Annotated in this window: 193 protein-coding genes, 1 other RNA gene and 6 pseudogenes (1 of these 200 only partly in view); 121 read left to right on the forward strand and 79 right to left on the reverse strand. The window is 42.5% G+C overall.

Translation table 11 applies throughout. From position 1 onward, the window contains the following. Positions 1-29: 29 nt before the first annotated feature. From lpxD to ABM313_RS19910, 3 genes are all read left to right on the forward strand, one after another. Positions 30-1,091, forward strand: a complete 1,062-nt coding sequence (lpxD, locus tag ABM313_RS19900; RefSeq protein ID WP_434684896.1) for a UDP-3-O-(3-hydroxymyristoyl)glucosamine N-acyltransferase — start codon at positions 30-32, stop codon at positions 1,089-1,091. Positions 1,092-1,188: 97 nt separating this feature from the next. Continuing rightward, on the forward strand, positions 1,189-1,905 hold the full coding sequence (locus ABM313_RS19905) for a Uma2 family endonuclease (RefSeq protein ID WP_434684897.1): 717 nt from the start codon (positions 1,189-1,191) through the stop codon (positions 1,903-1,905). After that, entirely contained in the window at positions 1,892-2,569 is a 678-nt protein-coding gene (locus ABM313_RS19910; RefSeq protein ID WP_434684898.1) for a TatD family hydrolase, read from the forward strand. Before ABM313_RS19905 ends, ABM313_RS19910 begins: the two co-directional genes overlap by 14 nt. On the opposite strand, the gene sbcD is transcribed toward ABM313_RS19910, so the two are convergent. Continuing rightward, positions 2,531-3,817: an exonuclease subunit SbcD gene (gene sbcD / locus ABM313_RS19915; protein ID WP_434684899.1), complete on the reverse strand. Its 1,287-nt coding sequence runs from the start codon at positions 3,815-3,817 to the stop codon at positions 2,531-2,533. The genes ABM313_RS19910 and sbcD overlap by 39 nt on opposite strands. Before the next feature lie 150 nt (positions 3,818-3,967). Further along, a complete protein-coding gene (locus ABM313_RS19920) occupies positions 3,968-5,026 on the reverse strand; it encodes a 1,9-bis(guanidino)-5-aza-nonane synthase (RefSeq protein ID WP_434684900.1) in 1,059 nt (352 codons plus the stop codon). A 618-nt stretch (positions 5,027-5,644) separates the two neighbouring features. Between ABM313_RS19920 and ABM313_RS19925 the strand changes: the two genes are divergently transcribed. The 7 genes from ABM313_RS19925 (at position 5,645) to ABM313_RS19955 (ending at position 20,997) form a co-directional block, all read left to right on the forward strand. After that, positions 5,645-8,914: a methyl-accepting chemotaxis protein gene (locus ABM313_RS19925; RefSeq protein WP_434684901.1), complete on the forward strand. Its 3,270-nt coding sequence runs from the start codon at positions 5,645-5,647 to the stop codon at positions 8,912-8,914. Between the two features lie 66 nt (positions 8,915-8,980). Further along, positions 8,981-12,448: a response regulator gene (locus tag ABM313_RS19930; RefSeq protein WP_434684902.1), complete on the forward strand. Its 3,468-nt coding sequence runs from the start codon at positions 8,981-8,983 to the stop codon at positions 12,446-12,448. A gap of 518 nt (positions 12,449-12,966) precedes the next feature. Continuing rightward, entirely contained in the window at positions 12,967-14,193 is a 1,227-nt protein-coding gene (locus ABM313_RS19935) for a response regulator (RefSeq protein WP_434684903.1), read from the forward strand. Between the two features lie 66 nt (positions 14,194-14,259). After that, a complete protein-coding gene (locus ABM313_RS19940) occupies positions 14,260-14,625 on the forward strand; it encodes a response regulator transcription factor (RefSeq protein ID WP_434684904.1) in 366 nt (121 codons plus the stop codon). Positions 14,626-14,679: 54 nt separating this feature from the next. Beyond that, on the forward strand, positions 14,680-15,183 hold the full coding sequence (locus ABM313_RS19945; RefSeq protein WP_434684905.1) for a chemotaxis protein CheW: 504 nt from the start codon (positions 14,680-14,682) through the stop codon (positions 15,181-15,183). 83 nt (positions 15,184-15,266) lie between these two features. Then, on the forward strand, positions 15,267-18,035 hold the full coding sequence (locus ABM313_RS19950; RefSeq protein WP_434684906.1) for a methyl-accepting chemotaxis protein: 2,769 nt from the start codon (positions 15,267-15,269) through the stop codon (positions 18,033-18,035). A gap of 22 nt (positions 18,036-18,057) precedes the next feature. After that, on the forward strand, positions 18,058-20,997 hold the full coding sequence (locus ABM313_RS19955) for a hybrid sensor histidine kinase/response regulator (RefSeq protein WP_434684907.1): 2,940 nt from the start codon (positions 18,058-18,060) through the stop codon (positions 20,995-20,997). Between the two features lie 109 nt (positions 20,998-21,106). Here ABM313_RS19955 and ABM313_RS19960 read toward each other — a convergent pair whose 3' ends face one another. From ABM313_RS19960 to ABM313_RS19975, 4 genes are all read right to left on the reverse strand, one after another. Then, positions 21,107-22,006 carry a branched-chain amino acid ABC transporter permease gene (locus ABM313_RS19960; protein ID WP_434684908.1) on the reverse strand — a complete coding sequence of 300 codons (900 nt, stop codon included), beginning with the start codon at positions 22,004-22,006 and terminating at the stop codon, positions 21,107-21,109. Positions 22,007-22,139: 133 nt separating this feature from the next. Beyond that, on the reverse strand, positions 22,140-22,367 hold the full coding sequence (locus ABM313_RS19965) for a type II toxin-antitoxin system HicB family antitoxin (protein WP_434684909.1): 228 nt from the start codon (positions 22,365-22,367) through the stop codon (positions 22,140-22,142). Continuing rightward, complete coding sequence (locus tag ABM313_RS19970; RefSeq protein WP_434684910.1) at positions 22,364-22,582, reverse strand: type II toxin-antitoxin system HicA family toxin; 219 nt, start codon at positions 22,580-22,582, stop codon at positions 22,364-22,366. The genes ABM313_RS19965 and ABM313_RS19970 overlap by 4 nt, the downstream gene beginning before the upstream one ends. Before the next feature lie 45 nt (positions 22,583-22,627). After that, positions 22,628-23,443 (reverse strand): tetratricopeptide repeat protein, encoded by an 816-nt coding sequence (locus ABM313_RS19975; RefSeq protein WP_434684911.1) that lies wholly within the window; start codon positions 23,441-23,443, stop codon positions 22,628-22,630. Positions 23,444-23,487: 44 nt separating this feature from the next. On the opposite strand from ABM313_RS19975, the gene tnpC (ABM313_RS19980) reads away from it, so the two are divergent. Beyond that, on the forward strand, positions 23,488-24,843 hold the full coding sequence (tnpC, locus tag ABM313_RS19980) for an IS66 family transposase (RefSeq protein ID WP_434684645.1): 1,356 nt from the start codon (positions 23,488-23,490) through the stop codon (positions 24,841-24,843). 7 nt (positions 24,844-24,850) lie between these two features. On the opposite strand, the gene ABM313_RS19985 is transcribed toward tnpC (ABM313_RS19980), so the two are convergent. Genes ABM313_RS19985 through ABM313_RS19995 form a run of 3 tightly spaced genes read right to left on the reverse strand, consistent with a single transcriptional unit; the run spans position 24,851 to position 26,963 of the window. Continuing rightward, on the reverse strand, positions 24,851-25,639 hold the full coding sequence (locus ABM313_RS19985; RefSeq protein ID WP_434684912.1) for a hypothetical protein: 789 nt from the start codon (positions 25,637-25,639) through the stop codon (positions 24,851-24,853). Between the two features lie 15 nt (positions 25,640-25,654). Continuing rightward, on the reverse strand, positions 25,655-26,719 hold the full coding sequence (locus ABM313_RS19990) for an ATP-binding protein (protein ID WP_434684913.1): 1,065 nt from the start codon (positions 26,717-26,719) through the stop codon (positions 25,655-25,657). Next, positions 26,673-26,963 (reverse strand): hypothetical protein, encoded by a 291-nt coding sequence (locus ABM313_RS19995; RefSeq protein WP_434684914.1) that lies wholly within the window; start codon positions 26,961-26,963, stop codon positions 26,673-26,675. The genes ABM313_RS19990 and ABM313_RS19995 overlap by 47 nt, the downstream gene beginning before the upstream one ends. A 257-nt stretch (positions 26,964-27,220) precedes the next feature. On the opposite strand from ABM313_RS19995, the gene ABM313_RS20000 reads away from it, so the two are divergent. Further along, entirely contained in the window at positions 27,221-29,230 is a 2,010-nt protein-coding gene (locus ABM313_RS20000; protein ID WP_434684915.1) for an adenylate/guanylate cyclase domain-containing protein, read from the forward strand. Positions 29,231-29,259: 29 nt separating this feature from the next. Here ABM313_RS20000 and ABM313_RS20005 read toward each other — a convergent pair whose 3' ends face one another. Together ABM313_RS20005 and ABM313_RS20010 are read right to left on the reverse strand one after the other, a co-directional pair. Further along, complete coding sequence (locus ABM313_RS20005; RefSeq protein WP_434684916.1) at positions 29,260-30,396, reverse strand: citrate synthase; 1,137 nt, start codon at positions 30,394-30,396, stop codon at positions 29,260-29,262. A 150-nt stretch (positions 30,397-30,546) separates the two neighbouring features. Next, positions 30,547-30,681 (reverse strand): photosystem II protein Y, encoded by a 135-nt coding sequence (locus ABM313_RS20010; protein WP_040686893.1) that lies wholly within the window; start codon positions 30,679-30,681, stop codon positions 30,547-30,549. A gap of 179 nt (positions 30,682-30,860) precedes the next feature. Here ABM313_RS20010 and ABM313_RS20015 point away from each other — a divergent pair, with 179 nt between their 5' ends. The 3 genes from ABM313_RS20015 (at position 30,861) to rpmA (ending at position 32,595) form a co-directional block, all read left to right on the forward strand. Continuing rightward, a complete protein-coding gene (locus tag ABM313_RS20015) occupies positions 30,861-31,703 on the forward strand; it encodes an undecaprenyl-diphosphate phosphatase (protein WP_434684917.1) in 843 nt (280 codons plus the stop codon). A 206-nt stretch (positions 31,704-31,909) separates the two neighbouring features. Then, the gene (gene rplU / locus ABM313_RS20020; RefSeq protein WP_434684918.1) at positions 31,910-32,239 is read left to right on the forward strand and encodes a 50S ribosomal protein L21; all 330 of its coding nucleotides are present in this window, start codon (positions 31,910-31,912) and stop codon (positions 32,237-32,239) included. A gap of 68 nt (positions 32,240-32,307) precedes the next feature. Further along, positions 32,308-32,595: a 50S ribosomal protein L27 gene (rpmA, locus tag ABM313_RS20025; protein ID WP_434684919.1), complete on the forward strand. Its 288-nt coding sequence runs from the start codon at positions 32,308-32,310 to the stop codon at positions 32,593-32,595. Positions 32,596-32,662: 67 nt separating this feature from the next. On the opposite strand, the gene ABM313_RS20030 is transcribed toward rpmA, so the two are convergent. From ABM313_RS20030 to ABM313_RS20050, 5 genes are all read right to left on the reverse strand, one after another. Further along, positions 32,663-33,085, reverse strand: a complete 423-nt coding sequence (locus ABM313_RS20030) for a response regulator (RefSeq protein ID WP_434684920.1) — start codon at positions 33,083-33,085, stop codon at positions 32,663-32,665. Between the two features lie 57 nt (positions 33,086-33,142). Then, positions 33,143-33,433, reverse strand: coding sequence for an Asp-tRNA(Asn)/Glu-tRNA(Gln) amidotransferase subunit GatC (gatC, locus tag ABM313_RS20035; RefSeq protein WP_094528634.1), 291 nt, complete (start codon positions 33,431-33,433; stop codon positions 33,143-33,145). A gap of 195 nt (positions 33,434-33,628) precedes the next feature. Continuing rightward, complete coding sequence (locus ABM313_RS20040; protein ID WP_434684921.1) at positions 33,629-34,141, reverse strand: photosystem I assembly protein Ycf3; 513 nt, start codon at positions 34,139-34,141, stop codon at positions 33,629-33,631. Positions 34,142-34,231: 90 nt separating this feature from the next. Then, positions 34,232-35,014 carry an ABC transporter permease gene (locus ABM313_RS20045; RefSeq protein ID WP_434684922.1) on the reverse strand — a complete coding sequence of 261 codons (783 nt, stop codon included), beginning with the start codon at positions 35,012-35,014 and terminating at the stop codon, positions 34,232-34,234. 138 nt (positions 35,015-35,152) lie between these two features. Next, positions 35,153-35,437 carry an RNA recognition motif domain-containing protein gene (locus ABM313_RS20050; protein WP_094528637.1) on the reverse strand — a complete coding sequence of 95 codons (285 nt, stop codon included), beginning with the start codon at positions 35,435-35,437 and terminating at the stop codon, positions 35,153-35,155. A gap of 572 nt (positions 35,438-36,009) precedes the next feature. Between ABM313_RS20050 and ABM313_RS20055 the strand changes: the two genes are divergently transcribed. The 4 genes from ABM313_RS20055 to ABM313_RS20070 all read left to right on the forward strand — a co-directional run bounded on the left by ABM313_RS20055 (position 36,010) and on the right by ABM313_RS20070 (position 40,253). Further along, a complete protein-coding gene (locus tag ABM313_RS20055) occupies positions 36,010-36,864 on the forward strand; it encodes a preprotein translocase subunit SecD (RefSeq protein WP_434684923.1) in 855 nt (284 codons plus the stop codon). Between the two features lie 334 nt (positions 36,865-37,198). Next, entirely contained in the window at positions 37,199-38,680 is a 1,482-nt protein-coding gene (gene secD / locus ABM313_RS20060; protein WP_434684924.1) for a protein translocase subunit SecD, read from the forward strand. Beyond that, the gene (gene secF, locus ABM313_RS20065) at positions 38,677-39,642 is read left to right on the forward strand and encodes a protein translocase subunit SecF (protein ID WP_434684925.1); all 966 of its coding nucleotides are present in this window, start codon (positions 38,677-38,679) and stop codon (positions 39,640-39,642) included. The genes secD and secF overlap by 4 nt, the downstream gene beginning before the upstream one ends. A 182-nt stretch (positions 39,643-39,824) precedes the next feature. Then, a complete protein-coding gene (locus tag ABM313_RS20070) occupies positions 39,825-40,253 on the forward strand; it encodes a hypothetical protein (RefSeq protein ID WP_434684926.1) in 429 nt (142 codons plus the stop codon). Between the two features lie 26 nt (positions 40,254-40,279). Here the strand turns inward: ABM313_RS20070 and ABM313_RS20075 are convergent, their stop codons facing one another. Then, on the reverse strand, positions 40,280-42,646 hold the full coding sequence (locus ABM313_RS20075) for a SpoIIE family protein phosphatase (protein WP_434684927.1): 2,367 nt from the start codon (positions 42,644-42,646) through the stop codon (positions 40,280-40,282). A 664-nt stretch (positions 42,647-43,310) separates the two neighbouring features. Between ABM313_RS20075 and ABM313_RS20080 the strand changes: the two genes are divergently transcribed. The 8 genes from ABM313_RS20080 to ald all read left to right on the forward strand — a co-directional run bounded on the left by ABM313_RS20080 (position 43,311) and on the right by ald (position 50,169). Further along, a complete protein-coding gene (locus ABM313_RS20080) occupies positions 43,311-43,532 on the forward strand; it encodes a DUF7219 family protein (RefSeq protein WP_434684928.1) in 222 nt (73 codons plus the stop codon). Between the two features lie 332 nt (positions 43,533-43,864). After that, an RNA gene (gene ffs / locus ABM313_RS20085) (signal recognition particle sRNA small type) lies at positions 43,865-43,961 on the forward strand. Between the two features lie 34 nt (positions 43,962-43,995). Continuing rightward, a complete protein-coding gene (locus ABM313_RS20090; protein WP_434684929.1) occupies positions 43,996-45,195 on the forward strand; it encodes an argininosuccinate synthase in 1,200 nt (399 codons plus the stop codon). A 133-nt stretch (positions 45,196-45,328) separates the two neighbouring features. Further along, a complete protein-coding gene (locus tag ABM313_RS20095) occupies positions 45,329-45,763 on the forward strand; it encodes a PH domain-containing protein (RefSeq protein ID WP_434684930.1) in 435 nt (144 codons plus the stop codon). Between the two features lie 276 nt (positions 45,764-46,039). Further along, the gene (locus ABM313_RS20100; RefSeq protein ID WP_434684931.1) at positions 46,040-46,846 is read left to right on the forward strand and encodes an alpha/beta fold hydrolase; all 807 of its coding nucleotides are present in this window, start codon (positions 46,040-46,042) and stop codon (positions 46,844-46,846) included. Between the two features lie 190 nt (positions 46,847-47,036). Continuing rightward, positions 47,037-48,023, forward strand: a complete 987-nt coding sequence (locus ABM313_RS20105) for a diguanylate cyclase domain-containing protein (protein WP_434684932.1) — start codon at positions 47,037-47,039, stop codon at positions 48,021-48,023. 166 nt (positions 48,024-48,189) lie between these two features. After that, positions 48,190-48,831 (forward strand): LON peptidase substrate-binding domain-containing protein, encoded by a 642-nt coding sequence (locus tag ABM313_RS20110; RefSeq protein WP_434684933.1) that lies wholly within the window; start codon positions 48,190-48,192, stop codon positions 48,829-48,831. Between the two features lie 246 nt (positions 48,832-49,077). Further along, the gene (gene ald / locus ABM313_RS20115; RefSeq protein ID WP_434684934.1) at positions 49,078-50,169 is read left to right on the forward strand and encodes an alanine dehydrogenase; all 1,092 of its coding nucleotides are present in this window, start codon (positions 49,078-49,080) and stop codon (positions 50,167-50,169) included. A gap of 35 nt (positions 50,170-50,204) precedes the next feature. Here the strand turns inward: ald and ABM313_RS20120 are convergent, their stop codons facing one another. The 4 genes from ABM313_RS20120 to ABM313_RS20135 form a co-directional block, all read right to left on the reverse strand. Continuing rightward, positions 50,205-51,053: an energy-coupling factor transporter transmembrane component T family protein gene (locus tag ABM313_RS20120; RefSeq protein ID WP_434684935.1), complete on the reverse strand. Its 849-nt coding sequence runs from the start codon at positions 51,051-51,053 to the stop codon at positions 50,205-50,207. Between the two features lie 3 nt (positions 51,054-51,056). Then, entirely contained in the window at positions 51,057-52,778 is a 1,722-nt protein-coding gene (locus tag ABM313_RS20125) for an ABC transporter ATP-binding protein (RefSeq protein WP_434684936.1), read from the reverse strand. A gap of 187 nt (positions 52,779-52,965) precedes the next feature. Then, the gene (locus ABM313_RS20130) at positions 52,966-54,606 is read right to left on the reverse strand and encodes an acetolactate synthase large subunit (protein ID WP_434684938.1); all 1,641 of its coding nucleotides are present in this window, start codon (positions 54,604-54,606) and stop codon (positions 52,966-52,968) included. A 48-nt stretch (positions 54,607-54,654) separates the two neighbouring features. Further along, complete coding sequence (locus tag ABM313_RS20135; protein ID WP_434684939.1) at positions 54,655-56,019, reverse strand: NAD-dependent succinate-semialdehyde dehydrogenase; 1,365 nt, start codon at positions 56,017-56,019, stop codon at positions 54,655-54,657. On the opposite strand from ABM313_RS20135, the gene ABM313_RS20140 reads away from it, so the two are divergent. From ABM313_RS20140 to ABM313_RS20160, 5 genes are all read left to right on the forward strand, one after another. Beyond that, a complete protein-coding gene (locus tag ABM313_RS20140; RefSeq protein WP_434684940.1) occupies positions 56,018-56,149 on the forward strand; it encodes a hypothetical protein in 132 nt (43 codons plus the stop codon). The genes ABM313_RS20135 and ABM313_RS20140 overlap by 2 nt on opposite strands. Positions 56,150-56,268: 119 nt before the next feature. Next, the gene (locus ABM313_RS20145) at positions 56,269-56,865 is read left to right on the forward strand and encodes a PIN domain-containing protein (RefSeq protein WP_434684941.1); all 597 of its coding nucleotides are present in this window, start codon (positions 56,269-56,271) and stop codon (positions 56,863-56,865) included. Positions 56,866-57,165: 300 nt separating this feature from the next. Continuing rightward, positions 57,166-57,648, forward strand: coding sequence for a heavy metal-responsive transcriptional regulator (locus tag ABM313_RS20150; protein ID WP_434684943.1), 483 nt, complete (start codon positions 57,166-57,168; stop codon positions 57,646-57,648). 85 nt (positions 57,649-57,733) lie between these two features. After that, a complete protein-coding gene (locus ABM313_RS20155; protein WP_434684944.1) occupies positions 57,734-58,594 on the forward strand; it encodes an acyl-CoA desaturase in 861 nt (286 codons plus the stop codon). Positions 58,595-58,873: 279 nt separating this feature from the next. Further along, on the forward strand, positions 58,874-59,695 hold the full coding sequence (locus ABM313_RS20160; protein ID WP_434684945.1) for a hypothetical protein: 822 nt from the start codon (positions 58,874-58,876) through the stop codon (positions 59,693-59,695). Positions 59,696-59,814: 119 nt separating this feature from the next. Here the strand turns inward: ABM313_RS20160 and ABM313_RS20165 are convergent, their stop codons facing one another. After that, positions 59,815-60,612 (reverse strand): class I SAM-dependent methyltransferase, encoded by a 798-nt coding sequence (locus ABM313_RS20165; RefSeq protein ID WP_434684946.1) that lies wholly within the window; start codon positions 60,610-60,612, stop codon positions 59,815-59,817. A gap of 149 nt (positions 60,613-60,761) precedes the next feature. Between ABM313_RS20165 and ABM313_RS20170 the strand changes: the two genes are divergently transcribed. The 7 genes from ABM313_RS20170 to ABM313_RS20200 all read left to right on the forward strand — a co-directional run bounded on the left by ABM313_RS20170 (position 60,762) and on the right by ABM313_RS20200 (position 66,422). Further along, complete coding sequence (locus ABM313_RS20170; RefSeq protein WP_434684947.1) at positions 60,762-61,334, forward strand: Uma2 family endonuclease; 573 nt, start codon at positions 60,762-60,764, stop codon at positions 61,332-61,334. A 14-nt stretch (positions 61,335-61,348) separates the two neighbouring features. Then, positions 61,349-62,212 carry an MBL fold metallo-hydrolase gene (locus ABM313_RS20175; protein ID WP_434684948.1) on the forward strand — a complete coding sequence of 288 codons (864 nt, stop codon included), beginning with the start codon at positions 61,349-61,351 and terminating at the stop codon, positions 62,210-62,212. A gap of 193 nt (positions 62,213-62,405) precedes the next feature. Further along, positions 62,406-63,338 (forward strand): restriction endonuclease, encoded by a 933-nt coding sequence (locus ABM313_RS20180; RefSeq protein WP_434684949.1) that lies wholly within the window; start codon positions 62,406-62,408, stop codon positions 63,336-63,338. A 372-nt stretch (positions 63,339-63,710) separates the two neighbouring features. Beyond that, positions 63,711-64,259: a DUF6036 family nucleotidyltransferase gene (locus tag ABM313_RS20185; RefSeq protein ID WP_434684950.1), complete on the forward strand. Its 549-nt coding sequence runs from the start codon at positions 63,711-63,713 to the stop codon at positions 64,257-64,259. Continuing rightward, on the forward strand, positions 64,259-64,555 hold the full coding sequence (locus ABM313_RS20190) for a hypothetical protein (RefSeq protein WP_434684951.1): 297 nt from the start codon (positions 64,259-64,261) through the stop codon (positions 64,553-64,555). Before ABM313_RS20185 ends, ABM313_RS20190 begins: the two co-directional genes overlap by 1 nt. A 223-nt stretch (positions 64,556-64,778) precedes the next feature. Then, positions 64,779-65,660, forward strand: coding sequence for a hypothetical protein (locus ABM313_RS20195; protein WP_434684952.1), 882 nt, complete (start codon positions 64,779-64,781; stop codon positions 65,658-65,660). Between the two features lie 9 nt (positions 65,661-65,669). After that, positions 65,670-66,422 (forward strand): hypothetical protein, encoded by a 753-nt coding sequence (locus ABM313_RS20200; protein ID WP_434684953.1) that lies wholly within the window; start codon positions 65,670-65,672, stop codon positions 66,420-66,422. A gap of 351 nt (positions 66,423-66,773) precedes the next feature. On the opposite strand, the gene ABM313_RS20205 is transcribed toward ABM313_RS20200, so the two are convergent. The 4 genes from ABM313_RS20205 to clpS form a co-directional block, all read right to left on the reverse strand. Next, the gene (locus ABM313_RS20205) at positions 66,774-68,180 is read right to left on the reverse strand and encodes an alkaline phosphatase family protein (RefSeq protein WP_434684954.1); all 1,407 of its coding nucleotides are present in this window, start codon (positions 68,178-68,180) and stop codon (positions 66,774-66,776) included. Between the two features lie 200 nt (positions 68,181-68,380). After that, a complete protein-coding gene (locus ABM313_RS20210) occupies positions 68,381-68,743 on the reverse strand; it encodes a hypothetical protein (RefSeq protein ID WP_434684955.1) in 363 nt (120 codons plus the stop codon). 64 nt (positions 68,744-68,807) lie between these two features. Further along, entirely contained in the window at positions 68,808-70,682 is a 1,875-nt protein-coding gene (locus tag ABM313_RS20215; RefSeq protein ID WP_434684956.1) for an eCIS core domain-containing protein, read from the reverse strand. Between the two features lie 70 nt (positions 70,683-70,752). Continuing rightward, positions 70,753-71,061 (reverse strand): ATP-dependent Clp protease adapter ClpS, encoded by a 309-nt coding sequence (clpS, locus tag ABM313_RS20220; RefSeq protein WP_434684957.1) that lies wholly within the window; start codon positions 71,059-71,061, stop codon positions 70,753-70,755. A gap of 192 nt (positions 71,062-71,253) precedes the next feature. Here clpS and ABM313_RS20225 point away from each other — a divergent pair, with 192 nt between their 5' ends. From ABM313_RS20225 to ftsH, 9 genes are all read left to right on the forward strand, one after another. Continuing rightward, a complete protein-coding gene (locus ABM313_RS20225) occupies positions 71,254-72,258 on the forward strand; it encodes an LdpA C-terminal domain-containing domain (protein WP_434684958.1) in 1,005 nt (334 codons plus the stop codon). Between the two features lie 60 nt (positions 72,259-72,318). After that, positions 72,319-72,984 (forward strand): SAM-dependent DNA methyltransferase, encoded by a 666-nt coding sequence (locus tag ABM313_RS20230; protein WP_434688537.1) that lies wholly within the window; start codon positions 72,319-72,321, stop codon positions 72,982-72,984. Between the two features lie 70 nt (positions 72,985-73,054). After that, positions 73,055-74,521, forward strand: a complete 1,467-nt coding sequence (locus ABM313_RS20235) for an Eco57I restriction-modification methylase domain-containing protein (protein ID WP_434684959.1) — start codon at positions 73,055-73,057, stop codon at positions 74,519-74,521. Positions 74,522-74,560: 39 nt separating this feature from the next. Next, the gene (locus tag ABM313_RS20240) at positions 74,561-75,694 is read left to right on the forward strand and encodes a PDDEXK nuclease domain-containing protein (RefSeq protein ID WP_434684960.1); all 1,134 of its coding nucleotides are present in this window, start codon (positions 74,561-74,563) and stop codon (positions 75,692-75,694) included. Positions 75,695-75,854: 160 nt separating this feature from the next. Beyond that, on the forward strand, positions 75,855-76,865 hold the full coding sequence (locus ABM313_RS20245; protein ID WP_434684961.1) for a PDDEXK nuclease domain-containing protein: 1,011 nt from the start codon (positions 75,855-75,857) through the stop codon (positions 76,863-76,865). Between the two features lie 11 nt (positions 76,866-76,876). Next, the gene (locus ABM313_RS20250; protein WP_434684962.1) at positions 76,877-79,381 is read left to right on the forward strand and encodes a GIY-YIG nuclease family protein; all 2,505 of its coding nucleotides are present in this window, start codon (positions 76,877-76,879) and stop codon (positions 79,379-79,381) included. Between the two features lie 168 nt (positions 79,382-79,549). After that, positions 79,550-81,292: a R3H domain-containing nucleic acid-binding protein gene (locus tag ABM313_RS20255; protein WP_434684963.1), complete on the forward strand. Its 1,743-nt coding sequence runs from the start codon at positions 79,550-79,552 to the stop codon at positions 81,290-81,292. Positions 81,293-81,315: 23 nt separating this feature from the next. Next, positions 81,316-83,127 carry an ATP-binding protein gene (locus ABM313_RS20260; RefSeq protein ID WP_434684964.1) on the forward strand — a complete coding sequence of 604 codons (1,812 nt, stop codon included), beginning with the start codon at positions 81,316-81,318 and terminating at the stop codon, positions 83,125-83,127. Positions 83,128-83,266: 139 nt separating this feature from the next. Continuing rightward, a complete protein-coding gene (ftsH, locus tag ABM313_RS20265) occupies positions 83,267-85,129 on the forward strand; it encodes an ATP-dependent zinc metalloprotease FtsH (protein WP_434684965.1) in 1,863 nt (620 codons plus the stop codon). A gap of 49 nt (positions 85,130-85,178) precedes the next feature. On the opposite strand, the gene ABM313_RS20270 is transcribed toward ftsH, so the two are convergent. After that, positions 85,179-86,000 (reverse strand): hypothetical protein, encoded by an 822-nt coding sequence (locus ABM313_RS20270; RefSeq protein WP_434684966.1) that lies wholly within the window; start codon positions 85,998-86,000, stop codon positions 85,179-85,181. Positions 86,001-86,080: 80 nt separating this feature from the next. Here ABM313_RS20270 and ABM313_RS20275 point away from each other — a divergent pair. From ABM313_RS20275 to obgE, 4 genes and pseudogenes are all read left to right on the forward strand, one after another. Beyond that, a pseudogene (locus ABM313_RS20275) lies at positions 86,081-86,405 on the forward strand (IS4 family transposase); the annotation flags it as partial. A 169-nt stretch (positions 86,406-86,574) separates the two neighbouring features. Next, positions 86,575-87,774, forward strand: a complete 1,200-nt coding sequence (locus ABM313_RS20280; RefSeq protein WP_434684967.1) for an ATP phosphoribosyltransferase regulatory subunit — start codon at positions 86,575-86,577, stop codon at positions 87,772-87,774. Between the two features lie 123 nt (positions 87,775-87,897). Then, positions 87,898-88,341, forward strand: coding sequence for an SH3 domain-containing protein (locus ABM313_RS20285; protein WP_434684968.1), 444 nt, complete (start codon positions 87,898-87,900; stop codon positions 88,339-88,341). A gap of 277 nt (positions 88,342-88,618) precedes the next feature. Further along, complete coding sequence (obgE, locus tag ABM313_RS20290; RefSeq protein WP_434688538.1) at positions 88,619-89,614, forward strand: GTPase ObgE; 996 nt, start codon at positions 88,619-88,621, stop codon at positions 89,612-89,614. Positions 89,615-89,947: 333 nt separating this feature from the next. Here the strand turns inward: obgE and ABM313_RS20295 are convergent, their stop codons facing one another. The 4 genes from ABM313_RS20295 to ABM313_RS20310 all read right to left on the reverse strand — a co-directional run bounded on the left by ABM313_RS20295 (position 89,948) and on the right by ABM313_RS20310 (position 92,814). Then, positions 89,948-90,964, reverse strand: a complete 1,017-nt coding sequence (locus ABM313_RS20295) for an SDH family Clp fold serine proteinase (protein ID WP_434684969.1) — start codon at positions 90,962-90,964, stop codon at positions 89,948-89,950. A gap of 177 nt (positions 90,965-91,141) precedes the next feature. Further along, a complete protein-coding gene (locus ABM313_RS20300) occupies positions 91,142-91,471 on the reverse strand; it encodes a DUF4359 domain-containing protein (protein ID WP_434684970.1) in 330 nt (109 codons plus the stop codon). Positions 91,472-91,567: 96 nt separating this feature from the next. Beyond that, positions 91,568-92,416 carry a 3'(2'),5'-bisphosphate nucleotidase CysQ family protein gene (locus ABM313_RS20305; protein ID WP_434684971.1) on the reverse strand — a complete coding sequence of 283 codons (849 nt, stop codon included), beginning with the start codon at positions 92,414-92,416 and terminating at the stop codon, positions 91,568-91,570. Positions 92,417-92,646: 230 nt separating this feature from the next. Continuing rightward, a complete protein-coding gene (locus ABM313_RS20310) occupies positions 92,647-92,814 on the reverse strand; it encodes a metallothionein (protein WP_434684972.1) in 168 nt (55 codons plus the stop codon). A gap of 98 nt (positions 92,815-92,912) precedes the next feature. On the opposite strand from ABM313_RS20310, the gene ABM313_RS20315 reads away from it, so the two are divergent. The 5 genes from ABM313_RS20315 (at position 92,913) to ABM313_RS20335 (ending at position 100,251) form a co-directional block, all read left to right on the forward strand. Then, positions 92,913-93,290 (forward strand): ArsR/SmtB family transcription factor, encoded by a 378-nt coding sequence (locus tag ABM313_RS20315; protein WP_434684973.1) that lies wholly within the window; start codon positions 92,913-92,915, stop codon positions 93,288-93,290. 119 nt (positions 93,291-93,409) lie between these two features. Continuing rightward, the gene (locus ABM313_RS20320) at positions 93,410-95,500 is read left to right on the forward strand and encodes a D-alanyl-lipoteichoic acid biosynthesis protein DltD (protein WP_434684974.1); all 2,091 of its coding nucleotides are present in this window, start codon (positions 93,410-93,412) and stop codon (positions 95,498-95,500) included. 238 nt (positions 95,501-95,738) lie between these two features. Next, positions 95,739-97,751 carry a GspE/PulE family protein gene (locus ABM313_RS20325; RefSeq protein ID WP_434684975.1) on the forward strand — a complete coding sequence of 671 codons (2,013 nt, stop codon included), beginning with the start codon at positions 95,739-95,741 and terminating at the stop codon, positions 97,749-97,751. Between the two features lie 92 nt (positions 97,752-97,843). Continuing rightward, entirely contained in the window at positions 97,844-98,998 is a 1,155-nt protein-coding gene (locus ABM313_RS20330) for a type IV pilus twitching motility protein PilT (RefSeq protein WP_434688540.1), read from the forward strand. A 44-nt stretch (positions 98,999-99,042) separates the two neighbouring features. Then, positions 99,043-100,251: a type II secretion system F family protein gene (locus ABM313_RS20335; protein WP_434684976.1), complete on the forward strand. Its 1,209-nt coding sequence runs from the start codon at positions 99,043-99,045 to the stop codon at positions 100,249-100,251. 29 nt (positions 100,252-100,280) lie between these two features. On the opposite strand, the gene miaA is transcribed toward ABM313_RS20335, so the two are convergent. Further along, a complete protein-coding gene (miaA, locus tag ABM313_RS20340; RefSeq protein WP_434684977.1) occupies positions 100,281-101,195 on the reverse strand; it encodes a tRNA (adenosine(37)-N6)-dimethylallyltransferase MiaA in 915 nt (304 codons plus the stop codon). A gap of 97 nt (positions 101,196-101,292) precedes the next feature. Between miaA and ABM313_RS20345 the strand changes: the two genes are divergently transcribed. After that, complete coding sequence (locus ABM313_RS20345; RefSeq protein WP_434684978.1) at positions 101,293-101,757, forward strand: pentapeptide repeat-containing protein; 465 nt, start codon at positions 101,293-101,295, stop codon at positions 101,755-101,757. Between the two features lie 37 nt (positions 101,758-101,794). Here the strand turns inward: ABM313_RS20345 and ABM313_RS20350 are convergent, their stop codons facing one another. From ABM313_RS20350 to ABM313_RS20365, 4 genes are all read right to left on the reverse strand, one after another. Then, positions 101,795-102,376: a thermonuclease family protein gene (locus ABM313_RS20350; protein ID WP_434684979.1), complete on the reverse strand. Its 582-nt coding sequence runs from the start codon at positions 102,374-102,376 to the stop codon at positions 101,795-101,797. Positions 102,377-102,445: 69 nt separating this feature from the next. Further along, positions 102,446-102,817 (reverse strand): 2Fe-2S iron-sulfur cluster-binding protein, encoded by a 372-nt coding sequence (locus tag ABM313_RS20355; RefSeq protein WP_434684980.1) that lies wholly within the window; start codon positions 102,815-102,817, stop codon positions 102,446-102,448. Between the two features lie 5 nt (positions 102,818-102,822). After that, entirely contained in the window at positions 102,823-103,371 is a 549-nt protein-coding gene (locus ABM313_RS20360) for a 3-isopropylmalate dehydratase (RefSeq protein WP_434684981.1), read from the reverse strand. Positions 103,372-103,438: 67 nt separating this feature from the next. Continuing rightward, positions 103,439-103,942, reverse strand: a complete 504-nt coding sequence (locus ABM313_RS20365) for a DNA recombination-mediator protein A (protein ID WP_281006176.1) — start codon at positions 103,940-103,942, stop codon at positions 103,439-103,441. Positions 103,943-105,455: 1,513 nt separating this feature from the next. Here ABM313_RS20365 and ABM313_RS20370 point away from each other — a divergent pair. The 3 genes from ABM313_RS20370 to ABM313_RS20380 all read left to right on the forward strand — a co-directional run bounded on the left by ABM313_RS20370 (position 105,456) and on the right by ABM313_RS20380 (position 108,616). After that, complete coding sequence (locus tag ABM313_RS20370) at positions 105,456-107,033, forward strand: multicopper oxidase family protein (protein WP_434684982.1); 1,578 nt, start codon at positions 105,456-105,458, stop codon at positions 107,031-107,033. A gap of 56 nt (positions 107,034-107,089) precedes the next feature. Further along, on the forward strand, positions 107,090-107,944 hold the full coding sequence (locus ABM313_RS20375; protein WP_434684983.1) for a tetratricopeptide repeat protein: 855 nt from the start codon (positions 107,090-107,092) through the stop codon (positions 107,942-107,944). Positions 107,945-108,223: 279 nt separating this feature from the next. Continuing rightward, positions 108,224-108,616 (forward strand): hypothetical protein, encoded by a 393-nt coding sequence (locus tag ABM313_RS20380; RefSeq protein ID WP_434684984.1) that lies wholly within the window; start codon positions 108,224-108,226, stop codon positions 108,614-108,616. A 114-nt stretch (positions 108,617-108,730) separates the two neighbouring features. On the opposite strand, the gene ABM313_RS20385 is transcribed toward ABM313_RS20380, so the two are convergent. Together ABM313_RS20385 and tnpC (ABM313_RS20390) are read right to left on the reverse strand one after the other, a co-directional pair. Beyond that, complete coding sequence (locus ABM313_RS20385) at positions 108,731-109,582, reverse strand: IS5 family transposase (RefSeq protein WP_434684046.1); 852 nt, start codon at positions 109,580-109,582, stop codon at positions 108,731-108,733. A gap of 35 nt (positions 109,583-109,617) precedes the next feature. Continuing rightward, a pseudogene (gene tnpC, locus ABM313_RS20390) lies at positions 109,618-111,026 on the reverse strand (IS66 family transposase). A 1,127-nt stretch (positions 111,027-112,153) separates the two neighbouring features. Between tnpC (ABM313_RS20390) and ABM313_RS20395 the strand changes: the two are divergent. The 13 genes from ABM313_RS20395 (at position 112,154) to ABM313_RS20455 (ending at position 135,604) form a co-directional block, all read left to right on the forward strand. Beyond that, positions 112,154-118,309: a peroxidase family protein gene (locus ABM313_RS20395; protein WP_434684985.1), complete on the forward strand. Its 6,156-nt coding sequence runs from the start codon at positions 112,154-112,156 to the stop codon at positions 118,307-118,309. A 380-nt stretch (positions 118,310-118,689) separates the two neighbouring features. Then, the gene (locus ABM313_RS20400) at positions 118,690-121,395 is read left to right on the forward strand and encodes a choice-of-anchor Q domain-containing protein (protein ID WP_434684986.1); all 2,706 of its coding nucleotides are present in this window, start codon (positions 118,690-118,692) and stop codon (positions 121,393-121,395) included. A gap of 189 nt (positions 121,396-121,584) precedes the next feature. Continuing rightward, entirely contained in the window at positions 121,585-122,289 is a 705-nt protein-coding gene (locus tag ABM313_RS20405) for a peptidylprolyl isomerase (protein WP_434684987.1), read from the forward strand. A 90-nt stretch (positions 122,290-122,379) separates the two neighbouring features. Beyond that, positions 122,380-125,328, forward strand: a complete 2,949-nt coding sequence (locus tag ABM313_RS20410; RefSeq protein WP_434684988.1) for a peptidase domain-containing ABC transporter — start codon at positions 122,380-122,382, stop codon at positions 125,326-125,328. Between the two features lie 91 nt (positions 125,329-125,419). Further along, positions 125,420-126,967 carry an HlyD family efflux transporter periplasmic adaptor subunit gene (locus ABM313_RS20415; RefSeq protein WP_434684989.1) on the forward strand — a complete coding sequence of 516 codons (1,548 nt, stop codon included), beginning with the start codon at positions 125,420-125,422 and terminating at the stop codon, positions 126,965-126,967. A gap of 128 nt (positions 126,968-127,095) precedes the next feature. Beyond that, entirely contained in the window at positions 127,096-127,452 is a 357-nt protein-coding gene (locus tag ABM313_RS20420) for a CU044_2847 family protein (RefSeq protein WP_434684990.1), read from the forward strand. Beyond that, positions 127,449-128,432, forward strand: a complete 984-nt coding sequence (locus ABM313_RS20425) for an ATP-binding protein (protein ID WP_434684991.1) — start codon at positions 127,449-127,451, stop codon at positions 128,430-128,432. Before ABM313_RS20420 ends, ABM313_RS20425 begins: the two co-directional genes overlap by 4 nt. Continuing rightward, complete coding sequence (locus ABM313_RS20430) at positions 128,425-130,350, forward strand: hypothetical protein (RefSeq protein WP_434684992.1); 1,926 nt, start codon at positions 128,425-128,427, stop codon at positions 130,348-130,350. Before ABM313_RS20425 ends, ABM313_RS20430 begins: the two co-directional genes overlap by 8 nt. Continuing rightward, positions 130,347-131,234: a hypothetical protein gene (locus ABM313_RS20435; protein ID WP_434684993.1), complete on the forward strand. Its 888-nt coding sequence runs from the start codon at positions 130,347-130,349 to the stop codon at positions 131,232-131,234. Before ABM313_RS20430 ends, ABM313_RS20435 begins: the two co-directional genes overlap by 4 nt. A 39-nt stretch (positions 131,235-131,273) precedes the next feature. Continuing rightward, positions 131,274-131,576: a hypothetical protein gene (locus tag ABM313_RS20440; protein ID WP_434684994.1), complete on the forward strand. Its 303-nt coding sequence runs from the start codon at positions 131,274-131,276 to the stop codon at positions 131,574-131,576. Further along, positions 131,512-132,624, forward strand: coding sequence for an IS66 family transposase (gene tnpC / locus ABM313_RS20445; RefSeq protein WP_434684995.1), 1,113 nt, complete (start codon positions 131,512-131,514; stop codon positions 132,622-132,624). The genes ABM313_RS20440 and tnpC (ABM313_RS20445) overlap by 65 nt, the downstream gene beginning before the upstream one ends. Before the next feature lie 24 nt (positions 132,625-132,648). Next, entirely contained in the window at positions 132,649-133,062 is a 414-nt protein-coding gene (locus ABM313_RS20450) for a hypothetical protein (RefSeq protein ID WP_434684996.1), read from the forward strand. Continuing rightward, positions 133,055-135,604, forward strand: a complete 2,550-nt coding sequence (locus ABM313_RS20455) for an NACHT domain-containing protein (protein ID WP_434684997.1) — start codon at positions 133,055-133,057, stop codon at positions 135,602-135,604. Before ABM313_RS20450 ends, ABM313_RS20455 begins: the two co-directional genes overlap by 8 nt. A gap of 683 nt (positions 135,605-136,287) precedes the next feature. On the opposite strand, the gene ABM313_RS20460 is transcribed toward ABM313_RS20455, so the two are convergent. Further along, positions 136,288-136,569, reverse strand: a complete 282-nt coding sequence (locus ABM313_RS20460; RefSeq protein ID WP_434684998.1) for a hypothetical protein — start codon at positions 136,567-136,569, stop codon at positions 136,288-136,290. A gap of 77 nt (positions 136,570-136,646) precedes the next feature. Between ABM313_RS20460 and ABM313_RS20465 the strand changes: the two genes are divergently transcribed. Both ABM313_RS20465 and ABM313_RS20470 read left to right on the forward strand, forming a co-directional pair. Then, positions 136,647-137,003: a type II toxin-antitoxin system RelE/ParE family toxin gene (locus ABM313_RS20465; protein WP_434684999.1), complete on the forward strand. Its 357-nt coding sequence runs from the start codon at positions 136,647-136,649 to the stop codon at positions 137,001-137,003. Beyond that, the gene (locus ABM313_RS20470; RefSeq protein ID WP_190575809.1) at positions 137,000-137,320 is read left to right on the forward strand and encodes a helix-turn-helix domain-containing protein; all 321 of its coding nucleotides are present in this window, start codon (positions 137,000-137,002) and stop codon (positions 137,318-137,320) included. The genes ABM313_RS20465 and ABM313_RS20470 overlap by 4 nt, the downstream gene beginning before the upstream one ends. Here ABM313_RS20470 and ABM313_RS20475 read toward each other — a convergent pair. Next, positions 137,298-137,552 (reverse strand): hypothetical protein, encoded by a 255-nt coding sequence (locus tag ABM313_RS20475; RefSeq protein WP_434685000.1) that lies wholly within the window; start codon positions 137,550-137,552, stop codon positions 137,298-137,300. The two genes, ABM313_RS20470 and ABM313_RS20475, sit on opposite strands and share 23 nt — an antisense overlap. 32 nt (positions 137,553-137,584) lie before the next feature. On the opposite strand from ABM313_RS20475, the gene ABM313_RS20480 reads away from it, so the two are divergent. Continuing rightward, positions 137,585-137,809, forward strand: a complete 225-nt coding sequence (locus ABM313_RS20480; protein WP_434685001.1) for a hypothetical protein — start codon at positions 137,585-137,587, stop codon at positions 137,807-137,809. Position 137,810: 1 nt separating this feature from the next. Continuing rightward, a complete protein-coding gene (locus ABM313_RS20485; protein WP_434685002.1) occupies positions 137,811-138,236 on the forward strand; it encodes a retroviral-like aspartic protease in 426 nt (141 codons plus the stop codon). Positions 138,237-138,501: 265 nt separating this feature from the next. On the opposite strand, the pseudogene ABM313_RS20490 reads toward ABM313_RS20485, so the two are convergent. The 3 genes and pseudogenes from ABM313_RS20490 to ABM313_RS20500 form a co-directional block, all read right to left on the reverse strand. Further along, positions 138,502-144,720: pseudogene (locus tag ABM313_RS20490) on the reverse strand (cadherin-like domain-containing protein); the annotation flags it as partial. Between the two features lie 22 nt (positions 144,721-144,742). Continuing rightward, complete coding sequence (locus ABM313_RS20495) at positions 144,743-145,594, reverse strand: IS5 family transposase (protein WP_434684046.1); 852 nt, start codon at positions 145,592-145,594, stop codon at positions 144,743-144,745. 35 nt (positions 145,595-145,629) lie between these two features. Beyond that, positions 145,630-147,942, reverse strand: coding sequence for a choice-of-anchor I family protein (locus ABM313_RS20500; RefSeq protein WP_434685003.1), 2,313 nt, complete (start codon positions 147,940-147,942; stop codon positions 145,630-145,632). Positions 147,943-148,891: 949 nt separating this feature from the next. On the opposite strand from ABM313_RS20500, the gene rpsD reads away from it, so the two are divergent. The 5 genes from rpsD (at position 148,892) to psbA (ending at position 153,815) form a co-directional block, all read left to right on the forward strand. Next, the gene (gene rpsD, locus ABM313_RS20505; RefSeq protein WP_055074791.1) at positions 148,892-149,500 is read left to right on the forward strand and encodes a 30S ribosomal protein S4; all 609 of its coding nucleotides are present in this window, start codon (positions 148,892-148,894) and stop codon (positions 149,498-149,500) included. A 122-nt stretch (positions 149,501-149,622) separates the two neighbouring features. Next, positions 149,623-150,210: a DUF3038 domain-containing protein gene (locus ABM313_RS20510; protein WP_434685004.1), complete on the forward strand. Its 588-nt coding sequence runs from the start codon at positions 149,623-149,625 to the stop codon at positions 150,208-150,210. After that, complete coding sequence (locus tag ABM313_RS20515; RefSeq protein WP_434685005.1) at positions 150,210-150,950, forward strand: DUF4335 domain-containing protein; 741 nt, start codon at positions 150,210-150,212, stop codon at positions 150,948-150,950. Before ABM313_RS20510 ends, ABM313_RS20515 begins: the two co-directional genes overlap by 1 nt. A gap of 148 nt (positions 150,951-151,098) precedes the next feature. Beyond that, entirely contained in the window at positions 151,099-152,205 is a 1,107-nt protein-coding gene (locus ABM313_RS20520; protein WP_434685006.1) for a LuxR C-terminal-related transcriptional regulator, read from the forward strand. A 527-nt stretch (positions 152,206-152,732) separates the two neighbouring features. Continuing rightward, positions 152,733-153,815, forward strand: coding sequence for a photosystem II q(b) protein (psbA, locus tag ABM313_RS20525; protein ID WP_434685007.1), 1,083 nt, complete (start codon positions 152,733-152,735; stop codon positions 153,813-153,815). Between the two features lie 130 nt (positions 153,816-153,945). Here psbA and ABM313_RS20530 read toward each other — a convergent pair whose 3' ends face one another. From ABM313_RS20530 to ABM313_RS20540, 3 genes are all read right to left on the reverse strand, one after another. Beyond that, the gene (locus ABM313_RS20530; protein ID WP_434685008.1) at positions 153,946-154,260 is read right to left on the reverse strand and encodes a type II toxin-antitoxin system RelE/ParE family toxin; all 315 of its coding nucleotides are present in this window, start codon (positions 154,258-154,260) and stop codon (positions 153,946-153,948) included. A gap of 12 nt (positions 154,261-154,272) precedes the next feature. Beyond that, positions 154,273-154,530 carry a ribbon-helix-helix domain-containing protein gene (locus tag ABM313_RS20535; RefSeq protein ID WP_434685009.1) on the reverse strand — a complete coding sequence of 86 codons (258 nt, stop codon included), beginning with the start codon at positions 154,528-154,530 and terminating at the stop codon, positions 154,273-154,275. A 62-nt stretch (positions 154,531-154,592) separates the two neighbouring features. After that, a complete protein-coding gene (locus ABM313_RS20540) occupies positions 154,593-159,263 on the reverse strand; it encodes a type ISP restriction/modification enzyme (RefSeq protein WP_434685010.1) in 4,671 nt (1,556 codons plus the stop codon). Positions 159,264-159,399: 136 nt separating this feature from the next. Here ABM313_RS20540 and ABM313_RS20545 point away from each other — a divergent pair. Next, positions 159,400-160,346: pseudogene (locus tag ABM313_RS20545) on the forward strand (IS110 family transposase). Positions 160,347-160,440: 94 nt separating this feature from the next. Here ABM313_RS20545 and ABM313_RS20550 read toward each other — a convergent pair. Beyond that, positions 160,441-161,421: a DEAD/DEAH box helicase family protein gene (locus ABM313_RS20550; protein WP_434685011.1), complete on the reverse strand. Its 981-nt coding sequence runs from the start codon at positions 161,419-161,421 to the stop codon at positions 160,441-160,443. Between the two features lie 301 nt (positions 161,422-161,722). Here ABM313_RS20550 and ABM313_RS20555 point away from each other — a divergent pair, with 301 nt between their 5' ends. Further along, positions 161,723-162,814, forward strand: a complete 1,092-nt coding sequence (locus ABM313_RS20555; RefSeq protein ID WP_434685012.1) for a L,D-transpeptidase — start codon at positions 161,723-161,725, stop codon at positions 162,812-162,814. A gap of 61 nt (positions 162,815-162,875) precedes the next feature. On the opposite strand, the gene ABM313_RS20560 is transcribed toward ABM313_RS20555, so the two are convergent. Both ABM313_RS20560 and ABM313_RS20565 read right to left on the reverse strand, forming a co-directional pair. After that, positions 162,876-163,658: an MBL fold metallo-hydrolase gene (locus tag ABM313_RS20560; RefSeq protein ID WP_434685013.1), complete on the reverse strand. Its 783-nt coding sequence runs from the start codon at positions 163,656-163,658 to the stop codon at positions 162,876-162,878. A gap of 63 nt (positions 163,659-163,721) precedes the next feature. After that, on the reverse strand, positions 163,722-164,321 hold the full coding sequence (locus tag ABM313_RS20565; RefSeq protein WP_434685014.1) for an anthranilate synthase component II: 600 nt from the start codon (positions 164,319-164,321) through the stop codon (positions 163,722-163,724). A gap of 233 nt (positions 164,322-164,554) precedes the next feature. On the opposite strand from ABM313_RS20565, the gene ABM313_RS20570 reads away from it, so the two are divergent. Further along, a complete protein-coding gene (locus ABM313_RS20570) occupies positions 164,555-165,466 on the forward strand; it encodes a tetratricopeptide repeat protein (protein ID WP_434685015.1) in 912 nt (303 codons plus the stop codon). Positions 165,467-165,506: 40 nt separating this feature from the next. On the opposite strand, the gene ABM313_RS20575 is transcribed toward ABM313_RS20570, so the two are convergent. From ABM313_RS20575 to ABM313_RS20585, 3 genes are all read right to left on the reverse strand, one after another. Further along, the gene (locus ABM313_RS20575; protein WP_434685016.1) at positions 165,507-166,703 is read right to left on the reverse strand and encodes a WD40 repeat domain-containing protein; all 1,197 of its coding nucleotides are present in this window, start codon (positions 166,701-166,703) and stop codon (positions 165,507-165,509) included. A 32-nt stretch (positions 166,704-166,735) separates the two neighbouring features. Further along, the gene (locus ABM313_RS20580; RefSeq protein ID WP_434685017.1) at positions 166,736-167,029 is read right to left on the reverse strand and encodes a hypothetical protein; all 294 of its coding nucleotides are present in this window, start codon (positions 167,027-167,029) and stop codon (positions 166,736-166,738) included. 63 nt (positions 167,030-167,092) lie between these two features. Next, positions 167,093-167,965 carry a 6-carboxytetrahydropterin synthase gene (locus ABM313_RS20585; RefSeq protein WP_434685018.1) on the reverse strand — a complete coding sequence of 291 codons (873 nt, stop codon included), beginning with the start codon at positions 167,963-167,965 and terminating at the stop codon, positions 167,093-167,095. Between the two features lie 244 nt (positions 167,966-168,209). Between ABM313_RS20585 and ABM313_RS20590 the strand changes: the two genes are divergently transcribed. From ABM313_RS20590 to ABM313_RS20600, 3 genes are all read left to right on the forward strand, one after another. Continuing rightward, positions 168,210-168,992, forward strand: a complete 783-nt coding sequence (locus ABM313_RS20590) for a Uma2 family endonuclease (RefSeq protein ID WP_434685019.1) — start codon at positions 168,210-168,212, stop codon at positions 168,990-168,992. Between the two features lie 229 nt (positions 168,993-169,221). After that, on the forward strand, positions 169,222-171,318 hold the full coding sequence (locus tag ABM313_RS20595) for a pentapeptide repeat-containing protein (RefSeq protein ID WP_434685020.1): 2,097 nt from the start codon (positions 169,222-169,224) through the stop codon (positions 171,316-171,318). Positions 171,319-171,389: 71 nt separating this feature from the next. Further along, entirely contained in the window at positions 171,390-172,358 is a 969-nt protein-coding gene (locus ABM313_RS20600) for an SPFH domain-containing protein (protein ID WP_434685021.1), read from the forward strand. Positions 172,359-172,385: 27 nt separating this feature from the next. On the opposite strand, the gene ABM313_RS20605 is transcribed toward ABM313_RS20600, so the two are convergent. The 3 genes from ABM313_RS20605 to ABM313_RS20615 form a co-directional block, all read right to left on the reverse strand. Continuing rightward, positions 172,386-173,324 (reverse strand): cyanophycinase, encoded by a 939-nt coding sequence (locus ABM313_RS20605; protein ID WP_281005879.1) that lies wholly within the window; start codon positions 173,322-173,324, stop codon positions 172,386-172,388. 154 nt (positions 173,325-173,478) lie between these two features. Beyond that, positions 173,479-173,700 (reverse strand): DUF4327 family protein, encoded by a 222-nt coding sequence (locus ABM313_RS20610; RefSeq protein ID WP_434685022.1) that lies wholly within the window; start codon positions 173,698-173,700, stop codon positions 173,479-173,481. 232 nt (positions 173,701-173,932) lie between these two features. Continuing rightward, entirely contained in the window at positions 173,933-174,889 is a 957-nt protein-coding gene (locus ABM313_RS20615; RefSeq protein ID WP_434685023.1) for a branched-chain amino acid ABC transporter permease, read from the reverse strand. 10 nt (positions 174,890-174,899) lie between these two features. On the opposite strand from ABM313_RS20615, the gene ABM313_RS20620 reads away from it, so the two are divergent. From ABM313_RS20620 to ABM313_RS20665, 10 genes and pseudogenes are all read left to right on the forward strand, one after another. Further along, positions 174,900-175,640, forward strand: a complete 741-nt coding sequence (locus ABM313_RS20620; RefSeq protein WP_434685024.1) for a C39 family peptidase — start codon at positions 174,900-174,902, stop codon at positions 175,638-175,640. 370 nt (positions 175,641-176,010) lie between these two features. Beyond that, positions 176,011-177,561 carry a tetratricopeptide repeat protein gene (locus ABM313_RS20625; protein WP_434685025.1) on the forward strand — a complete coding sequence of 517 codons (1,551 nt, stop codon included), beginning with the start codon at positions 176,011-176,013 and terminating at the stop codon, positions 177,559-177,561. A gap of 126 nt (positions 177,562-177,687) precedes the next feature. Beyond that, the gene (fabG, locus tag ABM313_RS20630; protein WP_434685026.1) at positions 177,688-178,434 is read left to right on the forward strand and encodes a 3-oxoacyl-[acyl-carrier-protein] reductase; all 747 of its coding nucleotides are present in this window, start codon (positions 177,688-177,690) and stop codon (positions 178,432-178,434) included. Positions 178,435-178,508: 74 nt separating this feature from the next. Continuing rightward, the gene (locus ABM313_RS20635) at positions 178,509-179,006 is read left to right on the forward strand and encodes a copper-binding protein (protein WP_434685027.1); all 498 of its coding nucleotides are present in this window, start codon (positions 178,509-178,511) and stop codon (positions 179,004-179,006) included. A gap of 1 nt (position 179,007) precedes the next feature. Next, the gene (locus tag ABM313_RS20640) at positions 179,008-180,189 is read left to right on the forward strand and encodes a glycosyltransferase (protein WP_434685028.1); all 1,182 of its coding nucleotides are present in this window, start codon (positions 179,008-179,010) and stop codon (positions 180,187-180,189) included. Continuing rightward, positions 180,186-180,824, forward strand: a complete 639-nt coding sequence (locus ABM313_RS20645) for a class I SAM-dependent methyltransferase (protein WP_434685029.1) — start codon at positions 180,186-180,188, stop codon at positions 180,822-180,824. The genes ABM313_RS20640 and ABM313_RS20645 overlap by 4 nt, the downstream gene beginning before the upstream one ends. A 26-nt stretch (positions 180,825-180,850) precedes the next feature. Further along, positions 180,851-181,159 (forward strand): annotated as a pseudogene (locus ABM313_RS20650) (Uma2 family endonuclease); the annotation flags it as partial. Positions 181,160-181,210: 51 nt separating this feature from the next. Continuing rightward, entirely contained in the window at positions 181,211-182,629 is a 1,419-nt protein-coding gene (gene tnpC, locus ABM313_RS20655) for an IS66 family transposase (RefSeq protein WP_434684214.1), read from the forward strand. Beyond that, positions 182,589-182,903 carry a Uma2 family endonuclease gene (locus ABM313_RS20660; RefSeq protein ID WP_434685030.1) on the forward strand — a complete coding sequence of 105 codons (315 nt, stop codon included), beginning with the start codon at positions 182,589-182,591 and terminating at the stop codon, positions 182,901-182,903. Before tnpC (ABM313_RS20655) ends, ABM313_RS20660 begins: the two co-directional genes overlap by 41 nt. Before the next feature lie 55 nt (positions 182,904-182,958). Then, a complete protein-coding gene (locus tag ABM313_RS20665; protein WP_434685031.1) occupies positions 182,959-183,723 on the forward strand; it encodes a glycosyltransferase family 2 protein in 765 nt (254 codons plus the stop codon). A gap of 27 nt (positions 183,724-183,750) precedes the next feature. Here ABM313_RS20665 and ABM313_RS20670 read toward each other — a convergent pair whose 3' ends face one another. The 3 genes from ABM313_RS20670 to ABM313_RS20680 all read right to left on the reverse strand — a co-directional run bounded on the left by ABM313_RS20670 (position 183,751) and on the right by ABM313_RS20680 (position 185,226). After that, on the reverse strand, positions 183,751-184,317 hold the full coding sequence (locus ABM313_RS20670) for a hypothetical protein (RefSeq protein WP_434685032.1): 567 nt from the start codon (positions 184,315-184,317) through the stop codon (positions 183,751-183,753). A 50-nt stretch (positions 184,318-184,367) separates the two neighbouring features. Continuing rightward, entirely contained in the window at positions 184,368-184,466 is a 99-nt protein-coding gene (locus tag ABM313_RS20675) for a photosystem I reaction center subunit XII (RefSeq protein WP_434685033.1), read from the reverse strand. Between the two features lie 130 nt (positions 184,467-184,596). Further along, entirely contained in the window at positions 184,597-185,226 is a 630-nt protein-coding gene (locus tag ABM313_RS20680) for an alpha/beta hydrolase (RefSeq protein WP_434685034.1), read from the reverse strand. A 176-nt stretch (positions 185,227-185,402) separates the two neighbouring features. Here ABM313_RS20680 and ccsB point away from each other — a divergent pair, with 176 nt between their 5' ends. Then, positions 185,403-186,458, forward strand: a complete 1,056-nt coding sequence (ccsB, locus tag ABM313_RS20685) for a c-type cytochrome biogenesis protein CcsB (protein WP_434685035.1) — start codon at positions 185,403-185,405, stop codon at positions 186,456-186,458. Between the two features lie 53 nt (positions 186,459-186,511). Here the strand turns inward: ccsB and thrS are convergent, their stop codons facing one another. Together thrS and ABM313_RS20695 are read right to left on the reverse strand one after the other, a co-directional pair. Beyond that, positions 186,512-188,347: a threonine--tRNA ligase gene (gene thrS / locus ABM313_RS20690; RefSeq protein ID WP_434685036.1), complete on the reverse strand. Its 1,836-nt coding sequence runs from the start codon at positions 188,345-188,347 to the stop codon at positions 186,512-186,514. A gap of 147 nt (positions 188,348-188,494) precedes the next feature. Beyond that, a protein-coding gene (locus tag ABM313_RS20695) for an IS630 family transposase (protein ID WP_434683792.1) occupies positions 188,495-189,648 on the reverse strand; the annotation gives its coding sequence in 2 pieces (ribosomal slippage) (positions 188,495-189,207 and positions 189,207-189,648; 1,155 coding nt in all). Positions 189,649-189,831: 183 nt separating this feature from the next. Between ABM313_RS20695 and ABM313_RS20700 the strand changes: the two genes are divergently transcribed. Continuing rightward, positions 189,832-190,985 (forward strand): IS630 family transposase gene (locus ABM313_RS20700; protein WP_434683792.1). Its coding sequence is split into 2 segments (ribosomal slippage): positions 189,832-190,273 and positions 190,273-190,985, totalling 1,155 coding nucleotides; the frame shifts between segments, so codons are not numbered across the junction. 48 nt (positions 190,986-191,033) lie between these two features. Here ABM313_RS20700 and ABM313_RS20705 read toward each other — a convergent pair. Next, positions 191,034-191,822, reverse strand: coding sequence for a hypothetical protein (locus tag ABM313_RS20705; RefSeq protein ID WP_434685037.1), 789 nt, complete (start codon positions 191,820-191,822; stop codon positions 191,034-191,036). Further along, positions 191,819-193,246, reverse strand: coding sequence for an AAA family ATPase (locus ABM313_RS20710; RefSeq protein ID WP_434685038.1), 1,428 nt, complete (start codon positions 193,244-193,246; stop codon positions 191,819-191,821). The genes ABM313_RS20705 and ABM313_RS20710 overlap by 4 nt, the downstream gene beginning before the upstream one ends. 225 nt (positions 193,247-193,471) lie before the next feature. On the opposite strand from ABM313_RS20710, the gene ABM313_RS20715 reads away from it, so the two are divergent. The 3 genes from ABM313_RS20715 to ABM313_RS20725 all read left to right on the forward strand — a co-directional run bounded on the left by ABM313_RS20715 (position 193,472) and on the right by ABM313_RS20725 (position 195,072). Next, positions 193,472-193,897, forward strand: a complete 426-nt coding sequence (locus ABM313_RS20715; RefSeq protein ID WP_434685039.1) for a cupin domain-containing protein — start codon at positions 193,472-193,474, stop codon at positions 193,895-193,897. A 7-nt stretch (positions 193,898-193,904) separates the two neighbouring features. After that, entirely contained in the window at positions 193,905-194,543 is a 639-nt protein-coding gene (pdxH, locus tag ABM313_RS20720) for a pyridoxamine 5'-phosphate oxidase (RefSeq protein ID WP_434685040.1), read from the forward strand. Positions 194,544-194,619: 76 nt separating this feature from the next. Beyond that, positions 194,620-195,072 carry a hypothetical protein gene (locus ABM313_RS20725; RefSeq protein WP_434685041.1) on the forward strand — a complete coding sequence of 151 codons (453 nt, stop codon included), beginning with the start codon at positions 194,620-194,622 and terminating at the stop codon, positions 195,070-195,072. Here ABM313_RS20725 and ABM313_RS20730 read toward each other — a convergent pair. Together ABM313_RS20730 and ABM313_RS20735 are read right to left on the reverse strand one after the other, a co-directional pair. Further along, positions 195,059-196,108 (reverse strand): glucokinase, encoded by a 1,050-nt coding sequence (locus ABM313_RS20730; protein WP_434685042.1) that lies wholly within the window; start codon positions 196,106-196,108, stop codon positions 195,059-195,061. The genes ABM313_RS20725 and ABM313_RS20730 overlap by 14 nt on opposite strands. A 63-nt stretch (positions 196,109-196,171) precedes the next feature. Then, positions 196,172-196,852 (reverse strand): HEAT repeat domain-containing protein, encoded by a 681-nt coding sequence (locus tag ABM313_RS20735; RefSeq protein WP_434685043.1) that lies wholly within the window; start codon positions 196,850-196,852, stop codon positions 196,172-196,174. 409 nt (positions 196,853-197,261) lie between these two features. Here ABM313_RS20735 and ABM313_RS20740 point away from each other — a divergent pair, with 409 nt between their 5' ends. Further along, a complete protein-coding gene (locus ABM313_RS20740) occupies positions 197,262-198,875 on the forward strand; it encodes an iron uptake porin (protein ID WP_434685044.1) in 1,614 nt (537 codons plus the stop codon). 75 nt (positions 198,876-198,950) lie between these two features. Here ABM313_RS20740 and ABM313_RS20745 read toward each other — a convergent pair whose 3' ends face one another. After that, positions 198,951-199,367, reverse strand: coding sequence for a hypothetical protein (locus ABM313_RS20745; protein WP_434685045.1), 417 nt, complete (start codon positions 199,365-199,367; stop codon positions 198,951-198,953). A 325-nt stretch (positions 199,368-199,692) separates the two neighbouring features. On the opposite strand from ABM313_RS20745, the gene ABM313_RS20750 reads away from it, so the two are divergent. The 3 genes from ABM313_RS20750 (at position 199,693) to ABM313_RS20760 (ending at position 207,046) form a co-directional block, all read left to right on the forward strand. Beyond that, positions 199,693-205,044 (forward strand): hypothetical protein, encoded by a 5,352-nt coding sequence (locus ABM313_RS20750; RefSeq protein WP_434685046.1) that lies wholly within the window; start codon positions 199,693-199,695, stop codon positions 205,042-205,044. Between the two features lie 138 nt (positions 205,045-205,182). Continuing rightward, a complete protein-coding gene (hisF, locus tag ABM313_RS20755) occupies positions 205,183-205,971 on the forward strand; it encodes an imidazole glycerol phosphate synthase subunit HisF (protein ID WP_434685047.1) in 789 nt (262 codons plus the stop codon). A gap of 94 nt (positions 205,972-206,065) precedes the next feature. Beyond that, on the forward strand, positions 206,066-207,046 hold the full coding sequence (locus tag ABM313_RS20760) for an FkbM family methyltransferase (protein WP_434685048.1): 981 nt from the start codon (positions 206,066-206,068) through the stop codon (positions 207,044-207,046). A gap of 91 nt (positions 207,047-207,137) precedes the next feature. On the opposite strand, the gene ABM313_RS20765 is transcribed toward ABM313_RS20760, so the two are convergent. Together ABM313_RS20765 and ABM313_RS20770 are read right to left on the reverse strand one after the other, a co-directional pair. Beyond that, positions 207,138-207,605, reverse strand: a complete 468-nt coding sequence (locus ABM313_RS20765) for a GNAT family N-acetyltransferase (RefSeq protein ID WP_434685049.1) — start codon at positions 207,603-207,605, stop codon at positions 207,138-207,140. Positions 207,606-207,850: 245 nt separating this feature from the next. Beyond that, positions 207,851-209,467 (reverse strand): NAD(P)H-quinone oxidoreductase subunit 4, encoded by a 1,617-nt coding sequence (locus ABM313_RS20770; RefSeq protein WP_434685050.1) that lies wholly within the window; start codon positions 209,465-209,467, stop codon positions 207,851-207,853. Positions 209,468-209,843: 376 nt separating this feature from the next. Here ABM313_RS20770 and ABM313_RS20775 point away from each other — a divergent pair, with 376 nt between their 5' ends. The 6 genes from ABM313_RS20775 to ABM313_RS20800 all read left to right on the forward strand — a co-directional run bounded on the left by ABM313_RS20775 (position 209,844) and on the right by ABM313_RS20800 (position 214,099). Beyond that, positions 209,844-211,025: an aspartate aminotransferase gene (locus tag ABM313_RS20775; RefSeq protein WP_434685051.1), complete on the forward strand. Its 1,182-nt coding sequence runs from the start codon at positions 209,844-209,846 to the stop codon at positions 211,023-211,025. Positions 211,026-211,084: 59 nt separating this feature from the next. After that, positions 211,085-211,936 (forward strand): prolipoprotein diacylglyceryl transferase, encoded by an 852-nt coding sequence (gene lgt, locus ABM313_RS20780; protein WP_434685052.1) that lies wholly within the window; start codon positions 211,085-211,087, stop codon positions 211,934-211,936. Continuing rightward, the gene (locus ABM313_RS20785; RefSeq protein ID WP_434685053.1) at positions 211,933-212,559 is read left to right on the forward strand and encodes a DUF2232 domain-containing protein; all 627 of its coding nucleotides are present in this window, start codon (positions 211,933-211,935) and stop codon (positions 212,557-212,559) included. Before lgt ends, ABM313_RS20785 begins: the two co-directional genes overlap by 4 nt. Positions 212,560-212,730: 171 nt before the next feature. Then, positions 212,731-213,063 (forward strand): helix-turn-helix domain-containing protein, encoded by a 333-nt coding sequence (locus tag ABM313_RS20790; protein WP_434685054.1) that lies wholly within the window; start codon positions 212,731-212,733, stop codon positions 213,061-213,063. Next, positions 213,056-213,346 carry a hypothetical protein gene (locus tag ABM313_RS20795; protein ID WP_434685055.1) on the forward strand — a complete coding sequence of 97 codons (291 nt, stop codon included), beginning with the start codon at positions 213,056-213,058 and terminating at the stop codon, positions 213,344-213,346. Before ABM313_RS20790 ends, ABM313_RS20795 begins: the two co-directional genes overlap by 8 nt. 66 nt (positions 213,347-213,412) lie before the next feature. Next, positions 213,413-214,099 carry an HAD family hydrolase gene (locus tag ABM313_RS20800; protein ID WP_434685056.1) on the forward strand — a complete coding sequence of 229 codons (687 nt, stop codon included), beginning with the start codon at positions 213,413-213,415 and terminating at the stop codon, positions 214,097-214,099. 52 nt (positions 214,100-214,151) lie between these two features. Here ABM313_RS20800 and ABM313_RS20805 read toward each other — a convergent pair whose 3' ends face one another. From ABM313_RS20805 to ABM313_RS20830, 6 genes are all read right to left on the reverse strand, one after another. Beyond that, positions 214,152-214,325: a hypothetical protein gene (locus ABM313_RS20805; RefSeq protein WP_176453353.1), complete on the reverse strand. Its 174-nt coding sequence runs from the start codon at positions 214,323-214,325 to the stop codon at positions 214,152-214,154. 279 nt (positions 214,326-214,604) lie between these two features. Continuing rightward, a complete protein-coding gene (locus ABM313_RS20810) occupies positions 214,605-214,808 on the reverse strand; it encodes a phycobilisome linker polypeptide (protein ID WP_094536171.1) in 204 nt (67 codons plus the stop codon). Between the two features lie 194 nt (positions 214,809-215,002). Next, positions 215,003-215,488: an allophycocyanin subunit beta gene (gene apcB / locus ABM313_RS20815; protein WP_094536172.1), complete on the reverse strand. Its 486-nt coding sequence runs from the start codon at positions 215,486-215,488 to the stop codon at positions 215,003-215,005. A gap of 135 nt (positions 215,489-215,623) precedes the next feature. Then, the gene (gene apcA, locus ABM313_RS20820) at positions 215,624-216,109 is read right to left on the reverse strand and encodes an allophycocyanin subunit alpha (protein WP_094536173.1); all 486 of its coding nucleotides are present in this window, start codon (positions 216,107-216,109) and stop codon (positions 215,624-215,626) included. Positions 216,110-216,360: 251 nt separating this feature from the next. Beyond that, on the reverse strand, positions 216,361-216,675 hold the full coding sequence (locus tag ABM313_RS20825) for a TMEM14 family protein (protein WP_434685057.1): 315 nt from the start codon (positions 216,673-216,675) through the stop codon (positions 216,361-216,363). A 195-nt stretch (positions 216,676-216,870) separates the two neighbouring features. Continuing rightward, positions 216,871-217,830, reverse strand: coding sequence for a peptidoglycan DD-metalloendopeptidase family protein (locus ABM313_RS20830; RefSeq protein WP_434685058.1), 960 nt, complete (start codon positions 217,828-217,830; stop codon positions 216,871-216,873). Positions 217,831-218,307: 477 nt separating this feature from the next. Here ABM313_RS20830 and ABM313_RS20835 point away from each other — a divergent pair, with 477 nt between their 5' ends. Both ABM313_RS20835 and ABM313_RS20840 read left to right on the forward strand, forming a co-directional pair. Continuing rightward, positions 218,308-218,535, forward strand: coding sequence for a hypothetical protein (locus tag ABM313_RS20835; RefSeq protein WP_434685059.1), 228 nt, complete (start codon positions 218,308-218,310; stop codon positions 218,533-218,535). A gap of 123 nt (positions 218,536-218,658) precedes the next feature. Continuing rightward, positions 218,659-219,504, forward strand: coding sequence for an inositol monophosphatase family protein (locus tag ABM313_RS20840; RefSeq protein WP_434685060.1), 846 nt, complete (start codon positions 218,659-218,661; stop codon positions 219,502-219,504). Positions 219,505-219,653: 149 nt separating this feature from the next. On the opposite strand, the gene ABM313_RS20845 is transcribed toward ABM313_RS20840, so the two are convergent. Together ABM313_RS20845 and psaC are read right to left on the reverse strand one after the other, a co-directional pair. After that, positions 219,654-220,670, reverse strand: a complete 1,017-nt coding sequence (locus ABM313_RS20845) for a M14 family metallopeptidase (RefSeq protein ID WP_434685061.1) — start codon at positions 220,668-220,670, stop codon at positions 219,654-219,656. A gap of 202 nt (positions 220,671-220,872) precedes the next feature. Then, positions 220,873-221,118 carry a photosystem I iron-sulfur center protein PsaC gene (gene psaC / locus ABM313_RS20850; RefSeq protein ID WP_009628656.1) on the reverse strand — a complete coding sequence of 82 codons (246 nt, stop codon included), beginning with the start codon at positions 221,116-221,118 and terminating at the stop codon, positions 220,873-220,875. A 413-nt stretch (positions 221,119-221,531) separates the two neighbouring features. Between psaC and dxr the strand changes: the two genes are divergently transcribed. From dxr to ABM313_RS20875, 5 genes are all read left to right on the forward strand, one after another. Continuing rightward, entirely contained in the window at positions 221,532-222,695 is a 1,164-nt protein-coding gene (gene dxr, locus ABM313_RS20855) for a 1-deoxy-D-xylulose-5-phosphate reductoisomerase (protein ID WP_434685062.1), read from the forward strand. A 235-nt stretch (positions 222,696-222,930) separates the two neighbouring features. Further along, positions 222,931-223,710 carry a uracil-DNA glycosylase gene (locus tag ABM313_RS20860; RefSeq protein ID WP_434685063.1) on the forward strand — a complete coding sequence of 260 codons (780 nt, stop codon included), beginning with the start codon at positions 222,931-222,933 and terminating at the stop codon, positions 223,708-223,710. Continuing rightward, on the forward strand, positions 223,710-224,000 hold the full coding sequence (locus ABM313_RS20865; RefSeq protein WP_434685064.1) for a DUF2288 domain-containing protein: 291 nt from the start codon (positions 223,710-223,712) through the stop codon (positions 223,998-224,000). The genes ABM313_RS20860 and ABM313_RS20865 overlap by 1 nt, the downstream gene beginning before the upstream one ends. Positions 224,001-224,240: 240 nt before the next feature. Then, positions 224,241-224,381 (forward strand): hypothetical protein, encoded by a 141-nt coding sequence (locus ABM313_RS20870; protein WP_434685065.1) that lies wholly within the window; start codon positions 224,241-224,243, stop codon positions 224,379-224,381. Between the two features lie 134 nt (positions 224,382-224,515). Then, positions 224,516-224,986: a DUF29 domain-containing protein gene (locus tag ABM313_RS20875; protein WP_434685066.1), complete on the forward strand. Its 471-nt coding sequence runs from the start codon at positions 224,516-224,518 to the stop codon at positions 224,984-224,986. A 97-nt stretch (positions 224,987-225,083) separates the two neighbouring features. Here ABM313_RS20875 and ABM313_RS20880 read toward each other — a convergent pair. The 4 genes and pseudogenes from ABM313_RS20880 to ABM313_RS20895 all read right to left on the reverse strand — a co-directional run. Continuing rightward, a pseudogene (locus ABM313_RS20880) lies at positions 225,084-225,477 on the reverse strand (type II toxin-antitoxin system VapC family toxin). A 6-nt stretch (positions 225,478-225,483) separates the two neighbouring features. Further along, positions 225,484-225,735: a hypothetical protein gene (locus ABM313_RS20885; protein ID WP_434685067.1), complete on the reverse strand. Its 252-nt coding sequence runs from the start codon at positions 225,733-225,735 to the stop codon at positions 225,484-225,486. Positions 225,736-225,842: 107 nt separating this feature from the next. Beyond that, positions 225,843-230,033 (reverse strand): P-loop NTPase fold protein, encoded by a 4,191-nt coding sequence (locus tag ABM313_RS20890; protein ID WP_434685068.1) that lies wholly within the window; start codon positions 230,031-230,033, stop codon positions 225,843-225,845. Positions 230,034-230,358: 325 nt separating this feature from the next. Continuing rightward, a protein-coding gene (locus ABM313_RS20895; protein ID WP_434685069.1) for an esterase/lipase family protein crosses the window boundary here: on the reverse strand, positions 230,359-230,686 show its 3' end. It continues 368 nt past the right edge of the window; the window shows 328 of its 696 coding nt (coding positions 369-696); its start codon lies beyond the right edge, outside the window; the stop codon is at positions 230,359-230,361.

Genomic DNA, 230,686 nt, shown 5'->3' on the forward strand with positions numbered 1-230,686 from the left:
TCGCGCATTCTTGATATGACATCAGATCCATGACACAAACAATTTCTTTCAAACTCTCCGAACTCGCTGCCGAGTTTGTCGCCGCTCTCCCCGATTGTCGATTTGAATCTGATGGTGACGATCCCATCATTACAGGAGTCGCCGCGATCGATAAGGCGCAATCTGGAGAAATTACCTTTGTGTCTTCTGCAAAATTTGTTGCTCGTCTAAAGGATACCCAAGCTAGTGGTGTAATTCTGGATCTAAAAACTCCGTCACCTTTGCCCTGTATCCGTACCGCCCATCCCCGCATTCTCTTTGCCAAGGTTCTAGAAAAGTTTTATCAACCACCGACACCGCCACAGGGTATTCATCCCACCGCAATTTTGGGAGAAGGCGTGCAGTTAGGTACAAATGTGGCGATCGCACCCTATGTCGTCATTAGCGATCGCGTCAAAATTGGCGATAACGTCACGATTTATCCCCATGTCACCATTTACAACGATGTCGAGATTGGTGCTAATACAACTATTCATGCCAATTGTGTAATTGGCGATCGTACCCAAATCGGCGCAAATTGTCTGTTCCATCCCAGCACAGTTTTAGGCGGCGATGGCTTTGGCTTCGAGATATCGCCTAATGGCACTTGGTACAAAGTCCCTCAAATCGGTCATGTGATTATCGAAGATAATGTCGAACTGGGCTGTTCTTGCGCCGTTGACCGTCCTGCTGTCGGTGTAACGATTATTCATAAGGGTGCAAAATTGGATAACTTTGTGCAGATTGGTCATGGGGTGGAAGTGGGAGCGCATTCCGTTCTCGCCTCACAGGTGGGCTTAGCAGGTGGTGTCACCCTCGGTCATCATGTGGTCATGGCAGGACAAGTTGGTGCAGCTAATCATATCCACATTGGTGATGGTGCAATTATTGGCGCAAAGTCAGGTATTCCCAGTGATGTTCCCGCAGGTGTAACGATGATGGGTTATCCCGTTGTTCCTGAAAAAGACTGGAAGCGCATCGTCATTTCGGAGCGTCAACTTCCAGATTTACTACATACAGTTCGCAAACTAGAAAAGAGAATTGCGGAACTAGAAGCAAAGACTGCTGAATAGCAGTAGCCAAACCTAAAAGAGAGTTGCGGCGCAACTCTCTTTTAGGTTTGGCTATAGAATATATCAATCACGCACAGGTCTATGCGAGGGCAAATCCATGACTCTGCAACCATTAACACAGGAAGCGATCGCCCCAGAGATCGACTATCCAGATAGTGACGGTAATCCTATGTCTGACAATACCGAGCAGTTTCGCTGGATTGTTATCATCAAAGAAAATCTAGAGATTATGTATGCTAACGATCCAAATGTATTTGTGGCAGGAGACTTGGCTTGGTATCCTGTACGCTATACCCTAAGACGTATGGCTCCAGATGTGATGGTTGCATTTGGCAGACCTAAAGGTAGGCGAGGTTCTTACAAGCAATGGCTAGAGGATAATATTCCTCCACAGGTTGCTTTTGAGATTTTGTCACCCAGCAATAAAGATAGTCGCGGTATTGATGCTCTAGATGAGAAGTTTACATTTTATGAAACCTATGGCATTCAGGAATATTACATTTACGATCCTGATGATTTAACCTTAGAAGGCTGGCAGAGGCAAGGCGATCGCCTAACTCCAATTGTCTCAATGAGCAACTGGGTGAGTCCACTGTTAGGAATCCGCTTTGATTGGGTAGCAGGGCAAGAATTAAAGTTATTTCGTCCCGATGGACAACCATTTTTATCGACCATAGAGTTAGATCAACAATTACAGCAATCAAAGATTCAAGTTTGGCAGGAACAGCAACGCGCTGAACAGGAACGTAAACGTGCTGATCGCCTTGCAGAGCGTTTACGTGCTTTGGGTATCGATCCAGATGACGAATTTTAAAATATTTATTGACTTCCATACACATAGCGATCGCCAAGCGACCGATCTCATCAATCTGCAAACTCTGCACGTTACTCCAGAATTGCAAGCTGAATCCTTACCGAATCCTTGCAGTCTTGGCTTGCATCCTTGGTTTGTACAACCAGAGACGTGGGAAGTCTCATGGGCAAATCTTGTAGATTTAGCAAAATTGTCACAGGTGGTAGCGATTGGAGAATGTGGATTAGATCGAAATATTGATTTGCCTTTAGAAACACAAATTTCTATTTTTAAAAGACATATCGAACTTGCTGATGAGTTACAGAAACCTCTTGTAATTCATTGTGTCAAAGCATTTGCGGAATTAATTGCGTTAAAGAAAAGCACTAAATCTTCGATACCTTGGATTATTCATGGATTTAATAAGAAAGAAGAAGTATTTCAACAATTGCTCAAACATGATTTCTATTTCTCTTTTGGAGCAGCCATTTTAAGCGATCGCACTCCTGTGACTCAGGCGATCGCTACCATACGGCAAGGTAGATTCCTTTTAGAAACTGATGATCGCAATGATATTAGCATTGAGCAAATTTACGATCGCGCCGCTAGCCTGCGCCATATTTCACTGGAAACGCTGCAAACACAATTAGTTGAAACTTATCGTCAATTGACTAGGCTGGGCTGAATCTTCAATAGAATCAAGTCCATCCATTCCTAAGCCAATCTCACTGAGTAATTCTTGAGCCGCAGTTAACATTTCAGGTTCTAGGTTTTTGAGATCTTCGCGTGTGCTGAGATAGGTCTTAAGTGCAGTCATCGGATCGAGAGCCTCAGCTGTACTTAGCTCAGGTAATCGTGTGCGCGGATTTTGGCTAACTACTTCAGGAATCAGCGAGTAATTATGGGCGATCGCCATTGCTTCATGTAACAGGCGATCGTCGATCTGGGCTAACTGCTCAGCTTTGACTTTGTAGATAAGTCTGGCGATCGCATGATCGATTTTCCCTTTGGCGATCGCTTTCAACAACTTCCCTTGTGGATCTGCTGATTGGGTTACATCTACTTCCATTGTCCGAAATGCACGAGTCGGAATTGCACAAAACTCAAACTTTACATTCCCTTTCTCTACTTCTAGCCAGCAATAACCTTTTGATTCATTCTCTTCACCAAAATCTACTCGCTCAATACTTCCTGGATAAACCACAAGCGGTTGTGTCGCCAAAATCTGATGACGATGCACATGTCCGAGCGCTACATAGTCAAACGCCTCACGGGTTAACATTGATAATGGAATTGTGAAACCTTTACCCGCCGCTAAAAACCTCTCCGCGCCATAGGTAGCTGTATCCACCATCACATGCGCCAGTAGAATTGTGGGTAACTTGGGATCAAGCTGACGGATTTCGCCTTCGATGACAACTTGCAAGCGATCGATCAGGAATTGACTTACTTCAGTCATCGAGAAGCCTTCTGTCTCAGATTTAGTCAACAAAGTTGATCGCGTAATCCAAGGCAAAGTAATAATCTGAATATCCCCTGCATCTGTGGAAATCCGATGGGTGGCGATCGTGTCGCCTACGGTGAAGTTCGGCACAGCCAAACTACGATAAATCGCTAGACTTGCACCGCCCACACCCTGCGAATGTTGATCGTGATTTCCGACTAATAACACCGTGGGAATACCAGCATCTGCAAGGCGACGAAATTGCTTGGCAAAGGCTTGCTGCACAAGTGGCGGCGGCGTAGCATCAGGGAAGGCATCGCCACCAAATAGAACGATATCGGCTGGCTCGTTAATGGCGCGATCTATACAGATTGTCAACGCTGACACAAAATCTTCTAGACGAGTATTCAATCCTGTTTGCGGATTGACTTTGCCATGGGTAGTACTACCAAGATGAATATCTGAGAGATGGAGAACTTTAATAGTCACTATATTTATTGTGCTTATAGTTATAACCATCAATGTTATGACAAAACTAAAACCCCAGAGAAAGATGCGGCGCTTTGTGCCACAACTCTCTCTGGGGTTTTACGTTCTAAAAGGAAAAGGGGGGCGCAAATCGCCCCTTCCTTTATGTTACTACACGCCTACAGGTGTAGGAATTTGACTGAAAGCAACAGATGGCTTGTTGAATACTTGAGCAAGGTGACGAGGAGCGCGATCGCACCAGTTCTTCTTGCCGTAGACATATCCTGCAATCAAGGGCAGCGCTACAGTAGCTTCGGAGTAAACCATTTGCTCTTGGACAATATCCACCTTGCCCCAAGAATGTGCTTCCTTCAAAGTCGAACCAGATAGAGCACCATCGCGTTCGTCAGCAACAGTGATTTGAACTGCATACTTGTGCATTGCTGCCTCGAAACCAAGCAACTCAGCCGCAACCACAGTATCTTGAGCGAAGTTCTTAGGAACACCACCACCGATCATAAATAGACCAGTGTGAGGGCTTGCCAACTTGCACTGAGTCAACTCGCGGAAGTCACGTACAGAGTCAATGCTGACATGCTCTTCAGGAGAGAACCACTGATGATGGACTAAGCCAAAACCTGCGGAACAATCGCTGAAAGCAGGAACGAAGATGGGAACTTGATGCTCGTAAGCTGCCAAAACGACAGAGTGACGGTTTTTAGCATTCTTATCGAGGTATGCACCCATTTCATGGATGAACTCGCGAGAAGAGTAAGGGCGAGGAGGAAGAGAGTTGGCAATTTCCGCGATCGTCATGTCGCAAACGCGCAATTCGTCTTCGTCGATGTAGGTGTCATAGATGCGATCGATCGCATTTTCACGGAGTACTGTGTCATCAGCAAAAGTGTCACCGACGTAGTGGCGAAATCCGAGGGCTTCAAAGAAGTCTTGATCAACGATGTTTGCGCCTGTAGAGACAATCATGTCTACCATGTTGTTGGCGATAAGATCGTAGACAACTCCTTTAAGTCCTGCACTAAATAAAGAACCTGCCAAACACAGGATGATCGCGCAATCTTTGTCCTTGATCATATCATCGTAGATATGAGCCGCACGTCCAAGGTTTCTACCTTGAAAAGCGGTATTTGCCATTGCGTCAACCAATCCGACCACATCAAAGGCTTTGATGTCAATGTGTTCAACAGTCTGCTTAAGTAGTTCGCGTTTCATGATTCTGTTTGTCCTAGATGTTATGTGTTGTAAATGTATGCAAGAAAAATTTGATCAGAATTCAATAACAGAACAAGCAAAATCGCACACCAATGATCTAGGAAGTTTTTCCGCGATGACACATATTTCATGATCGACAGTAACTATCATTCAAAAGATAGATATTGCTGATTTGAAACATCACACGCCAAAAATCTCTATTAGCCAGAGGTTTTTAACCGCTTATTCAGTTTTGAAAATACTTAATCTTCTCCATGGTGAGAAGCGATCGACCTAGGTTGTTAACAGTGGTTACAACCCTGATAGTTAGAAGGTCGATCGGAACATACTAGGTCCTTCACAGGCATCATCCCAAGAAAGAGTAGGATCAGACTCGCGTCTTTCACCCAACTTTAGGTTGAGGAGCCAATCACATCCAAGCAATAAAACCAGTTTTTTCAATTTCTATTTAGCTAAGTGCAACAAATCCTTATTTATGATAGCACTTTTTTGAGTAAACACAAGCAAAATGGCGCTAGAGAATTTACATATAAATGCGTTTAATTATGTATCAGGAGACTTGTAGAGATTTAAAGCCTCCTTCTTGAAACAAAGACGTATTTTCATACAGGGGCGATCATGATGACAGCGCAGTATCAGGCGGCTCTACACTCCTATGCAGAGGGTCGGTATGAAGAGGCGATGCAGCAGTTCTCGGAATTGTTGTACGATGATCCTCGCAATCCCAAACTGCATATTTGGTTAGGCGCAACCTTCCGTAAGGCAGGTAAGATTGAGTATGCTAAGGTGCAATACCAACAAGTGTTGACTCTCACGGATGATCCAGACTTGCTTGATCTTGCAAGCACTTCGCTTGCTCAAATCCAAAATAAGTTAGCTAGTATTTCTCAAAATGGTAACTTAAAAAAAGATATAGATTCCCTTAGTAGTCTCAATAATAGTCCCAAGATTAAAGAAACTAGTTATGCCGATAAGGCTCAGGAAGATAACTATAGGGCTTTGCAGTTAGAGACTGCTAGTCTTGGCGCAAAATTAAAAAACACATTTGGCGATGGTAGTATTTCCTACATTATCGACCATGATGATTCGTCAGCGAGTGACCTGACCATACTAGCGCCCTCTCCAAGTAAACCAAAAGTTTCTGGTAAAACTCAGGTTAACGGTAATGGGGTAATTCCACCTCCACCTGCGGTCGCTGCTCTATTTAAGAGTCAGCAAGATGAGGAACAACCAACAGTTTTTCAAGAGCAGCAGATGCTAGACGAGCAGACTCTGATGGTTGGAGATGTAGAAAATATAATGGTTAGAGATAAAAATCCAGAAGAAGATATAACGGATAAGGTTTCATTATCAATTTTGAATGAGACGATCTCTAATATTCAGGAAGTAAGTCAACAGAATAAACAAAAAGTCGAATTTCCGCCCGTAGAATCAGTGTTTTTGGGTTGGGGGATGGATTCTCAAAATACTGATGAGCATAGTAGGGTTAGTGGAAAAAGAAATTCTGCTTCGGCGATCGCTTTGGAGGACATGTTTAGATTCTCTAGTGTTAGTCAAAAAATTACTTTATGGGGTGCTTTAGTCGCGACTGTTCCTGCAATCATCTTGGGTGTAGCAGCTTACCAAGTGGGGGATGGGTTGTTATTAAACAAGGTTAAGCAAGCACAGCAATTGGAAGCGATCGCCTTAGCAAATGCGACCAGAAATTTTTTAAATCAGCAGACTAATGGTGTGGATGTGTTGCAAAAATTATTGGTTTCGACTGAAGTCGGACAGAATACTTTGCTAAAGTCCGCAGATCCGAAAGTAACCAACCCTCTTGCCGCAATGCCAATTGCTCAGCAACGTCAATATAAGCAGCAATTGACTAATCGGTTAAATCTCTATGGTCAAGCTTATCCTGATTACACCAGCATTGCATTGTTTAGCACTAGTGGAGAGTTAATCGCTCAGTCAAGCAAATCGAAAACTCTCCAAACTCTTAATCCTAATATCCTCAGTAAAGTAAGTTCTGTGGATAATGTCTTGTTTAGTAATCCCGTGTCAGGGAAAGATGGGGTTAATTTTTATGCAGCTAGGTCAATCAAGAGTTCTGTTTCCCAAAAAGTCAACATGATTTTGCAGGTGGAGATTCCTGTAAAAAAATTGGTAAATGATTTAGCTAGTGGACGTAACGATGGTAATGAGAATAGAAGTTTTTATATAGTTGATAGCACTAACAAATATATTGCAAGTTCCCAACCTGTCACAGTGGGCGAAGATGCGTTAATAAATTTTGCAATGCTACCTGATCTGCGAACTGCACAGTCCTCAGGTGTCCAAGATACTGTCAAGAGCGATCGCAATGGGCAACTACTTGCCTATGCGCCTGTGCCTGCTATGCAGACCTATGACAATCTGACTTGGGATGTATTAACGGCAGTAGATAAGACTAAGGCAATCGCAGGTAATCAAAATTTACTGTTGGTGATTGGTATTGGTATTGCGGCTACACCTCTGCTAGTAGCAGCGATCGCCTATGCTTTGTCAAGAAGCATTAGTACTAGACTTAAGGATATTCGGGCTGCTTTACGTGATCTTAGACAAGGAAATACTGATGTGAGTTTTGGAGCTTTGAGTGTGGAAGGAAATGATGAGCTTTCAGACATTTCCTTAAGCATTAACAAAATGTCAGAACAATTCCAGACGATGATGCAAAAGCAAGAACAAGAAAAGCAAGACTTACAGCTACAGGTAGTGAAGTTGTTTAAAGTCTTGGCAAAACTTGCGAGAGAAGAGAAACGTGAAGTTAAAGATACTGATTTGTCCGATGAGAACATCTTGTATTTAGGTAAAAAAGTACGGGCGGAGATGGTACAACGCCATGCTGAAGTTGAGAGCTATCGCCAACAAAAGGAAGATCTTCAGCATCATTTGGCGCAGATGCTCAAAGACATCCAAGCTTTAGCTGATGGTGATCTTACTGTTTCTACTCATTCTGTTGATGGTAGTTTAGCGAATGTTGCCATATTTTTTGATGATGTCATTCGTGGATTGCAAAATATTGTTGGTCAAGTTAAATCCTCGGCAAATCAAGTGAATTTCTCCCTTGGTCAAAATGAACAGGCGATCATGAATCTTGCTAGTGTCTCTCAAAGACAGGTCGATACCGTGACGCGATCGCTAACCACAATGCAGATGTCTAAGCTATCAGCAACGAAAATTGTTAATAATAGTCAGCAAGTGGTGAAATCATCACAACTCGTATCAGAAAAATTATCTGAGAGCGATCGGTCTATTGATGCTGTGATGTCCAAGGTTGGAGAATTGCAAAATACAATCTCCACAACGGCTAAGAAGGTCAAGCATCTGGGTGTGGTGTCCCAAAAAATTTCTAAAGCGATTTCTTCAATTAATGAAATAGCAATTAAAACTAACTTTCTTGCCATCAATGCGACTCTGGAGGCATCTCGATCAAATGATACTAATAATGGATTTGTATTAGTTGCCGAAGAGGTAGGAGAACTAGCTGCTCGTTCAGTGGCTGCGACTAAAGAAGTGGAAAGCCTGCTCAGTAGTATTCAAAATGAGACTAACGCTGTGATGGCAGTGGTTGACTCTGGTAGTACTCAACTCTCAGAAAGTAATGACTTGGCGATTACTGCTAAGGATAGCCTGCAACAAATTGCCCAAATCTCACAACAAATTGATGGATTAATGGTGGCGATCGCTGAGGCAACAACTTCACAAGCTCAGACCTCTGAGGGGGTTGCCAACTTAATGAATGATATTTCACATATGGCTAAAAGAACACTGGCTTCTTCTTCAGAAGTATCCAAGTTTATCAAAGCTACAAGAGGTTATTCTGGAGAACTCCAGCAATCCTTATCTCATTTCAAAACTCGCTAGAAGCAATGCTTTGGGCGATGTAATTATTGGTGATTTGAAGATAGAAGTTTGTCAGAGATAGATGTAATGGACTTTCCTATGATTGAAATAGCGACACAAACAAAGACAATTTTTTCTAAGGAAGCTCAAGCTTTTACCTATGATTTAAAAAATAAAATTTTAGAATTAGATGTAAATCTACCCAAATTCCAGCAACAAATTGATGGCTTAATTTCTGTAATTAAGTTATTGCAAGATGCAGCTATTAAAGCTGATTTTTATATTCCCAGCTCGTCTTTTGGGGAAATAATTTATAACTTTGAACTGTTAATCAACCAATTCCGCGATCGCCATGCTGAAATTGATTGGATTACCAAAGAGTTGATGATTGAATTAATCAATATGTCTAATCAAATAATCAATGAATATTGTTTAGGTATAGATTTAGCTAGGGATTGGCTCGAACTACAGCGTAACTTATTTGCTCAAATCAATGAACATCTACAGTCGGAAGAAAATGAAATTAGCTCGCAAAGTATTTTAAAACTTCATGGTTTACAACTCCATAATAGGGAAAATGAACCTTTTAACTTAGAAGACACTCCAGAAGCTTTACATCTGTTTGATTTGGATTTTGATCTAGATCCTAATCAGGAAGAAGCATATATAAATCCAACAAACAATATAGACAATTCCGATAGTTTTCTAATGATTCAAATAGATCAAGAAGACCAAGAAGATAATTATTTAGATCCTGATCAATTGTTTCAAGATACTTCAGGAAGTTCTGCTGACGAATTGTCGATTTTATTCCCCAATCTGTTGGGTGACTCTTGTACGAGTGAGTTAGATGGATTGACTGAAAATTTGCAGGATTCTCATGAAACTAGCAATGAAGAAAGATTACCAGTGCCAGAACTGTTTACTGATATGTTTTCAGTAATGTCTGCCCAGCAACTAAATGATGCAAGTAATGACGATGAAACGGAGATTCAAGGGGTTAGTTGGCATGATTATGAAGTGAATGTAGGTGATCTGGGAGGGTTAGAAGATAGCCTTGAGCCTGAAGATACTCTAGATAATGTTTGGGCTAAATTTACAGCAATGGAGTCTTATGCGAACTCGAATGACGATGAAGATCTAGTGCCTGCTTTTGACTTGTCTGACTTTGCTTTATCTGATTTTGACTTATCTGAATTATCTAATGATGATATTGAGGAAGACATGACTGCCAGCAGCTTTTTTGAGTCAACAGATCTGGACATATCTAGCCTAGATGCTGAGCCAAATCTCCAACCTAAAGAGCCTACTAGTTCTCATCCGCCAGAGCTAGATAGTAGCTTAATGTTAGCTGAAATGCTCAAAGAAGACTTTCCTGCTTCAGATATTGACACAGCTATTGAAGAATCACCAATCTATCAGAATAATCCTGATGATGCTAATTCTGCTTGGAATGACTTATCACTGATGAATTTTGGTGACAAAGAAATTTCCTATGAAGATTTTTCGGCTTTGTCCTTAGATGTAAAACCTGAAATGGATGCTGATGTGAGTTCTATTGATAATAGTCAATTGGATGTTCAAATTGCTACAAAAGTCAATGATGCAACAATTAGACTTCCTTTAAATCATTTAGAAATGTTGGGGGATTTGTCGGAAGAATTATTAGTTCGTAAGGGTAGTTTAGATATTTATTTAAGTGAAATTAAAATCTTGTCTGAGGATGCTCAAAAACATTTGCAGTTGTTAGTATCTAGCTCAGACAGTCAGCCTCAAACAGCGATCGCTGGGTTACAAAATGCAGTTGAGCAGATTAACAGCGTACTTGCGCTCACTGAACAGCAAACATATGCGATGAGTCAGGATGTCTATCAATTAAGAAAAAATCTGCGCCAAGTCCTAAAACATCCGATTTCTAGTCTTGTCAGAAAGTTTCCTCGTATTTTGCGAGATCTATCGCTCCAGTATGGGAAGCAGGTGGAGTTGGTTGTGCAGGGCGCTGAGGTTGAAGTTGAGAGATTAATCTCCGAAACCGTCGCTGAGCCACTTGAGTTACTACTGCGGAATGCCTTTAAGCATGGTATTGAACCTCCTCTTGTGCGTCAACAGCAGGGAAAAGCATCTCAAGGCAAGATTGAATTTATCGTAACTCAAACCGATGAAAGCACAATCATTAAGGTTAGTGATGATGGTTGTGGCATTAATATAGAAAAAATTCGCCATCAAGTTGAACAATCGGCAGCGATCGCAGGGATGTCGGGTTTCTCAACTATGGATATGAGTGATGAACAGTTAATGGGGTTGATTTTTGAGCCTAGCTTTAATCTTGTGCGTAGTAATTCATATACAGAGACAGGAACTAGACTATGCGATGTGAAAAAGAAGTTGCGAGAGTTGGGTGGTACTATTGCGGTGCAGTCCCAGAGAGGTAAAGGCACTCAATTTACATTGGTTTTACCAAATATACTCTCTTTAATTCGGGTGCTACTGATTGATATCAATCAAATGTGCTTAGCAATTCCCAGCAAAATTATATTGGAAGTGGTTCCGTGCGATCACAATGATCATGATTTTGAGCAACCTGAGACTTTCCAATGGCGAGATCGTGTACTCCCGATTGTGCGGCTAAATTCTTTGTTAAAACTCAATTGTCGGCATAGTTTGAGTCAAGCATCGCCCCAATCAAACCGCTCTCCACAATCAATTAATTCAGCTGAAAGCCACAAACCAGCTCATGCTGTTCCTTCATTTTTAGTAATTAGTTACGAGAATCACCTATTTGCGTTACAAACTGATGGTTGCTGGCATGATCAAGAGGCAACGTTCCATCAAATTGAAGGAGACATCATCCTGCCGCAAATTTTTCTAGGTACAGTGATTTTGGGTAGTAATCAGGCTGTTGCTTTGTTAAACCCTGCGGAATTAGTCAATCAATTTCTACATGCTTATGGAGAGAATGTTTTAGAATCTCAACCAACTCAATCAAGTATGGATAATCTGAGCAGCCTCTCTGACTTTTTTAATGCAGGAGATTCTGTGTCAGAGCCACTTCTTGTTAATCCGTTAGGAACAGTTTCTGAGAGTAGTTTAGAGCGATCGCCTGAGACTGAAAACCTAGAAAGTTCGGGACTATTTACCAGTGAGCTAGTGAGCCATCAGGTCAGGCGATCGCATCAACCAAGAATATTAATTGTTGACTCTTCAGCCAATGTGCGACGTTATCTAGCGATGACACTTACCAAGTCTGGATTTTTGACTGAGCAAGTTCAAGATGGCAAAGAGGCGATCGCTTTTCTCAAAGACTGTTTGGGGATGGGATTAAATGTTGACGTAGTGATCACCGATTTGGAAATGCCTCACATGGATGGATTTAAGCTTTTATCGAATATTCGTACTGATGCTGATTTTCAAAATTTACCCATCATTGTACTTACCACCAAGAACAACGAAAATGATCAGAAGCTGGCACTAGATCTTGGTGCAAATGCCTACTTCAGTAAGCCGTATCGAGAACAAGAACTAGTTAAAAAATTACATCAACTTATTTCAGGATAGTTGTTCTACTATAGCTATCGCTACTCGTGTTATGACAAAACCAAAACCCAAGAAGAGAATTGCGGTGCTTCGCACCGCAATTCTCTTCTTGGGTTTTATGTACTAATACACTTGGCGACAGCTATAAAAAAAGTGGCGGCGCTTCGCGCTGCCACTTTTTTTAAGTATGGTTTCACGGTTTTGCAGTAAAATAGAGAGTCAGATTTTTGATGGCGCAACTTCGCTGTGTAATCAAAAATACGGCTCTTGATTGAATTGCAGAACCCTTAGAACATAAAAATCCAAAATGATGTAGCGATTTTGGATTTTGGTATGAAGTGTTGATAATAGGGACTAGTATATGTAGTGTAAACTACAACATAGTTCCGCTCATTTTAATTATGGTAATTATAATAAATGACTAAAATTTATAGTTCGAGACATATATTCTAAGTATTTATACTGGGGGATTCAGATTCCATTTATATGGAACTGTTAGTTCAGACTGGTAATTCAGTTAAATTTAGTACTCCAATTTCATGCAAGGTAGTCTCAACAATCCCTATAAGTTATTGCAGGTTATTGCTCAAAGAGAGCTAACAGGATGTCTATCGATATCTATCCCGCAAGATGACTCAATTGGTTGGCAGTTGTATATAGGTGGCTCTCGATTATATTTTGCCACAACCATTGGTTCTAGCCCTGAACGCTTTGGGTTACTCTGGCAACAAATACAACCAGATCTGCCATTACCAAGACTTAGTGAAGACAAATCAGAATATGAGAGTCTCTATGAATGGCAACTGGAACATAACCTTTCCCTTACTGATTTTCGTCGATTGCTTCTAAGTTTATCTAGAGAAGCACTAATCCATGCCATTTCGCATACTAAAGCCTATGTGAAATTTGAATCTAATGTTTGTATTAAACCCGTACTAATTGCTGCACCATTATCGGATTTAATTAAGCCGATTGTTAGTCATGTGCGCTTTTGGCAAAAACTCCATACCCACATTTCCTCTCCATTTTCGCGAATCTATCTCGATCGCAGTAAAGTCAAAAACTTTAGTAATTTTTGGGAAAATGCTAATAAGGCTACCTTAAACGCTCAAGGAGAAAATGGTTCATCTCCAAATATCAGCTTACAAAATATCAGCTTAACAGTTTGGTTGGATATCTTAGAGCAGAAACTAAGCATCTACGAAATTTGTCACCAGATTGGCAACGAACCTCATGTGTTATCAGCTTGGTTGAGTCCATTGATTGCTAATAAGACTTTGGAGGTTTTTCCCTCATCAACTGGTGCGGCGATCGCTTTTCAGGCTCCCACTGGTCCATTGATAGCCTGTATTGATGATAGCCATACAGTCCAGCGTCAGGTCAAAATGGTGTTGGAAATGTTTGGATTTCAGATTTTGGGAATCACCGATCCAACTAGTTGTCTGACTTCATTAGTTCGTCAAAAACCTGCACTGATTTTAATGGACATTACTATGCCAGAAATTGATGGCTATGAACTTTGTACCATGTTGCGCCAATCACGACATATGCGAAATGTCCCAATTGTTATGTTTACAGGTAGGGATGGGATCATTGATCGGATGAGGGCGCAGCTTGCGGGGGCAAATGACTATATTACTAAACCAGTAAATGCCGACAAACTAGTTACTAAAGTTCAGAGACTACTCCAGAACAATAAATATCTAAGCAATCAACTTATTGGTGATATTGATGTCACGATTGGTGGTTCTTCGAGCCGTTTATAGTAACTTAGTGAATTCACAAAGTTAATTAACAACACTAAATTAAGCCCAAAAATCATTGAAGACTTTATGAAAACAGTACTTGTTGTCGAAGATGGACATGCAGAACAACAACTTATTTCCAGCTTGCTATTACGTTCTGGCTTTGATGTTATTTTGCAAGGAAATGCTGAAGATGCTTGGCAATGGCTATCAAATCATACCCCACCAAATTTGATTGTTTTAGATGTGATTATGCCAGGTCAAAGTGGTTTAGATTTATGTCGCACCATTCGCAATCAGGATGAACTGAAGCAGATTCCTATTATCTTTTGTACTTCTAAGGATCAAGAATTCGATAAGTTTTGGGCTTTGAGACAGGGAGGGAATGCTTATTTGACAAAGCCCTTTGCTCCTAAGCAATTGCTAGACACAGTTTATCAGCATGTTAATTAGCAATTGCTGATTGATTTGTTAAATCGTTTTGGTCAGTTGCTTAAGAATAATTCTATGATTCAAGAATATTGCCGACTTAGGGTTTCATCATTACTGCGGATTGCTATATCAGTAGATTATGTTGATGAGGTTATCCAGTTGCAAGCTCAAGATATTAGTCCTATCCCAGGAGTTCATCCCTGTTTGTTGGGTATTACTAATCAACGAGGTAGTTTGTTATGGGTTCTGCACTTGGAGAAGTTCTTTGGTATTCAGCCAATGCCTTTGGCAAAAACAATGAAAGCGATCGCCCTACGTCTGGTTATGCCAGATGGAGAAACTCGTCGCCTTGCATGTGTAGTGATGGGGCTTGAGGAAATTATTAGCCTTGATACGCAAAAGCTTTTTCCTGTGCCAGATAAGTTACCACTACGTTCTAAATCTTTATTGTTAGGGTTAGCAAAGATTGATGGCAATACCTATGGAATCGTCAATATTAATGAGGTGTTTCGGATTTTAAATCCTGATGTGGGGGAGCGTGAAGAGAGCGCTAAATTAGTTGGTATTTCAACTGCATAGGGATTTTTTAGGTGAATGACGCATTGCGTCATTCACCTAAATTTAATTTGTCTGATAACTTCTAATAATTTCTAATAACTTCTATGACACCAAATAACGATACTTTAGCTTCAACGGTTATGTCTGCTAATGGTAATGGACATGCTAATGGTAATTCACCGCAGGCAAGTGATCCGATGGCTCAGATTCTGTCAGCCTATGACTTAGAGAGTCAGGGAGATCTAACAGGAGCTAGAGAGATTTATCAACGAATTATTGAGCAGGATCAGGATGGTACGTATGCCGCGATCGCGAGTAAGGCGATCGAAGCTATGGGTGAAGGGCAAAGTGGTGCAGATTTAATATCAACTAATGAAGAGCATGAGAAGCGATCGCTAGCGATCGCTTCGCTAAAAAATTCACAGGCTAATTCACAAGTTGCATCGTCGTCATCAGCAGCTCAAGTATCACCTCTACGCAAAGATGTCCCAAAAGCTAAAAAGGTTACCAAATCGTCAAAGGCTGAATCGAAAACAAAATCATCTTCCCTAAGTTGGTTTTATGATTTACCCGTTGGACGGAAGCAGTTTACTGCTCTACTCGTTTCTGAATTCCTTTCTTTGTCGTTAGTTGGTTTTGGTGCATTCTTGATTGGACGCTCTTTGCAGGATCAGTTATTCAAACAGGCGCAGTCAGAAGTATCGGTTATGGAGATTAACTACAACATCAAAATTAACCAGATGGGATTTGGCTTTCGAGGGCAATCAGATAATGCTGCGGTAATTAGTGCTGCAAGTACTTATGCCAGTAAGCAGCCGATGCCAGCACCATTAAAAGAACAGGTGAAAAAGATTCTGGAGAATGAGATCAAGGCAAGAAAGATTGAATATGCAACTCTAGTGGGGGTTGATGCCAAGGTGATTGTTAGTGCCAATAGCGATCGCGCAGGGCAAGATTTTGATCCCAATAATCTAGTCAGCGATATTCTTAAAGATCCCAATCAAATCAAAGCGACTGCAATTGTCAGCGCTGATGATCTGCAAAAGGAAGCACCTCCCTTACCGAATGGATTTACGCCGACGGATGCGCTGATTCGCTATACAGCCACCGCCGTTAAAGATCCTGCTACCCAGAAAATTATTGGTGTCCTGATTTCAGGAGATATTGTCAATCAAAAAGCACCAATTGTAGAGAATACCGTCAAAGCTCTAGCCTCAACCCAGCCAACAGGCAAAAAGGGATTAGGTGGTTATAGCGCTGTGTATTATCGCAAACCTTCAGGAGAATTTGCGATCGCTACTTCTGTCGAACAACTTAACTCTGAGACGAGTAATCTAAACCTGCCGATGTCAGGTGATGCGGCGGATGAGTTACTTAAACGAGCTATCTCTGTGGGCAATGGACAAACAGTGACGGGTCGGGTTCTAGTCGGCAACACCTACTACACAATGGCGGCTAGAGCAGTTCCCAATCGAATTGTCGAAACAGACACAGGAAGTTCACCAATATACAGTAATGAGCCTGTCGGTATTTTAGTCCGTGGTACACCTGAAACTGAAATGAATGATTTGCTGAAAAACACTTGGATTTCTCTGAGTATTTCGGCAGCGATCGTCATTCTCTTGGATATTTTGTTGGCAAGATTTTTAGACCGGGTTGTTGCCAAGCCTGTACAGGCGCTTACCCCGATCGCCAAGCGATTTACATCGGGCGATCGCAAGGTGCGGGCAGAGATATTTGCCAATGATGAAATCGGGGAATTGACCCAATCATTTAACAGTATGGCAGATAGCATCGAGATGTCTGAGCAGACCCTAGCCCAACAGTCACTACTTAAAGAACAAGAAGCAGAACTTCAACGCAAAGAGAAAGAATTACTTCAAAGAGAAGTTATTAATTTGCTCTTAGAAATTGAAGGCGCACAAAAAGGTGATTTAACTGCTGAAGCAAAGGTAACTGATGGCGTGGTGGGATCGATCGCCGATGCGTTTAACGCTACGATTCGCAAATTACGGAAACTGGTAGAAGAAGTCAAATCTACAGCAATCCACGCGGAATCTTTGGCAAAGGAAAGTGAAAACTCGGTGCAGAAATTTTCCAGTGCATCCTTAGCACAGTCTGACGGGATTGCTCAAGCACTAGAAGCTGTAGAACAAAATACCCAATCGATCGCTCAGGTGGCTCAATCTGCTCAAGATGCGGCAAATGTAGCCAGACAAGCGGCGATCGCCGCCCGTGAAGGGGATGCAAAAATGGATCGCACTGTTGTTAGTATTAAAGCCATTCGCTCTACAGTTGCCGCTACCGCGAAAAAGATGAAGCAACTAGCAGAGTCATCGCAAGAGGTTTCGCAGATTGTATCGATTATTTCTAGCATTTCCGAAAAGACCAACTTACTTGCCTTCAATGCCTCGATTGAAGCCGCGAGGGCTGGTGAAAATGGACAGGGATTTCGTGTAGTTGCTGATGAGGTTCGTCGTTTAGCTGACCGAGTTACTGAGGCAACCAGAGAAATTCAATTGCTGGTTACTAACATTCAGCATGAGACTACAGAAGTTTTAAAAGCGATGGAAGTAGGGACATCGGAAGTAGTTGCAGGTACACAGTCGGTTGAAGAAACTAAGGATACCCTTAAGGACTTAGCAGAACTGAGCCAGACCATCGATAACTATTTGCAGAAAATTTCCAGTAGTACGATTTCGCAAACGCAGGTCTCCCAGAAGGTGAATGGTATTATGGAAAATGCCAATGCGATCGCTCAATCCACAGCAACAGATACGCAGACGGTAGTTGCTTCACTTCAAGTACTGGTGGGTGTTGTTGATGAGCTACAGACATCCGTGCGTCAGTTCCGTCTAGAAAAATCTGCGTAATCACAATTGCAATATTATGCCAATGAGAACTTTAAATCCAGAGGTTTTACATGAGATTGCGATTGAAACCCGTCAATGCTTTCTTAACGAAGATGCACCTGTCTATTTAGCAAATCTCCAGAAAGGGCTAGCCCAAATTCAATCGGGACAACCTGATTATGTTTTCTTGATGCACGCAGCGCATTCTCTCAAAGGTGGTTCGGCGATCGCGGAATTGAGCAGTCTTAGCGAACTCGCCCATAAATTAGAAGATGTATTGGAAATTTTGCAACACCATGAATTCGGCGATCGCACGATGATTGCTGAAGTTTTGAGTAATGGTATAGATGAAGTAGCGGCGGTACTTGCTCAGGCGATTAGCTTGCCTACTAATACTTTGGCTGACATTAAAATTGATCAAGAGCTTCTTCACAGTTTCGATGCGTTATTGGCGATCGTCAAGGATCAGCAACAAGAACCCTTAATTATTCACGAAAGTAACTATGGAGAGTCTGAAAGCTTAGGTTCTAAACCTATAGTAGAGAAATCTCAAGGCGTATTTCAAGTTGCCTCTCATCTTGCTGCCTCTCAACATAAAGCTGTTACTAGTTCAGTCAATAATGATTTTAGTAAGCCTAAATCGAAAATTAATTCTATTGTGAGATCTTCTCTAGAAAAGGATTTGGAATCCTGTATTAAGCAAGTAGAAGCTAAATTATTATCTAGTTCTAATTTGTCTGAAACCCTAATTAGAGATGAACTCCAATGTTTTTGTGAAGAATGTCTTCTCCTTGGTGATACCTTAAGTCTCGATTGGCTCATTAACATTGTGGAGCCATTTGAAGCAATTCTTCACCAAGAACCATCGATCTCCAGTCTCTTGTCCGAAGTGCAAGTTGTAATTAGTACTTTGCGATCGCAACGCCTGCAATATCTATATCCATCAGCACAAGCGCCAGAAATAGTCTCAGAGTTATCGCCTCAGCTAATTTTACCACTAGAAGAAAAAGCGATCGCCACGCCTCAGATGGGAACTAAAGTACCAACAGGCACTGCCAATTCGACTGAAGCAATTTCCTATTTGCGGATTCCCTCGGCTCAAATTGAAAGTATGACTAACACTGTCGCAGAAATGATTTTGCGTCATGAACGGTTGCTGCGACAACAGCAACAATTAGGTCAAACCAACAAAAATTTACAGGCTCTGGTCTTGCAAATGATTCCGTTGCAGGAGCAAGTGCAAACTGTTTACGATCAACTGGCGATCGCTAGGCTAACTAACAATTCTCAAGGAGATACTAAATCAGAGGATTTAGCATCTCATGCATCAGAATTAAAGGCAGTAGATGATGATTTTGATCAATTAGAACTTGATCAATACTCTTCTTCCCATAGTACTCTCCAAAATTTGCAAGAAGTTTTACTCAGAGTTCGAGAAAGTCGTGCTGATATTGATCTGAGCTATCGAGATTTGGGCGAAGAAATTGAATACTTACGACAAGATTTGGATCGCCTTTATGCTCAACTTACCCAATCACGTCTTGTCCCATTTAAAACCCTTGCTAGTCGGTTCTTGCCACAGCTAAAGCGCCTTTGTCAACGCTATAATAAACAAGTTGAACTAGTCATTCGTGGAGAAGATGTTCTCATTGACCAAGTTCTTCTAGAGCAGCTACAGACACCACTTAATCATCTATTAATCAATGCTTTTGATCATGGTGTAGAACCACCTGAAATCAGATTGTCCTTGGGTAAATCTGAAGTTGCTGTGCTTACTCTGAGTGCAGCTATTGCTGGTAACCAAGTTGTAATTTCTCTGCAAGATGATGGTGATGGGATTAATCTTCATAGTGTCTATAAAAAAGCAGTCGAAAATAATATTTGTCCAGCCGAAATCCCGATTGGTAAAATCCCACGTCAGGAAATTCTGAATCTTATATTTCAGCCCCATTTTTCGACACGTAATATTGTTAGTGATATCTCTGGAAGGGGGATGGGATTGGATATTGTGCGATCACAGATCAATCGTTTGCGGGGCAATATCCAAGTTGAGACATTGCAGGGTCAAGACACAACTTTCACGATTCGATTGCCGCTTGGTTTGAGTTTGATTACCTTATTAATCTGTGCGATCGGTGAAAACCTGATCGCTATTCCTGCCAATGATGTATTAGATATTTTCCCCTATGCCGAAGCTCAAATTTACTATGAAAATAATTCAGTAGAAATTGCTTGGCGGAAAAAGTTTATTCCATTAATTCATCTCAAACAAGCTTTACCCTATAGTTATCAAAATAGCGAATCATTAAATTCTAAAGTTTGTTTAGTGCTCAATCGTAATGATATTCCCATCGCCGTGGCGATCGATACGCTTATTGAAGAGCGACAATTAATTCTGAAACCCTTTGATCGTAGTGTTGTAACGCCTAATTATCTGGCTGGTTGCACCATTTTAGGTACAGGACAAGTTGTACCCGTTTTAATTCCTGACAATTTGAATGTATTTGTGCAAAAAAGCAATACTAAAAATAGCCGTAAAACTAAAAATCAAGCATCTAGTCAGATATCTACTCATGACAATCAAAATATTCGTCAAGAGGTAAATCAAACAGTAAGCAAAACCATTGTGATTGCCGAAGATTCGATCGCTACTCGTAATATGTTGGAGCGGGTATTAAAACAATTAGATTTTGAAGTGATGGCTTGTCGTGATGGTCAAGAAGCGATTGATGTACTTAATCGCCTTGAAGGCAAAGTGACGATGGTTATTTCTGATGTGGAAATGCCAAAAGTGAATGGATTTAATCTGCTCCAAACTATTCGCACCCATGATCTCTGGTATACGATCCCTGTAGTGATGTTAACTTCGCGTACAGGCGATCGCCATCGCCAGAAAGCTATCAGCCTCGGTGCAAATGGATATCTGAGTAAACCAATTATCGTTGGTGAATTGATTGATTGCTTAGGTGAATTGGTGCAATAAACATTTAAAAGCCCTGCAAAGCAGGGCTTTTAGTGAGAGGCGGCGCGAAGCGCCGCCTCTCACTATTTGGTTTTTATGTCCTAACAAGCATGGCGACAGCTATAAATGTTTATATCGTTCCTTTAAATAATCCTTGCGGCTTGAAGAGTAGCACCAAAATCATAATCACTAAACCTACGCCCAGTTTATATTCTGTGCCAATGCAGTATTTCTGTAATTCTCCCAAAGCCGCAGGACAGGTGGTCGCCACTTCTTGAGAAATACCGACAATTAAGGCTCCTGCGATCGCGCCATAGGGATTACCAATCCCGCCCAAAATTACTGCCGCAAACATAGGCAAAATCAAGAACCAACCCATATTCGGACGCAAGTTGGTAATCAATCCGTACATGCTGCCACCAAAGGCGGTCATGCCCCCTGCAATTATCCATGTCCAGATAATCACCGCATTCACATTGATCCCTGCTACTTTTGCAAGTTCAGGATTGTCGGCAACTGCTCGCATCGCCTTACCGATTTTAGTGTTTTGCAATAAATAGTAAAGTCCTGCGATGATTGCGATCGCAGCCACGATAACCACCATTTTATTGCGGGTGATTGCTAAGCCAAACACATCGATCGCAGGGAAAGTTGGCAGATTATACTTCTGCGGTTTTGCGCCCCAAACTAGGATGATCGCATTACGAATCACCAATGCTAAACCAATCGAGACGATCATCATCGTGGTTGATGTGGCGCGTTTGGCTCGTAATGGTTGCCAGAGGATTTTTTCGCAGATTAATACTAAGACGATGGAGATAGCACTACCAAGGGCGATCGATAACCAAATGTCAAGTTTGAGGGTAGTATTGGCGAGAAAGGCAAGATATGCGCCGAGGGTGAGAATGTCACCATGAGCAAAATTAGCAAGGCGGAGGATGCCATAGGTAAGCGTTAAACCGACTGCGGCAAGCGCAATAATGCTGCCGACAGCGATACCATCAATGGTTGATTGCAGGACTTCCAGCATTAAGAAATTGTGATAGAGCTTTTATTGCTATCCATTCTACAGGATTAGGCTTGAGTCACTATTTCAACGTTTGTGGACAAATAGGTCAGAAATTTTTAGTGTTTTGTGTTCAGAGGCATAGCCTAATCTTAAATTAAGCAGCAATGAAGTCAGATTTTTTAATTATGCGTGGTGTTGGTAATGGTTTGTGACGAGCAGTGTAATCTTCGATTAATAATTCCAAAACTTCTAAGGCATTTTCTAGGGCGTTAGCGTAGGTATCACCGTGAGTGTGAGCATAGGGACCAAATTCGGGCAGGTGAGCGATAAATTTGCTATCTTCTTCTGACCATTGGATAGAAATGCTGTAGTTACGATTCATGGATGTTCTCCTTCGTTTTGTTGGTCAATATCTCGTAGTGCGTTTCTTACGTCTTTTTCTTGGTAGCGATCGGCATCGTTGCCATCTTTGCCTGATAGGGTGAGGCTATATTCTAGTTTAGGATGACTCCAGACGGTATGGCTACCTTTGCCAGAGCGATAGGTGAAGCCAGCTTTTAAAAGCATTGCTTTTAGTTCTCTAATTTTTTTCGCCATCGGACATTATTTGTTGCAGCATTTGCTCTATTTCATCGGGATTATTTACTCTAATGTAGCAGGATCAAAACCTGTTAAGATTCGCAGTCTTAACAACGTTAGAGAAGACGTTACTGTTTGGGTATTGGGATGATCTTGTCCGAGGGTTTTCACGAAAATTGCTAAGGATCGTGCATAGAGAGGTTCAGCTTTGCTGTATTTCCCTTGTGAATCGTAAAGTCCTGCAAGATTGTTGAGACTGATGGCGACAGCGGGATGCTCTGCTCCTAGTTTCCGTTCCCTGATTTCCAGTGATCGCCTATAAAGAGGTTCGGCTTCGCTGCGCTTACCTTGCGATTTGTAAAGATATGCGAGATTGTTGAGGCTGGTAGCAACATTAGGATGTTCTAATCCTAGTTCCCTTTCCATAATTTCGAGAGATCGCAAGTAAAGGGTTTCGGCTTCGCTGTACTTCCCTTGTGACTGGTAAAGCCCTGCAAGATTGTTGAGACTAATGGCGACATCGGGATGGTTTACTTCTTGTTGATGTTCTTTGATATCGAGAGATCGCAAATAGAGGGTTTCAGCTTCGCTGTACTTCCCTTGTGACTGGTAAAGCCCTGCAAGATTGTTGAGACTAATGGCGACATCGGGATGGTCTACTTCTTGTTGATGTTCTTTGATATCGAGAGATCGCAAATACAGGGTTTCAGCTTCGCCGTACTTCCCTTGTGACTGGTAAAGCTCTGCGAGATTGTTGAGACTAATGGCGACATTGGGATGTTCTACTCCTAGTTCCCGTTCCCTGATTTCGAGAGATCGCAGATAGAGAGGTTCGGCTTTGTTGTACTTTCCTTGGTAATAATACAGGTAATAGCTCAACGTAGGAAAATTGACAAAGGGGCAAAAGCTGATAAATTAAAGAAATGAAAGAACTACCCAACCTAAAAGAACTAACAGACGAGGCAAAAGAAGCCTTGATAGTTAAGTTATGGGAAGAACTACAAAAACTACAGAAACAGTTAGAAAAGAAACCAAAGAAGACTTCAAAGAACTCAAGTTTGCCACCAGCCAAAGGATTTAAAGCGGAAATCAATAATCCAGAAGAAACAGAAGGCAAACGAGCAGGAAGTATAGGAAGAGATGGAGGAGGTCGTCAACTGAGTGAAAATCCAGACCAAACGCTCAAAGCAACTGTAAAAAGTTGTGCAGAATGTGGGAAAGAGATCGCTGAATCAATGCAGGTATTACTGGAACGATACGACAAGATCGATATACCACCAATCAAGCCCATCGTTACCAGAATCGAAAGGTATGGATGCAAGTGTGAGCATTGTGGACAGGAACAAATCGCAGCATTACCCGTAGGACTTGAAGTAGGAAGTCCCTTTGGAGAAAGAATAGCTGCCCTAGTGACAACGATGAGATACAGTCACGGTATAAGCTATGGAAGAATGCAGCAAATGCTGAGTGAAGTATTTGGCTTAGAGATATCAGAAGGAGGTATCGCCAATCTCTTAACAAGGGTGAAAGGACAACTAGAGTCGGAGGTGACAGGAATACTCCAAGCCCTAAAAACATCTCGTCTAGTATGCAGTGACGAAACCAGAGCAAGGGTAAACGGTAAAAATCAATGGGAATGGGTATTTCAGAACGAACAAGTATGTTTTCATATCATCCGACCGTCTAGAGGCGCAGATGTCATCGCCGAAGTGATGGCAGAGCATCAACCAGAGGTGTGGGTATCAGATTTGTTTAGCGCCCAAAAGACCAATCCAGCGACAGAATGGCAAGTTTGTCTTGCCCATCAACTCAGAGATTGTCAGTATGGAATTGATGCAGGAGACCAGATTTTCTCTGGCAGGATGAAAAAGCTGCTGCTACGAGCTTTGGTGCTGCGAAGGCGATGGTCGGATTTAGCTGACTCTACTCGTTATCAATATCGATGTCGATTGTATCGAGACCTCGACAATATTTTAGCTCTGTTACCTACTCAAGAAGATGGACTTAGATTACAGAAGCGATATCTAGAATTACGAGAAAACTTATTTCTGTTTTTGGATGACCACACCATCCCGCCAACTAATAACTCTAGCGAACAGGCTTTACGTTGGAGTGTCATTTTTAGAAAAGTTACGAATGGTTTTCGCTCCGATTGGGGGCGTGACTTATTTGCGGCTGTTCGTTCCATTGTCAATACTGGAAAAAGACAAGGCTTTTCTGCTTTTGAGTCCATTCTTATCGCTTTGAATCCTCTCAAATCATTGTTTTCTATAGGTTGAGCAATTACTAATACAGAAATCCCAATTCATTCAAACTATGAGTAAGTTCTAGAGAGAGATTAAGCTTTTCTTGAAGATCGATTGCTTTTTGCCAAGTAGAAATTGCCTGATCAATTTGATTATCGCGCTTATAGGCTCTTGCTAATAACGTGTAAAACGTAGCCAAACTCGCATCTTCTCGACCCGCCGCCTCCCGTTGAGCAATATAAAACAATAACTCATCAATCGGCAGATCCAAATCATCAGACTCAGGTTCTGGAAAATGAATTGGCTCAATATCAATCGGTACAATTGGCTCCTCTTGAATAGACTCAAAGAAAAACACACCCTGTCGCCAACTGTAGAAATCTTGGGCTTTGCGCGAAATTTCATTGTGAATATGTTCCGTTACCCAAATCACAATTGGAAATGCAAACTGACGCATTCCCTCCCTAGTCCATTGCAAATATCCCAAAAACTTATCAACAGGCGATCGCTCACCCTCTGACGCAAAACTCGACAAACTCACTACTCCCTCCACCGTAATCACCGCAGGGTTCACAGCCTGTAAATAGGGTTCTGCTTCAACTAGTTGATTAATTGCTGCAAATAAACTTGGTTCTTGGCGATCAATCTTTACCCGATAGGATTTGATACCCTCTGAGGCTAATTCCTGCTCATAGCGCTCAGTTAAAGAACTTCGCAAGCGATCGCGATCGCATACAGCAAGTAACAAACTTAAATGCTTATTACTCGTCTCAACCGCAACGAGCAAATCTAAAAAAGAAACTTCATTATCGACTCCATTCTGTTCCATTGCTTTGTCATATCCTTAAGGTGTCAACCGCTCTTGAATTAATTGCCACAACAACGGATGCACATCATGCCATTCTCGCGCATTGCGATATTCCAAAATAGGCAAACCCTTTAGCAGTCCCAAAAACTCACTATCACGGGGATCATCAGGCGCATAATTTTGATAGACCGTTTTTAAAATCTCATAGTCTACTTTTCCCAAAGGACGTGACATTTGCAATCGCAGATTATTCGCCGCTTCCTCAACCACCGTCAGCGAAATCTTTAAATTGCTCACATCTGCGTCTTCGGGTAGCGATCGCAACTGACGCAAACAAATCCGACAAGACTGCTGCACAATCCGAATCACCTCGCGCAACACGCCGCCACTATAGGCAATCACTTTCTGCAATGCGTCTGGTTCAAATAGTTCTAAATCAATTCGCTTTGCCAATAACTTCTCAAGTGTGGCAACAACTTTCGCAACAGGAGTAGGATCGGGATGACGACTCTCACCTTTTTTATATAGCTTCAAAACGCGCATCGGTACTATGCGATCGCTTGTTTCCGTCTCTAATATAGGCACAATATCTTTGTCATGCAAAGCCGAGATCGGCAATGTGTAAATAATTTGCAAATTAGGTAGAAATAGAGCCTTAATATTATTGATAAAAACATCGCGAATTACTGGTATCTCTAGCTTATCGATATCATCAATAATTACCAGAATATTTTTACCACTTGCCCCATTAGCGATTGCCGCAATCTCATTTAACTTCGCAACTAATTCCGATACCTTTCTTTCAAATTCTTGCTTGATTTCCTGTCGAATCACAGCATCAACTTTGAGTTTTAAGCCAATTAATTCTAATAGTTTTGCCCCAATGCTAGCCTCACCCGTTACTTTCACCTCTTCAGATTTTGTCTTTTTGGCAAACCAATTGAGTAAAACCTCTTTGGTTTTGGGCAAAATTTTCACATTTTGAATTTCTGCCTCCTGCATAATCTTTAAGGCGATCGTAAACAAAATCGTAACGTGATTTACATCTGCATTCTCAATCGTATTCGCGATCGAAAACCGCACTACAAAAAAAGCGATCATGTAATTTCTGAGCTAGTGCCGCCAGTAAAGTAGATTTACCGCAACCAGTGTGACCACTAAAAATAATTTTGCTCGATTGACTGGGGCTATCTTCAACTAACGCCGCCAGTTCTTCTAAAGTCTCTAAATCGTACTCAATCGCAAACCGATCTAATGTAGACGCATTGTCTAAGGGAAACAACTCTAAATTATTCGCTGATTCACGAAAAATTTCAATCAGTTGGTTGCGAGTAAGTTGAGGCATTAGAAGATGTTGTTGAGTTTAACTTGCTAATTTACATTTACATTATTTACATTGTAAAGCTTGTAAGTCGAAATTACATTGGAGTTGAATTATTGACTGTGCGTTACTTGCCAGATTATTGACAGCATGATTGTCTGTAGCCTTACATAATTAGTATTAACTGTAAGTAATCGTTGTTTGCTGTAATACAGTGCAAATGTCCGATGATTTTAGTAATGATTAACTGCAATAATCTTAATTAAAAATCTTGCCAATCTATGAGCGTCGCTAAAACCTCTGCCCCAAAGTTCCGATTGCGAACAACTATTGTCATTCCCTTTGTCGTACAAATTTTTGCTGCAGTTAGCATAGTTGGTTATTTATCATTTCGGAATGGACAGCGAGCCGTAAATGTTTTAGCTGATCAGTTAAATGGAGAAATTAGCGCTCGGATCGAACGGCATGTGATTGGTTATCTCAATAAATCTCAGAGTACCCTCTGGCTAACTAACGCCAGTATATTAAGTGGGAACTTTAACCTTAAGGATTTTGAAGGGTTACGACGTTATTTTTGGCAAGTAGTTCATAAAGGTAACTTTGAAGGATATCTATCCTATGGTAATGAACAAGGAGAGTTTGTCGGGGTGGAATATCAAGATGATAGTACTGTGCAACTTAAAATAGTAACTAGTGAAACAGTTCCCCAGAGAGAAACCTACGTTCTCGACAATACAGGAGAACGCCAAAAACTCTTGAAAACCGCTAAGTATGATCCGCGCACTCGTCCTTGGTACAAAGCTGCCAAGCAATCTGGTAAGCCAACTTGGAGTGAAATCTATCCGTTTTTCTCAAGCAAAAATACCGTATTGGGAATTTCACCTGTTTCTCCAGTGTTCGATAGTCAAGGAAATTTGCTAGGTGTGTTAAGTATTAATGTGCGCTTGACACAGATTACAGACTTCATTAACCATTTGAAAATTAGTGCTCATGGTCAAAGCTTTATTCTTGAGCGATCGGGAAATTTAGTCGCAAGTTCAACTATTGCTCAACCATTTAGAGTGATTGGTGAAGGAGACGATCGCACAATTGAAAGAATTGCAGCGGCTCAAAGTACAAATCCCATTATCAAGGCAACAGCCCAACATTTACTCGAAAAATTTGGAAACTTTCAATCGATTAATGGTAGTCAACATCTGAAGTTTCAAGCCAGTGATGGTGATTGGCACTATGTTCAAGTATTACCAATTAAAGATGGGCAGGGCATTGATTGGTTAACAGTGGTCGTCGTGCCTGAAAATGACTTTATGACCGAAATTAATCAAAATAATCGGAACACAATTTTCTTATGTTTGATTGCGCTGGCTATTTCTATTCTCCTTGGTATTCGAGCTGCACATTGGATTTCCCAACCATTGTTGCAACTTGCCAAAGCCTCAGAACAAATTGCTAAAGGTAATTTAGAACAACAGATTAATAGTAGTGCCATTGTCGAAATTGCTACTTTAAGCCAGTCTTTCAACCATATGACATTGCAATTGAAGGAATCATTTGCGGCTCTTTATCAAAGTCAAGAATCCCTTCGTATTGCTAACGAGGAGTTAGAAGAAAGAGTAGAACGACGCACAGCAGAACTAAGAAAGGAAAAGGAACGTTCAGAGCAGCTATTACTGAATGTGTTACCAGCTTCGATCGCAAATCGACTCAAACAAACAAATGAATCTCCTGCCGAGCATTTTGAGGATGCAACGATTCTGTTTGCAGATATTGTTGGTTTTACTAGTTTATCGGCTCGAATGCAACCGATGCAGCTAGTTACAGGACTAAATGAAATTTTCTCGGCTTTTGATCATCTGACCGAAAAGTATGGACTAGAAAAAATCAAAACAATTGGTGATGCTTACATGGTAGTAGGTGGACTGCCAATTTCACGAGACGATCATGCTGAGGCGATCGCAAATATGGCGTTAGATATGCAAGCCTATATGCAAAACTCTTCTAGCATTCTCAGTGAATCTATTGAACTTCGGATTGGGATTAATACTGGGCCAGTGATCGCAGGTGTAATTGGCATCAAGAAATTTATCTATGATTTATGGGGTGATGCCGTTAATGTTGCTTCTCGCATGGAGTCACATGGGAAACCTGGTTATATTCAGGTGACAGATGCAACCTATGAACGATTGAAGGATGAATACTTATTGGAGTCAAGAGGTAATATCGAGGTGAAAGGACGCGGCGAAATGAAAACCTATTGGCTAATCGGTAGGCGATCAAAACTAACAGAATAGATGGTGCATTGCACCATCTATATCTGAACTTAACGATCTTCAATTGGCTTATAAGTTACATCATGTAGTCCTGTATATACCTGTGTTGGACGGAAAAGTCGGTTATCTGATAGTTGCTCCTTCCAATGCGCTAGCCAACCAGGAACACGAGCGATCGCAAAAATAGTCGTAAACAAATTACTAGGAATACCCAACTTTTTGTAAACCAATCCTGAATAGAAATCCACATTTGGGTGAATTCCCTTACTAGATAGTTTCTCAAAGGCTTGCTTTTCTAGTTCTAGGGCAATGTCATAGTAAGGATCATGACCGAACTCGTCGAACATTTTATGTACTAAGTCCTGTAAAACGATCGCACGAGGATCTTTGACTTTATAAATCCGATGTCCAAAGCCCATTAACTTCTCCTTGCGCTCAATTTTGCGCTCAAGGTAAGCCGTTACATTTTCCACTGAGCCAATTTCTTCGAGCATCATCATTACTTGCTCATTTGCTCCGCCATGCAAAGGACCTGCCAAAGTCCCGATCGCCGAAGTCATTACCGCATAGGGATCAGTCAGGGTAGAAGCAGTTACTAAAGCGGCAAAGGTAGAAGCATTAACTGTATGCTCGGCATGAAGAGTGAGACACACATCGAAAATACGAGCGGCGAGAGGATCAGGAACTTGCTCATTTAACATGTAGAGGAAATTAGAAGCATAGTCCAAATCATCGCGAGGCATTACAGGATCATTACCTTGACGCATCATATGAAAAGCCGCTACCATCGTTGGCACTTTTGCTAGCAGTCTTACTGTCGCCTGATAAATGTAGTCTGCATCATGGAAATTACCCAAAGGATAGAACATCCCTAAAGCTGCAACACTTGTTTGCAGTGCATCCATCGGATGAGCATTATCGGGAAATGACTTAATCATGTCGCGAATGCGATACTTAATTCTTCTTCTATGGGTGAGATCATGCTCAAATTCTTCTAGTTGTGTAGCTTTTGGCAATTCACCGAAGATTAGTAAGTAGCTGGTTTCTAGGAAATGGCTATGCTTGCAAAGATCCTCAATGCGGATACCTCGATATTCAAGCAAACCTGCTTTCCCATCAACATAACTTATATTTGACTGGGTTGCAGGAACCCCTTCTAAACCAGGCTTATATTCTCCGATCGCCATATTTCAGCTACCTTACAAGATTAGTTTTGTTTATTTCTTAGCTTATTTTATCGCTATGTATGCTTATGACTGTGCATACCTAACAATAAACCCAAATATTAAGAGAGGACGCATTGCGTCCTCTCTTAATATTTGGGTTATACGACGAAATTATTGAAAAGGGTTGTTGCCTTGCTTGCCGAATAGGGAAGCTTCACCCTTAATAACAGCTTTTCCGAGGTTAAAAGCTGCCCAAGCAACAACTAAGGCAATAGGTCCTAATACGACTAATACTCTTAAATCCATATGTTTATACCGATTAAATAGAAATTGATTTTAGTGATTATTATGACAGTAAATCTGAGAATTAAAAACCCAGAAAAAGTAGAACAGGAGCAAAGCGCCTGTTCTACTTTTTCTGGGTTTTTAGTGATGCTCGCTGTACTAGTTTGTGATATATGTCGTTTGTCTCAATTTGAGTTTTTATGGAATATTGGCAAGCTTTTATTTTGGGGATTGTGCAGGGACTGACTGAGTTTCTACCGATTAGCAGTACAGCACATCTGAAGGTAGTTCCTGCAATTTTTGGATGGAAAGATGCTGGTATCTCCTTTGACGCAGTGATTCAGCTTGGTAGTATCGCAGCGGTTGTTGGCTATTTCTGGAAAGATCTCAGCCATATTACGCTAGGTAGTATTAGGGCTATACGATCACAAAATTATAAGTCCCAAGATTTTAAATTAGCTGTGGCGATCGCCTTAGGGACATTGCCAATATTACTAGTCGGATTGCTGATTAAAATTTTTGTCCCAGATTATGACAAATCGCCTTTGCGGAGTTTGACGGCGATCGCGATCGCCTCAATTGTGATGTCGAGTTTACTGGCTCTCGCGGAAATTTTTGGGCAACGCGCAACTAAAGAAAAGCGTCATTTTCAAAGAGTGCGGGTAATTGATGGGATTTTAATGGGTTTAGCTCAGGCTATGGCAATTATTCCTGGGGTATCGCGATCTGGTTCAACCTTAACCGCAGGTTTGTTTTTGGGATTAGATCGGGTTGCCGCAACGCGATTTTCGTTTTTGTTGGGTATTCCTGCAATTACGATTGGCGGAGTAGTCGAATTCATTAGTATTGTCAAAAAAGGTTTTGGTGATATTGGTGTAGGACAACTGGCGATCGGGCTATTCTCATCGGTAATTTTTTCATACTTAGCGATCGCATGGCTGCTGAAGTTTTTTCAAACCCATACGACTTGGGTGTTTGTAGGCTATCGCTTGATTTTTGGAGCTTTATTACTCACCGCTATAGGCTTTGGCTGGCTCAAATAAAACCCAAAAATCTAAGAAGGGACACTTGGTGTCCCTTCTCAGAACCAAATAAATTTTCCCTCAGCGAAAATTTATTTGGTTCTTTCATGTATAGTTATAGATCGCACGATCTTTCATGCTCGGATCGGGTTATTTAGAAAATTGGTGAAACTAGTTCCAACTAATTTCCCAATACCTGTACGGCATCTACTGAATACTTAAAAACCATGAGTTACGCAATCATTGAAACAGGCGGTAAGCAATATCGCGTCGAAGTCGGCAGATTTTATGACGTTGAGCTACTAGAAGCCGAAGAAGACAGTAAATTGACCATTGATAAAGTTTTGTTTGTCAATATGGATGGCGATATTTCCATTGGTCAGCCCATCGTTGATAGCGCTAGCGTAGAAGTTACCGTAATGCGCCATCACAAGGCGAAAAAAGTAATCGTTTACAAAATGCGTCCTAAAAAGAAAACCCGCAGAAAAAATGGTCACCGTCAGCCGTTGACTCGGATTATGGTTGAGGCAATCAATCTTAGCGGTAAGGCAGCTTAAACATAAATGAACTGAGCTTGTCTCCGTTCGTTTGTGCATCTTTTAATTATTAAGAGGATACAAAACAAATGGCACATAAGAAGGGTACAGGTAGTACAAGAAACGGTCGTGACTCTAATGCTAAGCGCCTCGGTGTAAAGCGTTACGGTGGTCAAGTTGTTAAGGCTGGTAGCATCCTAGTCCGTCAGCGCGGTACTAAGTTTCACCCAGGTAACAACGTTGGTCGTGGTAGCGATGACACATTGTACGCAACCGTTGACGGTGTTGTGACTTTTGAGCGTTTTGGCAAAACTCGCAAGAAAATTAGCGTTTATGCGCCTGTAGCTGTAGAAGTTGCAGAATCAGAAGTTGCTTAATCACTAAAAAAGGTTGCGTGAAATGCTACCTTTTTTAGATAAATAGAGTCTGTGCTTTGCACAGGCTTTATTTTTGTGTTTTTAATGACTCGTATTGCTGCAAAAGGCTTTTGAGCTTTTCGATTTGAATTGGTTTGCTGATGTAGCCACTCATCCCTGCATCACGACAGAGATGTTGATCATCATCGGTAGCATTTGCGGTCATCGCCACGATCGCTACTGGAGGGAGTTGACGTTCTGATTCCTGCTTACGAATATACTTAGTTGCCTCTAATCCGTCCATTTCAGGCATTTGAATATCCATCAAGATCAGATCGTAGGATTTATCTGCGATCGCCCTAATTGCTTCCTCACCGTTATTAACTACATCCGCTTGGTAACCCAAGTGAGTTAGTACCCGTTTAGCAACTTTCTGATTGACAGGGTTATCTTCGGCTAACAATATGTTGAAACTAGATGAAGATGAGTCGAGATTTCCTGAAGTATCCATATTTGTATGGTGTTAATATTTCCTGTCTGAAATCATCGGTGCGATCGCAAGGCTTGTTTAACCCATAATCTGCGGTACGCGGAAAAAGTCTTCTTCGCGATCGGGAGCGCAGTTGAGTAATGTCTCACGATCTTCAAAGGGTTTTAATATATCAGGACGGGTAATATTGACCGTATTAACAGCTCTAGTTGTAGGTTCTACCCCTTCTAGCAAAGGATCGAGTTCATTTAGCTGTTGGAAATAGTCCAAAATGCTATCTAGTTGCTTAGTAAAAGAAATTTCTTCAGCTTCAGTTAATTGCAAACGTCCTAAATGGGCAACGTGACGAACTTGTTCTCTATCGATCATGATTTCTATATATATTATGGGGAATATCATCCAGACAATGGGCTCAAGCCCATTGTCTTAAGATTTTGATAAAAGAACTATGCAAATCTTTTGTGACTGTCTTTTACATGAATAATTTAGTGATATGTAGGAATGTTATATATCACTAATTATTCGCTTTATAATACCTATTCTTTGGATAGGAAGGGAATAACTCTAGAAAAACAAGTTAATATCGGCTCTACCAGTAGTTTTTAGCCAGTTTTGAGCTTCGATGTAGTTGTTGGGGGCAAGGCGGATCGCTCTTACCCAATGGTCAGCAGCAGTGTTGAAATATTTCTCTGCTTGTTCTTCGTCTTGAGCATTTTCGCCTTTGTGGTGATAAATCACGGCTACGTTGTTGAGTGCTTGGGGCATTCGAGGATTGAGGTCGATCGCCTGTTCATAATATTCCAGAGCCTTGTCATGATCGCCGTTACTCGCATGAATCAAGCCCATGTTGTAATACACATAGCTGCGATCGTAGGAGTTTTCTTCAAGCTTGAGAGCTTCTTCATAGTTAGCTAATGCTTCGGCATATTCGCCATCACCTTGAGCCGACATCCCATCACGGTAGTAAGCAAATGCTTCTTTTTCTTTCTGACTAGCAGGAAAGAGTTTTAAAATCGTGTCGGCAATAACGGTAAAGGTTTGATCGACGAAGTTGTCATTACGTTGCGATCTAGGCATAGTTCTTTATAAATTTGCAGTCAGTGTTAATTAGCATATCAAAAGCTTGATAAATTAAAACCCGAAGGCTCTCAAAGCTAGCGCCTCTAGCTAGCTAGAGGCGCTAGTGTAAAAACGCAGAGCAAAGCGCCAAAAACGATTTGAAATAAAGAGTAAGCCGATCGCTAAAAACATAGAACCCATGATCCATATTGGTTCTCCTCGCCCTAAAAGGGTTTCGGCGGGAACAGTGGTCAAAAAGGCGATCGGCACAACAAAAGTAAAAAAGAATCTATAGGATGCGGGATAGGCTGCCATCGGATATCGACCTGCCTCCATTAAGCCGCGTAAAACTTCGGTAACGTTATAAATTTTTACAAACCAGATGCTAGTAGCGCCGAGGATGAACCAAATACTGTAGAGACTAATGCACCCAAAAGTTAGGGGAAGTAAGCCTAAAAGATAATTGCCTAGACTTAACCCCAGTTTGTTGCCTGCATAGAGCAAGATGCTACAGCCAAAGATTAAATTCGGGAATCCCCAAGGGGATATGGCTCTTGCCGACAGCCAGAACTGACTGCTAATTGGTTTTAAAAGTACAAAATCTAATGTGCCACTCTGAACATGATCAACAATTTTGCTTAAGTTCGGCGCAAGAAAAGTACTCGAAAATCCTTCTAAGATTGTGAATATTCCCAGCACAATGATTGCTTCTTCCCATCGCCACCCTGCAAAAGTATAACCAGTGCGATAAAACAAAAACAGCCCAAACAAACTGCCTGCCAAATTGCCAATACTGCTCAGAGCCGCGATCGCAAAGTTAATCCGATATTCAAGTTCGGCAGCGATCGCCGTTGACCAGAATAGTTTTAATGCGTGGAGATATTTACTCATAATTATCTGCACCACAAATTACAAACATTGACTAGAGCCTAGCAGTTTCTGTGCGGGCAGCTTCGCCACCCACATAGAAACTGTTTTCATCTCTGATACCAATGTTTGTAATTTGCTATTTTTGCAATTAATTTAGGCTTAGGCGTAACCACGACCTCTAGGGCGATCGTTACTACGCTCAGCACGAGGCTTAGCCTTATTAACGCGAAGGGTTCGTCCCATCCATTCAGCTTCGTTTAGCGCCGCGATCGCCGCTTCTTCCTGAGCATCGTCCTCCATGTCCACGAAGGCGAAGCCCCGAACCCGACCTGTTTCTTGGTCGGTGGGCAATTGCACACGCTTTACAGTGCCGTAGTCTGAAAAGACGCTTGTTAAGTCGTCTTTAGCAGCTTGATAAGACAAATTTCCAACGTAAATAGTCACAGTCAGTTCGCTCCAAAAAAGAGATCGATATAATAATTTAGCCAGTCTTCGGAAAAGACTCGCTCGATCCGAGATCTCACAAATCCAACCTAAATTTCAGCTTTGGTATAGTTTACCTTTTACCCGCAACAATTTGCGTAGGCTGTATTACAAAGCTTTGCGCAACTAATGGTAAAGAGCTTACTAACCTTTAAAAAGCTCTATAAATTACTTACTAAAAGCGTTACTTCTGATGATTGACGATCTTTTTAATCACAGTACTTTGAGATTCACCTCAAAATTTCTGTCTAAAGACATAGGCTAAATTAATTAGCGAACCCTCGAAATTGAGACTACATCACCAAGTCCCATGACAAAAAACGAGAAATTTTAATGACTGAGCATCGCCCCTTTAATCTTTTTAGTTTTGATATAGCAGTCCTATATCATTTGTGGATTTTTTTGGTTTGTGGAAGGACACCCCTTCGGGGTGTACTTCCACAAACCATTTAGGATTGCTATATGTCATAACCTAGTAGCAACAGCTATAAATCATCATCTTTATCAATTGCGTTGAATTTAGTTCAAAAAACATGAACAGTCGAAAACAGTTATTTGCTTTTGTGTTGACAGCTAGCTTAGGAGCTTGTATTTCACCATCAGTCAGTCAGCCGCTAAAACCGAGCTTAAGCCAGCAAAATGCTGTAAAGATTACATTACGAGCAAAAATCCCCAAAAAAGGCATAACAAAAATCACTCCGCAAATGATGGAAAGAGCCAGACTCATTTTCGAGAAGCGCGTTAATGGTTTAGGAATTTCTGGGGCATCTGTTGAGATCGTTGGTAACAACCAATTGGTGGTGAAATTACCAAGCACAAAAGATCCTACCCAAGCGAAGCGAGTGATTGGGACAACTGGTAAGCTTGATTTTCGTAAGCAGAAAAAAGGGACAGAAAATGAGTTAAGAGCAAGATTTCAGGTTCGGCAGGAAGTCCTGGCTCAGCGTGAAGTTCTCAAATATTCTGGCGATCAAATGGCGATCGCGGCAAATCAGGCAGCCCTTAGAAAGAGTACTCAAGCTCTTAGGGACATCTTTGAAAGCCCAGTCTTAAGTGGCGATATGATCAAGGATGCCTATGCTGAACCGCTATTCAAAGGTTCTAGTACTTGGCAAATCGTGCTGACATTTAATGATAAAGGTACTGATTTATTTACCAATACTACTCGCGAAATTGCGGGAACAGGTCGGGCTATAGGCATTTTTCTGGATGATGAATTAATTAGCTCACCGATAGTTGGAGCCGAATATCAAGGCAAAGGTATCACAGGCGGGCGTGCTGTTATTGCGGGGCAATTTACTAAGGATATGGTGACTGAAATTGCTTTACAGTTGCGATCGGGGGCATTGCCCATCTCTTTTGAAGTTGTCGAAACACATTCTTTTTAGCTATTTTTGTTAGATAGCTTTAATCCCAAGAACTGATTGGCGGTGCGGAGCACTGCCAATCAGTTCTTGGGATTTGATTTGTCCGAAGACAAGTGAATGTAGCTATAAAAGTTGTGCAAAGCTTAGCTTCTACAGAGGTAGCCAGAAAATTTATAGCAGTCAAAACTATTGCGGCGCTTCGCGCCGCAATAGTTTTGACTGCTATATAACCAATTCAGGGCTGCTATTCGTGGGGTATGATGACAGATGTCTCAAAATATCCTCTGTTTAATCTGGCTCTAAGTAAAGCTCAAACAGCTATACAGAAAAGCTATATAAAAAGCTCCAAAAAAATATGGGTAAACAAAGCCGCCTGCTTGCCTTTGTAATGGCAATTTTAATAGGGGCTGTGTATCTAATCATCAGCAATCCACCGAAGCTAGGTTTGGATTTACGAGGTGGTGCACAGCTTACACTCCAAGCCAAAATTAATCCTGAACAGGGGATTAATGAAATTACACCGCGCATCATGGAAACTGCCAAATTTGTGGTAGAACAGCGCATTAACGGCTTAGGAGTTTCTGAAGCAACGATTTTGCTATCAGGTAATAATCAACTGGTGGTGCAACTTCCAGGGGTGAACAATCCTGCTCAAGCCGAGCGCGTTATTGGTACAACGGCTCAACTTGATTTTCGTAAGCAAAAGAAAGGTACGGAAAGTGAGTTAAGGGCAAGATTGCAAATCCAGCAGGCGGCGACAATTCAGCGTGAAATCCTGAAAAACTCTAACGATCAAAAGGCGATCGCTGAAAACGAAGAAGCCTATAAAAAAAGCGTTGAAGACTTAAAAGGCATCTTTGAACGGACAGGCTTAACAGGCAATATGCTCAAAGATGCCGTTGCCGCACCAACAGGTAATGGTCCCGATTCTTGGCAAGTAGCCCTGACCTTTGATGATAAAGGCGGTGATTTATTTGCGAAAACCACCAGTGAAATCGGTGGCACTGGTCGTGTCTTAGGAATTTTCCTAGACGATAAATTAATCAGCTCTCCATCCGTTGGTCCTGAATTTCAAGGCAAAGGTATTACAGGCGGTCGAGCAGTCATAACAGGCAACTTCACATTAGATACCGCCAATGAACTTGCACTACAATTACGCGCAGGAGCCTTGCCAGTGCCTGTAGAAATTGTGGAAAATCGCACAGTTGGCGCAACCTTGGGTGCGGATAGTATTCTCAGCAGTATTTATGCAGGAGTTGCAGGGCTGTTGCTGGTTTTGATATTTATGGTGGTTTATTACCGCATTTTGGGTGTAGTTGCTGATATTGCACTAATTACCTATGCGGTGATTACGTTTGCATTATTTAGCCTGTTGGGTGTAGTGCTGACCTTACCAGGCATCGCAGGTTTTATTCTTAGTATTGGTATGGCAGTAGATGCGAACGTACTAATTTTTGAGCGGACTAAAGAAGAACTCAAAGCAGGACGCACACTCTATAAATCCGTTGAAGCAGGTTTTTATCGCGCTTGGTCAAGCATTCTTGATAGTAATGTGACCACTTTGATTGCTTGTGGAACTTTGTTTTGGTTGGGTTCGGGATTTGTGAAGGGTTTTGCGGTAACTCTTGGGGTTGGCGTGCTGACTAGTATGTTTACCGCAGTTACTTTAAGCCGATCGCTAATGCTCGCCATGATTAGCAATCCCAATTTCCGTAAGCCTGAATACTATGGCATGAAAGCTTTTGGCAAAATCTCCACAACTGCTGATCTAGATGCGATCGCCGAAGAGAGAGCAAGCGACAAGAAAAACGACAATACTACAGGTGCGGTGTTATGAGATTAGACGTAATTAAGAATGCTCGCCTCTATGTTTCCATTTCCTCGGCTGTAATTTTGGCAGGGCTAGTGGCAATGGTGATTTCTTTTCAGCAGCTAGGCTCACCTTTAAGATTGGGAATCGACTTTACAGGTGGTTCGAGCATTACCCTTGGCTTAGCTTGTGGTGCGCCCAATACTTGCAGTAAGAAAATAGATATTGCCGTAGTGCGTCAAGCGATCGAGAGTAAAGGCTTTGCTAACAGTGTGATCCAATCGGTTGAAGGCAAAGATCTTCAAGGTGTATCAGTACGAACGGCGAGACTATCAATAGAACAGCGTGACAAGTTGCTGTTATCTATGACTGAGTCTCTGAAACAATATGGTGAGGTTGATCCTAAAAAATCACAGATTGACGAAGTTGGTCCAGCGATCGGTCAGCAAGCTCTGAATAATGGATTGTTAGCTTTGGCTCTCTCCTTCGCGGGTATTGGAATTTACCTAACATTTCGTTTCCAATCTGATTATGCCAGTTTCGCGCTCATTGCGCTGCTTCATGATGTTTTGGTCACCGCAGGTATGTTTTCGATCTTTGGGCTGACGCTAGGTGTGGAAATCGACAGCTTATTTATTGTGGCATTGTTAACTATTTGTGGGTTCTCAGTTAATGACACTGTAGTAATTTACGATCGCATCCGCGAAAATGTAAAACTCGATGCAGGTGCAACTAAGTTCAATGATCTAGTCAATGCTTCGATTAATCAAACTTTAGGGCGATCGGTGAATACTACCCTAACTTCTACGTTGCCTTTGATTGCTATCTTCTTATTTGGTGGGGCTACCCTGAGATTTTTCTCTCTAGCTTTGATTATTGGATTTTTATCTGGAGTTTATTCCAGCATTTTCAATGCCAGTATTTTTCTAGCATGGTGGCGTAGTCGCCAGACTCCAAAAATTAGTCAACAGCCACTAGAATCAAACTAAATGATAAAGGCGGTGCGAAGCACCGCCTTTATCATTAGAGCTATTATGTGAGTAAGTCTTTGGGATAAAACTATGACTATAACTACAAGTCGTAAGCTGACATTTGACGAATATCTAACCTATGACGATGGTACTGAGAAAAGGTACGAATTTACAGTTGACGATGTTTTGAATGCAGATATATGAATTCTGATAATAGTGATTCTCTGGCAGAATCTAGCTCTGAGGTATTGATAGATCCGTTGCTAGAGCGTCAAGTCCAACGTCTAATCGAAGTACAAACCTATTTGCGATGGGTGTTTGATATTTTTCTCTGGCTCACTGTCGGGACTGCAAGTATTTGGGCTTTGCGATCGGATATTGAGTTATGGATTGCAGCTTTTACATGGGCGGCTGTGCGCATTACCTTAGCTTACAATCGTTTGCCGATGATGGGTTTGGGCATATGTGTGGCGATGACTCTAGCAACTTTAGTTTGGCAGAGTTCGATAATTTTGTGGGGAGTTAATCAACGCGAGAAGAGATCGCTAGTTGATCAAGTAAAAAAGATTAAGGAAAAAGGAAAAAGTCATCCGTTGTGGCGTTGGGTCTGTGAAGAGAAAATATCATAGGCGGTGTATCGCACCGCCTATGATGGCTATCTTTGTTTGAGAACTAGCAATGTAATGTCGTCGTAAACTTTTTGATTGCCAATGTGCGATCGCAAGTCATTAATAACTGCCTGACGAATCTCCAGTGCTGAAGCATCAACATTTTGGCAAACTACTTTACATAGACGATCTACACCATAGAGTTTTCGTTCTTCATCTTCAGCCTCGGTGATCCCATCTGTGTACAGGACAACGACATCGCCCACATGTAAATGAATATGTTTTTGATCCAAAAAACTAAAAATCTCTTCTTCTAATCCAATCGGAAATCCGAGGTCAATCGTATCAAATCGTTCTAGAGTTCCATCTTTACGTACTACAATCATCTCCTCATGTTGACCACTCAAAATTAATTTCCCCTGTTCGTAGTCAATCAACGATAATGTCAAGTTTTTGTCAGATGACATTCTCTGCACATTGCCATAAATTGTGCGGTTAAGAATATCGAGAAAGCGTACAGGATCATTTTCTTCGCTCTGTAATAAGGTGCGTACCGCAGTCTGTACCATGATCATTAACATTCCACTTTCTAGTCCATGTCCTGTTACGTCGCCAATCCCAATTTTAATCCGCCCATTTTGCTGTAATACATCATAATAATCCCCACCCACTTCGGCAGCAGGTTCCATAAATCCTGCAATATCTAACCCCACAATTAACTCTAGCTCTTGCTCTTTGGGTAAGATCATCTGCTGGAGTTTACGGGTTACATCCAATTCACTACTCATTCGCAGATTTTCTAATTTAAGAAGATTATTCAAAGCTAGAATTTGTTTGTTAGCTCCATCCAGTGCAATTTCTGCAAGCTTCCGTTGACTAATATCTTCGACAGTCCCTTCGTAATAAAGTATTTGTCCATGTTCATCTCTTAAAGCCCTGACATTTTCACTAATCCAAATGGTTGTGTGATCGCGTTTATACACCTGTGACTCAAAATTAGTAATGGTGTCATTTTCATCCATCAGTAATTGAAACTGTTGCCGCCGATCTCGATTGACATAGAGTTGTGTCTTCACATCAACAATTTGCTCCAACATCTGCTCAACTGAGTCATAGCCATAAATTCTTGCCAATGCAGGATTAACACTAAGATATCTACCATCGACGGTTGTTTGAAAAATGCCATCGACTGAGTTCTCAAAGATACTGCGATATTTTTCTTCGGACTCTCTCAGGGCGATCGCTACACTATTAAATGATCGCACCACCATTGACAATTCATCTTTACTATCAAGCTTGATGGAAATTGCGCCCCCTGATGTCATCTGTTTAGAGGCAATGTCTAACTGGTGGACTGTTCGCATTACCGATAGATAAAAGCCCACAAATAGATAGACAATGCTAACCATGACTATAGCTACAAACGTCAAAATAAACTGTTTGCGATCCTGAAATCTTTGAATACGCGCTTCTAGCAATTCATCTAGATGCTCAACAACTTTCTGCCAGAGAGTGAAACTATCATCTAGAGTTCTTTCCATCTCTTGATAATAAAAATTTTTAATCACAGAAATATTATTGTCTTGACTTGCCAATTGACTAATGTAAGTATTCACCTCACTGATGCTGACAACAAAATTGCGGAGATGTACAGACAAAGCATTACGAAGATTACCACGGGGATTATTTTGAAAAGCCCGTTCTAGATTAGCTGCTAGTTCGTTGTTGTAATCACCCAGTAAACTAATTAGGGAAATTAGCCTCGCCTTTTTTTCGTTCGTTACTTCCTGCTTAAATACGATTTCTGCTTCTGTGTACATCATTTTGTACAGTAGCTTTTGCATCTCAGGTAGTTTAACGGCGATCGCATCCATTAAGTAATAGGTGTCTAAGTCTGGGTCAAGAATCAGGTTAGAAAAGTCAACTACATGTCTGCGGAATAGATTAATTTCTTCAAGCAGCGTATCGTGATTACGAAACCCTAAAAACTCTTGTCCATCCAGTAAGCCCTGCCACTTAAATTTGAGATCTCTGAGCCTGTCACTGGCTTGCATACCTTGCCCAAGTTGGCGATCAACTTCCGTAAGCTTGATGAATTCTTGCTCGATTTTCTTTTGTAATTCTGGCAATTCCTGAGATGGGGATGGTGTCTTTAAACTCTGGGAATTTTTATAAAACTGACGTTGTAAGATTAACTGCCTTTGGGGGATATATTGCCATAACTGATTGAGAGGGCGTAGGTAAGCAGTGCCATAGATCTCTTTTTGCGTGAACTCTATACGGCTATCTAGTTCAGATATTAGTAAATTCATTACTAATGCTAATGGCAGCACAAATAATAGACTGATCAGAAAAAATTTCTGAGGATATTTCAGGCGATTCATAAGAGCGATCGCTGGTTTAAATAGAGTCATATTTTGCCTTGAAGTCAAGATGGTTAGCCCTTTGCACTGTTAATCGACTAATATCAATTAAGATTATTTGCCATGATTTTTATAGAGAGCGTTAAGTTTAGTCAGGCATAATTAAATTTGAGATGGGTTAGTCATAGTTAAGACGCATCAAATTTTCTAGACCTACGAATAGTCATAGATTGTCATAGATTCATTATGCATTTTATCTCTCTTCCCAGTCTTGATTAAGTAGCCAGCCATAATTAGACAACCCAATAGTCCTATCCCGTGACGCGATAGGACTATTGGGTTGTTAGTACATACAGAAAGCCTAAAAGAGGCGAATTGACACAAGCTCTAACTCTTGTCCTTTGGGCTTTGTGATTTCTTTTGACTAAAACTTTATAAATATTGCCTACTAATACAAAAATTTGGTCACAAGGGAGTAGAGATCTAGATCACAAATATTTGGGGAACTTATCACAAAGTATCTATTCATAATAGATTAAATCTAGGTTAAGATTGGGTTAATGAAGTTGACCATACCTAATCATTTATACCCATAGTCATCAAAATATGTTTCCAACAAAGGTAATGTGTTTTGCGCTTCTGCAATCCATTGCTTTTCAGGATATTAAAAGACTATTCAGAGTCACTCTCAGTTGTAATTTACAGAGGGAAAATTATGTCCACCACCACCAAATCTATGTTTCCCCAGTCTCGCTACTATGGGACATTTACGCCAGAGAACTTAATGTTCAATGCTAATCTGCAAGAGTTTTCCCACCGTGTCAGTATCATTTGCGGTCTAGAGACGGGCGGCAAAATTTCATCTCAAGAAGCGTATTTACAAATCGCGGAGCTATGGCAGCAGCTAGAACAGTCTAAGCGTAACCTTTTCACATGAAAGAAAATGGCGGTGCAAAGCACCGCTTTTTTTGTAATTGATCCCTTCACAGGCTGTTAAAAAATAGGAATCATTGGTGTGGTGTAAAGCGCCGCACCAATGATTCTGGGGTGATTAAGGGAGTATCCAAACGTTAAAGTAGGTGGACGTAATTAATTGCTGATGTTATGTGGAACTCAGATGATGAATCTTTTGCTGCTAGCATGACAGGGCAACCACGGGGGTATTGCCCCTACCCCAATTTTGTTTTGTAAAAGTACTTATGTGTGGATTTGCCAACAATTCATTGAACTATTGCCGTAACTCTCCCTCTTAGTGGTAATCTTATAGATGGCTCGGATCTATGCGATCGCAACGCCCGAATCGTGTCAGGGTCGGAAGACAGCAGCACTAAGGGATGCTTGAGATAGGCGTAGTACCCGGGCTACTTTTTTAGGTTTAGCAATGGGTTCAGGAGAGATTCATGGGTCGGGCGAAAAAAGTCGTACTTGCGTATTCGGGCGGCGTTGATACATCTGTTTGCATTCCTTATCTCAAGCAAGAATGGGGTGTTGAAGAAGTCATTACCCTTGCAGCAGACCTAGGACAAGGCGATGAGTTAGATCCCATCAAGCAAAAGGCTCTCGATTCAGGAGCATCGGTCTCTCTGGTTAGAGATGTCACTAAAGAATTTGTTACAGACTATGCTTTCCCATCGATTAAAGCGAATGCGCTTTATGAAAATCGTTACCCTTTAACTACAGCTCTAGCGCGTCCTCTCATTGCCAAGATTTTGGTAGAAGCAGCCGAAGAATATGGTGCTGATGCTGTAGCCCATGGATGCACTGGTAAAGGCAATGACCAAGTGAGGTTTGACGTATCGATCACTGCACTTAATCCCGATATTAAAGTGCTCGCTCCTGCCCGTGAGTGGGGGATGAGCCGTGAGGAAACGATCGCCTATGGTGAAAGATTTGGGATTGCTTCACCAGTGAAGAAATCTTCACCTTTCAGTATTGATCGCAACTTGCTCGGTCGTAGCATCGAAGCGGGTCCTCTCGAAAATGCATGGAATGAGCCACCTGAAGAAATTTATGCGATGACCAAGGCGATCGCTGATACCCCTGACGAGCCAACCTATACTGAAATTGGTTTCGAGAAAGGGATTCCTGTAGCGCTTGATGGTAAGGCTCTTGAGCCTGTGGAATTGATTACTGCGCTTAATGCGATCGCGGGTAACAATGGATATGGGCGCATTGACATGGTTGAGAACCGATTAGTGGGGATCAAGTCTCGTGAAATCTACGAAGCCCCTGCAATGTTGGTTTTGATCCATGCTCACCGCGATCTTGAAAGCCTCGCTTTACCCTCTGATCTCGCTCAATACAAGCGTGGCATCGAGGATACTTACGGCAAGATGATTTACAACGGACTGTGGTATAGCCCTCTCAAATCCGCCCTTGATGCTTTCATCGATAGCAGTCAAGAGCGTGTATCTGGAACCGTCCGCGTCAAGTTCCATAAAGGCAGCGCGATCATTGTCGGTCGTCAATCTGTGAACTCACTCTATGATGAAGACTTGGCAACTTATACCAGTGCTGACCAGTTTGATCACAAAGCAGCTGAAGGCTTCATTTATGTCTGGGGTATGCCAATTCGTGTATGGGCACAGAAAAATAGATAGTTAGATAGTTTTTAGCTTTTGGCTTTTAACTTTTTTGAGGCGGCGCTTAGCGCCGCCTTTTCTTTTTGAGTTTGATCAGGCTCAAGGCACTGTAAAATATCATAAAATTAGCAACTAACTGGCAAATTTTTCTATGACAAAAGTACCTCTACCCGATGAGCGCATTCTCTTTAAAGGTCATCCTGCGGTTATTGGGAGTGTGACAAGATTGCTGGTTTCGATTTTTACATTAGGTATTGGTGCGCTCTGGTATTGGTTACAGTCGATCAATACTCAATATCTAATTACATCACAACGAATTGTTATAGAACGGGGAGTTTTCTCAAAAGATATCGAGACTCTAGAAATTTATCAAGTTGATGATATCCAGTTAGAGAAGCCGCTAAATCAGCGCATTATGAGTACTGGAAATATGCTTTTGCTTACCCGTGATATCTCTGCTCCTAAAATACTGCTGGAGCGCTTACCAATAGATGTTAGAGAGCTATACGAGCAGATGCGTCCATGTATTCAGCAAGCAAGATTTCGCTTTCATGTCCGTGATGAAGAAAACCCTAGAGAATTTTAGATAGATTAACGTGAGTTTGATATAGCCATTTGTAGCGTGCTTCGCACAACGCAAAAGAAGAAAAATGGTAAAAATCGCTTGGCGATTTTTACCATTTTTCTTCTTCGTCGAGCTGATGTTAGCATTGGAAAATCAGTTTTTTGCAAGCTTGCCAACGGCAGGCTTGCAAAAAACTGATTTTTATCATCAGAAGTGCTGTAGATAAATAGAGAAAGATGCTTTGCACACTTCTCTATTTTAGAATATCTAATTACTAATGCTTATCTGGATGTTTAAATGAGCCAGAGCGTTCTCATCCGTAACAATGTGCATATTTCTGGAAAAGGTAAACAGCCAATAATTTTTGCTAATGGTTTTGGCTGCGACCAAAAAATGTGGCGTTTTTTAACTCCTGCATTTTCTGAAGACTATCAAATCATCTTGTTTGACTACGTTGGATCAGGGCAGTCAGATGTTAAAGCCTACGAAGTCGATCGCTACAGTGACCTTAAAGGTTATGCCCAAGACATACTCGATATTTGTGAATCTTTATCCTTAAGTAACGTAATTCTGGTCGCGCATTCCATTAGTGGCATGATTGGTATTTTAGCTTCACTTCAAGCATCCTATCTATTCCAACGACTAATTCTGATCGGTTCTTCCCCCTGTTATATAAACAAACCTGATTATATGGGTGGTTTTGAGGAACAAGATATTGCAGGCTTACTAGATATTATGGAAAAAAATTATATTGGTTGGGCAAATTTTTTAGCTCCTATTGTTATGAGAAATGAGGATCAACCAGAGTTAACTCGTGAATTAGAAGAGAGTTTTCAGTCAAATGATCCCACGATTGCAACTCACTTCGCTGAAATTACTCTCTATTCTGATAATCGTCATAACTTAGCTAAAGCTACAGTACCTTCATTGATTCTACAATGCACAGATGATGCATTTGTCCCTGTGGAAATAGGACATTATTTACATCAATATCTACCTAAAAGCATTCTAAAAGTTATGCAGGCTACAGGACATTGCCCTCATATGAGTCATCCCCAAGAAACCATAAATTTACTTAAAGAATATCTGGCGATCGCAGTTTAGAAAATATCTCTAATCCTTTTTCAGTAAGTAATTGAGACTATATTAAGATAATTTTCTTTTTGATTTTTGACGTATTATAGAATGCAATTTTTTATGCAAATGACATTTTTCATTTGTTTGAAATGTAGTGACTCTAATTATAAAGCCAAGTTTTATAATTAGCATAATCGCTTGAAATAAGAAAAATTTTGTGAATTACGAGATCGACAGCATCTTAAATAGAGCACCATGTGGATTCTTATCTTTTACCGATGATAGTAAGATTTTGATGATAAATATCACTCTGCTAGAAATGCTCGGATATCAAATTGATGAATTACATGGGAAAAAGATAGAATTAATATTGCCAATTGGCAGTCGAATTTTTTACCAAACTCATTTTTCTCCCCTTTTAAAGCTGCATAATAAAGCTGAAGATATTTATTTTGCATTGCAAACTAAACAGGGCAAAGATATTCCGATGCTGATCAATGCAGTCCGTCAACGGCATGAGGAAACTTTTGTCAGCAATTGTATTTTGATTCCTATTAGTCAGCGTATCCATTATGAGAATGAAATTTTAAAAGCAAAGAAAGTTGCTGAAACCGCAATCCTTGCCCAAAAACAAGCGGAGTTAGAACTGCGAAAGTTGTATGAAGAGTTACGTTGTGTGACCCAAAAACTAGAGAAACTCGTAAATATTGATGGATTAACCCACATTGCTAATCGTAGATGCTTTGACGATCGCTTAGAGCAAGAATGGCTCAGGTTGTGCCGAGAAAAGCAGCCAATCTCTCTACTATTGTTTGATGTTGATTATTTCAAGCGCTATAACGATGCTTATGGACATCAACTTGGTGACGAATGTTTGGTAAAACTGGCTCAAGCGGCTCAAGTGGCAGTTTCTCGTTCAACCGATTTGGTGGCTCGTTATGGTGGTGAAGAATTTGTGATTATTTTACCGAATACAGATTTAGAAGGGGCGATCGCTGTCGCTGAGCGATTACATAAATCTGTTCAATCTTTAGGTATTGCCCATCAAACTTCTGATGTTAGTAGTGTGGTTACGATTAGTTTAGGACTGGCAGCCTTAGTTCCTAGCCTAGAAAAATCACCAAAAGATTTAATTAATCAAGCAGATCAAGCTCTGTATCGTGCTAAACAAAAAGGACGTAATCAGACAGCTATAGCAATGTAAGTCTTTCTTAAAAGATAAGTGGCAGCGCTTTGCGCTGCCACTTATCTTTTGGTCTATCTTTAGTTATAGCCTGCGACAGAATGAGTGAGGCATACCTCTTTTCAATTTCTTGCTTTAACAAGCTAAACTAGATGGAACGTCTTAACTAGTGCCAAGTTTAGCAACAATGACTTCATCATCGATTTCAGTTCGTGAATTGCCGCTGTTCCCTTTACCTGAGTTGGTACTATTTCCGGGACAGTCACTACCGCTTCATATTTTTGAGTATCGCTATCGCATGATGATCAATACTGTGCTGGAAAGCGATCGTATGTTTGGGGTATTAATGTGGGACTCGGAGACGGGCAAACCCGCAAATATTGGTTGTGTTGCTCAAATCGTGCAGTATCATCGCTTGCCAGATGATCGCTTCAAGCTTTTGACTATGGGACAGCAGCGCTTTCGAGTGTTGGAATATGTGCGCGAAACTCCCTATCGAGTAGGCTTAGTGGAATGGATTGAAGATGAGCCTAGTAGCGACGCACCATTTTTATTAGCGACAGAAGTACGTGAGCTGCTCAATGATGTGATCCGCCTATCGCAAAAGCTCACTGATCAAGAAATAGAGTTACCGAAGATTCCGCGTAGTCCGATCGAATTGTCCTATTGGGTAGCCAGTAATTTTCAGGGGGCAAGTTTAGAACAGCAGTCTTTACTTGAAACTTGTGATACAGCCGCTCGTTTGCGACGTGAGGCTGAGATTTTATCTTCTACTAGAAGTCAATTAGCGGCTCGAACAGTTTTAAAGGATACCTTCAAGGAAATTTAACGACAATACCGACTACAGTTAAGACATAAAAACTACAGCGATTTGCGTCCAAATTCAAACCAAGCAATCTTTGAAAAGAGTTGCGAATCAAACCTTTTGAAAAATTGCTTGTGGTTCGTTGGATTGATAATTGCTGTAAAACATGGCGGTGGTACAAAGTACTGCCGCTTTTTTATTCATGGTGATTTTAATGGAGATCGCCAGAATGCATAGGATAATAGGCTTGAATTCTCAGGAGAAATAACCGTGAAGATCGGCGTACCGAGTGAAATCAAAGATCGTGAATTTCGGGTGGGAATGACACCTGCGGGAGTAGCGACATTAACTGCGCGATCGCACCAAGTTTTTGTAGAAACAAATGCTGGGGTTGGTTCTGGGTTTAGTGATGAAGAATATATTCAAGCAGGGGCAACAATTGTCGCAACTCCACAGGAAGTTTATGCCCAAGAAATGGTGGTTAAGGTTAAGGAACCTTTGCCTAGTGAATATGCATTGCTCCACAAAGAACTAATTTTATTTACTTATCTGCATCTCGCCGCCGATCGCCTACTAACAGAAGCATTAATCAAGTCGGGCGCAACCTGTATCGCTTACGAAACAGTGCAATTAGATAATGGTCAATTGCCTTTACTAGTGCCGATGAGCATCATCGCTGGTCGCTTATCAGTACAGTTTGGAGCGCATTATCTGACCAAGCAGCAGGGCGGTAGTGGTGTGTTACTAGGTGGTATTCCTGGGGTGAGATCAGGGCATGTGGTGGTGCTGGGGGGCGGTGTAGTTGGCACTGAAGCCGCAAGAATGGCGATCGGTTTGGGGGCAAGGGTAACGATTTTAGATGTTAATCTCAATCGTCTTGGTGAATTGGAGTCTCTCTTTGGTTCACGGGTGCAGTTGCTGTACAGTGCGGCTAGCAACATTTCTGAAGCTGTGATCTCGGCGGATCTTGTCATCGGTGCAGTGTTAATCACTGGGAAACGCGCACCGACCTTGGTAAAACGTGAACTTGTCCAAAAAATGCGATCGCATTCTGTAATTGTCGATGTGGCGGTCGATCAGGGTGGTTGTATTGAAACCGTAAGAACGACATCCCATACATCTCCTGTCTACGAAGAGGAAGGAGTCTTGCATTATGGCGTTCCGAATATGCCGGGGGCTGTACCTTGGACTGCCACGCAAGCCTTGGTCAATGCCACGCTTCCCTATACTTGTGCTTTAGCGGATTTTGGTTTGGCAGCCATTAAACGCGATCGCACTTTGGCAAAAGGCGTAAATATCCAGAATGGTCAAATTGTTTATGCGGCTGTTGCTGAAGCATTTCCTGATTTGCCAAAAGCCTAGCTCCTGAAGTCTAAAAATGTTGCTTGGCAACATTTTTAGGTGTAAAGCAACCATGCAAATTTGCCAATACCGAAGCTAAAATATAAAGCGATCGCTGCTACAAATAACAAAATAGAAACAGTCATCAACAGGTAATCAGGAGTTTTTAAAGCTGACTCATGCAGATAGGTACGATTAGAACTACCTGAAAAAGCTTTTGATTGCAAGACAATTTCTAGCTTTTGTGACTTTGAAAGAGAATTTAAAATCAAAGGGACGGCAACTTTGGCATAGATCTGTGCTTTTTTGAGCCATCCCATTTTCTCAAAATTTAACCCTCGTAAACGTTGCGACTCAATGATTGATTGCACTTCCTCCAATAAAAGAGGCACGAATCGCAAGGTTGACGAAAAGATAAACACCACTTTGTAAGGGATTTTGGCACGTACCATACCAACTGTCATCTGATTAACATCTGTCGTAAAAATTGCCAATGGAATTACCAAAATCATCGTTAGCGTTTTAAAGACAATATTTAATCCGTAAAGCGTTCCTTCTAAACTCATTTTTGCATTTCCAACTAACCACCATGTTTGTGGCAAGCTCAACAAGGTGGTTAGTTCCGTTCTGTGTGTCAGTAATTTAACTTGTTCCACATTAAAAAATCCCATACTCAAAATCAAAAATATATAAAAAGGAATCATCACTTTTAAAATATTTCCTAAATAGTTGAGTCTGACTCCAGCTAAAAAGCAGAAAGAAACTACACTCAGCATCAAAAGTCCACCTGCGATCGGGCTTTCCCATAAAAAGGCAAGAATGGTAACTGAGAGCATCGCCACCAACTTAGAGCGAAAGTCTAAGCGGGTAAATAGAGAGTCGTACTTAACGGTTTGGAGTTTCATATTCTAAACTGGCGACGGAGTAAAACAATTGGCAAATTCTGTGGGGGTAATTAGAGAATAGTCGCGATCGCATAAAGTACTAAGCTTTTGCGATAACATCACTGATTGCGGTGGCGTGAGATAGGTGGACTCTAGCAAATCAGTTTGATGATAGGCTTGGCGTAGTGGCGCATCTAGCAAGATTGTTCCTTTTCCCATCATGATCGCGCGATCGGCATAGTCGGGCATCAGGTATAAATGATGGGTAATTACAATCACGGTTTTTCCCATTTGATGCAGTTGCCGACTGACTTCTAAAATTGAAGAAGCACCCTGATAGTCTTGTCCTGTCGTTGGTTCATCAAAAATGATAATTTCAGGATTCATTGCTAATAGAGCCGCAATCACAATGCGTGCACGTTCTCCCTTGGGTAAAGATAAGGGATGGGCATGACGCTGTTCCCATAGTTGCATGGCTTTAAGACTGCGCTCAGTTTCTTTCTTGACGATATCGGGCGCGTAACCAAGAAAAGGCAACGCAAAAGAGACTTCTTTCTCAACGGAAGTATTAAAAATTTGATTGTCGGGATTTTGGGCAAGATAGCCAATGGATTGGGCAAGATCGCTGACGGATAGATCTCTGGTATCGCGATCGCCTACTAATACTTTGCCTGATGTGGGTTTCAGTAAATTGAGAAAATGCTTAACCATTGTACTTTTACCCGCGCCATTCTGCCCGACGATCAACACGTATTCACCCTCATGGATATCTAGAGAGATATTTTTGAGTGCTTCCGTACCATCGTCATAGGTATGTTTGAGGTTTTGGACTGAGAGAACAGGTGGTCTGCTACTGCGAGTCGGTGTTGTAAATAGGGGCGGATCATTGGGGAGAGTTTTCGATCGCAGTTCATTTAAAGCAACTATTCCCGCATCTAAAGTAACGGGAATCTGTGGAATATTAACTCCCTTGTGCTGAATTTGGCTAAAAGCTTGAGCAACTTCGGGCGGACGGAGCTTGTTTTGTTCTAGTAAATCAATCTGTGCATAGATTTCATCGGGAGTGCCGACGGCTAGCAATTTCCCCTTTGAAAGCAAGGCAAGGCGATCGCAAAATTCTGCCATTTCTTCCGCAGCATGGGAAACCATGACGATCGCTACGCCGAGTTCTTCTTTTAATTCCTTAACGGTAGCAAAGACTTCTTGGGAACCAATGGGATCGAGTTGTGAAGTGGGTTCGTCGAGAATTAATAAATCGGGCTGTAGTGCTAAGGCGGCAGCGATCGCTAAGCGTTGTTTTTGCCCACCCGAAAGCTCTTGCGGATTCTTCTTCTCAAAGCCTTCCAGACGGACTGATTTTAAAACAATGGGAATCCGTCGCAGAATTTCTTCACGGGGGACACAGAGATTTTCGAGGGCAAAGGCGATTTCGTTTTCGACGGATGTAGCGGTAATCTGGATTTCAGGATCTTCAAAAACTATGCCTACATGACGCGCTAGCTCACTGACGGGATGTTCGAGGCTATCTAATCCTGCGATCTCAATTGTGCCAAAAAAACGTCCACCATAAAACTGGGGAACGATGCCAGTGAGGGCAAGACATAGAGTAGTTTTTCCTGCTCCTGTCGCCCCAATAATGCCTAAAAATTCTCCTTTGTTGATGGTTAACGAGATATCTTTTAGGACTGTCTCTTTGGAATTGGGATAGATATACGAGACTTTGTCTAAGACCGCGATCGCTTGCATATATTTGTTTTAAATAACTTGTAGACGGGCTTCGACTTCGCTCAGCCCTCGGTAGTTAGCTGAGCGAAGTCGAAGCTGTAGTTTTTATTTGAATTATCCATAATTTCGAGGGTTGGGCAATTTAATAAGGAACCGATTTTTGATGGTGCAGCTTTGCCGCACCATCAAAAATCTTACGGAGAAGTCCTTACATCGGACAAGATAACTCACCAACTTTGCGAGAAAAGAGCATATTTTCGCGGTAGTCAACGGGGCAATCGATAACGGCAGGTACATTTTGGGCGAGAGCTTCCTTAAGTGTCGGTATTAAATCCATTGCTGAAGTGACGCGATAGCCGATCAGACCCATACTCTCGGCAAGTTTCACAAAGTCAGGATTACCAAATTTGATAAAGGCTGAGCGACCATAATGGATTTGTTGCTTCCATTCGATCAGTCCATAGCCACCATCATTAAAAATGATCGTGACAAAGGGCGTACCGATGCGAGTTGCGGTTTCTAATTCTTGCATATTCATCATAAAGCCACCGTCACCTGTTACGGCGACAATCTTGCGATCTGGATTGACCAGTTTTGCAGCGATCGCCCCTGGAATTGCAATCCCCATTGCCGCAAAACCATTGGAAATAATACAAGTATTAGGGCGATCGCAATGGTAATGTCTTGCCATCCACATTTTATGCGCTCCTACATCGGAAATCACGATATCCTCAGCAGCCATGACTTGACGCAGATCGTAGATAATTTTTTGCGGCTTAATCGGAAACCCCTCATCATGGGCATATTGCTCATAGGTCGCGAGAATTTGTGGACGTAAGGCGATCGCGTGAGGATCAGTCATTCCCGTGCGATCGCAACGGTGCATAATCTCCATTAATGAATCAGAAATATCACCCACAATTTCCACCTGTGGCATATAGCTGCTATCAACTTCCGCCGTTAACTCTGCAATGTGAATAATCGGAATAGTCCCTTTAGGGTTCCATTTCTTCGGTGAATATTCGATTAAGTCATAGCCAACGGCAATTACTAAATCCGTTTCATCAAAAGCGCAATTAATCACATCCCTCTGCTGTAGACCAATTGACCAAAGTGCTAGAGGATGACGGTAAGGAATGACACCCTTACCCATAAAGGTATTTGCCACAGGAATATTTAAGCGGGTCGCAAAATCGGTCAAAGCTTGACTAGCTTGGGAACGAATTGCACCATTGCCGACCAGAATCAAAGGATTTTTGGCTTGTGCGATCAGTAGAGCGGCTTCCGACAAGCTGCGATAGGATGCATACATTGAATTGCGATCGCCTTTAATCAATAAGGGTTGCCCTGTGACTTCCATATCGGCAATATTTTCAGGTAAGTCAATATGCACTGCCCCCGGCTTTTCAGATTCAGCCAGTTTAAAGGCTTTCCGCACAATTTCAGGGATGATACTAGGACGCACGATTTGGGCATTCCACTTGGTTACAGGCTCGAACATGGCAACTAGATCGAGGTATTGATGGGAATTGGTATGCATCCGATCAGTTCCCACCTGCCCCGTAATGGCAATTAAGGGCGCACAGTCTAAGTTGGCATCGGCAACCCCCGTCATCAAATTTGTGGCTCCAGGACCTAGCGTTGATAGGCATACCCCTGGTTTACCTGTCAGTCTGCCATAGACATCTGCCATGAAAGCGGCTCCCTGCTCATGGCGAGTAGTAATGAATTTAATCGATGAATTCTCAAGGGCATTGAGAACTGCCATATTCTCTTCCCCCGGAAGACCGAAAATATACTCTACTCCTTCATTCTCTAAACATTTGACTAATAATTCTGCGGTTTTCATAATTGTATTTCATAAAATATTAGTAAGCACGCGCATACTAATATGGGTTTACTTTATCCAAATAGTTTTAATATTCACGAATTCGCGAATACCTTCGACACCTAACTCACGACCAAAGCCCGATCGCTTGATTCCCCCAAAAGGAACACGCGGATCGGATTTGACCATCCCATTTACAAAGACTGCACCCGCCTCGATTTGTTCGATCGCTAATTCGATTTCCTGTTGATCGTTACTCCAAAAGCTTGCCCCCAGTCCAAAATTAGTACTATTTGCTAGGGCGATCGCTTCAGTGAAATTCTTCACCCGAAACACGGAAGCAACGGGACCAAAAAATTCTTCTTGATAGGGCGGCGCACCCAAAGGAATATCCGCCAAAATTGTCGGCGCGTAGAAATTACCTTTCTCTTTCACGCGATAACCCCCAACTAAGACCTTTGCGCCTAGATCCGCACTGGCTTTCACCTGCAAATCTAGCTCATTTAAAATTTGAGGCGTAGCAAGCGGCCCCACGTCAGTTTCAGGCTGCATCGGATCGCCCACTTTCAAAGCTTTGAATTTCTCGACAAATTTAGCAATAAACTGATCAGCGATCGCCTCTTCGATAATAAATCGCTTCGCTGCAATACAGGTTTGTCCATTGTTCATCACTCGTGCTGTCACTGCGGTATTCACTGCTAAATCTAAATCCGCACTTTTAAGCACAATAAACGGATCACTGCCCCCAAGTTCCAAAACTACTTTTTTAAGATGATGCCCTGCGATCGCGGCAAGGCTTTGTCCCGCAGGTTCGCTTCCCGTCAATGTCGCCGCCTTTACCCTCGCATCGGCAACTAGTCCCGCTACGCGATCCGCCCCAATTAACAGGGATTGAAATGCACCTTCAGGTATACCTGCGGCATGGAAGACTTCCGCGATCGCTAAGGCACATTGCGGTACATTCGAGGCGTGTTTTAGTAATCCCACATTTCCTGCCATCAGTGCAGGCACAGCAAAGCGAAACACTTGCCAAAATGGGAAGTTCCAAGGCATTACTGCCAAAATGATTCCCAAAGGTTGATAGCGAATGATTGTGCGGCTAGCATCGGTTTGGGCAGGAGTATCCGCTAAAAACTGGGGTGCATGTTCGGCATAAAAGCGACAGAGATTAGCGCATTTTTCGATTTCGACGATCGCACTTTTGAGCGTTTTCCCCATTTCAAGGGTCATGATGATCCCCAGTTCAGTTTTCTTCGCTTCCAGAATGTCGGCGGCTTGGTGCATCCATTGGGCGCGATCGCGAAAACTCGTGTGTTTGTAGGTGGCAAAGGTGTGATCGGCGAGTGCTAGCTTATGTTCGAGTTGCTGATCTGTCAAAGGCTCAAAGGTCTTTAACAATTCTCCCGTTACAGGATTTATTGATGCGATCGCCATGATCTTTTCTCCATTCCTGAGCAGCTACATCAAGCTCAAACTCGCCATCGGTAAGCTCAAACTTGCTATATCTGTATGTATTAAGATCTTAATCCTTGCGATCGCTAAATATACCGATAATTCAACTTAATTTACGATTCATGGTGATGAAACAGCACTTTGCGTCGTTTTATCAACGCAATAGTGATCCTTTATCTGTTAAGCTAATATTCACTTTAAAGTCACAATTATTCTTCTATCTAATTTTCAATGAAAAATAATTACATCCTTGTAGACTATGAAAATGTCCAAAATATAGATCTAACTTGTCTCAAAGAGAAAACTTTCTTTATTAAAATATTTATTGGCACAAATCAAACAAAAGTTCCTATTGATTTAGTTTTAAAATCTCAAGAATTAGGTAATCAAGTTGAATGGATTCAAATTAATGGAAGTGGAAAAAATGCTCTTGATTTTCACATTACCTTTGTTCTAGGTAGATTAGTTCAAAAAGATCCAGATGCTTGTTTTCACATTATTTCTAAAGACACAGGCTTTGATCCATTAGTTATCTATTTAAAAAATCAAAAGATACTTTGTAGTCGTAAAGAAGAAATAGCCTTAATTACAAGTTTGCTATGGAACGAAAAAACTTCCCCAGAAGATACCTGTACAATAATTGTCCAAAAACTTGCATCAATTGATAAGAAAGGTAGACCTAAATCTGAATCTACATTAAAAAATTACATTAAGGCACAGTTAGGTTTAAAAGAAGTTACTCCTGTAATAGATGCAGTTTATCAAAACTTGATTAGCAGCAAAAAAATTTATTTCGATCAATCAAAAAAAATTGACTATAGTTTCTAAAATCCAGATCCCCGACTTTTTGTGTGACAAACAAAAATAATCTTTGCTAAGCAAGAAAAAGTCGGGGATCTTAGCATCTACGTTCTAAGTTATCTTCTCTTTGTCTAGATTATCATTTAGAAAACTTCATCAACAATGAAATTACTATAAGCAAAATATCGTCAGACTCTTATTTTTCCTTGGGATAATTTGTAAAGTTTTCCTAGAAAAACTTTACAATACAGAGATTTATATAAATCGCTTGACCTTATACCATAGTATAAGGTCTAAGCTTGTAACCGTTGGATGTAAAAAGCAAAGATGTCAATGCTGCAAGTTGGTGAAGTCGCCCGTAAATTAGGGCTAAATCCTCAGACGCTTTATTTCTATGAACGAATTGGCTTGATTCCTTCTCCTCATAGAACTGAGGCAGGATATCGCTTGTTTAGTCAAGAAGATGTAGATCGCTTAGCTTTTATTAGCCAAACTAAGGCGATGGGATTGAGTCTAGATGACATCAGAGAAATTTTGGCGGCTAAAGACGGAAAGTTCCCAGCTTGTCAGGCTGTACATGACTCTCTACTTAAAAAAGCCAGAATGATCGAAGAGACAATCCAACAACTGCAAATACTGCATGACGAACTTTTGCCACTGATTGATCACTGTAAACAACATATCGAATGCCAAGATTGTCCGAACTCACGGGAGTCTTGTGCTGATGCAGACGATCCGCGTCATGGTTTCCAACAATCTTGTAGTGCTTGGCAAGGACGTACTGAAATGTCTTCAGAAATCAAGCAATAAATAATCTCCATTATCTCCATAAGTGGTTTTGATTTTTACCTAGGCAAAATCAAAAGTCATGTATTAAAAATATTAGTTGTAAACTATGACCAGACTATTCTCAGATATTCTCTATCCATCTAGTGACAATAACTCTAACCCTTTAAAACTAAGTTGGCCGGCAATCATATTTTTTGCGGTGTTCCACTCTTTGGCTCTATTAGCTCCTTGGTTCTTCTCATGGTCAGCGTTGGGAGTGACTCTAATATTGCATTGGTTTTTAGGAAGCATTGGGATTTGTTTGGGATATCATCGTCTGCTTAGTCATCGGAGCTTTCAAGTCCCTAAATGGCTAGAATATGCGATCGCCCTAGTCGGAGCCGCCGCAGTTCAAGGAGGTCCCATCTTTTGGGTGGCAGGACATCGTTTACACCACGCGCATACTGAAGATGTAGAGAAAGATCCTTACTCGGCGCGTAAAGGATTTTGGTGGAGTCATATGTTGTGGCTGTTCTATCCTAAGGAAGAGTTCTTTAATCCCACGCTGTACCGCAAATATGCACCTGAAATGGCTCGCGACCCTTTCTATCTATGGCTAGATAAGTATTATCTATTATTACAAATTCCTCTAGGAGTTGCGTTATATCTCCTTGGTGGTTGGTCTTATATCATTTGGGGAATGTGTGTGCGCTCAGTTTTACTATGGCATAGTACTTGGTTTATCAACTCGGTTACGCATATGTGGGGATATCGCACGTTCGAGACTAATGATAATTCACGGAATCTCTGGTGGGCGGCGATAGTTACCTATGGCGAAGGTTGGCACAATAACCATCATGCTTATCCCCATGTCGCCAAAGCAGGCTGGCGCTGGTGGGAAGTTGATGTCACTTGGTGGGCTATTCAATTGTTAAGGAGTTTAGGTTTAGCTACAAAGGTAATCATGCCTCCTGCACTTAAAAACTGATGTTACGTGGAACTCAGATGATGAATCTCTTGTTGCTAGCACGACAGGGCAACCACGGGGGGATTGCCCCTACTCCAATAATTTGATTTTTGTAGGGACTGTGCCCCCGTGCCAGCCCTAGACTTAGATGATTGTAGGAATTCTATCCACGTAACATCAGTTAAAAATAAAGAAAGGTGAGATGCTTTGCATCTCGCCTTTCTTATAGGAATATACCAAAACAGAAAATGGCTACGCCATTTTCTGTTTTGGTATATTATCTTGCTAATAGGAGCGTTTTTGAGAGATTTTATGCTTAAGCTGGCGATCGCTTATTTAAAAGTATTTTTAAGAGCCTCACTAATTTTTTGCCTACTGGGCTGTCCCATTCTTCTAACCTTTGACAGTCCAGTTCAAGCTGGTAAGTTCATGGCTTCTCTAGTCTTTGATACTGAGAATGACCCAGTTGAGGTTGCAGCTATCTATGACACTTCCTATTCAACCCAGAAGGCTCTTGTGAAGTCCTTGAAAATTAGCAATAAGCTCATGAAAAAAGCTACGGGCTTTAAAGGATTTTCTCTGCTCCAAAGTCAAGATGGCAAACAAATAATTGCGCTCTCTCAATGGCAAGATCTACCTAGCTATCAGGCTTATGTCCCACCCTTAGCCGCCGACTCTAGTAATTCTAAAAGTTCAGAGGGCTTAGCCGCACCACCTCCACCTAGTCAAACCCTCGTATTTGAAGTTGTCAATGCTCAGACCGCGATCGCAGGGGCGACTCCAGCCCTTCGTGGTAAAGAAGCAGTTGTCCGACTGACTCAATTAGCTCCAAAAAATCCTGAAATGCGATCGCAGGTTCTGACTAGTATGGAAGAGATGGTTCCCTCCATTTTACAAAATCAGCCGATCCCGCAGTCAGTGATCTTGTTGAAGAGTTTAGATAGTGATGATTTGGTATTGATGACGAATTGGAATTGTAGTGCCATGTTTGAGGATGTCGGCAAACCTGAAGCGATCGCCTTAAGCAGTGATTTAACGGAACTAGTAGACAATAAACAGAATATTTACAATGTTACAACTATTATTCCTGCTGAAGTAAAAAAGGCTAAAGAAAGCAAATAAAACTAAGTAACTCACCATAATTAAAACCTAAAACCAGAAGCTGTCAGCTTCTGGTTTTAACTTATGCCTAGCTAGTAGGTTTCCAATGAGCTTTGTGAGCAAAGCTCATTGGAAAAGTTTCATTTAATCTTACAGAGATAGTAAAGCCACATATCAATGTTATCGCTTAACTCTTGCGGCGTTGCGAGTTCTAAGCCACTTTTCCAAGAATACATTGTGACCTTGCCAAAATCTGCTTTTAATTGATTGAGTTGCTCCTGTGGTCTAACGTAATACTGCTTTAATCGGAAGTTATGCGATTCATCTCGAATGATTTCATAGTTAGAAGATTTGAGCTGTTGCAGGGAAATGGAACGATTAAAGAAGCGCAGAATTCCCCACATGACCAAGTTAACATAGGTTGTTAGAAGATTGAATCTGATCTGTTTTTGCCAGTTAAATTCTCTTTCTAGTCCTTGTAAACTATGGCTTGAGAAAAAGAAATAGCCTCCCGACTTCCCAATTCGGCTGACCTCTTGCAATACCTGCAATCGATCTAAATGGGAAAGAGCATCAAGTCCATTAAAACTAAATAAAATAAAGTCGAAAGAATTATCTGCAAACTGACTCATATCTCTAGCATCGCTCACTGCAAACACTCTTGACTGAGAAGATGACGCAGAAAACGGTGGAAAATGTTTCTGGCAAGCTGTAATCATCTCTTGAGAATAATCAATCCCCACATATTCTTGAACAATTCCAGAGAAATGTTGGGTAGTGCGTCCTCCCCCCACACCAATATCTAGCATTTTCATACTTGCCCATTCATCGCGTAGGAGATCGAGAATGGTTTGTTCGGCAGGTTGTAGTTGGCATAACTGGCTATAGTGTTGAACAATCTCACGAGCTGTATAAACTTGATGATTATGCTCAAACATAAAGCACTATGTTTGAAGGAGAAGTCTGGAAGGTTATTTGCATTTAAAAGCCAAAAATAGTCAGGCTCATCAACATAACATTTTGAGGGCAACAACTATCGATGTGATCGGTGATAATTAATCTAAGCAAAACCATTGGAGACATAACAATGACTGTTGCAACTACACCAAAAATGACATTTGCAGATTTCCTCGAACATAACGACGGGACTGATGCTTTATATGAGTTAGAAAATGGAGAACTAATTCCTGTGTCTTCAGAAAGTGACATCAATCAAATAATTGCCGTATTCTTATTAATCTATTTTTCTCAAATAGGTATTCCCGCGAATCGCCTCAGAATGAAGGCAGAAATAGCGGTGCATAGTCAACAAGTAAATGTACGAGTCCCTGATTTGATGGTTTATTCTGAAGAATTAGCGATCGCTATGCAAGGAGCAACTAGATCGCTAATATTGCTAGATATGCCACCGCCATTGTTAGTAGTTGAGGTGGTCAGCCCCAATCAAGCTAGTCGAGATTATCGCTACAAGCGCACAGAGTATGCAGCGAGAGGTATTGCTGAATATTGGATTGTCGATGCGATCGCTCAAAAGGTAACGGTATTAGAATGGGTGGAAGGATTTTATGAAGAGAGAGTTTATGAAGGTGAGCAGGCGATCGCTTCGCCGATATTTCCCGAACTTCAATTAACGGCAGCACAAGTTTTGCAAAAGTATTAGGAGCATGGAGTGTGATGGCAAAAATTGAACGGCGACTTCCTCATAATGTCAGTGGCGATTTTTATGTTGATAGTACTTGCATTGATTGCGATACCTGTCGATGGATGGCTCCAGAAATATTCCATCAAGTCGCTGAGCAGTCTGCTGTTTATCATCAACCCACTAATGCCAGCGAACGTCTCAAAGCTTTACAAGCCGTTCTATCCTGTCCTACTGCTTCTATTGCTACGGTCGAGAAGCCAACTGACATTCAGGTGGCGCAGCAAAGTTTCCCAATTCTCATTGACCAAAATGTTTTCCATTGTGGTTACCATGCGGAGTCTTCCTATGGTGCGGCTAGTTATCTAATTCAGCATCCTGAAGGCAATATTCTAGTTGATTCGCCACGTTTTGCGGCTCCACTAGTAAAACAGATAGAAGCGATGGGAGGGATTCGTTATTTGTATCTGACCCATCGTGATGATGTTGCTGATCATCAGAAGTTCCATGACCATTTTGGTTGCGATCGCATTTTGCATCAAGATGATATTACGGCAAGTACGCGCAGTGTTGAGATGCAACTAACGGGAACAGAGCCGATCGCGATCGCTGATGATCTACTAATCATTCCTGTGGCTGGACATACTAAGGGGCATACGGTTTTGCTATATGGACAGAAGTTTCTGTTTTCGGGCGATCATCTTGCATGGTCTGAGCGACTCCAGCGTTTAATCGCATTTCGGAATGCCTGTTGGTATTCATGGGATGAATTAGGGCGATCGATGGAAAGGTTAGCAACCTATCAGTTTGAATGGGTTTTACCTGGGCATGGTCGCCGCTATCACAGCGATCGCAAAACTATGGCGCAAGCAATGCAGGAATGTTTGGCTTCGTTTTGAGTTTAATGCGGATTGTGTAGTGCGATCGGGCTAGAAGTTTTTTCAGCTTTTGCTATGTCGGGTTAGCTTGCATTTTTCTGGATAACTCATCTATATGAAGTATTATCCAGAAAAACTCCGTGCCTAAGAATCAGTCATTTTAGAGTTGCCTACAGCATAATAAAGTATTAGTACGACTAGCAAAATTTCAAAAATGCTAAGAAAGGACGGAAAAAAACTTGAGGAGCTTGTTGCTGAAATTGAGAAAATTGTGGCAAGCTCTGGGAAAACCGTAGAAGTCAATAAACGTTTTTACGATGATCAAGGTGTTCAAGTAGCTGAATTTGATATATTTATCACTTTTTCATCAGATCTAGGTGATCACAAGTGGCTGATTGAATGCCGTGATCGTCCTTCTCAAGGTGCTGTCTCTGGAAGCTGGATAGAACAACTCATTGGGCGGAAATTTTTGCACCAATTAGATCGTGTCATTGCTGTCTCAACAACAGATTTTTCTCCTGGGGCAAAACTCTGGGCAGAGGAGGGAAATATCGAATTAAGAACGGTCAACCAAGTAGAAACGCCAGAAAGCTGGCTATGTAATGCTGTAACTTTCCTGAATAGAACAGGTATTTTTAATAATTGCAAAGTGAACTTACTCAATAGAGGATTCGAGCAGCACTATATTGACAATATTGTAGAAAATATGCCGTCTAATCCAGACGAGATACTCATATCTTTTGAGAAAATAGATGCTCGTCTACTTCCAAGAGAGTTGTTTCAAAACCTTTGCTTTGATGATAAAAATGCGATTTATAAAAATATAGCTCCTGGAACATCTAAATCGATTCATATCACTTGTCCTCCTGACCTCGAAATAACTGGACTGATGTTCATAGAATTTGACAATTTTAAAGTCCCTTTGGAAAACATAGAGTTTTCTGGCGAGGCAAGAATTGAGATGAATACAGTTCCCTTTGACAAGATAGAAATTTATAAGCACAGCAAGGAAGAGGGGTTTATCGGTCAGAGAATGACTTGTTTGTTTGAAACTGATCAAGAAAAAATGAAGTTTCAATTTTATGATGTTCAAGTAGAGGATGGTCGCCAAATTGCAATAAAAACGGATAAGGAATCAAAAAACTAAAGTTGGTTTGCTAGCAGTCTCCAGTAGTAGCTGCCACAGGCTAGCAACCCTGCTGGAGCGGACTGCCGAGATATGTTGCAGAGGTCACTTGCATCCGCTCAGCAGGAATGTTATATCGAAGCGATACGCCCGTTAAAGTTATCTATTTTCATCTGAGAATAGGCAAGTGCAAATGGTTGGCTTCGTTGTTGAGTTTCGAGAAGTTATCGGCGATTCGTCTCAAGATGCGTCCCATCGCAAAGACAAATAATTATTAAGCGATCGCGCTTAAATACACTGGTAGCGATCGCCTTCAATTTTTGGATATGCGATCGCCCCTGAGCCAGCACAATCTGCTAAATTAGAGATGCTAAATTGTACTGATGTCAAATTATGCGCTCAAATGTCGATCCTCAAAAGATCGAACAACTTATGAAAGCATTAGGTAGAGAAGCCCGTGGTTCTGGCTGCATCTACTTTACTGGTGGCGCTAGTGCCTTACTCATTGGTTGGCGTAGTTCTACAGTGGATATTGATATTCGTCTAGATCCTGAACCTCTAGGAATTTTTCAAGCGATCGCCAAGCTCAAACAAGAATTAGACATCAATATTGAACTAGCCTCTCCACAGGACTTCTTACCACCACTTCCAGGATGGCGTGATAGAAGTGTTTTTATTGGAAGATACGGTGAAATCTCATTTTATCATTATGACTTCACAGCCCAAGCACTTTCTAAAATATCTAGAGGATATAACCGCGACATTGATGATGTTCTAGCCATGTATGAACAGAAGTTATTTTCTTTAGATAAACTACGTGATTGTTTTGAAGCGATCTCACCTGAGTTAATCCGATTTCCTTCTCTTAATCCCGATCTCCTGAGAAATAGAATTGAAAAATTCATTGAGCATTGTGAAAGGACATCAGAGAGAGAGAAATAATGGAGCTAAATGAATTACCAGGATCGGATTTAATCTTACTTGGACTGGAAGATCTTTATCAAGGCAAAAATAATACCATCGGGTCACTATTAATTGCGATCGCATCCATACGCTTAACGTCAGCAGGCTTAGACATTCCAAAACAGCCTCTAGCATCAGAGCCAGAACTAGCTTTGTATGCCCATCTTCAGAAAGAACGTGATGATGCTTATTCATACTACAATGCCTTATTAAATAGCCTCAACAGCTTTTGTGCAGCACTTGAATCCAGAGAAGTGATTGGCGATCGCTTTTAGGATGCGTCTCGACCAAAAGACAAATAATCATTAAGCGATCAGGGCGTAACACTTCATTGGAGCGGACAATAGTAGAGATTTTAGTGTTTAATTGATAGACGAACTAGAGTGGCTAAGTTAAGCTGACTGACTGATCTTAGTACGCTCGTCAAATCTATATTAATCTTCATGCTTTATAGTATTCTACAGAATGCATAGCTAGAGTAGTGCAGTAAGAAATTTTATGTCTAGACAAAAAATTGCTAGGGTAGCGATAGGTTTCTGTTTAGCAATCTGTCTAGAGCCAATAATTGTAGCTCAGGTAACAGTCAGGGCTGATACACTTGACCTTTTAGCTCAGGTTTCATCCCAAGACCTCACTACAGAGGAAACTCCAGACCCAGAGGAAACTCCAGACCCAGAGCCAACTCCAACTCTAAATCCAACTCCAGAGCCAACTCCAACTCCAGAGCCAACTCCAACTCCAGAGCCAACTCCAACTCCAGAGCCAACTCCAACTCCAGAGCCAACTCCAACTCCAGAGCCAACTCCAACTCCAGAGCCAACTCCAACTCCAGAGCCAACTCCAACTCCAGAACCAACTCCAACTCCAGAACCAACTCCAACTCCAACTCCAACTCCAACTCTAAATCCAGCTCCAACGCAGACTCCAACTCCAACTCCAACGCTAAATCCAACTCCAACGCTAAATCCAACTCCAACGCTAAATCCAACTCCAACGCAGACTCCAGAAGCAACATCTCCACAAACATCGCCTTGGTGGATATTAGTAGCAGTAGGGGTAGTAGGTATCGGTGGCGTGTTAGTTTATCGAGGGCTGCGCCCCAAGAGGCTGCCCCCCAAGGTGAATGTGTACTTGAAAACTACACCCTACATGCGAATTAGTGAGCAAGCGGTGATTCTAGACCAACCTTTGGATACATCCATTTCAGAAAGTCACATCCGACTCCAACCCTTTAAACCCGAAGCGAAACAGTTGGTGACTAACTCAGTACCGCTTTTTAGCTCTATGCCCAACGTTAGTATTCAACTTACGACTAAACTTGCCGTAAGTGAACTAATGGTTTTGAGTGAGACAGATTCTAAACAAAACGCTACCCAATAAGTACTTACCATGGATACTACACAACATCCCACTACCGAGACATCTACTATGCAGTCCATTGCTGACCATGACCAATCATCTGCTCGTCCAACGCTTGCAGAATTTTTTCGATCTTCCCTATCAACCGTGACCAACAATGAAACATTTAAACAGGTCAAAACTAGTCTTCAACAAGAGGCTAAAACGGTCAAAGTCCTCCCTGACACCTTTAACAACGAGTTTTACGAAACGGTCTTTCTATTCGTCTTAAAAAAGCTAGATGAACTCATTGCGATCGATATTCCCAAAGATATCTTGGCGGAAGCGTGGAGTAAATACAAGGCTCTGCAAGAATACCTAGATGCGGAAAAATACTCACCAGAAAAGCTTTTCAAGGTTGTGTTAATGTTAGAGCAAACCATCAAAGCAGAGTATGAACCTTCGTTTAAGCCTGTCGTAGACGTTTTTGGTAAAACAATTGAACTAGAAGAGTTCAAGTTTCCGATTAATTTGGAAATTGTTGTCAAGGCAGGTGAAATTGGTATTCAAAGTGGAAAAATTGTCAACTTGTCAGTTGGGTCTTGCTCTATCACAGGTAACATCAACTGTAAATATGGCGAAGGAATCGAAGGGCTACTGGTGCAGAAAGAAGAACCGCTAGAACTCAACCAAGTCTATTCTTTTAAAGAAGGTATACCCATCAAAACTCTGGAAGAGATCACTAAATCCATGCAGTTCTGGAAGCAGAAAACTGAGAGCGAGTCAGGCGAATCTAGATCATAGTACCTCTAGCATCAGAACCAGAACTAGCATTTGTATACTCATCTTCAGAACGAACGCGATGATGAAGTTATTGGTGATCGCAAAGATAAATAATAATTAAGCGATCGCGCTTAAATGAACTGGAGGCGATCACCTTCAATTTTTGGACAAGAGATCGCATAGATAAATAATACCAATTCCCGAAAGTGTGGCTACACTTTCGGGAATTAAAAACCAAACTCAGTAAGGGTTTTAAAATCACAAAATGGCTACGCCATTTTGTGATTTGGTATAAGCACTTTTTCTGTAATGCTCATCTTTAACGTGCCAACTAGCAATAAAAGCACTGAGAGAATAGGTATTGTGAGCAATTTAAAATCGATAGGCTAAGAACGGAATCAGCATTTCAGCACGGGTCACACCGCCATGAATACCTAAGAGTGTGGTTTGACAATCCTCTGGTTTCGTCTCTCCCACATGCTGAAAACAAGACCAGCCATTTTTGGGAATTAAAATCAAATCTCCTATGCGATCGCCAATTTCCTCAGTAGGTGGCTGTTCGGGTAATCCAAATAATCCAAGATGGATTGCTTTATCTTTGGGAATTGCTAAAAACCGATCTCTCAAATGAGTCTGAATATAGGCGATCGCTGATTCTTCTTGACCCGATCTAACGTGCAAAAATCGAGCTTGCGACTCACCCGTAGCGGGAGCGCATAGGCATTTCGTTAACTCAGGATGGTGATTCAACCACAGCACTTTATCTGGAGCGATCGTCCGTTGTCCGTGATCGGCGACCAGTAATAACACAATGTCTGATCGCCCTCGCAATGGCTCGAACAACTCCCGCTTCAACGCAAAATCTAGCGTTGCAACCTCTGCTCGGTAACAATCACTGAGAGGACCATACCGATGGGCTGCACTGTCTAAATTCGGAATATAGAGGTGTGTAAAACTCTTAGTTTTCTCTTGAAGGCTTTTCTCTTGAAGACTGAGCAGACGATCTCGAAGCTGAACAAATCCATCGCTTGCTGTCAGATAATCAACATACCCTTGTTTACCCGCTTGCGCTCCGCCTGTGGTGAATCTGCTGACGCTAGTTCCTCGAAAGTTGCGCCAGTTGACAATCCCCACATCGACCCCAGCATCCTCCAAGGTCAAGTATAAATTTGGGACGGGGACAAACGTCTCTGGATTGAGTTGTGAATCTGGATAGATAGCCGAATTAGGAGATAAACCTGGTGTCCACCGTAGAAAATTGACAATGCTTCCCACTTCTTGGACATAAGCTTTTGTCCCCATAATGCCATGTTGAGCAGGAGCGTGGGCAGTGGCGGCGCTGGTGAGAGCAGTGGCAGTGGTGCTTGGAAAGACCGAAGTCGCAGGAATGAAAAAAGCTTGGGGACTCCTGCAGGCGATCGCTAGTCCAGGAGCATCACCGTCTGCCATTACAGTTTGGAGTTGATCATAACCAAAGGCATCCATGATCAATAGAACTACATGGTTGATTTCATCCTGCTTTTGCCAAGATTCCCATGCCTCGGTCACGGCTGGATTCTCTAACAGCAATGGATTGAATGGAGGCAACGCAGTGATAGAATCTGGCATCTTATCGATCCCCAGCCAATGCATCGCTAAGGCGGGCACATTCGCCAGTCCCAAGCCATCATAGCTAGGACGGACTGTCTCTGCTTCCAACAATTCAGGTGGCAGCGATTGTCTTTCGAGCAAAGCGGCTTCAGCAAGAGCGGTCACATTGGGAAATGAAGAATTTGCCATGGATATTTTTGAATGGATTCACCATACTGACCATTGTAGCGCGATCGTCTCCTCCCCTAATCTTTACGCCACTGGCTAAAAAGTAAGTAGATGAGCATATTAAAACCTAAAACCAGAGATTGTTCCGCCCGCGTAGCGGGCGGAACAATCTTTTCGGTTTTTAATTTATTTATGCCTAGCTACTTAGTAACGTAAAATTCTTAAAATCCCCTAGCTTTCAATTCATCACCAATTTTACGATTATACTCTAAAAATTCTTTTTCTGCTCTTTCCTTGTCGCCTTCAATATTTGGATCAAAGGTATAACTTTCACGATAGGTATCCAAATAACTATATTTCCCATCGCTATCAATCCTGACATGGGTTATACCCGCTTCAGGATGACTTGCCAAAAAATCAAGACAAACCTGATGATGATCATCTTCATTTAATACATAGGTGATTTGCCATCCCGTTCTCCCTTGATTAATGTTTCCCTTGGGAGGAATAGGATTAGGTAACTCTATATTTCCGAATGGTGCAAAATATTCTTTGAAAGTATTGCTAATAATATCTAAAGTCATGGCTAGTAATGATTATGGGTTACGTGTATTCATAGAAATGGGAAGCTCGAAAAGCGATTAAAACCTAAGCCACTTGAGTCACCACAACCTCCTTATAACCATCAGCAGAGTCCTCAATGGTATCAATCTTAAACTGGGCATTAGGTAAAAGCAAAACCTCAGATTCGCCCGCACCAGAAATCTTATTAATATCCTTGCCAAACTTAACATTCATTTTTAATAAAATCCCCACTCTTCCCTGCGCCCTAGAGTTAGCTTCTGCAAATCCCTTCGCAGTAAGTATATCCCTTGATGTACTTGAAAAGCTGGGGAAATTAATAGTTTGCCCCACCTTGTCTTCATATTGCGCCCTAAATTCTGCCTCCGACAATCCCAATCCTCTAAAACATTGCTTCACGATATTTGGTAATTTCTTTAAACCTGAGACAGCCACATCTGCGTGCATATGCGCTTCTTCCTTAAAGCGTGCCTGCTCATCATTACTAAATTGATCAAATGTATTTTTATCCCTAAACTTCTCAGGCATTTCATTAGTATCATAATCACGATGCATGTCTAAATACTTAGAAAGTTGACTATTGAGCCAAGCATCATTGTCGGCAATGATCGGGTTTATATAAATATACTCATTACCTGCATACATCCGAATCGCTCTCATCTCCCCTTCTAGTAGTCCGTATTTTTTCGCAAGATCAGCGGCTGGATGCTGGGATTGATCGTCCGTAGCTCTGTAATCTTTTGAGCCTGGCGTTAGAAACTGAAACTTATTGTCCTTAAGATCCTGATTATAGTTTTCGGCTCTCGCTATTGATGCCTGTTCAGCGATTACCGACTGTAGCAACTCGTCAATAAGAGCCGTTTTCTGCCGACCTTTCTTTGTTTTTGTATATTTGTGCTGTGCTAACCAAAGCTCTGACTGTGACTTCAAAAAAGCAAGCATATTTGCTTCAACTTTGGGATCATTGATTTTTGAATATTCCTTTAAAACCAACTTAATTCTTTGCAAAGTACTCAAGCCATCTGCTGTAAAAGTTGAAGCAATTTTGGCTTTTGTGGATACCATACCTGATAGTTTTTCAGGCTTAAAGTCAATTTTCCTTTGGATTGATTGATTACTATCTTGCTGAACAACATGAGTGAGTTCGTGAGCAATCAACTCTTGACCTGCTTTGCTCTTGGGATTGTAAGCCCCTTGGCTGAAGAAAACATCTTGACCAGTAGTAAAAGCCTTTGCTTGAATTGATTGATTTAATTGATCTGACTGAGCATCAGTATGAATCTTCACCCTACTAAAATCAGAGCCCATCACCTGACCCATTTTTGTTTGCAGGTTAGGATCTAAGGGCTGTCCACTTCCCTTTGCCCGTTGAATAGAGGATTCAAGATCTTGAGAAGCATCTCCAATAGCAATGTTTTCACGTCTTTGGACGAGAGACTTCATTTGCAAATCTTCTTTCTCTTCCTCTATAGACTCTTGCCTTTGGATTGAAGAGATTTCAGGCTTCATCTGAAGTTGATCTTCATCTTCTATCAATTCTTGTCTTTGGACAGATTTTTCCTGTGATGGTGTATTAATTTGTTTAACAACTTTTATGGCTGTGGCATCTGCCTCTTTTTCATATTTATCGTTTGGCGCTCCAATGTTGAGCTTAGCTTGGATCGCTGTACCCATTCTCTGAGCACGAACTGCCGCAAGTCTTGTATAAGGCTTGCTTTGAATTGGTTTAGTAGATGGTTCTGAATTTGATGAGGAAATTAATTTGTCTAATAGGTTTTCTGATGAATTCCTTTTAGTATAGGTAGGACTAGAAATGCCTGTATTGTCGTCTTGAGACGTGTCTAGATGATGAGGCGCGAACGGTCGAGTTTGCAAGTTTAGAGTCGTAGGATTAGTGGATACTGCATGTGATTTCAAATTTTTTTTATAGATGAATTTCATGGTTCATAACCTCTAAATCTAAATGAATGGATTTGTAGAGTTCATAGTGGTACTTCTTCCATTAAAACTTTTACTCAGCTTCCAGAGGAGCCATCGTTAAGCCAGATTGTTTCAGTTGAGCGTGATAAAGCTCAGCTTGCTCCATTGGTCCTACCCAAACGATCGCTAAGCCCTCAAAATGCACTTGATTGGTCAACTCCCAAGCCATTTCCTCAGTCATGTTTGGAATATATTTCATCAGGCATTCAGAAACATGCTCAAAGGTATTGAAATCATCGTTCAACACAATGACCTTATATTTCGGGTAAGGCTTGCGTACTACCTCTTTGACGGTATCTTTGACTTTTTCAGGGGTTTGAACAGCAGCAAAAATAGCCATAATCTCAACTCACGCTTTATGTATTGCATTATCGCAAAAAGCGTTCATAGTTGTGCATATAGAACGCAACCCAGAAGATGTTCATCTTCTGGGTTGCGAAAAGCAAAGCCCGATCGCGGTTACAATCGAAAATATCCCCAACTACGAGGTTTTTCAGCGTGCTAATGACCTTGAGTAAATAGCACTGAAACTATGGAACTTGAAGCTCTCCGATCGCACCAGTGGTTTAAGCTCATTTGTGGTGCAAGTTATCAACATTTACCCTCAATTCGTCATCTGGCGCTAATTTATACATTGGCTGGCGCTGATTGCATTGATATGGCTCCCGATCCTGCCACGATCGCCGCCGCAAGGGAAGGCATCGCCGCCGCACTAGAGTTAGACCCAAAGGCGATCGCCCCTTTAGTGATGGTCAGCTTTAATGATGGCGAAGACCCCCATTTTCGGAAAGCTTTTTTTGATCCTGAGCTTTGTCCAAGTGATTGCAGCCGACCTTGCGAAAAAGTATGCCCCACCACTGCAATAAAGTTTAGTAATGATTACAATGGGATCATGCCAAATCTTTGTTATGGGTGCGGTCGTTGCTTGCCGCTATGTCCAGTGCAGATTATTCATACCCGCGAACAGGTTTATGTCCCTGAAGATATTTTTGATGAAGTACTTAACCAGTCAGTTAATGCGATCGAAATTCATACTCAGCCCAATCGCACTAAAGAATTTGCCGCATTTTGGCAGCGCTTGAGTCCGATTATCCCTAAGCTCAAGTTAGTAGCTGTAAGCTTCCCAGATTGCGAAGATTTGCGGAATTATCTGATGTCTTTACTCGAAGGGATGAATCCCCAACCGCGATCGCTGATCTGGCAAACCGATGGCAGACCGATGAGCGGTGATATTGGTGATGGTGCAACTCGTGCAGCACTGCAACTAGGGCAGAAGGTTCTGGACTTTAAATTACCCCTCGGCTTTGTGCAACTGGCTGGTGGTACAAATGCAAGTACTGTCCCCAAACTGCGCCAAGCAAACATCCCCGCGGCTGGTGTTGCCTATGGCAGCTATGCTCGTAAAATCGTGATTGATTTTCTGGAAGGTCTGGGAGAAGACATCCCCGATCGCCTTGAAGATCGTCCTTGTTTACTCTGGCAAGCTGTCGCGATCGCCCGTCAATTAGTTTCGCAAATCAAAACGCCTTCACCCTAAATCCCTCTCCCAGAGAGAGACTTTTTGGAAGTAAGTTATCGACAATACAAAAATATGGGTATGGAAGCTTTGGAAAAACAGGTAATCTCGAAACAGAGAGTGACTGATCATGGTGAAGTGTTTACCAATCAGCGTGAGGTGAAGGCGATGCTGGATTTGGTGAAGCAGGAAACAGAACGAATTGAGTCGAGATTTTTGGAGCCAGCCTGTGGAACGGGGAATTTTCTGGCGGAGGTTTTAGAGCGTAAGCTGCAAGTTGTAAAGATGCGTTATGGCAAGGTGCAGCTAGAGTATGAACGGAATGCAGTTTTGGCGATTTCTTCAATCTACGGGATTGATATTTTAGAGGACAATGTTCAGGAATGTCGCGATCGCCTATTCAACATATTTAATCAAAAATATAGTGAGCTTTTTGCAGATTTAGCCAATGATCAATGTCGAGAGGCGGTACGTTATATTCTCAGCCGTAATATTATTCATGGCGATGCGTTGACTTTAAAAACGGTGGGAGATCGTCCTGAGCCGATCATTTTTTCGGAATGGTCGCCTGTAAATGGCAGCATGATCAAGCGGCGCGATTTTAGTTTTAAGGAGTTATTGCACCATGAGAGCATGATGGAGTTGCCTTTGTTTGCGGATACGGGTGAGGATGTGTTTATCCCGACTCCGATTCAAGATTTTCCTGTGGTGCATTTTTTGAGGGTAGGGGATTATGCTCAAAAGTAATTACAATCCTGATGTGTTAACTTGTTTGGCGAACTTGAGCAATGATGAGGTGTTTACGCCGCCGAGTTTGGTGAATCAGATTTTGGATTTGTTGCCTGTGGATTTATGGTCAAATCCTGATGCGAGGTTTCTTGATCCTGTGTGCAAGTCGGGGGTGTTTCTCAGGGAGATGGCGAAGCGGTTGATTGTGGGGTTGGAGCCTGTGTTTCCAGATTTGCAGGAACGGGCTAATCATATTTATAAGTATCAGCTTTTTGGGCTAGCGATTACGGAGTTGACGGGGTTATTGTCGAGGCGGAGTGTGTACTGCTCAAAGGTGGCGAATGGGAGGTATTCGGTATGTTCGGATTTTGAGGATGAGCAGGGTAATATTGTTTATGCGCGTGTGGAGCATGATTGGCGCGGTGGCAAGTGTGGGTTTTGCGGCGCGAGTCAGGAGGTGTATGAGCGCGGCGATGCGCTAGAGTCTTATGCTTATCAATTTATCCATGCTGATGATCCTAGTTGTTTTTTTAAGAATATGAAGTTTGATGTTATTGTCGGTAATCCTCCTTATCAGTTAAGCGATGGCGGTGCAAAAGCAAGCGCCACTCCTCTGTATCACAAATTTGTCCAGCAAGCAAAAAAGCTGAATCCTACTTATCTATCAATGATCATACCCGCACGCTGGTTTACTGGTGGTCGCGGAGTAGACGAATTTAGAGCAGAGATGTTAAGGGATAACCGAATTAAAGAAATACACGATTTCCCCATTGCTTCAGATTGTTTCCCGGGCGTTGAAATAAAAGGCGGTGTATGTTATTTCCTATGGGATAGAAATCATAATGGAAAATGCAAAGTAAATACACACACGAGTAATGCAGTTGTATCTATTGCTGAGAGAGATTTACTTGAAAAGGGAGCAGAAACATTTATTAGGTACAACGATGCTATATCAATATTGGGGAAAGTTCAAAAATTAAAAGAAAAAAGCTTTGCAGATATAGTCAGTGCTAACGACCCATTTGGCTTTGATGTAAGAGTTGAGGGAAGCTATAAAAGAGTAAGTCCAAAGTATAAAAAACAACCTTTTCATGATGCAGTTCTTTTTTATTATTATGGATGGCAAAAAGAAGGAATTGGGTACATTGACAAATCGCAAATAAAAAAGAATTTGGGATGGATTGAAGATTACAAAGTATATATATCGAAAGCCTATGGAGCGGGTGAGACATTTCCGCATCAAATTTTGAATGTTCCCATTATTGGAAAACCCAACTCATGTTGTTCAGAAACATATATAGTGCTAGGAACATATTCAACTGAAACTGAAGCTCATAATGTAATTAGTTACATTAGAACTCGTCTATTTCGGTTCCTTGTATTACTAAAAAAGAATACACAAGAAGCTCGACAAAAAGTTTATACCTTTGTTCCAATTCAGGACTTTTCAGAATCTTGGACAGATGAGAAGCTTTATAAAAAATATGGATTAACTGCGGAAGAAATTGCATTTATTGAGTCGATGATTCGTCCTATGGAGTTAGATAATCCTTAAAAATTAGAAAAATAATATGTAAATCTGGAAATCTCATTTATGAAAAAACTAGATATTTTAATTAATCTTATTAGTGATACGCAGTCATTCTTTAAACAGCAAGTCCAAAAACAAGTAAATATTGGATTAACTTTGCGTAATTGGTTATTTGGCTTTTATATTGTTGAATACGAACTTAATGGATCTGATAGGGCTGAATATGGTACTAGACTATACAAAGAAATAGAAAAAAGATTGAAAACAATAGGAGTTTTGCAAATTAGAGAAAGACATTTATATCTTTGCAAAGACTTTTATCTAGCTTATCCCAACATATTGCGGTCAGCGATCGCAAAATCTTATCTTATTAATTTTAAACAGTTAAACAGCTTAGAGTCAGCAGTAACAAAAATGAATAAAACTGATGATAAAAGCATGATTGAAATTGAAAAACTCATCAATCAACTAAGTTTTACTCACTTTGTAGAACTAATTAAATTATCTGATCCCACACAAAGAAATTTCTATGAATGGCAAAGCATTAGCAACAACTGGTCAGTCAGAGAACTAAAACGAGCAATAAACAGTATGCTCTATGAAAGAACTGGATTAAGTAAAGACAAACTAGGAATAATAGAAAAATATAACCAACAAGAAAAACTCTTACCAGAAGATGTATTTCGAGATCCTTATATATTAGAGTTTTTAGAATTAAAAGAAGAACATGAATATACCGAACTAGAATTAGAGCAAGCAATTATTAATCATTTACAAATCTTTTTATTAGAACTAGGAAAAGGGTTTTGTTTTGAGTCACGACAAAAACGTATCACGTTTGATAACACTCACTATTACATTGATCTAGTTTTTTATCATCGAATTTTGCGGTGCAATATACTAATTGACTTGAAATTAGGCGACTTTAATCATGCTGATGCAGGACAAATGAATGTTTATTTAAATTATTACAACGAAAACGAAAAGAATGAAGGTGATAACCCTCCAGTTGGAATTATTCTTTGTGCCAATAAAAATGAAAGTTTAGTCAGATATGCCACAACAGGTTTATCACAGCAGATTTTTGTATCTAAATATTTGATTAATCTCCCTGACGAAGACCAGTTAAAACAAATTATCATGGAAGAACAAAGAAAAATATTATCAACATCACCTAATAGCAAAAAGGAGAATTAGAAATTGTCTCGACACTGTAGAGACAATTAATTAGCCGAATACTTTACAATTTTACCATCCAGAGAAATCCTGCTAGATAAGTTGCATAAGGCGATCGCGCAAAATAATCTATTTAATCAAGGTAAATAACCATACTACAAAAGCGGAGGACAAATAATTAATGGAAATCGAGAACATACAGCAATTATTTATTATTGAAATTAAGCAAAAAGTACATCAAGCTCAATATGAAGCCCTCAAAGCTGTAAACGTGCAATTGATTAACCTATATTGGGAGCTAGGCAAAGCGATATCTGAGAAACAATCTGAAAGCTGGGGTAAAGCGATCGTGCCAACACTTTCTAAAGAATTGCAGAAAGAGTTTCCAAAAATGAGTGGATTCTCGACTACAAACCTATGGCTCATGGCACAGTTTTACAGTGAATATCACAGCGCTGAAAATCTCCAGCCATTGGTTGGAGAAATTAGTTGGACAAAACATATTGTCATACTTAATAAATGTAAAGACAGCCTAGAGCGTCAGTTTTACATACTAGCCACAAAAAAATTCGGCTGGACAAAAAACGTCTTAATTCATCAGATTGAAAATAAAACCTACGAAAAATATTTACTCAATCAAACCAACTTTGAGCAGACATTACCAGAAAACATCAAAAATCAAGCCCACCTCGCAGTCAAAGACGAATACACCTTTGATTTTCTTAACCTTGCCGAAGAACATAGCGAAAGCCAATTAGAAAACGCTTTAGTTCAAAATGTGCGTAATTTTTTATTAGAAATTGGACATCAATTCGCCTTTATTGGAAACCAATATAAATTACAAGTTGGCGAAAAAGAATACTTTATTGATTTGCTGCTTTATCATCGGCAATTGCAATGCCTCGTAGCGATCGAGCTAAAAATCGGTGAATTTATACCCGAATATAAAGGCAAGATGGAATTTTATCTCACCGTACTCAATGACACCATCAAACTAGACCATGAAAATGATGCGATCGGGATTATTATTTGCAAAGAAAAAGATCGTACCGTTGTCGAATACTCACTCAAATCCAGCAATATGCCTATAGGCGTAGCCACTTACAACACTAGCGCCAAATTACCAAAGCAATATCAAGAATTACTTCCAGATCGCGAAGAAATAGCAAAAAAAATCAACGAATATTTTTAGAAAAAGCCTATATGAATAACGAATTCTTCCCACCTAGACCCGAAATTAAGCCCACAATTTACGCCTACAAAGACACCCATCCCCAATACAAAGGACTCCTCAAAATTGGCTATACCACTAGAGACGCGAAAACTCGTGTAGCCGAACAATATCCCGTTATTCGCCCAGGGGAAGCACCTTACAAAATACTGCTCGAAGAATCCGCAGTTTATGACGCAATTCATAAAAATGGTAGCGCCTTTAGTGACCATGACGTACACCGCTATCTTAGGAAACAAGGCTTTAAAAATCCTGATGGCGAATGGTTTCAATGCACCGCTAAAGATGTCAAAGCTGCCATAGTCGCCATTAAAAATGGTGCAGAAAATGTCGAAAATCGTACTCTTGATTTTGGGATGCGTCCTGAACAACAGGCGGCAGTGGATAAAGCGATCGCCTATTTCAGCAGTTTCAAACAAGAGAATCCCGACAAAACGCCGCACTTCCTATGGAATGCCAAAATGCGCTTCGGCAAAACCTTTGCCACTTATCAACTCGCAAAAAAAATGGGTTGGACAAAAATTCTCGTTCTCACCTTTAAACCCGCAGTCCAAAGCGCATGGCAAGAGGATTTAGAATCGCATATTGACTTCACAGGCTGGCAATTTATCTCACGCAATGGATTAGAGTTTGAGAATGCCGACAAAAATAAACCCTTGGTTTGCTTCGGCTCATTTCAGGATTATCTCGGTAAAAATAGCGCAGGAGGCATCAAAGCCAAAAATGAATGGGTGCATTTAACCAATTGGGATTGTGTCATATTTGATGAGTACCATTACGGCGCATGGCGCGACAATGCCAAGGAACTTTTTGAAGCGGAAGGTAAGAAAGAACTAGAATTTGGTGAAGGTGAGGGCATCGATTATTTCGATGAAAGCATTATCCCGATTACCACTAACGCCTATTTATATTTATCAGGGACACCATTTCGGGCGATCGCCTCTGGTGAATTTATCGAAGAACAGATCTATAACTGGACATATTCCGATGAGCAAAGAGCGAAGGAGTTATTTGCTTCTCAGGGATCAGGAGAAAATAATCCCTATGCTGCCTTGCCGCGTATGGTGATGCTCACCTATCAGTTACCCGACTCGATCCGCGAGATTGCGATGAAAGGGGAGTTTAACGAATTTGATTTGAATGTATTTTTCTCAGCTACAGGCAACGATAAAAAAGCTAAATTTACCTATGAGAACGAAGTCCAAAAATGGCTTGATTTGATTAGGGGAAACCATTTGGAAACAGCGATCGACAATCTCAAACTCGGTGCCAAGAAGCCACCCATGCCCTATTCCGATACTAGATTGCTAAACATTCTCTCCCATACATTCTGGTTTCTGCCCACCGTTGCCTCTTGCCACGCCATGCGAAACCTGTTAGCTCAAAAGCAAAATAAGTTCTATCACGATTACAAAATTATTGTCGCCGCAGGAATTAGTGCAGGGATAGGTGTAGAAGCCTTACCACCTGTTTTACAAGCAATGGATAACCCACTAAGAACTAAAACCATCACCCTTTCCTGCGGCAAACTTACCACAGGCGTATCCGTCAAGCCTTGGACAGGGATTTTTATGCTGCGAAATTCCTCTAGTCCTGAAACCTACTTCCAAGCCGCCTTTCGAGTCCAAACACCTTGGACAATCAAAAATCCTGATCATAATTCTCCCAATCAAGAAGAAATCATCAAACAAGAATGCTACGTTTTTGACTTTGCCCCCGATCGCGCCCTCCGACAAATAGCCGATTACAGTTGCCGCTTAAATGTCGATGAATCCAACCCTGAGAAAAAAGTCGAAGAATTTATTCATTTCTTGCCTGTGCTTGCCTACGACGGTAGCTCTATGAAACAAGTCGATGCCGCAGGGATTCTCGACATGGCGATGAGTGGCACAACGGCAACATTACTAGCCAGACGTTGGGAAAGCGCCTTATTGGTGAATGTCGATAACAATACTTTGGAGCGCTTGATGAAAAATCAAGAAGCAATGCAAGCCCTCGAAAATATCGAAGGTTTCCGTAACCTCAATCAAGACATTGAAACGATCATAAATAAATCCGATGCAGTCAAAAAAGCGAAAAAAGAAGCTAATGAGAGGGACTTAACCAAAGAAGAAAAGAAAGAACTCACCGAGGCGGAAAAGGAGTACAAGAGTATGCGTAAACAAATTCAGGAAAAATTAATTAAATTTGCGACTCGCATCCCTGTATTTATGTATCTCACCGATTACCGCGAAAGAAGCCTCCGTGATGTAATCACTCAACTTGAACCAGCATTATTTAAAAAAGTAACAGGATTAATTGTTAGAGACTTTGAATTATTGGTAAGTCTGGGGGTATTCAATAGCGCCTTGATGAATGATGCGGTTTACAAATTTAAACGTTACGAAGATGCCAGTTTGGAATATGTGGGATTTAATAAGCATGAAGGTGAGCGGGTTGGCTTGTATGACACTGTACTCAGCGTGGACGATTATTAGGCAATCGAGTTTGGTAATGATTACAATGGGTCTATGCCAACTTGTCTACTCTGGCAAGCGGTAGCGATCGCCCAAGAACTAGTATCCCCAATAAAAAATCTGTAAAAGTCTGGAGATATCCAGGTCTTTAACAAATAAAAACCTAACTGTAAAACCTGAAAAAGCCTAATGGACTCCATCCGCAAGCAAGTTACAGACAACCTCGATCAACTTCTCGATATTCTGCCACCACGCATCAAAAGTAGCCTCGAACTCTGCGGCGGGTTAGAACAACTTGTCGAAATTGTGATGGATCTAGGTAGGTTGCCAGAAGCGCGTTATTTTGACAGTACTAAATATTTAACTGATGACCCAATTACCAAAGAAGATTTAGCCCTCTGTGTGCATCAAGTCGGTGAATTTGGTGGTGACAATCGCGCAGGCATCGAGCGCACCTTGCACCGCATCAGTGCCATCCGCAACCGCAAAGGCGAAATCATCGGGCTAACCTGTCGCGTTGGTCGCGCTGTCTATGGCACGATCGCCATGATTCGTGACTTAGTGGAAACAGGTAAATCGATTTTATTATTAGGCAAACCAGGGATGGGCAAAACGACTGCCCTGCGCGAGATTGCCCGTGTGCTTGCCGATGACCTGAATAAGCGCGTGGTAATTATTGACTCCTCCAATGAAATTGCTGGCGATGGTGATATTCCCCACCCTGCGATCGGTCGGGCGCGTCGAATGCAAGTCTCTCAACCTGAATTGCAGCACCAAGTAATGATCGAGGCAGTGGAAAACCACATGCCTGAAGTGATCGTCATCGATGAAATTGGTACAGAACTTGAAGCATTAGCGGCGAGAACGATCGCTGAGCGTGGTGTGCAACTTGTTGGTACGGCGCATGGTAATCAACTTGCCAATTTAATCAAAAATCCTACGCTCTCAGACTTAATTGGTGGCATTCAGTCCGTCACCCTTGGTGATGAAGAAATGCGGCGGCGTGGCTTACCCCAAAAGAGTATCCTTGAACGCAAGGCGCAACCCACTTTTGATATTGCGGTGGAAATGTGGGAGCGTTACCGTTGGGCAGTCCATGCAGATGTCGCGGGAACCATTGATATGCTCCTGCGCGATCGCGATCCTGGTCGTCAGATTCGGGCGGTCAGTGATGCAGGCGAAGTAACTACCACTGAAGAGAAGCCCAAAAATCCTGAAGTGATGCGAAATCCTGCGGTCAAAGGTTGGCGAGCTACAGGTAAAATCAAGCCGATTCCCCTCGATCCACAGGTGCAAATGCGTTCTGAAATTGCTGATTTGACTAGCAAGATTAGTAATACTGCTATAGCAGAATTAAATGATTCTAGCGAAGAAGAGGAAGAGGAATTTGGCGATCTTTCTTCCTATGGGGCGATGCGCGAGCGTTTCGGTACGTTGAATGTTTATCTCTATGGGGTTAGTCGCCATCAAACTGAGCAGGTGGTGCAATCGATTAATTTACCAATTGAAATCACTAAGGATCTTGATGAAGCGGATATTGTGTTGGCGCTGCGATCGCAGATTCGTACCAGTTCCAAAGTGCGCCAAGTTGCTGAAGCCCGTCAGATTCCCATTCACGCGATCAAAACTAGTACCCTTCCTCAAATTACTCGCGCTCTGCGGCGGATTTTACACATCGATGAAAGTCCTGCGGATACAATTAGTGACTTGAATATGTTTGCCTATGGCGACTCTGAGGATGAAATTGAAGCCCTCGAAGAAACTCGTCTTGCCGTGGAGCAGATTGTGATTCCTAAAGGTCAACCTGTAGAGTTATTACCACGTTCATCGATCATTCGACGGATGCAGCATGAATTAGTGGAGCATTATCAACTCCGATCAGAGAGCTATGGCTCCGAACCAAATCGGCGTTTACGTATTTTCCCCAATTAGCATTGAATTCTTAACTCTTAAAAATGTCTAAACGCAAGCGTTCTAATCCTCGTCAAGCAACTCAGCCACTTGTAGACCAAGAATCTGTTGCAGTTACAAATCATGAGCAAGATGCGTTATGGCGACAAAGGCAATGGGTGAAGTTGTTTGCAGAAGTTACGCTGAAAATTCGCCAATCGTTACAGTTTAAGGAGATTTTGCGGGCAACCGTCACAGAAGTACAGCGCATTTTACAAGCCGATCGCGTCCTCATTTACCAAGTTCTACCCGATGGCACAGGAAGAGCTATTAGTGAAGCAGTTTTGCCAGACTACCCAGCTCTTCTCGATTTGGCGTTTCCCGAAGAAGTTTTTCCTACGGAATATCAAGGGCTTTATGCTAAGGGACGGGTGAGGGCGATCGCCGATGTCCACGATCCTAAAGCTGGCTTATCCCAATGCTTAATTGAATTTACTAATCAGTTCAATATCAAAGCGAAGTTGATTGTGCCAATTCTCCAAAACCTCAATTCCCATCAACAAAATGAAGCTATTGCTCCCAATCAGCTATGGGGTCTAGTGATTGCCCACCACTGCGATCGCCCTCATCATTGGGTTGATTTTGAGCTTGAGCTAATGCAACAACTTGCCGATCAGATCAGCATTGCTTTAGCACAAGCTCAATTATTAGAACATCTCGAAGAAATTGTGGAAGTCCGTACTGCCGAGTTACAAGAAGTCAACCGCAGTCTTCAGCAAGAAATCAATGATCGGATGTTAGCGGAAGCTGCTCTACGTCGCAGTGAAGAACAGTTGCGATTGATTACCAATGCGTTACCAGTTCTGATTGCCTATGTTGATGAACATCAGCGCTATCGTTTTAACAATAAAGCCTATGAGGATTGGCTAGGACAGTCGCCAGCCGATATTTATGGCAGTAATATCCAAACCGTTTGGGGTTCTGAATGTTATGAACGAATGCAAGTCTATGTGAAGTTAGCGTTATTAGGACAAGCAGTTACCTACGAAAATGAGATCACCTTAAAGGATGGACTACCCTGCTCGGTGAACGTTACCTATATCCCTCACCTTGATGAACAAAACAAAGTCATTGGGTTCTTTGCGCTAACTAGTGATATCAGCGATCGCAAAGCGATCGAACGCATGAAAGATGAATTCATTGCTGTAGTCAGTCATGAATTACGGACTCCCTTAACATCTCTGCATAGTGCCTTGAAAATTTTGGCAACAGGTCGTTTAGGAAGCCTGTCTAGGGATGGAAAGCAAATGCTAGAGATTGCTGATGACAATACAGAACGCTTGGTACGTCTAGTAAATAATGTTCTTGACTTGCAGCGGATTGAGTCAGGGGAAGTGAAAATGGAAAAGCAGGTCTGTAATGTTGCTGCTTTGATCATTCAAGCAACGGAATCTATGCAACCAATGGCTCAACAGCAGGGGGTAACCTTGGCTGCTAAGCCTATTGATATCGAGATTTTAGTTGATTCTGATTACATTGTTCAAGCCCTTACTAATCTCCTCAGCAATGCCATCAAATTCTCGTCAACCGATGGTACAGTTTGGTTAACTGCTGATCGGAAATCTGATACCGAAGTGTTATTTTCAGTTCAAGATGAAGGACAAGGAATTCCGTCAGACAAACTAGAAAGTATTTTTGAAAGATTCCAGCAAGTAGACTCATCAGATTCAAGGCGTAAGGGGGGAACGGGACTAGGACTAACCATCTGCCGCAAGATCATTGAACAACATGAAGGCAAAATTTGGGCTGAAAGTATTCTCGGTAAAGGCAGCACATTTTCGTTTACGTTACCTTTATTATCGCCTACCCAAGAATAAGCAAAAGATGACGCATCGCACCGCCTTTTACTTGTTCTCTTCCTAGCGACACAGGCGGCTATCCCTACGTTTGTTGTCTAGCGCCAATAAACCATCATTTCTATAATGGCTTTAGCAACAAATCGTAAAATATAAAAAAATGGCTGTTAAAAAAGAAGACCCCAAGCGATCGCGTGCAAGACTGATTGGCAATGTCCTATTGCTGATCGGTTCAGGATTGCTCATAATAAACATCTTTTTACCAAACTTATTTGCGCCGCCAATGGCGCGAGTTCCCTATAGCCTGTTTGTCCATGAAATCGAAGAAGGACATGTAGCAAGGGTATATATTGGACAAGATCAGATTACCTATCAGCTAAAGGGCGTTACTCCTGACATCCCTGGTGATGTGATTTCGACCACCCCAATTTTTGACTTGAATTTGCCTGAACGCCTTGAAAAGAGTGGGGTCGAATTTGCCGCCGCACCTGTACAGAAATCGGGCTGGTTCGGGACATTACTTAGCTGGGTCATTCCCCCCTTAATTTTTGTCGGGATCTTCCAACTGTTCAGCCGTAACGGTGGCGGTGGCGCACCTGGTGGCTTGCAAATTGGTAAGAGCAAGGCAAAGGTCTATGTTGAAGGCGAAGCCACTAAAACCATGTTTGCCGATGTCGCTGGTGTCGATGAAGCCAAACAAGAACTTCAAGAAATTGTGCAGTTCCTCAAGACTCCTGAGAAATACACCAAAATTGGTGCAAAGATTCCTAAAGGCGTATTGCTAGTTGGCCCTCCTGGTACTGGTAAAACTCTGCTTGCAAAAGCTGTTGCTGGTGAAGCAGGTGTTCCCTTCTTCAGTATCTCTGGTTCTGAATTTGTGGAACTCTTTGTCGGTGTTGGTTCTTCCCGTGTCCGTGACTTGTTTGAGCAAGCAAAGAAACAATCGCCTTGTATCATCTTTATCGATGAACTTGATGCGATCGGTAAGGCACGTTCTAGTGGCGGTATGTATGGCGGTAACGATGAACGCGAGCAAACTCTTAACCAATTGCTCACGGAAATGGATGGTTTCGGTGTTGATGGAACTACGGTGATTGTTCTTGCGGCAACTAACCGACCTGAAACCCTTGACCAAGCATTGTTACGTCCAGGTCGTTTCGATCGCCAAGTCTTAGTCGATCGCCCTGACAAGAGCGGACGCTTAGCAATTCTCAAAATCCACGCAGCCAAAGTCACTCTCGATAAGAGTGTTGACCTAGAGACGATCGCTACTCGCACTTCTGGTTTTGCAGGTGCTGACCTTGCTAACCTCGTTAACGAAGCGGCTCTGCTTGCGGCTCGTGCTGGACGCGAAACAGTTCTCCTTGAAGACTTTGCCGAAGCGGTCGAACGTGTAGTTGCTGGTCTAGAAAAGAAGAGTCGTGTGCTCAATGAGAACGAGAAGCGGATTGTTGCCTATCATGAAGTTGGTCATGCTCTAGTTGGTGCATTGAACCCCGGAAGCGGCAAGGTTGAGAAAATCTCAATTGTTCCTCGCGGCATGGCAGCTCTCGGCTATACCCTCCAATTACCAACGGAAGATCGCTTCTTGATGAGCAAAGAAGAAATCGAAGCCCAAATCGCCACTCTCCTCGGCGGGAGATCGGCAGAAGAAATCATCTTCGGTAGTATTACTACAGGCGCATCGAATGATCTCCAACGCGCTACGGATCTCGCAGACAAGATGGTGACTAGCTACGGTATGAGCGAAGTTTTGGGACCTCTTGCTTACCAAAAGCAACAAAATCAATTCCTCGGTGGCATGGAGATGGCACGCAATGTCAGCCCTGCTACTTCGGAAGCGATCGACAAGGAAATCAAAACCATCGTCGAAAATGCCCATGCGAAGGCGCTAGCGATTCTCAATGCGAATCGTGATTTGCTAGAGTCGATCTCTGAGAAGCTCTTAGAAACAGAAGTTATCGAGGGTGAATTCCTGACTGGTTTACTAGCTCAAGTTAAACCTGCTGAAGTTAACGTCTAGTCCTCTCAAGAATTACCAAAAAGCCGCGCAAAGCGCGGCTTTTTGCTTTTTATGATAGGCAATATTTATCAGTTGTCTGTACAGACTTGACCTCGATAGCTGCACCAGTGTTAATCACAAATTCGCTTAGACCTACTTCATTATTAGGATTTCCCCAATCATAGGTATAGCCCATTCTTGTCCAAGGATAGCCTCCCGTAGCGTTATAGGACTGGGATTTTAAATTCTCAAACCACTGGAGATGTGAGAGTTTGATACTTGTGTCAGGGGATACAGGTATCTGGGTAAATTCACCAAAGGCATTGCGATCCGTAACCTCGGAATCAGCACTGGGGCGAAATAGATTGTCAGGATTGACCCACAACTCTACAAAACGGGTTTTGCCATTTTGCGGAGGTAGTCCGAGGAGTTGCTCTAACCGCAGAATGCGATCGCTTTGATTAGGCACATCTTTTAATTTCTCCTTGCAAAAATTCTGCAATTCAGGAGCTACAGTTACCCATGTTTGGCGAGTTGTCGTAATGGATTGACCAATCTGATTGTCGTAACCCGTAAAACTTGTCCAAGTAGCGACCAATATTTTGTCCTTAGGTGCGGTCTTGTTTTGCCAAATCAAGAATGGATTGTCTTTAGTAATTGCCACTAAGTTTTGGGAAACTTCATTTAGTTCTGCTACCTTGGCATCTGCAACAGCAAGATTGTACCTATTGATTAAGTCAGCAGGAACGGTTTGGGAATAGAGGCTTTGCGGTGTTTGGAATACTACTGCAATAAAAGTAGCGATTGCTAGGAAGGTAAAGACAATAGCTTTAACTGGAACCTTAAAATTGAAGCCAGATTTCAGATCGATATTCAAATTAATTGTCTTCATGCTTAGTACAGGACAAAAAGTTGCAAAAGTAGATAGAAAGGGGTCTTATAAAAGATAGCCACATCACTCGTACCCCCCCTATGGAAGAGATTAACCTATTTCGCGAAAAATTTACAGCAACATCTGCAATGGAATGCAGCAAGACTAGCATTTGTGTCCATATTTTTAATCGCGCTAATGCGAGTAAAGACAGTAAATCTAGCGAAAATCGCCACAGGATTTAGCGGCAAAGCTAAAGTCGAATCGTACTATTAAGAGATTGCAGAGGTTTTTCCGAGACTTTGAAGTGAACTATGAAAGTATCGCCCTCTTGGTTGTAAAAGTAATGAAAATACCTGAACCTTGGATAATTTCCATAGACCGCGCACCGATTGGAAATTCGGTAAGACCGTGTTTAAGGTCTTAAAAACCCAAAATGGCGTAGCCATTTTGGGTTTTGGAATTAGGGGTGCAGAGCAAAGCGCCGCACCCCTAATTCTTGGAATGGTTAGCCATTTTGTGTTTTGTAAAAGGCGATCGCCTAATATCGGTGAGGATTCACGGTACGATAAAAGACGAAGACTGAGAGAATTGTATGGTGCATCAACTGCCAACTGGCGCAAAAGACTTACTTCCCCTAGACGTTGCTCAAAAGAGTTGGATCGAGAGCCGCATTCAACAAGTTTTTCAGTCGTGGGGCTATCAACGCATCATTACGCCCACTGTCGAACATCTGCGATCGCTGACCGCAGGTGGAGCAGTTGATCCTAAATCTGTGATTCAGGTGCATAGCAGCAGCATTGATATTTTAGGATTGCGCCCCGAATTTACTGCCTCGATCGCCAGAGCCTATGCCGCTCGTTTGGGGCAGAATGTGGCAACCTGTCCACAGCGCCTCTATTACAACGCCAATGTATTTCGGCGCAGAGCCAATAACACTTCCGAGGAATCCTTTCAGGCAGGCGTGGAATTGTTGGGTGCATCGGGATTACTTGCCGATGGGGAGATCTTGCTGCTCTTGGCTGAAAGCCTTGATCGCGTAGAACTGCAAGAATGGCAAATTATTCTCGGTGATGCCAGACTGACGGGTGCATTGCTAGACTTATTGCCAGAGAAATATCAAGCCAAAGTACGGCAATGTCTAGCCAGTCTTGATCGCATTGCGCTACAAGAGATGGACTTGCCCGATGATGTCAAGGGTTATGCTCTCGAACTGATTGACCTGCGTGGTAAGCCCAAGGATGTGCTGAGCCGCTTGTCGAGCAGTACATGGACTTCTGGATTAACAGGCGAAATTAACTATCTCAAGTCATTAATTGATCTCTGGGAAAGTACAGGGCTAGCTTCAAGCGATCGCCTGATTCTTGATCTTAGCTTCATGCAAACCTTTGACTATTACACAGGCATCGTTTTTGAAGTCGCTTGTAATAATTATGTGGTGGCTCAAGGTGGACGCTATGATCACCTCCTTGGGGTTTACCATCCGCAAAATGTTAGCTACCCCAGCATTGGCTTTTGCCTTAATCTTGAGGACTTACAGCAAGCTCTACAATCGCGGCTACCTCAGACTCTTAGCACCTCTAACTGCCTAGTAGTTGCTAAAACTGCCGATGCAATGCAAGCAGCCTTTGCCCATGCTGCACTTTTACGTCAAGATCCCAATATTGACGCGATCGAGCTAGAGTTAGAATTTCGAGATGAGGATGCTGTCCGAGACCATGCGCGATCGCGTGGTATTTCTCAGATTTCATGGGTTAGTAATGATGGGGTAATTAGCTTAGAAACTGTAATTTAAAAAACAGAGGGAATGCTTAGCATTCCCTCTGTTTTTTCTAGTTAAAAAATCTCTGTTAAATTTGGAGAACTTAAGGTAATCTATTCAACCAATCATCCATTTTGGTTAGCTAGTGATTTGATAATGAGATTTCCAGAAACGGCAAAATCTAGTGTAAGTTTAGCGTTTAGTCTGGGACTAATTGCCTCAATAGTAACGGTTGGCTGGTATTACATCATTTTGCCTTACCGAAAAAGTCCGCAAAGACCTGTTTTTGCTAACGATCTCAAAGCTGTACCTGCACCAAAATCGCCGATCGCTGCTATCAAGGTGCAGCCAATACCTCAGCCAACGGTTAAAGCTAAGCCTAAGGAGAATGAGGCTAAGTATCAAGGTAAGGTCAATGCCAGTATTGGTCTAGTATTTCGATCTGACCCCAATCAGTCGGCGCGTAATGTTGGTGGTGCAGACTTTAATACCAAAGTTGCTGTAATTAGAGAAACCCCAGATCGTGAATGGGTATATGTCAGAAACGAAAGTACAAAAGAAGAAGGATGGGTAAGGTCTGGAAATATTAATAAGGAATAGATGTTGCTACTGTCTTGGTCGTGAATAAGTGGTGCTATAGTTCATTACGAATTGATCAGGAGTAATACTCTTAATCGCTGCATAATAGAGATAAAGATAATAGAGATAATCCTTAATCCTCTAAGTTACATCTCTTTGCGATCAAACTAAAAACAAGAGATTGTTGGAAAGTCTTGCAAAGCAAGACTTTCCAACAATCTCTTGTGGTTCGTTTAATCGTTAATTTGCTGTAAGTGGGTTGTCTTTATTTACGACAGAGCAAGTAATTGAGTTAGCAATGCATTTTATTGATCGAGTTACGATACATGTCAAGTCTGGTGATGGTGGCGATGGGCTAGTTGCATTTCGCCGTGAGAAATATGTGCCTGCGGGTGGCCCTGCGGGTGGCAATGGCGGTAATGGTGGCTCTGTCATTTTACAGGCAACTACCGATCTGCAAACCCTTCTAGACTTTCGCTTCGAGAATATTTTTAAAGCGGAAGATGGTGAGCGTGGTGGTCCTAGCAACATGACGGGCAAACGCGGCAGCGATCGCATTATCAAAGTGCCATTGGGTACGGTGGTGATGAATGAGGAAACAGGGGAGGAGTTGGGCGATCTTACTGAAGATGGACAAACCCTATTAGTTGCTAAGGGTGGTAAAGGCGGCTTAGGAAATCGCCATTTCTTGAGCAATCAAAATCGCGCCCCTGACTATGCTCTCCCTGGTTTACCAGGGGAAGAGTTGACCCTTTATTTAGAGCTAAAACTGATTGCTGAAGTGGGAATTATTGGTATGCCCAACGCTGGTAAATCGACCTTGATTTCGGTATTGTCGGCGGCGCGTCCCAAAATTGCCGATTACCCTTTTACAACGCTAGTACCAAATTTGGGTGTTGTCTCGAAGCCTTCAGGCGATGGCGTGGTATTTGCGGATATTCCAGGATTGATCGAGGGTGCTTCTGAGGGAATTGGTTTGGGGCATGACTTTTTGCGCCATGTGGAACGCACGAAGTTACTGATCCATTTGATTGATGTGACTCAAGAAGATCCTTTGCTTGCCTACGAAACGATTCAAGAAGAGTTAGCTGCCTATGGTGGTGGTTTAGACGAAAAGCCCCAGATTTTGGCTTTAAATAAAATTGATGCGATGTTGCCTGAAGATGTGGAGGCGATCGCCGCACAGTTCGATCTACCGATTCTCGCTATTTCGGCGGCTTCCAAAAAGGGGCTAGATCAACTTTTGAAATCAGTCTGGAAATTATTGGAGCAATTCGATCAGGACAATCTATAAAAACAGGTATTAATACACCTACCTCAATCCTAACCCGATACCTTTTTCCATAGGAGATGGGCTAGGGGGCACTGAGTATTTGTTGTGTAAGGCATATGAAACACCTTGCTTTTCATGAGCATTACATAAAAAATATCGTGCATTCTAAGTTTAGAACGCACGATATTTTTACAAATAATTGATAAATAATTAAAAGTGCAACTAACTTTTAATAGCCTTTAATCCTGAAAAATCTTTTTGTAGTCAATATTATTAAGCCGCTCAACAAACCTCTCTATTACTGCAATATTTGAAGATTGAATCAATTCGCCCTTCTTTTGAAGGGATTCTGAATTATTCAGGGTTTGAATCACTTTTGTTTTCTGGGTTGAATTTAGAGTTTTCATTTTGAGATCCCTCGTCTTTCTCGTTTTTAAATTCATTATTATCTGGTTTTTCAGCCTCGTTATCATACTCATTATCAATTAATTTGTCATTTTCAGCATCGCCCATTGTTGTGTTTTTTTCTGTATCCAGCAACTCATCTAATCCAAAAATCAAATCATCGGTTGAGGGTACTCTAGTAGATTGATAAAGGATTCTTTCCAATTTTATCTCTGAATCTGAAGGGGGACGAACATTTTTAAACAACCCCTCTGCTTCTTTCCTGTCAATAACAAACCCATGAGCTGGGTAGCCTTTAACCAACTTTTCAATTGTTTCTTTTATGTCTGGATTCAATCTTATACCGTATTCATAAGCAACGTCCATAGATCTCCAAACTTCCCCTAGTCTTATAGGATCTATTTGTGATGCTATAGGAGACAAAAGACCTACAGCCATAGAGCTAGCCATCTCAGCAGCCATCCTAGTTGATATAGCGCCGCCCGACCTACTGACCGTCCCTAAAAAACATCTTTCAAAAATAGTAAATACTTCATTTCTAAGTACTTCTAAAGCTTGTTGTAAGTCTAGTCCTGATGATCTTCTAAAATCGTTTTCCTTTAACAACTGAACATCTAGTGGGCCAAGTTCCGCCATATCTGACATTACAATTTCGTCGGCTGCGATTGCTACTAGCGTACCAGCACTTTTACAGTAGCCAAAAACAACCAGTGTAAATTTTTTATAGGCTTGTTTTAAGATTCTTGCAATTCTATAAGCAGCATCTGGATCTCCTCCATAAGTAGATAAAATAAGTACTACATTTTCTCTTTTAGGCGATTGATCTCTAATGGTTTGAATCAATTTATCAGCATTTTCTTCACTAATATCTGCGCTATATAGGAACGCATCAGCATCTAGCTCATCTATAACGCTCTGAATGCAGATTTGTACAACTTCAGGAACTTTTGTATTTTTACTCGACACAACGACAATTTAAATATTAATAATGTTTATATCACAGGTTTATTTAATCATATAAATAGTTATATTAAAACAAAACGCCAATAATGGTGGCAATTATTTCATTGAGAAACATAAAAATTTGAGATTAGTGTGTCAGGTATATTAATTTCCGAAAAAATAGTATACCTCACCACTTTTTTATTTGAACATATAGAAATTACCAAAGGCAGCGATCGTGGTTACTTTTTTGTTAGGCATATCAGTTTCGTAAAGACTGAGTACTACAAAATTTTGCTGCTTAGTTGAGTTTTCAACTACTAACTTGATCGCACCTTTCCCCTGAGAGATTACAAATTTGCATGATTGCTGAGCAGCGATCGGCATATTATCTCCAGCGCAAATTGAGGTTTTACCTGTTTCCGAAAATTGCTCGGTTGCGTACTCGATGTAACGCTCTTTACTAGGATTGCTGACAGCCATTACACCAACGACCACAGCCGCACCAATCAAAATTACTTGTAATTTCATAATGGAAATAGACAAGAGTCCCTTGTTCCTTAAATTTCTAGATGCCCTAACTTTACTGAATAATTGCTACAAAAAGTAGGATATGCAATGCATATCCTACTTTTTGATTGGCGCGATCGCATCTTGGCTAATCTGACAAATTTCATGATGACAATGCCCGTTACTCGCTACAATCGTTCCCCACTGGCGCAGTTCCAAATTGTTATAAGACAGCAATGACAAATCAGAATGAGTGAGTTGTCCACCAGCCTCAGTCAGAATAATTTCAGGGGCGCAATAGTCCCAATCCTTAGGCGCAGACTTTCCTGAAACAGAGATATAGACATCAGCATTACCTGAGGCGATCGCCGCAAATTTACCACCGATGCTACCAACCGCGATTTCAGCAGCCTTAGGTAATTGCTGGAGAATACTTTCTAGTTGATAATTGCGATGACTACGACTTGCCACCACCACCATTTGATCAAGTTTGACCTTGTTAGAAACTTGGATACGTTGTTGTAAACCATCTCTAGTCTCAATATATGCCCCATTGCCTAACATGCCCTGAAACAGGCGATCCTGAGCAGGAGTAGCCACTAGTCCCAGAACAGGACGCTGACGATAGGTCAAGCCAATATGTACCGCAAACTCATTAGTCCGACGAATGAAGTCACTCGTGCCATCCATCGGATCAATGATCCACACCCATTCATGCTCAAGGCGATCAATATTATCTTCAGTTTCTTCGCTGAGATAGGCAAATTTATCAGTGCCAAATGTTTGCTTTAACTGACTCAAGATGAAATCATTAGCTGCCAAATCTGCGGAAGTCACATTGCCCTCTTCGCCCCCCTTAAACTTGATTTCTAAGTCTTGAGGCTCCTGATAGTACTTCATCAGAATATCTCCTGCACCCCAAGCGATCGGGCGAGCCAGCGACATAATTTCGTTTAAATTCAGCATCTTGAATTTTGGTGAAGCGAATGATTGTTTCTATTCTGTAACCAAAAGCTAAAAAGAAGCAAGTAGTTAAAGCCTACTTGCTTCTTTTTATATATTCCCTTGTCATCTTTTCATTTAGTGTTGCGGTGCTTTGCACCGCAACACTAAATGAAAAGATAATGACGACGCTTCGCGCTGCCATTATCTAGAAAACTGGGTGCAAAGCACCCAGTTTTCTATGGCAATAAAATCTAACCACAGCCGCATCCAGACTTTTTACATCCTGCCGATCCTTCAGGATGTCCATCGGCACAAGCTTTGCTGCAATATGGTTTGCCATTAGCCATGATCGCCGTGTCTAGGGAGACAGTACAAGTACATTTAGGGCAAGCGCATTTAGTTTCCGTGAGAGTTGTCATGTGTTTAGTCCTATTCAACTAAGCTTATTATATATGAATATACGTTCATGTGTTAATACAAATTAAAAAAGCGATCGCTTTTTTTGTAAAATGTAACAATGCTAAATTCTTCTGCGCTTTCCTTTGATCAATTGCCGACTTGCGATCTCCATGCGATCGCCCCTGAAGCATTACAGGATTTAGTTAATGAGATTTTGCCAGCCGAGAAAGCACAAACCATGGCGGAATTTTTTGGAATGTTGAGTGATCCTAATCGTCTGCGGATTCTCTCAGTTTTATCGAAGCAGGAATTATGTGTTCACGATCTTGCGGCTGTAGTGGGCATGAGTGAATCGGCGGTATCTCATCAGTTGCGAGTTTTACGCACCATGCGTTTAGTTAGCTATCGCAAAAGTAAGCGCAAAGTCTATTACCAACTCCTCGATCATCATGTCTTAGAACTTTATCGATCTGTGTCTGAGCATTTAGATGAATAGGCAACATACGGCGCAAAGCGGCTTATGTTGCCTTGTAAAACAACTTTTTGTCTGGTTGTGAATTCGCCGTGCTAACCTTGTAGCAAATTTTTTATCCTGCTGACCTCTTCAAATAGCCAATGGAAATAACATCATCTTTAGATGCAAATCCACTATTAGCAACAAGCCCAGATTCGAGTACAGATGCAGGTACGGATGCGAATCAACCCTCTCGTTTGCCTAATCATCGATTGAGTACGCCTACTATCAAGCCTACTTTGATACAGGAATCTTCACCGAGCATTTTGACCGAGGAATTAGCAGGAATCAAACTTTCACATACTAAACAAAAAGGAGATTGCTTATATCTTTATAGTCAAGATCGAGAAGTCACTTGTGCATCAAAGATCCTAGAGGCGATCGCCCCAAGCACACAGGATTTAGACAGTTCAGTTTTATATGCCGAAGGAATCCATCGCCTGAAATTGCATGGTAACGCATGGGCGTTAGGACTAGATTTACCGATCGCCCCATCGGCACTCATCGCTGCCGAAATTATCGCCGCATTACTGACCAACTTCCGTCAAGATCCACAACTAGCGCCAAAACTTGCTCAAACTAAGCTGAAGTTACTGCTACAAAATAACTGTCTCAATTTACTATGTGAGACGCGCACTGAGATTTTGCAAGCAGAGATCGCACTGCCCATGTTAAATACTTTGCGAACTGTGAGTGCGTCGGAATATTTTCAATCAGTAACAGTGTCCAGCCGCGTCATCGGTGAGAAAAAACCGAGTTGGTCGTTTGAAATTGACTTGCTAGCGATCGGTCTACAGAACCCTGATAATGACGAACTATCAGCGATAGAGAATGAACAAGAGCAAAGCATTGAGTTTATTGGTGAAGATGTAGAAGAAGCTAATGCTTGGCAGAAACTAAGCGGCTATGCTGGAACGAAAATACTTGCGGTCGGACAAGCCATTTTTGGATTGAAATGGCTAGGACAAACTACTCCAACAATCCTTTCTTTACCTGCTTGTCTGGCAAGTTTAGCGATCGGTATTGGTACAACCGTCGCGATTGATCGGACGCTGAGTAATTATGCTCAGTCCGATCAGTCAGCTAAGCTGATCATTGCTGACTCCAAAATTGATGTGTCAGTAAACCAACCCGAAACTTCTCTCGAAAAAGGGCTTACCAATAAGCCTGCTCCTAATTTTAATATTGCTTTATTCAATGAAAAATTAGCCCTCCTTGATTGGCAGACAACCAATAAGCGATCGCCCGAAGTTTTAATTGTGGGTAGTTCGAGAGCTTTGCGGGGCATCGAACCAAAAACCTTAGAAAAAACGCTGATCAACAAAGGCTACAAAAATGTCAGTGTCTTCAATCTCGGTATTGATGGCGCAACTGCTAAGGTGGTGAACTTGCAAATTACGCAAATACTCTCACCGTCTCAAATGCCGCGTTTAATTATTTGGGCTGATGGATTGAGAGCTTTTAATAGTAGTCGCAATGATCTTACCTATGAGGAAATTACGGCTTCGGTTGGCTATAAGCAATTGCAGGAATCTCTCAAAAATAAAGATCGGAATGTTGATTCTATAGCTAATAGCCAAAGTGCGATCGCGACTACATCACCAAGTCCGATCTCTAAATCCTTTGACCTTCTGTTTACCACTTTTCCCAAACGGCAAGAAGTTCGGACTTCGCTAGTCAAGAAGTTTGATCAAAATACGCATATGCTCAGCAATAGTGAAGCCCTGATTGCGGCGACCATGCCTAGCACTGTTACCGCCCTTGACCCCAAAGGCTTTGTTGCTTTTGATGTCACCTTCGATCCCAACACCTATTTCCAAAAATTCCCCCAAGTTCCTGGGGATTACGATCTGGACTATCGCAACTTTGAGACTAATGGCTCCCAATTTGAGGCTTTTGCCAATGTAGTTGATTTTTGTCGTCGCAATAATATTGAGCTTTTGGTCGTGAATATGCCATTACATGCCACTTATCTCGATCAAATTCGTACTCAATATGAGGCTACTTTCAATGGCCGAATGCAAGAACTTTCCTTGCGTGAAGGCTTTACTTATCTTGATCTTTCCCAAGCAATTCTCAATCAAGCCGACCTTTTTTCAGACCCCAGCCATTTAAACAAAAAAGGGGCGATCGCTATTTCCCAACTGCTTGCTCAAAACCCCAAAGTCCGATGGCAAGTTCTAAAGAAATAACCCCAAAGAGAATGGTGGCACGAAGTGCCACCATTCTCTTTGGGGTTATTTTTTATGTAGGTGATCGCTCAAATTTTTAGCTTATTTTGTAAAAGTATGAAACACTTGTGCTATTTTTGCCCAATATAGTTATGCAAACAGCTATGATCGCCTTATATTGCTTTGTGATCGCGCCGCATATTGGCGATTGCAAACTCTAATCTCACTTGGGTAATGAACTCTTAGGAAATCTTGGGCTATGAATACATCAGATCAAGCGCCAACTACCGCCGCAAGCAGAAACAAAACTAAAGCTCTGGCAAAACGGGGAGGTCGAACTCCCTTCGAGAGCAAACTGATTCAAGCAGGACACGCCACCTCAGACCAGTTCGATCGCGCTGTCAAAGATAGCCAAGAACAGAATGTTCCATTCCTCAGCGTCCTAGAGCAAATTCTGGGGCAGCAACTGGCTCCAGACATTACCCGCTATTATAAGCGCCAACAACTTTTTGAACTGCGGGTTCTTTATGGCATCGAACCGATCGATCCCGATGTTGAAATTGACAAATTTGATATTCCTACTCTCAGTGCCTTACTTGACTCCAACATTATTCCAATCTCTACTTGTCGGGACTGCGAAGTTTTACCGCTAGTTAAGACTGAAAATAGTATAACAATTGCTCTAGTCTCTCCCGATAGCTATAAAGTCCAAAATGAAATTGCTCGTCTTCTAAAAAACCTGACAATTATCAAGCGCGTAATTTCCCGTGAAGATTTTCATCGCACCTTTGACAATATTGTCCAATTTCAAGTCAACAAAAGTGCCAAGGCTGAAGGCGCAATCAGCGATGAAGATCTCCAAGTTAAGGATGACGTTTTTGGCGAAGATATCTCTGACGCTGATCAAGGCGATGAACTCATGGTTGGTGGCGAAAACTCCGCCCCAATTATAAGCCTCGTCGATAAAATCCTTGTTAAAGCTCTCAAAGAAGGATGCTCAGACATTCACATTGAACCACAGGAAAAAGATCTTTGCATTCGTCTGCGTAAAGATGGCGTATTGCGTGAATATTTCTTTCTCAGTGAGAATAAACGCCTACCCAAAAATATTGTCAATGCCGTAATTTCGCGTTTCAAGATTATCTCCAACTTGAACATCGCTGAAAAGCGCGTTCCTCAAGATGGCAAACTCAAGCGCAACTTCCAAGGTCGGCGGGTAGACTTCCGTGTTAATACCTGTCCCACTCAAAATGGTGAAAAAGTATGTCTCCGAATTCTCGACAACTCTAATACCCAACTTGGACTCAACAAACTGATCAGCGATCCCGAAAGCTTGGAACTGATGCAAAGTTTCGCGAGACGACCCTATGGATTAATTCTTGTAACTGGTCCTACAGGCTCTGGTAAAACCACTACCCTATATTCGACCCTCGCCGAATGTAATGATCCTGGGGTCAATATCAGTACTGCTGAAGATCCTGTTGAATATAACTTGCCTGGGTTGACTCAATGTCAAGTTCTTCGCGAAAAAGGAATGACCTTTGCCAGCATTCTGCGAGCATTTCTCCGTCAAGACCCTGATGTTATCCTAGTTGGTGAAACACGAGATGCGGAAACAGCGAAAACGGCGATCGAGGCGGCGCTAACAGGTCACTTAGTGCTAACGACACTGCACACAAACGACGCACCTAGTAGTATTGCCCGTTTAGAGGAAATGGGCGTTGAACCATTTATGGCAAGTACAGCGATTATTGGAGTGCTTGCACAACGCTTACTGCGTCGAGTCTGTGACAACTGCCGTATTCCTTACAATCCTAGCCAAGAAGAACTGGATCGCTTCGGTTTGCCTAGCAGCGATCTTGAAAAAACCTTCTACCGCGCTAATATTGTCAACCGTGAAGCCATGCTACCTGGACAACGAGTATGTCCAAAATGTAGTGGTTCTGGTTACAAAGGACGAGCAGGTGTCTATGAAATCATGAAAATGACCGAACGCTTGCAAAGTGCCATCAACAAAGGCGCGACTACCGAAGTCATCAAAGAAATTGCTGTACAAGAGGGCATGAAAACGCTGATGGCATATGCCTTTGACTTGGTACGACAAGGCGCAACGACTCTAGATGAGGTGCTGCGAGTTGTATATACCGACAAAGGTCGCGAAGCGGAAGAACGCGCTCGCCGAGGTAAGGGGCTGGAGTGTGACAACTGTGATGCTATGCTCACACCCGAGACAGTTGAATGCCCATACTGCACAACGCCGAGAACTTTCTAAGATAAAAACTGCGCGAAGCGCAGTTTTTATCGGCTATATAGGGAATCATGCACTTAATTAAGATTAGATCAGGAGAATAGCCCGCTATGGTAATGGACTACATCATTGAAGACTTGATGGAAGAGGTGGTAGAACGCAAAGGTTCTGACCTCCACATTTCCGCAGGACTTCCGCCTTACATCCGTATTAATGGTCACCTCACCCGTACTGATCGCGATCCGCTTACCCCAGAAGAATGTCAGCGCTTGATTTTTGCGATGTTGAATAACAACCAGCGTAAAGCCCTCGAACAAAACTGGGAGTTAGACTGCTCCTATGGGGTTAAGGGACTAGCTAGATTTCGGGTAAATGTTTACAAAGATCGGGGAACCTATGCTGCTTGCCTAAGGGCGCTTTCTTCCAAAATTCCTGATATGGATGATCTCAACTTGCCGCCGATTGTGCGTGAACTGAGTGAAAAGCCGCGTGGACTAGTGCTAGTTACTGGACCTACGGGGTCAGGTAAAACCACGACCTTAGCAGCGATGATCCAAACGATCAATAAAACTCGCGCCGAACATATTCTCACGGTTGAAGATCCGATTGAATTTGTCTATGAATCCGTAAAAAGTGTGATCCATCAGCGTCAAGTTGGGGAAGATACTAAAACCTTTGCGAATGCATTAAAAGCGGCTCTGAGAGAAGATCCAGATGTAATTCTCGTAGGAGAAATGCGTGACTTAGAAACGATTCAGTTAGCTGTATCCGCTGCCGAAACAGGGCATCTTGTCTTTGGTACATTGCACACCAGTTCTGCTTCTCAAACTGTAGACCGTATGGTGGACGTTTTCCCCCCAGAACAACAAGGACAAATTCGGGTACAGCTTTCTAACTCCCTCGTGGCAGTGTTGAGTCAAACCCTTGTCTCACGGCATAACCCACAACCAGGGCAGTTTGGTCGAGTGATGGCTCAGGAAATTATGGTAGTAACGCCTGCTATTTCCAACCTTATCCGTGAAGGTAAAACTGCACAAATGTATGGCTTTATCCAAACAGGTGGTAAAGAATCAATGCAAACTCTGGAATCGGTGTTGGCAAAGCTATATATGGATGGCGACATCACTTTTGAAGCAGCAATGTCTAAAACTTCGCGTCCTGAAGAATTATTGCGTGTAGTAGGACCAAACCCTGCTCCTGTGATGAAGCGAAAGGCTGCTGGAGATTTGCGATCGCCAGATATGATCAAGTCGCGATCAATCAGTGGTTAACCCATAGTTTTCAATCCATAATTCCTATCAAATGAGGTGCAATAATGGCAAAGTTTAAGGGAACGCTCAAAGACTCCAAAGGCAAATCGGTACAGCAGACAATGGTTGCTTTAACAGTCAAAGAAGCCCGCGAAACTTGGAAACAGAAAGGTTTTGTTGTTCAAGATATCAAAGAAGTGAAAGGTGGCTTTGATTTTGCTGCCTTCACGATGAAAAAAGTTTCAGTCAAGGACTTAGCTTTGTTCTCCCGACAATTAGCAACCTTGGTTAATGCTGGTGTATCAATGGTGCGCGGTTTAGGGGTAATGTGCGATCAATGTTCTAACCCTAGACTCAAAATTGCCCTCACTGAAGTTCTGGACGATGTTCAGCAAGGTACTAACTTTTCTGATGCATTGCGTAAGCACCCAAAGGTATTTGACAAGTTGTACTGTGCGATGGTGCAAGCAGGTGAAACTGGTGGTGTGTTAGATGATGTTTTGGCTCGTCTAGCCACATTACTCGAAGATTCGGCACGCTTAAATAACCAAATCAAATCAGCGATGACCTATCCAATTGTGGTGACATCGATCGCGGTTTTAATCTTCTTAGCGATGTGTATTTTCATCATTCCCGTATTTGATGGCGTATTCAAGAGCTTAGGTGGTGAATTACCCGCATTTACACAAATATTGGTAAATATCAGTAACTTTTTAAAGAGTCCCTCGGTAGCAATCATCCCAGTTACTTTTATGGTTATTGGCTTTGTTTACAACCGTGTTTATGCAACTCCTGCTGGCAAACTTTACCTTGATGGTGTTTTCTTGAAGTTGCCTTTGTTTGGCGATCTTGTAGTTAAGACAGCCGTAGCCAGATTTGCTAGGACTTTTGGCTCACTATCCCGCGCAGGTGTACCAATTTTGGCTTCACTGGAAATTACGGCGGAAACCGCAGGTAATTTGGTGATTTCTAATGCGATCGACTCAGCACGAAATGCTGTAAGAGAAGGTGGTCAAATTGCACCTGCGATGGAAAAGACAGAAGTATTTCCTGTAATGGCTTTGCAAATGGTCAGTATCGGTGAAGAAACTGGTGAAATTGACAAAATGCTTATGAAGGTCGCTGACTTTTATGAGAATGAAGTTGAAGAAGCGGTAAAGGCTCTCACAAGTTTAATGGAACCATTGATGATTGTTGTCCTAGGTGGCATGGTCGGTTCGATTATTGTGGGGATGTACTTACCGATTTTCTCGATTATGGACAAAATCAAATAATAAAAAAAGCCCTGCAACGCAGGGCTTTTTTATAACAGTGCGATCGCTTCTTCCCAAGTGCTTCCTGATCGCAACCAATGAATTGGTAAATGTCTATTGCCAGAGCCACGAAACCATGTGCGTTGACGTTTGGCAAATTGACAGGTATGGGTTACTGTGAGTAGTTTTGCTGTTTCCAGATCGGTTTTATTATCTAAATAATCGGACATCTCGCCATAGCCCAAAGTCTTTAAAAGTGGTAAGTCCTTTCCATAACGCTTCTGCAAATTACGAATTTCATCTAACCAACCATTCTCGATCATCTGTTCAGTGCGATCACTGACTAATTTACGATAAGCATCTAGATCGCCACATTCCAAACCAATTTGTACAATTGGATAATTAGGTGGTTGCTCGTACTGTTGCTCTGAAAGTGACTGTCCTGTTACATAAAAAACCTCTAGCGATCGCCAAGTTCTAATTTGATCGTTAGCATGAATTTTGCTAGCTCCCACAGGATCAACCTGCTGCAAAATCTGATAGCAATAAGTTTGTCCTAGTTCCTCAAATTGCGATCTTAGTTCAGGTTGAGGTGCGACTCTAGGAATTTTTAGTCCTGCGGTAATTGCCTTAATATACAAACCTGAGCCACCAACTAAAATCGGCGTAACTCCCTGAGTATGAAACTTCGCGATCAAAGTTTGTGCCTGATCTTGATAATCCGCCAATGTCAAAGTTTGATCAGGTTCGATAATATCGATTAAGTAATGGGGTATGCCTTGACGTTCTTCGATAGTTGGTTTTGCTGTGCCAATATCTAAATGACGATAAACTTGGCGCGAATCAGCACTCAAAATTGGTGCATTTAGGTGCTTGGCGAGTGCGATCGCCAGACTCGTCTTCCCCGTTGCCGTTGCCCCTAAAATTACAATTAAACCAATAGGTTGTTTTATCGATTCCATCATCGGTTAAGAATAGTGACGACATGTGCAGCAGAATGAATACGAAATAAATTGCAGCGATAATAGATGTATAGCATTCCTCGTATATGAGGAGGGCAAAATGAAAACTAAATTAGTTGCAATTTTGGCTGTGATTGGAATTGGGTGGGCTATGCCTGTAGAAGCCTATGACCCCATCCAAGTTCAACAACTACTCCAAACCAAACAATGTGCAGGTTGCGATTTAACTAACGCAAATCTAGCGGGTGCTGATTTGAGCCAAGCGCACTTAATCGGTGCATCTCTCATGGGAGCAAACTTAAGTGGGGCTAACCTCACCAACGCTAACTTGGAAGGTGCTGATCTTACGGGTGCAAAACTGGAAACAGCCAATCTCACCAAAGCTTTTTTGACCGATGCCATTCTCAATGACACCAATTTAAAGGGTGCTAACTTTACTAATGCTGTGTTAATCCATGCGAACTTACACAGGGCTGATATTAACAATACCATCTTCAAAAATGCCAACGTGAATGGTGCTGACTTTACGGGCACAAATTATAGTCTAGCTACCACTGAGGAATAATTTCCAGTAATTAAAAGACGGTACGAAGCACCGTCTTTTAATTACTTAATTGGCGGCGAAAGTCTCTAGGACTAAGGCGTAAAGGATTTTGGGTGTCCCAAATTCCTAGCTCTTGCAATCTGGCTTTAGTTTGAGCGCGGCTGATCCTTGCGTCATACTTGACATTGGGCGAATAGGAATCTGCGATCGCTAACCCTTCCGAGACTAAATATTGATTAACTAATAAATTATCCTTCCAAATATAGGCAAGCAGGCGATCGGAGTTGTCTTTTTGCTTTACATCAAACTCTAAAATCACCTTCTGCTCTTTGATTAGATCCGATAGACGCTGACGGGCGCGATCGCCCCAAGGAGATTGCTCTTTTAGTGGTGCACTCATTCCAAGTAATCGCACTCGCTGCACAGTCATATTTGGATTGCTCACAACTGTAGCCTCGACTGTCTGACCACTAACCACTCGATTGATAATCCAGATTTCGCCATTGATCTGTTCTTTGGGTTGCATAAAGGCGATCGCCATATTGGAAATCGTCAAAAAGGCAACTAACAACACAACCAAAATCAGCGATCGCGACGAGGATTTAGCGATTGCGTCTTTTTTTCCTGTTTTAGCATTCATAGGCTGTGCGGCATAATTCAAAGTGTAAAGGGCGCTTCGCGCCCTTTACACTGTTTAGTCATGAGCGATTTAGTCATGATCGAGCGGAATACCAAACTGAAACCAAGGACGTTTACGCTTAGCAAAAAAGTTACCAAACTGTAAGCGATAAACCTCATCTTCATCTTGGGTTTCTAGGTCTAAGTCTGACTGCGCGTAACCCGAACAAATTAGGGCATATCCCTCATCCTGCAATGTTTTGGATAAGCCAATCACTTCATGCTGGTCGATTTTTCCTGACTTGACCCGCATCGCGCAAGCTGTACATGCACCATTCAAACAAGAAAAAGGTAAATTTATCCCTTGCAATTCCAAGGATTCAAGAATGTAGCGATCGCCTTCGATGTCAGCTTCATAGAGCTTATCGTTTTGGCGATCGTGAATGCGAATGTGATAGGACATATTTTTTACACGCGAGTAGGAATCATGCCTGTCTGGCGAGCATAAGCAAACAAACCACCAGCATCAATTACAGGTCGCACATCACCAAGGGATTGCAACTCAAAGGTTTTGCCAGTGGTCTCATTAATAATGACATTATTATCAAAATCAATTGTTGCTTCTTCACCAGTCTTAAAGACATCGACCAAGCGCTCAACTGACTCCCAAGGATATAGCTCACCTGTTGCTGTGCAATTACGGAAAAAAATCCTTGCGTAGGACTGAGCAACCACTGCATCTAGTCCCGCCGCACCAAGCGCGATTGGTGCATGTTCTCTCGAAGAACCGCAGCCAAAGTTTTCACCAGCCACAATAATTGAATAAACTGTCTTGCTCTGACCTTCAGCAATAAAGCGATCGTAGCGATCTGGGAGTCCAATCATCGCATAACTGCCTAACTTCTCGTACTCATCGGGCTTAGATGGTACAAGTGTGAGATATTCCGCAGGAATAATTTGATCAGTGTCAATATTGTCATCCAATACAAACACTTTGCCTTTAATCGTCTTACTCATAATTTTCGTTTATAAACAATTTCCTAAATACCAACGATGCTACTAAGCACCCTTGGCATTTGATTTTTTAGTCAAAATAAAACAGAGTGACAACCTTGCGTTGTTCCTCAGCATCTTGGCAAGTTTGTAATAAAGTCTCGCTACCATGAAATGCAAAGCAAATCAGTTGCTGACACTTGGAAATAATTTCTTGATTACACCGGCTACTTGCTTCAGCTAAAGGCAAAGTATCATTTTCGCTATGCTCAATTAAATGAATCACATTTTCTAGCTGTTCGCGAGATTCATAGGGCTGTTTATCGAGACTTTGGGGCAAAATAACGGTCAACAAATTGGGATCAGCACGCAAAGCTCCCCGAATCGCAGCAAAATTTGTACCTGTTGCACCAGAGGTAATAATACTGTTGCCAGATAGAGCCAAAGCATAGCTGAGCAGTTCGATCAGCAGTTGGTGAGTTAATGGCACATGGCGGGAGCCTAAAAACGCAATTCGCTTTGAGCCTTGCTGCTGTATCGTTGCCAGCTCTTGCAAAAAGTCGTCTAGCTTGGGTAGATTAATTGACTGAGTCAAACAAATCCCTCTCGGTTACTACTTACTGAACGAATACTTACACAATATCACTTAACCCTAGAGAAGCAAACCAAGTAAGTAGCTAAAGTAACATCAATTCTCCTTGTTACTCTACAACTGTTATTGAAAGGCAGTAATTCTCATTATGAAACCGATTTTTATAATGAGAATCGCTGGTTATACAAAAACACAAAATGGCTACGCCATTTTGTGTTTTTAAAACTCTTACTGGGTTTGGTTTTTAATTCACAAAAGTGTGAACAAACTTTTGTGAATTGGTACTATAGCTGTCGCCAAGTGTATTAGGGCATAAAACCTAAGAAGAGAAAGGCGGCGCGAAGCGCCGCCTTTCTCTTCTTGGGTTTTGATTTTGTCCTAACATAAGTGACGGCAGCGATAGAAGGAAAATCTAGCTTAAGAAACTCCAAGGGAAAAATAGTTTACATATATGTAGCAATCCTAAATGGTTTGTGGAAGGACACCCCATCGGGGTGTCCTTCCACAAACCAAAAAATCCACAAATGATATAGGACTGCTATAGCAACGCAAGAGATGGATAGGAAAAATCAAAACCAAAAAGATGAGAGGCGGCGCTTTGCGCCGCCTCTCATCTTTTTGGTTTTATGTTCTAAGCAAAACTTACGTTGCTATAGCTGTCGCCATTTGTATTAACCTCAGTGGTTAATTGCAAACTAGCTCCTTCTAGGAGTTAAAACAGTAAAAGCCTCGCTTAGCGAGGCTTTTACTGTTTTAGCTTTTAAAGTTTTGTAGCTTATTCCGAACTCATGTTGTATTAGGACAAATACAAACCCAAGAATCGGGTAGCAGTGCTTCTTGGGTTTGTATCCTAACAAGACTGGCAACAGCTATAACATTACGAAAATATCTGAAGACAGAGCCTGCTGATATTTTTTGGATCGATTATTTTTGTCAGCCACTTAAGCGTCTGAATCATAAACACATGACTGTTAAGGGGTGGGATAGTATCTCCAAAATATAAAAGTAACTTTTAAATAACTTTTAAGTAACTTTTAAGTAACTTTTAGCTGATGTAGCCCAAAAAATTCATATTACGATATTTGCAAAGATTAATAATATTTTCTAATGCGGAATAAAAAATAGTGCAGGTTTAGTCCTACATCATTAGTTATTCATTTAGACATTCACTGGACAGTCAATGTTCCCAAATTATTTTTAAGGAACCATGTGAATTTTATTGGCTAGGGCAAGACGAAAAGTAGAGGTTAGAACAAGTTCCCTAATTTCTTGATTTACTTGCCGTACCAGAAAAAGTTAAGTGTTGCGCCATAAAGAGCTATTAAGGTCAAGACACCAGATCCCCTAAGTCTTTACTCCTAGATTTTGCTGCCAATATTCAGTTCGTGTCGAGTTGACCCCCACAGATTTGCAAAAAAGCACCCTGATTTAAACCATTGGAGTAGTTTTTGGAATATTTATTCGATATTTCTGGCAAGTCAGAAGAAATTTTTAGTTCCTAAAGGATTGGATTACTATGTCTAAAATTAGCAGACGCACAGCAATGCGTCTCGGACTCGGAGCAGGTGGTACAGCGATCGCCTCAGCAGCGTTCAGCAATCTTGGTTATGCCCAAGTTTTTTCTGGTGATAGTTCGTATAGGTCGCGTAATTTACCACCGTTTTATGCTAACGACTTTCGCTACCAGTCCCCGATTCTACCAGTTCGTAGTGACAGCAACACAGACTACTACGAAATTAGGATGCAGAAAGGTTCCGCTCAGATTTTACCAAATATTCAAACCGAGGTTTGGGGCTACGGTGGCATGGTGCCAGGTCCATTGATCTATCAGCAACTAGGTCGCCAGTCTGTCGTTCGCTTCATTAATAATCTCGGTACAGATAGCAAAAATCGGCAAATTCATACATCAGTTCACTTGCATGGCAGTGCCTCTCTCCCTCAGTACGATGGATGGGCTGATGATATAACTTACCCTGGACAATATAAGGATTATATCTTTCCAAACAACCGCGCCGCGACGTTATGGTATCACGATCATGGCGTACATCGTACAGCAATAAATGCTTACATGGGACTGGCTGGGCAATATATAGTCGCCGATCCCAACGAACATCCCGACATTCCCAAAGGTGAATTTGATGTTCCAGTTGTCTTGTCAGATAAACTTTTGGATCGTAATGGCAGGATTGTTTACGCGGATAGCGGCGAAAAAGATGTATTTGGAGATATCGTTTTAGTCAATGGTGTGCCCTGGCCGCGCATGGCAGTCAAACGTACTAAGTATCGGTTTCGTTTTTGTAATACGGGGATTTCTAGAGCCTATATATTGAAACTGGGCAACGGTCAACCTTTGACTGTAATTGCTTCAGATGCGGGGCTTTTGCCTTCTCCAGTGCAAACTAATATTCTCACGATTGGTGTTGGCGAACGCTATGAGGTGGTGATTGATTTTGCCAATTACTCGGCAGGTACTCAAATTGAGCTTCTCAGCAACGATGTATTAAACGATACGGCATTCGCCAGTACGCGGAAGATCATGCGATTTGATGTGGTGGATGGAGCCGTGTCTTATAACCCACCTTTACCGAGCTTATTGCGTAATGATGGCTTCAATTTTACTCGCAAACGTCAGGAATTATTATCTCGTGTTGTTCGTCGTCGTCAGTTTGTGTTCGGAAAGGATAACCTTCAGGGGCAATGGACGGTTAATGGCCGCACTTGGGCGAATGGAGGGCTTGAGGCAAACCCTCAAGTAGGTGACGTGGAGATTTGGAAATTTGTGAATGGCGGTGGTGGATGGCATCACCCGATTCACGTTCACCTTGTCGATATGCTGATCTTAAGTCGCAACAAGCGACGTAGAGTGCAACCTTATGAAATGGGTTGGAAGGACGTATTTTTCATGGATGAAGGAGCGGATATCGAGGTTGTCGCTCAGTTTGGTCCCCATAGTGGCAAGTATATGATGCACTGCCACAACTTGGTTCATGAAGATCACGATATGATGCGGGCTTTTGAAGTTGGTCAGGGTGGTCCAGATCCAGTAACAACTGCTCCTGCAAAGCCCTATAACTCTAGCGTTCTACCACTCTAAATGCTGTTGTGAGCGTAAAGTCGCCAGAAATGATTTGCCGTTCAGAGGTTTGCCATATGATGTTTTTCCAAAGATTAGTCCAAATTGCCAAGGCTGGAACCATCCTGCTGACTTTGCTCTTTACGATGTTTATCGTGATGCCATCATCCGCGATCGCTAGTGGTCATGGTCATGGAGAAGGACATAAGCGTGTGCCTAATTTTGAATATCCCTATCCGATCTCTCAACGGCGGATCGATGCGGAACAATTGCTTAATCAAGGATTGAGCAAGGCTTATCAGCATGATCTTCAGGGTGCGATCGCCGATTTAATTGAGGCGACCAAAACCGATCCCACTGATGAAGATGCATTTCGATATCTGGGCGATGTTTACGTCGAAGCTGGTAATTTTGCAGAGGCGATCGCTGCTTATTCCTCTGCATTACGCTATCGTCCAGGCTTCTCGCATTTGTACAACAGTCGAGGAGAGGCTCACTTAGCGCTGAAGGAATACGAACTCGCGATCCGCGATTTCACGCGGGCGATTTCTGTCTATCCAGGTGAACCCAGAGGACACTACAACCGCAGTGTTGCCTATCGCAATATCAAAAGCTATGTCTTGGCGCTTAATGATTTACAGAACGCAATCCGCACTAGCAATCATACCTATGTAGATGCCTTTATTGATCGCAGTAAAATTCGGCAGATTTTAGGTGATATTAAAGGGGCGATCGAAGACTATCAAACTGCATCACTGTTGCTAGAGTCTCAGCCCGAGGAATTTCTCAATCAAGAAGACTTTGCAAACTATCAAAAGCTTCAAGTTGAGTATAAAAATACAATTCAGGCGGCGGAAGATATTAAGACAAAATTGCTCAGTAATTGTGATGAGCAACCAAGTTTTATCGTAGATCAAAATCAATTTTCTTAATGACGGATGTTACGTGGAAGCTTCCAATTGCCTCATCCCTAGACCTTCTCCCAAAAGGGGAGAGGGGAATAAGAAATTAGTCTTACGCCCTCTCTGCCATCAAGGGATAGGGGGATAGTGGTGAGGTTTTCACGTAGTTAATGAGAACTATGAATAGGTAGTGCTAAATAGGTAAGGATGGGCGGCGCTTCGCGCCGCCCATCCTTACCACCATAAATCCTTTCCTTTTTAGGACTACCCTATGAATCAATGTGTCAAATCTGATGCGGAACTAAAAAAATGAGAAGAAATATAATTGACGCACTAAAAAAGATTAGTAATTTCGGGAAGCTAATTGCTATCTCGATTTTTACGCTATTGGTGCTTATGGTTGCTTTGCAAACAACCGATGGTGCTGATTCTAGACCCATTCATTCTGAGGCTTCGGACATGTTGTGCTATATGGTGACTTCCAAAGGCAAAGTTATCGATCTCATGCATTTATGCAAGGAGAGGATTCCTACTAACTTAACTTCAGCATCCCAATCTCCCACGTTTGGCGTTTATCCCCAAATTGCTCGCGGACCACAATCATATGCCAATTATAAGGGGGCGTTGTCTTATCCATCTCCACCCAACATTTACAACTATCAAGCGATGAACAATTTTGATAACCAGTTGTACGGCAACTAGATTCATTTCCATCAAATATCCTTAAAACCCTTTCCAGAATTTGTAAGAATTCAGGTAAGAATAGGGATGAGAGAGATGGAAGAAGGATCAATAGACCTCTTGCAGAACTGAAAATTAATCCAGAGCAGAGAAAGTTTTAGAAGCAACAAGAGCGACTTCAAAGTTATAAATGGCAGCAATCAAATTACAACGCAAACCAAAACGACGACGACGATTACGATAAGGTAAAGAGAGAATCTTAAAAATCTTCAAGCGACGATTAACATGCTCAATCGCAATACGTTGACGTGCAAGTTGGCGATTACAACGCTTATCTTCCTTGGATAATGAGCCATTTTGAGGCTTTTTGATAGGAATTTGCGAGTTAGGATGCAACTTTTGTAAGCCTTGATAACCCTTGTCTGCCAAACCTTGTGTCTGTGCGTGAAAATGAACTCCACTTGCCTTGAATAATGAGAAATCATGCTGCTTGCCCTTACCGTAAGCGGTACAAACTATCTTGAAATTAGTCAGATCGACCACCAATTGGGCTTTGAGGGCATGATGCTTTTTCTTACCGCTATAAAAATGTTTCTGGTGATATTTAGGGCGCTCAACCTTTGTCTCAGTTACATCAATGGCAATTATGGCTGGAGCCTTCTCCTGCCACAATGACTTTTTTCCTGCTAACCGAAACTTTTTCGATTTAATTAAGACATTTTCTACTTTTTTGACGATGCGGCAAATCGTCGATTCTGACACTTCCCAGTCGCTAGCAATATGAAAATAGGTGCGATATTCACGCCAATACTGCAAAGTAACCAATATTTGGTCTTCTAGACTTAGCTTTGGTTCTACACCACCTTGTCCTTTGCTTTGGGCTGCTTGTTGCATTAGCTCCGTCATTTGCGCAAATGTTTCTCTTCTTACCCCAAATAACCGTTTAAATTCTGTCGCTGATAGATTTTGACTGGCTTCGTATTTCATCGCTTAATTTGAGATCTGATAAAAAGCTTATAAATCTAACATGTTTTTGGTTCTGCAAGAGGTCTAATTAAAGCTTGACGGAAAAAATCAATGACAGATTTACCTTGAGCTTTACAAGTTTGAATAACCGTCAATAAAGCGGCGGTATTGCGAAAACCATCCATAGAACGGGAGCCACCACAAACTTTGCGTTTGGTAACAGCAAGTCTGAGATTACGCTCGGCACGATTATTGTCAGGAGGGACATGAGGATTTTCAAGGAAATACCACCATTGAGCCGATTTCTTCTTGAGGGACTTTAATAAATTACCTGCGGCATAGCCAACTTTGGGCATCCAATCCGAGATAGCTTGGCTGACTCGTTTTTTAAAATCAATCGCCCAGTTAAAATATGGTCGAGTATCACGATTTTTTTGCCAAGTCGCATGATGTTCAAATGCTTCATCAATCAGCCTAATGAATATACGCCCAATTTCTTGTTGAGATTTAAGGGTTAATTTAAGTAGTGCTTTAAAGTGTCGTCTTAGGTGAGCCAGACATTTCTGTTGTCGCTCAACGGCGTAACCGTTATACACACTATAGTCGTCACTACACAATACGCCATCATAGCTTTCTCCCAACATTGACTCTAGTTCGGCACGACTACGAGTATCTGCACCACGATATAGCGCATAACCTTCACCACTGAATGACCATAGCCATTCTTTTACGCCTTTGACGAGCCACGGTGTTTCATCGACTTGAACTTGGGGTTGGTCTTTAATCCAATCTGCTAGCTCTTCCACTTTTGCTTCAATACTGTCTGCTACTCGCTCATTGGTGGCGGCGATGGTTCCTAGTCCGATTTCGACTAGTCCCATCTCTTTTAGCCATTCTTGCTGTTTTTTATAACTCATATGTCCATAATTCCCTAACCATACCAACATCCCTTGTAGGCTTGCTTCTAGGTCTTGTTCGCCAATCACATCTTTAGGCAATTCTCCCACACCACTGCGCCACAGTGCTTACATTGACATTCCTGTTGCTGATATTCAACGATTTCAATTGGTTGTTCTACCAATCTTGCTGTTTGTCTGATGCTGACTCCTATCTCTGTCCATGCTTGTCCTCCGCAATTTGGACAGCCTTCGGGCGAGAGCGTCTCAAAGCGATCTACTCGATTAAATCCTTTTCTCGTTTTTCCTTTATGTCCGAATTGTCCTCCTACTTTTTTCTTACCCTCCTCTTCTGCTATTTCTTCGACTTTTTTCTCTGACCGTTTTAATAGGTCGCTTGATGGCGGTTTTGATGAGTCTTTGCTACTTCTGTTGTTGACTGCTTTTAGGCTCTCTATTTCTTCATATATTTGCTGTGCCCATTCTTGTTGGCGCACGATTACTTCTACCAGTTCTCCTACTGGCATGTTTTCTAGTGCTTCTCGTTCATATTGTGGTGGTTCTTTCATCCCTTTACTTTAACCACTTTGACTCTTTTGTCAATTTCTTACCTGATTCTTTACCAGAATTTTTCGCAATACTAAGGGCATACCCACTGGGTATGCCCTTTTTTGATGGCAAGAAACCAATTGAGATCTCTTTAATAAATGCGATCGCATTCTATAAATTCAGGTGAAATTTTATTTCATCCTTAAATCTGCACGGCATTCAGATTTAGTAGTAAAAAGATAGCATTTACATTTAACTAGTAAGAAATACTTAGTAATAAGTAACTTCACATAATTGCAAAACAAAATAAAAGTTTATAAAATTTATTGTATATGCAATATAAACTTTGAAAATTTTATATTTAATTTTAAATAGTCACTTAGTAAAGAAAAAATTTACAAATATATAAACATAGAAAACAAACTTACATAAGTAATCGTTAATAATTATCATCATGATTTGTCTATATAAAAAATATCCTTTTTGAAGGGTTGTTTTTTTTGATATTACATATACTTAACTCTATAGCTATTCAAGAAAATATTAGATGTTGAAAATAAAGATATAACTTGCAGGATAAGTATACACAAGGCGATGTACGACTTACTTTTATCTGTTTAGAAGCTCAGTAAAACAACATTTATTAATAACTCGCTGATAACTTTCAAATAACTTTTAAGTAACCTTTTGCTAACTTTTAAGTAACCTTTTTATAACTTTCAAGTGATTTTCTGATAACTTTCAAGTAACTTATTGGTAACTTTTAACGGTTGAATTTCTCAGCAAATTCAGCATTAATACATTCATTCGCTAAACCTAGCGTGTAATTAATTTTGTAAAATAAATCACTCAAATCTGTAAATTTGTACCCTCACATGAACATGATTTACGGATTTATATTTGAAATTAATTGTGCCTAGTTGCTATTGCCTTGCTCTTGGAAAATCTATTGCGATACTTCCATTCTCTTCAGAATTACTGTTAAAAATACTCTCCGTATCTCCATTCCCTGTGATTTTTGTTGCTGATTTCTTGGGAATTACGATGAATTTTTTATCGTTTTGTTTATTGAGAATAGACAGTACTTTGCTTGACCTCTATCTACATCAATCTTCAGCAAATTTATTGCAGTCAAAGGTTTAACGTTATGGCATCTAGTTTTATCGTCAACAAAGCAGACCTCGAAAAAATCCTGTTTCAAATCAAGATTGCTGAGGATAGCTCCATCGGCTACCAGTCAGTGTTGGAAACTAAGACAATTCTTCAGTCGATCATGGATGCGTATGGTATTTCCGCCGCCAATGCAGCGCAGTTGCCTGCTGGTCTGCGCACCGTCGATGGCACCTTCAACAGCCTCATCCCAGGGAGGAGCACGATCGGTGCGGCAGACACGCTATTTCCTCGCTTGACCGATCCAGTGTTCATTAATGATGCTGATGGCGACCAGATGTCGTTTGGAGTTCCAGGTGCGCCAGTCATCACAAATAATAACTACGATCTCCGCCTTAGTACAAACCCACCTGGAGTCAATCCAGCTAGTGTTGCTGATGCCGATCCGCGCATTATTTCCAATTTGATCTCGGACATGTCTGTCAACAACCCAGCGGCGATTGATGCCTTCCTAAACAACCCCTTGTCGGTGGCGTACTACGAAGAGAAGTATGGGGTTGCACCGACTGCCAACAACCTCACGAACGAAGACCTCCAGGTTCTTCTTAACCTCTCTCCAGACATCGGGTTATCGTCTGGGTTCAACTCTTGGATGACCATCTTCGGTCAATTCTTCGACCACGGGCTCGATCTCGTTACCAAAGGCGGCAACGGCACAGTATATATTCCACTACAGGAGGACGATCCCCTGGTTGCTGGAGCCGATGGCATTTTCGGTAATGCTGACGATCTCCCGCCGCAGCTCCGATTCATGGCGCTGACCCGCGCGACAACAACGATTGTGGATGGTGTTCCGCAGCACGAGAACACGACAACCTCATGGATCGACCAGAACCAAACCTACACCTCTCATGCCTCGCATCAAGTGTTCCTGCGCGAATACAAGAGGGTAATCCTCACAGGCGACGGAAGCGTCAACACAGCCGTGACGATCGCAACTGGTAAATTACTTGATGGTTCGCTTGCAGATTCGATCTCCAACTGGGGTGAAGTCAAGGCGAATGCTCGGATCAATTTGGGCATCATCCTCAGTGATTTCGATATCCACAACGTGCCACTGCTGCTGACTGATCAATATGGCAAATTCATTCCAGGAGCCAATGGCTATGCTCAAGTAGCCACTACCACTGGCTTTGTTGAGGGAACAGAAGCAGGCTTGGTTCTGCCTGCCAACACAGTTCGCACTAACCACGCATTCCTCGATGACATTGCCCACCATGCAGTACCTGGATTCTATAGAAACAGTTCAGGAGAGCTAGTCCCACAAATTGCGGACACAGATCCTGGTGTCGGCGACGATAACGATGCTACGACCTACGACGATGAAATGTTGAACTCACATTTCATCACGGGTGACGGACGAGGCAATGAGAACATCGCGCTGACCTCAGTTCACTCCATCTTCCACTCCGAGCACAATCGTCTCGTCGAAGCAAATAAGGCAACCATTCTTGCGTCGAACGATCTGGCGTTCCTAAATGAGTGGTTGCGAATTGACGTTGCGGCAGTTCCGACCGACCCCAGTGATATTGCGAATTTGGAATGGGACGGCGAACGTCTATTTCAAGCTGCCCGCTTCACCAATGAAATGCAATACCAGCATATGGTGTTTGAAGAATTTGCTCGTCGCATTCAGCCGATGATCGATCCCTTCGTCTTCAACAACAGCCCCGAAATCGACCCATCGATCGTGGCGGAGTTTGCCCACACGGTGTATCGCTTCGGACATTCGATGCTAACTGGCACAGTTGATCGCTTAGACAACAACCTGTCGACCGTCAACGGAGAGCCAGATCAGAAGACATTGCTGGCAGCGTTCCTCAACCCACAGGCCTACATCGAAAGCGGAGCGGATATAGCAACCATCAACGCCAACCTAGTCCGAGGCTTGACCCGTGACGTAGGCAACGGGATTGACGAGTTCATCGTGGACGACTTGCGTAGCAATCTCTTGGGACTGCCGCTCGACCTTGGTGCGCTCAACATTGCCCGTGGTCGTGAAACTGGCGTTCCGTCGCTCAATGAAACCCGTAGGCAACTTTACAATAGCACTGGCTTAGCTGACCTCAAGCCCTACACCAGCTGGGTTGATTTTTCCTTGAACGTCAAAAACCAGCTCTCGATTATCAACTTCATCGCGGCTTACGGTACACATACGAGCATCACCTCACAATCATCCGTTGCTGGCAAACGTGCGGCAGCAGAGGAACTCGTCTTTGGTGTTGATGCAAACGGCGTTCCTTCTACCATAGCCGATCGCCTAGATTTCTTGAATGCCACAGGCGCTTATGCTGGAGGTGATCTGGGTGGACTCAATACTGTCGATTTCTGGATCGGCGGGCTTGCCGAAGCGCATCCTGAATTCGGCGGCATGTTGGGTAGTACCTTCAACTTTGTGTTTGAATCTCAGATGGAGAACCTGCAAAACGGCGATCGTTTCTACTATCTGAGCCGTACTCAGGGCATGAACTTGCTCAACCAGCTAGAGCCTAATACCTTCGCCGACATGGTGATGCGCAACACCGCACTCGGCGACAAATATGCCACCCATTTAAATGGATTTCTGTTCGTCACACCAGACCATATCCTCGAGCTAGATCGGGGCATTGCACAGGAAGACTATAACGGGAATGTCGCTGGCAAGGATCCGCTTGGAGGTACTCTCTTTAATCCCAAAGTTCAGCGCGACTACACAGGCAGCAGCATCGTCGATGGAAACCACGATTTCGGCGGTACTCTAAGGTTTACTGGTGGCGAACATGTAGTGATCGGCGGTACTGAAGGTAACGACAAACTATACAGCGACAAGGGTGACGATACCCTATGGGGCGATGGTGGCAATGACTACATCAATGGTGGCGCTGGTGCTGACAACGTCTTCGGCGGCGAAGGCGACGACATTATCGAAGATCCATTTGGGGATGATATGTTGCGCGGTGAACAGGGCAACGATGTCATCACCAGTTCGCGTGGCTTGGATCTGGTATTCGGTGACCAAGGCACAGACTATATCGTACTTGGTCAAGATGGTAGCGAAGTTTTTGGTGGTACTGACGACGACTTCATCCTTGGTAGTACTGGCGGCGACTTTCTACTCGGCAATGAGGGCAGCGACTGGATCGAAGGCGGAGCTGGCTTCGATACACTGGCAGGTGACAACTCGGAACTGTTCTTCAACAGCCCAATCCTCGGTCATGATGTGTTGTTCGGTCAGGGCGACGAAACCGACTACGACGCAGAATCAGGCGACGATATCATGGGTTCTGGCGCGAGTGTCTACCGCTATGAAGGCATGTTCGGCTTTGACTGGGGCATTGCTAAGTACGACAACTCGCCCATTAAGTTCGACCTGAATTTCAATCTTGCTGCTGTCGGCACTCCAAACGATGTCTTACGCGATCGCTTTGATAACGTGGAAGCATTATCAGGTTGGAAGAATAATGATGAACTGTTTGGCGACGATCGCGGTCATGTTGCAGGTGCATCTCCCATCGCTTTCGATCCCGTCACCGCAGACCAACTGTTCTTCAGCACTTTGCCGTTGGCTAATGCTCCTGCTGGGGCGATCGATGTATTGTTCAACAACTTGCTAACCAACGAAGGTGTTGATCGGATCAATGGCTTTAGAACTTGGTTTGGCGGTGCAGCAGTTACGCTCAACACCGTGACTGGTAATGGCGCTGGCGACACCTTCTTCCGAGATGGCAATATCCTTATGGGTGGCGACGGCAACGATATCATCAAGGGACGTGGTGGTTTCGACATCATTGATGGCGATGCTTGGTTGAACGTGCGGATTAAAATCGACATCAACGGCACGATCTATTCTGCTGATTCGATGAGCACGGATACCGCCGTTATGGGCCAGTATGCAGGCAAGGTCTTTAACACCAACCCAGACGGCAGCCCAAATTACAGCAGTCCAGCCTTTGGCGGCGCATCGCTCACCTCGTTGCTGCTGAACCGAACCATCAATCCTGGTCAGATGACCATCGTCCGCGAGATCTTGACCGACAATACCGACCTCACAGGACTTAACAAAAACATCGACACCGCCGTCTACCAAGGCAACTTCGCAGAATATGAAATCGAGGGCTTTAATACGCTCGGTCGGGCAACCGATGTGGATGGCGACGGTTTCATCTATGTTCGCGATCTCGACAACGGTGTCACCCGTCCTCCTGTTGTTGACCCTGCAACGGGCATTGCTAGGAGAGTATCTGACGACACCGATCTGATCAAGAACATTGAGCAGCTCCAGTTCGCCGATGTGACCATCCGTCTCGATGTTGTAGCGCCAACCGACATTCAGTTTAACAGTCTGGCTCCAGCAGCAGGAAATGCATTTCCTCTTGCAGGTGCGACGATCGCAACCCTGAGTACGACGGATGCCAATACGCCCACGGGATTTGAATACTCGTTGGTTTCGCAAACATTGGCTAATGGGAATCCTGCTGCAGTCTTTGCCGTAAGTACGACAGGTGTCGTCACTACCACAGCCAATATGGTTGGAAATCAGATCTACACACTTAACATCAGATCTACAAATACAACAACAGGCGCTTTCCGCATTGAGACCTTTGAGATCAGAACTGGTGGTAATGGCGGAGGCGCTGATGCACTCACCGTAAATCCAGTGACCAACTTTGACAACATCATGTATGGCAATGCTGGCAACGACACGCTCAACGGTGGCACTCGCAACGACAACCTTTTCGGTCAAGATGGTGCTGACACGCTCAACGGCGGCGATGGCAATGACAACTTAGTTGGCGGTGCTGGCGTTGACACACTGAACGGCGGCGATGGCAATGACAACCTAGTTGGCGGTACTGGCAGCGACATTGTAAACGGTGGTGCTGGTGACGACACGATCCGCTATACGGTTGATGCCGACGCAACCGACACAGTAGATGGTGGTGCCGACAATGATACGCTGGTACTCTCTGGACGCGCTGGCATTCTCAACGAAACCCTTGTCGTGACATACAACGGAATTGTCCTCACTGCCGTGGAAGGTGGCTCAGTGGTCAATGTTGAGTCTGTAACCGCAGATCTTGGGGCTGGCACGGATACTTTGACCTACTCTGCGCCAAGCGGAGTCACAGTCAATCTCTCTCTCGGAACTGCGTCTGGCTTCACCTCGATCTCTAATATCGAGAACGTGACCAGTAATGGTGGAGCCGACAACCTCACGGGCGATGCTAACAACAACGTCCTAAGCAGTGGTGGAAGCAACGACATCCTGAGCGGTGGTGCTGGCAATGACACAATGAATGGAGGCACTGGTACTGACACAGTCGTGGAATCTGGCGATTTCAACTTTACCCTGACTAATACCCAACTGACAGGTAACGGGACTGATACCCTAACCAGCATCGAACAGGCGATCTTGACTGGTGGTAATAGTGACAATATCTTTAACGTAGCTGGTTTCGGCGGTACTGTCACCCTTGATGGCGGTATTGGCAACGATACCTTTACCCTCAGAACTGGAGCTGGTAATGACACGATTAATGGAGGTGCTGGCACTGACACATTAATAGAATCAGGGAATGTTAACTTTGTCTTGACCGACACTACCTTGACAGGCAACGGTACGGACACGCTAATTTCCATCGAACTGGCTACTTTGACAGGCGGTACTGGTGGCAACACCATTAACGCATCTGGTTTCAGTGGTGCGGTTACCCTCGATGGCGGCGCAGGCAACGATTCCCTAACGGGCGGCATCGGTAACGATACCCTCTTTGGTGGTACTGGCAACGACATCATCGTCGGTGGTGCTGGTGACGACACCTTAACGGGTGGTGCTGGTAACGATACCCTAACGGGTGGTCTTGGAAGTGATAAGTTTGTCTACAACCTCTTCACTGATCGGACTGATACTATTACCGACTTCAACACTGCTCAAGACACACTTGACATTCGTGGGGTGCTTGCCGCTGCTGGTTATGCTGGTACGAATCCGATCGCTGATGGTTACGTTCGGTTCCTTGGAGTTGGCGCTAATACACAAGTCCAAATTGATACGAATGGTATTGTTGGAGGTGCAAACTTCGTGAATCTGGTTACCCTGAATAATATAGTTAGTGGAGTTGGATTGACTCTTGGCACTAACGTTCTAGCTTAGTTCAGTTTTCCTGATTGAAAACTGACTGATTGAGAATCTAACAAATGCCATAAATTTACCGTCCTTCAGAGCAATCTGAAGGACGTTTTTTGATCGGAATATTCGCAAACAAAAATTTATACCAATTCACGAAAGTGTTGCAACACTTTTGTGAATTAAAACCCAAACCCAGTAAGGGTTTTAAAAACACAAAATGGCGTAGCCATTTTGTGTTTCGGTATTATTGGTTCGGATTTAAGCACCATGAGCTGTAGGCTCACAGACTTCTCTTGCCAGAGTGATTTTAGGGATTTTGAATTGTTTGATCGAAAGAATTTAGATTTGCAAAATAGATGAACTTAAACTAAAATCAGGACGGGTAGTTCAGAGTGGGTTTTACGATGAAATTAGTCTTAGGATGTTATAAAAAAAATGTTGCGGCGGCTTGTATTCTGCAAGGAATTGCGCTTCTATCCATACCATTACCATTCTTCGCAGATTCTCTCTCTGCACAACCAATTACAACTGCCACAGATGGAACGAATACCGTCGTACTGCAAAATGGACAACGCTTTGACATTACAGGTGGAACTCAAGCAGGCGAAAATCTTTTCCACAGCTTCCAACAGTTTGGACTGAATCAGGGACAAATCGCCAATTTCCTCAGCCAACCAAATATTCAAAACATTCTCAGCCGCGTTGTCGGTGGCAACCCTTCCGTAATTAACGGGCTAATTCAACTCACAGGCGGGAATTCCAATCTCTACATCATGAATCCCGCAGGAATAATATTTGGAGCCAACGCCAGTTTAAATGTCCCAGCAGCTTTTACCGCTACGACAGCATCAGGAATCCAAGTTGGGAACGGCTGGTTTGGCATTAATACCAGTACCAACGATCTAAAAAATCTCACAGGTTCTCCCAACGCTTTTGCTTTTACGAATTCCACCGATTCAACCGATTCACTTTCTATGACTGAAAGAACAGGTGTAATTCTGAATCAAGGAAATCTCTCGGTTCCACAGGGACAAAGCATTACGCTTGTGGGTGGAATTGTTGTCAACACGGGCACAATTACCACACCCAATGGCAAGATTAATATCATCGCTGTGCCTGATGGAAAATATGTGAGAATCACACCTGTAGGTGGAGTTCTGAGTTTAGATCTGCCGATCGCAGCACAACAAGAATTGGGTGCGACTCCACCTCTCACAGCTGTGGATTTGCCCAAACTGCTAACAGGTTCGGGAATTATAACACCAACAAAAGCTGGTGATGCGATCGCATCGGGAACTTTGAATGTGTCAGGCGATCAGGGCGGTAACATCCAGATTTTAGGCGATCGCATCAACTTGGCTAGTGCAAATATCAATGCCTCTGGACTCAATGGAGGCGGCACGGTATTAATTGGTGGCAACTATCAAGGAACTGGCACAACACCCAAGGCACAAACTACAACTGTAGATGCGAATAGTGTCATTAACGTTGATGCTTTGATGAATGGAAACGGTGGCTTGGCGATCGTGTGGTCGGATGGTAAGACGATCTTTGATGGCACGATTACAGCAAAAGGTGGTACTCAAAGCGGTAATGGCGGACTGATTGAAACCTCTGGGAAAAATGATCTTGTGGTTGGCAATACTGCAAGGGTAAACACTTCGGCGTTCCAAGGCGAAACGGGCACTTGGTTACTCGATCCGACGACGATTACAGTCGTAGCAAGCGGTGGAATAGATGCAACCGTTGCAGCAGCAAATGCAAACCCTGTCGCTAGTACGATCGACAGCGCGACGATCGTGGCAGCTCTCAATGGGGCAAATGTCAACCTGATCGCCTCGAATGCGATTACAGTCGATGCTGCGATCGATACCGCAACCCCAAATTTCACAGGAGCCTTGATCCTAAGCGCACCCACAGCCAATCTGAACGCTCCAATTACATTAAGAGCGGGAATTCCACTCACAGGTACTGCGACTACGGTGAATGTGGGAGCAGGTGGTAGGGTGCAAAATGGAGTCGATGTCGCGGTGGCTGGTGCGACGGTAAATCTGGCTGCGGCAACCTACACTTTGACAAACACGGTTACGATTGACAAAAACCTGACACTAAATGGCGCAAGTTTGCCTAGCTCGACCGTTAGTGGTAACAATGCCGTCCGAGTCTTTACAATTACGGGTGGCAGCAATGTCAATATGAATAACTTGACCGTTATTAATGGAAACCATCCAATAAGTGGAGGTGGCATTCTAGTCACGGGAGGATCGACGCTAAATCTTTCCAACAGTACCTTCACTGGCAACAATACGCCAGGATTTGGTGGCGCTCTTCGCAACGAATTAGGGAATACGATCAATATCTCAAACAGCACCTTTTTTGGCAATACGGCTGGAATCAACGGTGGTGCTCTGAACAATCAAGGCGGTACTTATACGGTTAATAGCAGCACCTTTTTTGGCAATACGGCTGGTTTCGGTGGTGCGATTAACAACTTTTTAGGCACGATGTCGCTCTCCAACAGTATTGTTATCGGAAATAATTCACCTAATGGACAAGAAATCAGCACAGGTATCGGTGGCAGCACTCTCACTTTTACTGGTCCAAACATTATCGGCATCAATGGCGTAAGTGGCATTAGCGGTATCGGTACTGTTGGTGGCGTTACGCCAATTACGCCGACTGGCGCGGCTAGTACGGTGATTAGTACTACGCTTGCCAACAATGGCGGTCCCACCCAGACCTTTGCTCTCGTTTCTGGTAGCCCTGCTATAAATGCAGGCAGCAACGCAGGTGTAGCTGCTACCGATCAACGCGGCTTACCCCGTATTTTTGGTGATCGAGTCGATATTGGTTCATTTGAGTCTCAGCCCACATTAATATTTCCTGAGGTATTAAGATCCTCTACTGAAAATGGCTTTGCTGGTGTCTATCCCAGCCGTGAGGACGTGAATGGGCGCATACCAAGGTTAAACGAGCAAGATCTTGCCGATTTTTCAGAGATTCTCTGTTTTGATTCTTCTATCGTCAATCTTCAGAATCCCTCGATTCCAGTTTGCAAAGAATATAGACGCTGTTGCTCAATTGACGAAATCGAGAAATCTTGGAAGTGAGAAAGGCTATGTAACAATATGTTTGCAAACTAAAAGCCCGCTAAATTCGGTTTCAAAATCTGAATAGTTGCGTTAATGCAAGATCCACTTGTCGTGAAATATAGATTCATAGTTTAATGTTATTTTCACTCTTAGATCTTGTAGCAATTCTTTAAATGATAATTTTCTCTGACAATCATGGTGAGTTGCTTGACAATTGATAATCTCAAAATTGAGGAAGGGAATTTTGGCGAGCTTTTAGCGATCTATCGCTTGTTACCAAATTTTAAGCGAGAACTAGCGATCGATCGTGCGATCGCTGCTATTAACCTTGAGCCTGAAGAAATTAATCTGGCTCTGCAACAATTTCTGCAGCGCTATAAGTTAGTTTCGCAAGAAGCAATCCAAAATTATTGTCAGGCTTATAGTCTTACTGATGAGCAACTAAAGGCGATCGCTCTACGCGAGTTTAAGGTCGAAAAATTTAAGCATCAGAATTGGGCAAATCGTCTCGAATCAACTTTTCTAAATCGTAGAACCAGCTTAGATCGGGTGATCTATTCACTGATTCGCCATAAAAATCCTGAGCTTTTGCAAGAGCTATTCTTTCGGATTCAAGATGGTGAACAGACTTTTGCAGAGGTTGCATCTCAATATTCTCAAGGTGTAGAAGCGCAAACAGGTGGCATGATTGGACCATTATTGCTTAATAAATTGCCTCCCGTAATCGTGGAGAAATTGCGCCATAGTCTTCCCCAGCAAGTCCATCCACCTTTTCCTTTAGAAGAATGGTTTGTGATTTTACGACTAGAAAAATTTATGCCTGCTCAGTTTGACGATCAGACAACTCAGTTGCTTCTCAATCAATTGTTTGAAGAGCTTTTACAAGAGGAAAATTCGCCGAAAAAATCCTGATGATGATTAAACATCTTCATGGTTCTCTGTGAAAATCATTGTTTTTAAAGCCTTGCTTTTGCTCCTTCAGCTCCTTATAAGTTAACGACTATGTTTGCCAATAGTAATGCTATCCAAGATCTCATTGAGCGTATCCCCTTATTCCAAAATCTTGATCACTCGATCGTCAAAGAAATAAGCGATCGCCTTCAGCCCTTGCGCTATCGGATGGGACAGTTGATACTGCGTCGAGAGACTATGCCAGCGCAAGTATTATTTCTATGGGAAGGGCAAGCAAGGCTATTGGCGCAAATACCAAAGGCGACATCACCTAGGACTTTAGAAACCCTTAAAACTGGCGCGGTAATTGGATGGGCGAGTTTGATCCGTGATGTACCCTGCGAAACGGCGATCGCTTCTGTTGAAAGTACTTTTTTATCCTTAGAAGCAACAGATTTTTTACAACTTTGCGATCGCTATCCTACTTTTAAGAAGGCTTTTATCTCCCAAGTTTCACCAGCAGAAGTATTTGATCTATTTGCGATCGAGATGGATCGCCGTGCTCAGTCTCCTAAAGATTTTATAGAGCAAGCTCGCAATTCATGCCAAGATGCGCGAGTTCTGACTTTACCTGCGGGGAAAAATTCAATCCCGCCGCTTGATCCTGACTTTGTATGGCTCGTTAGCGGTGGACAAAATATCACAATTCCTTTGGGAACAAGAGTTGAACCAAATCGCACTGTTTTTGAGATTCCAGAGTCTAGCTATTTGCGTTTAATTGGTTTGCGCGATGATTTTGCCGTTGCTACGGAAATAGTAACCGAATTACCAGCCCATCCTACTGCCTTCGATATTCCCTATGCTCCTGATTTGCCGACTGTTAGCGATCGCGGCAATCATAAGCCTCAAGACTATCCATATATCTATGGGCGTGGTCCCATTGATGCTTCAGTGGCTTGTTTTGAGATGTTAGCTAAATATTGGAGTATGCCCTTTAATCGCCATGTGATCAAACGAGCGATCGTCAATCAATATGATCGTTCTCAAAGCATCTCTTTGCAGTTATGCGGCATGATCGCTGAGCTAATGGGACTAAATGGACAGTTAGTAACGATTCCTGCCAGTGCCATTAGTCAGGTTCCGACACCAGCTTTATTACCTTGGCAAGATACCTTTGCGATACTTTACAAAACTAGCGATCGCGAGCAGATACTAGGTATTCCTGAACAGGGAATTGTCATTAAGAAAACTGCTCAATTTGCCGATCTTTGGGGCGAATCGGGACAGATTTTAATCATTCAGCAAACCAAGGATACTCCTCAACAAAAATTTGGACTATCTTGGTTTTTGCCATCCCTTAAGCGTTACCGCAATCCTTTAATTACCGTTTTGGTTGCCTCCTTCTTTGTGCAGTTATTGGGATTGGCAAATCCTCTGATCACCCAAGTGATTATTGATAAAGTAATTCTGCAAAACTCCCTGCCATCCTTAAATATTCTGGGCATTCTTCTCTTAACGATCGCCTTTTTTGAAGCTTTAATTACCGCACTGCGAACCTACTTGTTTGTAAATACAACTAATCGCATTGACTTAACCCTCGGTTCCGAAACCATTGATCATCTGGTCAGATTACCTTTGCGCTATTTTGAGAAGCGATCGGTGGGAGAACTATCGAGCCGCATCGGTGAACTGGAAAATATTCGTCAATTTTTGACAGGAACAGCTCTTACCGTTGTCCTTGATGCGGTATTTTCCTTCGTCTATATCGTGGTGATGATTTGCTATAGCTGGCTCTTGACTTTGGTAGCTTTAGGAACCGTACCATTGTTTGCATTGCTAACCTTTATCGTTGCCCCGATCGTCAGGACGCAGCTTCGCAGTAAAGCTGAACGTAATGCTGCAACTCAGTCCTACTTAGTGGAAGTTGTGTCAGGTATTCAGACTGTTAAGGCGCAAAGTATCGAGTTGCAGTCACGGTGGGAATGGCAACGTCGTTATGCTCGCTATGTTTCCGATGGATTTAAGACCGTCGTAACTTCCACAACTGCGGGTTCCATGAGTCAGTTTTTAAATCAATTTTCTAACCTGTTACTGTTATGGGTTGGGGCTTTCTTGGTACTTGATGGCAAGCTATCTCTAGGACAGCTAATTGCATTTCGGATTATTGCGGGTTATACGACATCGCCTCTTTTACGTTTGATTCAACTTTGGCAAAACTTCCAAGAAACCGCACTCTCATTGGAACGCCTCAGCGATATTATTAATCATCCTCAAGAGCAGGAAGAAGCAGGTCGGCGCAATATTCCCATGCCTGCAATTAAAGGAGCAGTACGCTATGAGAATGTCAATTTCCGTTTTAATCCCAATGGACCGTTGCAGCTAAATAACGTTAATTTAGATGTTCCTCAAGGTCAATTTGTCGGCGTTGTCGGCACTAGTGGAGCGGGTAAAAGTACCCTGACTAAGTTAATGTCGCGGCTCTATGAACCTGAGGCTGGTCGAATTTTTATCGATGAGTATGATATTGGCAAAGTAGAGCTGTATTCATTGCGGCGACAGATAGGTGTCGTTTTGCAAGATACCTTGCTATTTGATGGTACAGTGCAGCAAAACATTGCGTTGACCAATCCTGATGCTACACCCGATGAGATTGTGGCTGCCGCACAAACAGCTTGCGCCCATGACTTCATTATGCAACTGCCTCAAGGTTACGAGTCACGAGTCGGTGAGCGGGGAGCTTCTCTTTCTGGTGGACAAAGACAAAGGATTGCGATCGCCCGAACTATTCTGCAAAAGCCGCAATTACTAATTTTAGATGAAGCGACTAGCGCTCTCGACTACAATACTGAGCGTCAGGTCTGTCTAAATCTTGCAGAGGAGTTTCGCGGACGCACGGTTTTCTTTATTACCCATCGCCTTGCTACGATCCATAGTGCTGACTTGATTTTGTTAATGGATAAAGGAAGGGTTGCTGAACAGGGAACTCATTTAGAATTAATGGCTTTGCAAGATCGCTATTTCTGTTTATATCGCCAACAAGAAGCTGCAGGTGATTCTTAAAACCCAGAAGTGAGTGGCGGCGCTTTGCGCCGCCACTCACTTCTGAGTTTTAGCACATTGAGACTAACGATAAAATAAAGGTAAAAAGATCATGACAAATAATAACGGCAATCAACCAACTCCAAAATTAGCAAAGATCTCTCCCGAAGATATGGTCTCTAATGATGGTCTGGAGAAACCTACTAGCGCGATCGTCAAAAAAAGTGATTTCGATCAACCCTTAGCCTTGAGTCAGTCACCTAAATGGATTCCAGCAATTTTATGGACATTAGTTGGCTCAGTGACGGTGGCAATTATTTGGGCTTCCGTAGCAAAAATTGAAGAATCAATCCCTGCTCAGGGCAAACTCGAACCACAGGGAGCAGTTAAGGAAGTACGTATTCCTGCTAATGGTGTACTGAAGGAAATATTAATTAAAGATGGACAGAAAGTCACAGAAGGCGAAGTACTATTGCGGATTGATGAAACTGTAGCGAAGTCTCAGCTTGAATCATTGCAAAAATTACGCAAAAATCTCCAGCAAGAAAATCAGTTTTATCGAGAAGTCCTTAATGGGAAAACTTCAGAAATTGATGGAGCTACAGTGAGTGCTGTCCCTGTAGAATTTTTTGCCCTAGCTCGAAATCGCGAAGCCTTAATGACAGAAATGCAACTGTATCGGATGCAGGTTAATGGGAGTGGTGCAAATTTAACAGGCGATCAGCAGGATCGTCTCATCGCTTCAAGAGCCGAATTAGACTCGCGATCGCAAGCTGCTGAAGCAAATATTGCTCAATCGCTCGAACAATTAAATCAAACTCGGATTAACCGCGCTAGTAAAGCAAACGCCTTGGCGATCGACACCAAAATTCTTGGCGATCTAGAAACTGCTGTTAAAGAAGGAGCGATTTCCCGTGTCCAATACCTCAAACAACAACAACAGGTAATCGCTTTGGAGTCAGAAATTCAGCAGTTGTCACTGGAAGAGCAGCGAATTCAGTCAGCGATCGTTGAGGGACAAGCCAGACTAAATAATACCTTTGACATTACTCGCAAGGAGTTGACTAGCCAAATTGCCGACAATACAAAACGTATTGCTGAAATCGATAGTCAATTTACTAAAGCCTTAGTGGACAATACTAAGAGACTTGCAGAAATAGAAGGTCAAATCCAGCAAGCAGAAGTGATCCTCAAAAATCAAGAACTCCGCGCACCAGCATCTGGCACAGTATTTGACTTGAAAGCAGGACTAGGATATGTAGCAAACCCGAATGCTGGTGAAGTTGTCTTAAAAATCGTGCCAGATGAGATGCTCATAGTGAAGGTGTTTATTGGCAATCAAGACATTGGTTTTGTGAAAGAAGGAATGGCTGTAGATGTCAGAATTGACTCTTTCCCTTTCACCGAGTTTGGCGATGTGAAAGGAAAGTTAATCTCGATTGGTTCGGATGCTTTACCCCCTGATCAAGCCAATCCGACCTATCGATTTCCTGCAAAGGTGCAGCTTGAGAAGCAGTACCTAGAGACGAATGGACGCAAAATCAATTTGCAGTCAGGCATGTCTCTAACTGCAAATATCAAAATCCGCGATCGCACAGTCATGAGCCTATTCACAGATTTCTTTGTCACAAATACTGAAAAGCTTAAATTTGTCAGATAAAAGTACTTGAACTGCTGGCTAAGCATATATTTAATCGCTAAATTTTTATCAACCTAATATTCGTCTTTGCAATTGTTTTTTATAAGGTGTTTATCGAGTAAAATCTGATCAAAATTTTTGAGATTTTTATGCCAGTTATTAAGAAAACAGAAACTATTGATGGTGAAGAAATTGCCATTTATGTTGAGGTGGAGCAACTTCCTGCGGCGGTGAGTCCCTACGAGGATCTACGGAGTGGCGATATTGCGAGTAAGGCAGTGGAAGCGGTGGTTGATACGTTTGGCGATGCGATGCAGTTGGTGCGTAGCTGTGCGGTGAAGGCGGTAGCGGGGATTAAGTCAATTAATGAGGCGAGCCGTCCTGATGAGTTTGAATTAAAGTTAGCGATTAAATTGGACTCTGAGATGGGTGCTGTAATTGCTAAGGTGAGTGCGGGAGCGCAGTTAGAAGTAACTATGAAGTGGAAATCGGATAAGAAGCCATGAGTCAGCCATCAACTATTCAGGTTTTGCCTTACACGCGGATTGTGGGTCAGAGGGAATTAAAGCTTGCCTTGGAACTGGCTTATATTGCGCCGCGTATTGGTGGTGTGTTGATCAGTGGTCAGCGCGGTACGGGTAAGTCAACGGCGGTGAGAGCTTTTGCACAGATGATGCATGGGCAGTTGCCTGTGACCTTGCCGATCAATGCCACGGAAGATCGGGTAGTTGGTGGCTGGAAAATTGATGAGTTGATGAAGGGTAAACCAGAATGGCAAGATGGTTTGCTGGTGGAAGCCGATCGCAAAGGATTGCTTTATGTTGATGAAGTAAATTTGCTGGACGATCACATTGTCAATATTATTTTGGATGTGACTTCAACGGGTGTATTGGTGATCCAGCGTGAGGGAAAAAGCGAAGAGGTATCTTTAGCCTTTACGTTAGTGGGAACGATGAACCCAGAAGAAGGTGGTTTGCGTCCTCAGTTGCTCGATCGCTTTGGGTTGATGGTTGGTGTAACCACAGAAACAGAGTTAGATCAACGGCGCGAGATTTTAAATACGGTATTAGCATTTGATGAGGTCTGGTCTGAGTTGCGCGATCGCTCATCTGATTCTTTGCCTAAATTGCTGACAAAAGCTAGGGCAGAAGATGAGGCTTACAAGCAGAAGCTGGTAAAGGCAAAGGAGAAATTTTATGAGGTGAAGTTACCTGCTGCTGTTGTGGAAAGTTGTGTGAAGTTGACTAAAGAGTTTCAGGTACAGGGTAATCGTGGTGACTATGTGATGGCTTTGGCGGCTCGTGCTTATGCTGCATTACAAGGTAAAAAGCAAGTGACTCTCGATCATGTTCGGGCAGTGGCGGCGATGGCGTTGCAACATCGTCGTCCTGAATCGTCTCAGGGTAATGAGGTGATTTGGACTAATGCAGATAGTGAACAAGTTGCTTCAGTTTTAGGTTTAGAACCAGTTTTAAAGGATGGCTGAGTCTGAAGGTAGGGTAACGGATTTTTTTGATGATCCTCTGATGCGGGGATTAGCTTGTGCTGCGATCGCGCCGAGTCTGCGAAGTGTGTTGGTGTTTGATGCCGATCGCGCAACCTTGCAATTCGCGGCTGAGGCGATCGCGAAAATGTTGGAAGCAGTAACAAGCCAAAAAGTTGAAAAAGTGACCTTGGGTGCGATCGCTTCTGAGGACGATCTGTGGGGTAATTTAGGGCTTCATGCTAACGCTGATGGATTTCCGTTTGAGTGGCAGTCGGGCTTATTGGTAAATCGAGATCGTGATTTGCGCTTAGTTGTGATCCCTGATTTGACGCGCTTGAGTTTGGCGGCGACTAGGGCTTGTGTGATGCTGATGTCTGCGGATGTGGGACATTTAGAGCGCTATGGACAGCAACAGTCTTGGCAACCGAATTTGTGTTGGTTAGTGGGTTGTGATAGTAAGCAAGTGGGGATGGTGTCAACCCATTTGCTCGATCGCTTGGCTTTGCGATTACGAAGTGGAATCGCACCAACTTTGGAAACGGATGCTGCAAAATTAACACGCTTGTTGGATTGGTTGAGTAGCGATCGAAATTCGGATCATTTGGAGCATTTTGTTAAATTACCTGATGGGCTGATTGCTCAAATACGGGCGGCTATGGGTGTAAGAGCTAGGCTGACGGGGGAGGCTAGCGATCGCATTTTGGAATATGTCACGGTTTCGGAGCGCTATAGTCCCCGTCGCGATTTGGCTTTGGCAAGGTTGGCGATCGCTTTGGCGCGGTTGGATGGGATGACGGAAGTGGCGATCGAGCATGTAGATCGGGCGGCTCAGGTGATGGGATTGCAGCCTTTGCGATCGCGTCCTAGTTCATCATCAACTGAGCGTGATCGAACTGAAACTAAATCTACGCCAATTCCAGAATCTCAATCTAATTCTGATTTTGATAGAAGTTTGGATAATTCATCGCGTGATATTGGAACGAATGAAGTTAAAGAGCCTGTATATCAATCAGACACAATCAATGCAGGGGATTCGGAGTCGTTTGATCTTGACGGTATTGGTAATTCGACAAAGCCATATCCAGAAGATACTGCACCGATAGAACGAGAAGCGGGTTCGTTACGGTTGCCGATGCAAAGATTTAGGACAGCAAATGCGGCGCGAGGTGTGGCAATCGGGGTCAAGAGGGCTACAGATGCTCGCGATCTGGCTTGGGTGAGTACGATTTTGGAGGCGGCGAAGTTTCAGCGTATTCGTCAAGGTTCAGCTAATGGAAGTAATGGTTTTGCGATCTTGCCAACGGATTTACGGAGTTATCGTCGCGCTCCTGTGGCTGAGCAAATGTTGATGATGGTGTTGGACTATACTTGTCTGCGCGATCGCAATTGGCAAGAGTCTTTGCTGCCCTATTTGACTTGGGCGTATGTGGAAAGAGCTTGTATTTGTCTGATACAGGTGGGGGCTGCGGATGCGAAGCATGAGTTACGGGCGGTGCGGATTGAGGCGCAGAATGTACTTGTGCCGCGTATTAATGCTGGTTTGGAGTCTGGAAGGGGAAGGGCTACGCCGTTAGCGCATGGTTTGGAGTTGGCTTTGCAAACTTTGCGTCATGCTTTGCAACATGGACGAAGTAAGGTGAAACAGGCTGTATTGGTGGTGATTACGGATGGAAGGGGGAATGTGCCGCTAGAGGCAAGTCGGGTGGGGGATATTGGGGCGTTTTTGCCTGTGAAGCAGAGGGGAATTGAGGATGCTTTGCAGGTGGCGGCGCAGATTGGGGAGTTGGATGGGGTGAAGGCTTATTTACTCAATCCACAACCAAAAATATATGCTGATTTGCCATTGCAGTTGGCTGAGAAGTTGGGGGCTGGGGTGTTGATGATTCCAGAGATGGAATTAGCGGAGGTGGAATTATGAACTTAATTCAAAGATTAACATCTAGTCTAAGTCAGAATCGAAATAAATTGCCTGAAACTAGAACTTCAGCAGAAGTAGCTATGGAGAATAATGTTATTCAGGGAAATAACAATACGGTTACTATCATTAATCATTCTGGTGTGCCTGAGATAGCTCAAGTAAATGAAGCAGAAGTATTTCCATATAGTAGGGTTTATATTACCGAAAAGCCTCCTAAAGAGGTTGCAATTTTGTATATTCAAGCTGAAGGAAATAGTTATTATCGACTGATCGGAGGGAACGCTGAAATCGCTCCACTTTTGACAGACCCTGAAAAAAGACCAAAACTTTCATTAGGTGAATCAGTACAGGAAAAGCTAAGTCCAGAAGATATTCGCGATGATATGAATCATTTCTCTCGCGTCAATACTAAGATTCGCAAATGGCTGAAGCAATTACGCAAAAAGTTTGATCGTCAGCTATGTCTAATTATTTCTGACCAAACTAATTTTGAAATTCCTTGGGAAATGTTGGAGCTTTCGCCTGATGAGTCGGATTCAGAATATTTAGGAGCTTTGGTGACAACTGTACGCTGGCAGCAGGTGATTAAGGGTGATGATGAGTTAGTTTTGGAAATTAAGGCTGATGAGTGTTTTGGCAAGGCGATCGCCTATACCAATCATAAAGAACTGAATGTGGGTGTAGAGTTATCAATCCTAAAGAAACTGAATGCAACGACCTACGATAACATTACGAAGTTTCATAGCCATTTACAACGGGACGATCTTGGTTTTGGGCTAATTTATATTGCTGGTCATGGAACATTTAGTGAGAATCATCGAGAGATTGCGATCGGATCGCTGCAAGATATAAAACAACAACTCAAGTGTAATAGCTCAACGTAGGAAAATTGACAAAGGGGCAAAAGCTGATAAATTAAAGAAATGAAAGAACTACCCAACCTAAAAGAACTAACAGACGAGGCAAAAGAAGCCTTGATAGTTAAGTTATGGGAAGAACTACAAAAACTACAGAAACAGTTAGAAAAGAAACCAAAGAAGACTTCAAAGAACTCAAGTTTGCCACCAGCCAAAGGATTTAAAGCGGAAATCAATAATCCAGAAGAAACAGAAGGCAAACGAGCAGGAAGTATAGGAAGAGATGGAGGAGGTCGTCAACTGAGTGCCAGACCAAACGCTCAAAGCAACTGTAAAAAGTTGTGCAGAATGTGGGAAAGAGATCGCTGAATCAATGCAGGTATTACTGGAACGATACGACAAGATCGATATACCACCAATCAAGCCCATCGTTACCAGAATCGAAAGGTATGGATGCAAGTGTGAGCATTGTGGACAGGAACAAATCGCAGCATTACCCGTAGGACTTGAAGTAGGAAGTCCCTTTGGAGAAAGAATAGCTGCCCTAGTGACAACGATGAGATACAGTCACGGTATAAGCTATGGAAGAATGCAGCAAATGCTGAGTGAAGTATTTGGCTTAGAGATATCAGAAGGAGGTATCGCCAATCTCTTAACAAGGGTGAAAGGACAACTAGAGTCGGAGGTGACAGGAATACTCCAAGCCCTAAAAACATCTCGTCTAGTATGCAGTGACGAAACCAGAGCAAGGGTAAACGGTAAAAATCAATGGGAATGGGTATTTCAGAACGAACAAGTATGTTTTCATATCATCCGACCGTCTAGAGGCGCAGATGTCATCGCCGAAGTGATGGCAGAGCATCAACCAGAGGTGTGGGTATCAGATTTGTTTAGCGCCCAAAAGACCAATCCAGCGACAGAATGGCAAGTTTGTCTTGCCCATCAACTCAGAGATTGTCAGTATGGAATTGATGCAGGAGACCAGATTTTCTCTGGCAGGATGAAAAAGCTGCTGCTACGAGCTTTGGTGCTGCGAAGGCGATGGTCGGATTTAGCTGACTCTACTCGTTATCAATATCGATGTCGATTGTATCGAGACCTCGACAATATTTTAGCTCTGTTACCTACTCAAGAAGATGGACTTAGATTACAGAAGCGATATCTAGAATTACGAGAAAACTTATTTCTGTTTTTGGATGACCACACCATCCCGCCAACTAATAACTCTAGCGAACAGGCTTTACGTTGGAGTGTCATTTTTAGAAAAGTTACGAATGGTTTTCGCTCCGATTGGGGGCGTGACTTATTTGCGGCTGTTCGTTCCATTGTCAATACTGGAAAAAGACAAGGCTTTTCTGCTTTTGAGTCCATTCTTATCGCTTTGAATCCTCTCAAATCATTGTTTTCTATAGGTTGAGCAATTACACTCAAGTTAAGGGATTTGAATCGATGTGCGCTTAATCTTCTGAAGAAGTCAGAGGGAATTGTGTTTATCAATACCTGTCATTCTGGACGATATCAGATGCATAGTTGTATTCCTAGTGGTTATCGGCTTGGGTTTGTGGAACTTTTTTTGAGAAAAGGGGCTAGAGGCGTGATTGGGACGTTGGGAGGTGTGGGAGATAAATATGCCGCAGAAATCGCTAGGGATTTGATGCAGGCTTGTATGGATTCACCTAGTTTATCGGTGGCGGCTTTGTTACGGGATATTCGCGCTAAAGTGGTAGCAGATTTAGGAGCAGAGCAAACTCAAGACAATCTATTAGCTTTCATATACACTTTTATGTATGTCTATTACGGTAATCCAATGACCGTACTCCGACTTACGCCAGCAGGAGGACAGACCGATGACTGATACTCTACCGCTATCGATTCAGCCTGTGATTAGCTACCCCAAGGAGGCGGAGGTTGGCAAGACATATCTGATGGAAATCGATTTGCAGATGCCTGAGTCTGGGTTTGAGTGGCAGTATGAGGAGGAAGAGTATTTAATTTACTGCATGGTGAATGCTGGGAATCTTTTTACTGTTACATCTGTTGGTGAACCTGCGATCGTGTTGCATCGGTTTGGTGGAACTTATGGTAGTGCGAAAATATTACTTGAAGCTGCTCTAGAAGAAAAAAGTGGAACGTTTTCAGTCCTTTTTGTAAATCAATGGGGAACAAACATTAGGACAATCACCCTTGCAGTGATTATAGAGGCAAACCAGCCTATCCAGAATTCTAAGATAGTTGCTTTTATCGACTCTCTAGACAAACGACAGAAGAGAAATCTTTCCCAAAACATTCCTATAGTTTCTCCTATAGCATCACTGTTTCAACAGGTAAATCAGTTCTTACAGCAACCTATTCGTATAGATAGTAATCGTAATGTTCCTGTAGTTTCTCCTATAGCGTCACTATTTCAACGGATGAATCAGTTTTTACTACAACCCATTAAAAATGATTTTGAATCAAGGTATCTAGAAGAGCAAAAATATGTTTGTTATCGAGATGAAGCGGACGGTGTTAGAGAAGAAGATCACCTCGATAACTATCCTGTATTACCAGAAATATTTGTACCTCTGCGCCTGATTGATAGTCCTAGAGAGATTGGATTTAACCGATACGAAGAATTAGAAGGTGGTCAAATATCGGACATTTGGCAATTGTTGAGAAATAGCCAAGACAAAGAAAAACTTAAAAGGATCTCGATTCGGGCAAGAGGCGGCTATGGTAAAACCACACTTTTGAAATATCTTGCCTATACCTACAGTAATCGTGCCTATGGAGACTACAAAGCGCCGAAGTTTATTCCCTTTTTGCTGTACTTATCCCGTTGCGTCAAATTTATAAATCAAGACGATTCGCTCGAATTACCACAACTGTTAACCGATCATGCCCATAAATTATTAGAGAATCAAGAATGTACTGCTCCAGATGATTGGGCAAAAAATTTGCTTTTAAATGGGCAAGCATTGGTGATGTTGGATGGTTTTGATGAAATACCAAGTTCCGAGGAGCGCGTAAAAGTTAGCACTTGGCTCAACCGTGAGATGCAAAAATATAGAAAATCAGTTTTTATGCTGACCTCGCGCCCAACTGCTTACAGATTGGATTATCCAAATAAGAAGCTATTCATGAATTATTGGATAAATGACTTTGATGATAAGCAGCGTCAGGAATTTCTGGAAAAATGTTACATCTACCAAGAGGGAAAAGCTGCTAAGGGACTGGATCGAGGTATTGAAAGAAAGGCGAAAACGATGGCTAAGTCTCTACTTGATCAGATTGATATGCGTCCAGAACTCAAGGCGCTCTCTGGTAATGCCCTGATGTTAAATATGATGGTGCGATATCATCGTGACAAAAAGGGGAAAGATCTACCACAGCGTAAGTTTGAGCTATATCGTGGCATTTTGGAATTGCAGTTAGACCGCAGACCCACTGAAAAAGGGATAGGACTATTACTTAATTCTGCGACTGAACGTCAGAAAGTATTGCAGTTTGTGGCTCTAGAGATGATGAAATCAGCTACAGATGATAGCAAAGAATACTTTAAACAAATCCGACGCGATGTCTTACTATATATGCTAAAGATTGGTTTAGATAGATTTAATAGTGAGGTCAATGTCGAACAGTTTTTGGTGCAAATGGTAGATGTCAGTGAGATGTTAGTCAGAGGAGACGAAAACTATCATTTCTCCCATTTGAGCTTTCAGGAATTTTTAGCCGCTTCAGAACTTGTACAATTAAAAGAAGAAGGTGAGGCTTTACTATTCGAGAATTTAAACTTAAATGTATGGAAAGATACAATTTTATTCTATGCCAGCCTGACTCCAAATCCTGATAGACTCTTTCAAAAGCTAGTCGATCTCGATAACGGTGATCTCGCACATCTCATCTATAGCCAAATTAAAAAAGCCAATGTTTTAGAGTCACTCGAAAAATTAGTCATCAATAAACGTTATCGACAATTAGAATCTTATCTCAAAGCTAAGGAATGGAAAAATGCAGATCGAGAAACTTATAAATTGATACTAAGTGCTGTGGGTAAGGAATTAGGACAGTACTTATCAGAAGACAACTTACGCAATTTCCCCTGTGATGAATTATTAGCAATTGATCGCCTATGGATAAAGTATAGCAACGGACTTTATGGCTTTAGCATCCAGAGGCAAATTTACATAGAATGTGGTGGCAAGCTGGATTTTAGTTATCCAAGTTCTGAAACTTGGAATAAATTTTGTGATCGGGTTGCATGGATGGATAGAGGTAAATACGTGTTTTACTCAGATATTTTTATGAGTAAATTTTTGTCTATCAAGGGACATCTTCCTCTGATTTCAGACTATGAGGGAGGTGAAGGGAAAGTTGAGTTGTTCTTATTTTCTCGGATAGCAACTTGTGAAATGTAATCCATATTTGTAAACACCTACTGATTTGAGGAGCAATCGCTTTAAACATTTAGCGTGTTTGAGGAAATAGGCGATCGCTGTTTAATTTGTGGTGAGTTGCGATCGTTGGTTTGTGGAATGATACCAATTCACGAAAGAGTGGCAACACTTTCGTGAATTAAAACCCAAAACCAGTAAGGGTTTTAAAAACACAAAATGGCTATGCCATTTTGTGTTTTGGTATGAGAGGGCGATCGCTTTGAACATTTGGTGTGTCTGAAGAAATAGGCGATCGCGGATTGATTTGAGATGAGTTGTGATCGTTGTTTGTGGAATGAGAGGGCGATCGCTTTGAACATTTAGCTTGTCTGAGGAAATAGGCGATCGTTGTGTAATTTGAGATGAGTTGCGATCGTTGGTTTATGGAATGAGAGGGCGATCGCTTTGAACATTTAGTTTGTCTAGCAAAAATAGGCGATCGTTGTTTGATTTGAGGGGAGTTGCGATCGTTGGTTAGTGGAATGAGAGGGCGATCGCTTTGAACATTTAGCGTATCTGAGGAAATAGGCGATCGTTGGTTTGTGGAATGAGGGGGCGATCGCTTTAAGTCTTTAGTGTTTCTGAGAAAATAGGCGATCGTTGTTTGGTTTGAGGTGAGTTGCGATCGTTGGTTTGTGGAATGAGAGGGCGATCTCTTTAAGCATTTAGTGTGTCTGATAAAAATAGGCGATCGTTGTTTGGTTTGAGGTGAGTTGCGATCGTTGGTTTTGGGAATGAGTGGGCGATCTCTTTGAGCATTTAGCGTGTCTGAAGAAATAGGCGATCATTGTTTGATTCGGGATGAGGTGCGATCGTTGGTTTTGGGAATGAGAAGGCGATCGCTTTAGGCATTTAGTGTTTCTGATGGAAATAGGCGATCGCTGTTTGATTTGATATGAGTTGCGATCGTTGGTTTGTGGAATGAGGGGGGCGATCGCTTTAAACATTTAGCTTGTCTGAGGAAATAGGCGATCGCCACAAAACAAACATTGAAAATATTCCATGTATAGAATATAATGAAGCTATGAAATGGAATATCATATTCGACCCAGACTTTAAAATCTGGTTTTACCAACAAGAACAAGGACTTCAAGACGAAACATTTGCGGTGCTAAGTGTATTGGGAGAATTTGGACCAAAACTTGGTAGACCGCGAGTTGATACCCTTGAAGGATCTTCATTTCAGAATATGAAAGAACTTCGTATTCAATATCAAGGAGAACCTTGGCGTATTTTATTTGCCTTCGATCCTAAACGACAAGCTGTGTTGCTGGTTGGTGGCAACAAAACAGGAAACAAACGCTGGTACAAGGAAAATATTCCGATCGCAGATAAACGGTACAGAAAATATCTGGAAATACTGAAGGAAGAAAATAAATGACCCAATATACAACCCTATCCGAAGAATTAAACAAACTTCCAAGAGAACGTCAAGAACTTATTGAAGCAAGAGCTTCGCAAATTCATCTTGAAGAAATTACGCTGAGACATCTGCGTGAAAAGCTTGGTTTGTCTCAATCAGAACTAGCCGAACGCCTTGAAGTACAACAGCCAGCCATATCTAAGCTCGAACGCAGACAAAATCTAGAACTCAATACACTTCGAGCAGTAGTAAACGCTTTAGGTGGAACCATTGAAATTATCGTCAGAGTACCTAACAAAGAACCGATCCTTCTTAGTGATTATCAAGAATCGTGAAATCTGTTGCTTTTGAGAAATGTCTCACTGATTGCAGCGATCGCTTTTTGATTTGAGATGAGTTGCGAACGTTGGATTGAGGGGGCGATCGCTTTAAACATTTGTGTGTCTGAGGAAATAGGCGATCGTTGTTTGATTTGAGATGAGTTGCGATCGTTGTTTTTGGGAATGAGAAGGCGATCGCTGGTTTATGCAGTAGCAGGTGATTTTTTAACTTGATAAAATATCGCACTATAATCTAACTAATATTTCTCCTGTATTTCTATGACATTAACAGAGATCTTGCCATCACTACAAAAGCTATCCCATTTTGAAAAAGTTAAAGCTATCCAGTTTTTAGCCACAGAACTAACTAAAGACGAACAAAACTCAGATCTTCTCGAAGATGGAAAAACCTATGAAATTTGGTCGCCATACGACGCTTTTTCCGCAGAAAAAGTTTTAACTGATATGTTGCAACAACATTTGCTACAAAAAGAAGCAAAATAAAATGACATTGAAAAAACGCTTTAACTTTATCGAAAAGTCCAACTATGTGGGAGAAACTAGCCTTGTCCCCTATCTTCCCTTGACCTTATCATTCCGAAATACTTCCATTTCAACATCAGGCTTATTAGATACAGGAGCGAGTGTCAATGTTCTTCCCTACGAAATAGGAATTCAACTAGGATTAAATTGGGATGACCATACCACATCAGTTACACTGGCAGGAAATCTAGCCCAATTCCCCGCAAAAGGGATTATTTTGTCAGCGACAATCGATCAATTTGCACCTACAACATTAGTTTTTGCTTGGACAAAAGCCGAGAATATACCTTTACTTTTAGGAAGAATTAACTTTTTTCAAGAATTTGATGTATGTTTCTATGGCTCTCAATTAGCTTTTGAAATAGCTCCTAAAGCTAAAAGTGTTTAGGGATTGAATTTTTAAAGCATTGGTCTGTGGTTGAGTCGCTGTTTAATTTGAGATGAGTTGCGATCGTTGGTTTTTGGAATGAGATAGCGATCGCTTTAAACATTTGGTGTGTCTGAGAAAATAGGCGATCGTTGTTTAATTTGTGATGAGGTGGTTTGTGGAATGAGAGGGCGATCGCAAAAAAATAAAACACCCTGTCCATTTACGGACAGGGTGTTTTAAGACTTATAAAGCGTAGGAATTTCTAGCGAAAATCTAAAAGAGCCTAGCTGAAGTTGAAGGTTGTAGGAATAGAACCAGCTAAGATGTTGTCATTGATATTGCTAGATGCAAATCCAGTGACTCCATTCAAGGTTAGCAAGAGCGAACCATTCGCAAATCCAGCATTGCCAGTAACTCCATCACCCAATCGGAACTGAGTGTTGCCTCCAACAGTACGCACATCAATCGCAGCAATGTTATTGAACTGGAGTAAATCGCCTCCGACTCCACGCAGGAATTGATTTACAACATCACTATCATCACCGAGGTTATAGACAACTCTATCAGAGGCTCCGTCATTGAGACCGAGGAAAAGTGTGTCATTGCCAAACCCTCCAACAAGTACATCTGCACCCAAACCACCAGTTAGAGAATCGTTACCAAATCCACCACTGAGAATGTTGTCGCCATCATTGCCTGTAATAACGTTATTGATGCTATTGCCAGTACCATCGATGTTTGCACTACCTGTCAGAGTCAAGTTCTCAAGGTTTTCTCCTAGAGTCCATGACACACTAGATTTCACCAAATCTGTACCTTGATTCAATGCTTCCGTAATTGAGTCACCCAAGTTATCGACAATGTAAGTATCATTGCCCAAACCACCAATGAGTGCATCTGCTCCAACTCCACCATCAAGGATGTTGTTCCGACTGTTTCCAGTAATGATGTTATTAAGTTCATTACCCGTACCATTGATCGTACTATTGCCTGTCAGTGTCAGGTTTTCCACATTGGCTTCCAAGGTGCGAGTGACTCTCGAAAGAACTGTGTCAATGCCTTCATTTGCCAACTCCGTAACCAGATCATTTGTGTTATCGACGATATAGGTATCATTGCCTGCACCACCCACAAGTGAGTCAGCATTGCTGCCCCCATCAAGGATGTTGTTGCCAGAATTGCCCACGATCACATTTTGGAGACCATTACCAGTACCGTTGAGATCGCTGTTACCAGTGAGGGTGAGATTCTCAAGAGTGCTACCAGCCAAAGTCCAGTCAATGCTGGAAAGAACGGTATCAGTTCCACCAGAATCAAAGAGAGTATCATTGATGTTGTCAACAATGTAAGTGTCATTGCCTAGACCACCATTTAAGCTATCTGCGCCTAGACCACCATCTAAGATGTCATTGCCAAATTCACCTCGCAGAGTGTTATTACCACTGTTACCAGTGATGATATCGTTCCCGAATCCGCCAGTAACGTTCTCGATATTAGCGATCGCTGTAAAGCCAGAGGCTTCTCCAGTGTTCAGGTTGACCGTCAAGTCGGCAGTAGTGGAGCCGTAGAAAAGGGTGTCGATGCCACCTAGTAGATCGACATTGATGGATTCAACATTGGTTACTGTGCCACCTGCAATTATTGAAACTGGAGTTCCATTAAAGACTACACTCAGAGACTCGGAGTTGTCTGTTCCGAGAATATTCAGGGTGTCATTACCAGAACCACCATCAACGATATCTCTACCATCACCAACGGTATAAAGGAATGTGTCATCACCATCAAGACCATTCAGAATATCGTTGTTGCCAAGTCCAGAAATAATGTCCTGACCATTAGTACCTGTGAAAGTATTGACACTTGAAGTACCAACATAGAAGTCACCAGTGACAATGGTTGGAATAGAGGTAAGTGTTTCGACTGTACCTTGGTCATCGGTGTAGCTCAGTACTACTCGCAATTGGCGATTGACCTGAGCTTGAGTGGGGGTAAAGGTGCTGTTGGTCGCGCCTACGATGTTGGTGAATGTTGAGCCGCCGCCAATATCTGATTGTTGCCATTGATAGGTATAGATGGCATTAACTAAACCATCAGCATCTGTAAACAAGTTGCTAGCAACAAGCTGTTGCGCTTCCGTTGGAGTGGCATCCGAAATCGATACCGTGCCGACTGGTGCATCGTTAACAGCCGCGATCGCAATGGTTTGGGTTGCAGCTACTGAACCTCCATTACCATCGATGACGTTGTAGCTCAAATTAACTGTGCCATTGAAGTTTGCATCGGGAGTGAAACTGTAAGTACCGTTTCCATTATTGGTGAGAGTACCGTTCGTGGCTGTGAGTTGAGCTACTGCCAGAACATTGTTGTTCACGTCGGTATAGCCTGCGAGTAGATCAGCTTCTGCGATCGCATAGGTTGTATCTTCTTGACCAGCAGCAAGGATGGCAGGAGTTCCTGTCAGTACTGGTGGGCTGTTCGTTACGGATGTAAATACTTGATCTTGACGGACGCTGAGATTTTGGATGCGTGTATCAAGGTTAGCGGCAACATCCGCAACATTAAAAGGATTAGTACTAAACTGATCGCCGAGGTATTCTGCAAATGCGTCCTGCTCAGAACCTGCTGCGGCAAAAGTGAATTTACCTGCGGCTAGAGCGAGGGCTGGATCGATCACACCATTACCATTGAGGTCAATCGATTCACCGCGTAAATCTACGCGATTAGCGATCGCGGCATTGTCTCTCACAAATTTAGGGAATGGATAGTTATCACCACCAAGCCCACCTGTGCTGCTTGTTCCTGCGAGGAAGTTCAAGGTCACCATGCGGAAGGTGCGGCTAGCGTCGCCAACCAATACGCCATCGCGAACAATTACATCCTTAATCGATCCATCGTCATTGAGTACGACCAGATTTTGAACTCGGCTGCCTTGGGTGGTGACTTCACCAGTACTACTATTAAAGGCGATCGCTGTTTTGGTGGGGTCAAAGCTAAATTTCAAGCCGCCTACCTGTGGGAACTGCCCAGGAGTACTTCCAGGACGAGTTCCAGCCACAGCATGTTCGATTACCCACTGAAGTTGTTGCGCCGTGACCGTGATCAAGCTCAAACCATTATTAAATCGTAGGGAATTCTCAACATCTAACTGAGAGACATCACCAGTTTGTTTGTTTGGCGCAAGGGGATTGGGCTGTGTTGGTAGTTTCTGAATATCATCACTATTGACTGCACCTGAAGATGCCGAAACTACGCCAATGTTGTCGCGGATGCCACCACCATTTTTTAAGGAAATGACAACGGTTGGATCGATTTGCTTAGCTAGCCAGAGGTTGGCATCAGCAGTGAGATTCCCAAAATTGGTTTCTTGAGTACGCACATCATCGCGAGTTCCATTCAGGAATACGCTTGATTTGCCCACAATCAAATTGTCCTTCGTAGCAATGACATTACGGATACCGTCAGTAATCGCTACAACATTAGGATTCGCTACATCTCTGGGATTTACATCAGTACCATAAACGCGATCAACACCCGCTTCATCCGTAGCATAGGCTCCATTGATGCTGCTATTGAGTGCGTTGACATTGAGAATGCCATTACTGTCAAACTCAGTGACTAAGCGACCGACATACTTATAATTTCCATCGGTGTTTGCTACTAATACAGGATTGCCATCGGCTCCAGTTCTCACAACTGGGTAAACACCATCGCTAGCATCTCCCGATCGCAAAACATCATTACTATCTGACAGCAATGTGTTTGATCCACCTGCAAGGATGATATCCACATCACGTAAGCGAGGAGCAAGTTCATCTCGTTCAATGTTGAACTGCTGCATATGGGACAGCAAAATGATTTTATTAATACCTTGCGCCTTGAGAATATCTACCGTAGCTTGAATCTCGGCGGCCAGAGCATCGTAATCAGTCGGATTAGATGGCGATATGCCAATACTGCCACTAGATGAAATATTCGCTAAGGTGGGAGTTGTTGCACCGACAATACCGATCCTTTGATCGTCCGCGTTTCCTGCAACTCCATCATTACCCGCTAAGGTAATTACGGTACTCTTCGCCAATTTACCCTTGATGGTACTGGCTTCGGCAGTGGTTTGATTAGTAGCTAGGTCTGATGATCCTAGGTTGCCCGCAGTAATTTCGGGACTGAAGTTCAAGTTGGTGCTGAGATAGGGGAAGGCTGTGCCAGGATTACCGCTGCCCGTGCGGATCACGTCGCGAACTTGCCTTACTCCCAAATCAAACTCGTGATTACCCAAGGCAGATGCTTGAATTCCAAAAGCATTGAGAATACCAATGTCGCCGCGACCAATTACTGGAGCGGAGCTTGTTCCTAATCCTCCTACGCCGTTGAGACTAAGATCGCTGGAAGCATTGAAAAAAGCACCAGGGATGTAATTGTCGCCAGAGGATAAGGTCAGGGTATTGGGAATGACACTACTTGGCAAATTAGGATCAGTTCTTAACCGATTCAGAACCGCAGAAAATCTCACCGCATCATCGATCGCTGGAATTCCACCTTCAAAATCGGAAGCATGGAGAATTTGCATTCTAAAAGGTGCGTTGGGATCGGGGATTGTGGGGAGATTAAACCTTGCCACAATGGGATCGTGGTCGCTAATCTGATCCGCAAACTCAGAGTTAATGTGAACCACATCAAAACCATCTAGTTTGCTACTGAGATTGTTGCTAGCTAAAATGTGATCTAATGTCTGGGCGTTGCCTTGGAAGTTGTAGGTATAGCGCTCATTAGCTGGCAGAGTTTCGACTAAAGTATTCAACCCACCACTTTCCAAAATGCTGAGGGGACTAGAGAACTCGAAATCATTCAAGTCACCTGCTACTACGACATTAGCATTGGGGTTGGTTGCCAACAGTCCTTGTACGAAGTCTTTAACAATGGTGGCTTGCTGGTTGCGTTGTACTTCGCTGCTTAATGTCGGTGGTTGATTAGGTCCAAATAGAGGTTGATCGCCACCCTTGGAGTTGAAGTGGTTACCAATGACAGTTACTTCCTGTCCATTGAAGACAAATTTGCCTACGAGTGGTTTGCGGCTGCTAGCGAAAGCGTCACCATCAGTCAGATTGCTATCGGTCAAGCGTTGTAATGAACCTTCAACAAAACTGACGCGATCGCGATTAAATAGAAAAGCAACGCGAATGTTGCCACCAGGTTGACCACCATCCTGATTGTTAACGGGGTTGATTTGGCGATATTCGTAAGTAGGACCACCTGCGGCAGCGATCGCATTAATCAACGTTTGCAAAGTTACATTTGCATCAACCGTCCCATCATTAATCGCGCCATTGTTGTCCTGAATCTCTTCCAGATTAATGATGTCGGGCGACTTCATGTTGCTGACAATGGCACTGGCGATCGCATTAAATGTCGTGTCGCTAGGATCAAGGTTTTCCACGTTGAAGGTAGCTACCGTCAATTGTGTGGCACTGCCTGTTAGGTTGGTGACCTCTTTTTGTAAAGTGGAAGGCTGCACTACCGTTGGCGCATTTGAAACCAATACTTCGTAGTTATTGAAGTCATAGCTGACCACACCTGTAATCGAGCTAAGTTGAGCGCCGACATTTACATCAGGCAGTAATACCGAGGAATTGTTGAGATCGTCGATTTGAATCCGTTCTGGATTGAAGTCATTAGCGGTAATCAAGCTACCGCCTCGGCTAGTACGACTGGTTGCATTAGCGCCATTGTCAGCCAAAACCCAAATTTCTTCTGATGTGCCAAAGTTGGCGGTGGGTGAAGTTGCTACAGGATTGTTTACTTGCACCAGCATTCCTTCTAGGCTTTCGTAGAAGTCAATGCCATCTTGAGCAGGATCGAACACAGTACCAGCATTCTCCACATTGCCACTAGCTGCATCATTACTAATGATCTGGTTAGGAATTGCTCGTCCACCATTACCGAGAACAGTTGCAGCAGGTAAAGCATTACCACTGGAAAGCTTGGTAATTACGGGACTAACAATCTGAGTGATGGTCAGATTATTAGCCGATCCACCTGGACGGAATTCACTCACATTCCCGTTAACCAAGATTGAATCTCCCACTTGTACCGTTGGCGCAGAAGATGTAAATACAAAAATGCCTTCAGAAGTAGCATCATTGGCATCAGGATTAGGGTCTTGCAAGTAGAAGCCATTAGAGGCGATCGCGGTGACAATCCCTGGTACAGACGTAACAGACTGACCAACTAAAGGCGATCTGTGTCCACTGCCCTGAATGTCACTAATCCGAGTGCCTGCGTTAACGCTATACACTGCCACGGTATTGCTGATTTCATTAGCAACTACCAGCAGGGGTTGATTGTTGGGACTATCGCTTGCAGAGATAAAGGTAAGCCCTTCTGGCCCAGAGTCACCAGCTACTGCTGCACTGAAGTCGCGAGTATTGAGATACTGCACAAAAGCGGGCTGATTGGGATTGGTCACTTCATAGACCATGACTCCGCCAATACGCTCTAAACCAATAGACCTCTTGCAGAACTGAAAATTAATCCAGAGCAGAGAAAGTTTTAGAAGCAACAAGAGCGACTTCAAAGTTATAAATGGCAGCAATCAAATTACAACGCAAACCAAAACGACGACGACGATTACGATAAGGTAAAGAGAGAATCTTAAAAATCTTCAAGCGACGATTAACATGCTCAATCGCAATACGTTGACGTGCAAGTTGGCGATTACAACGCTTATCTTCCTTGGATAATGAGCCATTTTGAGGCTTTTTGATAGGAATTTGCGAGTTAGGATGCAACTTTTGTAAGCCTTGATAACCCTTGTCTGCCAAACCTTGTGTCTGTGCGTGAAAATGAACTCCACTTGCCTTGAATAATGAGAAATCATGCTGCTTGCCCTTACCGTAAGCGGTACAAACTATCTTGAAATTAGTCAGATCGACCACCAATTGGGCTTTGAGGGCATGATGCTTTTTCTTACCGCTATAAAAATGTTTCTGGTGATATTTAGGGCGCTCAACCTTTGTCTCAGTTACATCAATGGCAATTATGGCTGGAGCCTTCTCCTGCCACAATGACTTTTTTCCTGCTAACCGAAACTTTTTCGATTTAATTAAGACATTTTCTACTTTTTTGACGATGCGGCAAATCGTCGATTCTGACACTTCCCAGTCGCTAGCAATATGAAAATAGGTGCGATATTCACGCCAATACTGCAAAGTAACCAATATTTGGTCTTCTAGACTTAGCTTTGGTTCTACACCACCTTGTCCTTTGCTTTGGGCTGCTTGTTGCATTAGCTCCGTCATTTGCGCAAATGTTTCTCTTCTTACCCCAAATAACCGTTTAAATTCTGTCGCTGATAGATTTTGACTGGCTTCGTATTTCATCGCTTAATTTGAGATCTGATAAAAAGCTTATAAATCTAACATGTTTTTGGTTCTGCAAGAGGTCTAATAAAGGCATAGGTGCGACCATTGATCACGCCGACGGTCACGCCTTCTGGTTCTGGCCCTTTATTGTCGCTGCGATCGTCGAAGTTGTTGTTGTCGTTGCTGGCATTAAATCTAGTTGGGAAGGCAGCAGCCGTAATTTGTTCTAAATCGTCGCCACTGTCATAAACCCGATTACCGTTGCTATCCCAGATTGAGAAGGAACGAGCGCCATAAGCTTGGATTTGATCAATATCGCCATCACCATCTAGATCGCCCGTCGCATTAGTAACTTGCAAACGTCCTAGATTTGCATTGTTTTTAAGCGTGGCAGCATCAGGGAAAACGGTTGGGTCAAGAACATAACCAGCAGCCCCAACTCGTACCTCTTCGGAGAAGCCAGTATATCCGCGAGAATCACCTTCGTTGGCTGTGACGTAGTAAGTTTGACCGTTAAAGCTATAGGAAGCAATAGCATCAGGTTGATAGAGTCCTACCACTGGCCAGTTTTGGATATTGATAGCCCCTAAATCGCGATCGCTAGCATCAAATCCATTGCCGCTAAGACTGTGATCCTTAACGCCCAATGGTCGAATTGATTCCACCGTCGCAGTGGCAATGTCAACTACAGCGATCGCGTTATTTTCCTGTAAAGTCACCCAAGCCTTGGTTCCATCACCTGAGAAAGCGATATACTCTGGTTCCAAATCCTGAGCCACACTCACTGTATCTGTCGGATCGGCAGTGCTGAGGTCTGGTCCAAAGATGCGAACGCCTGCTGCTTGCAAAGTAGCCTTTTGGTCATTGAAGGGGACAAAAGAAGCTTCCTGTACAGTGGCGGAAGCTACCCCATTAGCGAGATTGATGATACTCACAGAGCCTACAGGATCGATGGTGTAAGCATTGTTAGGCTGACCTTCATTGGCAACCAAAATCTTTGTCCCGTCAGGGGTAAAGGTAAGCATATCGGGGAGATAGCCAACGTTTACCTTTCCTAGATAAGCGCCATCGGCAGCATTAAAAAATTGCACTTCACCAAGGTTCTCGTTTGCAGTAGTTGCATTGGTAATCGCGATCGCTACAGCGACAATTCCCGCGCTCACAGTTCCCGCTTTTCCAACAGCAACACTATTAGGAAGTAGTGCAAAACCGCCTACCGTAGCGCCATCTGGATCGCCACTAGTATTCAAAGCCAAGTCACCGATTTTGGTAGGACTTGCAGGATTTGCCAAGTTGAGGATTTCTACTACAGAACCCGCAACAACGAAGAGGCGATCGCTAGCTGGATCGAAGGCAGGAATTTCAGCTCCGTTCGTACTGCTATAACCACCAATTTTGGTTAAAAAGCTTGATGCGTTAGGTTCAGTAATATTTGCGGTGATGCCACTAATCGTCAGCCCATTGTAGTTCGCGTCACTGCTAGTAACTGTATGGGTAATATTCCCTGTATGCGCTCCCTCTTGCACGAAGTCATTAGTTGCTGAAACCGTTACATTTTGAGCAATATTCCAGTTAGCAGGCGTAAAGGTGATTGTTGTAGGGCTAGTTGTAGTTTGGGCAGTATTTCCGATCGCGATCGTGACATCCGCCGTTGGTTGAGTATTGAGAACAACCGTGTAGCTATCACTAGCTCCACCTTCCACTACGCTAGTATTACCACCCGACTGAGTAATTGTTACACCAGCGGGTGTGACGATTACTCCTGTAGTTGGTGTGATTGAGAAATTGTCAATCGCTAAACCTGCATCATTACCTGCGTCATTAGAATCTACCCAACGAATCCAGATTTCTGCTCCTGGGGGTAAATTGAGTCCACTTATCTCCCCATTGATGGCAATTGCATTGGAATTGCCATCCAAGGAACCGTTAGTGGCTACAGGTAAACCACCTACATAATCGAGGGTATCAACATCTGTCCAATTTCCTGTTGTTAGGCTAGTCGCACCAATTTGATAAGAAAAGTTAAGTGCATTTTGTGCGCTAGTGCTGCTCCGCCATTGCTCACCCGCGAAGCTAATTGATAATCTGGTAATCGTTTCACCAGTATTATTTACAAATTGAGCTCCAAACGTAGATACTAATGAGCCAGACGCTTGCGCCCCGAGAGCGCGATCACTATCAGCACCAAAGCTGTAAGTATCTCCTGCCGTTCCCGATCCCGTTCCAGCTGTGTAGGTTGCATTCGCATTGGTTCCAGCTTCAGAAAATACCCAGCCGTCAGGCAAAGTAGAACTCGTACCAGCACTTGCCAAAGTATTAAAGTTTTGAGTGTAAGTTGTTCCTGTTGTTAAGCTAATCGCTGCCATTTTTAGTTGCCTTGATAGATCTTGTGGAATAAGAGGGAATGATGATTAAACAAATACTTATAGATAGAGAAAATGCATTACAGAAAAATGCAAAGCACGACAAGATGTGAATCACTTGACACCAGCGTTTAGAATTGCAGGTGCAATTATCAAGTAATTCTTTTTAACTAGTTTTAGTACTTCCGAGAAGATGCTTAAATTCTCGTAGCTAATGGCTTTTTTAGGATCAAGCCCAGAAATAGAAATGTTCTAATGATCGCCAATGAAATACTTGCCCAATGCCAATATCAAGCGGTAATGGGGAGTATCTCACTAGAGATAAAATTAAGATTTTGTAAGCACCTAGAACTTAACTATTTACTGACACTTAAAACATATGTATTTTCTTGAACTCTAATCTTTTCCTTAATTAGCCTACAGGAAAGCTCTATAAGCTTGGGTTAAGAGAATCATACAATTTTGGTTAAGAGAAGGATAAATATTGATGCTTACAAAAGTTTATTGTTTGCAATTAGCTCTTGTTTGGGTATGGATACGATCGCCGTTGGAATTTAGTTGAAGCGATCGCTATTTGAAGAGATTGAAGAGCGATCATTTTTAATTTATGAAATTTAATACTCAGGGTAATTAATAGTTAGGGTAACTAATAGTCAAACTAGCAGCCCTGAGTATATAGCAATCCTAAATGGTTTGTGGAAGCGCCCCCCGAAGGGGGGCGCTTCCACAAACCCCAAAAATCTACAAATAAAATAGGACTGCTATAGCAATCCTATTTTATTTGCAATCCTAGAGAGTGCGACCCGCAGGGTCGCACTCTCTAGGATTGCTACATTAGCCACAAAACGGGAAAAATTTTAATTTAACACCTTATAACTTTGTCAGTTTTTTTGGCAAAATTGCCATATACTAGATAGGCTGTCAAGTTTTCAACAGTAATAAGGAAGGAGCTATGTCCCGTTATAGAGGTCCGCGCCTCAGAATCGTCAGAAGACTCGGAGAGCTTCCCGGTCTAAGTCGCAAACAACCTAAGCACGCTTATCCACCTGGAATGCATGGTCAAGACCGCAAAAAGCGCTCTGAATATGCCGTGCGTCTCGAAGAAAAGCAAAAACTACGCTTTAACTACGGTCTAACCGAGACTCAAATGCTGCGCTATGTGCGTCGAGCCAGACGAGTTAAGGGTTCTACAGGTTTAGTACTACTACAATTGCTAGAAATGCGTCTAGACAATACAGTTTTCCGTATGGGATTTGCACCGACGATTCCTGCTGCGCGTCAACTGGTAAACCATGGACATATCACCATCAACGGTAAGAGCGTAACTATTCCTAGTTATGGTGTGCGCCCAGGCGAAGTTATTAGCGTTAAAGATAACGAAAAATCTCGTAAAATTGTCGAGCGTAACCTCGAATTCCCAGGGCTTTCCAACATTCCTAGCCACTTAGAATTTGATAAGGCGAAGATGACTGGTAAGGTCAATGGCGTTGTCGAACGCGAATGGGTAGCACTGCAAGTGAACGAACTGCTGGTTATTGAGTACTACTCACGCCAAGCTTAAGGTTGAAGCACTCAGCTACGGGCTTTGTTGATCTTTAGATAAATTGCTTGTAGCTGAACGCCTTCCAACTGGGTAAACTGCCAATTGGGTAAACTCTATTAGGTTCAACTTCACTGCGAATTATGCAGTTAAATATTTCTGCTCCTGTAAACCTCGATTTACACGTTCCTAAGGACTTTGTTAGGGGTTGTCCCCGTAGCGTCCGCATGGATATTGATCATCTGCTTCTAGCGATCGAGGCGCTGGATTTAGAGGCAGTTGAAGTAATGCTAGTTTTAATCGAGCAATTAGGTTTACAAAAGACGATTCCTAGTCGTGTAGCTTTTTGGCGACTGCGTAATACTAATCCGCTTCGTCGCAATTATCAACGGGCTAGTCTGAGTTGGGACGAGTTAAAGGCTTTAGTTAAGATAGTTTGCACGATCGCTAAGCAGTTAGATACTGGTTTGCGCTTACTGCTGAGTACCCATCAACAGATGATTGAGGGCAAGATTGAGGCTTTAGGGTTACAGCAAAATCAAGGTTTTTTAGAAAGTTACATTGATCGCTTTACATCTTTATATATTGGTCGGATGCGATCGCCTTCGCCATTAAAAAAAGAAGAAATTCGCGAATTGGCGTTGCAATTGCTGACGCGATTATTGTTGTGTAGTGGTGTTGCTGGCGAATTTCGCCTGTGGAATAGTCTGTTTGATGGAGCGATCGCCTAATGATTCAACGCAGCTATAGTTTGCCAAGTTGTACCTTGCTGGTTGATGGGATCATCACGGGTGGCGATGTGATGTCAATTTTGACCAGTTTTAGTTGTCGCTTTAGCCATCACACTGAGCCAATTGTGGGTGGCCTAGAACTGCTCAATGCTTTAGTGAAAGTGGTAGGAGCCTATGCTCAGGCTCTAAAAAGCAATACTTTGGTAGCAATTCCCGAAAAGCAGGTACGTCTCGAACCAGAAGGAAAACACCTCCATGTGCTTTCGGTATCGCTCAATGAAGCTGATGCTCATAGCCCCAAGCAATTACAAATCAAACTAAACACAATCCAGCTTTTTGACCTAATGGAGAGCCTAGATCGCCTATGTTGCGATCAGACTACTCTGCCAGACTTGAAGCTTGTGACGCAGATTTCTGACTATCGAGCGCAGGCTCAGTTAAATAGTCAAGCTGTATCAGCGATCGCTGGTGTGGTCAGTTTAGCGATCGCGGCAACGGTTTTGTATTTTATCCCTATCCCCAAACCTCAACCAAAACCCGCTCAGACTGTCCCTGTGGAAACTAAACCATTGCCCAAGGTGTCAACTCCGCCAACAGTTAGTCCTACAAGTTCGCCAACTTCTGAGAATTCAGCTAGTCCCACAAGTTCGCCAAGTCCTGAAAGTTCTTCGCCAAGTCCTGAGCCTACATCAAGTCCTGAGAGTTCACCAAGTCCTACTCCTAGTGCTAGCCCGAATTAAAAAAAGAGATGTGCAAAGCACATCTCTTTTTTTATATGGTTTTCGTAGCGTCATATACATAGCTAAACATAGATCTGCGTCTCAATTGATATAGATAGTTCTAGCCCGTCGGGCTGAAGCTTTTTGTGATCTTTGTGGGTTAGGTTTGATGACTGAGGTACTCGATCCGACCAAGCTTTTATTTGATTTGCATCGAGGAACAGAAATTGCTGAAACTTTCTCTGGATGTCTAGAACCAGAGGCGATCGCGCATAGAGTAACTGATGGCATCGTTGAACAGTTTGACTGTGCTTTTGCGAGGGTATGGCTATTAGAGCCAGAACGGACTTATCTGAAGCTGGTGGCTTCTTCAGGAATGTATACGCGCATTGATGGCAGATTTGCGAGAGTGCCAATGGGGGCGTATAAGGTGGGGAAAATTGCCCAAAATCGCGTTTCTTTTTTAAGTAATCATTTAGCAGATGAACCTTGGGTAGGCGATCGCGACTGGGCAATTACTAATAATATTCGTGGCTTTGCTGGCTATCCACTGGAAATTAAAGGTAGGGTGGTTGGGGTTTTAGCGGCTTTTAGTCATCAGGCAATGCCGCCCGAATTTCTAGAGTTTTTAAGGATGCTCTGCACGATCGCGGCGATCGCTATTGATAGTGCGTTCAAGCATCAACAGGAAAAGCAAGCTTGGCAAAGTATGAGCCTGAGCCAGACTACAGTCACGGAGCAAGCTTTGTTATCTGATCGCCTAGCCCACATTTTGAACTCCAATCGTTTAACTCTGGTGGGGACAGAACGAATGCTGAGTTTAACTACTGATTATGTGTTTTTACGGGCTGCCGAAATTCTTAATCAAATTGGGGGGGCTTATTGTCGCTTAATTTACTCTGATCTATCGATATCTCTAGAAGCGATTGTGGCAAAGACTAAAACTAAAATTGCAGATCCTCAAACTTGGCTGCGATCGCTGTTTGGGGAATTGTTTTTGATAGTTTCTAGCTTGGGTGGCTCGATTAATATTCACGCAACTGAGTTGCAAATTGCGATCACCATCCCATTTACCAAAGAAGCCAATCCTTTGTCTGAGCGCGAGTTGGAGATGATGCAGTTATTAACGCAAGGATTGCGCGATCGGGACATAGCTCAGCAATTAATCATCAGTGAAAGTACAGTCAAGTTTCACATCAATAATATTTTGTCTAAACTGAAGGCACGAACTCGTTTTCAGGCGTTACATCTAGCAATGGTTAATGGATGGATTTGAATTTACAACAATTACAGAGCAAAATAACTATAAGAAAAAGCCTAAAAGCATTGCATAGCAATGCTTTTAGGCTTTTTCTTGGTTTGGGTTTGATCGCAAAACGCTGTAAAGATGAGAGTGTGAAGCGCTTCTAGCCCTTTAATACCAAAACACAAAATGGCATAGCCATTTTGTGTTTTTAAAACCCTTACTGGGTTTGGTTTTTAATTCACGAAAGTGTTGCCACTCTTTCGTGAATTGGTATAAGTTAACTTAAGTTTGACGAAGGCAAAAAATGGTAAGAATCGCTAAGCGATTCTTACCATTTTTTGCTATTTGCGGCGTGCGAAGCACGCCGCAAATAGCTCTATATCGAACTGATGTTAAGTTAGTCCATCTCCCTCTTAGAGCGTAGTTGAAACCTATTGGATATCTCTACAGACTGATTCGGGTTCTAAACACTTTACAAAACTAAATAAAGAAGATACTGTTTATTCATTGGCGAAAGCTAAATACATAATTCATCATTTCAACGCAATCATAAACTAATGACCACAGCAGTACAAAGACGCGAAAGCGCATCTATCTGGGACCAGTTTTGCAACTGGATCACCAGCACCGACAACCGCCTCTATGTAGGCTGGTTCGGCGTAATCATGATCCCTTGCTTACTCGCAGCGACCATTTGCTTCGTAATCGCCTTCATCGCAGCACCACCTGTCGATATTGACGGTATCCGTGAACCAGTAGCAGGTTCCTTGCTATTCGGCAACAACATGATTTCCGGCGCAGTCGTACCATCCTCCAACGCGATTGGCCTGCACTTTTACCCCATTTGGGAAGCAGATAGCCTCGACGAATGGCTATACAACGGTGGTCCTTACCAATTGGTAATTTTCCACTTCTTGCTCGGAATTTTCTGCTACATGGGACGTGAATGGGAATTGTCATACCGCCTCGGTATGCGTCCATGGATCGCCGTAGCATACTCTGCCCCCGTAGCAGCAGCAACCGCAGTATTCTTGATCTACCCAATCGGACAAGGAAGCTTCTCTGACGGTATGCCTTTGGGAATCAGTGGTACATTCAACTTCATGATCGTATTCCAAGCAGAGCACAACATCTTGATGCACCCCTTCCACATGTTGGGCGTAGCAGGCGTGTTCGGCGGTTCCTTGTTCAGTGCAATGCACGGTTCATTGGTAACCAGCAGCTTGATCCGTGAAACAACCGAAAACGAAAGCCAAAACGCAGGCTACAAATTCGGACAAGAAGAAGAAACCTACAACATCGTTGCAGCACACGGCTACTTCGGACGCTTGATTTTCCAATACGCCAGCTTCAACAACAGCCGCAGCTTGCACTTCTTCTTGGCACTATGGCCAGTAGTTGGCATCTGGTTCACCGCATTGGGCGTAAGCACGATGGCATTCAACTTGAATGGTTTCAACTTCAACCAATCGATTTCTGACAGCCAAGGACGTGTAGTACCATCTTGGGCAGACGTAATCAACCGCGCAAACTTGGGTATGGAAGTAATGCACGAGCGCAATGCTCACAACTTCCCTCTCGATTTGGCTGCTGTTGATGTTGCTCCTGTTGCTATGAGCGCTCCTTCTATCAATGGTTAATCTTCGAGTTTAGTCTCTACCCAAAAACAAAAAAGCAACCCTTAGGGGTTGCTTTTTTGTTTTTGGGTCTTTTTTGTATGAGGCGATCGCCTTGTTCGTTGATTATGTACTGGACTGTTTCAGGCATAATTTAGCTCCCATTTTCATCAGTAAATTCTTCAAATATGGATTCAATATCACGTTTTCCAGATATCACTCGAATGATATCAATGCCATCGGTACGTGGATAATAAAAGACAATGTAATCATCTATTGTGAAACCCCGCAAATTAACGGCAATCCCAGTGTAGCTTTTGCCCATGTTGGGGAAATTAGCAACGAGCTTACATTTTTGGCGGATAGCATCAAATAGATTACTGGCTGCTTTGGGATTAATCTGTCCGATAAATGTGCAGATATCATCTAGATCTTGGATGGCTATATTTGAGAAGGAGTAGCTAGACATAATGAATCTTTTTTATCTTTGACTCATCTGCTCTAGTTTGACCTGTAATTGTTGGAATACTAATTCACCATCAACGACATCGCCTTGTTTAATTTGTTCTGTTCCTTCAGCAATTTTTTTCCTTAGTTCACTCAACTTTTGTTGTTTAGTTTCATATTCTTCTAGGAGTTGAAATGCAAAAGCTAGGAGAGAGTCAACACTTTGATACTTCCCATCTTGAAGTTTGGCACGAATAAAGTTTTCCTGTTCTGGCTTTAAAGCAATGTTCATTTTCCTAATCCTGCGAAAGTTGGAATCATTAGCTAGTATAGCGTAACTATAAATCATGGCGATTATATGGTGCGCTCATTCAATGGTGGCAAGCTGTTCACAATTTTAACGGACTCAATGCTTACACGGACGATGCGCTTAACGAGGTCGATGATGTAGCGCGGGTCGTCTGACCAGTGGTTAGGATCGTTGCGAATTTGGCTATCTTTATCGACGGTGATTTGATAGCGTTCCATGATCCATTCTAGGGCGGGTTTGCCGTTGACGATGTATTCGTAGGCTTGTAATGGAATGCCTGAGAGGGTGATTTTGCTGTTGTAGATGATGGTGGTTTTATCTATCGCTTTGTTTTTGACTCCAAATTTCATTTTGGATACACGATAGTCTTTGTCTTCGAGATAGAGTTCGCTTTTGAATTCTTCTAATGGATAGGGTTCGATATTTTCATAGTTGAGATGCCATTGGGCGAGGTTGCGTCCTGCGGTGTTGAAGCTGTGGAAGTCGGCGGCGTAGGGGATGCGGGGCAACATTTTTTTGAGGTCGGCGGCGAAGCGTTGTTTGTATTCGGGGCTATGGAGGATGCCATAGACATAATAGAAGATGTCTTCTTTTGTGATGGTTTGGTCTTGATAGGTGGTTTGGAAGTCGCTGAGGATGGTGTCGGGGATGTTTTCTTTTTTGGTGTAGCCTGTTTCGGTTAGGAAGAGTGAGGTTTGGTCGGTTGGTTCGGGTTTTTCATAGGTGTAAAGTGGGAAGCATTGACCAGTATGTTGTAAATGAACATTTGGAATAACATCTACAATCAATGAAGAAAAATCTTTCTGTGCAGCTATTCCTGTTATACAAATCACTAAGTTTTTCGTACTTTGATTTGGGGAAAACCTAAGATTCTGACCAAGTCTTTCTACAAAGCTAACATTCAGATATAGATGTTGTTTACAATAGGGACGATATATTCCTACGCGAATCAAAGATTGATTAAATGTATGTTCTTTTCTCTTTTTGAGATCGTCTTTTAGATTCACTGTCCAGCTAATTTTAGTAGGATCTATATCAATAAACTTATCTAGATCATTCTTTTCCTGTGATATTAGGATTTCAACTTGAGAATTATAAAAATCAATCATATTAGTCATGTTACTAATTAGATTTGCATAGGAAAAGTTATATACCCAAGCATCTCTACCAGTCATTACACCTTTTGAATATAAATCAAAAATAGCATTGCTAGATTTATCGGTTTTATCGCCAATTGAAATAAATTTGTCAAATGCTGGATCTCGTTGATTTATCCAGTCTTGGCTTTCGTTAGGGGTTATCGAATCCCAATCAATGCTTCTGAAACTGCCAAAATCCTTAATCTTGTCTAGCTTTTCTTCACGGCTCAAATAATCGCCAATATCGTGATAAAAAAGTTTATGCTGTCCTGATTTTTCAGGATTTTTGATTAATAAAATAATGGTAATTGTAGCACGACTTCCAGAACCAAAAATTTTACCGCCTTCCTGTCGTGAATTTTCACCCGATGTACGTTGATTTCCTCGTAAATTGAAACAATAAACGCTCGTAAATTCATCAATCAAACACTTTCGTAACCCATCAGCAGAGTTACTGTCAATAAACGCACCATTAATTACATAACAAACTATTCCCCTATCCTTAATTCTATTGCTTGCCCAGCGTATAGCCCTAATTTCAGAAGCATAAAGACTGTTCTTTAATGTTGCACTGGAATATTTTGCATAGGTATCTCGAATGTTGTCATCTAAAGAAGGATACTTGAGATTTTTATTACTTTCATTTTCGGTTTCTTGAACACCTGAATAAGGCGGATTGCCAATAATGACCCGAATATCATTATTTCGCTGCCTCACCACACGCTGATTATTTTCAGGAAACATCACCTCATTCAAAGTCCCCTGACTCTCAAACATCTGAAATGTGTCAGTAAGGACAATGCCGTTAAAGGGTTGGTAATGCCCTTCGGCTTCGCTCAGGGCGCGGGTTGCCTCGTTCCCTGTGTCGTTCCCTGAGCGGAGTCGAAGGGAACGGATTTCTGCTTGAGATTGCCCTTCGACTTCGCTCAGGGCGCGGGTTGCCTCGTTCCCTGAGTCGTTCCCTGAGCGGAGCCGAAGGGAACGGATTTCTGCTTGAGATTGCCCTTCGACTTCGCTCAGGGCGCGGGTTGCCTCGTTCCCTGTGTCGTTCCCTGAGCGGAGCCGAAGGGAACGGATTTCTGCTTGAGGTTGCCCTTCGACTTCGCTCAGGGCGCGGGTTGCCTCGTTCCCTGTGTCGTTCCCTGAGCGGAGCCGAAGGGAACGGATTTCTGTGTGAAGTTGCCCTTCGGCTTCGCTCAGGGCTCGGGTTGCCTGTTGTCCTGCTTGAAGTTGCCCTTCGACTTCGCTCAGGGCGCGGGTTGCCTCGTTCCCTGAGTCGTTCCCTGAGCGGAGTCGAAGGGAACGGATTTCTGCTTGAGGTTGCCCTTCGACTTCGCTCAGGGCGCGGGTTGCCTGTTGTCCTGTTTGAAGTTGCCCTTCGGCTTCGCTCAGGGCGCGGGTTGCTTCGTTCCCTGTGTCGTTCCCTGAGCGGAGTCGAAGGGAACGACACAAATCATGAAACGCCGCCTCAATATTAATCGCCGCGATGTAATACGCAAGCAACACAATCTCATTCGCGTGAAGCTCCTGATGATACTTCCGCTCCAAATCCTGCGGCGCAATCAAACCATTCTGCAACAACCGCACCATAAAAGTCCCCGTCCCCGTAAACGGATCGAGAATATGCACATTTTCATCCGTCAAACCCACCCCAAACTCCAGACGCAGCGCATCATCTGCACTTCGCACAATAAAATCGACCACCTCCACAGGCGTATACACAATACCCAACCGTTCCGCCATGCGTGGAAAAGCATTCTTAAAAAACTTATCGTAAAGCTCAATAATAATCTTCTGCTTGCCCAGAGCATTATCAATCCCACTCGCTCGCGTCTTCACACTCGCATAAAACTTATCTAAACTCGCAATTTCTTTACCTAAAGATTGCCCCTCAAGAGCATCGAGCATCTTTTGCATCGCGATCGATACAGGATTTAATTGCGTAAATTGATAATCCTCAAACAACGCATCAAACACAGGCTTCGTGATCAAATGCTGTGACAACATCTCGATCGCATCGGATTCACTAATACTCGGATTGAGATTACAGCGCAAACCTTCCAAAAAATCATCAAAAGCTTGACGGTGCGTAGCTTCCGAACTAGACAATAAAGCCTTAATCCGTGACGTATGGCGATCGGCAATTTGCGCCACATCCTTCGCCCAATCTTCCCAATAACGGCGATCGCCACATTTAACGACAATCTTGGCATAGATCGCATCGCGCCACTCTTCCAATTGCGGAAAATTCAGCGTCATTTGTCGCGCCTTCGGCTGACCATTACCGACTTTCTCCACATCATCGGACGCACCACCACCGACACCGATCACATCCACTTGCGGCGGTCTAGTTTCATTCAACTCAATTTTGTTGATAATCGCATTAAAGCGATCGTCATGGGCGCGTAAGGCTTGCAGCACCTGCCAGACCACCTTGTACTTCTCATGATCCTTCAGTGCCTCCTCTGGAGTCATATCCGCAGGAATCCCAATCGGCAAAATAATATAACCGTACTTTTTGCCCTCAGCCTTTCGCATCACCCGCCCCACCGACTGCACCACATCCACCACCGAGTTACGCGGCGACAGGAAAATCACTGCATCCAAGGCTGGTACATCCACCCCTTCCGATAGGCATCGCGCATTGGAGAGAATCCGACAAAGATTACCTTGACTGCTCGTATCCGCCTTCAGCCAATCTAGCTTCTGATTGCGAACCATCACATTCTGCTTACCATCAACGTGCTGCACCTCGCAGGGCAGAATCTCCTCATCGGGATGGGTCTTTTGATATTCCTCAATGATTTGCGAAAACATCTCCGTAAATCTTTTTTCTGAAGCAGCGATCGTCCCCGCAAAAGCGACAGCACGGCGCATCGGCGCAATATCTCCCTGCACATCTTCGCGATCGCTTTCCGCCGCAAATCGTTTCGACAATCCATTCCAACAACCCGTGATCTTCACTGCGTCCTCTAACCTGAGTTCGTTATTGTCATCGGCTAACTGACGCTGAAAAGTAGCACTGACATACTTCTCATCCACAGCCAACACCATCACCTTATAATCCGTCAACAGCCCCGTCGCCACCGCCTCCGCAAATCCTAAACGATGGAACTCTTGACCATAGATTTTCTCATCATCCATCGAGCAGACGATCGCCTCATTTTCCTTAGCTTTACTTTTAGCCGCATCCCCATAGAGTCTAGGCGTAGCCGTCATATACAGCCGCTTTTTCGCCTTAATAAAGTCCTGATCATGCACCTTCACAAAATGCGAATCATCATCCCCCGCCAAAGTCACGCCCGTAGTCCGATGCGCCTCATCGCAAGTAATCAAATCAAACTCTGGTAAGCCTTTCTTCTGTGCATCTGCGATCGCCTGAATCGATTGATAAGTAGAGAAAATGACGGTAAGAACAGGAGATCCCCCTAAATCCCCCTTGTAAAGGGGGACTTGAAGACTCCGACTCTTCTCCCCCCTTATTAAGGGGGGCTGGGGGGGATCATTACCATCATCAACAGTAGAAGATCCCCCTTGTATCTTAGAGAAGTGGTAGACCGATCCCCCTAAGGTCAAAAAGATCGAGATTTAGCAAGGGTCACCACACAAAAACAATGATGGAATATAACTCGAACAATCGCCAGGGAATTAAATCTCGCATCAGGCAAGGAAGAGATTTTTCTATCATACGCAAAAAAGGTGGAGAAAAAACATGAGTCAAATATGGGTAGGTATAGATGTTTGTAAAGCATGGTTAGACGTGCATATTCGTCCCGAACAAAGGATATATCGATTGCCGAATACCGAGGCAGGAGCAAAAGAGTTAATCAGCCAACTACCTGCCCCCACAGAGGTCGGACGAGTCATTCTTGAAGCAACAGGAGGGATGGAATTGACATCGGCATTGACATTACATCAAGCAGGATTTCCTGTAGTTGTAATCAATCCGAGGCAATCGCGCAACTTTGCCAAAGCAACGAATCAACTAGCAAAAACAGACAAAGTGGATGCCAAGATTCTTGCCTTTTTCGGCGAAGCCTTACGCCCTGAAGTAAGGACAATGGCAGCAGAGAGACTCGTCAGTTAAACGATCTAGTTACTCGTCGCCGCCAAATTGTGGAGATGCTGACAGCCGAGCGCAACCGTTTAGCATCTATTCGCGGGAAAGCTCGTGAAGATATCGAAGCGAATATTGAGTGGTTGAATCAACGCCTCAAAGGAATTGACGAACAAATTGCCCAGCAGATAAAAGAATCTACTCTTTGGACTGAACAACAGGCAATTTTGACCAGTGTACCTGGGGTTGGACTCGTCGTGGCAAGCACACTGTTATCTTCTTTGCCTGAGCTAGGAACCCTTACCCCCAAACAAATTTCTAGTTTGGTTGGACTGGCTCCGATGAATTGTGATAGCGGACAAATGCGTGGTAAGCGGAGAATTACTGGTGGTCGTGCCTCAGTTCGAGCAGTTCTATATATGGCGGCTCTGGTTGCGGTTCGGTATAATCCTGTGATTCGTGCGTTTTACGATCGCCTGATTGCAAGGGGCAAGCTTAAAAAAGTTGCTCTGACTGCATGTATGCACAAGCTATTGATTATTCTCAATGCCATGCTCAAACAAAAAACTGCGTGGCGTGAGACTGTTGTTGTGACTACCTAGATAGAGGATAGATTTAAACTGTTTTTTAGACCTGTCTATGGTCTTGCTTTAACGTGAGTAATTTTGGATTCATTTTTTCCTGAATGAATTAAACTTATGCCTTGACATTTAAGACAATCGCTAAATCCCCCTTGTAAAGGGGGACTTGAAGATTAAGCGCCTGATACCGCCCCACGATCGCATCGACATCCGTAGTCGCAGGAAAAGCCAAATCACGGGCGCTCATGTCCTCCGTATCCGACTTTTTCGACACCTTCGCATCGGAACAAACTGCAATACTCTGTAACTTCACCGTTGCCTCCGCCGACCATTCCCGCAAAGTCTGCGACAGTAGCGAAATCGAAGGCACTAAAAACAAAACCGTGGCGCTACCCTTCTCAATGGCAAACCTCTCGGCAATCTGCAAAGCCGTATAGGTCTTACCTGTACCGCAAGCCATGATCAACTTACCGCGATCGCCTGTCGCAAACCCCGCCATCACCCTGTCCAGAGCCATACTCTGATGCGGTCTAATCGACTTTTTCGGCTTTAACGGCAAAACTGGCGCGGGGCGTGTCTCTAAATCATCAGCATCAATACTTGTAGAAACACTCTGTACGGCATAGCGCAAATTTTGGGAACTTACCTGACTCCAATCCACAGGGCTTTGATCGAGATCGTATAGGGTCAGGCGATCGACAGGAATGTGCTGATTTTTTAGCGCATCTTCTGCATTCTTGCCCCAACCGCAAGTGGTCACAATTAAGCGATGCTTAAACGGTGCTTTCCCCGAAGCTGTAAAAAACGAATCAATATCCTTTTTATCCAACACATGATCGGGCTGATAGCACTTGCACTGAATTGCCCAGTAATCTCCAGTAGCCCTCTCTTCTGCTACCAAATCAATCCCCAAATCGCCCTTACCATTGCGTAAAGGGAAATCCATCCACAAATATACTCGTTTAAACAGTTCCGCATATCGTGGATCGGTTCGCAAATACGCCAGTATCAGATGTTCAAACTTATCACCTAGATCACGAGTTGAGGTTGCCTCTTGACGAAACTGCTCAAGAATATGGTGAATGGTGACAGTCATGTTAAATTTATGCAAATTTTTAGCAAATATTAGCATATTCTGCGTATTTGCTTGTACCTGCAACGCAAACCAAAAAGATGAGTGGCGGTGCTTCGCGCCGCCACTCATCTTTTTGGTTTGCAAAACTTACATTACGGACAAACTATCGTAAGGACGGTAATCAGCCAAATTGTGATCGGTTGCCCCTGCCAAAGATGTACGTGTGTCTTATAGCTATAGAAGCTTTGGGAGGCAATATGTTAGACTGCATAGCTACTTTGGATCATTAAGACAACCCTAAGCGCAATAGCAATCGAAAATTATGAGAAGGCGATCGCAAAATCTTTTATCTTCTTTTGTGCGCGTTGTTATCGCTGCCAATATATTTGCTTTTATTTCAATCAGTGGGAATCCTCAAAATGATATTACTTGGGCAAAAAATCTAGATACTAAAAGTAATTCATCGAATCCCAAGCGCTTTTTATTCATAGATTTACAAAACCATTGGTCGCGATTGTTTGTTGAAGGGTTATTGTCACAGACAGCTTTGAAAGAGGCTTTAGTGAATTCTGATACGATTAGTCAATTTCAGCCCGATCGCCCCATTACCCGTGCTGAACTTGCCAACTTATTAGAGATTGCCTTTGCTAATCGCAATGTTCCCAAGATTACGACGCGCTTAAATGAGCCTGCCACCAAAGCCGAAGCCCTAGTAGCGATCGCCCGTGAACTCAACCTCAATAGCAAAGCTCACACAACACCACAAACATATTTGCTATCAATGTATCGTGATGCTTTGAAAGTCCCTGACTATGCTATCCCTGCGATCGCCACACTTACTCAGCAAGGTTTAGTTACCAACTATCCCGACCCACGTATTCTTGCGCCGACTAATGCGATTACAAAAAGTGAACTAGCCGTCTTGCTTTATCAAGCTCTAGCTTATCAAAAGAAATTACCAGCACTAGGCTCGCTCTATACGATTAATCCTAATCGGCAGCTTTGGGATCGTGAACTGATGCAAGTGACTCGCCTCGAAGTTAGCATCAGCAAGCGCAAAGTTACCGCCTTTCATGGTGAGATACCTTTAAAAACATATCCTGTAGCGGTGGGCAAAGAAGGCTGGAGTACCCCAATCGGCAATCATCGGGTTTTACAAACGATTGAATATCCTGCTTGGCAAAATCCTTTTACAGGTGCTGTAATTCCTAGTAAAGATCCTGAAAATCCTCTAGGCGATCGCTGGATTGGCTTTTGGACAAATGGCAAGGATTGGTCTGGGTTTCATGGCACTCCTAACCGAGCCTCAGTTGGGCAAGCGGCTTCTCATGGCTGTATTCGTATGTATAACGAAGATGTCCGCGAGTTATTTAGCCAAGTAACCGTAGGAACTATTGTGAGAGTATCACCATAAAAGCCAGATAAATGAACTCACCGCTGCGCGGTGAGTTCATTTATCTGGCTGAGTTAGCTGTTTATGATTTGAGAACGCGCACTACCGTAGTTTGCGGGAGACTACTAGCATTAAGCTCTAGAGTTGAGCCTTCGAGTTTACGCACCGTATCGGGGGGCATAAGTGCGAGGAACTCATCTACGGAGGCTAGTTGGCAAGAATTACTGGATTTGTCAGTACGGTAATAAGTAGGGATGACAATGCGTGGGTTAAGTTCTTGGACGATTGCCCTTGCTTCTGCTGGAGAATAGGCTTTTAGTTGCATCGGATCGGTACCTTGAGGATTACCACCAATGGGCAAAATCAAAACATCGGGACGACCCATCAAAATTCTTTGAGAAGCATTAATGGGTGCGGCTGCCCCACCTAAATGCAATATAAAAATACCTGATTGTTTCCAGCGCCATGCCACATTGCGTCCAAATCGGCGACCCCCAATGCGATCGTGATCCATGGTGATGCCTTGAAGATTAATCCCCTTGAGATTATAAGAACCTGGTTCAGACAAAACCCGCGTATCTTTGGGGAGATTTTCTAAATATCCTTCATCTAATAATCGTGAGCTAATCAAAATATAGTCAGATTTTGCCGTAGGCGAAGTTAATTTGGCAGTACAACCAGCAGGACGGAAAGGATGTGTTAAAAAGCTGACATTATCCCCTGAGATTAGAAATGACAAATGTCCCAACCATTGAAGCCTTAGAGTCGAATTAGTCTGTGAATTAGCTGCGTCAGCAATGATTCCTGCGGTAAATGCTGATATTAGTCCACCTTGGGCGAGTCGAAGAATTTGTCTGCGGCGCATGTTGTTTAGTTAATTGAGTATTTTGGGTTATGAGGGGAATGTTGTACAACGATACTTTAAGTATTAGACTGTGACGCTTAATCCTTTTAGGAAGTTTCTCAGCAAGTCTTTGCCTGCCTCGGTCAAGATACTTTCGGGATGGAATTGTACACCTTGAACATGAGGATATTGCTTGTGTCGGACTCCCATGATTATGTCATCTTCAGTCCATGCTGTAACTTCAAGTACATCAGGGCAGTTGTGGCGGTCAATCACCAGACTATGATAGCGAGTTGCTGTAAATGGATTAGCTAACCCTGCCAAAATACCGACTCCCGTATGATAAATTTGTGAGGTCTTGCCATGCATTAAGTAAGGTGCAGAAACAACTTTACCCCCGTACATTAATCCCATGCTCTGATGTCCGAGACATACACCCAATATCGGAGTATTTGCGTCCATTTCCCGAATAATGTCTAGGGATACACCTGCTTCTTCGGGACGACCAGGACCTGGGGAAATTACGACTCCTGCGGGGTGAAGCTGCTTAACTTCTTCGATGCTTATTTCGTCATTTCGCTTAACTATAATTTCGCCTAAAGTGGGGAATTCAGGTAATAATTCCCCAAGGTACTGTACAAGGTTATAGGTAAAGCTGTCGTAATTGTCGATAACGAGAATCATGTTTACAGGACTTGTATTTGTGAAGCTTATTTACAGCAATTACCGATTAAACAAACCTCAAGAAATTTTTTGAAAGGGTTGCTTTGCAACCCTTTCAAAAAATTTCTTGGTTTGCGATTGATGAGTAATTGCTGTAAATAAGCTTAGGGCTTAATAGCGATCGCTAATTTATTACTCAAATTTAGCTTTCTCAATTTAACATTCTTTATCAAGAATTCAGACCAGAAAAGATTATGAAACCAGTTTTGGGAGTTGTCGCGTCGGTCTTAGTCGTTGGGGTGTGTGCAGATGTGGCGATCGCCCAACTGCGTGAAAAGCCACCTCAAAAAGTGCAGTTCCAGCAACAGGTTGATGTCCCACCCAACGAAACCGCCGATCAGCTTTTGGAACGTGGTAATGCCTATGTGCGTTTGGGTAATTTAGAAGGGGCTGTGGTAATTTTTCGGGCGGCAATCAAGAAAAATCCTGAACTTACTGCTGCACATTACAATCTGGGGCTAGCTTATGCACAGGTGGGTAAGCTCAAGGAAGCAATTCATTCTTTTCAACGCGCCACGAGACTCGACCCTAAGTTTGCGATGGCTTTTAGTAATTTAGGTGCGGCTCAATTGCAGTCGGGCGATCCTACTCAAGCTATTTCCAACTTACAAAAAGCCGTCCGTCTTGATCCAAAGCTCTCTGTAGCCTATTACAACCTTGGTCTAGCCTTTAAAGAAAAAAAGGACATTAATAAGGCGATCGCCAATCTCAATCAAGCTCTCAAGCTCAACCCTCAAGCACCTGAAACGATCTATAACTTAGGGTTATTAATTCAAGCTCAGGGTGATCTCCAAAAGGCGATCGCACACTATGCTAAGGCTGTGCAACTGAATCCTGAATATGCAGAGGCTTATTACAATTTGGGCGCAGCTTTATTAATTCAAGGTCAGACCGAAAAGGCGATCGGGCAATTGCGTAATGCTTTGCAATTCCGTAAAGACTATGCGGAGGCTTTTTATACGCTTGGGGTGGCACAGGTAAGGGCTGGACAGAAGCAAGAGGCAATTCAATCTTTTATTCAGGCGCAAGCATTTTTTAATCAGCAAAAAAACATTACATGGGCGCAACAAAGCGATCGCCAGATTCAGAGATTACGCAGTAGCTAAGAATCAACAAAAAAGGTCGGGCGAAGCCCGACCTTTTTTGTTAGGGAATGCTCCATACGTGAATATTGCAATCTTCACCACCACTGATTAGAGTCTGTTCATCTTGACTGAGGGCGATCGCATTAATCAGATTGATATGTCCATTAAGGACTTGAATTTGTTCACCTGTTTCTAAATTCCACACGCGGATTTCTTTATAACTGGCACTGATTAAAGTTTTACCATCACGACTAATAACCAGCGACTTCACCCAGCCCCAATGCCCTTCTAGGGTGCGAATCGCTTTACCTGTTTGCAAATCCCAGACTTTGATGCGAGTGTCGAGACTGCCACTGACAAGGGTGCGCCCATCGGGACTGATGGCAAAGGAGAGAACTCGCGCTGAATGTCCGATAAATTCCCAGCGTTGTTTGCCCGAAATTAAATCCCATACCCGAATAGTGGTATCCCAACTGCAACTGGCGATCGCTTTGCCGTCGGGACTAAGGGCAACGGAATCTACAAGACTAGTGTGACCTCTTAGGGTACGAATTTCTGTCCCTGTTCTGATATCCCAAAGTTTGATCGTAGTGTCTTGACTGCCTGTAACTAACGTCTTGCCATCGGGCGTAATGGCTACTGAATTGACATAGCCGATATGTCCTGTCAATGTCAGTAGTTCCTTTCCTGATCGCGCATCCCAGAGTTTGATCGTTTTATCACGACTACCACTAGCTAGTATGCGCCCATTCGCACTGAGGGCAATGGACGTAACAATATGATTGTGTCCGCGAATTGTGCCAATCTGTCGATGTTGAGTTCGATCTTTTCCTAAGTCCCAAACCTTGATCGTGAAGTCTGCACCAGCACTATATAAAATCCTGCCATTAGCTGACAAAGCAAGTGTAGCGATCGCCTCGGCATGACCTTGCAAAGTATCAACAATATCGAATAGATGATATTGACTATAGTTAGCTAAAGCCTGTCGGATATGGGATTCAGGTCTGCGCCACAGCAATAACAGAGCCGTGCGCTGTACTTTGAGCGATTCATCTTCTAGACCCTGTACAACTAAGTCCAAACCCGTTGCGCCATAGTTGAGGGCTTCTCTCAGGGCAGCCATTCTCGGTGCGATCACGGGACTGCTTAATCTGCGTTTTACCCCTTCTAAGCCACCCAATACTACAGCACCGAGCGGCGGTGGTACTTGACCGCCGAGAACGGCATCCTGTGCGGTTGGCTTCAGCTTCGTAATCATTCCCTTACTGGGTGCTTACTTATAATTCTGTCCTATAATTCTGTAAAGGTGACAGCACAGGTGTTTGTGCCTTCGCCCATACCTTTGTGATAAAAGGTCAATTTGTAATTAGGAAATTTTTTTGATTTCTGCACCATGTCAGATGCGACGAGTAACAAATGGCGATCGCTAGCTGGCAAATGCAATAATCCGCGCTTAATTCCATTTTTGATACCATCTTCGAGGGTATTAGTTAGCCTTGTGATCACCTTATCTAGCTCAAGGCGATCGATAATGATTTCTTCTTCAGGCTCGCTTTCTATTGCCGAAATATCTACGTCAGACATGATCGAATATTTTCTAACTGGTTATTTGGGGATGAGCGATGCCAAGCATCGCTCATCTGGTGACTAGGCTGACTTTGCTAAGGCTTCTTCTAAAGAATGTTCAATCTCAGAAAGTTGATATTCTCCGTATACTTCACAGGAGTTATTCGGGCTTTCAATCAACTTAATACTGTGCAATTTTGCGCCGATTTCACGAATTGGTTGCGTTAGTACTTTTTGAATATAGACTGCAATATTTTCAGCAGTTGGTACAACTTCCGCAAAGTAAGGAATGTCTTTGTTTAGGAAGGTGTGATCCATTGGATCAAGTACATACTGATCTAAAGCTTTTTGAAAATCACTTAGATCGGCAATCATGCCAGTGCGCGGATCGATTTCGCCAGAAATAGAGACATCTAAATGGTAATTATGCCCATGACCATGTACACGAGCGCATTTACCATAAATTTCTGTGTTTTCTTCGAGAGAGAGGGTATCTAAAGCGAGGCGATGAGCCGCAGAAAAGTGAGTGCTAATCGTTAAATTTGCTTGCATGTCATTACCTTGATAATCAGCCCAGAGTTCAGGATGTTCGTATAAGCGGATATTTACCAGTGGTAGGTGCGGCGCTAAATGCTGCCAGATCACACGGGCAATATTTTCAGTGGTAGGGAGAGTCTGCTGAAACTCTTCCCATGCTTGGTTGAGATAGGAAAAATTTAATTGAGTCGTAACTTCACGGGCGATCGTGTGTTTGACATCTGAGAGGTTAAGTACCATGCCAGTGTTGTCAATTTCGCCTTGCATCCCAACATACAAAACGTAGTTATGACCGTGGGGTGGAAAGTTTGTACATAAGCCAAATTTGGCTTGATTTTCCTCGTCTGGAATTTCGGGTAGCCAGTAACGATGACTAGCAGAAAATTCGGCTCGGCGATTAATTACACATTTAGCCATCAGGAATAAGCCACTAAAGACAAGGCTTGAAGAATTGTAAATTTATATTAATACGTTAGCATTTTCAGCGATCGCTTCGTGACTAAGTATATTTGCGGCGTTGATCGCGATCGCGATAATTAAAAACCAACAAGTTAGGAGGTGGCGCGGAGCTCCGCATCCTAGCTATATTTGCGGCGATCGCTATAATTAAAAAATATCTTTAAAAGTCCCTTGCTATCAGTGCGATCGCATTGTTTGAGCTATGACACCAATTATTGCTCCCGATCTTGAGTCTATTCAACAAGTTCAAGAAACTCAAAAAATCCAGAAAGAAATATTTTATCCGTCTGAGGATGGTGAACCCTTGGCAGAGACTTCTGTTCATGCTGATGCAATCATTGCGACCGTTGCCGTTTTACGTAATTATTTAGCAGAAAATTTTTCTGAGCGATCGCCTGTTGTCCTTGCCGATCAATTTTTATACTACGCGCAGGGTTTTTCCAGATTGCGCGTTGCGCCTGATGTGATGGTGATTTTTGATATTCCGCAACAGCCCTATGACAACTACAAAATTTGGGAAACAGGCAAAATACCCAGCATAATTTTTGAGATGACTTCAGAAAGCACCCAAGCTCACGACCAATTGAAAAAGCGGGAGCTTTATGAAAGTATTGGGGTTTTAGAATATTGGCTTTTCGATCCTAAAGGTGAATGGATTCCTGAAAAATTACGCGGCTATCGTCGTCAAGCTAATCTGCCAGACAAGGAAGAAGATGCGTTGGTTTATGAGGCGATCGCTGATGGTTTAAGTCAAGTTTTAGGTTTGCGCCTTGAAGTCGAAGGCTCTCTGATTAATTTCTATCGCCAAGATAATGGTGAAAAGCTCTTAATCCCCAGTGAGCTATTTGCAGCTTTGCAAACACAAACTCAACGTGCCGTTGATGCCCAGCAACGAGCAGAGTCTGCGGAAGAACGAGCAAGACTTGCTGAACTAGAGGCTCAAAAATTGCGCGATCGCTTAGTTGCATTGGGCATTGAACCATAAATGATTTCGTCACCATATATCATCTGTAGGGGTTTAGCATTTGCGGATCGAGATTTTCAAGCTCACCACGAAAATCTCGATCCGCAAATGCTAAACCCTCTTCGCTTACAACGATGAATTATCCCTTCGTTGTGAGATTTAGGGCATAGCATTCCCATAGGTTGGGAATGCTATGCCCCTAAGGAGAATCATCATAAAATTAATCCAAATTTCTGGAAGTTTTAAGGCTATGACCTCTACGGCGAAAAACTTTGCTGGACAAAATTTGCGGGGGCGATCCTTTAAGGGGCAAGACCTCTCAGGAGCGGACTTTAGCGGCTCGGATCTGAGGGGTACAAATTTTACGGATGCTATTTTGAGAGGGGTGAATTTCTCGAAGGTCAAGGCAGGGGTGCAAAAACGATGGCTTGGCTTCCAACTAATCTTATTATTTATAATTGCTACCCTTTCAGGATTTATTAACAGCTGGTTCAGTTTTTATATATCTTATTTCTTCTCGCCTGAGTATATAAAAAATTATTCAATTGCTCCTGGTTTATTAGTCCTAATTGTTTTGATAGCAACGATCATCACAATTGCTCGTCAGGGCTTTACCGCAGTAGCTTTTGTAACTGTGGGTGTGGGTGTAGCTTTTGCTGTGGGTGTGGCTTTTGCTGCGGGTGTGGCTTTTACTTTGGGTGTGAATTTGGCTATAGCTGGAGCTATGACTCTGGCTGTGGCTGTGGCTTTTGCTTTTGTTGTGGCTGGGACTGGGGTTGTGGCTGTGGCTGGGACTGGAGCTGTAGCTGGGACTATGATTGTGGCTTTTGCTTTTACTTTTGTTGTGGGTGGCGCTTTATATGGGACTGTGGCTGTGACTGGTGCTATGACTATAACTGTGTCTAGGGCTGTGACTGTGACTGTATCTGTGGCTGTATCTTTGGCTACAGCACTACTAAGCATTTATGTCGCGTGGAGTACTTTAAAAGGCGATCCAAAATTTGACCTATTACTGAAATTTGGTATAGCATTTACTATCATTGGTGGTACAAGTTTTCGGGGTGCGGATTTAATTCAAGCTGATTTTACGGAAGCAACACTAAAAAGCAGTGACTTCCACAATTCCCGCAAGAAAATTACAAATCTAACTCGCACTCTTTGGAAACAATCCCAAAAACTAGACCGATCGCGTTTAGGAACATCAATCTTATCCAATCCCGAAGTACGCGAACTATTAGTCACTGGCAAACCCAACCAAAGCAAATCCTACGAAGGCTTAAACCTGCGTGGTGCAAACCTTGACGGCGTTTATTTAGAAAATGTCAACTTCAAACGCGCCATCCTCAGCGAAGCAAGTTTCCGTAACGCAGATCTCCAATGGGTAAACCTCACCGAAACCCAAGCTATCGGCACAGACTTCACTGGCGCACAAATGACAGGCGTTTGTCTAGAAGGTTGGAGCTATGACCATACTACCAAGCTCGATAATGTCGCTTGTCGCTTTGTCTTCGAGCTAGAATATCCCAACGCCAAAGGTAGCCGCGAACGTCGTCCCCACGATCCAGATAAAGAATTTGCTAAAGGTGACTTTACCAAGCGCTACAGTGTCAGCCTCAACATCGTTCAGTTACTCATCCGTAACGGCATCAACCGCGAAGCCTTCATTGCCGCATGGGAAAACCTCACAAAAGAATATCCAGATATAAATCCTGACGACATTCAAGAAATCAAGAAAAAAGGTCAAGATGTCGAATTAACGGTTGCCGTTCCAGAGGATACAGATAAAGGTAAATTCGAGCATAATTTCGATATTGGTTACGAAACCAAACTCAAGGAAATTGAAGCAAAATACCAAGCTCAATTAGAATCTAAGGAAGCGATGATTCTGCTCCAGAAGCAAAACATAGCCGATATCAAAGAAATTCTTCAGATTGCAAAATCACCTAATGTTAACATTCAAAATGAGGCTAAAGCAGTGGCAGAGCAAAATCCCGTAACAATTAAAGCAGGTCGAGATATTTCTGGTAACGTGATCAACCTTGGTGAAATCAAAGGCAATGTTACCAATGCAATTAACCAAATCCCGAATAAAGAAGACAGTGGCGATATCAAAACTCTCTTAACTCAACTGCTAGAAGCAATTAGCAGTGACAAAGAGCTTACCGATGAAGACAAAGCCGATGCTCTCGAACAAGTCGAAAACCTTGCCAAAATCGCCCTTCACGACAAGCCCGAAGAAAAATCAACCCTTGCCAGCAAAGCAATCCGTGCCTTAAAACGCATCATCGACAACATTCCCACCATTACCAAAATTGTTGAAACAGTGAGCAAAGTTTTCGGCGCATAGCTAGCTGTTCGCCTCGCGTAGATCGATCGCGCTATTATTAACGTGAGTTCAAGCAACGATGGAAAAACATTATGGACTTATTTTTTAGTTTTGTGATCGGTGCGGGTGTCTTCTTTGGTCTCGGGAGTTCCTCATTCAAAATAGTTAACCAAGGCGAAGAAGCATTAGTTGCCTCCTTTGGGAAATACAAACGTAAACTGCCTGCTGGCCCCCACTTTATCTTGCCTTTTATAGATACCGTCAGCTACAAAGGATCAATCAAGGAGCAGGTACTAGATATTCCACCGCAACAATGTATTACTCGCGATAACGTGTCGATTACCGCCGATGCAGTGGTTTACTGGCGTGTAGTTGACATGGAGAAGGCTTTCTATCGCGTGGAAAATTTGCGTCAAGCGATGGCAAATATTGTCTTGACTCAGATTCGCGCTGAATTAGGTAGCTTAGAGCTTGATGAAACTTTCACCGCCAGAAACAAAATTAATGAAGTTCTGTTACGTGATTTAGATGATGCCACTGATCCTTGGGGTGTAAAAGTAACAAGGGTGGAATTGCGCGACATCTTACCTGCTAAAGCTGTGCAGGAAGCGATGGAAATGCAAATGACTGCCGAGCGCAGAAAAAGGGCTGCCATTCTCAATTCTGAGGGTGAACGCGAAGCTGCTATTAATCAGGCAAAGGGTTTAGCTGAGGCGCAGTTACTCAATGCTGAAGCTTCACAGAAGTCTGCCATTTTAGAAGCTGAGGGACAAAAGCAATCACGAATTTTAAGAGCTGAGGCGGAACGCCAAGAGCAAGTACTTAAAGCACAAGGTACATCTCAGGCGATGCAAGTACTATTGCAGTCAATGAAAGGCAATCCTCAAGCAAACGAGGCGCTGCAATTTTTGTTAGCTCAGAACTATATTGCGATGGGAACGACCATTGGTTCCAGTGGCAGTAGCAAAGTTATGTTTATGGACCCGCGATCGCTACCTTCAACTCTAGAAGGGCTTAAATCAATAGTTGATACCCCAGAGGCAGGGGATTGGACTAAATAAAAAAAGGCTCGCATTGCGAGCCTTTTTTTATACCGATGGACTAATGGGAATGCGCTTGAGCATGTGATATTTACAACCTGCGGCAAGAATATGTACACGTAAGTTATGGATTGTTAATGGAGCCGTGCCACTAACCCATAATTGATTGCTATAGGAAACTTCACCTGGATCAACTACGGTGACAGTACCACGTCCCAAAACGCGCATGGTATTGTTTGGCTCAAAAATAGCCACTGTATCCTCATCAATGCCAATGCCAATTTTGTCAGGATGAGCAGCGATCGCCGTCATCAGACGAGCCATCCGATTACGATTATGAAAATGTTGATCAACAATAATTTCAGGCAGGATACTTAAGCCAGTACTCATATTGACTAGTTCCTTATGAGGAGACTCGCCACTACTGCCTCCAGAAATCATGTGATAGCCCATTGCGGCTGCGCCTGCACTTGTACCAGCTAAAACTAGACGCTTTTCATCAATCCGCTTAGCGATCGTGATCGCAAAAGGAGTATCAGCGATCAACCCACAAAGACGCAGTTGGTCTCCGCCAGTCATAAATATGCCTGTAAACCGATCTACTAAAGCCTCTGCTTCAGGATAATCATCACGAGGACGCTCACGAATATCTAATACTTCTACTGCACTTGCGCCGAGTTCAGTAAAAATATCGTGATAAATTCTTCCAATAATGTCAGGTTCTCTTGAGGCGCATGGAATTATAGCAATGCGAGCTTGGGAGCCACCAGAATTTTCTACAAAGGCTTTGAGAATTTTGCGGTCTTGGACTTTATCCTCTCCACCACCAATTACCATTACCGCCGACTTAATAATTTGAGTCATGCCCCTATCTATTGCCACATCTTCATCTAAGTTCAGCATATTAGCAGATTGGTCAACAAATTTTTTCAGGCGGTTGATTAGGTTCACGCCTCGACTCAGTTTTTGCTCTTGCTGACTCGCCAATGGTTTGAATTACCTCCATTGATGCTTACATGGCTAGCAATATGGCTAAACCTAGTCAGATTGTATAACTTTTGTGCTGTTAAAGACTAGTATTTCATCAAGTAAGTACAAAATAAGGTAGGCAAAACGCTTGCCTACCTTATTTTGTACTTACTTAATCATTTAGCCAACACTCGCGGCTAACTAAATCACAAATGCGATCGCGTAATAAGTATTGATGATCTTCTAATTCACGTTCGATCTGACACCATTCGCGATCGCGAAAGAAGCGACAAAGAGCATGAATTGGTTGACTACGTGTGAGCCTTCCGCTTTCGAGCAAATGTCTTGCTTCGTCTTGAATAGCGCCGATGGAATAGTAAAGTGATTGCAACATAACCAAACTCTCTGTGTAGGTTTTTGCTTAATAAATTCAGTGATTCGCCCAATGACTTGAACTTATTGAAACTGGGACTTATCTAAAAAATAATAGAAGTCTGTAATCCAGAATACAGTCTTTAATTATCTTCGCACGGAGTTTTTACTACTACATAAAAGTAAATGAAACTCAAAAGAAAAAAATATTTCTTGTTAGAAACCATAAATGTGCTACAGCACATTTGTGGTTTCTACACTTTCTGGACAAAAGTTTTGCCAAGTAGTCCTTGGGGGCGCACAAGTAAAACGATGAACAGTAAAGCAAAGGCTACAGCATCTTTATAAGCTGATTGATCGGAGGGGACAAATGACTCAGCTAGCCCTAAGATAATGCCACCAACGACGGCTCCAGGGATATTGCCTAGCCCACCTAAGACAATTACGGCTAGTCCTTTCAAACCAAAGCCAATCCCAAAATAGGGGCCAGAAATACTGACACTGGACCCAACTAGAGTACCTGCGAGTCCACCTAGAAAACCTGACACGAAAAAGGTAAGCAGAATAAAAAAGTCAGTATTTATACCTAAAAGACTAGCGGTAATCGCATCTTCAGCTACGGCTTTCATGGCTTTGCCTAGCTTAGTGAAGTTAATCCCATAGGTGAGAATCGCTAAAATGATGCAAGACACACCAAAAATGACGATTTGGACAGTGCGAATGTTGATTGGTTTATCGATTGTACCGAAATTTATCGCAGGTGGCAGACTGCCATAAATATTGGCAGGGAAGTTATAGCTCTCCGCCCCTACAAAATATTGGATTGTATTGACGATGACTACAGCTACGCCCAGACTAGACACTAAAGTGAGTAATGGATCGGCGTGGCGATCGCGTAAAGGACGAAAAGCGATGCGCTCAATCAGAACACTTACTCCTCCTGCGAGGATGCTGCTAATGAAAATGGCAACAAAAAAAGGTAAATGTAGCTCTTTAGGTAAAGATAAGTTGGCAAGGATGCCATTAAATCCGAACGCACCACCGCATAGTACATAGGTAAAATATGCTCCGAGCGTAAACACTGCGCCATGAGCAAAGTTAATGATTCCTAAAATTGAGAATACTAATGTGTAGCCAAGGGCAAAGATGGCGTAAACACTGCCAATCGACAAGCCATTTAAAAACTGCTGTAAAAATACCGAAAAGTCCATGCGAGGTTTTATGGGTTTTTTAAAAAATTCTACACTTGCGATCGCCACTATCGCGATCGCTGTAACAGTCACACCCTCAATATCCGCAATTACTACGCTCAAGCGTCCTCATGGAGCAGCAAACAAATCTCAGGATAAATCTCAGAATTTGATTGCTGCGAATGTTTCATCCCAACCAATTCAACTGCCCGATACAGGCGCACAAAATGATAGCTGGAGTTGTGGACCAAACTCGGCAGCGCGGATATTGCGCTATTACGGTCATGATGTTAACTATGCAACAGTTCGAGCCGCGACTGATAAAAAACTATTTTTGCCACAAAAATTCCGTAATCCTCTGAATAACCAATGGATTGAGGTGCGAACTGGCACGCCGCCGCAGACATTGCAACAGGTTATGCAACGATGGGAAGGCGATCGCGTTAAGAAATCCCCACAGACAAGTTTTAATCGTCTCATTAATTTAGTGCGATCAGGTAAACCTGCGATTGCCTTGGTGCGAGTTGGTAGTCTATCCATACCCTATCTTGGCTCAATCCCTTACTTACATTGGATTGCTGTGACGGGGGCTGATCCAGTAAGTAAACAAATTTATTACACAGATACCAATAGTCAAACCTATGCTTTGTCATATCAAGATTTTCAGGCAAGATGGAATTTGGGCTTGGATCGAGATGTGAGTGGAGCGATCGCCAGTGTTCTGAAAAGTAATGGTGTAGAAGCAAGAACCATTGTATGGGTCGATAAATAATTGCAGCGCTTCGCGCTGCAATTTAAAAACCCACTTTATGAAAGGTTTGCAAAGCAAACCTTTCACAAAGTTTTGGGGGTTGTTTAATCAATAATTTCTATAGGGATCGCAAAGCGCTACCTATAGAAATTTAAGCCGTTCGACGCATCAGCTTAAGACTACATTGCAAATACGATAAATAATTGAAATCTACAATTTGATAGGTTTCCTTGCTAAAGTCATTGATGTGGTGTGATGGATCAAGACTCAGCTCTTCTAATTTGCATTTCTATTTGCATTTCTAATTTCTCAATCTACTGCTCATGATCATTTCTGCTTTTACTAACTCATAACCTCTCATGGCAGAAACAAGCTATAAGCAATATTAACTATGATCAAAACCGCAATTACGAAGATCGCATTAGTGAGCTTTTTCCCGCTAATGTGTAGTTTCGCTCCTGCTCTTGACCCGATCGCCTTAGCTCAAACATCACCTAATGTAACGACTCAGATTGCCCAGAGCGATCCACTATCCAACACACCGCTTAAGTTGGTAGAAAGAGCTAACTCGCTAAGGGAACAAAATCAACTTGATCGCGCCTTGACGCTTTATCGTCAAGCGATCGCTGCGAGTCCAGAGTTAGTGCCTGCTTACTATGGTTTAGGTGTGACGTTGCGCCAAAAGGGGGATATTCAAGGTGCAATCGAAGCTCACCGCCAAGCAATTCTGATCGATAAAAATTATACGCCTGCCTATTATGGTCTAGGGATAGCCCTGTACCAAAAGGGTGATGCCAATGGAGCGATCGATGCTTATGACCAGTTTATTCAGCTTAGTAAAGCGGATACCAATCTTGCGCCTGTTTATTACAATTTGGGACTAGCCCACGAGCGCAAAAATAATCTTCAGGGAGCGATTAACTCTTTCCGTAAGGCAATTGAGTTTGATCCCAAATATGCCCTTGCTCATAACGGTTTAGGTACAGTGCTACGTCGGCAAGGTAATCGCCAAGAAGCGATTGCTGCTTATCGTAAGGCGATCGAGCTTGCGCCCCAGTATGCGGTTGCCCATTTTGCTTTAGGGATATCTCTCTATGAAGATCGTAACTATACAGGTGCAATTGAGGCGTACAAACGGGTAACTACGATTGATCCGAATTTCCCGAATGTTTATTACAACCTTGGTTTGGCTTATAACCAGTTAAATGATCGCCCCAATGCGATCGCCACATTTCGCAGAGCCACTGAACAAGATCCGCGTAATGCTGACATCTATGCAGCTCTAGGTAGCGCTTTATTGCGTGAGGAAAATATTACAGAAGCTGCCGAAGCCTTTAGACGCAGCACTGAAATAAATCCGAGAGTTGCTAGTACTTTCAATGGTTTAGGGCTTGCTTTGCGTCGTCAAGGCGATCTTGAAGGGGCGATCGCCGCCTATGAGAAATCGATCGCGATTAATCCTAGATATGCAGCGGCTTACAATAATCTTGGACGGGTTTTGGCTGATCAAAATCGTACTTCTGAAGCAATTGCTGCATTTCGTCAAGCGATTGCCATTGATACAAAGAATGCTGTCGCCTATAGCAATCTTGGTAATTTATTGCGCTCTCAGGGCAATAGTGATGAAGCGATTGATGCTTTTCAGAAAACCATTGCGATCGGTAAAGATGATTTATGGGTTGACTACACTAGTTTGGGGTTAGCTTATGCTGATCGCGGTCGCCTTGGTGAAGCTCAAGCTGCCTATTTCAAGGCTCTATCTTTAAACCCGACTTTTGCGAAGGCTCATTTCGGGCTAGGGGCTTTGTACACGCTCAAGGGTGAGGTTAGTAACGCGATTCGCTCTTACCAAGAGGCTTTGAAGCTATACGAAGAAAATCGTGATGCCGAATGGATCAAGCGGACACAGCAGGCTATCCAAGCATTGCAAGGGATTACATAAAAACAGGCTGTGCCAAGCACAGCCTGTTTTTATGTGTTAAGTGACACTCAAATCGTTAAACTGTGATTCTAGTCGCGTGTGCGCGACCAGATTTATGAAATAGATTATGGAGTTTTTAATATAAGCATGGGATTTTTAGAAGGTCAGGTGGCGATCGTTACAGGTGCATCTAGGGGCATTGGACGTGCGATCGCCGTTGCACTCGCGGCTGAAGGTGCAAAAGTCGTGGTGAACTATGCCAGTTCTGCTAGCGCCGCCGAAGAAGTTGTTGCCGAGATTAAAAGCAAAGGTGGTGAGGCGATCGCCTTTCATGCCGATGTGTCCCACGAAGCGCAAGTGGAGAGCTTACTCAAATCAGCGATCGATACATGGGGACGCATAGATGTTTTGGTTAACAATGCGGGCATTACGCGCGACACGTTGCTGCTGAGAATGAAGCTAGAAGACTGGCAAGCGGTAATCAACCTCAACCTGACAGGCGTATTTCTGGCTACTCGTGCTGTGTCCAAAGTGATGCTCAAGCAAAAATCAGGTCGCATTATTAATATCGCCTCCGTCGCTGGACAAATGGGCAATCCCGGACAAGGAAATTACAGTGCTGCCAAGGCTGGCGTAATTGGGTTTACTAAAACCGTTGCCAAGGAAATGGCAAGTCGTGGCATTACTGTAAATGCAGTAGCCCCAGGATTCATTGCCACAGATATGACCGCAGATCTCAAGAATACTGACGATATTCTCAAATTTATTCCCCTTGGTCGCTATGGTCAACCTGAAGAAATTGCAGGAATGGTGAGATTCCTAGCGGCAGACCCTGCGGCTGCTTATATTACTGGGCAAGTCTTTAATGTCGATGGCGGCATGGTTATGGCTTAATTTATGTGGCGCGGCAAAACCGCGCCACATAAATTGCCGCTTCCTAAATTCTGTTAGTTTTTTGAGAGAGCCATATGCACCACACCTTCAAAATTTTTAGCCAAGTTTTGAGTATTTGGATATTTGCGATTAGCTTTTTGGTTATTAGTCCCAATTTGGTGATCGCTGCTCCAACCAATGCACCAGTCAAAATTGCATCCGTTGACTTCACTAAACAAACGGCGATCGAGGTGAAAGTCAGTCTGAGTAACACTGCCAATGAACTTAAATTTATTCCTGATCGCTTCACCTTTGAGTCGGGCAAACGCTACAAGTTATTGCTAAATAATCCTAGCGGCTTGAAACATTACTTCACTAGCAAAGATTTTGCTGATGCAATCTGGACTCAAAATGTTGTTGCGGGTAATGTGGAAGTTAAAGGCAATATTCGCGAACTCGAATTACGCCCAAATACTACTGCTACATGGACTTTTATACCTATCAAATCTGGGACTTATGAGTTACATTGCGCGATCGCTGGTCATACAGAAGCAGGAATGCGCGGGCTCATTACAATTCAACCGAGTGCATAAATTGAAAGTTCTCCATATCATTCCCTCTGTAGCAACAGTACGTGGTGGTCCCAGTCAAGCGGTGATTGAAATGGTGAGCGCTTTGCGATCGCAAGGAGTAGATGCAGAAATAGCGACCACTAATGACAATGGCAAAGATTTACTAGATGTGCCTCTATATGAACTTACCGATCAGTTATCTGAGTACGGTTCTGTACCAATTCGCTTCTTTCCTCGGTTTTCGCCAAATATACATACGTTGCGAGAGTTTGCCTTTTCGCGATCGCTGACAACTTGGCTATGGCAACACATCACTGAATATGATCTAGTTCATGTCCATGCAATTTTTTCCTATGCTTCCACAATTGCCATGGCGATCGCCCGTATTAAAAAAGTCCCTTACATCAATCGTCCTTTAGGGCAACTTTGTATATGGTCGTTGCAGCAGAGTAAGGTACGCAAAAAAATATATCTGAAGTTGATTGAACGTTCCAATTTATTGCATAGTCAAGCAATTCATTTCACGGCTCAACAGGAACTAGAAGAATTCAATCTATTGAAGCTTAATATTTCTAGTTTTGTCTTACCTCATGGCGTGCAGGTTCCAGAGCTAATTTCTGATGCTCAAGAGAGAGTCCACAAACTTTTGCAAATACCCGATCGCTGTCCTATTATTCTCTTTATGTCCCGTATCCATCCTAAAAAAGGATTGGAATACTTGATTGCGGCACTTGGTGAATTAAAAGAATATGATTTTGCCTTTGTGATCGCAGGTAGTGGTGAACCTGATTATGTAAGTCAAATTCAAGATTTGTTGGTAACTCATGGAATCAGCGATCGCACGTATCTAGTCGGTTTTGTCGAGGGTGAAACTAAAAATTTGTATCTCCAAGGTGCAGATTTATTTGCACTCACTTCCCATTCTGAGAATTTTGGTATTGCGGCGATCGAGGCTCTTGCGTCTGGTACACCAGTATTGATTACTGATGGAGTTGCGATCGCACCGATGGTACAAAAACAGGCGATCGGCTATGTCACTACATTAGAGATTAAGGCAATCGCTTCTACAATTCAAGATTTTTTCGAGCATCCCCAAACTGCTAAACAAAAAGGCGATCGCGCCCAGCAATATATTGCTGATCACTATGCTTGGGATAAAATAGCCCAAAAGTTGCTCACTACATATACCAAGTATGCCAAATGATAAATACAAATTCAACTTGCGAATACTTCTATAAAACTGCTGAATCTGGTCATCATCATCATTATATTTTTCCTGTTTTAAAAAAACTATTGTGTAAAGTCAAAACAAATGGGAATGGAAAGTTACGATTATTAGATATAGGTTGTGGGAATGGAAGCTTAAGTAACTTAATTGCCAAAGAAGGCTATGAAGTTGTGGGAATTGAAGAATCTCTTTCAGGATTTACTACTGCTACTAATAGCTTTCCAGAATGTAAATTCATTCATGCCAACTTATATGACATTCCATACTCTGAGTTAGGAGGAGATTTTGATATAGTTGTCTCTGCTGAAGTCATTGAGCATTTAGTATATCCAAGAGAGTTAATTAAATCTGCTAGGAAATGTTTAAAGCCTAATGGAGTATTGATTTTAACAACGCCATATCATGGATATATTAAAAATCTAGCTCTTGCTCTAACTGGTAAAATGGATAATCATTTCACTGTGCTATGGGATGGTGGACATATCAAATTCTTTTCTGTAAATACTCTAACAAAGTTGCTGATTACAGAAGGATTTAACAACTATCAATTTGAGTTTGCTGGTAGATTCCCCTATTTATGGAAGTCTATGTTAGTTTCGGCATCCTTTTAAAATTATTGATATGAGACGAATAAATCATGATTGCAACACCTGTTAAAGCTATTACTCTAGATCTGTTTCTGCAATTGCCAGAGACTAAACCTGCTAGCGAATATATTAATAATAAAGTCACTCAAAAAATCATGCCAAAAGGTAAGCACAGTAGATTACAAGGTAAACTTTGCCAAGAAATTAATCAAGTTGCTGAATTTCCAAAGCTTGCCTATGCTTTCCCAGAGCTAAGATGCACTTTTGATGGTAGTTCAATAGTGCCAGACATTGCAGTTTTTGAATGGCAAAATATTCCATTTCTCGCAGATGGTGAAATTCCTGATAATTTTAATGTAAAGAATCAGGTAAGAAATTGACAAAAGAGTCAAAGTGGTTAAAGTAAAGGGATGAAAGAACCACCACAATATGAACGAGAAGCACTAGAAAACATGCCAGTAGGAGAACTGGTAGAAGTAATCGTGCGCCAACAAGAATGGGCACAGCAAATATATGAAGAAATAGAGAGCCTAAAAGCAGTCAACAACAGAAGTAGCAAAGACTCATCAAAACCGCCATCAAGCGACCTATTAAAACGGTCAGAGAAAAAAGTCGAAGAAATAGCAGAAGAGGAGGGTAAGAAAAAAGTAGGAGGACAATTCGGACATAAAGGAAAAACGAGAAAAGGATTTAATCGAGTAGATCGCTTTGAGACGCTCTCGCCCGAAGGCTGTCCAAATTGCGGAGGACAAGCATGGACAGAGATAGGAGTCAGCATCAGACAAACAGCAAGATTGGTAGAACAACCAATTGAAATCGTTGAATATCAGCAACAGGAATGTCAATGTAAGCACTGTGGCGCAGTGGTGTGGGGAGAATTGCCTAAAGATGTGATTGGCGAACAAGACCTAGAAGCAAGCCTACAAGGGATGTTGGTATGGTTAGGGAATTATGGACATATGAGTTATAAAAAACAGCAAGAATTGCTAAAAGAGATGGGACTAGTCGAAATCGGACTAGGAACCATCGCCGCCACCAATGAGCGAGTAGCAGACAGTATTGAAGCAAAAGTGGAAGAGCTAGCAGATTGGATTAAAGACCAACCCCAAGTTCAAGTCGATGAAACACCGTGGCTCGTCAAAGGCGTAAAAGAATGGCTATGGTCATTCAGTGGTGAAGGTTATGCGCTATATCGTGGTGCAGATACTCGTAGTCGTGCCGAACTAGAGTCAATGTTGGGAGAAAGCTATGATGGCGTATTGTGTAGTGACGACTATAGTGTGTATAACGGTTACGCCGTTGAGCGACAACAGAAATGTCTGGCTCACCTAAGACGACACTTTAAAGCACTACTTAAATTAACCCTTAAATCTCAACAAGAAATTGGGCGTATATTCATTAGGCTGATTGATGAAGCATTTGAACATCATGCGACTTGGCAAAAAAATCGTGATACTCGACCATATTTTAACTGGGCGATTGATTTTAAAAAACGAGTCAGCCAAGCTATCTCGGATTGGATGCCCAAAGTTGGCTATGCCGCAGGTAATTTATTAAAGTCCCTCAAGAAGAAATCGGCTCAATGGTGGTATTTCCTTGAAAATCCTCATGTCCCTCCTGACAATAATCGTGCCGAGCGTAATCTCAGACTTGCTGTTACCAAACGCAAAGTTTGTGGTGGCTCCCGTTCTATGGATGGTTTTCGCAATACCGCCGCTTTATTGACGGTTATTCAAACTTGTAAAGCTCAAGGTAAATCTGTCATTGATTTTTTCCGTCAAGCTTTAATTGATCCTTCTTCCATCTCTCTCATCCCTATTCTTACCTGAATTCTTACATTTTAATTTTGCACCAGACTGGATCATTGAAATTATCTCGCCTGATCAGAATGCTAATAAAGTGATCGGTAAGATTTTACATAGTCTTCAGCATGGCAGTAAATTAGGATGGTTTCTTGATCCTAGCGATCGCAGTATTCTTGTGTTTCAACCAAATCAACAGCCTATACTAATGGCAAATAGCGATCACTTACCAAGTTTAGAAATAATTCCTTTAGAGCTAACAGTTGAAGCTATATTTAGTTGGTTAAAAATGGAGAGTTAGATTTTTGTGATGTGGCTTCGCTGCGCCACAAAAACTATTAAATCGCAACGTTAAAATGCTAGAACAAATTACGCCATTAATTCTTACTTACAATGAATCTTTAAATATTGGCAGAACATTAGAGCGACTAACATGGGCAAAAAGAATAGTTGTAATCGATAGTTTTAGTGATGATAAAACTCTGGAGATTTTGAGTAGTTATCCACAAGTAGAAGTTTTTCAGCGTCAATTCGATCATTTTGCAGGGCAATGTAATTATGGAATATCACAGGTTAGAACTGAATGGATACTTTCATTAGATGCAGATTATCTTCTTAGTAATGAGTTAATTGAAGAGTTGTATTTATTAACTGATCACCTAACTAAAGATGCTTACTTTGCTAAATTTAAATACTGTGTATTTGGTCAACCTTTAAGGGGCACTCTACTACCTCCCCGCAAAGTTTTATACCGCAAAGACAAAGCTATTTATATTGAAGACGGACATGCTCATCGAGTTCAAGTTGGTGGAGAATCTGGATATTTAGCAGGATATATAAGTCACGACGATCGCAAGCCATTAAGTCGTTGGTTACAATCTCAAGATCGTTATTTACTAATTGAAGCCCAGAAGTTATTGACAACTCCAAATAGTGAATTAAGTTTTGGCGATCGCCTCCGCAAGCAAAAGGTAATTGCGCCAATTGTAATTTTGTTTTACTGCCTAATTATTAAAGGTGGAATTTTGGATGGTTGGGCGGGTTGGTATTACGCTTGGCAAAGAACGTTAGCTGAAATTTTATTGGCAATTCGCTTAATTGATTTAGAGCGCCATAAATAAAAAGCAGCGCTTCGCGCCGCTTTTTATTTATGGATTTTGGCGATTGTTATACTTTTGAGCAGTAGTAGTGGTAGGCATTATGCCATCAGTGCTAGGGGAAGCTACTTCAGACGGATCGAGGAGCTTAATCGTCACTTGATTATTTTTGATCCAGCCCTGTTTTCTCAGTAGCATTTCTTGAGACTTTCCAGAATTTAGAGTTTGGGGTAATTTTTCCCGTAGTCCATTTACCCGTTGCTCGGCAGAGTTTACCTCGGTTGTAATCTCATCAAGGCGATCTTTTTGTGAAGACTGATAGGGCAGCAATTTAGTGATCGCAGCGATCGCCGCAAGAGACAAAGCAACATTCACCGCAATTACAATAATTGACTCAACTGCTTTAGTTCGGCAATACTTCTCTCTTTTGCGTTGGACATTCTGAGCAACTGCTTCACTGTAGTTACTAGCACCATTGAAAGATGCAAGATTGCTAGAGGCAGAATGATTACTGCGCGAATGCATACTCACAACATCATTTCGCCCATATTGACCCTGCGATCGCGGGGCTTGTTTAGGTGCTGAAAAATGTGGAGATAAGTCTCGTTTGGCAACCATTCGCAACCTCTAGGCTGTAAAAATAGATATTATGAGGACTAGAAATCGGACTAAGAGTTAGAAAGGGCAGAACCCAATATAACTGCCAATACTGCGGGAACTAGTGCAACTCCCAAAGCTGAGAAAAGTTGAAAATCTGAAAGATTCATATAATATCTCCTTTATACAGTTCTTAATTTCGATCTTAACAATACACTGTCATATCAAAAATTGACTAGCCGTTAAAACAAATAAAAACAAATAAAAACAAAAAAGGACATGTCATATCCTTTTTTGTTTTTATTTGACTTGGCAATCTAAGATAAATTGCTGAATGCGATCGCAGGTTTCAGGACGAATTTCGTGGGACATCTCGTATTCTTCATACTCCACGGTCACACCCAGCCGCTCAAAGACTTCTCTTGTATTACGAGCCACGCTGATAGGAACAACTGTATCTTGCGTACCATGAGCGATCAAAATAGGCGGGAATGATACATCTGTAAGTTCTTGTAATTCTTCTTCTGTTATGTGTAAATAGCCACTCAGAGCAATCAATCCTGCTAAGGGAAATACTAAACCCACATCCAAGGTCATTGCCCCACCCTGAGAAAAACCTAGTAAAAATGTTTTCTCTAGAGGGATGCCTGTCATTGCTGGTAGATCTTCGAGAAACTGGCTGAGCAGTTCACAGCTTTTGGCTAAACCCTCAGTATCAAGACTTTGGAGGTCGTACCACATTTTGCCATTGGGCATCGGATGGTTAAAGGGAGCCTCAGGGCAAATCCATTGATAATTGCGGAGTCCAACCATAGGTGCAAGCGAGATCAGATCATCACAGTTTGCACCCCATCCATGTAGTGCGACGATTACACCAAGGGCATTGGGATTAGGTAATTGTGAGGGAAGCGATCGGTAATTTAAGGTCATGAGCAAAATTATAACTGTCACTATTCTTGTTAAGACACAAAACCTAAAAGATGAGATGCGGCGCGAAGCACCGCATCTCATCTTTTAGGGATTGCTATACAATGAAAGCGCATAGCATATGCACTTTTAAAAATCAAAACATAAAATCTTCTAACAATTGCTGGAGAATTGCCTGAATGCAACTCGTCGCGCTTCAGAACTTACTGGACAACTCATCATTTGCCGTCCTCTTTGCGACCATGCTCGTTTTCTGGGTGCATGTCGCATTTCCTAACTTGCCCTATTTACGATCGCTTGGTAATGCAGGCATGGCGATCGCCAATCTCTGTATTGCTACGTTATTGGGAGCGCGTTGGATTGATGCAGGCTATTTCCCATTGAGCAATCTGTATGAATCGCTATTTTTCTTAGCATGGGGCATTACTACCATGCATATTGTCGTTAATCGGATTGGCAACAAAAGCGCCAATGACAATGCTAAGCGTTTAGTTGGAGCCTTCACTTCACCGATGGCGATGGGAATCACCGCTTTTGCAGCACTTGCACTGCCGACAGGGATGCAGGTATCGGAACCCCTTGTACCTGCACTCAAGTCCAACTGGTTGATGATGCACGTTAGTGTCATGTTGTTAAGTTATGCCGCATTGATGACAGGTAGCATTTTAGCGATCGCCTTTTTGATCGTCACTCGTGGTCAAGAGGTAGTGCTTCAGGGTAGTTCATTTGGGACTAATCTTCGCAGTGTTACGGATACCAATCATCCCAATGATCCTAACCCTGAAACATTTGCAGCATTTGCGGTTGAGAGCATGGGCAGTATTTTAAATTCAGGTAGTCTCCAAACTGCCAATACTGGCACAATTACCACTGAGGCGATCGCTCCTAATACTAAGCCCCTATCATTGCGTCGCCTTACAATTGGTGAAACCTTGGACAATCTTAGTTATCGAGCGATCGGACTAGGTTTTCCCCTCCTGACGATTGGTATTATTGCGGGCGGAGTATGGGCTAATGAAGCATGGGGTTCTTATTGGAGTTGGGACCCCAAGGAAACATGGTCTTTAATTACATGGTTAGTCTTTGCGGCGTATTTGCACACACGTATTACTAAAGGATGGCAGGGGCGCAAGCCTGCAATTTTGGCTAGTGTCGGTCTGTTGGTGGTCTGGACTTGCTATCTAGGTGTAAATCTACTTGGTAAAGGTTTGCACAGCTATGGCTGGTTTTTATAATTTACAGCCACAAAAAAAGCGGCGCTTCGCGCCGCTTTTTTTGTGGCAACGAGCTACAACCAAGTGCGATCGCTAATGGCTGCTTGCATTTTGCTAATCACTTCATCAACGGCGATCGCGCCAAGTTCACCATGTTTGCGGCTACGAATACTCAAGGTTCCTGCTTCGACTTCCTTCGCGCCAATGACTGCCATCACAGGGATTTTGTCCATTTCTGCCTTGCGAATTTGCTTAGCCATGCGATCGCCACTATGGTCTAGCTGGACGCGCAAACCTGCCGCTTTCATCTTGGTGACTACTGCTTCGGCATATTCCATCTGACTGTCAGAAACAGCAATCAAACGAGCCTGCACAGGTGCAAGCCAGAGAGGGAAATCACCCGCATAGTTTTCAATTAAGACACCGATAAAGCGCTCGACTGAACCAAATAAGGCTCGGTGAATCATGATTGGCTGATGCCTTGCGCCATCTTCGCCAACATATTCCATTTGGAAGCGATCGGGCAAATTGAAATCTAGCTGAATCGTCGAACATTGCCAACGACGACCGATCGCATCTTCGATCTTGATATCAATTTTTGGTCCATAAAAAGCACCTCCTCCTTCATCGACCACATAGTTCCAGCCCTTATGATTGAGCGCTTGTTTGAGAGCTTCCGTAGATTTCTCCCAAATCGCATCGGAGCCAACATATTTTTCTGGACGGGTGGAGAGATTGATTTCATAGTTCTCAAAACCAAAGGTGGAGAGAATCAATTCGGCTAGATTGAGAACGCCGAGGATTTCTGATTCAATTTGTTCTTCAGTGCAGAAAATATGAGCATCATCTTGGGTAAAGCCACGCACCCGCATTAAACCATGCATGGTTCCAGAACGTTCGTAACGATAGACCGTGCCAAGCTCCGCATAGCGGATGGGGAACTCTTTGTAGGAATGGAGTGTATCTTTATAAATCAACACATGGAAAGGACAGTTCATCGGCTTAAGCTGATAAACTTGATGCTCTACTTCCATCGGCTGAAACATACTTTCGCGATAGAAGTCGTTATGTCCTGAGATTTTCCACAGATCCAAGTTTGCCATGTGAGGCGTGGTGACCGACTCATAGCCATTCTGAACATGAGTTTCTTTCCAGAAGGTTTCGATCGCATTGCGGATGATCGCACCTTTGGGATGCCAGAATACCAAACCACCACCAGCATCTTCTTGAATGCTGAATAGCTGTAAATCTTTACCAATGGTGCGATGATCGCGTCGTTTGGCTTCTTCGAGCATGGCGTGATATGCCTGAAGTTGCTCAGGGGTTTCCCATGCCGTACCGTAGATGCGCTGAAGCATCGGATTTTTTTCGTCGCCGCGCCAGTAGGCTCCTGCAATACTCTCTAGGGCAAAGGCATCGGGATGAATTTCGCCAGTACTATTGAGGTGAGGACCAGCACACAAATCCCACCAAGGCTGTTTTTCTAGCTTTTCAGGATCACCGATGAAATAGCGGCTAATATTTTGTCCTTCGGGTATGGCGGCGAGTAGCTCAATTTTGTAAGGTTCATTTAGCTTTTCGATTTCCGCAAGCATCTCAGGACGAGGCAATTCTTGACGCACAAGGGGCTGATTCCACTTGATGATCCGCTTCATTTCCTTGGCGATCGCTTTTAAATCACTAGGCGTAAAATGCTCTTTGCGATCGAAGTCGTAATAAAAGCCATTTTCAGTTGCAGGACCGATAGTCACCTTAGCATCGGGGTATAACTTTTGGACTGCCATCGCCATCACATGGGAGCATGTGTGGCGAATCCGCGCTAATTTTTCGGTATCGGCTTGCCGCAGGATATCGCTAGGTTTAATATCACTAGGTTTGCTTTCGCTGGGCTTTACTGCAACTGCATCCATAACTTGATGTCGTGACCTTAAATTTATTACAAGAGCTACAAAAAATTTACTTAGAGTCTAACATCTTAGCTTTTTTATTGCATTAAGGTAGGTTGTTGGAATTAAATGTAGTGGACTGTTTCATCTAAAATAGTGCAATAGATACGGTTATTCTTCTTGCTCAAATACTGGATAAAGATGTTTCAGTTTGACTCTGGCATCGCTTGTCGAAAACCTCCATATTACTTTGGATGCATTCTGATTTCGAGACTTTTGCCAAGCGTCTATCTCCTCTTTGAGTTTGTCCTTGCTAGGAATCCGTCTATCTAAACATTGTTTTGATAAGACACTCAATTCGGTTTCGGCTACATTCAACCAACTACCATTACGCGGCGTATGATAAATTTCTAGTCTTCTTGCTAAACGATGAGCTTCTGGTGCAGGAAATGCTTCATACAGCGAAGCTATATTATGGGTATTCAGATTATCACTGAGTAGCTTTACTTTTCGTGCATTCGGATAGTCCTCATCCAACAATTGACGTATTTCCTCAGCCCAATCTATCCTTGTTCGACTATCTCGGCTACTCACCCGTCTCCATCCTCGATGAGGGTCAACAAACATGAATAGGGCTTGAACACCTTCACGCTCATAGTGGTAGTCTTCTTTTTTATCTTGTCCAGGTTGCATCGCTATTGGTGGATAAACCTCTCCGAGTAGTTGCTTTGATGCTTCATCCATTGCAATCAACGGTTCTTCTTCGCATGGCTCCGTGCTATACAAGTCAAGGACGACTTCCATTTCTGCCACAAATCTTGCTAAATCTCTTTCGGGAATACAAAATCTCTGGGTTTTCCAAGGTCGTAATTCGTTTTTTTTAGAGTACGCCACACCGTTGATGCGGAAATTTCGGTAATAACTTGTCTTTGCTTGAGTTCTGACGTTAATAGTCTGATTGTCCACTCAGCACGTCCTTCTGGTGGGTCTGCACAACACAGAGCAATTATGTGGGCTTCGCTAGAGCCATCGACCTTGGGCGGTGTGGGGGGCGTTTTCCTTAATTGTCTCTCTAGTGCAGGTTTTTCACCTTTTTGCAGAAATCTTTGGCGAATTCGACCTACGGTGTTTCTATGCACCTGCAATGCTTCTGCTATTTCTTCATCAGTCCATGTTCTCTTGCTGTATTTTCCTTCATCACACATCAGTAAAATTCTGGCGTGCAAGATCTTTTTTGCAGGTGCATAGCCATTTCGACTAATTTGTTCTAAGTTTTCTCTATCCTCTACTGTTAAATAGACTTTATCTCGCCTTCCTCTTCCCATGATTAGGGCTCTCCAAACCAATATCTATTGCACTATTTTAGATGAAACAGTCCAGTAGGATGGCTTAGCGATCGCGTAACCTATCATTTTTATACAATTGATGCGTTACTTTGCACTAAAGCATCCTACTGGACTGTTTCATCTAAAATAGTGCAATAGATATTGGTTTGGAGAGCCCTAATCATGGGAAGAGGAAGGCGAGATAAAGTCTATTTAACAGTAGAGGATAGAGAAAACTTAGAACAAATTAGTCGAAATGGCTATGCACCTGCAAAAAAGATCTTGCACGCCAGAATTTTACTGATGTGTGATGAAGGAAAATACAGCAAGAGAACATGGACTGATGAAGAAATAGCAGAAGCATTGCAGGTGCATAGAAACACCGTAGGTCGAATTCGCCAAAGATTTCTGCAAAAAGGTGAAAAACCTGCACTAGAGAGACAATTAAGGAAAACGCCCCCCACACCGCCCAAGGTCGATGGCTCTAGCGAAGCCCACATAATTGCTCTGTGTTGTGCAGACCCACCAGAAGGACGTGCTGAGTGGACAATCAGACTATTAACGTCAGAACTCAAGCAAAGACAAGTTATTACCGAAATTTCCGCATCAACGGTGTGGCGTACTCTAAAAAAAACGAATTACGACCTTGGAAAACCCAGAGATTTTGTATTCCCGAAAGAGATTTAGCAAGATTTGTGGCAGAAATGGAAGTCGTCCTTGACTTGTATAGCACGGAGCCATGCGAAGAAGAACCGTTGATTGCAATGGATGAAGCATCAAAGCAACTACTCGGAGAGGTTTATCCACCAATAGCGATGCAACCTGGACAAGATAAAAAAGAAGACTACCACTATGAGCGTGAAGGTGTTCAAGCCCTATTCATGTTTGTTGACCCTCATCGAGGATGGAGACGGGTGAGTAGCCGAGATAGTCGAACAAGGATAGATTGGGCTGAGGAAATACGTCAATTGTTGGATGAGGACTATCCGAATGCACGAAAAGTAAAGCTACTCAGTGATAATCTGAATACCCATAATATAGCTTCGCTGTATGAAGCATTTCCTGCACCAGAAGCTCATCGTTTAGCAAGAAGACTAGAAATTTATCATACGCCGCGTAATGGTAGTTGGTTGAATGTAGCCGAAACCGAATTGAGTGTCTTATCAAAACAATGTTTAGATAGACGGATTCCTAGCAAGGACAAACTCAAAGAGGAGATAGACGCTTGGCAAAAGTCTCGAAATCAGAATGCATCCAAAGTAATATGGAGGTTTTCGACAAGCGATGCCAGAGTCAAACTGAAACATCTTTATCCAGTATTTGAGCAAGAAGAATAACCGTATCTATTGCACTATTTTAGATGAAACAGTCCACTAATTAGAGGCTTAAATTAAATCTGATTCCTGAAATTTCGCATTAATTGCACAACGAGCCGCCGCCACAAATTCAGCGCTATCTAAAAGATATTCTTTTAGAATTACTTTTAATTCATTAGCTAGTCTTTGGATTTCTTGATCTTGAGGATGTTCTGTAACTGAAAGCAATACTTTGTTTAACTCCCGCAAAATATTTAGTCTTTGTCGCCTAGATTCAATAAGATCATCAGAATTAAGATCTAAATAATCAATCGTAATTTGCCCTCTTGGATTTCCGTTAATGGCATAGGCATACTCAGCCCGAAAGCCAATAAATTCTTCAGGATTCTCTTTGCCACAATCGATAAACAAGGGGCTTTCTTTAGTAATTCGTTGGTTGTGATTGGTTGCACGTTTGCTGGGGTCTTGTAGAGGGAATAGATTCTTCTTGTGTCTTGAATTGCAGGATGAACAGGAGAGATAAAGGTTTTCCCATTTATAGGCTAACCAGTAGTACGCTGGGTATTTTAAGGGTTCGCCTTGAGCCTGTTGATATGCACCTTTAGGACGAAAATGCTCAACATCTCCATTTTTACCAATAATCCTTTCGCAGAAACAACATTTCTGATGCTGAGCCTTGATTAGGAGTTCTTTGACGCTTTCATGAGCATAGATAGAACTGGCAAAATCAAATTTTTCTTTGTTGGTTTCATAGGCAGATGGATTGAGAGAATATGCATCACAGTGGGATTTACATTTTTGCTTGCCGTCAGTAGTTAATTTCTTGGGTGCTATTTTGGGTTTGTGAATCCGAATCACTCAACTGCCTCCGTCACAGGTTCGTCTAATAGTTTGGCGGCACGGCGAATGATGTCCATAGCTTTGATATCTTCGGAAGTCTCGGCAGTGGGCAAAGTACCAATTTTTGCTTCTAATTCTTTTAATTCGGCGCGATCGCTTGCAGTCAGTTTTGGTTTGGTGAGTAGTTCTTTGCGGCGTTGTAGCAAAGGTTCAATTTTCGCAGATCTTGCTGACGGCATTTCAAAAACACTGGTCAGAACTTGATCAACTCGCCAGTTTTCAATAATTTCTAGATCATTATTATTAATGATCTTAACTTGATCGCCTTCTCGTCGTAACAAGACAATATTGGCATCCTGTGCAGCTTGCACCACTAGAGGACTATGGGCGGTAACAATAAATTGCGTATTTGGGAAGCGATTAGTCAGAAATTGCATGATATCTCTTTGCCATTTTGGATGCATATGCAAGTCAATTTCATCAACTAATACAATCGCTGGTTCCGCAAGTGGATCTTCGCTATCAGGATAACGTTTAAATAATCTCACTGCTAGATCAACCATCCAAGCGATCGTGGTTCGATATCCTAAGCCTAAACTAGATAAACGTACCCAACCAAATGGTGTTAAAAATTGTGCTACTGGACGCTCATGATATTCATCTAGGTCGATACGAATATCTTTTACGTCTGGCAAAATTTGTTTTAGAATCTCAATAATCTGTTTAAGTTCTTTTCTTAGACGAGTTCGGGTTTTGCCAGTAGATGATTTAACAGCATAATCAGTTTGCAATAACCACTCTTCTGCATTAATAAGTGACACATCATCAGAAAAAAGACTAGCTGAATGGTAGGATGTATTGCTATCACTTAGAGAAGTACTTCCTATTTTTCTTGTTGCGCCATATCCGTAGAAAATTGCCCCTTTTAATTCATTGCTAGATTTCTCAAGCTCAGACTCTATTACAATTGATACATAATCTTTTTGGATATCTAGATTCTTACCTGTCTTAAAAGAATTAAGTGTGATATTACTAGCAAAACTAACAGAAATTGCAGGAATTGTTTCACCTGTATGCGTTGCAATTCCTATCTCCTCCCAGATTTCTTCAAAATCATAAAAATTCCAAAGCATAGGCTGAAATTCTTTTACTTCTTCAGATTTCTCTACTCCATCTACTACAATTGGATACTCATACATTTCTAGTCTCATTTCCATACCAGCTAAGCAACGTAAAAGTGTAGTTTTCCCAACGCCATTATTTCCTAAAATTACTGTCCACTGTGCAGGATGACCATCCTTATTCGATAAATTTAACGTTTGTCGTTCCTTGAAGCACAGGAGATCTTCTACTTCCATTGAAAGTAAATATACTGGAGGATCTTCGTTTTTTAATGCCGCAGTTTTACGTCTGGTTGTAGCTTTCTTGGGCTGAGTGGTCATGACTTTTGGGTGAGAAACCCTATGCGTGAACTAAGTATTTAGTATTGGTATATTAACAGATGCTCGATCTAGCAGAAAATTGATGACTCAAAAGGATGATTTAGCAAGCTTTTAAATCACAAATGATCGGTGCGATCGCAGTATTATTTTGATGAGTATATGATTAATGATGTAATTAGTACTTGTAGCAAGTACTGCTAAACACAAAAACTATCTCTAATTGCTATGGTTAATTTTGATTCTGAGCAATTACCCGACTACTCAAGCCAAATCATCACAGTACGTCCTGATAGCGAAACTGCCACATTGCAAAAGCTGCCCTATTTTGTGGGGATCTCTGGTGCTACAGCAGGAGCCAAAGGGATTTCGATGAATTTGGTGATTATTCCCGCAGGTGGTGCTGCGGAGCCACATTTTCATCGTGACTATGAGACTGCTATTTATTTGGTCAAGGGTCGGGTAGAAACTCGCTATGGTCAAGGGCTGAGACAATCAGTAATTAATGAAACTGGTGATTTTATCTTCATTCCCGCAGGTGTGCCGCATCAACCTCATAATCTAAGTGATACCGAAGCAGCCCATGCGATCGTCTCCCGCAACGATCCTAATGAGCAAGAAAATGTTGTTCTTTACAATCCCAATATTGAGTAGTTAAAAAATGGATATTCATGCATTAAGAGAAGATTACAAACAAGGGGAACTTAGGCGCAAAGATCTTCATGACGATCCCTTTAAGCAATTTGAGAAATGGTTTCAGCAAGCTTGTAATGCTGAATTGTTAGAACCAAATGCAATGACCTTATCGACAGTTTCCGAGCAAGGACAGCCGTTTATGAGGACAGTATTGCTCAAATATTTTGACCATAATGGATTAGTATTTTTTACCAACTATGAGAGTCGGAAAGCTCGTCAAATTGAGATAAATCCCAAAGTTTCAATTTTATTTACTTGGTTACCTCTCCAAAGGCAAGTACACATTACAGGAACAGCCGAAAAAGTAACTACAGCCGAATCATTACAGTATTTCACCTCTCGTCCTAGGGGGAGTCAGTTAGGAGCATGGAGTTCTCAACAAAGCTCTGTAATTTCTTCACGGCAACTTCTACTGATGCAATTTGAACAGGTTAAGCAAAAGTTTTTGGATGGAGAGATTCCGTTACCTGATTTTTGGGGAGGATATCGGGTTGTTCCCACCAGCTTTGAGTTTTGGCAAGGTTGTACTAACCGCCTACACGATCGCTTCCTGTATACACCACAAGAAGAGCAATCGTGGCAAATTCAAAGGCTAGCTCCTTAGAATATGGTCGCTGTAAAGCGTCGCCTAATTAATGTCTAATTAATGTCTGAAGATTAATTCTGGAGATAAGTTACTAATGACAGTTAGCATGATCTTATTTATTGGGCTTGCAAGCTTAGGATATCCTCCGTTACGGCTATTGCATCCATTGTATCCATTAGCGATCACTCAAAATTCACACATTCAAGGCAATGTACCTGAACAGTTTGACCAGCTTCTTAAACGTGATCTCATAACCTACTTTCAGGATCTATACAAACAAGCAGTAACAGTTGAATATGAACTGTTGCGAGAGATACCCACCCAAGCGGGTGTGGCTTTGCCCAAATATTACATCTGGGTAAAAATCTATAGCCCAAAAGGATTACTTGACGAAGGCGCAGTTAAAGTTTCCGCCGTAGAAAAAACTCACTTTACAGTATTGAACTATTTGGCGATCGCTGATTTACAGAAATCTCCAGAGAGAATTAATCAAATATTTCCATTACCTGTAGGCGATAAGATCCGATCTCGTCTCAAACAAAACTAGCGGCGTGAAGCATAGCTCCAATTAGTCCCACTTCAGGATTAAGCACGATATGAATTGGGATATCTTCTAAAACTGAGCTAACTCTGCCTTTGTTTTTGAGAATCTTTAAAAACATTCCGTCTTGGAGTAAAGGCAATATTTTGGGAGCAATGCCACCCGCAATATATAAGCCACCATTAGGAATTAACTTCAAAGCTAAATTACCAACTTCGGCAGCATAAGCCTCTACAAACATTTGCATCGTTTGTGTGGCTAGGTGATCCATATTAGTCTCACTATTAACTCCACAATTTGCTAATGCAGCATCGGCGATCGCTGAAGCTGCCCCAGAGGTGAGATCTCCTGATTCCCATAGGCGGACTTTTTCGGCAATTTCTGATGACTCAGGCGGCGAAACTTGGCGATCGCGTAAAAACTGATAAATCGCTACAATTCCCGTCCCTGAAGCCACGCGCTCTACTGATACTCGATCATGGCGCTTAAACAGATATTGCAATAATTCAATTTCTAGCGCATTTCTTGGGGCAAAATCAGCATGTCCACCTTCAGTGGGATACACCTCATAGTGATCGCCATTCCATCCCAAATATGCCTCGCCCAAACCCGTTCCTGCACCAATAACGCCTATTGGCGATCGCTCAACCAAACGACCATCTTGCAAGGTATATAAATCATGTGGTTGCAATCCTAATACTCCATAGCCAACTGCCACAAAGTCATTAATTAAACTTACTTGGTCAATCTTGAGTTCCTCGGCAAGGCGATCGCTATCGAACGACCAACCAAGGTTAGTTAATTGCGATCGGCGATCATGGACAGGACCCGCAATCCCAAAACAAGCCGCCGATAGTATTGGCAATTCACCCAAATTTATTTTTGTTGCTTCTAAAAATGCACGTAAAACATCTGAAAAACTGGCGTAATCAGCACCAGCAAAGCGTTGTTCATATAAAACTCTAAATCCATCGGCATTTTTTTCTGCAACCCGCAAAAGAGTTTTTGTACCGCCAATATCTCCAGCCAAAATTATCGCCATTGCTTATTATTTCCTTGCCTAAGCATCTAGAGCAGTAAATTAATCCGCTTTACAGATTCTGTACTAATTGGTTGCCAACTGATCAATCGCATATTGAGCCGCCGATGCTACCTGTGGATGGGCATCTTTAACGAGATAATTCAGAGCCGACAGACTTTTATCACAGTCTAGATGTCCCAAAGCTTCAGCCAAACGCTGTCTCGTTAGCCAATCATCCGACTGGGCAAATCGCAAAATCTGATCGACACAGCGCAAATCGCCTACTTCACCTAAAGCAGCGATTGCTGCTTGATGCAGCATCGTTTCAGGACTTTCTAAAGCTTGAATCAGAGCATCATAGGCTCTGACATCCCCCAAATTTCCCAAAGATACTGCCGCACTAAAACGAACTAGCCACTCAGTATCCTCATAAAAAGCGCGTAGTAATGGCTCAACGGCACGATTATCTTGTAGATACCCCATAGCTCCTGCGGCATCGGCGCGAATTCCATAGTCATTCTCGGTTTCTAAAATCCTTGCCAACACTGGAAAGCAATCTTCCGTATGCTTTAAACCTAATGCAAATACTGCCATCGAGCGGATCTGTAAGTTTTCATCATCAATTACCTTTAAAATCAATGGCACTGCTTCGTCAGGTGACAAATCTCGTAAAGACACCAAAGCTAGAAGGCGATCGCGTGAGTTTTCGCTGTCTAGCTGTTGAGAAATATTGCTTAAATCTGGGATTTGATTGGGGGAGGACATAAAAAGCTCTTGTTAAAATCCTAAGTATAGCGATCGCCCATTGATCAAAACAGATTACGAAGCAAAGAATAGCAATTTACATTGAATAGCGTAGTCGTTTTATGTTTTTAAAACCCTTACTGAGTTTGTTTTTTAACGACATCTTATAAAAGCGTACCGTCAAGATAACCCGATCGGATGACAAAACATTCAAACTAGGTATGCTATGATACATTTAGATTAGAATTTTATGTAGCTAATCTAGCAGTATCTGAAATAATAGACGGTTATTTTGGGTAAGGCTAATCTCAATAGATCTGCTAAGGTTGTATAGACTATAATCAATGGCGTAAGGGTCAAAAATTCTAGACTCGCTACATAATACGTTAAGCACACAAACTTAAAATTTACTCTCGTGAGGAGTGGAATAATGAAAAAAGTATCTTTGAATCTAGCTAGCAGCCTAAGTCTCTTAGGTGTTATTGGTGCAGTCGCCGCAACCCCTGCACTCGCAGAAACCACTACAAGTGTTTCTCAAGTTAGCCAAGCTATGAGCAGCGATCCAGTTGCTCAAAACGTAACCTCAGTATCTCAACTTAGTGATGTTCGTCCTACTGACTGGGCTTTCACCGCATTACAATCCTTGGTAGAGCGTTACGGTTGTATCGCTGGCTATCCTGATAGCACTTTCCGTGGCAGACAAGCAACCAGCCGCTATGAATTTGCCGCAGGTTTGAATGCTTGCTTAGACAAAATCAACGAAATTATTTCCGCAGGTTTAGCTGACAAGGTTAGCAAAGAAGACCTCGCAACTTTGCAAAAGCTCCAAGAAGAATTTGCTGCTGAACTTGCAACTCTCCGTGGTCGTGTAGATGCTCTTGATGCCAAAGTTGCTAAGCTTGAAGCACAACAGTTCTCCACCACCACCAAGCTCTCTGGCGAAGCAATCATGTCCGTACAGGGTGCTAGTGGTAACCCAGGAACCCCTAGCAGCACCAACGTTTTCGTATCTAGCCGTGTTCGTTTAGACCTCAATACTAGCTTTACAGGTAGCGACCTATTGAAAACTAGACTTGAAGTTGGTAATGGCGGAACAACTAATATTCCTGGAGTATTTGGTGCTGGATCAACTACTGGAACTGCAGGTGTTAGTAGCAATATTGGCTTCCAAACCTACGGTCAATACTATACAGGTTTAGGCTCAAACTTTGTACTTGGCAAGTTGCGCTATGACTTCAACCTAGGTGACGCTCGGATCTCTCTTGGTCCCGTGATGCACGCCTACGATCACATCGATACCAATAGCTTTGCCAATAATGAAGCCGTTGACTTCGCATCTACCTTCTTCATCAATAACCCTCTAATGGTTTTGGTCAATGGTCAAACGGGTGGAGCAGGTGCTGCCTTTGATTGGAACGTTGGTAAGAGTGCTTTCACTGTTCGTGGTCTTTATCTAGCAGGTAATGCAAGCAGCCCTACTGCTCTTGCTGCTACTAATACTAATGCAGGCTTGTTTGGTGATGCTTACCAAGCAACTGCTGAGTTAGAATTTGCTCCTAAGAACGATGCTGGTGAAAAGCCTCTTGCAATCAAGCTTCAGTACACCAATGGTGCTGTCAACAACGCCAACATTAATGCAGGTGGTGTAAACGTTGAGTGGAAGTTTGCTAAGGGTATCGCCATCTTTGGTCGCTATGGTTTTGGTACAATTGATAACCGTGGTGTTGTTCCTGGTGCCTACACAAACTCACTATTTGTTGGGGCTCCAGCTACAGCAGGCAACTTGAGCCCTCAAACTTGGATGGCTGGTTTTGCTTTCCCTGATTTGTTTAAGGAAGGCGCAATGGCAGCAGTTGCTGTTGGTCAGCCTTTTATCGACCGCTTTGTTGGCAACGCAACTCAAACCAACTTGGAATTGTTCTACAACTTCCCTGTTACCAACAATATCCGCATCACTCCTGATGTTCAATTTATTTTCAATCCTAACAATACAACTGGAAGCACCATCTTTGTTGGTACTTTGAGAACTGTATTCTCGTTCTAAACTCATAAAAAAGAGGTGCTGCTTTGCAACACCTCTTAAAAAATAAGGCTAGCGCATTGCGCTAGCCTTATTTTTTTATCTAATACCAATTAATGATTTTGCCATTGGGAAATAGGTTGCCCATATTTTAGGGTCAGGACGACTTGCCCAGTCGCGACGGGAAACGATCAGTTGCAAGATGATAGCAGCTTGATCTTGATTTAAGTTTTGAGCAGTAACTTTGACCGATACATCCGAGACAAGTACTTCCCGATCAAATGTACGCTGAGCCGCAGATCGCGCTAGTATTTCGGCTTTACGGGTCATTACTGTAAACCCCTCATCTTGGTTAACAAGTAACCGAATATCGACCTCACGACGCTCTGCAACAGCACTACCAGCGATCGCTATAGTTGATAAAGTAGCGATCGCTGAAACAAGTATGTAGTTAGTTAATCGACGAAATGGCTGAACCATCGAAAAAGTCGGAGAAACATGCGATTTGTTTTTCATAGTCATCTTCGCCAGAAACTCACAAAAAAATTTATAGAAAATCGCCAAGATATTAGCAAAAAACTGGGAAAGATGTGTGCTATTGTCTGCTAACAAATTTGGCTTTAGAGTGTAGCTCATTTGAGAGTCAATTTGCCTACCAATTTTCGTAATCTTAGGATTTAAGTAGCTCAGCCTAACTAAAAAAAACAGATCCAAAAGCTGTGCCAACGGCATAGCAACCGTTACAGCTTTTAGTTTTTTGTATTTAGTTTCATGCTTACCTACTTACCTATCCTCAAGATAATCCCTTATCTATTGCTATGGAGGTCTTACAGGGGGCGCTATGTCAAAAGTTCTGATTAGTAGCTTGATCGATCAAATCAATACATTGCTGAGCCGCCCAGTGGGATCAGTGTCGCGGAAGCCTTCCCCAGATACTATTCACCAAAGAGAGCAGCTAAAACAGTTGCGATCGCATCTCGAAGGCTTAACTGATGACTCCCTTCTAGGTAATTTAGAGCAGCAATATCAAGCTTTAGTAACGCGCTTGCAAGGGCAAAATCACCCCAATAATGACCTAAGCAATCCTCAGAGTAGCGAACAGTCTAATCAAAATGACTTAAAAATCCAAGAAGTCAAGACAGACAAATTTAAAACAGATAAACTAGAGACATTGCCACCCCTATTAGTTAGCCCAGTAAGCAACTTATTTGGCGCTGAATCTTACTTGACAAAGGAGACTAGCACAATGACGAATGGCACACCTGAACCCACCTCTACATTTGTCAACGATCGCATGATTGCTTCGCTCCAGCAGGCAATTCAACAAACATTACAACAGGTTGTCAAAGATTCAGTGCAGCAATCAGTTCAGCAGGTGGTCAGCCAAACTCTCGCTGTCGAAAGAGCGCTTATGGTAGGAGAAATTTCGGCGAGTTTAAATAAAATTGTTGAATCTCAGCAGCGATCGCAAATAAGTCAAGAATTAATTACTTTAAATCAACAAAAACAAAAGTTAAACGCTGAAATCTCGCAGCTAGAATCTGATCGTGCGACTTGGATGAGGCAATTTCAAGAGTTTCAAACTACTCAACAAGAAGCTTTAGATCGATCATTAAGCTCAGTAAATAATTATGTGCGAGATCAAATCTCTGACTCGTTACAACAAACAGTTCAGCAAACTGTGGCAGGAACAGTTGCCGATAGTGTTAACCAAACAGTAGTTCAGACACTCCAAGACAACCTAGCCAATCTTTCTACGAGTAGTTCAGGTATCTCTAATTCAGAGCCAGCACAAGAAGAATTTGTCAATAAAGTACAAGAACAAACTGATCGCTTTTTGCTACATCTAGATGAAATGTTTAGTACTACATTTCGATCTCTAGAGCAGGAAATCCAAGAATATCAGACATCAATTGCCACCAAACTTGGTCATATCGAAACCCTCGAACAAAAGGGTGAGGCCTTAATTAATGCCTTAGTTAATCGGATCAGTCAACAGACTCCCCAAGCTCCACAACAAAGTGCTGAGGTAACTCCATCAGAAGCCCCTATATTGCCTGAATTACCAGATGATATTCCAATTCGCTATCTAGAGACTTTTACAGAACCTGCTGATGAAAATTTGATCAATGCCTTGTTAGCAGGTAATGAGTTTGGCGAAGCGATCGCTGAGGTGCAATCGCCATTTGAATCCCCAACTATTGAAGTTGAGATAAATCCTTTAGAAGCAGAAACAGATGGTGAAGATTTAGCTCTGTTAGCACCAAATCTAGAGGATCATCCTGAAAGTAATTTAGATGCAAATGACACAAATAATACTGAGGACTCTATAGACTTACAGGTTTCTGATCTGGAAAGTATACTAGGGGCATCTGCTGACACCCTATTTGAAGAACCAGTTACAGAAGTACAGGCTGATCCACTAATTGATTTAGCTGGTTTTGGCACAAGTATTATTCTCGACCCTCAAAGTGCGCTCGCCGCCCGTGAATTAAATCCTGATTTTGATATAGAGGCTGCAACTCAAATCGTCGAGAGATTTGATGCTCCGCAGGAGCAATGGGAAGAGAATGGCGAAGGAGGTAATGATCTTGATTTACTATCATTAAATTTTCCTGTGTCAGAGGAAGTCAGCAAGTCCAGCAATCTAATTGATGATCCTGAGCTTTTACAATGGTTAGAGGAAAGTAATAATCGCCCTAATCCAACAACAAATATTGCTGATGTTTCTCCTGATGAAGATCTCTTATCGTGGTTAGGTAACGAAGCTCTCGACATGGCTAAACTACCTACACCGAAAGATAGTCAATCATTAATCAATAATAGCTCGACATCTGAGCTAGAAGTTTTTAATACTTCTCAAATAGCTTCTATCTCAGCAACTAATATAAATTTGGACACAAACGGAGATAACCCAGATAGTATAGAGTCCAAAATCGAACAGTTCTTAAATAACTCTAATAGTGATCAAGCTGATGATTCTGAAGAATCACTTATTTTACTTACTAATAAAAATATTGACGATTCTGCGTTTCCAGAATGGGAAGATTCACTAGTTGATGATCTTAATTCAGATTTAGAACGTCTTGGTTCTGGTGTTGCCTCAGATCACCAAATAGCGGCTAAGCTCGATCAGTTTATTCGCAATACTCCCTACGCTTTAACTAATTGGGAAGCTGAAGAGTCTCAAGCTTATCCTACAATCATTGAGGTGTCAGCTCAATCATCAGGCGATAAAAATGTTAATTCACAACCAGAAAACAATGAATTAGAAGTTCCCCAAATTATTGAGGACTCCAATGCCTTATTTATTGATCGATTTGCTGATTCTTTTACTGATAATGATGAGCAGTCAGAAATTGCCGTAGATACTGTTGACTTGCAGCAATCTCCCTTCTCAACTGAAGTCAATGATATTCCTGAGATTTTTGACGACGAGGATTCTCTGTTTGATATTAAACCAGAAGATCAAGTTTCAGAGATAGATTTAACGCGCACTTCTAAACCGTCATCCAGCGCAACCTTGTCAAATATTGATGAGATGGATGCAATTTTTGCAGAAGTAATTGCTGAAAATGCCGCTAAATATTCTCAAACAACGCCATTCGCTGCCAGTGATGAATTGGACGAACTGTTTGATAAATCGCCCAAGGTTAGTAAGCAGGAAATCAGTAACAATCCAAATCTAAATCTAGATGATGAAAGTGAGCTTGACACACTTCTATTTGGTTTTGATCCTACAACTGAATTAGAAGAAACAGATACAATCATGCAGGTTGCACCTCAAGTAGGCTATAGCAAAATTGACTTTGGTGCAGATACTATTAGAGAGCCTGTTGCTTTCCCAGACACAATTGAATCTATCGAAGAACAATTAGATACGATTATGCAAGGCTATGCTCAGGAAGAGGCGATAGATTTGCGCGATACTTCAGATGTAACTGGGTTTGTAGAGATCGAAGAAATTCCAACTATATTAGAAAGTCCAAATGTTACTCAAACAGAGGAGGATGATTGGAACATAGCCTTAGAAAAGCTTGAATCTAAACTAGTACAGCCAATTACAACAAAAAAAGATAATGGGCTTGAGGCTGAATCTTTAGAGTTATCTGCTGACGAGTTTTTTGCTTCTTTGGAATATGACAAATTGAATAGCTTCGCAGATACTAGCGAAAAACCTACGCCACCAAAGTTTTCAGATAAAGGATCATCTGGATCGATCGCAGATTTTATTGATTTAGAAAATAATGCTGAGATTGAGGAAGAAGAATTATTACTCAATGAGTTTGCCGATGCTCAAGGTGATGCACCTAGTAATGTTACTGATAATGAGTGGGATAATTTACTCAAGAATTTGAACTCGTTTAATTTTAATAATCCCTTACTTGATGATCGGCGAGAGCAACTGGGGTTGTCATCAGTAGCACCGATTAGCGACACCAGTGAAAATGTTTTCGATATTGACTCCCTCGTATTGGAATCACGAAGCATGGCGCTGATTCCTGCTCCACCTGAGAAAGAAGTCTATAGCCTCGATGATACTTGGGTCTTAGGGATTGATTTTGGAAGTACTGCTATTAGAGCCAGCTTACTAAATGCTGATACTGGTCGAGTATATGCTCTGTATCTTGATGATGTTGATGAAATGCCCTGCAAAATAGTATGGACAGAGGATCATAATAGCTTAGACGATCCGATCGCTAAAGATATTCGGGTGCTCACGAAGCGATCGCAAAATGTAGGACTTGAAACTGGTGAAGTAGCTCTTGTCCATTTTAAACAATTTCTTAAACTAGGCTTACCCTATCGCGGGGTGAGTGCTTGGCAGCCAATCATTCAATGGTCAGATTCTCGTCAAGTGAGTCTGCGATGGCTAATTGCAGCTCTCAAAAATTTACTAGAGCAGATTCAAACTAGGGCAAATCATCCCAAACTTCCTGATGTTGGTTTGATTTTACTGAAGTTAAGTGGCGTTGTATTTGGATATCCTGCTGACTGGTCAGACACTTATATTCTGAATGTTCGTGAAGCAATTCTTAAGGCAGGATTAGTTAATCAAGCTGAGCAGGTAATGGCTGTCGATCAGGCGATCGCACCAGTTTTGTCATTGCTTCATGATCAAAAAATTTCTCAGGAAATTACACTGTTAATTGACGCAGGCGCTGTTACAACTAATCTCTGTTTGACTAAAGGATTAAGTGAGACAAAAGATCGCTCAAAGCTATACATTCGTAGTCTTGATTATGCAGGTGTCAGCATCAGTCAAGATATTGTTGCTCAACTGTTCTATCCACACTGGCAGTTAATCACCAATCCTAACCGACATCTGTGTAATTTCGATCATCTCAGCTTGCCAGAGATTGGAACTTCTGCACCTCAGCAACGGATTCTCCTTCAGCAATATTTATTGAGTTCCCAACTTGGTCAACAAATGTTGGAACTAGCCGATCGCGTCAAAGTCACATTTGGCAGAGACGTGGGTATAGATAGTTGGAACGAAGAGTTGATGGGGCAGCCTATAGTCGTGCTGCGGCGGGAATTGGAGAACTTGATTTTGCAACCATTTATCCAACGCCTTAATCGTGAACTCAATACTATTCTCAGTAATGCGGGTATTCTTGGTGAAGATGTACACCAAGTTTTGCTACTAGGTAGCACGATGCATATTCCCCTACTATCACGTTGGCTAGCTCAAAAGCTTCCCAATGCTAAGATCGATCCATTAGCAACTTCTGTAGTCGCTAATGGGTTAGCCGTATCACCGCTTTATCCTAATTTGCAAGATGTCGCACGTCAGCAATATTCTGATTACTTCCTCTTACATGAGATCTGCCGACTCAACCTGACTAAATCAGTTAATCCCAATCAACTGCTTCAACAATTACAAATGCGTGGGATTAATATCAAAACCTGCCGCGATCGCATTTTGAGCATTTTACAAGGTGACTTACCCGAAGGGTTATTTCCTTGGCAAGAGCCAGAAAGCTCAGTAATTCTGGAAGATCCAACTCTCAGTAGCGATTTATTTGCAGGTAGATTATTTGAACTGGAAACCGATGGCACATATCAGCCTAATGTCACCAAGTTCCAGCAATTACGTGTGTATTTACAGGCAATTATTGGCAACATGAGCCAAACCTTGAGTGAGCCACTAGTTTTTCCTGAGATTAAAACTATGGCGATGTCTAAATAAACAAAAGGAGTGCTTAGCACTCCTTTTGTTTTCAAAGCCTTACTTTGCAAGGTTTTGAAAACAACCTAAGTTTGCGTAAGGCTCAAAGCGCTGTAAAATATTCTCTCTTGCTGTGATTTTGGAAAAGTTAAAGAGCTTATGCTAGCGAAACGCATTTTGCCTTGTCTAGATGTGAAAGCAGGTCGAGTTGTCAAAGGGGTCAACTTTGTTGATCTGAAAGATGCTGGCGATCCCGTAGAACTAGCACAGGCTTATAACCTCGCAGGAGCCGATGAATTAGTATTTCTAGACATCACTGCTACTCATGAAGATCGCGGTACGATTTTGGATGTGGTTTATCGCACAGCCGAGCAAGTATTTATTCCGCTCACGGTGGGCGGTGGTGTCCGCAATGTAGACAATATTCGTGAGCTTTTGCGGGCTGGGGCAGATAAGGTGAGCATGAATTCGGCAGCAGTGCATGATCCAGATTTGATTAATCGCAGTAGTGATCGCTTTGGCAATCAATGCATTGTGGTGGCGATCGATGCCCGACGGAGAAATGATCCTCAAAATAGTGGCTGGGATGTATATGTGCGGGGTGGTCGGGAAAATACAGGTATTGATGCTCTCTGGTGGGCGCAGGAAGTGGTCAAACGTGGTGCTGGCGAAATTTTACTGACAAGCATGGATGCTGATGGCACAAAGGCTGGCTACGATCTGGAGCTAACTCGTCAAGTTGCGGATTTAGTTGAAGTTCCTGTGATTGCTTCGGGTGGTGCGGGAAATTGCGAACATATTTTGCAAGCAGTGACTGAAGGTAGAGCGGAAGCAGCTTTACTGGCTTCTTTACTGCATTATGGCGAACTGACGATCGCGGAAATTAAGGATTATCTCCATGCGAACAAAGTTCCTGTGCGATCGCTGACCTCCTCAAGTAAGTGCTAGTTACCAAACCTTAAATTTGTGCCCCGCAGGGGCGCAAATTTAAGGTTTGGTTATGCCTATTCTTACCAAAGTTCAAAAGAGATAGAAAAATTTTATGGTCAATAATTCCCCAAACAGGAAAGCTAGCAAACATAATCAACCCGACGATTGGCTGTACGATCGCTCAGTTTTAGGATGGATACTCAATCCAAATCTGAGGAAGCAGTTACCATTTCTGTATCGCATCTTTGGCTGGTACTGCAAATTGTATTTTAGTCTCACTGGCAAGAGCTATCTTCTAGGTGGACGAGAGTTATTTAGATTTCTATCCAATATTTTCTATCGACTTTCACCTGATCAATATCTAGAACTACAACTATCGGGCTATCAAGTATTTTTGAATCCGACAGATATGCGGCTCTTTCAAGTTGTCAATGAGCTAGCTAGTGAAGATACCGACACGCGAGTTTTATCAGGGTTACTGTCTGAGGGTGATACGTTTCTAGATGTTGGCGCAAATCATGGTAGTTTTGCGATCGTAGCAAGCAAGATGGTTGGTGAAAAAGGTTTTGTCCTTGCTGTTGAGCCACAGCCTCGTTTAGCCAAGGCTTTAGAAAAATCCCTCACAGCCAATGCGATCTGCAAATTCCAAATCTATAATCTAGCAGTTGGTGATACCGATGGTGAAATAGAACTATTAGTACCAATTGGCACATCTGGCTCAGCAGGCATATTTCCAGAACATTCCGCAACCCATCAATACCAAACTTTCACTGTTCCACTCAAACGATTTGATGAATTGGTAGATTGGCAAAATTTTACTGGCAAAGTTTTGTTAAAACTGGATGTGGAAGGCAGTGAATGTGCTTTTCTCTCAGGAGCTAGAAAAATGATTACGGCTTTAAAACCAACTCTGATCATTGAAGTCCATCCCACCAGTCTCAGAGCCGCAGGAGCCACGGGAGATAAACTTAAGAACCTATTGAAAGAGCTTGGTTATAAATACTATGCAGAGATAGCCGATCGCGATCGCATTTTTGCGCTAGAAGACTTAAACACCAATATTCAACGAAATGTAGTGATGATGATGGCTTAAACATATTTCATGCGATCGCCTTACAGCAATGCTTAAACCCGAACCAATAATTTTTTAAAAGTGTTGCAAAAAAGCACTTTTAAAAAATTTATTATGGAACCCACTTCAAAAAACAGCGATTATTATTTTGCTCGGTAATTTCTGCTCCTAGTCGCTTGTAAAAACTCAGTCCCCGTATATTTCGAGCATCAGCATTCCAAGCAAGATGAGTGCAGTCATTTTCCTTAGCAATTTGACCAAGTTTATGCATTAATTCTGTTCCGACTCCCCGATTTCTCATTTCTGCTTCCACATATAGATCGTCAAGCCAAATGCTTGGTTGACCTATAAATGATGAATACCGAAATCCATATAAAGCAAAGCCAACTTCACGACCTGACAACTCTGCAAACAATACGTAAGAAAAAGGAATTTCTCGAAAAATCGTTTTGAGAATTTTTTCCTCTGACACTTTCAACTCACCAGAAAATGCCCCAATTTTGCGATCAAATTCTGATTTTTTCTGAATAAAAGATAATATTAGTGATATGTCATTTGGATTAGCAGATCTAACTTTCATCTATTAACCTATTCTCTTTCCAGTGAATAATTGGTGCATAGACATAACACCAATTATTCACTTTATAACACCTATAGCAAAGCAAGAGATAACTAGGACAAATCAAAACCAAAAAGATGAGTGGCGGCGCTTCGAGCCGCCACTCATCTTTTTGGTTTTATGTTCTAAGCAAACCTTATATTGCTATACATAAAAAAAGAGCGCTACAGCGCTCTTTTTTCTATCTGTACAGAATTTCTTCTTAACTACTCAACAATTCCCAAAAGAGTTTGAGTCTTAGGGTGAGGTAGTTGCGGAGCAATCAAGCCCGAAGAATAAAGATGTGGATTGGTCTGAGCAACTAAACTAAATGCTCCACGCGCTTGTTCAGTTACGGCTACAGTTTTTACATCATAGGTCTGAGTCGCTAATTTCGGATAAAGCCCGATCGCCACAATTGGTACAAGTAAGCAAGCGGCAATAAATACTTCACGAGGTTTAGCATCGCTGACGTACTTATCAAAGTGCAGAGCAGGATTAGGCTGACCGTAGAAAACTTGACGCAAAGTTGAGAGTAGATAAATTGGCGTGATAATTACGCCAACGGCTGCTAAGCCAATCATCACGATCTTGAAGTTAGATGCATAGACATCACTGGTCGTAATGCCAAGGAAAATCTTCAACTCGCTCACAAATCCACTCATTCCAGGAAGAGCCAGAGAAGCCATAGCCGAAGCGGTCATCAAAGCGAAAGCCTTAGGCATGATTTTAGCGATACCGCCCATTTCATCCATCATTAAAGTATGGGTGCGATCATAGGTAACACCTGCCAAAAAGAATAGAGCTGCCGCAATCAAGCCGTGGGATAGCATTTGGAGAACCGCACCACTCACACCCAAATCATTGAATGATGCTAATCCCACCAAAATAAAGCCCATATGTGAAATCGAAGAATAGGCGAGGCGACGTTTGAGGTTTTGTTGCGCGAAAGCTGCCATTGCTCCATAAACGATGCCGACTACACCGAGAACTGCTAACAAAGGTGCAAAGTAAACATGGGCATTGGGCAACATTTCAATATTGAAACGGATTAGAGCATATCCCCCCATTTTCAACAAAACCCCAGCTAAGACCATCGATACTGGTGCAGAGGCTTCCCCGTGAGCATCTGGCAACCATGTATGTAAAGGGAAAATCGGCAATTTCACACCAAAGGCAATCAAGAAACCAGCATAGGCAAGTAGCTCAAAGGCGATCGGGTATTGCTTCATACCCAGTTCTGCCATATTGAAGGTAATAGTATCGCCGTAAAACGCCATCGCTAAACCAGCGACAAGAATAAAAATCGAACCTAATGCTGTGTAGAGAATAAACTTTGTTGCCGCATAGAGCCGCTTGGGTCCCCCCCAAATCGAAATCAATAAGTAAACGGGAATTAGTTCTAATTCCCACATAAAAAAGAAGAGTAGTAAATCTTGAGCTGCAAATACGCCAATCTGAGCACTATATAGGCAAAGCATCAAGAAATAAAATAGGCGTGACTTATGCTTTACATTCCAACTAGCAAAGATTGCTAAGGTGGTGATTAAGCCTGTTAACAAAATAAGCGGCATTGACAATCCATCAACGGCTAATGACCAGTTCAAGCCAAGATGAGGAATCCAAGCGTATGTTTCTGCCATTTGAAACGATGCTTCATGCAAATTGTATTGACTCCAAAATGCATAGATCATTAATGACAATTCAATAAAACCTACTGCCATCGAATACGATCGCACGTTTTTGGCATTATCGTATTTGTCAGGAATAAAAGGAATCGCAAAAGCTGCTACAAGGGGTAACAAAAGAATTGTGGTAAGCCAAGGAAATTCTGCAACAGACATGATGAGGATAAATACTTACTCGTTAATTCAATTGTATGCAGAATTTGTAAACTTGTGTTAAGTCTTTTGACATAAAAGTTAACAAATTAATAAATTGTTCAAATAGACTCAAAGCTATACCTGCATTTGTTTTCTGGGATCAAGATTGACAACCATCTATAAATTATCATCGTGTCAATGAATACCATTGATTTATAGCTATTGTTAAATCGCAAAACGAGAATTAGTAGTTGATGATCGCTTTACTTTCTCAACTACAAGTGCGATCGCGAGACAATTTCTATTAAGATCAAATTTCTATAACAACACCAGTTGAGTTGTCATAGCTCCGCTACAACAACTCTATACATTCACCCTATACGTTCTCACAACACAAATGAAGACTTGGCTCAAACCTGCTCAACGACTAGGAAAACTCCCTCCATATGTTTTTGCACGTCTAGATGAGTTGAAGTTACGAGCGAAAGAGCAAGGTCTCGATTTGATTGATCTTGGTATGGGCAATCCTGATGGACCTACCCCCGAACCAGTAGTCGAAGCAGCGATTGCCGCTTTGAAAAATCCCAAAAATCATGGCTATCCTCCCTTTGAAGGCACGGCGAGTTTTCGTCGTGCGATTACGGATTGGTACAAGCGTCGTTACAATGTCCAGCTTGACTCTGAAGGTGAAGCATTACCATTAATTGGCTCTAAGGAAGGTTTAGGACATTTAGCGATCGCCTATATAGATCCAGGCGATTTAGTCCTTGTCCCAAGTCCCGCCTATCCCGCCCATTTTCGAGGTCCCTTGCTAGCTGGTGGTGAAATCTACGAAATGATCCTTAGTCCAGAAAAGGACTGGCTAATTGATTTAGATGCGATTCCCGAAGATGTGGCAAAACGCGCCAAGGTGATGTACTTCAATTATCCTGCTAATCCTACAGGAGCGATCGCTCCCCGTGAATTTTTTGAAGAAGTAGTTGCCTTTGCTAAGAAATACGAGATTTTATTAGTTCACGATCTCTGCTATGCCGAGCTTGCCTTTGATGGCTATACACCCACCAGTTTGCTAGAAATCGAAGGTGGCAAAGATGTGGGTGTAGAATTTCATACCCTTTCCAAAACCTATAATATGGCAGGCTGGCGTGTGGGCTTTGTAGTCGGCAATCGCCATGTAATTCAAGGTTTACGTACCCTCAAAACTAACCTTGATTACGGCATCTTCTCTGCGATTCAAGTGGCAGCTGAAACAGCTTTGCAACTGCCAGACAAATATCTTGAGGAAGTCTGCGATCGCTACAAAGAGCGGCGTGATTTCTTGATTTCAGGGTTAGGCGAACTAGGTTGGAATATTCCCAAAACCTATGCCACGATGTATCTGTGGATTCCTGTACCTGTGGGCATGACTTCCGCTGACTTTGCTCTTAAAGTATTGGAGAGCACAGGTGTAGTATTTACTCCTGGTAGTGCCTTTGGACAAGGCGGTGAAGGCTATGTCAGAATCAGTTTAATTGCAGACTGCGATCGCTTGGGCGAGGCGCTGAATCGTCTTAAGCAAGCAGGAATACGTTACAAATAGCTAAAGGTGTGGCGCTTCGCGCCACACCTTTAGCCGATTATCTAGGTAAAAAGTAAAAAGTGCTTAATTTATTACCTCTCGCTTTTGAATTTACATCTCCAGGTCCGATCGCCTTTGAGATTGGACCACTTTCGATCCGTTGGTATGGACTGTTGATTGCCTCGGCGATTATTGTGGGGACTGTTTTGGCGCAAACTCTAGCCCAAAAACGTAATGTTGATCCAGAGCTAGTTGGCGATTTGGCGATTTGGCTCGTAGTTGGTGCGATTCCCTGCGCCCGTTTTTACTATGTCCTCTTTGAATGGCATCGCTTTCAAACTCAGGAATGGTACAAAGTCTTTGCGATCTGGGAAGGCGGTATAGCCATTCATGGAGCAATTATCGGTGGGGCGATTGCCGCAACCATTTTTTGTAAGCGCCAAAAAATCTCCACATGGCTGATGGCTGATATCATCATGCCTGCGGTAATTTTGGGACAAGCAATCGGGCGTTGGGGCAACTTTTTTAATTCCGAAGCTTTTGGAAGTCCCACGGATTTACCTTGGAAATTATTTATTCCAATCAATCGTCGCCCCCCTGAATTTGTAAATGAGGCATACTTTCATCCCACATTTTTATATGAATCCCTGTGGAATCTTGGTGTGTTTGCAATTTTAATCTTTGCCTTTTTGCGATTTCCGAAACTGAGGACTGGCACGATCACGATGTTCTATGCGATCGCCTATAGCCTTGGTAGATTTTGGATTGAGGGTTTACGCACCGATAGTTTAATGGTGGGTGGGCTTCGCACTGCCCAAATGATCAGTCTTAGTGCGATCGCCGCAGGTGTTTTTGGTTTAGTTTGGCTATACGGATTGCGTCGGCGTTTACCTGATACTACTCCCAAGGAAATTCCGACCGAAAATCTATGACCAAATCGCCTCATACCGATCCTCGCGAAATGGTAGAAACTGCATTCCTTGCAAGTACTACCGCCATGTTGTTTTTAATTAACTACTACTTTCCTTTAGGACCGTTACTGCGAATGCTATTTCCCCTGCCAACAGCTTTAGCCTATTTACGCTGGAATAGTCGAGCTTCGTGGATGGCGATGGTAGTAACAGCGCTACTTTTAGCAATTCTGATGGGTCCAACCCGCAGCATTCAATATATCGTTCCCCATGGTTTAGTCGGAGTGACATTAGGATATTTGTGGAAACGCGATTTTCCTTGGTCTGGCTCACTCAGCATTGCCACGATGATTGGCTCAATTGGCACAGCTTTCCAATTTGCTTTTTTATCAATTTTATTAGGCGAAAATGTTTGGAACTATTCAATTGTGCAGGTTACAGGACTACTCAATTGGCTACTTCAGCTATTTGGATCATTAGAACAACCAGACTTTGCCACCATCCAAACCTTTGCGATCGCCGCAATTATCTTCAGTAACTTTGCCTATCAATTACTTGTTCATTTAGTTGCATGGATTGTACTTGACCGTCTTGGCAACCCTATCCCACATCCCCCCAAATGGATAGAATCTTTATTGGATTAAATATAAAATATCCACTTAAACGAGCTTTTACCTTAGTTGATCAGCATAGCTGAGACAATCTTTGGAAAAACTTAATTAATTGACACATTCTCGAATAAGAAATTATACTCATTAGTTAACCGCCAGAATGAGTATCGTTCTGAAATATTGGCGCAAATCATCTTCGTTATCATGACCAACCCTGCCGAATCAAATCAAACTGTAATTACAAACTCATCAATTGCTCTATCTGAAAGAGAATTGCAAGTGATTGAATTAGTAGCCGCAGGCTTAACCAACCAAGATATCGCAGTCAAACTAGCAATTAGCAAACGTACTGTCGATAATCACATCAGCAACATTCTGACTAAAACTAAAACTGACAATCGAGTTTCCTTAGTACGTTGGGCTTTGCAATGGGGGAAGGTATGCATTGATGAAGTTAATTGCTGCATTATCGGTACTCATGTGGTCGGTAATGTTTTAGAAGCAAAAGATTTAGAACAGGAATTAGAAAGTGCCTAGTGGTAACTTAGAGCTTAATCGCTACAGGATTGTTTACAGTCCCGATATTGCTTTAGCTATGTATCGGGAGTTAGCATCCCATCTCGAACAAATTGACGACAATATCAATGCTGAATTATTTTGGCAAGAAAGTACTGAATTTAGTTACTTAGGTAGTCAGATAGGAGGATTGTGGCTTACATATCCACAATCCATTCCTGAGCAATTCCAAGTTTTAATCAAAAAAATTTTGAACCATTATGGGGTTTGGTTTTCTGAACCCAATTTAGCCATTAATTCTTAAAAGCCCATAATTCATACTGCGATTCGCACAGTATGAATTATGGGCTTTTAAGTTATTCTCAAAACTATGAAAAAACGCATATTTACTGATTTCGACGGTCCAATCATGGACGTATCAGAGCGCTATTACCAAGTTTATTTATATTGTCTAGATAAGATTCGGAAACCAGATCAAATAGTCACAACCTTATCCAAGAGTGAGTTTTGGGAATTAAAGCGATCGCAAGTTCCTGAGAAAGAAATTGCTAATCTCTCAGGCTTTGCCGACGAGAAGCAATCCATTGCCTTTGCTCACTTGCGTCGAGCCACAGTGCATACAGATCCATATTTTGAGCATGATCAGCTCATCGAAAGTGCCATACCCGCATTAGAAAAAGCTCAACAGTCAGGCATCGATCTTGCGGTGATGACTATGCGCCGCCGTCGCGAGCTAGAACCTGTTCTAGATAAATACAATTTAAGACGCTTTTTTGCTAGCGATCACATTTTTTGTCTTGATGATGACTACATCAAGACTGTTGACATTCAAGACAAACCTAAATTGATGAAAATGGCTCAAGAAAATCTGCCAGAAGTCCAGCAACAATGGATGATTGGGGATACTGAAGCAGATATTATCGCAGCCCAAACCTATGATGTTCCTGTAATTGGTGTTTTAAGTGGGATCCGTAATCAAACCCAATTAGAAAAGTACAAACCAAATCAAATACTTCCTAACTTACTCTCATCGATAAACACGATTCTAGAGCCATAAATCATAAAAAGCAGCGCATTGCGCTGCTTTTTATGATTTATGGGTTTTCAGATTACATTCCCCCTAAAAACTCTTGCTTAGCAATTTTGACCATAACAGCTTGCTGACCAAGATAGAGCATGTGCAACTCAGTAAGAAGTTGCTTAGCTGCATCTAGATCGATGTTTTGGATCTGCTGGCAAAACATCATGTGGGTAAATTGCTTCTCGATAGGTAAGTCACTCATAAGTACCTCTTTTACGAATCAACCAATGACACTAAACTATGACAATAACTAAGGGATTGAAGTTGCTTAACAGTAGATATTAGTCACCGTGTCAACATAACGTAACAATACTTTAAAGTTATTAAAAAAACTGTATCATCATAAACATTTTTTCTAGATATACCCAAAGAAACATTTTCGACAAAAAGTCATAAAGGTATTCCTTATGATAGTCATAAGCAAATCCCCAAACAAAAAGGCTCGCTTAGCGAGCCTTTTTGTTTGGGGATAAGAAAAAAACTAAAGTAAGCCAGTATTTGTGCCTTGCTTGCCTGTAGCTAGTTCAACTTTTACAATCTTGCCACCCATTTTCATAATGCGTTGCTGTTCAGCGAACCAGTTGTCATAGGACACTAACTTCGTGAAATAGGTATTTTGCAACTCTCGTTGTGTACGAATGCGAGTTTGGCTAGGTACACAAGCAGTGATTTTAAAAGTCCGCATAGCGGCGATCTCCTTCAGAGCCAGTTATTTAAAGATTAATTAGAAGTTAATTTCAAAGAAATATTTCTAGACTGATATAAGCGTTGGCGGCGAGATAGGAAGCTCAAGCTAACCTACCTCCGCCGCCTTAGTAAATATTAATTAATTTAGAAATTGAATTAATAAATAAATAGCAATCAACGCTATATCGGCAATTAGCTCAAGCCAGAGCTGATGTAATCGAGATATACACCCAATTCCTTACCAGCGTCAGAACCAACGATGCTAGCTGCAACTTCTTTGATTGCTTGGATCGCTTGAATGGTGGAAACTACAGGTACTCCAAGAGAGTTGTAGGTTTCTTTCAAGCCATTGAGTACGCGCTCATCAAGGATTGAAGCATCGCCAGCAAGCATTGCATAGGTTGCATAGCGGAGGTAGTAGTCGAGGTCGCGGATACATGCAGCGTAACGACGTGTGGTGTACATGTTGCCACCGGGACGGGTGACATCTGAGTACAACAAGGACTTAGCAACAGCTTCTTTAACGATGGTTGCAGAGTTAGCAGCGATCGCAGCAGAAGCACGAACACGAAGTTCGCCAGTTGCAAAGTAGCTCTTTAGCTTTTCTAGAGAAGCGGCATCAAGGTACTTGCCTTGAACGTCAGAAGAATTGATGACGGAAGTAATTGCGTCTTGCATTTTTGTATATCTTTTAGGTTTGCAATTAGTTTTTTGAATTACGGATTCAGAATTCTGAATAGCTTAAATTCTGTTTTTAAATACAATCGATTTGAGAACAATCCGATAACAATCTAAGAAAGTTCGGAAATCGCCTTACTGCATTGCACCGATGACGTAGTCAAAGTAGTAACCAGCTTCGGCTGCATCTTCACCAGACAACAAGGAAGCGGCTGCATTCTTAAGACCACGTACACCTTCGACAACACCAGGAATAGGAGTGCCTAAAGAGTTGTACATTTCCTTAACGCCAACTAGACCGATTTCTTCGATAGGGGTGACATCTCCAGATACAACTCCGTAAGTTACTAGGCGGAGGTAGTAGTCGAGGTCACGTAGGCAAGTTGCGGTCATTTGTTCACCGTATGCATTTCCACCAGGAGAAACAACATCAGGACGCTTTTGGAAAAGTTGATCACCAGCTTGCTTAACGATGCGCTCGCGGGATTCGGTCAAGGTTTGGGCAATGCGAAGACGGCGCTCGCCAGAGCTTACAAAGCCCTTAATGCGATCTAGTTCACCAGGGCTGAGGTAACGTGCTTCAGCATCTGCATTCACGATGGACTTCGTGACTACGCTCATTTAATTTTTTCTCCAATCAAAAATGTGAATAAAAACGATTGATGTGATGCCGTACCATGCAGAAATTCCTTTGCTTTGGCGATGTCCTAGGGACTATCACAAAAAGGTTGGGGCTTATCTGACATGGAAGGTTTCTTTGTCAAAGCAATGATTACCAAAACATTTTGAAGCATTGCGTTGTCCACAAGCTTTTCTTCATCACACTTCTTAACATTTCATATGTTATCACTAGAGGTGAAAACCGAGATCAATTAGCCTGAAAGTATTGCTGCTCCAAGGGTTGTGATACCTCCAAGGATCATTAAGCCTGCGGGCATAAATTTTTTGGTTTTGATGAGCCGCACGATGAAGACGATCACTAACAAAACTGTGATTGCCATACCAACAATTTTTCCCCACTCTTGGTTTTGTGCGGCAGCAGTTCCTGCGACAAGTAACCCAACTCCGCTAATGCTGCCTGAGATGATCGATGCTTTGCTTTGACTTTTGGCAAAACCGATGATGCCGCCAACAATCGCGATAACTCCATAGACAAGTAGGGCAATGGTGCTTGGAGAAAAGGTCATAGTTTATGTTTCTAAGTTTGCAAACTAGTGAATTAAAAATATTACAAACCATGCTAGCGAACTGTATTTCTGGGCGATCGCTGACTCAAACCTTTAGTTACACAACGTTACAATCAAGACAATCAAAAAATGAGGGGATGCGCTTAGCGCATCCCCTCATTTCTCACTTCTTGTGGATTACATTGCTATATTTCTTTAAAGCGCAAATAGATTAGCCATAGAAGAAGCAATACGATTGAGGTATGGAGCTGGGTCAAGAGCTACCCAACCATCTCCCGATGAAACCATGATCTCAAAGTGCAAATGCGGACCCGTTGAGCGTCCTGTTGAACCGACAATGCCAATTTGCTGACCTTGAGCAACACTTTGACCTTGATAAACGTAAATGGCTTCTAGGTGGGCATACCTTGTGCCTGTAGAGCCATGATCGAGTTCAATAAGATTGCCATAACCATCGCCCCAGCCTGCATATTCGACACGACCTGATTTGGCGGCGAGTACGGGAGTGCCAAAAGGTGCACCAAGGTCGATGCCACTATGAAAAGACCAAATACCTGTTACAGGATTAATGCGCCAGCCATAGTTAGAGGTGACGGGCACGGCGTAGGGTAGGGGATAGCCGCCTGTTTGCATAATGACAGTAGGATTGTCTGAGCCTCTAGAAGCGATCGCGGGATTGAAAGGAACAGGATCGGGCTTCCAGATTGCCCCAGGGACGAATACGACTTTGGGCTTACGTTGACAGCCATTACGCTCGAACAGGACATCAGCACGAATATTAAATTTTTTGGCAACGGTGGTGTAATTCTCTTCGTTTTGGAATCGATAGGTTAAACCATCTAGGGGCGGAATCGATAGAGTTTGACCAACCTTAACTTCACCGTTACGAACTTCGGGGTTCAGGCCCATTAAGGTTGCAGTCTTAAGTTCATATTGCTTAGCGATCAACTCAAGGGTTTCACCTTGCTTGACTTTATGCTGTGCAAGATCGTCAAGGGTTGGTTTACCACAAAGCTCTTCGGCTTCTTTCGCATTGGATTGATCAATGGGGGTAGATGGGGTTGAGGTAGTTGCGAATAAGGCTGAAGGAAATAAACTAGCGATCGCACTAGCGATTAGAACTGGGAGCAGGGATATTTTCCAAGACGGCTTCATGGAGTGTTACTTGAGATATATGTGAGAGATATGTGGGACAGTAAGAGGCTAAATTTGTGATTTGATAAAAAAGTAACAAAAGATGAAGAGTTGCGACAAGAATCTTCACAAAATAAATGCTTAAACATTCTCGCAGCGATCGCGACTTTACTAACACCACCGATCTGGTGATTTAGATCTTTAAGTAGCTAGGCAAAAGAAAGCTTAAAACCCACAAAGCTGTGGCTCTATCTCCACGTGCGCCACAGCTTTGTGGGTTCTAGTTTTTATTATGCCTAGCTATTTAGTACTGAAAAATCCGAGATCAGTTTGATAATCAGTAGTATGAACAGGCTGAAAGCAATGCTAAGTCACGGAAGTTAGTTTTTTGTGACTTAGTAGCCCGTATGTCTACCTTCTGACTTTCGTAAGAAGAAATGCCGATAGCTTTGCCAATGATAATATTGACGAATCTACAAGTTTAAAAAGGTTACATAAATGATAGATAGCGACGAGTGGAAAACGCTTCAAGAAAGAGCGTCAACTCTTGTTACAGAAGAGCTTATGTTTCCGTATGAATATAAGCAATACTTTGAAACAGAAAATATCCCTTCTGAGGAAGACTTAAAAAAGTGTACAGAGCTAATTGACCGTTGTGCAAATGATAGACAACCTCCAGATATATTTACTCAATACTCTGCTGACAGTGGTGACTGGTTGCCTTAATTGCATCTTTAAAGTCATTAAAGAAAGTCATTAAAGTCATTGACATCTTCTCAGGGCTGAAGCGCCTGAGTTTCCCGCGTATCGGAATTTCTATGAGAATTGACAAAATCAAATTCTAAAATCATGACTAAATCGCTAGCTTCTGTTAGTAAAGAACAACTACACATTTTCTTAGATATTGCTACTGAGGCTGCTTGTGCGGGAGGTGCAATTCTCAAATCCTATTGGGGAAACCTGAAGGAAGTCGAAGAAAAGCGTCCAGGGGATTTGGTGACGATCGCTGACAAAGAATCAGAAGCAATGGTTCTCTCTATTTTGCAAAGACATTTTCCTGATCACGGAATTTTGGCAGAAGAATCGGGTGTATTGGGAAATACCGAAAGTCGATATTTATGGGCGATCGACCCTCTGGATGGCACAACTAATTATGCTCATCAATATCCATTTTCATCAGTGTCGATCGCTTTATTGATTGATGGAATTCCTGCTGTAGGTGCGATTTATGATCCTTTTCGTGATGAAATATTTCGGGCAGCGACAGGCTTAGGTGCAACTCGTAATCGTTTACCAATTCATGTTTCTAGAACTACAGAACTTAGTCGTAGTTTGCTCGTAACTGGTTTTGCTTACGATCGCACTCTCGTTGAGGACAATAACTATGCGGAGTTCTGCCATTTCACGCATATCACCCAAGGGGTGAGGCGTGGAGGCTCGGCGGCGATGGACTTAGCCTATGTAGCCTGTGGACGCTTAGACGGTTATTGGGAGCGCGGTCTATCGCTATGGGACTTGGCGGCGGGTGTGGTGATTGTGCGTGAGGCTGGTGGAGTTGTCACTGCTTACGATGGCAGCGAACATATTCCTAAGTCTGGAAGGTTGCTTGCTACTAATGGTCATTTGCATGAACAAATGATTGCAGAGTTAGCATTAATCAAGCCTTTGCCATTTAAGTTTCCCTTTGGACGTTAGTGCTTCTCTATAGCAATGCAAGTTTTACTTAGGACATAAAACCCAAGAATTGAATGGCGGCGCGCAGCGCCGCCATTCAATTCTTGGGTTTTATCTATTTTGTTGTTATAAAAACAGAATAAAAAAGCTGGTGCAAAGCACCAGCTTTTTTATTCTGGGGTTGGGAAACGTTCCATGAGGTAGCAGAGGCAATCTTGGCGCACAATGTCCGTATCAAGGGTGAGCATTGACGGCATTACAGGTGCTTTTAAAAGAATTTCGCCATTTTCGATTTGGAAGTAGCGATCGCCTTTTTCTTCACCCTCTTCGCTCACCGCTGACAAATAGGCTTTCTCGGTTTTCGCTATACCGAAGTTTGTGCCACTTGGTAACTCACAGAAATTCAAACAATCCATCTCGGCAGGAAAAGTGATGTCATCGTCAGGTTCACCAGTGAAGCTGAAATTAATATGTTCGGGGACTTTGACGATCGCTACCGTGTGAAATAAATCAATATCGGCGATCGCCGAATCAGGCAAATTATCAAAACTATCGAGATTCAGACAAGTTTCTACATATTCCATTGCATGAGCCGTGCCATCGGGTAGGTCAGGCTGTCCACATTCCAACACGATCGCAGGGCAAAATTTACTAAAGGCATAGGATTGCACTGTTTTGGGACTGGTGTAGTACACCACAGTTTTATTGAATAGCCGCGCTAAGTGTCGAGAATACTTATCTAAATGAGTAATACAGCCATAGTGAGGATTTTTGCCAGTATTATTGTGAATATCGATGCTGGCGAATACCCCACGCGATCGCATTTCCGTAATTACCTTTTGCGCCATGATTTGTTCTGGTAATGGCTCAGATGCGTCCCCAATTTGCCAAATGCGATTGTAGTCAGGCTGGGGGGCTAAATGCCTTTGACGATATCTTGCTCCTTCGATATTGCCAATAAACAAAGAAAGCGATCGCGGCAGCTTTTTGTATTGATATTTGTGAAGTAACTCACGCATTGCTAACCAACTAGTTGTTTCATTGCCATGTAACAAAATCGAAACAAATAATGCTGGTTGGCGATCGCCTTCTAGGTGGATCAATGTGGGGCGATCTAGTAATTGCCAAAGTTGCGTAGATTCAAGCTCTAGTAAGCCGTATGGTAGGCGATCAAAAATATCAAGCATAGAAAATATCATATAGAGACGGCGCTACGCGCCGTCTCTATTAAACCAAAAGGCACGCTATGCGTGCTTTTTGATTTTAAAAACAATTTAGGCGCACCGATTGGTACGCCTAAATCTAAATGCAGGATAAAGAATAATTGCACTTAACGAAAAATAAACAAGAATCTTATCTAACTAAAAAATAATTATAAAAACTATAAAATTAGTAGGTAAGACCCATGCTGCGGCTGGTTTCAGCACCAAGATAGACACGGACGCTTAGGAAGTCAGTGGGGCAAGCAGTTTCGCAACGTTTGCAACCAATGCAGTCCTCGGTACGGGGAGAAGAAGCGATTTGAGCCGCTTTGCATCCATCCCAAGGAACCATTTCCAAAACATCACAAGGACAGGCACGCACGCATTGTGTGCAGCCGATACAGGTGTCATAAATTTTGACTGCATGCGACATATTGCTATTGCTCCAATCAATATATGTACCTATTTAGGCACGGGATGTTTAAAACCAAGTTTATCGTAGAGGTTTACATTCGACGCTTAGATTGTGAGATAACTTAAAACAAATTAATATTTGAGCCTAGGATCAAGTTTTTGTCACAATTTTTGCCACAATTTCATATATAGCTGTCGCCATTCTTGTTAGGACATAAAACCCAGATAGTGTGAGGCGGCGCGTAGCGCCGCCTCACACTATCTGGGTTTTGATTTGTCCTGATACAGGTTATAGCTATAACTGGAACCAAAATATAAAAAGTTGGGGCAGCGCATCGCGCCGCCCCAACTTTTTATATTTTGATCGCGATCGCTCAAAAAACTATGCAAGACTTTGATTATTAAATAATCAATATTAATAAGCTTCATCCTATGAAACGCATTACCCTGCTTGGCTCCACTGGCTCAATTGGCACACAAACATTGGATATCGTCGCGGAGTATCCTGACAAATTTCAGGTTGTGGGAATGACAGCAGGGGGAAATATTGATCTTTTTGCAAAACAAATTCGCCAGTTTCAACCTGAGATTGTGGCGATCGCTAGCGAAAAAAAGCTTTCTGAACTAAAAGAGGCGATCGCTGATCTAGCCGTCAAGCCAATCTTATTAGCAGGAGCCGAGGGTGTGGAAACCGTTGCTGCTTATGGTGATTCTGAGGCAGTGGTCACTGGAATTGTTGGCTGTGCAGGTCTATTACCAACAATTGCCGCGATTAAAGCAGGGAAAAATATTGCATTAGCAAATAAAGAGACTTTAATCGCAGGTGGTGAAGTAGTCGTGCCATTGGTGAAAAAATATGGTGTGAAGTTATTACCTGCGGATTCTGAACATTCAGCAATCTTTCAATGCTTACAAGGCGTTCCCGAAGGCGGACTAAGAAGAATTATTCTCACAGCTTCAGGTGGTGCATTTCGCGATCGCCCAACTGAGGAGCTAGCATCTGTCACCGTCGCTGATGCGCTCAAGCATCCTAACTGGGCAATGGGTAAGAAGATCACAATCGACTCAGCCACCCTTATGAATAAGGGCTTAGAAGTGATCGAAGCCCATTATCTCTTTGGTGTGGATTATGACCAAATCGAGATTGTAATTCATCCCCAAAGTATTATTCATTCTCTAATTGAATTGGAAGATACTTCTGTCCTCGCACAACTGGGGATTCCTGATATGCGGTTGCCCTTGCTCTATTCCCTATCCTATCCTGATCGCATTCCGACCCAATGGGAACGCCTCGATCTCGTCAAATGTGGCACTCTGACTTTCCGCGAACCCGATCACCAGAAATATCCCTGTATGGAGCTAGCCTACGCCGCAGGTCGCGCAGGTGGAACTATGCCTGCGGTGCTAAATGCCGCTAATGAGCAAGTAGTGGAACTATTCCTCCAAGAGCGAATTCGTTATGTGCAGATTGCAGACTTGATCAAATATGTGTGCGATCAGCATAAATGTGTTTCTAAGCCAGAGCTTGAGGATATACTCGAAGCCGATAAATGGGCGAGAAATGCGGTGATTGAGCAAGTAATGCTGAAAGTCTAGATAAGCCTTTTGTAGTTGTGAAGCCAATAACGCTTATTCAGGAGATAGTAATGGTACCGATTATTTACTAAGAATAGTTTGTCAAACACTACCAATTTACAAAAGTGTTGTCCCACTTTTGTAAATTGAAAACCAAACCCAGTAAGGGTTTTAAAAAACAAAAATGGCTACGCCATTTTTGTTTTGGTAGTAAGATATTAGCAATAAGTACTGATTTGGGGCGCATATCCTGTCTATGACTGACAAAGAACAAATGAGCCTGTTTGATCTAACTCCATCAGAGGTTCCTTTGATAGAGCTTCCCCGCGCAGAAAGCTCTGTTGATGCTCCACCTGCGAAAAAAACTGCGCGTTCTGCTAAAAATACTAGCCCCCCACCTGCGGCGACAGTGCCAGCAAGTGATCAATTTGACAGTCTAGACGCATTAAAGGAAGCGGCTTGCAACTGTCAAAAATGTCCCCTTGCCCCAACTCGGACTAATGTGGTTGTCGAAAGAGGCGATCGCAACGCCAAAATTTTGATCATCGGTGAAGCCCCAGGAGAGCAGGAAGATCTATCAGGACTACCCTTTGTTGGTAAATCGGGACAGCTTTTAGACAAAATCTTAGAATCAGTGGGATTTGACACGACCAAAGATGTTTACATTTGCAATACGGTTAAATGCCGTCCCCCTAACAATCGTGTTCCTACCGAAGTAGAAACAACAACCTGTAAGCCCTACTTGCTAGAGCAGATTCGTCTCGTCGATCCTAAGATTATTTTGTTGACGGGAGCAACGTCACTCAAGTCAATATTGGGTGAAAAATTAGGCATTACTAAAGTCCGTGGCAAATGGTACGAGTGGGAAGGGCGTTTAGTAATGCCAATATTCCACCCTTCTTATTTATTGCGAAATCAAAGCCGCGAACAGGGTAGCCCCAAGTGGTTAACATGGCAAGATGTTAAAGCGATCAAGGCAAAGTATTTGGAAATTATCAGTACTGATAGCGTAGTTGATGATGATGAGGAATTTTAGTGAGTAATTCAAGAAAAGATTTAGAGGAAATGGTAGATGTAGCTCTATGGGAATGGTTATCTCCCCACGCAGCCAGAGCTAGAGTAATTTTAGTTGGGGCAAATCTCGATCTCGTCGATGTAGGGCTTGCATTAACCGAAGACAATACAGTATTAGTCCAATCATGGATTGAGGATGGCTGGTTGCGCCACCCCACGGCTGAAGAACTTAGTGCTTGGAATGCCAATAAAGAGAAAGAGTTTACAAGTTTGGTAGTACCACCCTTTGTCCTTGCAAGGATTGGCTCATAGTCAAAAGATTCGCAGTGCGAGTCTTTTGACCACAAAAAAAAGAGAGATCAGCTATTAACTGATCTCTCTTTTTTATTAATGGTAACCAAAAGAAAAAGCCTAGGTTACTTTCCCTGTTTCGTTCCTAGGCTTTTTCTTTTGTTCGCTCCTCACACCTCTATACTATACATCCCTCATCCCGAAATGTCTACTAGTTTGTCGAGCAATATTGCTTTTTTTCGTAAGCCTTTTGGCTGATGTTTGCACTTTTATTGGCTATTTATCGCGATCGCTACCCATTTAGGGGAGGTTAAAAGCCTTAATTGCGTAGCGATCGCCTCTCAAATAATCACATCACAGGGCGATCGCTATTTACTTGCAATGAAAGTGCGATCGCTTTAAATAATGTTAGACAAGTGCTTGGTTTATGAGATGGCTGCTAAATCTCTGTTTGAATAAGTGCAGAAAAGGCGATATTTTGCAGTTAATATCTAGACTAGAATAATTTGAGATGAGCGATCGCAGGAGAATCTCTAATGACTCAAACAATTGCAAAAAAAATATCACTTTACGACCAAGATCTAAATCTGTGGCTAGAAACAGTGATCGCGCAATTAAAGAGTGGTAGTTTAGAAAACCTCGATATTGAAAATCTGGTAGAGGAGTTGGAAGGCTTGGCAGGCAGAGATCGGCGTGAGTTGAGAAGAAGGCTATCGACACTTCTCGAACATTTACTCAAACGTTGCTATGTTAAAAGCGAGTATGATTATGCTGGATGGGAAATAACTATCGATCGCACTCGATTTGAAATAATTGGTATTTTGAGTCAGTCGCCTAGCCTTAGAAACTATGTAAATAGTGATGAGTTGTTTGAAGAAGCTTTTGCTCTTGCTTTGCGTACTGTAAGAAAAAATCAAGGGTATAAAAATGTTGATTTTCCAAATAACTGGATATTTAGTCGCGATATTGATGACATATTAAATGTTGATTTTTGGGAGATTTTATAAAACGTAAGATGCGATCGCTTACTCAAATCACCACAAGGCGATCGCTATTTGGATGGAAGTAAAATTGCGATCTGAATCAGTGCAGTAAAGGAGATCGCTAAACAATCCAATTTTCTAAACCTAAACCAGAAATACTGATAAAATCTTTTGTGTTGTTCGTAACTACCTGATCATGACGAGATCTCGCTATGGCAGCAATCATGGCATCTAATTCACCTGTTGGCTTACCAATTTGTCTAAGTTCTGATTGGATTTTGCCAAATTCTTTAGCTGCCAATAGGTCAAAACTGATAATTGGCATATCTTGGAGAAAAATCTCAAGTGATGCAAGGTTCTGTGCTACTTGTTGTGAGCAGTAAACTCACTTATAAAGTTCAGCAACATTAATTGTGGAAATATAGCATTCATCAGCACAGGTATTATAAGGACGAAATAACTTGAGAATTGCCTTTGAGCAATGCGATGCAGATGTTGGTGTCAAGTAAATACATGGATAATTAGAAATCGAAGGAGTCAATACTTCTGCCATAGTTCCGATGGCGTTGTGTGTCAATATCAGCAAATATTAGATTAATGTCGGGCTGGTTGCGCCATGCACCGAATACACGATTTAGTCTTGCTAGTCTTGCGCTTGTATCGCTGGATTTATCTGCTTCAATTTCTAGAAATACTGTGCCATCAGGAATATTAACTATATCTAACAGTTGAATCGTTTGACCTGATTTAATGCCTTGAATTTGTAGTTTCATAGTTTTACAGCACCATTAACTTATTGCCAGATTAGCATAACTGCCTTGAGTAATTTGGGGCGATCGCCATTCAAATAATCACATCATAGGGCGATCGCTAGTTAAGGCTAGACCTTTGACTCGAAATCATCGGGATCGTAGCCGATATCACCGACAAAGCAAAAAGAGAGCATTAAGTCAAAAATTTTGCGATCAATTTTGAGTTTGGTGGGGTGATCTTGATCAGGTTCTAGCATTCGTTTGATATCACTGGTAAATTTGCGCCATTCTCTGTGGGCATAGCGATCACTTTCTGTAGCTTTGGGCTTGATTGGTTCGATTAGGTCTTCTAGATAAATTTCAAGGGGAGGTTCATCTGAAATTGTTTCTTCAAACATTACGTCAATTTCTTCAAATAGGTTTCGCATATAGGTGGGGTAGCGACCTGATAGCGCTAGAAATGACATGACGATGCGCTTGTCTTGATCTGTGGGAGTATCTGCTCCTTTTTGACTGCGCGTTGACCAGATAATTTGGAGGATTTTGTAGATATTGATCAGTCGCTTGGCGGTGCGGGGTGTTATGTCTACGTGTTTGCAGCATTTGACTAAGAGTTGAAATTCTGATTCTTCAAATTCGATTGTTTGGGCGATGGTTTCGAGGAATGTAGTTTCATCGGTGGAAGTTTTGGCTTGTATGGTTTGTGGATTTTCTAATGGTTCTGGGGTGTTGATCGCGGATGGCTCAGGTTCAGGAACTTCAGATGGTTGAATATTTAGATCGGGTAAAGGTGCGATCGCTTCTTGTGTTTCTTCCTGTAGTTCCGTTTTTGGGGTGATGTCGTCAGTTTCAACAGATGTAGATGGGGTTTGGGGATTAGCTACTTTTGTTTGGGCGCGAAGGTAACCGTCAATGCTTGAGGATGAAATGGGGCGCATTCGGTAGGGAATCTGGATGATTTTTTCGAGATAGTCAAGTCCAGAGGGTTTGCCGCCACGTTTGAGAACGCCTTCATAGACTTGTTCTAAGGCGCGGGCGATATAGCGATCGTCGATGCCTAATACGACAATGAATAGCTTGGTATTGAGCAGGAGTTGGACTGATTCTAGGACTTCGACAACGCGATCGGGTGGGCAACGGTCTAGGTCATCGATGTAGAGAACGACTCTTGCAGGACCTCTTGGGAAGAACTTTTTTAATTCTTCTCGGTTATGTTGCCAATCGGTAAGGCGATCGGAGAGGGCGGCGAGATCTTGCTTGACCTGTTGCATGAGTCCTAGTCGTTTGCCATAGTCGTCAACTTGGAGCCGATCGCTTACAAAGTCCATGAGTGAAGCATAGTTAGCGGTGAGTCCTACGCGCTGTTTTTGTTCTGCGACTTGAAGCTTGAGTTGAACAACTTCTTTGACAAGGTTTTCGGATTTGTCCTGTTTTTGTTTGAGTAAGAACTCGCGATCGCTTTGAATTTTTGCTTGTTCTTTTTGGACGGAGTTGAGGTAATTGTTGAGGGTTTTGAGGATCGGGATGAGGGTAGTGACGGCTGCGGCGATCGCTGTGATTACTTGCACACCTGATGGAATTTGAGTGCGGATTGATTCCATCCATTGAGGGAAATTGGCGAACCAGTCACGAATTATGTTGCTGAGTTCGGTGAAGTTGTTTTTGGCTTCAGTGGGAATTAGGCGATCGAATAGGCTTGCTAAGCCAGTTTGTTCTAACAGTTTTTGAGTTGCGGTGAAGATGGCTATGCGGGTTGCGGGATCTAGGGTGAGGACGATCAAGAGGGTCATTAAGAACAAGGCAATTAAGCCTTGCCAACTGGTCAGGACTTTCCGTATTAAGGCGATCGTTTCATTGGTAGTTTTACCTGCTTCGGCTAATTTTTCAATTTCATTTTTGTATTTTTCAATTTCTTCTTTAGAAAACAGGAGCCGCGTAATGGCTTTGACAATGGGTGTCCAGAGTGCTGTCGCTTTGCGGTGGTTGAGTTGTTGTTTTACTTCTGCTTCGGCGATTTTGAGTTGGCGTTGCAGTTCTTGTTCTTTCTTCTGGAGTTCCTGCTCCTGCTGTTTTAAACGCTGTTGTTCTTCTTGTTTGCTTTTATCGAGAGTATTCCACAAGTAGTTAGAATTTGATTTGGGATCTTTCCAGTCTTTAAATTTTTTGAGGCGATCGTTGGATTCAATAAAAGCTCTGCGTTCTTCGTCATTTGTCAGGTAAAGCACTCGCCAAAAGTCGCCTCCATTTAGCAAGGCTTGCTCAAACTTTTTATGTTGGTTTGGATCGGTTTCAGGATTGGAATTTGTTTTAGGTTTAGGATTTTTGCTTTGTTTGAATTTTTCTAAATTTTTTTTGCTATCTTTTAAACGCTTAGGGAAGCCAACGAGGAGTAGAAATAAAAAATGTTCTATGACGGACTCAATCCCTTCACGCCAAGATTTATAGGATGTTTTTAATTCTTCGGGTAAGTAGTAAGCTGTAAACTGTTCAGCGAGACGCTTGCTAAGTTTAGAATTACTGATTTTTGATTCTAGAGCTAACTTTTTACTTAGGATGCGGTCGAAAAGTACAACCAACAACATAAAAACAATAAAAACATTGATTGACAGAAATATAATGATGTGGAGACCAAATTGAACGATCCAAAGATTTAGGCTTTGTAAGCTGAATGTTGCAATTCTATTTTGGGATCGTTCTATGTTTGTTTGAAAAGTTTTCCTTATCTTTTTTAAAGGATTATAGATAAGGTGATCGATATTTCGAGGTGATGAAGATTTTGCTGAAGATTTAGATTTTGGTTGCTCTTTTTTATTCTTTTGAAATGATGGGGAGCCGCTTAGGAAATTGCCAATTTGTCGTTCTAAAGTGATTTGACGATTTAATTCATAGAAGATTTCTTGCATTAGGCTTGCCCACAGGTCAGACTTGGCATAAGTCCAAGCATTGAAGCTAATTTGATAGATGTGCCCCACATAGGGAGACATGATCTGGGTGTTGTTAGGAAAGTTTGGATCACCCCAAGCTTGTAGCCTAGTGAGTTCTTGCTTACGAATTGCCTCGATCTTTTGTTGAATTAGATACATTCCAAAGGACTTACCACTCCCCCAACTGCCTAAAATCCCAACAGCCATAGGTGGGTGCATACTGCGGAGCATCAACACTGTTGCCATAGCCTCGATTTCATCCTGAACGTTAAGGCAATCCTCGCCCTGCGCCGAATCATTGGCAACACCTTGAGGAATCTCGATCTGTTTGCTACGATCTACCAAGTTAAGTAGTGGATTTCCATTTAAAGTCCAAAGGCGAATCGTCTTGTCCTCACTGCCCGAAACGATCGCCTTACCATCAGGGCTAAAGGCTACTGTCAAGACACTAGATTCATGTCCAAGGAAAGGATTGTCGATTTGGTTGCCTTGTAAATCCCACGACCGCAGCGTCTTGTCCCAACTTCCCGAAATGATCGTCTTGCCATCTGGACTAAAGACAACTGAACTGACCAAATCCTCATGCCCAAGGAAAGGTTTGCCAATATGGTTACCCTGCAAATCCCATAAACTAAGCGTCTTGTCACCACTGCCCGAGACGATCATCTTACCATCAGGGCTAAAGGCTACTGAATAGATGGCAGAGCCATGTCCAAGGAAAGGGTTGCCGATTTGGTTGCCCTGCAAATCCCATAACCGCAATGTCTTGTCATAACTGCCCGAGACGATCATCTTACTATCAGGGCTAAAGGCTACTGAATAGACAGCAGAGCCATGCCCAAGGAAAGGATTGCCGATTTGGTTGCCCTGCAAATCCCACAACCGCAGCGTCTTGTCATAACTGCCCGAGACGATCATCTTACCGTCAGGGCTAAAGGTTACTGAATTGACTCTATCCTCATGCCCTAGGAAAGGCTGGCTGATTTGGTTGCCCTGCAAATCCCACAACCGTAGCGTCTTGTTATCACTACACGAAATGATCGCTTTACCATCGGGGCTAAAGGCTACTGGACTGCCCGAAGCGATCAATTCGCCATTAAGGTCAAAAAAGGATACTGAAATCCTAGTCCCTTGAACGATAGGTTTGCCAGAAATTGCCTCGAATAGTTGCAAAGTGCCATCATACAGCCCCGCAATTATCTTACGCCCATCGGGTGAGAATGCGGTTGAGCACACCTCGCTCTCAAGGTGAGCAAAAACTACGGGTTTAGAGATATCCTCGGCTGCCGAGTCAGATTCATCAGGAGCTTCTTCTTCAAAAAACACCTGCTGCATTTGCTGTTGCATTTGCTGCTGCTGCATTGGTTGCGCTTCTGACGAAAATTCAGCATCCATGAAATTCTATTGCGGCGAAGCCAGATTAATGATTTACAACAACAAACTTGTAGGGGTAGAGCATTAGCGGCAATATTCACAAATTATCGCCAAAATTTCTATACGCAAATGCTCTACCCTCTTCGCTTTCACCCATAAATTGTCCCTGCGTTACGAGTTTAGGGCATTGCATTCCCAAATTCAAACAACCTCAAAATTTATGTATTTCCGTGGGAATGCAATGCCCCTACTAAACAATCAATCTCGTACACACAATGCTCTCTGTGTGCCGCAACTATCTTGATTCTCTTGTTTCCCCAGAATTGGGGGCTAGGGGGCAATTAATCTATAGATACTCCGCCCAGATATCAACCACCTCTTGAGATCCATACCATTTACCCGATCGCGGCGAATGATACACCCCATCGATCGCCATATTCTTCGCTCCATCCAAATAAGCCGCTTCAATCGGAATTATGCCATCGCCCCATACATCGCCTTGCCCAATCGTGAGTTCGTAACTACTATAGGCAAGCCATTTTTTGGGTGTAGATTTTTTGCCCTGTACCGCATTTCCTGCCACACAGATATATTCAATATCATCATAAAAAGCATCAGGATAATTGTCATTGACAAAACCTAAATTTGGCAGTGACCAAGGTTCGAGACTACGT

It is taken from the genome of Pseudanabaena minima str. Chao 2107, assembly GCF_051131155.1.
GTDB lineage: Bacteria > Cyanobacteriota > Cyanobacteriia > Pseudanabaenales > Pseudanabaenaceae > Pseudanabaena > Pseudanabaena minima.

What these genes read in the sequence shown, in the direction of transcription:
- ABM313_RS20080 (WP_434684928.1), top strand. Translation starts at nt 43,311, where the DNA reads ATGTCCACCACCACCAAATCTATGTTTCCCCAGTCTCGCTACTATGGG.
- ABM313_RS19940 (WP_434684904.1), top strand. Translation starts at nt 14,260, where the DNA reads ATGAAAACAGTACTTGTTGTCGAAGATGGACATGCAGAACAACAACTT.
- ABM313_RS20725 (WP_434685041.1), top strand. Translation starts at nt 194,620, where the DNA reads ATGACAGTTAGCATGATCTTATTTATTGGGCTTGCAAGCTTAGGATAT.
- ABM313_RS19965 (WP_434684909.1), bottom strand. Translation starts at nt 22,367, where the DNA reads ATGAATCGTAACTACAGCATTTCTATCCAATGGTCAGAAGAAGATAGC.
- ABM313_RS20360 (WP_434684981.1), bottom strand. Translation starts at nt 103,371, where the DNA reads ATGAGTAAGACGATTAAAGGCAAAGTGTTTGTATTGGATGACAATATT.
- ABM313_RS20175 (WP_434684948.1), top strand. Translation starts at nt 61,349, where the DNA reads ATGGCAAAAATTGAACGGCGACTTCCTCATAATGTCAGTGGCGATTTT.
- ABM313_RS20710 (WP_434685038.1), bottom strand. Translation starts at nt 193,246, where the DNA reads ATGACCACTCAGCCCAAGAAAGCTACAACCAGACGTAAAACTGCGGCA.
- ABM313_RS19930 (WP_434684902.1), top strand. Translation starts at nt 8,981, where the DNA reads ATGGACTTTCCTATGATTGAAATAGCGACACAAACAAAGACAATTTTT.
- ABM313_RS20140 (WP_434684940.1), top strand. Translation starts at nt 56,018, where the DNA reads ATGATCTTTTCTCCATTCCTGAGCAGCTACATCAAGCTCAAACTCGCC.
- ABM313_RS20520 (WP_434685006.1), top strand. Translation starts at nt 151,099, where the DNA reads ATGACTGAGGTACTCGATCCGACCAAGCTTTTATTTGATTTGCATCGA.
- ABM313_RS20040 (WP_434684921.1), bottom strand. Translation starts at nt 34,141, where the DNA reads ATGCCTAGATCGCAACGTAATGACAACTTCGTCGATCAAACCTTTACC.
- ABM313_RS19935 (WP_434684903.1), top strand. Translation starts at nt 12,967, where the DNA reads ATGCAAGGTAGTCTCAACAATCCCTATAAGTTATTGCAGGTTATTGCT.
- ABM313_RS20615 (WP_434685023.1), bottom strand. Translation starts at nt 174,889, where the DNA reads ATGGACTTTTCGGTATTTTTACAGCAGTTTTTAAATGGCTTGTCGATT.
- ABM313_RS20835 (WP_434685059.1), top strand. Translation starts at nt 218,308, where the DNA reads ATGATAGATAGCGACGAGTGGAAAACGCTTCAAGAAAGAGCGTCAACT.
- ABM313_RS20745 (WP_434685045.1), bottom strand. Translation starts at nt 199,367, where the DNA reads ATGAAAAACAAATCGCATGTTTCTCCGACTTTTTCGATGGTTCAGCCA.
- ABM313_RS20325 (WP_434684975.1), top strand. Translation starts at nt 95,739, where the DNA reads ATGAATACATCAGATCAAGCGCCAACTACCGCCGCAAGCAGAAACAAA.
- ABM313_RS20430 (WP_434684992.1), top strand. Translation starts at nt 128,425, where the DNA reads ATGGCTGAGTCTGAAGGTAGGGTAACGGATTTTTTTGATGATCCTCTG.
- ABM313_RS20885 (WP_434685067.1), bottom strand. Translation starts at nt 225,735, where the DNA reads ATGAAACTACAAATTCAAGGCATTAAATCAGGTCAAACGATTCAACTG.
- ABM313_RS20180 (WP_434684949.1), top strand. Translation starts at nt 62,406, where the DNA reads ATGCTAAGAAAGGACGGAAAAAAACTTGAGGAGCTTGTTGCTGAAATT.
- ABM313_RS20675 (WP_434685033.1), bottom strand. Translation starts at nt 184,466, where the DNA reads ATGAATCTTTCAGATTTTCAACTTTTCTCAGCTTTGGGAGTTGCACTA.
- ABM313_RS20380 (WP_434684984.1), top strand. Translation starts at nt 108,224, where the DNA reads ATGAGAAGAAATATAATTGACGCACTAAAAAAGATTAGTAATTTCGGG.
- secF (WP_434684925.1), top strand. Translation starts at nt 38,677, where the DNA reads ATGAGATTAGACGTAATTAAGAATGCTCGCCTCTATGTTTCCATTTCC.
- ABM313_RS20070 (WP_434684926.1), top strand. Translation starts at nt 39,825, where the DNA reads ATGAATTCTGATAATAGTGATTCTCTGGCAGAATCTAGCTCTGAGGTA.
- ABM313_RS20510 (WP_434685004.1), top strand. Translation starts at nt 149,623, where the DNA reads ATGCAGTTAAATATTTCTGCTCCTGTAAACCTCGATTTACACGTTCCT.
- ABM313_RS20310 (WP_434684972.1), bottom strand. Translation starts at nt 92,814, where the DNA reads ATGACAACTCTCACGGAAACTAAATGCGCTTGCCCTAAATGTACTTGT.
- ABM313_RS20110 (WP_434684933.1), top strand. Translation starts at nt 48,190, where the DNA reads ATGACTTCATCATCGATTTCAGTTCGTGAATTGCCGCTGTTCCCTTTA.
- ABM313_RS20495 (WP_434684046.1), bottom strand. Translation starts at nt 145,594, where the DNA reads ATGAAATACGAAGCCAGTCAAAATCTATCAGCGACAGAATTTAAACGG.
- ABM313_RS20440 (WP_434684994.1), top strand. Translation starts at nt 131,274, where the DNA reads ATGAAAGAACTACCCAACCTAAAAGAACTAACAGACGAGGCAAAAGAA.
- ABM313_RS20145 (WP_434684941.1), top strand. Translation starts at nt 56,269, where the DNA reads ATGAAAAATAATTACATCCTTGTAGACTATGAAAATGTCCAAAATATA.
- ABM313_RS20330 (WP_434688540.1), top strand. Translation starts at nt 97,844, where the DNA reads ATGGACTACATCATTGAAGACTTGATGGAAGAGGTGGTAGAACGCAAA.
- ABM313_RS19955 (WP_434684907.1), top strand. Translation starts at nt 18,058, where the DNA reads ATGAGAACTTTAAATCCAGAGGTTTTACATGAGATTGCGATTGAAACC.
- rplU (WP_434684918.1), top strand. Translation starts at nt 31,910, where the DNA reads ATGAGTTACGCAATCATTGAAACAGGCGGTAAGCAATATCGCGTCGAA.
- ABM313_RS20735 (WP_434685043.1), bottom strand. Translation starts at nt 196,852, where the DNA reads ATGTCCTCCCCCAATCAAATCCCAGATTTAAGCAATATTTCTCAACAG.
- ABM313_RS20245 (WP_434684961.1), top strand. Translation starts at nt 75,855, where the DNA reads ATGGAAATCGAGAACATACAGCAATTATTTATTATTGAAATTAAGCAA.
- ABM313_RS20740 (WP_434685044.1), top strand. Translation starts at nt 197,262, where the DNA reads ATGAAAAAAGTATCTTTGAATCTAGCTAGCAGCCTAAGTCTCTTAGGT.
- ABM313_RS20375 (WP_434684983.1), top strand. Translation starts at nt 107,090, where the DNA reads ATGATGTTTTTCCAAAGATTAGTCCAAATTGCCAAGGCTGGAACCATC.
- ABM313_RS19990 (WP_434684913.1), bottom strand. Translation starts at nt 26,719, where the DNA reads ATGATCGCTTTTTTTGTAGTGCGGTTTTCGATCGCGAATACGATTGAG.
- ABM313_RS20270 (WP_434684966.1), bottom strand. Translation starts at nt 86,000, where the DNA reads ATGAAGACAATTAATTTGAATATCGATCTGAAATCTGGCTTCAATTTT.
- ABM313_RS20470 (WP_190575809.1), top strand. Translation starts at nt 137,000, where the DNA reads ATGACCCAATATACAACCCTATCCGAAGAATTAAACAAACTTCCAAGA.
- ABM313_RS20155 (WP_434684944.1), top strand. Translation starts at nt 57,734, where the DNA reads ATGACCAGACTATTCTCAGATATTCTCTATCCATCTAGTGACAATAAC.
- ABM313_RS20135 (WP_434684939.1), bottom strand. Translation starts at nt 56,019, where the DNA reads ATGGCGATCGCATCAATAAATCCTGTAACGGGAGAATTGTTAAAGACC.
- ABM313_RS20565 (WP_434685014.1), bottom strand. Translation starts at nt 164,321, where the DNA reads ATGATTCTCGTTATCGACAATTACGACAGCTTTACCTATAACCTTGTA.
- ABM313_RS20600 (WP_434685021.1), top strand. Translation starts at nt 171,390, where the DNA reads ATGGACTTATTTTTTAGTTTTGTGATCGGTGCGGGTGTCTTCTTTGGT.
- ABM313_RS20280 (WP_434684967.1), top strand. Translation starts at nt 86,575, where the DNA reads ATGGTGCATCAACTGCCAACTGGCGCAAAAGACTTACTTCCCCTAGAC.
- ABM313_RS20555 (WP_434685012.1), top strand. Translation starts at nt 161,723, where the DNA reads ATGAGAAGGCGATCGCAAAATCTTTTATCTTCTTTTGTGCGCGTTGTT.
- ABM313_RS20435 (WP_434684993.1), top strand. Translation starts at nt 130,347, where the DNA reads ATGAACTTAATTCAAAGATTAACATCTAGTCTAAGTCAGAATCGAAAT.
- tnpC (WP_434684214.1), top strand. Translation starts at nt 181,211, where the DNA reads ATGAAAGAACCACCACAATATGAACGAGAAGCACTAGAAAACATGCCA.
- fabG (WP_434685026.1), top strand. Translation starts at nt 177,688, where the DNA reads ATGGGATTTTTAGAAGGTCAGGTGGCGATCGTTACAGGTGCATCTAGG.
- ABM313_RS19905 (WP_434684897.1), top strand. Translation starts at nt 1,189, where the DNA reads ATGACTCTGCAACCATTAACACAGGAAGCGATCGCCCCAGAGATCGAC.
- ABM313_RS20350 (WP_434684979.1), bottom strand. Translation starts at nt 102,376, where the DNA reads ATGAATGCTAAAACAGGAAAAAAAGACGCAATCGCTAAATCCTCGTCG.
- ABM313_RS20045 (WP_434684922.1), bottom strand. Translation starts at nt 35,014, where the DNA reads ATGAGTAAATATCTCCACGCATTAAAACTATTCTGGTCAACGGCGATC.
- ABM313_RS20830 (WP_434685058.1), bottom strand. Translation starts at nt 217,830, where the DNA reads ATGAAGCCGTCTTGGAAAATATCCCTGCTCCCAGTTCTAATCGCTAGT.
- ABM313_RS20515 (WP_434685005.1), top strand. Translation starts at nt 150,210, where the DNA reads ATGATTCAACGCAGCTATAGTTTGCCAAGTTGTACCTTGCTGGTTGAT.
- ABM313_RS19995 (WP_434684914.1), bottom strand. Translation starts at nt 26,963, where the DNA reads ATGCCTCAACTTACTCGCAACCAACTGATTGAAATTTTTCGTGAATCA.
- ABM313_RS20485 (WP_434685002.1), top strand. Translation starts at nt 137,811, where the DNA reads ATGACATTGAAAAAACGCTTTAACTTTATCGAAAAGTCCAACTATGTG.
- ABM313_RS20015 (WP_434684917.1), top strand. Translation starts at nt 30,861, where the DNA reads ATGGAATATTGGCAAGCTTTTATTTTGGGGATTGTGCAGGGACTGACT.
- ABM313_RS20760 (WP_434685048.1), top strand. Translation starts at nt 206,066, where the DNA reads ATGGTCAATAATTCCCCAAACAGGAAAGCTAGCAAACATAATCAACCC.
- ABM313_RS20750 (WP_434685046.1), top strand. Translation starts at nt 199,693, where the DNA reads ATGTCAAAAGTTCTGATTAGTAGCTTGATCGATCAAATCAATACATTG.
- ABM313_RS20240 (WP_434684960.1), top strand. Translation starts at nt 74,561, where the DNA reads ATGAAAAAACTAGATATTTTAATTAATCTTATTAGTGATACGCAGTCA.
- ABM313_RS20575 (WP_434685016.1), bottom strand. Translation starts at nt 166,703, where the DNA reads ATGATTACGAAGCTGAAGCCAACCGCACAGGATGCCGTTCTCGGCGGT.
- ABM313_RS20560 (WP_434685013.1), bottom strand. Translation starts at nt 163,658, where the DNA reads ATGCGCCGCAGACAAATTCTTCGACTCGCCCAAGGTGGACTAATATCA.
- ABM313_RS20620 (WP_434685024.1), top strand. Translation starts at nt 174,900, where the DNA reads ATGGGTTTTTTAAAAAATTCTACACTTGCGATCGCCACTATCGCGATC.
- ABM313_RS20860 (WP_434685063.1), top strand. Translation starts at nt 222,931, where the DNA reads ATGACTGACAAAGAACAAATGAGCCTGTTTGATCTAACTCCATCAGAG.
- ftsH (WP_434684965.1), top strand. Translation starts at nt 83,267, where the DNA reads ATGGCTGTTAAAAAAGAAGACCCCAAGCGATCGCGTGCAAGACTGATT.
- ABM313_RS20190 (WP_434684951.1), top strand. Translation starts at nt 64,259, where the DNA reads ATGGAGCTAAATGAATTACCAGGATCGGATTTAATCTTACTTGGACTG.
- ABM313_RS20590 (WP_434685019.1), top strand. Translation starts at nt 168,210, where the DNA reads ATGACACCAATTATTGCTCCCGATCTTGAGTCTATTCAACAAGTTCAA.
- rpmA (WP_434684919.1), top strand. Translation starts at nt 32,308, where the DNA reads ATGGCACATAAGAAGGGTACAGGTAGTACAAGAAACGGTCGTGACTCT.
- rpsD (WP_055074791.1), top strand. Translation starts at nt 148,892, where the DNA reads ATGTCCCGTTATAGAGGTCCGCGCCTCAGAATCGTCAGAAGACTCGGA.
- ABM313_RS19950 (WP_434684906.1), top strand. Translation starts at nt 15,267, where the DNA reads ATGACACCAAATAACGATACTTTAGCTTCAACGGTTATGTCTGCTAAT.
- ABM313_RS20455 (WP_434684997.1), top strand. Translation starts at nt 133,055, where the DNA reads ATGACTGATACTCTACCGCTATCGATTCAGCCTGTGATTAGCTACCCC.
- ABM313_RS20550 (WP_434685011.1), bottom strand. Translation starts at nt 161,421, where the DNA reads ATGACTGTCACCATTCACCATATTCTTGAGCAGTTTCGTCAAGAGGCA.
- ABM313_RS20535 (WP_434685009.1), bottom strand. Translation starts at nt 154,530, where the DNA reads ATGAACATTGCTTTAAAGCCAGAACAGGAAAACTTTATTCGTGCCAAA.
- ABM313_RS20635 (WP_434685027.1), top strand. Translation starts at nt 178,509, where the DNA reads ATGCACCACACCTTCAAAATTTTTAGCCAAGTTTTGAGTATTTGGATA.
- secD (WP_434684924.1), top strand. Translation starts at nt 37,199, where the DNA reads ATGGGTAAACAAAGCCGCCTGCTTGCCTTTGTAATGGCAATTTTAATA.
- ABM313_RS20250 (WP_434684962.1), top strand. Translation starts at nt 76,877, where the DNA reads ATGAATAACGAATTCTTCCCACCTAGACCCGAAATTAAGCCCACAATT.
- psaC (WP_009628656.1), bottom strand. Translation starts at nt 221,118, where the DNA reads ATGTCGCATGCAGTCAAAATTTATGACACCTGTATCGGCTGCACACAA.
- ABM313_RS20395 (WP_434684985.1), top strand. Translation starts at nt 112,154, where the DNA reads ATGGCATCTAGTTTTATCGTCAACAAAGCAGACCTCGAAAAAATCCTG.
- ABM313_RS20150 (WP_434684943.1), top strand. Translation starts at nt 57,166, where the DNA reads ATGTCAATGCTGCAAGTTGGTGAAGTCGCCCGTAAATTAGGGCTAAAT.
- tnpC (WP_434684645.1), top strand. Translation starts at nt 23,488, where the DNA reads ATGAAAGAACTACCCAACCTAAAAGAACTAACAGACGAGGCAAAAGAA.
- ABM313_RS19960 (WP_434684908.1), bottom strand. Translation starts at nt 22,006, where the DNA reads ATGCTGGAAGTCCTGCAATCAACCATTGATGGTATCGCTGTCGGCAGC.
- ABM313_RS20730 (WP_434685042.1), bottom strand. Translation starts at nt 196,108, where the DNA reads ATGGCGATAATTTTGGCTGGAGATATTGGCGGTACAAAAACTCTTTTG.
- ABM313_RS20580 (WP_434685017.1), bottom strand. Translation starts at nt 167,029, where the DNA reads ATGTCTGACGTAGATATTTCGGCAATAGAAAGCGAGCCTGAAGAAGAA.
- ABM313_RS19925 (WP_434684901.1), top strand. Translation starts at nt 5,645, where the DNA reads ATGATGACAGCGCAGTATCAGGCGGCTCTACACTCCTATGCAGAGGGT.
- obgE (WP_434688538.1), top strand. Translation starts at nt 88,619, where the DNA reads ATGCATTTTATTGATCGAGTTACGATACATGTCAAGTCTGGTGATGGT.
- ABM313_RS20810 (WP_094536171.1), bottom strand. Translation starts at nt 214,808, where the DNA reads ATGCGGACTTTTAAAATCACTGCTTGTGTACCTAGCCAAACTCGCATT.
- ABM313_RS20480 (WP_434685001.1), top strand. Translation starts at nt 137,585, where the DNA reads ATGACATTAACAGAGATCTTGCCATCACTACAAAAGCTATCCCATTTT.
- apcA (WP_094536173.1), bottom strand. Translation starts at nt 216,109, where the DNA reads ATGAGCGTAGTCACGAAGTCCATCGTGAATGCAGATGCTGAAGCACGT.
- ABM313_RS19920 (WP_434684900.1), bottom strand. Translation starts at nt 5,026, where the DNA reads ATGAAACGCGAACTACTTAAGCAGACTGTTGAACACATTGACATCAAA.
- pdxH (WP_434685040.1), top strand. Translation starts at nt 193,905, where the DNA reads ATGGATATTCATGCATTAAGAGAAGATTACAAACAAGGGGAACTTAGG.
- ABM313_RS20030 (WP_434684920.1), bottom strand. Translation starts at nt 33,085, where the DNA reads ATGGATACTTCAGGAAATCTCGACTCATCTTCATCTAGTTTCAACATA.
- ABM313_RS20075 (WP_434684927.1), bottom strand. Translation starts at nt 42,646, where the DNA reads ATGACTCTATTTAAACCAGCGATCGCTCTTATGAATCGCCTGAAATAT.
- ABM313_RS20680 (WP_434685034.1), bottom strand. Translation starts at nt 185,226, where the DNA reads ATGACCTTAAATTACCGATCGCTTCCCTCACAATTACCTAATCCCAAT.
- ABM313_RS20320 (WP_434684974.1), top strand. Translation starts at nt 93,410, where the DNA reads ATGGAAATAACATCATCTTTAGATGCAAATCCACTATTAGCAACAAGC.
- ABM313_RS20665 (WP_434685031.1), top strand. Translation starts at nt 182,959, where the DNA reads ATGCTAGAACAAATTACGCCATTAATTCTTACTTACAATGAATCTTTA.
- ABM313_RS20215 (WP_434684956.1), bottom strand. Translation starts at nt 70,682, where the DNA reads ATGAAATTCATCTATAAAAAAAATTTGAAATCACATGCAGTATCCACT.
- ABM313_RS20100 (WP_434684931.1), top strand. Translation starts at nt 46,040, where the DNA reads ATGAGCCAGAGCGTTCTCATCCGTAACAATGTGCATATTTCTGGAAAA.
- ABM313_RS20090 (WP_434684929.1), top strand. Translation starts at nt 43,996, where the DNA reads ATGGGTCGGGCGAAAAAAGTCGTACTTGCGTATTCGGGCGGCGTTGAT.
- ABM313_RS20420 (WP_434684990.1), top strand. Translation starts at nt 127,096, where the DNA reads ATGCCAGTTATTAAGAAAACAGAAACTATTGATGGTGAAGAAATTGCC.
- ABM313_RS20125 (WP_434684936.1), bottom strand. Translation starts at nt 52,778, where the DNA reads ATGCAAGCGATCGCGGTCTTAGACAAAGTCTCGTATATCTATCCCAAT.
- ABM313_RS20335 (WP_434684976.1), top strand. Translation starts at nt 99,043, where the DNA reads ATGGCAAAGTTTAAGGGAACGCTCAAAGACTCCAAAGGCAAATCGGTA.
- ABM313_RS20055 (WP_434684923.1), top strand. Translation starts at nt 36,010, where the DNA reads ATGAACAGTCGAAAACAGTTATTTGCTTTTGTGTTGACAGCTAGCTTA.
- ABM313_RS20230 (WP_434688537.1), top strand. Translation starts at nt 72,319, where the DNA reads ATGGAAGCTTTGGAAAAACAGGTAATCTCGAAACAGAGAGTGACTGAT.
- ABM313_RS20095 (WP_434684930.1), top strand. Translation starts at nt 45,329, where the DNA reads ATGACAAAAGTACCTCTACCCGATGAGCGCATTCTCTTTAAAGGTCAT.
- ABM313_RS20000 (WP_434684915.1), top strand. Translation starts at nt 27,221, where the DNA reads ATGAGCGTCGCTAAAACCTCTGCCCCAAAGTTCCGATTGCGAACAACT.
- ABM313_RS20800 (WP_434685056.1), top strand. Translation starts at nt 213,413, where the DNA reads ATGAAAAAACGCATATTTACTGATTTCGACGGTCCAATCATGGACGTA.
- ABM313_RS20645 (WP_434685029.1), top strand. Translation starts at nt 180,186, where the DNA reads ATGATAAATACAAATTCAACTTGCGAATACTTCTATAAAACTGCTGAA.
- ABM313_RS20205 (WP_434684954.1), bottom strand. Translation starts at nt 68,180, where the DNA reads ATGGCAAATTCTTCATTTCCCAATGTGACCGCTCTTGCTGAAGCCGCT.
- ABM313_RS20315 (WP_434684973.1), top strand. Translation starts at nt 92,913, where the DNA reads ATGCTAAATTCTTCTGCGCTTTCCTTTGATCAATTGCCGACTTGCGAT.
- ABM313_RS20260 (WP_434684964.1), top strand. Translation starts at nt 81,316, where the DNA reads ATGTCTAAACGCAAGCGTTCTAATCCTCGTCAAGCAACTCAGCCACTT.
- ABM313_RS20195 (WP_434684952.1), top strand. Translation starts at nt 64,779, where the DNA reads ATGTCTAGACAAAAAATTGCTAGGGTAGCGATAGGTTTCTGTTTAGCA.
- ABM313_RS20165 (WP_434684946.1), bottom strand. Translation starts at nt 60,612, where the DNA reads ATGTTTGAGCATAATCATCAAGTTTATACAGCTCGTGAGATTGTTCAA.
- gatC (WP_094528634.1), bottom strand. Translation starts at nt 33,433, where the DNA reads ATGATCGATAGAGAACAAGTTCGTCACGTTGCCCATTTAGGACGTTTG.
- ABM313_RS20805 (WP_176453353.1), bottom strand. Translation starts at nt 214,325, where the DNA reads ATGAGTGACTTACCTATCGAGAAGCAATTTACCCACATGATGTTTTGC.
- ABM313_RS20460 (WP_434684998.1), bottom strand. Translation starts at nt 136,569, where the DNA reads ATGTTTAAAGCGATCGCCCCCCTCATTCCACAAACCAACGATCGCAAC.
- ABM313_RS20410 (WP_434684988.1), top strand. Translation starts at nt 122,380, where the DNA reads ATGTTTGCCAATAGTAATGCTATCCAAGATCTCATTGAGCGTATCCCC.
- ABM313_RS20285 (WP_434684968.1), top strand. Translation starts at nt 87,898, where the DNA reads ATGAGATTTCCAGAAACGGCAAAATCTAGTGTAAGTTTAGCGTTTAGT.
- ABM313_RS20185 (WP_434684950.1), top strand. Translation starts at nt 63,711, where the DNA reads ATGCGCTCAAATGTCGATCCTCAAAAGATCGAACAACTTATGAAAGCA.
- ABM313_RS20355 (WP_434684980.1), bottom strand. Translation starts at nt 102,817, where the DNA reads ATGTCCTATCACATTCGCATTCACGATCGCCAAAACGATAAGCTCTAT.
- psbA (WP_434685007.1), top strand. Translation starts at nt 152,733, where the DNA reads ATGACCACAGCAGTACAAAGACGCGAAAGCGCATCTATCTGGGACCAG.
- ABM313_RS20465 (WP_434684999.1), top strand. Translation starts at nt 136,647, where the DNA reads ATGAAATGGAATATCATATTCGACCCAGACTTTAAAATCTGGTTTTAC.
- ABM313_RS20670 (WP_434685032.1), bottom strand. Translation starts at nt 184,317, where the DNA reads ATGGTTGCCAAACGAGACTTATCTCCACATTTTTCAGCACCTAAACAA.
- clpS (WP_434684957.1), bottom strand. Translation starts at nt 71,061, where the DNA reads ATGGCTATTTTTGCTGCTGTTCAAACCCCTGAAAAAGTCAAAGATACC.
- ABM313_RS20585 (WP_434685018.1), bottom strand. Translation starts at nt 167,965, where the DNA reads ATGGCTAAATGTGTAATTAATCGCCGAGCCGAATTTTCTGCTAGTCAT.
- ABM313_RS20130 (WP_434684938.1), bottom strand. Translation starts at nt 54,606, where the DNA reads ATGAAAACCGCAGAATTATTAGTCAAATGTTTAGAGAATGAAGGAGTA.
- thrS (WP_434685036.1), bottom strand. Translation starts at nt 188,347, where the DNA reads ATGGATGCAGTTGCAGTAAAGCCCAGCGAAAGCAAACCTAGTGATATT.
- ABM313_RS20400 (WP_434684986.1), top strand. Translation starts at nt 118,690, where the DNA reads ATGAAATTAGTCTTAGGATGTTATAAAAAAAATGTTGCGGCGGCTTGT.
- ABM313_RS20005 (WP_434684916.1), bottom strand. Translation starts at nt 30,396, where the DNA reads ATGGCGATCGGAGAATATAAGCCTGGTTTAGAAGGGGTTCCTGCAACC.
- ABM313_RS20120 (WP_434684935.1), bottom strand. Translation starts at nt 51,053, where the DNA reads ATGAAACTCCAAACCGTTAAGTACGACTCTCTATTTACCCGCTTAGAC.
- ccsB (WP_434685035.1), top strand. Translation starts at nt 185,403, where the DNA reads ATGCAACTCGTCGCGCTTCAGAACTTACTGGACAACTCATCATTTGCC.
- ABM313_RS20785 (WP_434685053.1), top strand. Translation starts at nt 211,933, where the DNA reads ATGACCAAATCGCCTCATACCGATCCTCGCGAAATGGTAGAAACTGCA.
- ABM313_RS20305 (WP_434684971.1), bottom strand. Translation starts at nt 92,416, where the DNA reads ATGCTGAATTTAAACGAAATTATGTCGCTGGCTCGCCCGATCGCTTGG.
- ABM313_RS20415 (WP_434684989.1), top strand. Translation starts at nt 125,420, where the DNA reads ATGACAAATAATAACGGCAATCAACCAACTCCAAAATTAGCAAAGATC.
- ABM313_RS19985 (WP_434684912.1), bottom strand. Translation starts at nt 25,639, where the DNA reads ATGGAACAGAATGGAGTCGATAATGAAGTTTCTTTTTTAGATTTGCTC.
- ABM313_RS20875 (WP_434685066.1), top strand. Translation starts at nt 224,516, where the DNA reads ATGACTCAAACAATTGCAAAAAAAATATCACTTTACGACCAAGATCTA.
- ABM313_RS20825 (WP_434685057.1), bottom strand. Translation starts at nt 216,675, where the DNA reads ATGACCTTTTCTCCAAGCACCATTGCCCTACTTGTCTATGGAGTTATC.
- dxr (WP_434685062.1), top strand. Translation starts at nt 221,532, where the DNA reads ATGAAACGCATTACCCTGCTTGGCTCCACTGGCTCAATTGGCACACAA.
- ABM313_RS20370 (WP_434684982.1), top strand. Translation starts at nt 105,456, where the DNA reads ATGTCTAAAATTAGCAGACGCACAGCAATGCGTCTCGGACTCGGAGCA.
- apcB (WP_094536172.1), bottom strand. Translation starts at nt 215,488, where the DNA reads ATGCAAGACGCAATTACTTCCGTCATCAATTCTTCTGACGTTCAAGGC.
- ABM313_RS20610 (WP_434685022.1), bottom strand. Translation starts at nt 173,700, where the DNA reads ATGTTGCAATCACTTTACTATTCCATCGGCGCTATTCAAGACGAAGCA.
- miaA (WP_434684977.1), bottom strand. Translation starts at nt 101,195, where the DNA reads ATGATGGAATCGATAAAACAACCTATTGGTTTAATTGTAATTTTAGGG.
- ABM313_RS20345 (WP_434684978.1), top strand. Translation starts at nt 101,293, where the DNA reads ATGAAAACTAAATTAGTTGCAATTTTGGCTGTGATTGGAATTGGGTGG.
- hisF (WP_434685047.1), top strand. Translation starts at nt 205,183, where the DNA reads ATGCTAGCGAAACGCATTTTGCCTTGTCTAGATGTGAAAGCAGGTCGA.
- lpxD (WP_434684896.1), top strand. Translation starts at nt 30, where the DNA reads ATGACACAAACAATTTCTTTCAAACTCTCCGAACTCGCTGCCGAGTTT.
- ABM313_RS20255 (WP_434684963.1), top strand. Translation starts at nt 79,550, where the DNA reads ATGGACTCCATCCGCAAGCAAGTTACAGACAACCTCGATCAACTTCTC.
- ABM313_RS20570 (WP_434685015.1), top strand. Translation starts at nt 164,555, where the DNA reads ATGAAACCAGTTTTGGGAGTTGTCGCGTCGGTCTTAGTCGTTGGGGTG.
- ABM313_RS20530 (WP_434685008.1), bottom strand. Translation starts at nt 154,260, where the DNA reads ATGTCTAGCTACTCCTTCTCAAATATAGCCATCCAAGATCTAGATGAT.
- ABM313_RS20840 (WP_434685060.1), top strand. Translation starts at nt 218,659, where the DNA reads ATGACTAAATCGCTAGCTTCTGTTAGTAAAGAACAACTACACATTTTC.
- ABM313_RS20010 (WP_040686893.1), bottom strand. Translation starts at nt 30,681, where the DNA reads ATGGATTTAAGAGTATTAGTCGTATTAGGACCTATTGCCTTAGTTGTT.
- ABM313_RS19970 (WP_434684910.1), bottom strand. Translation starts at nt 22,582, where the DNA reads ATGGCGAAAAAAATTAGAGAACTAAAAGCAATGCTTTTAAAAGCTGGC.
- ABM313_RS20595 (WP_434685020.1), top strand. Translation starts at nt 169,222, where the DNA reads ATGACCTCTACGGCGAAAAACTTTGCTGGACAAAATTTGCGGGGGCGA.
- ABM313_RS20225 (WP_434684958.1), top strand. Translation starts at nt 71,254, where the DNA reads ATGGAACTTGAAGCTCTCCGATCGCACCAGTGGTTTAAGCTCATTTGT.
- ABM313_RS19910 (WP_434684898.1), top strand. Translation starts at nt 1,892, where the DNA reads ATGACGAATTTTAAAATATTTATTGACTTCCATACACATAGCGATCGC.
- ABM313_RS20715 (WP_434685039.1), top strand. Translation starts at nt 193,472, where the DNA reads ATGGTTAATTTTGATTCTGAGCAATTACCCGACTACTCAAGCCAAATC.
- ABM313_RS20300 (WP_434684970.1), bottom strand. Translation starts at nt 91,471, where the DNA reads ATGAAATTACAAGTAATTTTGATTGGTGCGGCTGTGGTCGTTGGTGTA.
- ABM313_RS20210 (WP_434684955.1), bottom strand. Translation starts at nt 68,743, where the DNA reads ATGACTTTAGATATTATTAGCAATACTTTCAAAGAATATTTTGCACCA.
- ABM313_RS20425 (WP_434684991.1), top strand. Translation starts at nt 127,449, where the DNA reads ATGAGTCAGCCATCAACTATTCAGGTTTTGCCTTACACGCGGATTGTG.
- ABM313_RS20170 (WP_434684947.1), top strand. Translation starts at nt 60,762, where the DNA reads ATGACTGTTGCAACTACACCAAAAATGACATTTGCAGATTTCCTCGAA.
- ABM313_RS20770 (WP_434685050.1), bottom strand. Translation starts at nt 209,467, where the DNA reads ATGTCTGTTGCAGAATTTCCTTGGCTTACCACAATTCTTTTGTTACCC.
- ABM313_RS20385 (WP_434684046.1), bottom strand. Translation starts at nt 109,582, where the DNA reads ATGAAATACGAAGCCAGTCAAAATCTATCAGCGACAGAATTTAAACGG.
- ABM313_RS20765 (WP_434685049.1), bottom strand. Translation starts at nt 207,605, where the DNA reads ATGAAAGTTAGATCTGCTAATCCAAATGACATATCACTAATATTATCT.
- ABM313_RS20890 (WP_434685068.1), bottom strand. Translation starts at nt 230,033, where the DNA reads ATGGATGCTGAATTTTCGTCAGAAGCGCAACCAATGCAGCAGCAGCAA.
- ABM313_RS20845 (WP_434685061.1), bottom strand. Translation starts at nt 220,670, where the DNA reads ATGCTTGATATTTTTGATCGCCTACCATACGGCTTACTAGAGCTTGAA.
- ABM313_RS20790 (WP_434685054.1), top strand. Translation starts at nt 212,731, where the DNA reads ATGACCAACCCTGCCGAATCAAATCAAACTGTAATTACAAACTCATCA.
- ABM313_RS19945 (WP_434684905.1), top strand. Translation starts at nt 14,680, where the DNA reads ATGATTCAAGAATATTGCCGACTTAGGGTTTCATCATTACTGCGGATT.
- ABM313_RS20775 (WP_434685051.1), top strand. Translation starts at nt 209,844, where the DNA reads ATGAAGACTTGGCTCAAACCTGCTCAACGACTAGGAAAACTCCCTCCA.
- ABM313_RS20500 (WP_434685003.1), bottom strand. Translation starts at nt 147,942, where the DNA reads ATGGCAGCGATTAGCTTAACAACAGGAACAACTTACACTCAAAACTTT.
- ABM313_RS20625 (WP_434685025.1), top strand. Translation starts at nt 176,011, where the DNA reads ATGATCAAAACCGCAATTACGAAGATCGCATTAGTGAGCTTTTTCCCG.
- ABM313_RS20200 (WP_434684953.1), top strand. Translation starts at nt 65,670, where the DNA reads ATGGATACTACACAACATCCCACTACCGAGACATCTACTATGCAGTCC.